209 protein-coding genes and 1 pseudogene (1 of these 210 cut by a window edge) are annotated in these 226,565 nt (G+C 61.9%); 80 read left to right on the plus strand and 130 right to left on the minus strand.

The window, feature by feature from the left end; translation table 11 throughout:
- Positions 1 to 90: 90 nt before the first annotated feature.
- The 5 genes and pseudogenes from EN885_RS06970 to EN885_RS06995 all read right to left on the minus strand — a co-directional run bounded on the left by EN885_RS06970 (position 91) and on the right by EN885_RS06995 (position 5,037).
- Positions 91 to 738: a helix-turn-helix domain-containing protein gene (locus tag EN885_RS06970; RefSeq protein WP_126105371.1), complete on the minus strand. Its 648-nt coding sequence runs from the start codon at positions 736 to 738 to the stop codon at positions 91 to 93.
- A 126-nt stretch (positions 739 to 864) separates the two neighbouring features.
- Positions 865 to 2,125, minus strand: a pseudogene (locus EN885_RS06975) (MgtC/SapB family protein).
- 10 nt (positions 2,126 to 2,135) lie between these two features.
- Positions 2,136 to 2,582: a pyridoxamine 5'-phosphate oxidase family protein gene (locus EN885_RS06980; protein WP_095488962.1), complete on the minus strand. Its 447-nt coding sequence runs from the start codon at positions 2,580 to 2,582 to the stop codon at positions 2,136 to 2,138.
- 363 nt (positions 2,583 to 2,945) lie between these two features.
- Entirely contained in the window at positions 2,946 to 3,560 is a 615-nt protein-coding gene (gene fixJ, locus EN885_RS06990) for a response regulator FixJ (protein WP_126107381.1), read from the minus strand.
- Complete coding sequence (locus EN885_RS06995) at positions 3,550 to 5,037, minus strand: PAS domain S-box protein (protein WP_245493025.1); 1,488 nt, start codon at positions 5,035 to 5,037, stop codon at positions 3,550 to 3,552. Before EN885_RS06995 ends, fixJ begins: the two co-directional genes overlap by 11 nt.
- A gap of 273 nt (positions 5,038 to 5,310) precedes the next feature.
- Between EN885_RS06995 and EN885_RS07000 the strand changes: the two genes are divergently transcribed.
- From EN885_RS07000 to EN885_RS07010, 3 genes are all read left to right on the plus strand, one after another.
- Positions 5,311 to 6,123 carry a universal stress protein gene (locus tag EN885_RS07000; RefSeq protein WP_128241425.1) on the plus strand — a complete coding sequence of 271 codons (813 nt, stop codon included), beginning with the start codon at positions 5,311 to 5,313 and terminating at the stop codon, positions 6,121 to 6,123.
- A gap of 228 nt (positions 6,124 to 6,351) precedes the next feature.
- On the plus strand, positions 6,352 to 6,621 hold the full coding sequence (locus EN885_RS07005) for a DUF6455 family protein (protein ID WP_095489234.1): 270 nt from the start codon (positions 6,352 to 6,354) through the stop codon (positions 6,619 to 6,621).
- A gap of 82 nt (positions 6,622 to 6,703) precedes the next feature.
- Positions 6,704 to 7,252: a hypothetical protein gene (locus tag EN885_RS07010; protein ID WP_126105373.1), complete on the plus strand. Its 549-nt coding sequence runs from the start codon at positions 6,704 to 6,706 to the stop codon at positions 7,250 to 7,252.
- 60 nt (positions 7,253 to 7,312) lie between these two features.
- Here EN885_RS07010 and EN885_RS07015 read toward each other — a convergent pair whose 3' ends face one another.
- From EN885_RS07015 to ccoN, 9 genes are all read right to left on the minus strand, one after another.
- Complete coding sequence (locus tag EN885_RS07015) at positions 7,313 to 8,011, minus strand: CBS domain-containing protein (RefSeq protein ID WP_128241424.1); 699 nt, start codon at positions 8,009 to 8,011, stop codon at positions 7,313 to 7,315.
- A gap of 192 nt (positions 8,012 to 8,203) precedes the next feature.
- Positions 8,204 to 8,350: a cbb3-type cytochrome oxidase assembly protein CcoS gene (ccoS, locus tag EN885_RS07020; protein WP_095488967.1), complete on the minus strand. Its 147-nt coding sequence runs from the start codon at positions 8,348 to 8,350 to the stop codon at positions 8,204 to 8,206.
- Positions 8,347 to 10,629: a cation-translocating P-type ATPase gene (locus tag EN885_RS07025; protein WP_128241423.1), complete on the minus strand. Its 2,283-nt coding sequence runs from the start codon at positions 10,627 to 10,629 to the stop codon at positions 8,347 to 8,349. The genes ccoS and EN885_RS07025 overlap by 4 nt, the downstream gene beginning before the upstream one ends.
- Positions 10,626 to 11,123, minus strand: a complete 498-nt coding sequence (locus EN885_RS07030; protein WP_127205955.1) for a FixH family protein — start codon at positions 11,121 to 11,123, stop codon at positions 10,626 to 10,628. The genes EN885_RS07025 and EN885_RS07030 overlap by 4 nt, the downstream gene beginning before the upstream one ends.
- A complete protein-coding gene (gene ccoG / locus EN885_RS07035; RefSeq protein ID WP_127205956.1) occupies positions 11,120 to 12,679 on the minus strand; it encodes a cytochrome c oxidase accessory protein CcoG in 1,560 nt (519 codons plus the stop codon). The genes EN885_RS07030 and ccoG overlap by 4 nt, the downstream gene beginning before the upstream one ends.
- Positions 12,680 to 12,896: 217 nt before the next feature.
- The gene (ccoP, locus tag EN885_RS07040; protein WP_127205957.1) at positions 12,897 to 13,760 is read right to left on the minus strand and encodes a cytochrome-c oxidase, cbb3-type subunit III; all 864 of its coding nucleotides are present in this window, start codon (positions 13,758 to 13,760) and stop codon (positions 12,897 to 12,899) included.
- Between the two features lie 2 nt (positions 13,761 to 13,762).
- Positions 13,763 to 13,912 (minus strand): CcoQ/FixQ family Cbb3-type cytochrome c oxidase assembly chaperone, encoded by a 150-nt coding sequence (locus EN885_RS07045; RefSeq protein WP_065009122.1) that lies wholly within the window; start codon positions 13,910 to 13,912, stop codon positions 13,763 to 13,765.
- A gap of 11 nt (positions 13,913 to 13,923) precedes the next feature.
- Positions 13,924 to 14,655 carry a cytochrome-c oxidase, cbb3-type subunit II gene (gene ccoO / locus EN885_RS07050; protein WP_128241422.1) on the minus strand — a complete coding sequence of 244 codons (732 nt, stop codon included), beginning with the start codon at positions 14,653 to 14,655 and terminating at the stop codon, positions 13,924 to 13,926.
- Between the two features lie 9 nt (positions 14,656 to 14,664).
- Positions 14,665 to 16,275, minus strand: coding sequence for a cytochrome-c oxidase, cbb3-type subunit I (gene ccoN / locus EN885_RS07055; RefSeq protein WP_126105380.1), 1,611 nt, complete (start codon positions 16,273 to 16,275; stop codon positions 14,665 to 14,667).
- A 253-nt stretch (positions 16,276 to 16,528) separates the two neighbouring features.
- On the opposite strand from ccoN, the gene EN885_RS07060 reads away from it, so the two are divergent.
- Positions 16,529 to 16,948, plus strand: coding sequence for a hemerythrin domain-containing protein (locus tag EN885_RS07060; RefSeq protein ID WP_127205958.1), 420 nt, complete (start codon positions 16,529 to 16,531; stop codon positions 16,946 to 16,948).
- Here the strand turns inward: EN885_RS07060 and EN885_RS07065 are convergent.
- Positions 16,945 to 17,673 (minus strand): Crp/Fnr family transcriptional regulator, encoded by a 729-nt coding sequence (locus tag EN885_RS07065; protein ID WP_128241421.1) that lies wholly within the window; start codon positions 17,671 to 17,673, stop codon positions 16,945 to 16,947. The genes EN885_RS07060 and EN885_RS07065 overlap by 4 nt on opposite strands.
- A gap of 156 nt (positions 17,674 to 17,829) precedes the next feature.
- On the opposite strand from EN885_RS07065, the gene hemN reads away from it, so the two are divergent.
- The gene (hemN, locus tag EN885_RS07070) at positions 17,830 to 19,179 is read left to right on the plus strand and encodes an oxygen-independent coproporphyrinogen III oxidase (protein WP_128241420.1); all 1,350 of its coding nucleotides are present in this window, start codon (positions 17,830 to 17,832) and stop codon (positions 19,177 to 19,179) included.
- A gap of 12 nt (positions 19,180 to 19,191) precedes the next feature.
- Here the strand turns inward: hemN and EN885_RS07075 are convergent, their stop codons facing one another.
- From EN885_RS07075 to EN885_RS07100, 6 genes are all read right to left on the minus strand, one after another.
- Positions 19,192 to 19,623 (minus strand): potassium channel family protein, encoded by a 432-nt coding sequence (locus EN885_RS07075; protein WP_127205142.1) that lies wholly within the window; start codon positions 19,621 to 19,623, stop codon positions 19,192 to 19,194.
- A gap of 9 nt (positions 19,624 to 19,632) precedes the next feature.
- Positions 19,633 to 20,145 (minus strand): group III truncated hemoglobin, encoded by a 513-nt coding sequence (locus EN885_RS07080; protein ID WP_245461477.1) that lies wholly within the window; start codon positions 20,143 to 20,145, stop codon positions 19,633 to 19,635.
- 21 nt (positions 20,146 to 20,166) lie between these two features.
- Complete coding sequence (locus EN885_RS07085; RefSeq protein ID WP_095488976.1) at positions 20,167 to 21,039, minus strand: SUMF1/EgtB/PvdO family nonheme iron enzyme; 873 nt, start codon at positions 21,037 to 21,039, stop codon at positions 20,167 to 20,169.
- 72 nt (positions 21,040 to 21,111) lie between these two features.
- Entirely contained in the window at positions 21,112 to 22,215 is a 1,104-nt protein-coding gene (gene nirK / locus EN885_RS07090; protein ID WP_095489237.1) for a copper-containing nitrite reductase, read from the minus strand.
- A 300-nt stretch (positions 22,216 to 22,515) separates the two neighbouring features.
- Positions 22,516 to 22,962 (minus strand): pseudoazurin, encoded by a 447-nt coding sequence (locus EN885_RS07095; protein WP_095488977.1) that lies wholly within the window; start codon positions 22,960 to 22,962, stop codon positions 22,516 to 22,518.
- 143 nt (positions 22,963 to 23,105) lie between these two features.
- On the minus strand, positions 23,106 to 24,308 hold the full coding sequence (locus tag EN885_RS07100) for an NnrS family protein (protein ID WP_095488978.1): 1,203 nt from the start codon (positions 24,306 to 24,308) through the stop codon (positions 23,106 to 23,108).
- A gap of 226 nt (positions 24,309 to 24,534) precedes the next feature.
- Between EN885_RS07100 and EN885_RS07105 the strand changes: the two genes are divergently transcribed.
- On the plus strand, positions 24,535 to 25,239 hold the full coding sequence (locus tag EN885_RS07105) for a Crp/Fnr family transcriptional regulator (RefSeq protein ID WP_128241419.1): 705 nt from the start codon (positions 24,535 to 24,537) through the stop codon (positions 25,237 to 25,239).
- On the opposite strand, the gene EN885_RS07110 is transcribed toward EN885_RS07105, so the two are convergent.
- The 13 genes from EN885_RS07110 to EN885_RS07170 form a co-directional block, all read right to left on the minus strand.
- Entirely contained in the window at positions 25,236 to 25,421 is a 186-nt protein-coding gene (locus EN885_RS07110; RefSeq protein WP_128241418.1) for a DUF1858 domain-containing protein, read from the minus strand. The genes EN885_RS07105 and EN885_RS07110 overlap by 4 nt on opposite strands.
- 108 nt (positions 25,422 to 25,529) lie before the next feature.
- Positions 25,530 to 25,868 carry a DUF779 domain-containing protein gene (locus tag EN885_RS07115; protein ID WP_128241417.1) on the minus strand — a complete coding sequence of 113 codons (339 nt, stop codon included), beginning with the start codon at positions 25,866 to 25,868 and terminating at the stop codon, positions 25,530 to 25,532.
- A gap of 67 nt (positions 25,869 to 25,935) precedes the next feature.
- Entirely contained in the window at positions 25,936 to 27,453 is a 1,518-nt protein-coding gene (adh, locus tag EN885_RS07120; RefSeq protein ID WP_128241416.1) for an aldehyde dehydrogenase, read from the minus strand.
- Between the two features lie 146 nt (positions 27,454 to 27,599).
- On the minus strand, positions 27,600 to 28,559 hold the full coding sequence (locus EN885_RS07125; protein ID WP_126105387.1) for a helix-turn-helix domain-containing protein: 960 nt from the start codon (positions 28,557 to 28,559) through the stop codon (positions 27,600 to 27,602).
- Between the two features lie 684 nt (positions 28,560 to 29,243).
- Entirely contained in the window at positions 29,244 to 32,426 is a 3,183-nt protein-coding gene (locus EN885_RS07130) for a multidrug efflux RND transporter permease subunit (RefSeq protein WP_128241415.1), read from the minus strand.
- Positions 32,423 to 33,634, minus strand: a complete 1,212-nt coding sequence (locus EN885_RS07135) for an efflux RND transporter periplasmic adaptor subunit (RefSeq protein WP_245493016.1) — start codon at positions 33,632 to 33,634, stop codon at positions 32,423 to 32,425. Before EN885_RS07135 ends, EN885_RS07130 begins: the two co-directional genes overlap by 4 nt.
- A 323-nt stretch (positions 33,635 to 33,957) precedes the next feature.
- Positions 33,958 to 34,530, minus strand: coding sequence for a hypothetical protein (locus EN885_RS07140; RefSeq protein WP_128241414.1), 573 nt, complete (start codon positions 34,528 to 34,530; stop codon positions 33,958 to 33,960).
- A 33-nt stretch (positions 34,531 to 34,563) separates the two neighbouring features.
- The gene (locus EN885_RS07145) at positions 34,564 to 35,745 is read right to left on the minus strand and encodes a hypothetical protein (protein ID WP_128241413.1); all 1,182 of its coding nucleotides are present in this window, start codon (positions 35,743 to 35,745) and stop codon (positions 34,564 to 34,566) included.
- A 79-nt stretch (positions 35,746 to 35,824) separates the two neighbouring features.
- Positions 35,825 to 36,547, minus strand: coding sequence for a TfuA-like protein (locus tag EN885_RS07150; protein WP_128241412.1), 723 nt, complete (start codon positions 36,545 to 36,547; stop codon positions 35,825 to 35,827).
- 5 nt (positions 36,548 to 36,552) lie between these two features.
- Positions 36,553 to 37,707, minus strand: coding sequence for a YcaO-like family protein (locus EN885_RS07155; RefSeq protein WP_128241411.1), 1,155 nt, complete (start codon positions 37,705 to 37,707; stop codon positions 36,553 to 36,555).
- Positions 37,708 to 37,730: 23 nt separating this feature from the next.
- Positions 37,731 to 39,611 (minus strand): hypothetical protein, encoded by a 1,881-nt coding sequence (locus EN885_RS34110; RefSeq protein WP_245493017.1) that lies wholly within the window; start codon positions 39,609 to 39,611, stop codon positions 37,731 to 37,733.
- Between the two features lie 1,409 nt (positions 39,612 to 41,020).
- Positions 41,021 to 41,437, minus strand: coding sequence for a GFA family protein (locus tag EN885_RS07165; protein ID WP_095488989.1), 417 nt, complete (start codon positions 41,435 to 41,437; stop codon positions 41,021 to 41,023).
- Between the two features lie 23 nt (positions 41,438 to 41,460).
- Positions 41,461 to 41,931, minus strand: coding sequence for an SRPBCC family protein (locus EN885_RS07170; RefSeq protein ID WP_095488990.1), 471 nt, complete (start codon positions 41,929 to 41,931; stop codon positions 41,461 to 41,463).
- Between the two features lie 106 nt (positions 41,932 to 42,037).
- Here EN885_RS07170 and folP point away from each other — a divergent pair, with 106 nt between their 5' ends.
- Complete coding sequence (folP, locus tag EN885_RS07175) at positions 42,038 to 42,871, plus strand: dihydropteroate synthase (protein ID WP_128241409.1); 834 nt, start codon at positions 42,038 to 42,040, stop codon at positions 42,869 to 42,871.
- Positions 42,872 to 42,880: 9 nt separating this feature from the next.
- Here the strand turns inward: folP and pqqE are convergent, their stop codons facing one another.
- Genes pqqE through pqqB form a run of 4 tightly spaced genes read right to left on the minus strand, consistent with a single transcriptional unit; the run spans position 42,881 to position 45,985 of the window.
- The gene (gene pqqE / locus EN885_RS07180; protein ID WP_128241408.1) at positions 42,881 to 44,002 is read right to left on the minus strand and encodes a pyrroloquinoline quinone biosynthesis protein PqqE; all 1,122 of its coding nucleotides are present in this window, start codon (positions 44,000 to 44,002) and stop codon (positions 42,881 to 42,883) included.
- Positions 43,999 to 44,295 carry a pyrroloquinoline quinone biosynthesis peptide chaperone PqqD gene (gene pqqD / locus EN885_RS07185; protein WP_128241407.1) on the minus strand — a complete coding sequence of 99 codons (297 nt, stop codon included), beginning with the start codon at positions 44,293 to 44,295 and terminating at the stop codon, positions 43,999 to 44,001. Before pqqD ends, pqqE begins: the two co-directional genes overlap by 4 nt.
- Positions 44,292 to 45,050 (minus strand): pyrroloquinoline-quinone synthase PqqC, encoded by a 759-nt coding sequence (pqqC, locus tag EN885_RS07190; protein ID WP_126105399.1) that lies wholly within the window; start codon positions 45,048 to 45,050, stop codon positions 44,292 to 44,294. Before pqqC ends, pqqD begins: the two co-directional genes overlap by 4 nt.
- Complete coding sequence (gene pqqB / locus EN885_RS07195) at positions 45,047 to 45,985, minus strand: pyrroloquinoline quinone biosynthesis protein PqqB (RefSeq protein ID WP_128241406.1); 939 nt, start codon at positions 45,983 to 45,985, stop codon at positions 45,047 to 45,049. Before pqqB ends, pqqC begins: the two co-directional genes overlap by 4 nt.
- A 220-nt stretch (positions 45,986 to 46,205) precedes the next feature.
- Here pqqB and EN885_RS33495 point away from each other — a divergent pair, with 220 nt between their 5' ends.
- Positions 46,206 to 46,343, plus strand: coding sequence for a hypothetical protein (locus EN885_RS33495; protein WP_164547143.1), 138 nt, complete (start codon positions 46,206 to 46,208; stop codon positions 46,341 to 46,343).
- A 58-nt stretch (positions 46,344 to 46,401) separates the two neighbouring features.
- On the opposite strand, the gene EN885_RS07205 is transcribed toward EN885_RS33495, so the two are convergent.
- From EN885_RS07205 to EN885_RS07220, 4 genes are all read right to left on the minus strand, one after another.
- Positions 46,402 to 46,959: a PQQ-dependent catabolism-associated CXXCW motif protein gene (locus EN885_RS07205; RefSeq protein WP_095488996.1), complete on the minus strand. Its 558-nt coding sequence runs from the start codon at positions 46,957 to 46,959 to the stop codon at positions 46,402 to 46,404.
- A 10-nt stretch (positions 46,960 to 46,969) separates the two neighbouring features.
- Positions 46,970 to 47,833, minus strand: coding sequence for a quinoprotein dehydrogenase-associated putative ABC transporter substrate-binding protein (locus EN885_RS07210; protein ID WP_164897797.1), 864 nt, complete (start codon positions 47,831 to 47,833; stop codon positions 46,970 to 46,972).
- A gap of 1 nt (position 47,834) precedes the next feature.
- Complete coding sequence (locus tag EN885_RS07215; protein ID WP_126105403.1) at positions 47,835 to 48,359, minus strand: c-type cytochrome, methanol metabolism-related; 525 nt, start codon at positions 48,357 to 48,359, stop codon at positions 47,835 to 47,837.
- Between the two features lie 180 nt (positions 48,360 to 48,539).
- Positions 48,540 to 50,438, minus strand: a complete 1,899-nt coding sequence (locus EN885_RS07220; RefSeq protein WP_126105404.1) for a methanol/ethanol family PQQ-dependent dehydrogenase — start codon at positions 50,436 to 50,438, stop codon at positions 48,540 to 48,542.
- A 673-nt stretch (positions 50,439 to 51,111) separates the two neighbouring features.
- Between EN885_RS07220 and EN885_RS07225 the strand changes: the two genes are divergently transcribed.
- Positions 51,112 to 51,465, plus strand: coding sequence for a hypothetical protein (locus EN885_RS07225; RefSeq protein ID WP_095489000.1), 354 nt, complete (start codon positions 51,112 to 51,114; stop codon positions 51,463 to 51,465).
- 27 nt (positions 51,466 to 51,492) lie between these two features.
- Here the strand turns inward: EN885_RS07225 and EN885_RS07230 are convergent, their stop codons facing one another.
- The 6 genes from EN885_RS07230 to EN885_RS07255 all read right to left on the minus strand — a co-directional run bounded on the left by EN885_RS07230 (position 51,493) and on the right by EN885_RS07255 (position 56,259).
- Entirely contained in the window at positions 51,493 to 52,356 is an 864-nt protein-coding gene (locus EN885_RS07230) for a quinoprotein dehydrogenase-associated SoxYZ-like carrier (protein ID WP_128241404.1), read from the minus strand.
- A 117-nt stretch (positions 52,357 to 52,473) separates the two neighbouring features.
- Positions 52,474 to 53,445, minus strand: a complete 972-nt coding sequence (locus tag EN885_RS07235) for a quinoprotein relay system zinc metallohydrolase 2 (RefSeq protein ID WP_128241403.1) — start codon at positions 53,443 to 53,445, stop codon at positions 52,474 to 52,476.
- A gap of 35 nt (positions 53,446 to 53,480) precedes the next feature.
- A complete protein-coding gene (locus EN885_RS07240; protein WP_095489003.1) occupies positions 53,481 to 54,221 on the minus strand; it encodes an ATP-binding cassette domain-containing protein in 741 nt (246 codons plus the stop codon).
- A complete protein-coding gene (locus tag EN885_RS07245) occupies positions 54,190 to 55,011 on the minus strand; it encodes an ABC transporter permease (protein WP_128241402.1) in 822 nt (273 codons plus the stop codon). Before EN885_RS07245 ends, EN885_RS07240 begins: the two co-directional genes overlap by 32 nt.
- Entirely contained in the window at positions 55,008 to 56,012 is a 1,005-nt protein-coding gene (locus EN885_RS07250; protein ID WP_128241401.1) for an ABC transporter substrate-binding protein, read from the minus strand. Before EN885_RS07250 ends, EN885_RS07245 begins: the two co-directional genes overlap by 4 nt.
- A gap of 37 nt (positions 56,013 to 56,049) precedes the next feature.
- On the minus strand, positions 56,050 to 56,259 hold the full coding sequence (locus tag EN885_RS07255) for a hypothetical protein (RefSeq protein WP_128241400.1): 210 nt from the start codon (positions 56,257 to 56,259) through the stop codon (positions 56,050 to 56,052).
- Between the two features lie 761 nt (positions 56,260 to 57,020).
- On the opposite strand from EN885_RS07255, the gene EN885_RS07260 reads away from it, so the two are divergent.
- On the plus strand, positions 57,021 to 57,401 hold the full coding sequence (locus EN885_RS07260) for a cytochrome c family protein (RefSeq protein ID WP_095489007.1): 381 nt from the start codon (positions 57,021 to 57,023) through the stop codon (positions 57,399 to 57,401).
- Between the two features lie 135 nt (positions 57,402 to 57,536).
- On the opposite strand, the gene gph is transcribed toward EN885_RS07260, so the two are convergent.
- From gph to EN885_RS07310, 10 genes are all read right to left on the minus strand, one after another.
- The gene (gph, locus tag EN885_RS07265; RefSeq protein ID WP_127206187.1) at positions 57,537 to 58,238 is read right to left on the minus strand and encodes a phosphoglycolate phosphatase; all 702 of its coding nucleotides are present in this window, start codon (positions 58,236 to 58,238) and stop codon (positions 57,537 to 57,539) included.
- Positions 58,235 to 58,792 carry a thioredoxin family protein gene (locus tag EN885_RS07270; protein WP_126105411.1) on the minus strand — a complete coding sequence of 186 codons (558 nt, stop codon included), beginning with the start codon at positions 58,790 to 58,792 and terminating at the stop codon, positions 58,235 to 58,237. Before EN885_RS07270 ends, gph begins: the two co-directional genes overlap by 4 nt.
- Before the next feature lie 22 nt (positions 58,793 to 58,814).
- Positions 58,815 to 59,501: a ribulose-phosphate 3-epimerase gene (rpe, locus tag EN885_RS07275; RefSeq protein ID WP_126105412.1), complete on the minus strand. Its 687-nt coding sequence runs from the start codon at positions 59,499 to 59,501 to the stop codon at positions 58,815 to 58,817.
- A gap of 62 nt (positions 59,502 to 59,563) precedes the next feature.
- Entirely contained in the window at positions 59,564 to 60,502 is a 939-nt protein-coding gene (gene cbbX, locus EN885_RS07280) for a CbbX protein (RefSeq protein WP_126105413.1), read from the minus strand.
- 8 nt (positions 60,503 to 60,510) lie between these two features.
- Positions 60,511 to 60,945 carry a ribulose bisphosphate carboxylase small subunit gene (locus tag EN885_RS07285; RefSeq protein ID WP_127206186.1) on the minus strand — a complete coding sequence of 145 codons (435 nt, stop codon included), beginning with the start codon at positions 60,943 to 60,945 and terminating at the stop codon, positions 60,511 to 60,513.
- Between the two features lie 18 nt (positions 60,946 to 60,963).
- Positions 60,964 to 62,442, minus strand: a complete 1,479-nt coding sequence (locus tag EN885_RS07290; protein WP_164547299.1) for a ribulose-bisphosphate carboxylase large subunit — start codon at positions 62,440 to 62,442, stop codon at positions 60,964 to 60,966.
- Positions 62,443 to 62,478: 36 nt separating this feature from the next.
- A complete protein-coding gene (gene fba / locus EN885_RS07295; protein WP_095489014.1) occupies positions 62,479 to 63,558 on the minus strand; it encodes a class II fructose-bisphosphate aldolase in 1,080 nt (359 codons plus the stop codon).
- A gap of 30 nt (positions 63,559 to 63,588) precedes the next feature.
- Positions 63,589 to 65,610 carry a transketolase gene (gene tkt / locus EN885_RS07300; protein WP_128241399.1) on the minus strand — a complete coding sequence of 674 codons (2,022 nt, stop codon included), beginning with the start codon at positions 65,608 to 65,610 and terminating at the stop codon, positions 63,589 to 63,591.
- A gap of 10 nt (positions 65,611 to 65,620) precedes the next feature.
- Positions 65,621 to 66,493, minus strand: a complete 873-nt coding sequence (locus tag EN885_RS07305) for a phosphoribulokinase (RefSeq protein WP_126105417.1) — start codon at positions 66,491 to 66,493, stop codon at positions 65,621 to 65,623.
- Positions 66,494 to 66,498: 5 nt separating this feature from the next.
- The gene (locus tag EN885_RS07310) at positions 66,499 to 67,545 is read right to left on the minus strand and encodes a class 1 fructose-bisphosphatase (protein ID WP_095489017.1); all 1,047 of its coding nucleotides are present in this window, start codon (positions 67,543 to 67,545) and stop codon (positions 66,499 to 66,501) included.
- A 122-nt stretch (positions 67,546 to 67,667) separates the two neighbouring features.
- Here EN885_RS07310 and EN885_RS07315 point away from each other — a divergent pair, with 122 nt between their 5' ends.
- Both EN885_RS07315 and EN885_RS07320 read left to right on the plus strand, forming a co-directional pair.
- Positions 67,668 to 68,609 carry a LysR family transcriptional regulator gene (locus EN885_RS07315; RefSeq protein WP_128241398.1) on the plus strand — a complete coding sequence of 314 codons (942 nt, stop codon included), beginning with the start codon at positions 67,668 to 67,670 and terminating at the stop codon, positions 68,607 to 68,609.
- 256 nt (positions 68,610 to 68,865) lie between these two features.
- Positions 68,866 to 69,066: a hypothetical protein gene (locus EN885_RS07320; protein ID WP_095489019.1), complete on the plus strand. Its 201-nt coding sequence runs from the start codon at positions 68,866 to 68,868 to the stop codon at positions 69,064 to 69,066.
- A 27-nt stretch (positions 69,067 to 69,093) separates the two neighbouring features.
- On the opposite strand, the gene EN885_RS07325 is transcribed toward EN885_RS07320, so the two are convergent.
- The 6 genes from EN885_RS07325 to EN885_RS07350 form a co-directional block, all read right to left on the minus strand.
- Complete coding sequence (locus tag EN885_RS07325) at positions 69,094 to 69,729, minus strand: hypothetical protein (RefSeq protein ID WP_128241397.1); 636 nt, start codon at positions 69,727 to 69,729, stop codon at positions 69,094 to 69,096.
- Complete coding sequence (locus EN885_RS07330; protein ID WP_164897802.1) at positions 69,729 to 70,565, minus strand: ABC transporter permease; 837 nt, start codon at positions 70,563 to 70,565, stop codon at positions 69,729 to 69,731. The genes EN885_RS07325 and EN885_RS07330 overlap by 1 nt, the downstream gene beginning before the upstream one ends.
- Before the next feature lie 35 nt (positions 70,566 to 70,600).
- A complete protein-coding gene (locus EN885_RS07335; RefSeq protein ID WP_128241395.1) occupies positions 70,601 to 71,389 on the minus strand; it encodes an ATP-binding cassette domain-containing protein in 789 nt (262 codons plus the stop codon).
- A 102-nt stretch (positions 71,390 to 71,491) separates the two neighbouring features.
- A complete protein-coding gene (locus tag EN885_RS07340) occupies positions 71,492 to 71,995 on the minus strand; it encodes a hypothetical protein (protein WP_095489023.1) in 504 nt (167 codons plus the stop codon).
- Positions 71,996 to 72,049: 54 nt separating this feature from the next.
- Positions 72,050 to 72,976 (minus strand): YVTN family beta-propeller repeat protein, encoded by a 927-nt coding sequence (locus EN885_RS07345; protein ID WP_245493026.1) that lies wholly within the window; start codon positions 72,974 to 72,976, stop codon positions 72,050 to 72,052.
- A gap of 67 nt (positions 72,977 to 73,043) precedes the next feature.
- On the minus strand, positions 73,044 to 74,294 hold the full coding sequence (locus tag EN885_RS07350) for an ABC transporter substrate-binding protein (protein WP_128241393.1): 1,251 nt from the start codon (positions 74,292 to 74,294) through the stop codon (positions 73,044 to 73,046).
- Between the two features lie 222 nt (positions 74,295 to 74,516).
- Between EN885_RS07350 and EN885_RS34115 the strand changes: the two genes are divergently transcribed.
- The 6 genes from EN885_RS34115 (at position 74,517) to EN885_RS07380 (ending at position 82,226) form a co-directional block, all read left to right on the plus strand.
- A complete protein-coding gene (locus tag EN885_RS34115) occupies positions 74,517 to 76,343 on the plus strand; it encodes a (5-formylfuran-3-yl)methyl phosphate synthase (RefSeq protein WP_128241392.1) in 1,827 nt (608 codons plus the stop codon).
- Positions 76,344 to 76,346: 3 nt separating this feature from the next.
- A complete protein-coding gene (locus EN885_RS07360) occupies positions 76,347 to 76,898 on the plus strand; it encodes a flavoprotein (protein ID WP_128241391.1) in 552 nt (183 codons plus the stop codon).
- Positions 76,891 to 78,285 carry a DUF6513 domain-containing protein gene (locus EN885_RS07365; RefSeq protein ID WP_128241390.1) on the plus strand — a complete coding sequence of 465 codons (1,395 nt, stop codon included), beginning with the start codon at positions 76,891 to 76,893 and terminating at the stop codon, positions 78,283 to 78,285. The genes EN885_RS07360 and EN885_RS07365 overlap by 8 nt, the downstream gene beginning before the upstream one ends.
- A gap of 3 nt (positions 78,286 to 78,288) precedes the next feature.
- On the plus strand, positions 78,289 to 78,879 hold the full coding sequence (locus tag EN885_RS07370; RefSeq protein WP_128241389.1) for a DUF447 domain-containing protein: 591 nt from the start codon (positions 78,289 to 78,291) through the stop codon (positions 78,877 to 78,879).
- A 317-nt stretch (positions 78,880 to 79,196) separates the two neighbouring features.
- Positions 79,197 to 81,269: an ATP-binding protein gene (locus EN885_RS07375; protein ID WP_128241388.1), complete on the plus strand. Its 2,073-nt coding sequence runs from the start codon at positions 79,197 to 79,199 to the stop codon at positions 81,267 to 81,269.
- 330 nt (positions 81,270 to 81,599) lie between these two features.
- Positions 81,600 to 82,226 carry a class I SAM-dependent methyltransferase gene (locus EN885_RS07380; protein ID WP_095489031.1) on the plus strand — a complete coding sequence of 209 codons (627 nt, stop codon included), beginning with the start codon at positions 81,600 to 81,602 and terminating at the stop codon, positions 82,224 to 82,226.
- Positions 82,227 to 82,414: 188 nt separating this feature from the next.
- Here the strand turns inward: EN885_RS07380 and EN885_RS07385 are convergent, their stop codons facing one another.
- On the minus strand, positions 82,415 to 83,449 hold the full coding sequence (locus EN885_RS07385; protein WP_128241387.1) for a hydantoinase/oxoprolinase family protein: 1,035 nt from the start codon (positions 83,447 to 83,449) through the stop codon (positions 82,415 to 82,417).
- Positions 83,450 to 83,507: 58 nt separating this feature from the next.
- Here EN885_RS07385 and EN885_RS07390 point away from each other — a divergent pair, with 58 nt between their 5' ends.
- On the plus strand, positions 83,508 to 84,206 hold the full coding sequence (locus EN885_RS07390) for a HisA/HisF-related TIM barrel protein (protein WP_245330080.1): 699 nt from the start codon (positions 83,508 to 83,510) through the stop codon (positions 84,204 to 84,206).
- A gap of 397 nt (positions 84,207 to 84,603) precedes the next feature.
- Here the strand turns inward: EN885_RS07390 and fae are convergent, their stop codons facing one another.
- The 7 genes from fae to EN885_RS07425 form a co-directional block, all read right to left on the minus strand.
- Positions 84,604 to 85,110: a formaldehyde-activating enzyme gene (gene fae / locus EN885_RS07395; protein WP_095489033.1), complete on the minus strand. Its 507-nt coding sequence runs from the start codon at positions 85,108 to 85,110 to the stop codon at positions 84,604 to 84,606.
- Positions 85,111 to 85,278: 168 nt separating this feature from the next.
- Positions 85,279 to 86,145 (minus strand): triphosphoribosyl-dephospho-CoA synthase, encoded by an 867-nt coding sequence (locus EN885_RS07400; protein WP_245330081.1) that lies wholly within the window; start codon positions 86,143 to 86,145, stop codon positions 85,279 to 85,281.
- The gene (locus EN885_RS07405) at positions 86,142 to 87,173 is read right to left on the minus strand and encodes a RimK family alpha-L-glutamate ligase (protein ID WP_245493018.1); all 1,032 of its coding nucleotides are present in this window, start codon (positions 87,171 to 87,173) and stop codon (positions 86,142 to 86,144) included. The genes EN885_RS07400 and EN885_RS07405 overlap by 4 nt, the downstream gene beginning before the upstream one ends.
- A 14-nt stretch (positions 87,174 to 87,187) precedes the next feature.
- Positions 87,188 to 88,144, minus strand: a complete 957-nt coding sequence (gene mch, locus EN885_RS07410; protein ID WP_095489035.1) for a methenyltetrahydromethanopterin cyclohydrolase — start codon at positions 88,142 to 88,144, stop codon at positions 87,188 to 87,190.
- Positions 88,141 to 89,289: an ATP-grasp domain-containing protein gene (locus tag EN885_RS07415; protein WP_245493019.1), complete on the minus strand. Its 1,149-nt coding sequence runs from the start codon at positions 89,287 to 89,289 to the stop codon at positions 88,141 to 88,143. Before EN885_RS07415 ends, mch begins: the two co-directional genes overlap by 4 nt.
- The gene (locus EN885_RS07420) at positions 89,267 to 90,160 is read right to left on the minus strand and encodes an NAD(P)-dependent methylenetetrahydromethanopterin dehydrogenase (RefSeq protein ID WP_128241386.1); all 894 of its coding nucleotides are present in this window, start codon (positions 90,158 to 90,160) and stop codon (positions 89,267 to 89,269) included. Before EN885_RS07420 ends, EN885_RS07415 begins: the two co-directional genes overlap by 23 nt.
- Before the next feature lie 41 nt (positions 90,161 to 90,201).
- Positions 90,202 to 91,170, minus strand: coding sequence for a beta-ribofuranosylaminobenzene 5'-phosphate synthase family protein (locus EN885_RS07425; protein WP_128241385.1), 969 nt, complete (start codon positions 91,168 to 91,170; stop codon positions 90,202 to 90,204).
- 158 nt (positions 91,171 to 91,328) lie between these two features.
- Here EN885_RS07425 and EN885_RS07430 point away from each other — a divergent pair, with 158 nt between their 5' ends.
- The 13 genes from EN885_RS07430 to EN885_RS07495 all read left to right on the plus strand — a co-directional run bounded on the left by EN885_RS07430 (position 91,329) and on the right by EN885_RS07495 (position 106,235).
- Positions 91,329 to 91,709, plus strand: a complete 381-nt coding sequence (locus EN885_RS07430) for a 4a-hydroxytetrahydrobiopterin dehydratase (protein WP_095489038.1) — start codon at positions 91,329 to 91,331, stop codon at positions 91,707 to 91,709.
- A 118-nt stretch (positions 91,710 to 91,827) separates the two neighbouring features.
- Positions 91,828 to 92,934: a tungsten formylmethanofuran dehydrogenase gene (locus EN885_RS07435; RefSeq protein WP_128241384.1), complete on the plus strand. Its 1,107-nt coding sequence runs from the start codon at positions 91,828 to 91,830 to the stop codon at positions 92,932 to 92,934.
- Positions 92,928 to 94,559 (plus strand): formylmethanofuran dehydrogenase subunit A, encoded by a 1,632-nt coding sequence (locus EN885_RS07440; protein ID WP_095489040.1) that lies wholly within the window; start codon positions 92,928 to 92,930, stop codon positions 94,557 to 94,559. The genes EN885_RS07435 and EN885_RS07440 overlap by 7 nt, the downstream gene beginning before the upstream one ends.
- The gene (fhcD, locus tag EN885_RS07445) at positions 94,547 to 95,455 is read left to right on the plus strand and encodes a formylmethanofuran--tetrahydromethanopterin N-formyltransferase (RefSeq protein WP_128241383.1); all 909 of its coding nucleotides are present in this window, start codon (positions 94,547 to 94,549) and stop codon (positions 95,453 to 95,455) included. The genes EN885_RS07440 and fhcD overlap by 13 nt, the downstream gene beginning before the upstream one ends.
- Positions 95,452 to 96,261 carry a formylmethanofuran dehydrogenase subunit C gene (locus EN885_RS07450; protein ID WP_095489042.1) on the plus strand — a complete coding sequence of 270 codons (810 nt, stop codon included), beginning with the start codon at positions 95,452 to 95,454 and terminating at the stop codon, positions 96,259 to 96,261. Before fhcD ends, EN885_RS07450 begins: the two co-directional genes overlap by 4 nt.
- Positions 96,262 to 96,640: 379 nt before the next feature.
- Positions 96,641 to 98,224: an ABC transporter substrate-binding protein gene (locus EN885_RS07455; RefSeq protein WP_128241382.1), complete on the plus strand. Its 1,584-nt coding sequence runs from the start codon at positions 96,641 to 96,643 to the stop codon at positions 98,222 to 98,224.
- A 261-nt stretch (positions 98,225 to 98,485) separates the two neighbouring features.
- Positions 98,486 to 99,466: an ABC transporter permease gene (locus tag EN885_RS07465; RefSeq protein ID WP_128241380.1), complete on the plus strand. Its 981-nt coding sequence runs from the start codon at positions 98,486 to 98,488 to the stop codon at positions 99,464 to 99,466.
- On the plus strand, positions 99,466 to 100,392 hold the full coding sequence (locus EN885_RS07470) for an ABC transporter permease (RefSeq protein ID WP_128241379.1): 927 nt from the start codon (positions 99,466 to 99,468) through the stop codon (positions 100,390 to 100,392). The genes EN885_RS07465 and EN885_RS07470 overlap by 1 nt, the downstream gene beginning before the upstream one ends.
- Positions 100,389 to 102,212 carry an ABC transporter ATP-binding protein gene (locus tag EN885_RS07475; protein ID WP_245493020.1) on the plus strand — a complete coding sequence of 608 codons (1,824 nt, stop codon included), beginning with the start codon at positions 100,389 to 100,391 and terminating at the stop codon, positions 102,210 to 102,212. Before EN885_RS07470 ends, EN885_RS07475 begins: the two co-directional genes overlap by 4 nt.
- Positions 102,213 to 102,260: 48 nt before the next feature.
- Complete coding sequence (locus tag EN885_RS07480; protein WP_127205263.1) at positions 102,261 to 103,022, plus strand: DeoR/GlpR family DNA-binding transcription regulator; 762 nt, start codon at positions 102,261 to 102,263, stop codon at positions 103,020 to 103,022.
- The gene (locus EN885_RS07485) at positions 103,015 to 104,295 is read left to right on the plus strand and encodes a Zn-dependent hydrolase (protein WP_128241377.1); all 1,281 of its coding nucleotides are present in this window, start codon (positions 103,015 to 103,017) and stop codon (positions 104,293 to 104,295) included. The genes EN885_RS07480 and EN885_RS07485 overlap by 8 nt, the downstream gene beginning before the upstream one ends.
- A gap of 11 nt (positions 104,296 to 104,306) precedes the next feature.
- A complete protein-coding gene (locus EN885_RS07490) occupies positions 104,307 to 105,272 on the plus strand; it encodes an aminoglycoside phosphotransferase family protein (protein ID WP_128241376.1) in 966 nt (321 codons plus the stop codon).
- Positions 105,273 to 105,293: 21 nt separating this feature from the next.
- A complete protein-coding gene (locus EN885_RS07495; RefSeq protein WP_164897799.1) occupies positions 105,294 to 106,235 on the plus strand; it encodes a choline/ethanolamine kinase family protein in 942 nt (313 codons plus the stop codon).
- Between the two features lie 92 nt (positions 106,236 to 106,327).
- On the opposite strand, the gene EN885_RS07500 is transcribed toward EN885_RS07495, so the two are convergent.
- From EN885_RS07500 to EN885_RS07510, 3 genes are read right to left on the minus strand one after another with little or no spacing between them, the layout of a single operon-like run.
- Complete coding sequence (locus EN885_RS07500; protein WP_126105446.1) at positions 106,328 to 107,152, minus strand: alpha/beta hydrolase; 825 nt, start codon at positions 107,150 to 107,152, stop codon at positions 106,328 to 106,330.
- 11 nt (positions 107,153 to 107,163) lie between these two features.
- Positions 107,164 to 108,651 carry an NAD-dependent succinate-semialdehyde dehydrogenase gene (locus tag EN885_RS07505; RefSeq protein WP_126105447.1) on the minus strand — a complete coding sequence of 496 codons (1,488 nt, stop codon included), beginning with the start codon at positions 108,649 to 108,651 and terminating at the stop codon, positions 107,164 to 107,166.
- Positions 108,652 to 108,669: 18 nt separating this feature from the next.
- Positions 108,670 to 109,896: an iron-containing alcohol dehydrogenase gene (locus EN885_RS07510; RefSeq protein ID WP_127205260.1), complete on the minus strand. Its 1,227-nt coding sequence runs from the start codon at positions 109,894 to 109,896 to the stop codon at positions 108,670 to 108,672.
- A 146-nt stretch (positions 109,897 to 110,042) separates the two neighbouring features.
- Between EN885_RS07510 and EN885_RS07515 the strand changes: the two genes are divergently transcribed.
- Both EN885_RS07515 and EN885_RS07520 read left to right on the plus strand, forming a co-directional pair.
- Positions 110,043 to 110,744, plus strand: coding sequence for a GntR family transcriptional regulator (locus EN885_RS07515; protein WP_128241375.1), 702 nt, complete (start codon positions 110,043 to 110,045; stop codon positions 110,742 to 110,744).
- A 180-nt stretch (positions 110,745 to 110,924) separates the two neighbouring features.
- Complete coding sequence (locus tag EN885_RS07520) at positions 110,925 to 111,518, plus strand: DJ-1/PfpI family protein (RefSeq protein WP_065009308.1); 594 nt, start codon at positions 110,925 to 110,927, stop codon at positions 111,516 to 111,518.
- A gap of 297 nt (positions 111,519 to 111,815) precedes the next feature.
- Here the strand turns inward: EN885_RS07520 and EN885_RS07525 are convergent, their stop codons facing one another.
- Complete coding sequence (locus tag EN885_RS07525) at positions 111,816 to 112,742, minus strand: LysR family transcriptional regulator (protein WP_095489055.1); 927 nt, start codon at positions 112,740 to 112,742, stop codon at positions 111,816 to 111,818.
- Between the two features lie 116 nt (positions 112,743 to 112,858).
- On the opposite strand from EN885_RS07525, the gene EN885_RS07530 reads away from it, so the two are divergent.
- From EN885_RS07530 to speB, 7 genes are all read left to right on the plus strand, one after another.
- Positions 112,859 to 113,851 carry an ABC transporter substrate-binding protein gene (locus EN885_RS07530; protein ID WP_127205258.1) on the plus strand — a complete coding sequence of 331 codons (993 nt, stop codon included), beginning with the start codon at positions 112,859 to 112,861 and terminating at the stop codon, positions 113,849 to 113,851.
- A 122-nt stretch (positions 113,852 to 113,973) separates the two neighbouring features.
- Complete coding sequence (locus EN885_RS07535; RefSeq protein WP_245461484.1) at positions 113,974 to 114,714, plus strand: ABC transporter permease; 741 nt, start codon at positions 113,974 to 113,976, stop codon at positions 114,712 to 114,714.
- Between the two features lie 10 nt (positions 114,715 to 114,724).
- Positions 114,725 to 115,498, plus strand: coding sequence for an ABC transporter ATP-binding protein (locus EN885_RS07540; protein WP_127205257.1), 774 nt, complete (start codon positions 114,725 to 114,727; stop codon positions 115,496 to 115,498).
- Entirely contained in the window at positions 115,495 to 116,250 is a 756-nt protein-coding gene (locus EN885_RS07545) for an SDR family oxidoreductase (RefSeq protein ID WP_128241374.1), read from the plus strand. Before EN885_RS07540 ends, EN885_RS07545 begins: the two co-directional genes overlap by 4 nt.
- Complete coding sequence (locus EN885_RS07550; RefSeq protein WP_127205255.1) at positions 116,244 to 116,951, plus strand: SDR family oxidoreductase; 708 nt, start codon at positions 116,244 to 116,246, stop codon at positions 116,949 to 116,951. Before EN885_RS07545 ends, EN885_RS07550 begins: the two co-directional genes overlap by 7 nt.
- Positions 116,952 to 116,963: 12 nt before the next feature.
- Positions 116,964 to 117,734, plus strand: coding sequence for a creatininase (locus EN885_RS07555; protein WP_127205254.1), 771 nt, complete (start codon positions 116,964 to 116,966; stop codon positions 117,732 to 117,734).
- Positions 117,735 to 117,746: 12 nt separating this feature from the next.
- Positions 117,747 to 118,715, plus strand: coding sequence for an agmatinase (gene speB / locus EN885_RS07560; protein ID WP_127205253.1), 969 nt, complete (start codon positions 117,747 to 117,749; stop codon positions 118,713 to 118,715).
- Between the two features lie 5 nt (positions 118,716 to 118,720).
- Here the strand turns inward: speB and EN885_RS07565 are convergent, their stop codons facing one another.
- From EN885_RS07565 to EN885_RS07575, 3 genes are all read right to left on the minus strand, one after another.
- On the minus strand, positions 118,721 to 120,244 hold the full coding sequence (locus EN885_RS07565; RefSeq protein ID WP_127205252.1) for an FGGY family carbohydrate kinase: 1,524 nt from the start codon (positions 120,242 to 120,244) through the stop codon (positions 118,721 to 118,723).
- 88 nt (positions 120,245 to 120,332) lie between these two features.
- Positions 120,333 to 121,277, minus strand: a complete 945-nt coding sequence (locus EN885_RS07570) for a shikimate dehydrogenase (RefSeq protein WP_128241373.1) — start codon at positions 121,275 to 121,277, stop codon at positions 120,333 to 120,335.
- A gap of 79 nt (positions 121,278 to 121,356) precedes the next feature.
- A complete protein-coding gene (locus EN885_RS07575) occupies positions 121,357 to 121,998 on the minus strand; it encodes a glucose-6-phosphate isomerase (RefSeq protein WP_128335166.1) in 642 nt (213 codons plus the stop codon).
- Positions 121,999 to 122,218: 220 nt separating this feature from the next.
- On the opposite strand from EN885_RS07575, the gene EN885_RS07580 reads away from it, so the two are divergent.
- From EN885_RS07580 to EN885_RS07605, 6 genes are all read left to right on the plus strand, one after another.
- Positions 122,219 to 122,878 carry an orotidine 5'-phosphate decarboxylase / HUMPS family protein gene (locus EN885_RS07580; protein ID WP_128241372.1) on the plus strand — a complete coding sequence of 220 codons (660 nt, stop codon included), beginning with the start codon at positions 122,219 to 122,221 and terminating at the stop codon, positions 122,876 to 122,878.
- Positions 122,821 to 123,369, plus strand: a complete 549-nt coding sequence (locus EN885_RS07585) for an SIS domain-containing protein (RefSeq protein ID WP_127205248.1) — start codon at positions 122,821 to 122,823, stop codon at positions 123,367 to 123,369. The genes EN885_RS07580 and EN885_RS07585 overlap by 58 nt, the downstream gene beginning before the upstream one ends.
- Before the next feature lie 229 nt (positions 123,370 to 123,598).
- Positions 123,599 to 125,071, plus strand: coding sequence for an extracellular solute-binding protein (locus EN885_RS07590; RefSeq protein WP_127205247.1), 1,473 nt, complete (start codon positions 123,599 to 123,601; stop codon positions 125,069 to 125,071).
- A gap of 92 nt (positions 125,072 to 125,163) precedes the next feature.
- Positions 125,164 to 126,282, plus strand: a complete 1,119-nt coding sequence (locus tag EN885_RS07595; RefSeq protein ID WP_164759177.1) for a sugar ABC transporter permease — start codon at positions 125,164 to 125,166, stop codon at positions 126,280 to 126,282.
- A complete protein-coding gene (locus EN885_RS07600; RefSeq protein WP_127205245.1) occupies positions 126,279 to 127,325 on the plus strand; it encodes a carbohydrate ABC transporter permease in 1,047 nt (348 codons plus the stop codon). The genes EN885_RS07595 and EN885_RS07600 overlap by 4 nt, the downstream gene beginning before the upstream one ends.
- A gap of 5 nt (positions 127,326 to 127,330) precedes the next feature.
- Positions 127,331 to 128,407 carry an ABC transporter ATP-binding protein gene (locus EN885_RS07605; RefSeq protein ID WP_127205244.1) on the plus strand — a complete coding sequence of 359 codons (1,077 nt, stop codon included), beginning with the start codon at positions 127,331 to 127,333 and terminating at the stop codon, positions 128,405 to 128,407.
- A gap of 6 nt (positions 128,408 to 128,413) precedes the next feature.
- Here EN885_RS07605 and EN885_RS07610 read toward each other — a convergent pair whose 3' ends face one another.
- The 14 genes from EN885_RS07610 to EN885_RS07680 all read right to left on the minus strand — a co-directional run bounded on the left by EN885_RS07610 (position 128,414) and on the right by EN885_RS07680 (position 145,387).
- Positions 128,414 to 129,922: a tripartite tricarboxylate transporter permease gene (locus EN885_RS07610; RefSeq protein ID WP_126105464.1), complete on the minus strand. Its 1,509-nt coding sequence runs from the start codon at positions 129,920 to 129,922 to the stop codon at positions 128,414 to 128,416.
- Between the two features lie 10 nt (positions 129,923 to 129,932).
- Positions 129,933 to 130,406 carry a tripartite tricarboxylate transporter TctB family protein gene (locus EN885_RS07615; protein ID WP_126105465.1) on the minus strand — a complete coding sequence of 158 codons (474 nt, stop codon included), beginning with the start codon at positions 130,404 to 130,406 and terminating at the stop codon, positions 129,933 to 129,935.
- Positions 130,407 to 130,485: 79 nt separating this feature from the next.
- Entirely contained in the window at positions 130,486 to 131,463 is a 978-nt protein-coding gene (locus EN885_RS07620; RefSeq protein WP_126105466.1) for a tripartite tricarboxylate transporter substrate-binding protein, read from the minus strand.
- Positions 131,464 to 131,696: 233 nt separating this feature from the next.
- Entirely contained in the window at positions 131,697 to 133,019 is a 1,323-nt protein-coding gene (locus EN885_RS07625; RefSeq protein WP_126105467.1) for an FAD-binding oxidoreductase, read from the minus strand.
- Positions 133,020 to 133,030: 11 nt separating this feature from the next.
- Positions 133,031 to 133,918 (minus strand): ABC transporter permease, encoded by an 888-nt coding sequence (locus EN885_RS07630; RefSeq protein ID WP_126105468.1) that lies wholly within the window; start codon positions 133,916 to 133,918, stop codon positions 133,031 to 133,033.
- Positions 133,919 to 133,929: 11 nt separating this feature from the next.
- Positions 133,930 to 134,880, minus strand: coding sequence for an ABC transporter permease (locus tag EN885_RS07635; RefSeq protein ID WP_126105469.1), 951 nt, complete (start codon positions 134,878 to 134,880; stop codon positions 133,930 to 133,932).
- Positions 134,881 to 135,038: 158 nt separating this feature from the next.
- A complete protein-coding gene (locus tag EN885_RS07640; protein ID WP_128241371.1) occupies positions 135,039 to 136,706 on the minus strand; it encodes a peptide ABC transporter substrate-binding protein in 1,668 nt (555 codons plus the stop codon).
- A gap of 59 nt (positions 136,707 to 136,765) precedes the next feature.
- On the minus strand, positions 136,766 to 138,097 hold the full coding sequence (locus tag EN885_RS07645; protein WP_126105471.1) for an FAD-binding oxidoreductase: 1,332 nt from the start codon (positions 138,095 to 138,097) through the stop codon (positions 136,766 to 136,768).
- Between the two features lie 2 nt (positions 138,098 to 138,099).
- Positions 138,100 to 138,801 (minus strand): SDR family NAD(P)-dependent oxidoreductase, encoded by a 702-nt coding sequence (locus tag EN885_RS07650; protein ID WP_245457963.1) that lies wholly within the window; start codon positions 138,799 to 138,801, stop codon positions 138,100 to 138,102.
- A 23-nt stretch (positions 138,802 to 138,824) separates the two neighbouring features.
- Positions 138,825 to 139,313 (minus strand): MarR family winged helix-turn-helix transcriptional regulator, encoded by a 489-nt coding sequence (locus EN885_RS07655; RefSeq protein WP_128241370.1) that lies wholly within the window; start codon positions 139,311 to 139,313, stop codon positions 138,825 to 138,827.
- 260 nt (positions 139,314 to 139,573) lie between these two features.
- Complete coding sequence (locus EN885_RS07660; protein WP_127291875.1) at positions 139,574 to 141,205, minus strand: ABC transporter ATP-binding protein; 1,632 nt, start codon at positions 141,203 to 141,205, stop codon at positions 139,574 to 139,576.
- Positions 141,206 to 141,425: 220 nt separating this feature from the next.
- Positions 141,426 to 142,670: a mannonate dehydratase gene (gene uxuA, locus EN885_RS07665; RefSeq protein WP_127291872.1), complete on the minus strand. Its 1,245-nt coding sequence runs from the start codon at positions 142,668 to 142,670 to the stop codon at positions 141,426 to 141,428.
- Between the two features lie 156 nt (positions 142,671 to 142,826).
- A complete protein-coding gene (locus tag EN885_RS07675) occupies positions 142,827 to 143,933 on the minus strand; it encodes a glycosyltransferase (protein ID WP_128241369.1) in 1,107 nt (368 codons plus the stop codon).
- Between the two features lie 8 nt (positions 143,934 to 143,941).
- Positions 143,942 to 145,387, minus strand: coding sequence for a GumC family protein (locus tag EN885_RS07680; RefSeq protein WP_245493021.1), 1,446 nt, complete (start codon positions 145,385 to 145,387; stop codon positions 143,942 to 143,944).
- Between the two features lie 290 nt (positions 145,388 to 145,677).
- Between EN885_RS07680 and EN885_RS07685 the strand changes: the two genes are divergently transcribed.
- Positions 145,678 to 146,991 (plus strand): VpsF family polysaccharide biosynthesis protein, encoded by a 1,314-nt coding sequence (locus EN885_RS07685; RefSeq protein ID WP_206616813.1) that lies wholly within the window; start codon positions 145,678 to 145,680, stop codon positions 146,989 to 146,991.
- 18 nt (positions 146,992 to 147,009) lie between these two features.
- Here EN885_RS07685 and EN885_RS07690 read toward each other — a convergent pair whose 3' ends face one another.
- Complete coding sequence (locus EN885_RS07690; protein ID WP_128241367.1) at positions 147,010 to 148,389, minus strand: hypothetical protein; 1,380 nt, start codon at positions 148,387 to 148,389, stop codon at positions 147,010 to 147,012.
- 263 nt (positions 148,390 to 148,652) lie between these two features.
- On the opposite strand from EN885_RS07690, the gene wecB reads away from it, so the two are divergent.
- From wecB to EN885_RS07705, 3 genes are read left to right on the plus strand one after another with little or no spacing between them, the layout of a single operon-like run.
- Positions 148,653 to 149,807: a UDP-N-acetylglucosamine 2-epimerase (non-hydrolyzing) gene (gene wecB, locus EN885_RS07695; RefSeq protein WP_128241366.1), complete on the plus strand. Its 1,155-nt coding sequence runs from the start codon at positions 148,653 to 148,655 to the stop codon at positions 149,805 to 149,807.
- On the plus strand, positions 149,800 to 151,137 hold the full coding sequence (gene wecC, locus EN885_RS07700; protein WP_128241365.1) for a UDP-N-acetyl-D-mannosamine dehydrogenase: 1,338 nt from the start codon (positions 149,800 to 149,802) through the stop codon (positions 151,135 to 151,137). The genes wecB and wecC overlap by 8 nt, the downstream gene beginning before the upstream one ends.
- The gene (locus EN885_RS07705) at positions 151,134 to 151,937 is read left to right on the plus strand and encodes a WecB/TagA/CpsF family glycosyltransferase (RefSeq protein ID WP_128241364.1); all 804 of its coding nucleotides are present in this window, start codon (positions 151,134 to 151,136) and stop codon (positions 151,935 to 151,937) included. The genes wecC and EN885_RS07705 overlap by 4 nt, the downstream gene beginning before the upstream one ends.
- A gap of 100 nt (positions 151,938 to 152,037) precedes the next feature.
- Here EN885_RS07705 and EN885_RS07710 read toward each other — a convergent pair whose 3' ends face one another.
- Positions 152,038 to 153,477 (minus strand): polysaccharide biosynthesis C-terminal domain-containing protein, encoded by a 1,440-nt coding sequence (locus tag EN885_RS07710; RefSeq protein WP_128241363.1) that lies wholly within the window; start codon positions 153,475 to 153,477, stop codon positions 152,038 to 152,040.
- Positions 153,478 to 153,629: 152 nt separating this feature from the next.
- Here EN885_RS07710 and EN885_RS07715 point away from each other — a divergent pair, with 152 nt between their 5' ends.
- The gene (locus tag EN885_RS07715; RefSeq protein ID WP_128241362.1) at positions 153,630 to 154,748 is read left to right on the plus strand and encodes a glycosyltransferase family 4 protein; all 1,119 of its coding nucleotides are present in this window, start codon (positions 153,630 to 153,632) and stop codon (positions 154,746 to 154,748) included.
- Between the two features lie 101 nt (positions 154,749 to 154,849).
- Here the strand turns inward: EN885_RS07715 and asnB are convergent, their stop codons facing one another.
- Together asnB and EN885_RS07725 are read right to left on the minus strand one after the other, a co-directional pair.
- Positions 154,850 to 157,012 (minus strand): asparagine synthase (glutamine-hydrolyzing), encoded by a 2,163-nt coding sequence (gene asnB / locus EN885_RS07720; RefSeq protein WP_245493022.1) that lies wholly within the window; start codon positions 157,010 to 157,012, stop codon positions 154,850 to 154,852.
- A gap of 14 nt (positions 157,013 to 157,026) precedes the next feature.
- Positions 157,027 to 158,268 (minus strand): cellulase family glycosylhydrolase, encoded by a 1,242-nt coding sequence (locus EN885_RS07725; protein WP_128241361.1) that lies wholly within the window; start codon positions 158,266 to 158,268, stop codon positions 157,027 to 157,029.
- 116 nt (positions 158,269 to 158,384) lie between these two features.
- On the opposite strand from EN885_RS07725, the gene EN885_RS07730 reads away from it, so the two are divergent.
- From EN885_RS07730 to EN885_RS07740, 3 genes are all read left to right on the plus strand, one after another.
- Positions 158,385 to 160,292: a heparinase II/III-family protein gene (locus EN885_RS07730; protein WP_128241360.1), complete on the plus strand. Its 1,908-nt coding sequence runs from the start codon at positions 158,385 to 158,387 to the stop codon at positions 160,290 to 160,292.
- A 238-nt stretch (positions 160,293 to 160,530) separates the two neighbouring features.
- Entirely contained in the window at positions 160,531 to 161,526 is a 996-nt protein-coding gene (locus EN885_RS07735) for a sterol desaturase family protein (RefSeq protein WP_128241432.1), read from the plus strand.
- On the plus strand, positions 161,523 to 162,653 hold the full coding sequence (locus tag EN885_RS07740; RefSeq protein WP_126105486.1) for a GNAT family N-acetyltransferase: 1,131 nt from the start codon (positions 161,523 to 161,525) through the stop codon (positions 162,651 to 162,653). The genes EN885_RS07735 and EN885_RS07740 overlap by 4 nt, the downstream gene beginning before the upstream one ends.
- 50 nt (positions 162,654 to 162,703) lie before the next feature.
- On the opposite strand, the gene EN885_RS07745 is transcribed toward EN885_RS07740, so the two are convergent.
- From EN885_RS07745 to coxB, 6 genes are all read right to left on the minus strand, one after another.
- Positions 162,704 to 164,020, minus strand: a complete 1,317-nt coding sequence (locus EN885_RS07745; protein ID WP_245493027.1) for a sorbosone dehydrogenase family protein — start codon at positions 164,018 to 164,020, stop codon at positions 162,704 to 162,706.
- A 107-nt stretch (positions 164,021 to 164,127) separates the two neighbouring features.
- Complete coding sequence (locus tag EN885_RS07750; RefSeq protein WP_164547148.1) at positions 164,128 to 165,213, minus strand: c-type cytochrome; 1,086 nt, start codon at positions 165,211 to 165,213, stop codon at positions 164,128 to 164,130.
- Positions 165,213 to 165,836 (minus strand): cytochrome c oxidase assembly protein, encoded by a 624-nt coding sequence (locus EN885_RS07755; protein WP_164897800.1) that lies wholly within the window; start codon positions 165,834 to 165,836, stop codon positions 165,213 to 165,215. Before EN885_RS07755 ends, EN885_RS07750 begins: the two co-directional genes overlap by 1 nt.
- Entirely contained in the window at positions 165,833 to 166,213 is a 381-nt protein-coding gene (locus EN885_RS07760) for a hypothetical protein (protein WP_128241357.1), read from the minus strand. The genes EN885_RS07755 and EN885_RS07760 overlap by 4 nt, the downstream gene beginning before the upstream one ends.
- Before the next feature lie 7 nt (positions 166,214 to 166,220).
- Positions 166,221 to 168,737, minus strand: a complete 2,517-nt coding sequence (gene ctaD, locus EN885_RS07765) for a cytochrome c oxidase subunit I (protein ID WP_128241356.1) — start codon at positions 168,735 to 168,737, stop codon at positions 166,221 to 166,223.
- Positions 168,734 to 169,711: a cytochrome c oxidase subunit II gene (gene coxB, locus EN885_RS07770; RefSeq protein ID WP_128241355.1), complete on the minus strand. Its 978-nt coding sequence runs from the start codon at positions 169,709 to 169,711 to the stop codon at positions 168,734 to 168,736. Before coxB ends, ctaD begins: the two co-directional genes overlap by 4 nt.
- 173 nt (positions 169,712 to 169,884) lie before the next feature.
- On the opposite strand from coxB, the gene EN885_RS07775 reads away from it, so the two are divergent.
- Positions 169,885 to 170,322: a DUF2267 domain-containing protein gene (locus EN885_RS07775; RefSeq protein WP_095489250.1), complete on the plus strand. Its 438-nt coding sequence runs from the start codon at positions 169,885 to 169,887 to the stop codon at positions 170,320 to 170,322.
- A 60-nt stretch (positions 170,323 to 170,382) separates the two neighbouring features.
- Here EN885_RS07775 and EN885_RS07780 read toward each other — a convergent pair whose 3' ends face one another.
- Together EN885_RS07780 and EN885_RS07785 are read right to left on the minus strand one after the other, a co-directional pair.
- Entirely contained in the window at positions 170,383 to 170,640 is a 258-nt protein-coding gene (locus EN885_RS07780; protein WP_128241354.1) for a hypothetical protein, read from the minus strand.
- Between the two features lies 1 nt (position 170,641).
- A complete protein-coding gene (locus tag EN885_RS07785; protein ID WP_128241353.1) occupies positions 170,642 to 171,112 on the minus strand; it encodes a YbhB/YbcL family Raf kinase inhibitor-like protein in 471 nt (156 codons plus the stop codon).
- Between the two features lie 255 nt (positions 171,113 to 171,367).
- Between EN885_RS07785 and EN885_RS07790 the strand changes: the two genes are divergently transcribed.
- The 4 genes from EN885_RS07790 to EN885_RS07805 all read left to right on the plus strand — a co-directional run bounded on the left by EN885_RS07790 (position 171,368) and on the right by EN885_RS07805 (position 177,333).
- Entirely contained in the window at positions 171,368 to 173,317 is a 1,950-nt protein-coding gene (locus EN885_RS07790; RefSeq protein ID WP_128241352.1) for a PrkA family serine protein kinase, read from the plus strand.
- A gap of 19 nt (positions 173,318 to 173,336) precedes the next feature.
- Positions 173,337 to 174,644 carry a YeaH/YhbH family protein gene (locus EN885_RS07795; RefSeq protein ID WP_095489093.1) on the plus strand — a complete coding sequence of 436 codons (1,308 nt, stop codon included), beginning with the start codon at positions 173,337 to 173,339 and terminating at the stop codon, positions 174,642 to 174,644.
- Positions 174,645 to 174,654: 10 nt separating this feature from the next.
- Entirely contained in the window at positions 174,655 to 176,241 is a 1,587-nt protein-coding gene (locus tag EN885_RS07800) for a SpoVR family protein (protein WP_128241351.1), read from the plus strand.
- A 594-nt stretch (positions 176,242 to 176,835) separates the two neighbouring features.
- The gene (locus EN885_RS07805; RefSeq protein WP_095489095.1) at positions 176,836 to 177,333 is read left to right on the plus strand and encodes a DUF1772 domain-containing protein; all 498 of its coding nucleotides are present in this window, start codon (positions 176,836 to 176,838) and stop codon (positions 177,331 to 177,333) included.
- A 21-nt stretch (positions 177,334 to 177,354) separates the two neighbouring features.
- On the opposite strand, the gene EN885_RS07810 is transcribed toward EN885_RS07805, so the two are convergent.
- Both EN885_RS07810 and EN885_RS07815 read right to left on the minus strand, forming a co-directional pair.
- The gene (locus EN885_RS07810; protein ID WP_027151394.1) at positions 177,355 to 177,561 is read right to left on the minus strand and encodes a hypothetical protein; all 207 of its coding nucleotides are present in this window, start codon (positions 177,559 to 177,561) and stop codon (positions 177,355 to 177,357) included.
- Between the two features lie 96 nt (positions 177,562 to 177,657).
- Positions 177,658 to 179,649 (minus strand): protein-L-isoaspartate(D-aspartate) O-methyltransferase, encoded by a 1,992-nt coding sequence (locus EN885_RS07815; RefSeq protein ID WP_095489096.1) that lies wholly within the window; start codon positions 179,647 to 179,649, stop codon positions 177,658 to 177,660.
- A gap of 284 nt (positions 179,650 to 179,933) precedes the next feature.
- On the opposite strand from EN885_RS07815, the gene EN885_RS07820 reads away from it, so the two are divergent.
- From EN885_RS07820 to EN885_RS07830, 3 genes are all read left to right on the plus strand, one after another.
- On the plus strand, positions 179,934 to 182,342 hold the full coding sequence (locus EN885_RS07820; protein ID WP_128241350.1) for a phosphoketolase family protein: 2,409 nt from the start codon (positions 179,934 to 179,936) through the stop codon (positions 182,340 to 182,342).
- On the plus strand, positions 182,342 to 183,517 hold the full coding sequence (locus EN885_RS07825; protein WP_164897593.1) for an acetate/propionate family kinase: 1,176 nt from the start codon (positions 182,342 to 182,344) through the stop codon (positions 183,515 to 183,517). Before EN885_RS07820 ends, EN885_RS07825 begins: the two co-directional genes overlap by 1 nt.
- An 85-nt stretch (positions 183,518 to 183,602) precedes the next feature.
- Positions 183,603 to 183,938: a hypothetical protein gene (locus tag EN885_RS07830; protein ID WP_095489098.1), complete on the plus strand. Its 336-nt coding sequence runs from the start codon at positions 183,603 to 183,605 to the stop codon at positions 183,936 to 183,938.
- Positions 183,939 to 183,971: 33 nt separating this feature from the next.
- On the opposite strand, the gene EN885_RS07835 is transcribed toward EN885_RS07830, so the two are convergent.
- On the minus strand, positions 183,972 to 184,910 hold the full coding sequence (locus tag EN885_RS07835) for a sugar-binding transcriptional regulator (RefSeq protein WP_126105499.1): 939 nt from the start codon (positions 184,908 to 184,910) through the stop codon (positions 183,972 to 183,974).
- Between the two features lie 368 nt (positions 184,911 to 185,278).
- On the opposite strand from EN885_RS07835, the gene EN885_RS07840 reads away from it, so the two are divergent.
- From EN885_RS07840 to EN885_RS07875, 8 genes are all read left to right on the plus strand, one after another.
- Positions 185,279 to 186,907 carry an ABC transporter substrate-binding protein gene (locus tag EN885_RS07840; protein WP_095489100.1) on the plus strand — a complete coding sequence of 543 codons (1,629 nt, stop codon included), beginning with the start codon at positions 185,279 to 185,281 and terminating at the stop codon, positions 186,905 to 186,907.
- A 95-nt stretch (positions 186,908 to 187,002) separates the two neighbouring features.
- A complete protein-coding gene (locus EN885_RS07845; protein WP_095489252.1) occupies positions 187,003 to 188,016 on the plus strand; it encodes an ABC transporter ATP-binding protein in 1,014 nt (337 codons plus the stop codon).
- On the plus strand, positions 188,013 to 188,993 hold the full coding sequence (locus EN885_RS07850) for an ABC transporter ATP-binding protein (protein WP_095489101.1): 981 nt from the start codon (positions 188,013 to 188,015) through the stop codon (positions 188,991 to 188,993). The genes EN885_RS07845 and EN885_RS07850 overlap by 4 nt, the downstream gene beginning before the upstream one ends.
- Positions 188,994 to 189,003: 10 nt before the next feature.
- Entirely contained in the window at positions 189,004 to 189,930 is a 927-nt protein-coding gene (locus EN885_RS07855) for an ABC transporter permease (protein WP_095489102.1), read from the plus strand.
- An 11-nt stretch (positions 189,931 to 189,941) separates the two neighbouring features.
- The gene (locus EN885_RS07860; RefSeq protein WP_095489103.1) at positions 189,942 to 190,823 is read left to right on the plus strand and encodes an ABC transporter permease; all 882 of its coding nucleotides are present in this window, start codon (positions 189,942 to 189,944) and stop codon (positions 190,821 to 190,823) included.
- Positions 190,824 to 190,868: 45 nt separating this feature from the next.
- Complete coding sequence (locus EN885_RS07865) at positions 190,869 to 191,639, plus strand: glycerophosphodiester phosphodiesterase family protein (protein WP_095489253.1); 771 nt, start codon at positions 190,869 to 190,871, stop codon at positions 191,637 to 191,639.
- Positions 191,640 to 191,698: 59 nt separating this feature from the next.
- Entirely contained in the window at positions 191,699 to 192,613 is a 915-nt protein-coding gene (locus EN885_RS07870; RefSeq protein WP_095489104.1) for a TIM barrel protein, read from the plus strand.
- A 155-nt stretch (positions 192,614 to 192,768) separates the two neighbouring features.
- The gene (locus tag EN885_RS07875) at positions 192,769 to 193,410 is read left to right on the plus strand and encodes a ThuA domain-containing protein (protein ID WP_095489105.1); all 642 of its coding nucleotides are present in this window, start codon (positions 192,769 to 192,771) and stop codon (positions 193,408 to 193,410) included.
- Positions 193,411 to 193,439: 29 nt separating this feature from the next.
- Here EN885_RS07875 and EN885_RS07880 read toward each other — a convergent pair whose 3' ends face one another.
- The 4 genes from EN885_RS07880 to EN885_RS07895 form a co-directional block, all read right to left on the minus strand.
- A complete protein-coding gene (locus EN885_RS07880) occupies positions 193,440 to 194,105 on the minus strand; it encodes a DUF6064 family protein (RefSeq protein WP_095489106.1) in 666 nt (221 codons plus the stop codon).
- Positions 194,106 to 194,207: 102 nt separating this feature from the next.
- A complete protein-coding gene (locus tag EN885_RS07885) occupies positions 194,208 to 195,026 on the minus strand; it encodes an aldo/keto reductase (protein ID WP_348631574.1) in 819 nt (272 codons plus the stop codon).
- Positions 195,027 to 195,292: 266 nt separating this feature from the next.
- Positions 195,293 to 195,736 carry a hypothetical protein gene (locus tag EN885_RS07890; RefSeq protein ID WP_245467747.1) on the minus strand — a complete coding sequence of 148 codons (444 nt, stop codon included), beginning with the start codon at positions 195,734 to 195,736 and terminating at the stop codon, positions 195,293 to 195,295.
- A 252-nt stretch (positions 195,737 to 195,988) separates the two neighbouring features.
- Positions 195,989 to 197,344, minus strand: a complete 1,356-nt coding sequence (locus EN885_RS07895) for a glutamine synthetase family protein (RefSeq protein ID WP_127205009.1) — start codon at positions 197,342 to 197,344, stop codon at positions 195,989 to 195,991.
- Between the two features lie 351 nt (positions 197,345 to 197,695).
- Here EN885_RS07895 and EN885_RS07900 point away from each other — a divergent pair, with 351 nt between their 5' ends.
- Entirely contained in the window at positions 197,696 to 198,844 is a 1,149-nt protein-coding gene (locus EN885_RS07900) for a serine hydrolase (protein ID WP_095489109.1), read from the plus strand.
- A gap of 12 nt (positions 198,845 to 198,856) precedes the next feature.
- Here the strand turns inward: EN885_RS07900 and EN885_RS07905 are convergent, their stop codons facing one another.
- Positions 198,857 to 199,555, minus strand: a complete 699-nt coding sequence (locus EN885_RS07905; protein ID WP_095489110.1) for a GntR family transcriptional regulator — start codon at positions 199,553 to 199,555, stop codon at positions 198,857 to 198,859.
- A gap of 347 nt (positions 199,556 to 199,902) precedes the next feature.
- Between EN885_RS07905 and EN885_RS07910 the strand changes: the two genes are divergently transcribed.
- The 3 genes from EN885_RS07910 (at position 199,903) to EN885_RS34120 (ending at position 204,844) form a co-directional block, all read left to right on the plus strand.
- Positions 199,903 to 200,754, plus strand: a complete 852-nt coding sequence (locus EN885_RS07910; protein WP_127205008.1) for an alpha/beta hydrolase — start codon at positions 199,903 to 199,905, stop codon at positions 200,752 to 200,754.
- 31 nt (positions 200,755 to 200,785) lie between these two features.
- Complete coding sequence (locus EN885_RS07915) at positions 200,786 to 202,372, plus strand: ABC transporter substrate-binding protein (RefSeq protein ID WP_128241349.1); 1,587 nt, start codon at positions 200,786 to 200,788, stop codon at positions 202,370 to 202,372.
- A 324-nt stretch (positions 202,373 to 202,696) separates the two neighbouring features.
- Positions 202,697 to 204,844 carry a hypothetical protein gene (locus EN885_RS34120; RefSeq protein WP_245493023.1) on the plus strand — a complete coding sequence of 716 codons (2,148 nt, stop codon included), beginning with the start codon at positions 202,697 to 202,699 and terminating at the stop codon, positions 204,842 to 204,844.
- Positions 204,845 to 204,984: 140 nt separating this feature from the next.
- On the opposite strand, the gene EN885_RS07925 is transcribed toward EN885_RS34120, so the two are convergent.
- From EN885_RS07925 to EN885_RS07955, 6 genes are all read right to left on the minus strand, one after another.
- On the minus strand, positions 204,985 to 205,641 hold the full coding sequence (locus tag EN885_RS07925; RefSeq protein WP_127205007.1) for a hypothetical protein: 657 nt from the start codon (positions 205,639 to 205,641) through the stop codon (positions 204,985 to 204,987).
- Positions 205,642 to 205,910: 269 nt separating this feature from the next.
- The gene (locus EN885_RS07935; protein WP_164759142.1) at positions 205,911 to 206,648 is read right to left on the minus strand and encodes an MOSC domain-containing protein; all 738 of its coding nucleotides are present in this window, start codon (positions 206,646 to 206,648) and stop codon (positions 205,911 to 205,913) included.
- A 25-nt stretch (positions 206,649 to 206,673) separates the two neighbouring features.
- Positions 206,674 to 208,335 carry a dipeptide ABC transporter ATP-binding protein gene (locus EN885_RS07940; protein ID WP_127205005.1) on the minus strand — a complete coding sequence of 554 codons (1,662 nt, stop codon included), beginning with the start codon at positions 208,333 to 208,335 and terminating at the stop codon, positions 206,674 to 206,676.
- A gap of 11 nt (positions 208,336 to 208,346) precedes the next feature.
- On the minus strand, positions 208,347 to 209,174 hold the full coding sequence (locus EN885_RS07945; RefSeq protein ID WP_127205004.1) for an ABC transporter permease: 828 nt from the start codon (positions 209,172 to 209,174) through the stop codon (positions 208,347 to 208,349).
- A complete protein-coding gene (locus EN885_RS07950; protein ID WP_095489116.1) occupies positions 209,171 to 210,112 on the minus strand; it encodes an ABC transporter permease in 942 nt (313 codons plus the stop codon). The genes EN885_RS07945 and EN885_RS07950 overlap by 4 nt, the downstream gene beginning before the upstream one ends.
- A complete protein-coding gene (locus tag EN885_RS07955; RefSeq protein WP_128241348.1) occupies positions 210,094 to 211,293 on the minus strand; it encodes a C45 family peptidase in 1,200 nt (399 codons plus the stop codon). Before EN885_RS07955 ends, EN885_RS07950 begins: the two co-directional genes overlap by 19 nt.
- A gap of 136 nt (positions 211,294 to 211,429) precedes the next feature.
- Between EN885_RS07955 and EN885_RS07960 the strand changes: the two genes are divergently transcribed.
- Positions 211,430 to 212,362 (plus strand): GntR family transcriptional regulator, encoded by a 933-nt coding sequence (locus EN885_RS07960; RefSeq protein ID WP_164547152.1) that lies wholly within the window; start codon positions 211,430 to 211,432, stop codon positions 212,360 to 212,362.
- Positions 212,363 to 212,410: 48 nt separating this feature from the next.
- Here EN885_RS07960 and dhaL (EN885_RS07965) read toward each other — a convergent pair whose 3' ends face one another.
- The 8 genes from dhaL (EN885_RS07965) to EN885_RS08000 form a co-directional block, all read right to left on the minus strand.
- On the minus strand, positions 212,411 to 213,088 hold the full coding sequence (dhaL, locus tag EN885_RS07965) for a dihydroxyacetone kinase subunit DhaL (protein ID WP_126107395.1): 678 nt from the start codon (positions 213,086 to 213,088) through the stop codon (positions 212,411 to 212,413).
- A gap of 53 nt (positions 213,089 to 213,141) precedes the next feature.
- Positions 213,142 to 215,238: a bifunctional sugar-binding transcriptional regulator/dihydroxyacetone kinase subunit DhaK gene (locus tag EN885_RS07970; RefSeq protein WP_126105520.1), complete on the minus strand. Its 2,097-nt coding sequence runs from the start codon at positions 215,236 to 215,238 to the stop codon at positions 213,142 to 213,144.
- A 146-nt stretch (positions 215,239 to 215,384) separates the two neighbouring features.
- Positions 215,385 to 216,047 (minus strand): dihydroxyacetone kinase subunit DhaL, encoded by a 663-nt coding sequence (gene dhaL, locus EN885_RS07975; protein ID WP_126105521.1) that lies wholly within the window; start codon positions 216,045 to 216,047, stop codon positions 215,385 to 215,387.
- A gap of 10 nt (positions 216,048 to 216,057) precedes the next feature.
- On the minus strand, positions 216,058 to 217,050 hold the full coding sequence (locus tag EN885_RS07980) for a dihydroxyacetone kinase subunit DhaK (protein ID WP_095489120.1): 993 nt from the start codon (positions 217,048 to 217,050) through the stop codon (positions 216,058 to 216,060).
- A 22-nt stretch (positions 217,051 to 217,072) separates the two neighbouring features.
- Positions 217,073 to 217,843, minus strand: coding sequence for an SDR family oxidoreductase (locus EN885_RS07985; protein WP_095489121.1), 771 nt, complete (start codon positions 217,841 to 217,843; stop codon positions 217,073 to 217,075).
- Between the two features lie 60 nt (positions 217,844 to 217,903).
- Positions 217,904 to 218,890: a substrate-binding domain-containing protein gene (locus EN885_RS07990; RefSeq protein ID WP_095489122.1), complete on the minus strand. Its 987-nt coding sequence runs from the start codon at positions 218,888 to 218,890 to the stop codon at positions 217,904 to 217,906.
- Positions 218,891 to 219,006: 116 nt separating this feature from the next.
- Entirely contained in the window at positions 219,007 to 220,011 is a 1,005-nt protein-coding gene (locus EN885_RS07995; RefSeq protein ID WP_095489258.1) for a sugar ABC transporter permease, read from the minus strand.
- 35 nt (positions 220,012 to 220,046) lie between these two features.
- Complete coding sequence (locus tag EN885_RS08000; RefSeq protein ID WP_095489123.1) at positions 220,047 to 221,525, minus strand: sugar ABC transporter ATP-binding protein; 1,479 nt, start codon at positions 221,523 to 221,525, stop codon at positions 220,047 to 220,049.
- A gap of 133 nt (positions 221,526 to 221,658) precedes the next feature.
- On the opposite strand from EN885_RS08000, the gene EN885_RS33510 reads away from it, so the two are divergent.
- The gene (locus EN885_RS33510) at positions 221,659 to 221,820 is read left to right on the plus strand and encodes a hypothetical protein (protein WP_158302706.1); all 162 of its coding nucleotides are present in this window, start codon (positions 221,659 to 221,661) and stop codon (positions 221,818 to 221,820) included.
- 36 nt (positions 221,821 to 221,856) lie between these two features.
- Here EN885_RS33510 and EN885_RS08005 read toward each other — a convergent pair whose 3' ends face one another.
- Positions 221,857 to 222,042: a hypothetical protein gene (locus tag EN885_RS08005; RefSeq protein WP_095489125.1), complete on the minus strand. Its 186-nt coding sequence runs from the start codon at positions 222,040 to 222,042 to the stop codon at positions 221,857 to 221,859.
- Positions 222,043 to 222,345: 303 nt separating this feature from the next.
- Between EN885_RS08005 and EN885_RS08010 the strand changes: the two genes are divergently transcribed.
- Positions 222,346 to 222,780, plus strand: coding sequence for a hypothetical protein (locus tag EN885_RS08010; RefSeq protein ID WP_095489126.1), 435 nt, complete (start codon positions 222,346 to 222,348; stop codon positions 222,778 to 222,780).
- A gap of 148 nt (positions 222,781 to 222,928) precedes the next feature.
- Here the strand turns inward: EN885_RS08010 and EN885_RS08015 are convergent, their stop codons facing one another.
- Positions 222,929 to 224,635: an HAD family hydrolase gene (locus tag EN885_RS08015; RefSeq protein WP_128241347.1), complete on the minus strand. Its 1,707-nt coding sequence runs from the start codon at positions 224,633 to 224,635 to the stop codon at positions 222,929 to 222,931.
- A 248-nt stretch (positions 224,636 to 224,883) separates the two neighbouring features.
- Positions 224,884 to 225,168 (minus strand): acylphosphatase, encoded by a 285-nt coding sequence (locus tag EN885_RS08020; protein WP_095489128.1) that lies wholly within the window; start codon positions 225,166 to 225,168, stop codon positions 224,884 to 224,886.
- Positions 225,169 to 225,361: 193 nt separating this feature from the next.
- Between EN885_RS08020 and EN885_RS08025 the strand changes: the two genes are divergently transcribed.
- Both EN885_RS08025 and EN885_RS08030 read left to right on the plus strand, forming a co-directional pair.
- Positions 225,362 to 226,174: a hypothetical protein gene (locus tag EN885_RS08025; protein ID WP_095489259.1), complete on the plus strand. Its 813-nt coding sequence runs from the start codon at positions 225,362 to 225,364 to the stop codon at positions 226,172 to 226,174.
- On the plus strand, positions 226,167 to 226,565 hold the 5' portion of the coding sequence (locus EN885_RS08030) for a metallophosphoesterase (protein WP_095489129.1). Its footprint extends 354 nt past the window's final position; only the first 399 of its 753 coding nucleotides appear in the window; its start codon is at positions 226,167 to 226,169; its stop codon lies beyond the right edge, outside the window. The genes EN885_RS08025 and EN885_RS08030 overlap by 8 nt, the downstream gene beginning before the upstream one ends.

Raw genomic sequence — 226,565 nt, forward strand, 5'->3', positions numbered from 1 at the left:
CGGGAACGGCAAGGGGCCCGGGTCGTATTGCTCGAAGCCTATTCGCTCCCCCCATAGCCGCGCGTTTCCTTGCTATAACCAGAGTTGGACTCATTCACTCATAAGGTGCAGCGCGTCCTGCTTAACGATTTCGACGCAACGCAGGTTAATCAAACGAATGACGCCTCTTTCCTTCAGCTTGGTGAAAACCCTCGACACGGTCTCGATGGTGAGGCCGAGATAGTCGCCGATATCCATACGAGACATCGGCAGCTCGACCTGGCGCAGATCCCCTTGGCGCTCCGCCATATCGACCAGGAACGCCGCGACGCGCTCTGTGGCGTTCTGGCGACCTAGAACCAGGAGGTGTTCCTGTGCTCTTGTCAGGCCTTTGAGCGCCAACGGCAGCAGTTGACCAGACATGTCAGCCCCAGCGGCAAGACGAAAGACGCGGATGCCAGTGGCGTTGACCGCTTCGGCGAAGAAATGATGCGTCGTGCCGGCTTCGAAGCCGAAAGTCTCTCCAGCCAGGTGGAAAGCACTGATCTGCCGGCGGCCGTCGGCGAGCAGGCGATAGATGCGCACGGCGCCAAACTCGACCTGGTAGAAGGCCCCAGCCTTTTCCCCCTGAGCATAGATTTCGGCACCAGCGGAGAAGAAGCTGAGTGGCTGCAGCAGTGCCGGATGGAATACCTCCGACGGGTGCGGTTGAGGCGTCCGTGACTGTGCTGCGATTCGCGAGGTCGTGTAGGCGTGCATGGCTGTTTCCCCGGTTAATCCGTGTCACAGCAATCGCCCGAATCCGCAGGCTGCGAAATTCGGTTATGTCCCTACGGGGAACTACCTAGAGCCAAGTCACAGACGTGGTGGAGAATCTGAATGGGCTCAGACGCCACACAGCGCCATGGCGAAATAACCAACTGCGGCAGCTATCAGGGTTGCACCGGCCAAAGGCAACCAGAACCCGATCGGACCGGCAGATACCGCCAATGACAGGCGGCCGATCGCGTTTGCCGCCAGCGCCACCAGCACGGCCTGCCCGATCGTCTCGGCGGGAACCGACTGCTTGACCAGACGCAACGCACCGAGCACCGAGACATCAACATCGAACGCACCGGCTAGCGCCGCGGTCGCCAGCAAGCCGCGCCCGCCAAATTGAGCTGCCAACGCTGCACTCGCAGTCGCTCGCAGTCGCGACGATTGCAAAGAGCAGAGCGAAGAGCAGCAGCGGACCCAATTCGAATGGGTTTCGCGCAAGCCCGCCACTTTTGCTATCCTCGCCGCTGCGGATCAACAGGATTGCGCCGCAGGCAGCGAAAACAAGCGCAGCAGCAATGGCCGGGATACCGACCGACGTAAACACGCTTGGCTCGATGATCAGAACCACGGCACAAACACGCAGCACCGAAACCATCGCAGCCAGCGAAGCTGCTCCGGCGAGTGGCAGAGCGTCGCCCGCTGACGCGGCGTTGCGGGCAAGCGCCGCGGTCACCGCTGTGGACGAAACGATTGCACCAACGAGCGAGCTGACAAGCAGACCACGTGTGGTTCCGAGAACGCGGACGGCAACGTAGCCGGCGAACGAAATCGATGCCATCAGCACCGTCAGGAACCAGATTTCCCAGGGGTTGAAGCCGCCCCAAGGATCCATCGTCCGGTTTGGCAGTAAGGGCAAGACGATCGCCGTCATCACCGCCAGGATCAGCGCCGAGCGCAGTTCGATCCAGGTCAGTCGCTTCAAGAGCTCGTGCAGGATCTCGCGACTGGCAAGGACCGCCGCAAGTGCAGCCCCTCCGGCAGCGGCAACACGATAGTCACCGGCGACCGATAGCGCACCGAGTGCGAAAACGCCGAGCGCGGCGATCACTGCCGTAACGCTGAAATCCTTGTCATGAGCCGCCTCGCGCGCCTTGTACCACGCAAAGATCGCGGCGAAGGCGACAAATCCTCCCACCAGCACTGAAACCGCGCCAAGCGCTTCCGCCAGAGCTGCGAGAATGCCGCCGAGCAAGCCGGATATGCCGAAAGTGCGAATTCCAGCCGTACGGCTGCGGTCGGGAGCGCCTCGCTCCCGCCAGCCACGCTCCAGTCCGACGAGCAGGCCAATTGCCAAGGCCAGTCCCAGCCGGGCGATGAGTGGATCCATGGGCGGCAGTTTACTCGCCTGCTTCCCTGCCCGACACCTGCTGGATCAGGATTCGGAAGAAAACATGCGGCGCGCTGTCTGAAATCGGAGGTATCACGGGTTTGAGGGCGCCTGGCTCCCACCAGTTCGCGTATTTGCTTAGCACAGTCCATGCATGGTCGCGCTCAGCCTTGTGACCGACCCTATCAGGCAGCTCTTCGTATCGGCCGTCGACAACAACGCTTTTCCATCCTCGACCTTGGCCGTGTTCGTCGACCTGGACGCACACAAGCGGATTGGCTCGCATCCAGTCGATCTTCTTGCCAGGCATCGAGAACGCGTACAGATGGTTGTCTGCATGCGCATAGTATAACGGCACGACATAGGGTTGCCCGTCCTTCGCGCACGCCAGGCGGCCTACACGATTTGCTGTCAGCAATTTCGTACATTCCAGCGCGGAAAGTGTGCGGATCAGCATCGGTGCGATCTCCTACGTCTCGCGGCCTGCTGGGTGCTTTCGGCCCGGCTCGCAGGCGGCGAGGCGCATAGTCGCGCATTCGGCGACTCCGGAAAATGATCCAGATCAAGGCGCGCTTGCTGTCTCTGCGCATCCTAGGCGGATGTGGAAGCCAATCCTAAGCGCTCCGTTTGGTCGCAATCTCGAACTGGCCGTCTTCGACGAGGATGGCGAGCATGCGCTCGTATTTCCCTGCATACGAGGGACGGAGGGCTGGAAGAATGCCGCGACCGGTGCGCGTATCGACATCCGTCCGACCCATTGGAGAGAGTGGGCGCCGGAGCGGGTTGCGGCCGGCAAGAGCGACGCCCTTAGCGACCACCCTTAGGCTTGAGATTCGACAATCAGTGCCATCCGCACGAGATGCGACAGGCTGCTTGCATTCATCTTGCTCATGACATTGGCGCGGTGGATCTCGACTGTTCGTGGGCTGATCCCCAAATCGTAGGCGATCGTCTTGTTGGGCAGGCCCGACACCAGCCCGTCCAGCACCTGCTTCTCCCGCTCCGACAATGTCGACAAGCGAGCACGTATCTCGGCGGATTGAGGGTGAGCTGCATGGACCTGGTTGCGGTTGCCCAACGCAGAGCGGATCGCATCGATCAGAATATCGTCGTCGAAAGGTTTTTCGATGAAATCGGCGGCACCTTCTTTCATCGCCTGAACGGCGAGCGCAACATCGGCATGACCGGTCATGACAATGACCGGGATCGAATGTCCGCGGGATCTGAGCTGTCGCAGGAACTCGATCCCGTCAATGCCGGGCATGCGAACGTCCGTCACGATACAGCCGTCGAGATTGCCCGTCGCTGTGGCCAGAAAAGCCGACGCCGATTCGTATAGGCGCACGGCGAAGTCCGCCGTCGCCAGAAGAAAACCAAGCGACTTGCGAACCTCGACGTCGTCGTCGACCACATGCACAAGATCGTTACTGGCCATTGGCGACTTCTTCCTTCTGCACGATGCGCAGGGTAAACCGGAAAGCGGTTCCTCCAGCGGGCATTGCCTCGGCCCAGATGTGACCACCGTGCGATTCGACGATAGTGCGGCAAATGGAGAGGCCAACGCCCATGCCTTGCTTTTTGGTGGTGACAAATGGCTGGAAAAGCTGAGCCGAGACCTCCGCCGCCAGGCCCGTGCCAGTGTCGATCACACTCACCTCGGCCATCCCGTCATCCCTGGCAACGGTCGTCACGTGCAACTCGCGGCGTGGGACGCCTTGCATTGCCTCGACCGCGTTGCGCATCAGGTTGAGCAAAACCTGTTGAATCTGGATGCGGTCCGTCAAGACGAGTTCGGCTGCAGGATCGAGTTGGTAGGTGACGCGGACATCAATTTCCCTTGCGCCGACCAGGGCCAGCGAAGCGGCTTCCTCGATCAGCGCCGGCAGACGTTCGATCTGCCGCTCGCTCTCGCCTCTCGCGACGAAGTCGCGAAGGTGGCGAATGACATCTCCGGCCCTCAAGGCCTGTTCCGCTGCTTTTTCGACGGCCTCCCTCAACATCGGCGCGTTCTCTTCCGTGCTCTTTTCGAGAAGCCGCCGGCTGCCTTTGAGGTAATTCGTAATGGCCGTGAGCGGCTGGTTGATTTCATGTGCCAACGTCGAGGCCATTTCGCCGAGCGCGGTAAACCGCGCCATATGGAGAAGCTCCTGCTGCTGCTCCTGTATTCTGGCTTCCGCCTTGTGGCGTTCGGTCAGGTCGCGGCAGAAGCCGGTAAAGAAGCGGCCGGTCCCGGGATGCATCTCACCAACCGAAAGTTCCATGGGAAAGGTCGAGCCATCCTTGCGCATTCCCGTCACCGTGCGGCCGAGCCCGATGATCCGGCGCTCTCCGGTAGTAAGGTAGCGGTGCAGATAGGCGTCATGCTCTTCGCGATAGGGCGACGGCATCAGCAGACTGACATTTTGACCGAGGACTTCGCTGGACTGGTAACCGAACAGTGTTTCGGCAGCCGTGCTGAAGGACTGAATACGGCCTTGTTCGTCGATGACGACCATTGCGTCGGGCACCGTCGCCAGGATCGAGCGCAAATGATCTTCGCGCAATCGAAGGGCGGCGTTTGCATAGGAAAGCTCGCTGACGTCCGTGCCTTCGACAAAAATAGCCGTGATGCGACCATCGTCGGCCTTGATCGGCTGATAGACGAAATCGAGGATATGCTCAGCGGTCGGCTCGTCATCCTTGTTGCGAAGAGCGACTTTCACCCCCCGGCCAATATAGGGTTCACCAGTTGCGTATACCTGGTCCAGCAGTTCATAGAAGCCTTGGCCTTCAAGCTCGGGCAGAGCCTCGCGTACCGACTTTCCAATGACCTGCCGTTCACCGATCAGGCGCTGATAGGCGGCATTGGTCAATTCGAAGACATGACCCGGCTCACGCATCAACGTCATGAACCCCGGGGCCCGCTCGAACATCAGGGAGAGCCGGTCGTGATCGGCCGTGGCCGGCCCTTCACCGCGAGCGCCGGTTGACAAGTCACGTGTTTGTTTGTCGTCCAAATGAAGTCCTTTGATCCGGGAACCCGCAACGCAGTCTAGTTATCATTCATCGCTTTGCTGCACATCTCTTCCAGCAATGCAAACGCGGCCGAGTGGGTAGGTAGTGTTTTTGACTCGCATCAAGGCGTCGAGTGCCGGCGGATGCCACTTCATTATCGCATTCAAGCGCTCCAGCGATAGGCGACTGCGATGTCCTACAAGTCAATTATTCTAAACCTTGCCGTAGATGCACCTCCTACATCCATGGTGAAGTTGGGGATCGAGCTTGCGGAACGCTTCGGGGCTCACCTTATCGGCCTGGCGGCTGCAGACGTCCCGCCGCTCGTCGCGACCGGCGACGGCATGGTCTATGAAGGCGAGATCATGCAGATCCAGCGGACGGAAATCGAAAAGCGGCTTGCCGAACTGCGTGCCGAATTCGAGAGGCTGGTTCCTGCTTCGATCAGCAGCGAATGGGGGCAGGAAGTCTGCAACCCGACCCGCTTCCTTAGCGTCTCCGCCCGCGCGGCCGACCTCATCGTTACCAGCGGCGAGGAGGGAGAAAATGTCTATCGCGCCGTGGATGTCGGGAGCCTTGCTCTCGGCACAGGCCGGCCAGTCCTTGTCGCCGCAAGCAATGTCGAACATGTTTTGGCAAAGACCGTGTTGGTCGCCTGGAAAGACACCAGGGAGGCGCGACGGGCGATAGCGGATGCATTGCCTTTCCTGGCCCGGGCCAATGAGGTCATCGTCGCCACGATCGATACCGACCGCAGCGAAAGCGCCCGATACAGCCTCGCCGATGTCGCGGCTTATCTAGAAAACTATGGCATCATGCCACAAACAGAACTGCTCACTGGCGAGGCGGATGGCGACCATCTGCTGGCGTTTGCGCGCTCGATCCACGCTGATCTGATCGTCTCCGGTGCTTACGGCCATAGCCGCCTCCGGGAATGGGCCTTCGGCGGCGTCACCCGCACGCTGATCGAAGACAACGGCATCAATCGCTTCCTATCGTATTGAAGGTCTGTCGAACCCACTCACCACCCTAATCGACGGGCCGGAATCAGCCCCATCCGGCACCCGTTTTTGTCGAAGATGGCGCTGCTTTCGCGCTCTGAAGTTGGCAACCGACAACGCACCCGTTTGCAAGATCCCCTGTCGAGTCGGCAACGGAGCATCCTGTTGACCAAGATCAATGTCGTCTGCCGCCAATGTAGCAATGATTGCCAAAATGCAGGAGTGAACGACATGACGTTTCTCGACTACCTGATTTCGATTGACGCCAGGACGGCCTTGATGGGCCGCATGATGCGGAGGCTCGGCGTCGACAGACAATTGAAAGTCGTGGCGGACCATGCGGCCGTCACCAATCGGGCGGTGGATCGCTGCCGCTCCTGCGGCCATCAGGACGAATGCTCGACCTGGCTCGACGAGCACCAGCAAGCCGATGATCCGCCGGATTACTGCCGCAACCGCGACCTGATCGCACGGCTTCAACACGCAGCCGGCCAACGCTAGAAAGGTCACCACAAATGCGTCTGACGAGTGAACGCAAACGGAACTTATGCCGATAGATTTGCATCCCATGGGACCAGGCAGTTTGGACAATCTATTTCTTCTAGAAGCATTTCTGCTCTTTATTGCGCCCGGGCCAACCAATGCTCTTTTGGTGGCGGGTGCGGCCAAGCGAGATAAGGCGATCGCACTCTTGGTCGCACAGGCCTGTGGATACGGGATCGCAGCAGCCTGCTGGTTTTCGCTGCGACCCTTGCTGCCGTCCGGCGCCATCCAGGTACTCAAGCTGGTCGCAGCCCTATGGCTCGTAATTCTTGGCCTGCGTCTGATAGGCCGCGACCAGATCGACGCATCCGAAGACGGGGATGGCCTTTCTGTTATAGTAACTACTGCCCTCAATCCGAAAGCCTTTATCTATTGTCTGGCAATCGTGCCGGTGGACGCGAGGCCGTACGAACTGGGCTTCTTCTGGATCGTACTCTTGGTGACCACAGCCGCCACCGGGTCAATGTGGCTTTTGCTCGGTAGGCGTCTGAACGGAGCCGGAGAGATGGCAGACAGGGTCGCGGGCGCGGTGCTTATCGCATTCGCCTTGTTGCTGCTTCGACCATTAATAGCGGTAGCTGCGACTTAGGTTCAATGCGGACATTCTTCCAATTCGAATGCTGGGGTCACGCAATGCTGCAGTCCGCAACTAAGAGACAAGCACCACCGACAGCGGCTCCGCGCAGAAAAGGTTATCCTTTACGGCTTTGACGCCGGCGACGTTTTCGGCGGCGACGATGGCTGCCTGGCGTTCGCGTTCGTCGAAGATCGCGCCGCTCAGTTCGACCACGCCATTGCCCACCGTGACGCAGATCATTTCCTTGCCGGCCCATTTCTGAGTCGCAAGCTCGGCAATAATTTTCTGACGGATCTGTTCGTCGTCGACGAACGCCGGGCCCGCATCCGGCAGGACGTTGAGCAATGCACGCAAAAGGTCGGTGCGGGTGATGATCCCGACGACTTTTCCCCCATCGACAACCGGAATGCGTTTGACGTGGCGGCGCGCCATGAGCTCGACGATCTCGGCGATCGATGCCCCGGGGGATGTCGTGACGAGATCTTCTGTCATGACCTCCTCGATCCGTCGTCCGTTGGCTTGAACATATTCATCAGCGGCTCGCCCGGGGGTCACAAGAAGCTCCAGCCAACGCGAGCGCTTACGCTTCGTGCCGAGTTCTCCCCGGCGCAAGAAATCACTCTCGCTGACAATGCCCACTAGCGTACCGTCCCTGCGAATGACGGGCAGGCCGCTGATCTTCTTGGAGAGCATCAGCCCGGCCGCTTCGGTGATCGACGCGGACGGCTCTATTCCGACGACCGGTGTCGTCATTATGGCTTCGGCTTGCATACCTGCCTCCTCAAATATCTTCCCCTGATTATCGAGGTCCCTGCGTCGCCTGCCTTGATCTGAGTCACTTTCTGGGTGCAGCAACGTCGGCGGGCCAAACGTCCGGTCTGTCTTATATACGCGCCAGACACATGCAGTGGCGAAGTTTGCATACCAGCGTCATGATCAGCACCTTGGCTCCCGATCAGTTGTCTAGCTGTCGTCCCGATCGATAAGGATCCGCTCGGCGGCTCCGTCGAGATCCTCGTATTGACCGCTCCTCAAGGCCCACAGGAAGCCGGACAGACCCAACGCGCCGAGAAAAAGAGCTACGGGTATGAGATAGACCAGCGTCGTCATGAGGATCGTGCCAATGCGCCGATACTGGGACGTTTGCCGTGCGAACGACCCGTCTCCGGTTGGATCGCGGCAAAGCCTTGCAGCCTCAGCGCATTGCCAATGACAAGCAGTGACGAAGCCGACATCGCGATTGCCGCGATCAGCGGCGTGACGTGCCCCAGGATGGCGATCGGCACGGCGATGGTGTTGTAGACGATTGCTATGGCGATGTTTTGCCGGATCAGTCGTCCGGCCTTTCGCGAGATGTCGAGGGCAAGGGGTACTGCCGAAAGGCTTTCGCGCAGGAACACGAAATCCGCCGCTTTGCGGCCGACATCGGCCGCCGTGGCTGGAGCGATCGAGACGTGTGCCGCGCCCAGCGCAGGGGTGTCGTTGAGGCCGTCGCCAACCATCAGCACCTTGTGGCCGTCCTTCGACAGCGTTTCGATATACTCGACCTTGCCCGAAGGAAGCAGCGCCGGAACAAAGTGATGGATGCCCAACGTCGCCGCGACCTCGCCGCAGGCAGCTGCGGTATCGCCCGACAGCATTTCCACGGAAATCCGGGCGTTGTTCAATTGCTCGATGGCCGCTCTGGCGTCTTCACGCAGCGCGTCCTCGAAGACAAAGGACGCGACAATGATCCCATCTTTGGTCAGAACGGTTCCGCCGTATCCGCTTTCGCCGGCGGTTCTGGCCTTCCACCCGGCCCAGCCGCGCCGGCCAAGCCGCCAGGTGCTGCCAGCGGCGGTGGCTTCGATCCCGAAACCAGGGTGCTCGCTGACGGACTCGAGCTTCGGCTGACCGGCAAAGCCCGCAGAGCCGGCTATGGCCCTTGAGAGCGGATGGCGGGAATGCACGGCCATGTCGCCTGCGATGGCCAGCATGGCCGGATCGATGGACGACGCGTTGACGAGCCGGGGCTGTCCGAGCGTAAGCGTTCCTGTCTTGTCGAACACCGCCGTGTCGATCGCCGCCAGACGCTCCATGGCCGAACCATCCTTGACCATGACGCCGCTTTCGAACAGACGCCGCGCAGCGACTACCTGCACGATCGGCACGGCGAGACCGAGCGCACACGGGCAGGTGATAATGAGAACGGCGATGGCGATCGTTACTGCCTGGTGCCAATCGCCGGTCGCCGCCATCCAGCCAAGGAACGTCACCAAGGCGGTCAGATGGACCACTGGAGCATAGAGCGCTGAAACGCGGTCGGCGATCCTGCGATAATGCGCGCGACCGCCCTCGGCGGCTTCCATCAGCCGGACCATTTCGGCCAGGAAGGAATCCTTTGCGGCGGCTGTTGCTTCGATGGTCAGCGGGCCAGTGAGATTGAGTGTGCCGGCCTGCACGGTTTCCCCTGACGACACGGTTCTGGGTGTGCTTTCACCGGAAACCAGTGAACAGTCGAGATCAGAAAAGCCTCGAATGATCTTGCCGTCGACGGGAATCCTTTCGCCGGCGGTGACCAGCAGCTGCATGCCCGGTTCGATCTCCTCAACCGGCAGGTAGTCGCGCGAACCATCCTCGCGCAGCACCATGGCGCCCCGCGCCGCCAGCCGTGACAGGCCGTTCACGGCGGTCCGGGCACGCTCGCGCATCACGTGATCCAGCGTGCGGCCGATCAACAGGAAAAACAGCAGCGACACCGACGCATCGAAATAGGCGTGGTCGCCATGGTTGATGGTCTCGTAGAGGCTCATTGCGTAGGCGAGCGAAACGCCAACCGCAATCGGCACGTCCATGTTCATGCGACCGTGACGCAGCGCATTCCATGCCGAGCGGAAATAGATTCCGCCGGCGAAGGCGAGCGCCGGGATGGCGATCAGCGCTGAGACCCAATGGAACAGGTCACGCGTCGCGCCTTCAGCTCCTGACCAGACCGAGACGGAAAGCAGCATGATGTTGCCCGCAGCAAAGCCGGCGACCGCGACGGCGCGGATCAGTTCCGAAAGCGTCTTGTCTTTTTCATGAATCTCGGGGTCGAAAAGATGCGCCGGGTAGCCCAGCAGCTCTAGTGCAGCGACGATGGGAGGAGCCTCGTTCCCACGCCACTGGACCGAGACCCCTTTGGTCGAAAGGTTGACACGAGCGCCCTCGACGCGATCGAGCTTTCCGAGAGCCGTCTCGATCGCCTGAATGCAGGCCGCGCAGTGAACCGTCGGCACCGACAGATCGGTCTGGCGAAGGTCATCGCCAAGCGAGCGGCTTGCCAACCCGATCTCCTGGCTCGATGGCAAGCTGGACGTCGCTCCGCCCAGATCCAGCGCCATTTCAGCGCCCGGCGCACAGCAGCTCATTGCAGTGCTCCCTGAGAAATCATGATCCGGCGAACGTCGCGATAAGCCTCTGCCAGACCGGCATCGGTGTCGACTTCGACGATCCAGACGCCATCCCTTAGCGTGTGCTGGGCGGCAAATTCCTGGCCCGAGGCAACGGCGAGAGTGACGGCTTTGTCCGCGCCCTCGTAGGCAGGATGACGAAACAGCACCTTGACACTACGCAGGGGAACCGGCTTGCCGGCGGCATCGCTGAGACTGTAGCGGACTTCGCCCCAAGAGATCGTCAATTTGCCAGTCCAGCCAAGCGCCGCCTGTGCGCGCCCTTCCTCGGCCTTTCGGTTGAATTGCTGGCTGGCCACATAGGTGTTTTCGACGACAAGGCCGGTCCAGCTTGTGCTGGCGAATGTCGCCATCGTCAGATTGACTGCGATGACCACACCAAAAAAGGCGAGAATGGTGGCCAACATATGCCTACCGGTGAATTCGCGGGGCCGTCGCGCATTGGCGCTCATCTGGTGATCTCCGGGGCATTGAAGGTGGCGGTGTATTCGTCCGTTTCGAAACTCGCCTTGTCCTCGACGCGGAATTTGAAGGTTTGTGTTGCGCTTCCGACCTGGTCCGCCGGCTGGCGCACGAAAACCTTCAGCATCTTCAGGCGGTCGGGTTCGACCGCGACGGCGAAGGACCGGTCTGCGGGAAGGTCGATACCAACGACGCTCATTTCGGCTCCCCGCAGGCCCTGCATCGTGACAACGATCGTCCTTGGCTCGGGGATCATGTTGAGCAGCTTGACGGTGTAGCCGTTGCGAATCGAACCGTCGGACAGCGTGACGAACTGCGGATTGCGGTCGTGCAGAACATTGACCTCGAGCCGGTCGCGCGTCAGCAGCGAATAGAGCAGCGCAATGCCGACCGCCGACCATGCACCCATGTAGATGAAGGTGCGCGGCCGAAAGATCTTGCGGATATGGAAATGGGCTAACCTGTCGGAGAAAGCGCCGCCGTCGGTCCGGACGAGCGACGGGTTCACCGAGCAAGACCCGCCTGCTGTCGCCACCGCCATGTTGGCGTTGTAATCGGACAGCGTCGCATAGGAGATCAGCCCGCGCTCCTTGCCGAGCTTGTCCATGACGCTATCGCAGGCATCGATGCACAGCGCGCAAGTGATGCATTCGAGCTGCTGGCCATCGCGAATGTCGATCCCCATCGGGCAGACGGCGACACAGGCATTGCAATCGACGCAGTCTCCGACCGGCTGCCCCGCGGCCTGGACCTTCTTGGCGTGCCGCGACCGAGGTTCGCCGCGCCAGTCATTATAGGTCACGGTCAGCGAATTTTCGTCGAGCATGGCCGCCTGGATGCGCGGCCACGGGCACATATAGGTGCAGACCTGTTCGCGCATCAGCCCGCCGAATGTGTAGGTGGTTGCCGTCAGCACGCCGATGGTGATGTAGGCGACCGGCGCAGCGGTGCCGGTGAAGACCTCGCCAATCAGCGTTGGCGCATCGGCGAAATAGAAGATCCAGGCACCGCCGGTCGCTGCCGCTATGACCAGCCAGATGGCGTGTTTCGATACACGCAGCACAAACTTGCGCGCAGTCCACGGTCCGGCGTCGAGCTTTATGCGGGCGTTGCGATCTCCCTCGATCGCACGCTCTACAACCAGAAACAGATCGACCCATACGGTCTGCGGGCAGGTATAGCCGCACCAGGCTCTGCCAACTGTGGATGTGATCAGGAAAAGGCCGATGCCGGCCATAACGAGAAGACCGGCCACATAGTAGAATTCCTGCGGCCAAATCTCGATGAAGAAGAAATAGAAGCGGCGGTTGGCAAGATCGATCAGCACGGCCTGATCGGGAGCAAACGGACCTCGATCCCAGCGCAGCCAGGGCGTCAGGTAGTAGATGCCCAGGGTGATCGCCATCACCAGCCATTTGAAGCGGCGAAAGCTGCCCGAGGCGCGCTTGGGGAAGATCTTCTTGCGCGGTGCATACAGCGGCTGGCGGACCTTGGCGGAGTTGACCGCCTCGGCTTCGAGCCGTTCTACCTGCGTATTATCCAGCACCAGTGTCTCCAGTCGCGCAGCTTACGATTTCGGGGCGCGCAGTCGGACTTAGTTGTTTGGCCGGTGCGCGAAATGCCGCGTTGAACTCAAGCTTTGCGGCGGGGCAGCCTGCTGCGCGTTGATGCAAGTCAATCGTCGGACATCGAATGCAATCGAGGCCCGGCGCAAGCCGGGCCTCGTCGCTTGGCTGGCGAAGGGCCGGGAATAGGACCCCCCTCTATTCCCCACCGCCAAGCGAATGGATGTAGACCGCGAGCTCCTTGACCTTGGTCTCACCGAGACGCTCAACCCAGGCCGGCATCACACCGTGCTTGGGTGCGCGGACCTGCGCGGCGATTGCGGTTTCGTTGGATCCGTAGAGCCAGATCGCATCGGTCAGATCAGGGGCGCCGAGCTCTTTGTTGCCTTTTGCATTGTCGCCGTGGCAGGCCACGCAGTTTTCGGCGAAAACCTTGGCGCCTGGCTCGACCAGTTTTGCATCTTGAACCGGGCCAGACAGGCTGGCGACATAGGTGCTGACCTGTGCGACCTGGTCCCCGGTGATGATCTCGCCAAAAGCCGGCATTTCCGACAGTCGTGTATCCGGGACGGATACGAAGCGTATGCCGTGCGTGATCGTTTGCTGGATCTGCTCGGCCGTGCCGCCCCACAACCAGTCATCGTCATTGAGGTTGGGAAAGCCTTTGGACCCTTGGGCGCCGGAAGCGTGGCACTGCACGCAATTGACCTTGTACGCAGCGCTGCCGGCGGCAACAGCGAATTCGCGCAACGCGTCGTCGCCGGCAATCTCCGAGACGGTTTTCGATTGTATCGCTGCGGCATATTTCGCCTTGGCGATCTCGGCCGCAGCAAGCTCGTTGTTGACGTCGCCGCGGCTCGAATAGCCAAGCACGCCCTTGGTCGCCGAGGTCAGCATCGGCCATGCCGGATAGGCGATGGTGTAGCCGATCGCCCAGACGATGGTGATGTAGAACGTTATGACCCACCAGCGCGGAAGTGGGTTGTTGAGCTCCCTGATACCATCCCACTCGTGGCCGGTGGTAGAGATGCCCGACACTTCGTCGATATGTTCATCGCTCATGATCAGTCGTCCTTCAGAGGAATGCGGGCGGCTTCATCGGCCTGCTTGCCACTCCCGGGACGGAATGCGAAGGCGACCGTTCCGACGAAGAAAAGCGCCATGGCGAGCAGGGCCCAACTGTCGGCGAACTCTCTCATCCAGTGGTAATCCATGGTCCTTCTCCTCAGCGGTAGCCAGCGGCTTCGTCGTAGGTCTTGAAATCGACCAGCGTGCCGAGCATCTGCAGGTAAGCGACCAGGGCATCCATCTCGCTGACCTGTTGCGGATTGCCGTCGAAGTCGCCGAGCTTCGCCTTCGGATAGCGGCCTTCCAGCTCGGATGTGTTGGCATTGGGATCGGCCTGCGCGATCATGTCATCTCTGGCGTGAGCGATCATGTCTTCGGAGTAGGGGACACCGACACGCCTGTTTGCGATAAGGTGCGTCGAGAAGTCCTTCACCTCGATCGCGGTATCCTTCAGGAAGGCATAGCTCGGCATGATCGATTCCGGCACCACCGAACGCGGTTCGATAAGATGCTGAACGTGCCACTCGTTCGAGTAGCGATCTCCGACCCTGGCGAGGTCCGGCCCCGTGCGCTTCGATCCCCACTGGAACGGGTGGTCGTACATCGACTCGGCCGCCAGGCTGTAGTGACCATAGCGCTCGACTTCGTCACGGAACGGCCTGATCATCTGGCTGTGACAGAGGTAGCAGCCCTCACGCACATAGATATTGCGCCCGGCGAGTTCGAGCGCCGAATAGGGCCGCATGCCCTCGACCTTCTCGATCGTGTTGTCGAGATAGAAGAGCGGTGCGATTTCGACGATACCGCCGACTGTCACCACCAGGAGGGAACCAACGAGAAGAAGCGTGGCGTTCTTCTCGATGATCGCGTGTTTGTCCATCAAGCCCATTTTGGCTCCTTATTGTGCGGGCTGAAGGGAGGGGATGGAGGCTGGCATCGGCTCCTCCTCGCGTTGGTAGCCGAGGATAGTCATGGTGATGTTCCAGGTCATGATGACAGCACCGGCGAGATACATCGCGCCACCCACGGCGCGCATGACGTAGTAGGGATGCATGGCGGCCACGGTCTCGGCGAAGGAATAGACCAGGAAGCCCTGCTCATCATACTCGCGCCACATTAGGCCCTGCATGATGCCGGAAACCCACATCACCGCGGCGTAGACGACGATCCCGAGGGTCGCCAGCCAGAAGTGCCAGGTAACGAGCCGCAGCGAATAGAGCCGTTCACGGTTCCACAGCTTCGGCACCATGTAGTAGATCGCGCCGAACGAGATCATGCCTACCCAGCCGAGCGCGCCCGAATGGACATGCCCGATGGTCCAGTCGGTGTAGTGCGACAGCGAATTGACGGCTTTGATCGACATCATCGGACCTTCAAAGGTCGACATGCCGTAGAAGGCGATGGCCATAACCATCATGCGGATGATCGGGTCGGTGCGGAGCTTGTCCCAAGCGCCGGACAGCGTCATCAGGCCGTTGATCATGCCTCCCCAGGAGGGCATCCAAAGCATGATCGAAAACACCATACCGAGCGTTTGCGCCCAGTCGGGCAGGGCGGTGTAGTGCAGGTGATGCGGCCCAGCCCAGATATAGAGAAAGATGATCGCCCAGAAGTGGATGATAGACAGCCGGTAGGAATAGACTGGCCGGTTCGCCTGCTTGGGCACGAAATAATACATCATGCCAAGAAAGCCGGCTGTCAGGAAAAAGCCGACGGCATTGTGCCCGTACCACCATTGCGTCAAGGCGTCCTGGACGCCGGAGAAGGCCGAGTAGCTCTTCGAGCCCAGGAGAGACGCCGGCATCGATAGGTTGTTGATCAGGTGCAGCATCGCGATGGTCACGATGAAGGACAGATAGAACCAGTTGGCGACGTAGATATGCGGTTCCTTGCGTTTCAGGATGGTGCCGAGGAACAGGACGAGGTAGGCGACCCAGACGATGGTCAGCCATATGTCCACATACCATTCGGGCTCGGCATATTCGCGGCTCTCGGTGATGCCGAGCAGGTAGCCGGTCGCGGCCATGACGATGAAAAGCTGATAACCCCAGAACACGAACCAGGCGAGATTGCCGCCGAACAGCCGGGCGCGGCTGGTGCGTTGCACGACATACATGGACGTGCAGATGAGCGCGTTGCCGCCGAAGGCAAAAACGACGCCGGATGTGTGCAATGGCCGCAGGCGGCCGAAGTTGAACCAAGGCTCGATGTTGAGATCCGGGTAGGCGAGCTGCAGCGCGATGACCACACCCACAAGCATGCCGACAACGCCCCAGAACATGGTGGCGATGGCGCCGTAGCGGATTGGCCCGTCCATGTAGGCAGAAGGATCGACCGATGCGGCCGGCGCAAAGCTGGTGTTGCGCAGGAGGACGATGACAAAGCCAAGCAGCAGGAAGAAAAGCACCCACATGTGCTGGCGAAACGGCTCGTCCACACCGAAGCCGGCGGCCACTAGAGCCACAAACGCGAAAAGGCCCAAAGCGACGATTTCTGTGCCGAACTTCATGACAGTCCCCGATGTCGGATTCCGATTGCGCGGACGCCAATCCGCAGCAACACCAATTCCCCGGCTGCATCCTCGCCGCCTTGATTCAAATCAAAGCTGCATGGTTTTGGATTGGGCAGCGTTGGTTTTGCGAACGAGTTGGAGGCGGCCATTGAACGAAGAGAAAGAGCGGGGATCGTCGCTGTTCGAAGTGCGCCGCGAGAATTCGATGCTAGCTGGCCGATCCGGCAGAGAGGCAATCCCAAGCGCAGTGATGAAGCGCGCGCACAGGGAAAAACTGCAGCTCTGTGATGCTCTGGAGAAAATCGCGGACGCCTTGCCGAACGTCGATCGCCTGAAGTGCCTTGGCACAGCCAACGCAATCGTCCCATTGTTGCGCAATATTCATCAATATGAAGAAACGATCATCTTCCCAGCCTATGAAGCCGCTACAGGCGGCAATGCCAACCTTGCCTCAACCCGGCGATTGCGCGCCGAACACGTCGAAGATGAATGCTTTGCCGGCGAGGTGACTGAAATCCTGCTGGCGGTCGGCCATGGTGAGACAGTCGAGAATGCCGAAGCGGTCGGCTTCATGCTGCGCGGCTTTTTCGAAAGCATGCGCCGTCATATCGCGTTTGAGCGCGAGCATGTCTTGCCGGCGATCGGAATCGTCGATCAGGGCGTAATCTAGGCGCCGGAGCGTCGCTCCAGCCGGCTGAGACTATCGACCGTCACATGCCGGTTGTTCTCGATCCGGATCACGCCGTCCGTTCTTAGCCTGGTCAACTGGCGGCTCACCGTCTCGATCGTCAGGCCGAGGAAATCGGCAATGTCGGCGCGTGTCATCGGCAGGTCGAAAGTCGCCGACTTGGCGGTGGGGTCGACCGTGGGATCGATGTTCCTGGCGATCATCAGCAGAAAGCTCGCCACCTTTTCCGAAGCGGTCTTGCGTCCCAGCGTCACCATCCACTCGCGTGCTTGATCGAGCTCGTTCAGCGTTTGCTTGAGCATGCGATGTTCGAGCTCCGGCGATTCCTTCATCATCCGTTCGATGGCGGCCTTCGGAAACGAACACAGGGAAACGGCGGTTGCGGCTTCCGCGTTGATCGCGCTTTCCACCTTGAACGGCCGTCCCAGAAAGTCGGGCGCAAACTGAAGGCCGACGATCTGCTGGCGTCCGTCCGAAAGGCTCTTTGTCAGCTTCACCACGCCCGAAAGCACATTCGAAAAGCTGTCGACGGTCTCGGCGTCGCCAATCAGTTCGATCCCCGGCTCGATCTTGTGCCTCGACGAGGTCTTGGCGAGCCCGACCAACTGGCCGGGATCGAGCGCACCGCAGACGCCGCGATGCCGTGCCTCGCAAGACTGGCAAAGCACAGGAATATCGGCACTGTGAACGTCCTGCCGCACTGTCATCATAATCGTCCCGACGGATCCAAGGTGCCCGTAAGATAGCATCGGCGGCAGAAAATCTGTTGCGGCAGTTTGTCCGCGGAGGGCCTTGACCGAAATCAAGGCGACGGTGCGGATCTGCAGCCAGAATTCAGCCTTGCAAGGATGATGGAAGGCGACATGCGACCGGAAATGGCTGCCAGACTTGGCGAGAATGTCCCCCGCTACACCAGTTACCCGACCGCGCCGCATTTTCATTCAGGCGTTGATGCTGCCGTCTATCGTGGTTGGCTGCAGGGGCTCGATGATGGCTGCGAGATCTCGCTGTACCTGCACATCCCCTACTGCGACAAGCTTTGTTGGTTCTGTGCGTGCCACACCAAGCAGACACGCCATTATGAACCGGTGACCACGTATCTGCGCTCACTGCACGCTGAAATAGCTACCGTCGCCAGTCTTGTCGGAGGCAAGGGCCGTGTGGGTGCCGTCCATTTCGGCGGTGGCTCGCCGACGATGCTCAAACCCGAGGATATGGTGGCGCTGGGAACTGTCCTGCGCAACAGTTTCGAGTTTCTTCCCGGCGCCAAGATCAGTGTCGAAATCGAACCCAACGATATGGACGATGCTCGCCTCGGTGCACTCGCCGAAATCGGCATGACGCGGGCGAGCCTCGGCGTCCAGGATTTCGATCTTAAGGTGCAGAAGGCGATCAACCGCGAGCAGAGCTTTCTGCAGACCAAAGCGGTTGTCGAGGGCGTTCGTTCGCGCGGCGTCGAATCAGTCAATCTCGACCTGCTCTACGGCTTGCCGCATCAGACCCGGGACAGCGTCTCCTCCACCGTGGCGCAGGCGCTGACTCTGGAGCCGGACAGGATGGCGCTTTTCGGCTATGCGCATGTGCCCTGGTTCAAGAAGCACCAGACGATGATCGACGAAGCGTGGCTGCCGAATTCGGTCGAACGCTTCGCTCAATCGCAAATTGCCGCTGGCCTTATGCTGAAGGCAGGGTATCAACCCGTGGGGTTCGATCATTTCGCCAGATCCGGTGATGCGCTGGCCGTTGCGGCACGGACCGGAACCTTGCACCGGAACTTCCAGGGCTATACCGAGGATCGCTGTGAGACACTGATCGGGCTTGGTCCTTCATCGATCAGCCAGTTCCGCCAGGGCTATGCACAGAACATGCCGGCGACCGCCGAATACGGACGCATGGTGGAGCAGGGAGGTCTGGCTGCCGTGCGCGGCATCGAGTTGTCGGAAGATGACCGCGTGCGCGGCTGGATTATCGAAAGTCTGATGTGCGATTTCGCCTTCTCGGCGATCGATCTGGTCGAACGCTTCGGCGAAATCGGCCAGAAGCTTCTGCTCCAGGCGAGTTCCGTCGCCCTTCGTGATCCTGCTCGGTTGCTGGAACTGAATGGCGACAGTTTCGTAGTGCCGGTGGAAAATCGTCCCTTTGTTCGCAATATAGCGGCCAGGTTCGACAAATATTTCGAAACCGGTAAAGCCAAGCATTCGGTGGCAGTCTGAGCACCGGCCTGATCAGAAATGCTCCCCGGTCTTGAATGGGCCGATTCGGGTGCCAGCCGCGATCAGATAGGCGGTCGACCAGCCAATGAGCAGAAACCCGTTCACCCCCTCGAGCGCCGCCAGCACGCGCCACCCGTGAGCGGGTACGACATCGCCATAGCCGACCGTCGAAAAGGTAACGGTCGAGAAATACAGTGCGGTTTCGAAGTCGGCAAAGATATCGAGCAATCGGTAGAGCCCTGCCCATAGCCAAACCTCAGTGGTTATGATGGCAAACAGCCCCATCACTACACTGATCATCGCGACTATACGGCTGCGGCGACCGTGCATGCGAAACCGTGCCACCAGATGCCCCATCGCATGGGTAACGGCGATCAGACCGAAGGTATGAATCAGGACCGTCATGCTTATGACGATCGTGCCGACGAAGAGATTGAGGGCCATGCGACGAAATTAGGAATCTCTCGGGGTGCGTTCCTTGCGCGAAATCAAAACCGGCCGAGTTTCGCCGAGGCCGGCCTGTTCGCCACAGACGGTCACGGCAGGAACGGGACGAAAGAACATCGCCAGCTTCAGGCTTGTCGCGATCCGCTCGGCTCGGTCGACAAACACCGCCGCCGGCTCCGGAGCGAAGAGTTCAGCCGCCGTCTGGCCGAACAGGCCCTGCCAGATCTCGAAATCGGCCTCGGTAACGTCCTTGAGTTTGAGGTGCGCCGGCACCGGGCGTCCGTGATAATCGCCGCTCTTGAGGATGACGGAACACCAGAAGTCCGTCATTTTCTCGAGATGGGGCTCCCAGTCGCCGGTGATCTCGCGCGCGAAAATCGGCCCCAGACGCTCGTCGCTTCTGACTTTTGCGTAGAATTCGCGGACCAGTTTTCCGACAGACTTTCGATCGACGCCAGTATGGTTCAGAGGCTGTTCCGCGATCGGGCGCGCCCGATCCAAAGCTGATTTCAATGTCATCATGCACTCTTGTTTATGCTGTCAGGAGAAGCCCAGGCGCCGAAGGGCAACCTGCACGAGACTGGGCTGGTCGCGGACAAGCCGGAAACCCAGATTGTCGGGCGGCGTGCCGACTGCGCAACCGCCGCTCTTTCCGTCCCGGATGAAGTTCGACATATAGGTGCGGTGGAACCCCTCAACGACGTGCACGCCGCAATTGTCGATCGAACTCGCGGTCCGCTTACCATCAATATCTATCGTGGCGTGGGAATAACATGTCGAGGTCCATTCCCAGACGTTTCCCGCAATATCCGCTAGGCCTTTTGAATTGGTACCGAAGGACCCTTGAGCCCTCGGCTCTGGATCAGGTTTCCGTCCGAGCGAGGCCTCCAGGCGATACTGTGTCAGCCACCGGCGCGCCGGGTTGTTCGGGTCGCTTTCGCCGCCCTCAATGTCACCTCGGAACCGTTCACTGGCCGCATAGGCCCACTCCACGTCTGTCGGCAACCGCCATGTCCCTCCTGTCCGCGCCGAGAACCACCTCGCGTAGGCTTCGGCATCGAGATAGCTCACACCGGTGACCGGAAGGTGTCCGACATTGCGTGCGTCTGCTGGCTTGCAGGCGCCGTCCGCCACACAACGTCCATATTCCGATACACTGACTTGGTATTTCATGATTTCCAGTGGCGCGTCGATGGAGGTTTGCACGACGGGCGCTGCGACAGGATGGTTCTCCTTGAGGAATTCCCCAGCCTGTGGGTGCTCAAACGAGCCGGGTCCCAGGACCACCAGTTCGCTTACGGCGACCGGTTGGGAGAACTTCAGGGGACTCTCGCCGAACGTATGGGCTATGCCCATGCTGATCAGTGTGGCAGCCGCAATTGTCCCGAAGGTGAAGACAGGGTCGAAGGACATGGCATCAAGTCCGGCTGCGAGTACAACCCTTTGGCTCCGCCGCCGGGTTGCACTGAGGATCGGATCTCCCGTCTACGAGGCGATCGCCTTGGGCGGTTCGACCTGCATCATCAGATCGTCGTCCCAGTTTCCCTCGACGGTAAAGTGCGCGGTCGCGCCGAGTTCGACTGCCTCGATCAAATTATGGTTCACATAGGCGTAGATGCCTGGCTGCAGGAACGTGTAGAGCGCCGCGCCGGCCGATCCGCCACGAATGAACCAGGTTTCCAGGTCTTTCGCGGGAGGGTTGGCGAACTTGCCCTGTTCCCAGACAAAGTCGCCATGCCCGCCGATCAGGTGCGGACGCGTGTCGCGGTTCGCCTGCGAATGAACGATCAATATCGTTTCGCCGACCTTTGCCTTCATGGCATTGTCCCCGGTCAAGGAACCGGCCTTGCCGTTGAACACGACATGCGTCGGGATCAGCCCGCGCATGACCCTCATGGTTTCTTCGTAATTGTCGCCGGCCGACTCGTACTTCTTGAATTGCCCTTGCTCGTCGCGCGGGATGTAGAAATCGTTCTCGCCGACGTAATAGATGCGGTCGTAGCGGACCGGCCTGCCCTTGTCGTCCTTGAGGCCGTCGCGCGGCAGCACCATCACCGCCCCGCTCATGCCCGACACCACGTGCCATGGGATCATCGCGCCGCCGGGTGCGCAGTGGTAGACGAACGTTCCACTCCGGGTCGCCTTGAAGCGCAGCGTGACCTGCTCGCCCGGATTGACCAGCGTCAATTCGCCACCGCCAAGCGCGCCGGTAGCGGCGTGGAAATCGATGTTGTGGGCGAGGGTGCTGGTGTCGGGGTTGACGAGCGTGAGCTCGAGATAGTCGCCTTCATGCACGACCATCAGAGGACCGGGAATCGAGCCGTTGTAGGTCATTGCATTGAGCTGCGTGCCGTCGGCGTCGATAACCACCGGCTTTTCCTCGATCGTCATGATGAATTCGACGACCTTTGGACCGCCCTTGGCGACCTGATCATGAGCATGGACGAACGGCGGCGGGACCATGGTTACCTTTTCACGGGGCAGCCCGGCGACATCCTTGGCGCTTGCCACGGCCGGCATTGCACCAACAGTGGCGACCGCGGCTGCGGTAAGAACAGAACCCAACAAAGCTTCGCGTCTCGTAAGCATTTCCATCTCCTTGGTTTCGGCCATTCGATGTCGTCAGAATAGTCTCGGCTCCGGCCAAGTCTTTGCGCTAACGCAAATCCAAAACGTTGATGCAATTTTCTGTGTTTTGGAGACTGCATGTACCAACGTGGACGCCGAACCGGATGGGAAGCCGCGCCTGAGAGAGGGCAACTCCCATCAGATCGGAGGGCATCGGCTCTGCTGCATGAAATCGGGAATGAAATAGGCCGGGCTGGACCTCTCCCCTGGTCCACCCGGCCTTCCCCCGGCCGCCGAACCGGAGGGGATCTGTGAAAAAGGTTAGTTAGAGGCGGTCTTGGTCACTTCGGCGAACAGTTCGGCGAATACTGGTTTGGCTTTTCCGACCTGCTTGACGGCTTCCGCTGCTGCCAGGTTGATAGGCTTACCGACCACGATCAGTGCGACCATGCCCATGCCGTAGTGTGGAGCGCACTTCACGCCATAGACCCCCTCCTGGGTCACGGTCACGGCAATTTCCGCGTTGGGCTTGCCCTTGAAAGCTTCAGCTCCGTCCGGGATCATGCCCTTGATGCTTTCGGCGTTGTGGGACTTGTCGGTCGGCACGAACTTGATCGTGTCTCCAGGCGCCGCCCGAACAAAGGCAGGCTGGTAGACCATTGAGCCCTTCTCTCCCTTGTTCAGCATCTGCACGACATGTTCTTCGGCATTTGCCGCACCGGCGATGGAGAGCAGGGCGATGGCCGCGGCGATCAGTGGCAATTTCATGGGGGATCCTTTCTTTGTTCATCACGGCATCAACCGTTGCGCTCTTCTACGTGACCGAGAGACTTGGAAATTTGCGCTGGCGCAAATTGGCATGCGAAATGTGCATGGGAGAGAGCTGCCTGGTCTAAGGAGCCGGTCGGCCTTCAAACGGCGGTTCTCGGCTGCCTCACTTGCAAACGTGGTCGAATGAGCATCCCGCCGAATAGGCCCGCGTAGCCGATGAAGGATGCGACCCATAGCGCCGCCGAAATGTGGAGAAGCATCGCTTGCGCCGGTGAGAATGCAGCACCGATGCGAAAAAGGGCCGCAAGCGCGATCGCGACAAAGATCACACAAGTGCCGATGCTTGCCCGCAGTTCGCGACCTGTGTGTCCGAGCGTGGCGCGGGTCATGACGGCGAGCGTCATACATGCAACCGCTCCGACGCCGAACGCATGAATGCCGGCTACTGCGGGCACTTTCTCGGGCACGAAGACAGCGAGGCCGGCAATCAGGAGGCCGATCGGCACGAAGGCGAACGCGACATGCAGGATCAGCACCAGAGGATCGCGCAGCGCTCGGTCTCCGGCCCACCGGGCAAGCCGAATGGTATTGAGAATCGCCCCCAAGATCAGCATTGCCCCGGTGCCAGCACTGTCTGGAAGAAAGGCCCAGGCCATCAATCCCGCTGCTGAGAGCGTAATCGCTCCCACGTCGAACCTGCCGAACGGGACCGGAAGCCGTCCCGGTCTCTCGCGCGCCAGCCAATTGCGGGTGAAGGAGGGAATAATGCGGCCACCTATGATCATGATGAGGACCACCGCTGCGCCAAGACCGAGGCGGCGGCCGATGTCGGACACGCCTTGATAGTGCGCCTCGGCATGAAACGTCATATTCGCTGCCAGAAGCACCGTCACAGGCAGAAGGACCTTGAGGTTTCGCCAGTTTCGGCCGGCGATGATTTCCGTTGCGGCGGCGGCGACAACCGCGAGAAGAAAGGCGCAGTCTATGATGGCGCCGAGCAACCACCCTGTCTCCGCCGAAAAGAAGACGACGAACCGTCCCGCGCACCAAAGCAATGCGAGCGCCAGCAGGGGAGGGCCCTGCACGGGAAGACGTCCGGTCCAGTTCGGGATTGCAGTTAGCAGGAAACCCGTCACAACAGCCGCCAGATAACCAAACAGCAACTCGTGGACATGCCAGTCCACGGGCGAGAAGACGCTGGAGGCTTCGAGCTTGCCGTAGAACAAAGGCAGCCAGAACAGGATAGCTGCGCCGGCCTGCAGGGAACCGAGGAGAAAAAATGGCCGGAAACCGTAAGAGAGAACTGCCGGATAGGCGCTTGGCCGCGTGCGTGGAATTGCCATGATATCCCCTGAAATGAAAGCTACGGGCGGACGTGACAGGTCATGTCGACGGCTGCCACTTCGGTCGTTCTATCCTGGCCTGGCAGACGGAATTTGCCGCTGCGCAAACAAGATCGGGAATTTCAGGAAAGGCGCGCGCCTCTTGCCGCCCATCGGTCGCCCATGAGACATTCTCCGACCAGGCGACCTGGATGCGTTGCCGTGGTCAAGTTCGGGAGGAACGGAGTTGGGTAGCCTCGATCGCTCGCTGATTGCCGGGTTGTCTGTCTTTGAAGGCATAGCCGCCACGGATCTCGACCGTATTGTCGGCCAGGCCCGGTCACAGAGGATTGCCAAGGACCACCCGGTGTTCCAGCAGGAGCAGGAAGCACATTCGTTTTTCCTGCTGCTCGACGGACATGTGCGCGTCGTGAAATCGACGCCTGACGGGCACGAGGTGACGGTGCGGTACATAAGCCCGGGCGAGTTGATGGGCATTGCCCATGCGCTTGGCCGCACCACCTATCCGGCAAACGCGATAGCCGCCGTCGATTGCGTGGCTCTCGCCTGGCCAAGCCAGCTGTGGCCAACATTCGCAGCCGATTTCCCGAGCTTTACTACCAACACCTACAAGACAGTCGGTAGCAGGCTGCAGGATGCCCATATGCGCGTTATCGAGATGTCCACCGAGCAGGTAGATCAGCGCGTCGCCCATGCGCTGCTCAAACTGGTCAAGCAGACGGGCAAAAAGACCGAGGAAGGCATCCTGATCGACTTCCCGATCTCACGTCAGGACATTGCCGAGATGACGGGAACGACGCTCCATACGGTGAGCCGGCTGCTCTCGGCATGGGAAGACCAGGGGCTGGTCAAAAGCGGGCGCCAGAAGGTGACCGTGGTCGAACCTCACCAGCTCCTTCTGATCGCCGAAGGCCGCGTGGAGAAAAGCTAATCGGAGTCGGACCTTTCGATTGCGGTCCGCAAATCGTAGCTGAGTTCTTCTTCGTCCAGATCGTGCACCCGTGCGGCATCGGAAACGGTGTGGAACGAAGCAATCGGACAGCCGACGCAAAGCATGCCGCGCCGGAGCACGACCCGGATGGCAGCCGGCGACCCGTGCATGATTTCGTCCATCTGAATTTGCGTTTCATGCCGCTTGCCCGCGTCTGGAAGCGGACATGTTGCATTCGCTTTACGGGGTGCTCGTTGCGCCAAGACAAAGAAGAAGCAGCCTCATGCACATCACGGCTGAAAGGCGCAGATCGTCGACCGCGTCAGGAACCGCTTCTCGCGTCCGTTATCCAGCGAGAACATGCCGCCGCGGCCGGGCACCACATCGATAATGAGGTCGGTGTGTTTCCATGCCTCGAATTGCGAGGCCCCGATGTAGAACGGCGCGTCGCCGATGTGACCGAGCAGCACATCTTGGTCGCTGACGATGAAGCCGGCACGCGGATAGCACATCGGCGAAGAACCGTCGCAGCAGCCGCCGGATTGATGGAACAGCACCGGACCGTGCTCGGCAACGATCTCCGCAATCAGTTCAAGCGCTGCCGGCGTTGCCGTGACCTTCGCATGCATGGCTTCTTCGATTTCCAGCTTGTGGCGCGGCCCCCAGCGGAGCCGCGCCTGTGAGCCAAAGAGGCGATCAGAAGAAGCCGAGCTTCTTCGGGCTATAGCTGACCAGCATGTTCTTGGTCTGCTGATAGTGGTCGAGCATCATCTTGTGGGTCTCGCGGCCGATGCCGGACTGCTTGTAGCCGCCGAAAGCTGCATGTGCGGGATAGGCGTGGTAACAATTCGTCCAGACGCGACCAGCCTGGATCGCGCGGCCGAAGCGATAGGCACGGTTGCTGTCGCGCGTCCAGACGCCGGCGCCGAGGCCGTAGAGCGTATCGTTGGCTATCACCAGCGCTTCGTCGTCGTCCTTGAAAGTCGTGACCGAAACCACCGGCCCGAAAATCTCCTCCTGGAAGATTCGCATCTTGTTGTGGCCCTTGAACACCGTCGGCTTGACGTAGTAGCCGCCCGCCAAATCGCCGGGCAGCACATTGCGGGCGCCGCCGGTCAAAATCTCGGCTCCTTCCTGCCGGCCGATGTCGATGTAGGACAGGATCTTTTCCAGCTGTTCGGACGAGGCCTGGGCACCGATCATCGTCGCCGGATCGAGCGGATCGCCCTGCACGATCGCCTCGACGCGCTTCAGCGCACGTTCCATGAAAGTGTCGTAGATCGATTCGTGAATGAGCGCGCGGCTTGGGCAAGTGCAGACTTCGCCCTGGTTCAGCGCGAACATGACGAAGCCTTCGATCGCCTTGTCGAAGAAATCGTCGTCCTCGGCGACGACATCCCTAAAGAAGATGTTGGGCGACTTGCCGCCCAGTTCAAGCGTGACGGGGATCAGGTTCTGGCTGGCATATTGCATGATCAGCCGGCCGGTCGTGGTCTCGCCGGTAAAGGCGATCTTAGCAATGCGCGGTGACGATGCGAGGGGCTTGCCGGCCTCGAGGCCGAAGCCGTTGACGATGTTGAGCACGCCCGGCGGCAGCAGATCGCCGACAAGATCGGCCCAGAGCAAGATGGCGGCCGGCGTCTGCTCGGCAGGCTTCAGAACCACGCAGTTTCCGGCAGCGAGCGCGGGAGCAAGTTTCCAGCATGCCATCAGCAGCGGAAAGTTCCAGGGGATGATCTGGCCGACCACGCCGAGCGGCTCATGGAAATGATAGGCGACGGTATCGTCGTCGATCTGGGAAAGGCTGCCTTCCTGGCCACGCAAGGCGCCAGCGAAATAGCGGAAATGGTCGATGGCCAAAGGCAGGTCAGCCGCGGTCGTCTCGCGGATCGGCTTGCCGTTATCCCAGGTTTCGGCGCGAGCGAGGAGATCGAGGTTTTCCTCCATGCGGTCGGCGATGCGGTTGAGCATGAGCGACCGGTCGGCCACGCTGGTGCGTGCCCAGGCGTCCTTGGCGGCATGGGCCGCGTCAAGCGCCGCCTCGATGTCCTGCGCATCCGAACGCGCCACTTCGCACAGCAACTGACCGTTCACCGGCGAGTAGTTTTCGAAGTAGCGGCCGGAGCGCGGCTCGGCCCATTTGCCACCGATGAAGTTGCCGTAACGCTTGTCGAAGGGCGCCTTGACCGAGCGTGAGAATTCAACCTTGTTCATGTGTCTTCCTCCCAAAGCTGACGTCGCGGGATGCGACGCTTCGGAAGAGAGACTTGCGATTTCCGCCGCTATTGTCACCGTGCCGAGGACAGTGGCCGGGCGGGATGTGTCGCAGAATTGCGACAGTCAGGCTGGGATTCGAAAGGTCAGTGAGACCGGTGGACATCCAGGCGGTTGAGCTTGCGATGAAGCGTCGCGCGGCTGATGCCAAGCGCCTGAGCCGCAGCCGACACATTTCCGTCTGCGCGCGCGAGCGCACGCTGGAGAACACCGCGCTCCGCTTCGGCGAGAACTTCGTGGCCGCTCTCAGCCCAACCGAGCAGATCGGTTGCGGGCATCGGCTTGTCGAGACAATGTTGGGTAATTCCAAGCGCCAGGCGAGCCGACCGGGTCGCGCCGACCACAAGGTCGTCCGCATCAACGGCGATCAGCGCCTTGTCGGTCACCGGCGCCAAAAGAATTCGCGCCTTGGGAAACGCCATCCTGAAGTTCTCGGCCTCGATCCGACGCACCGCGTCGACCACTGCCACCGAAATAAGACTGGCAAAGGCCTCGGTCAGATCGGCCCGGCAGGAAGAGACGTCAAGCGCGGCCACAAGATTCCCTTCATGATCGTAGATTGGAGCAGTGGTGCAGCTCAGCCCCGTGTTGCGCGTTTGAAAATGCTGGTCGCGGTGGATCGTCAGCGCACGCTGTTCGACCAGACAGGTGCCGATCCCGTTGGTGCCCTGGCTCTCCTCGTTCCAGACGGAGCCGGTCCACAACCCCCAGGAATGAAACGTCTCGTCATCCACAGGCGCGCCGCGCCGTTCTACTGGCACCCCGTTGCGATCGGCGAGCAGGACACAGCACCCGACCCCGCCCACCGCAAAATAGAGTCTGTCGAGGCTCGATTGGGCAGCCCGAATGAGCGGCTCGATGCGTTGTCGGGCCTCCCCCAATTCCGCATCCGTTAGGTAGCGGGGAGGACTGCGATCGGCTGGATCGAGCCGGTGCAAACTGGAAGACCGCCGCCAGGAGGCAACCAGCGCGGACTTCGCCGCCGCGTCCGAAGCGATCGCGGCCTGAATGCGATCGGCATGATGACCGGACAGATCCTCGCCCATGCTATCCTCCCATCCCCGCTTCTTGTCGCACCAGGTTCCGATTTCAATCACCGCATTGTCAATTCGACAGAAGAACCAGATGGGGTAAATCCTCTATGTTCTCCTGGCAGTTAGTGATTTTGGCCAATCGATAGTCGTTCCTCGCCGGTGCCCCCAAAGCCTACCAGCACGAATTGGGCATTCATTGATCGAGAGCAAAGAGGAACGACTATGATCAGCCGCGGGACCGTGCGGAACAATACGGGAAGCTTTTTGATTTTGGCCCACGAAAAAGTCAATGAAATCAACGGCTTTAATACATCCTCCGGGCCCACCATTCAGTCTGCTCGATTTCCGGGTTTTTCACCCGTCTCAGAATAGCAGCGACATTTCCGCGGGTTAGCGCCGGGTAGTTGGCAACACTTGACCACGATCCAAGGGCAGGAGAAGCGATCTTGTGCCTGTTTCTATCCTCTATTTTTGCTCCTGTTCGTCGGTCGGCCGACGACCCCAGCGGCGATCGGCTCGATGCGCTTTTCTGCGCGATCCAGACGGCTTGGGCGTGGACGATGCGAAGCGAGCGATACGGCACGCCGGAACATCTCGATCCGCTCGAGGGATGGATCGCCGATCCATCCCTCCGCGAGATCCAGGAACCCGCCGGTCCGGCTTCAGCCTGAACCCGGCGCCTCATCGGCTCGGCGTCTACTCGGCTGCGCCGCTCTCGGAAGCCAGGGTCGGGCCGGCTTCAGGCCGCCTGCGCCGGAATGTCCTGCGCAGAGCAACGTAGAAGACCGGCGTCAGAAAGAGGCCGAACAACGTCACGCCCAGCATGCCGGAGAACACGGCCGTGCCGAGCGATTGGCGCATTTCCGCGCCAGGCCCGCTGGCGATCACTAGCGGCACCACGCCCAGGATGAAGGCGAATGCCGTCATCAGGATCGGCCGCAGCCGCAGCCGGCAGGCCTCGACAGCCGCCTCGACGGCGTCAAGGCCGCGCTCCTCACCTTGGCGCGCGAACTCGACGATCAGGATCGCGTTCTTCGCCGCCAGGCCGATGAGCACGATCAGCCCGATCTGCACGAGGATGTTGTTGTCGAGACCGCGGAAGGCGACGCCCAAGAGGGCGGCCAGCACGCTGAGCGGGACTATAAGCACGATGGCGAATGGCGTAATCCAGCTTTCGTATAGCGCGGCGAGCACCAGAAAGACGAACAGAACCGACAGGCCGAAGATGAACACCGCCGTGTTGCCGGTCTGCCGCTCCTGGAAGGCGAGTTCAGTCCATTCGAAGGAAGTGCCCTGCGGCAGCGATTCGGCTGCGATCCCCTCCATCAGGTCGAGCGCCGTGCCCGTGGCGACACCCGGCGCTGCATTGCCCTGAAGCGGCACGGAGACATACATGTTGTAGCGTTGCACGAGCGAGGGACCGGTGACGTCGCGGATCTCGACCAGTGTGCCGAGCGGCACCAGGTCGCCGGCCGCCGAGCGCACCTTCAGCTTCAATATGTCGTCGCGATCGATGCGGAAAGCCTGGTCGGCTTGCGCCCGCACCTGGTAGACGCGACCGAAAGCATTGAAATCGTTGACGTAGGCCGTGCCTAGATTGATCGACAGCGTCTCGAAGATGTTGGGGATCGGCACGTTCAGCATGCGCGCCTTGTCGCGGTCGATCGCCAGGAAGAATTGCGGGCTGGAGGCCGAGAAGGTGGTGAAGACGCCCATCAACCCGGGCGTCTGGTTGGCCTTGCCGGCGATTTCGTTGGCCAGCGCCAGAATCGGCCGCATGTCGGCGCTGTTGCGCTCCTGGAGCATCATCTTGAAGCCGCCGGAGTTGCCGATGCCCCGCACTGGCGGCGGCGGCAGCGCGATGATGAAGGCCTCCTGGATGCTTTGCAGGCTGCCAAACAGCGTGCCGATGATCTTGTCGGAAGTATCGCCGCTCTCGAGCCGTTCCTCGAAGCTCTTGAATGGCGCGAAGATCACGCCGGAATTGCTGGCGTTGGTGAATGTCGCGCCGTTGAATCCTGCGAAGGCGACGGCATTGGCGACACCCGGCGTCTCGCGGATGATATCCGACGCCTTCTGGATGATTGCGTCCGTTCGGGCGAGCGAAGAGCCCTCCGGCAATTGCACGACGACGATCGCATAACCCTGGTCCATGTTCGGGATGAAGCCGCGCGGCACCGTCTGCAGCATGTGATAGGTCGCGTAGAGCAGTCCTGCGAAGACGAGCAGCATGGCGGCAAGCGCCAGAGTCGTGCCGACCAGTCTGTGCACCAGCCACGCATAGCCGTCCGCCATCCTGTCGAACCCGTTGTTGAACCCGTTCGCCAGAGCGCGGCCGAACCTTGCCAGGAAGAAGTTCGAATGTTCCTCGGTGTGCGGCTTGAAAAGGACGCCAGCGAGAGCCGGCGAAAGCGTCAGCGAGTTGAATGCGGAGATCGCGGTGGAGACCGCGATGGTGATGGCGAACTGCAGGTAGAACTGGCCGGAAATCCCGGGAATGAAAGCCGCCGGAACGAAGACGGAGATCAGCACCAGCGAGATCGCGAGGACCGCGTTTCCCACTTCATCCATGGTCTTGTGCGCAGCGGCGCGCGGGGCGAGCCCCAGCCGGATGTTCCGCTCGATATTTTCCACAACCACGATGGCGTCGTCGACAACGATGCCGACCGCCAGCACCAGCCCGAACAGAGTGAGCATGTTGAGCGAGAAGCCGAAGGCGAGCAGCACGGCAAGCGTGCCGATCAGCGAGACCGGTATCGCCACGATCGGCACGATCGCCATGCGCCACGACTGCAGGAACACGATGATGACGATCACCACCAGCAGGATCGCCTCGGCGATGGTGACATAGACCTCGTTGATAGATTCAGCGATGAACTCGGTCGGATTGTAGATGATCTCGTAGGCCAGCCCCTTCGGGAAATCCTCCGAAAGCGCCGCGATGGTCTGCTGGATTTCTTCCGCCGAGGCCAAGGCATTGGTGCCCGGCCGCTGGAAGATGCCGAGCGCCACCGCCGCCTTGTTGTTGAGATAGGAATTGGTGACGTAGTCCCTGGCGCCGAGCTCTATGCGCGCCACATCCTGCAGGGAGATCAAGCGGCCGTCCTCGGTCGACTTGACTATGACGTAGCGGAAGTCGCGCGCGTCTTCGAAGCGCCCTTGCGTGGTGACCGTATACTGGAAGGCCGAGCCGTCGCCAATCGGCGGCGCGCCGATCGAGCCGCCCGACACCTGGACATTCTGGTCGCGCAGCGCCTGGACTACGTCGCCTGCGGTCATGCCGTAGGCGGACAGCTTTTCCGGGTCGAGCCAGACGCGCAGCGAATATTCGCGCTCGCCGAAGATCTGCACGTCGCCGACGCCGTCCAGTCTCAGCAGGACGTCGCGCACGCGCGAACGCGCATAATTCGAGACGTAGAGCTGATCATATGTGTCGTCGGGCGACAGCATATGAATGACCATCATCAGGTCGGGCGAACTTTTCGCCGTGGTGATGCCGAGCCGGCGCACCTCTTCCGGCAGGCGCGCTTCGGCGATCGAGACGCGGTTCTGGACCAGCACCTGCGCCGCGTCGAGATCGGTGCCGGGGCGGAAGGTGATGGTGAGCGACATCGAGCCTTCGCCGGAGGAATAGGACGACATGTAGAGCATGTGCTCGACGCCGTTGATTTCCTGTTCGATCGGCGTCGCCACGGTCGCGGCGACCGTCTCGGCGTCGGCGCCCGGATAGGAGGCGCGCACCACGATGGTCGGTGGCGCGATTTCGGGATATTGCGCGACCGGAAGCTGCGTATAGGCGATGCCGCCGACGAGCACGAGCACGATCGACAGCACCACTGCGAAGATCGGGCGGTTGACGAAGAAATGGGCGAAGTTCATTGCGTCTGCCCTTCGGCTTCAACCTTGGGCGGCAACGTGGTCATCTCGGGCTTGACGGTGACGCCCGGTCGCACTCGCACCAGCCCGTTGGTTACCACGGTCTCTTCGCCGGTGAGGCCCTCGCGGATAACGCGATAGCCGTCAATGCGCGGGCCGGTGCGCACCGGCTTGGCCGAGATCAGGCCTGCCTCGTCGACAACGAAGACGATGCGGCGGTTCTGGTCGGCGCCGATCGCCTCATCAGGCAGAAGCACGCCCGGATGAGGCAGCGAGGCGGGCACGTTGATGCGGCCGAACATGCCCGGCTGCAGCACGCCGTCCTTGTTGTCGAAGCGCGCCCTGACCCGCATCGTGCCGGTAGCTTCGTCCAGACGGTTCTCGGCGAAGTCGAGCTTGCCCTTGAACGTCGCTTCATCACGGTCGGCGACACGGACGACAACATCGACGCCGCCGGCGCCCTCCTGCATGACGCCGCCGCGCTCGCGGGCGTCGCGCGCATAAGCGAAGTAGGACCGCTCATCGATGTCGAAATAGAAGTCGATCGGGTCGATCGAGACGATGGTGGTCAGCACGGTCTGGTCGGCCTGCACCAGATTGCCCGGCGAGACGAGCCGGCGGTTGACCCGGCCGGAAAACGGCGCCTTGATCTCGGTGAATTCGAGATCGAGACTTGCGTTTTCAAGTGCCGCCTCCGCGCCGTCCAGTTGCGCTTGGGCGGCGAGATATTCGCGGCGGCGATCGTCCAGTGTCGAAACCGGTATGTTGCCTTCGCGCGACAGGGTCTCGGCGCGCTCGAACTGCATCTTGCTGAATTCGACCAAGGTCTTGGCCGAGTCGACCTGCGCCTGCGCCTGGTTCAGCGCCGCCTTGAACGGCCGCTGGTCGATGGTGAACAGGAGGTCGCCCTGCTTGACCAGCGTACCGTCCTGGAAATGGACCTGGTCGAGATAGCCGCCGACGCGGGAGCGCAGCGAAACCTGGTCGACGGCTTCGAAACGGCCGACGAACTCATCGTCCTCGACGATATCGCGCACCACCGGCTTGGCTACCGTGACGACGGGCGCGGGAGGCGCTTCCTGCGCCTGTGCGGCCGGGGCCGCGAGCAAGCCGATCGCCGCGAAGGCCACGGCGGCGAGCCATTTTGCAGGGACGTTTCTGCTGGAGGGGGCGGCCAGAGAATCGTGGCGGAGGCGTGCAGTGTGAACCATGGTTACCCCTCATAATCGGCCCTTCATGCGAAGTCCGTAACATCTAGGTGGCGGGTGTGCCGCTCAAATCAATTTTTTGAACTGACCACCACAACCGACAACTTGCTATAGAACAAACATCGAACATCATCAACCTGACAAGGAAGCGGGTTCGGTTTGTCCGTCAATTTCTCCTTCTCGTCGAAAGCAGTGGACGCAGACCTAACTCAAGAATTCTGGCTTCGAAAGACCTCCCTGCAGTGCGTGCGGTGATCGGCGGCAACGACGTGCGAATAGGCGGGTTTTTGGGAATCCCTCACGATTCCGTCACATCACAGAATGCTCTAGTCGTTCAGCTTTCCGCCACGGTGTCCCATTGTCATCTTGGATGCGTACATCGTCGGTGAACGCTTGCCTGGAAGGTTCGCCTCGAGGACGATCTGTTCGACAAAGCCCTGGTTCACTTCGAATTCCACGCATTGGTCAAGCTTGTCGACAATCCACAGCTTATATTTTTCATTAGTGTCGGGATCCACCTTCAGATCATAACCGCAGTCGCCCGTAGGGACGCTTCGAGGGTTGGCAGGTATAAGCATAAGTTTCGGCTTTGGGAGATCGTAGCAATGTCCTTCATAAGAATACCCAACAATAATCCCACACGATATTGGATTATCGTCGTCCCACGTCGCCGCGTAGATAAATACTATCCCGATCTTCGATTTTGTGTCGATGACAACTAAATCTGATTTTGATGCAGCAGTCTTTATCCTAATCTTTTTGTCTGCACTTTCAATATTATTTGCATCTGCAAATTTTAATTGTTCGCTTTGCGGCGTTATACCATAAAGGCGTACCTGTGTTGCGTTGTAGGCACCCTTGGGAAACGTCAGTGTCGGTCGGTGATAGTCGTCGCTCATTTTCCTCGCTCCTTTTTGTTGCAATCGATCAGTTCATAGAATCTCTCGCCATCTGAAGTTTTCTTCAAACTTTTCCGCAAGCGCGGGCGCCACCCGGTCGCTGACATCGACCAGCGTGGCAGCGGCATTCTCGAAGGTCAGGTCATCCGCATCGAGGCGTGGCCACGCCTGCGCAAGGGCGAGAGCCACCTCGTCCCTTGCTCTGATCAGCATGCTCTTGAACATGAAGGGCCGAGCGCGAAAGGCGCGGGACGTGAAATCCGAGATGCGCTGCATGTCGGACTGGTCGACATCCTTGATATCGATCCCCAGCAGCCGCTCGTCGGCCAACCCCTCGTGCACCAGTGCCGCGTGGTAGACGTCGACGATCGTGTCGAACACAGCCCCCGTGAACGGCCGTGACCTGTCATGGATTTCCGCCGTCAGCTCCGACATGCGGCGTGCGTTGCTGGCGAGGCGGATCTGCCGATCGCCAGTCAGCTCGGCAATCCGGTTCAATTCATTGAGAACAAGCAGGTTGCCATCGCAGTGCCGCAGCAGCCGGTCCATGCCGCTGTCGAAATTCAGGAAGGACAAGAGCGAGACTAGATCCGAGCTGGCCTCGTGGAACGGTCCGAAATCGCCTTGGGTCAGGCCGCCGGCTGGTGTCCCGAACAGCGAAAACAAGATGGCGTGGCCGACCTCATGTGCGATCACATCGAAGTTGAGTGCATAGGGATAGTTGCCTCCGTCGATGCCGCGCTCGCGGCCGAGTTCCAGATAGCCATAGCCCGATTGCGCATTCTCCCAGTCGACGAAGGGGATGATTTCGAGCCGCTCGTACGTCTCGGCGAAGTACCAGACAATCGGCTTGCCGAGGTAGCTTTCCCAGATGTCCAGCACGCGGCTGACAGAGGCGAAAGCGTGTGCAGAAAGGAACTGCCGCGAGGTCAGGGAAAGCTGATCGAAATGGCCGTCAAAGCCAGCCTCTGCCGGCGGAAAGGTTTCGCCGATAAACGGTGGCAGATAAGGGTAGTCGTAAGGCTCCTTGTCGAGGAGCGGATCGCGAACGTAGATGCGGTGATCTTCTGGGCCGGAGCGGATCAGATCGGGTGGAGTAGAAATCCATACTGTTTCGGGTGTTGCGTAACCCGAAAGGTGAGGGACCTGCGGGTATACCAGGAACCGCGTTCCCAGCAACGCATCTTGCGCAACGACACGATCGACCGCGTCCAATTGCTTGGCTCCCTCTCACGCTACCACGCTATCACGGCGCTTACGTTGCGTAAATCGTGAGCTGCCAAGAGGTCAGGGCCTACAGCGCCAGCCCCGCATCATCCATATCCTTGGAGAAGGCCGAGGTTAGCTGCAATTCCGGCATGGGGTGTGCTTTTTCAAATGCTTGCTCCCGCAAAAGTTCGAGTGCCCGCAGGGCATCTTGCTTTTTTTGCTGGACGAAAGCCGCGCCGAGCTCCCTGCACAAATTCTCGACGTCGTCCTTGCCGTCGTGCGCATCCCGGACCATCCGTGCCAGGGTGCGCTCGCGAAAGTTGACGGCCTGTGCCGCACCCTCGAGCCTCGCCTGCTGTTCGGGTGAAATCACGCCGCGCCGGCAAGCAGCGCGAAGGGTCCGGCGCAGGTCAATCAGCGAATGCGTCAATTGAGCGAAATTCACCTCGGCCGGTCCATGCAATACCGCTACTGCGTCGTCGGGTGCAAAGGCGAAGCGGCGATACCATCGGTAGATAAGCCCGACGCCTTGCATATGGGGGAACAGCTCGGCTGCTCGAAGGGCACCCATGCTGGCCGCGCCGACGACATGAATGCCGCGGCTGAGGGCCCACAGGATTTCCTTGTGCCGAACCGCGGGCTCGGCCTGAAAACCGCCGTCGATGATGAGGATCGCACTCGGGTCGAAACGCTGCACGGCCGAAACGATCGAGCCTTGCACGGCCGGGGGAAGGCAGACCGCATCGACGACCTTCAACGCGTCGGCATGGGACAGGGTAGGGCCGGTGAAGACTAGTTTCGGGCGCATGGTCTCTATCCCTGCAAGAGCGGCTGCAAGGCAGGGATGACGATCCTGACAACCGACAGGGCGTCGAGCGGTTTCGTTATCACCCGGACCAGGTGAACTGCATCGAACCCTCTCTCTTCGAGAATTGCCAGGAGGACCGACAGCCGGTCCGACGCCGTGTTGAACTTCTGCTCGGCGAGCGCGCGGAAATCCACGCTGCGCGGGCCGTCGCGGAGGAGCCGGCGATGCGCTGCGATCATCTGCCGATCGGGGTATTTCGGATAGAACGCGCGCGTAAGGTCATCGCGCGCGCCCGAGATCGCCGCCAGACGGGCCTGGGCCGCTTCGTAGATGGCGTGCGCCGCCGCGCCGGCGGGACTGAAACCGGCAGCCGAACCATCAGCCGGATGATCCAGAAGGACCGTTTCCGTCGGTTCGTCTTCCAGCAGATGGCACCACACCACCGGTATGCCCAGCGGCGACAGAGCTTGCCAAAGGCCGACCAGCACGTTTTTGGCCGCCAAAGTCTCCAGGAGATCGCGGAGCGACGGATCATCGATCGTCTCGGGATCGATGCGTTGACGGTGGAAAAAACCGTGGGTCCGGTATGCCGTGGCGATCGCGTCGCGTTCGATGCATTCGAGCATGCCATGAACGATGGCATCCGGCTCCTCGAAGCCTGCGGCCAGACCGCTCGTCGATGCCGCGAAAATGCCGTCGTGGGGCAGTGACGGCAGCACATATGCGGTGTGCACGAGCTCGAACGGAACCAGGTCGCGACTGCCGGTGAGAAGATTGTCGGCGGCTACCCACGCCGTCTCCCTGCCGCGCCATCCGGGCGCGGTGCCGTCCTGGAGATGGCTTTCGAAACGATCGGGCGGGATGCCCAATTGATCGGCGCAGCCGACGACTGTGTCGAAATTCGCCACCTGCTCTGCAAAGAAGCTCTCAGCCGATTCCAGCATGGCCGATATGGCGGCTTGCGCCAGGGTGGCGCCCTTGCCTTGCGCGACCGCGTTGGAGAGCGAGAAAGGCCTTGTCACCTGCACGACGGGGATGCCGAGCTGGTCGAGCCCGGTAATGTCTGCGATCCGCGTGATGCCCAGGGCTTCGCGCATCTTCATCAACCGCGCCAGCGCCTCGTCGGGCGGCGGACCCAGGCGTTCATATCGCTCCAGCATCGCGGATGCCCTTGCAGGGCCGGCTAGTGCCGAACAGCCGGTTCGGGATTGACGATCAGTGCGGCGCCCGGCTCGAGAGCGGATTTCGCACGTTCGACCCGGTCGCGATAGCGCGACGACAGTTCAGGTGACAGGCCTGATGATCGAAGGGTCTCGTATGCACTGACGAGGAAAGGCACCGCGCTTTGCTCCGCGGCTATGGCGATGCTCTTTTCGAGGGCAGCGATCACGTCCGCCTCCGCGTCGCCCTGGAGAAGAAGCAGCTCCGCCCTTCGCCGGTAGAGCTCTGCCAGCCAGAAGCGGCTGCCGCCGGCCTCGGCCTGCGCCGCAGCCGAGCCCAGCAGCGCGAGCGCCTCATCGACCTCGGCAGTTCGTGTCAAAAGCTCTGCCAGCATGCCGCAATAGACCGGTTCGTCCTCAGGTGTCTGGAGCTCGCCATGGAGGCCAAGACCTTGCCGCATTTTTTCCCTGCCGCTCTCGATCTGGCCGGCGTTGCCGTCGCACCAGCCTTCGAAGATTTGCGCTGCGGCGACGAGGGCGGGCATATGATGGCGCTCCGTCAAATGGCGCAGATCCGCTATCACGCTTCGCAGCGCCGAAAAATCGCGGCGATAGCAATGCAGCATCGCCTCGTTGAGGTAGGCATGCGCGATGCTGCCGGCATGTCCGGTTTGCTGCGCCCAGCTCCTGGCTTCCGACATCGAATGGATCGCGCTTGCCGGCTTTCCGACGAACCACAAGGACAAGGCGCGGTGAGCGAGCCCGCAGACCCTCGCGTCATGCCCGCCGAACAACGCGGCATTCGCTTTGCCCTGGCCGTGCTCATAGAGGGAAAGCCCGACGTCGACGGCCGCGATGCAGCGGTCGTGACGGCCAAGATTGAAGTCGATGGCCCACACGCAATGCCTGGCCTGGAGTTGCACTTCGGCATCCTCGACATCCCTGAGATCGCTGAGCACGACTTCCGCGCGCTCGCCGTCCATGACGGTATCGGTGAACCACCAGCCCCAGTAGATCGGGAACCACTTGGCCCGTTCGGCTACCGGCCGCCGCCGGGCGATCACCACGCCGTCCTCGTATAATTTGCGGGCGGGCGCCGAGTTCGGCCCCTCGACAGCGGTCAGGATGGGACCGAGCACGACCATTGCCGATAGCCGCAGCGCGTCTCGCGTGTCGATCGCGGCAACCCGCTCGCAGAGCCCCAAAGCATGTTCGAGTATCTGCCTTGCTTCCGCCATTGCCGAGCGGGACGAGCTTTCCGTGCCTGCGATCACAAACTGATCGATCGCTTCCTCGATAAGGCCAGCGCGTTCAGCATGTTCTGCCAGTTCAGCCGTACCCAGCCACGGGGCCAGATTTCGGTCGCGGCCGACAGCGGAGAAAAGCGACTGATGGAGGGCCTGCCGTTTCCTCCGCAGCAATGCATTGTAGATTGTCTCCCGGATCAGGGCATGACGAAATCCATAGTCGGGCTCGCCGGAAGGCCTGACCCGGATCAGGAATCCCGCCTCGATGAGGGTGTCCAGTGCATTCCCGATCGTCTCGTCACTGTATTCCGGCGACAGCTTCTGGAGCAATTCCAGATTGAAACGATTGCCGGCGACGGCGGCCGCTCGTGCCACATCCCTTGCAGGGCCCAAGGCTTCCAGCCTGGCTTGAAGGATGCCTTCAAACACCGATATTCGGCTCGATGAGGCGGCTGGCGCAAGGCGATCCGTTATGGAGGCTGCATTCTCGGCGATCCATTGGCAGATTTCCTCGATGAAAAGAGGCACGCCCCCGGTTACCTCCTCCACCATGCTAATGAGTTCCGAATGCGCGGCTGACCCGATTTCCGGCCGCATGGCCATGATTGCCTGTCGTGTTTCCTCGCGATCGAGCGGCTTCAGAGTAATATGCGGCAAGTCCCGGAACCCTGAAAAAGTCTCAGATCCAGGTCGCGCAGTCATTATGAGAAGCACGGGCACCCGATGAATGAAGAGTGCAAGTTCCGCCAGCAATTGCCTCGACGTGAGGTCGATCCAATGTATGTCTTCGACCACCAGGATGAGTGGTCCGCGTTCGCATATGGCTTCTATGCTTCTGCGAACTGCCCAGGCGGCTTTCTCCCGGATGACCTTGAGATCAGCCTCCTTCAGAGCGGGATTCGATCCTTCAGCCCCAAGTAGAAACGAGAAGATGTCGACCACTTCGTCATCGTGAACGCCTTGATTTGCGAAGACCTCCGCTACGTCTGAAGTCTCGAGCCGACCCTCTTTGCCAGCCAGGTCACTCCGAACATTTTGCAGCAGAGGATAAAGTGCCGAGTGGGAGCCGCCGGGCTGACATTGAAAAAGCAGCAATTTTGCCCGCTGAAAGCGTGTCCTCTTGCGGACTTCATAAAGCAGGCGGGACTTGCCGATGCCGGCCTCACCCTGAACTAAAATGACGCCGCCCTTGCCGGCGACGGCATCATGCCAACATGCGGCGATGGTGGCCAGTTCGTCCCCACGGCCTATAAACGTATTGTTCAAGCGCCCGAAGGCGAAGAAGCGGTCAACGTCCCGCTTGTGGCTGATGGCACGCCAAGTCCGCTGCGGCTCCGCGAAACCCTTAATAACGTGAATGCCACGAAAACTGAAAACGTGGGACCGCCGCGCCAGATTTCGGGTCTCATCGGACACCAATATTGCATCCGGATGAGCCATAGCCTGGAGCCGCGTCGCCATGGCCAAAGCAGGGCCCGTGACGCTGGCATGCGCCGGGTCACCGCCGTCCCCGTGAACGAGGGTCATGGATGTAGCAATCCCGACCCGAACATGTAGGTCCGTATGGTCTTTCTCCAGCCCGACCCGCTTGCACGCTTCAATGATTTCGAGTCCTGCCCGGATCGCTTGCGAAGCCGCGTCCTTTGCCTCCATCTCTGCTGGAAAAAGTGCGACACCGCCGTCGCCGGCCTCGCTCACGACAACGCCCGAGCACGATGAGATTGCCTGTCTTGCCGCACGCCGAAAGGCCGACATCAGTTCTTCATAGTCCTCGATATCCAGAACTGCGAGCAGGTCGGTTGATCCGACCAGATCATAACAGAGAGCTGTCATAACGCGCCGCTCGCTGCGAACGTCGGACACACTACCGTCGACCTTGCTCAGAACGCCCTTGGCAAGGGCCACGATTGGAGGCTCTACTCGACCCTTTTCCGACATGCTACGGTGCCTTGGCTGGCGGAGTGGGAGCGATACTATCAAATGCGCTAATATTCACCAGAGCGCTCGGACGACCCTCATCATAAGCGATACTTCGGACGATGTGCGTCACGCTCGCTGACCGCCGGTTAGCCTGATGGCATCTTCTCGAACGTCTTCAACCCGGTTTCCATCGTGTCCCAGGGGAGGGCCCGGATACCGTAAGTCACCACGGTCGGATTGAACCGGCCCGGATCGTCAAGGCTTGCTGCATGGACCGTGATCGGGTCCGGCATGGCGGTGTATGTCAGGTAGACAGGGGTTCCGCAGACCGGGCAGAAGGAATGGATTTTCACATTCCCGTTGTCCGCCGCAACACGCCACTCCGTCGTCGTGCCGGTGATCGTCACGTCCGCTCGCGACGAAAACGTCAGATAGGATCCATGACCGGTGCCGCTTCTTTTCTGGCAATCACGGCAGTGGCAGTGGTTCTCGAAGATGGGGGTTGCCTTAGCCTCGTAGCGAACCGCGCCGCACGCGCATCCGCCGGTGTAGAGAGTGCTCATGTGCTCGGCTCCCTGTTTCGCGGTCAGGCCGCCCGTTCGGACGCGCGCGGCTTCGCGAAGACATCGATCGCTTGACCCGTTTCGAGGAAGGATTTCAGGCTGGAGAGGACGATCGGCCAGCCGCGCTTGATGCCGTTCGCCATCCCGCTGCCGGCTTCGAGCTCGTCATGGGTGACGGTCAGCCGGACCATGGCCTCGTATTCCTCGACCTCGAAGGTCACCCGGCTGTAGCTCGCCGGATCGGACGCTTGCGAAGCGTTTGCCCAGGTGATGACGAGACGGGTCGGCGCGGAGACCTCGATGACTTTGCCGACGAGCTCGACGCTCCGCTCATCATTGGCGCGGATATGCTCCCAGCTCGAACCGGGCTTCCAGTCAGAGACGTTCTCGTGGCCCCAGTAGCGCCGTGCGAGGTCTGGTTTCGTTATGGCCTCAAACACCTTTCCCGGCGTCGAAACGATATAGTAAGTAAAGCTGATCGCTTCCTTGGTCATTGCTAGGCTCCTTTTTGTTTCACGAGCATAGGTAGATGAGGAAACCGCGATCGTGTGAGTGACAATCGTGTCGCGAATGGATTCTGATATGACAGAAGGTTGATGCATGATGCGCTGGCACATTGCTCATGGACGGCATCTCGATCTTGGCGCGAGATCGTTGCTGATGGGGATTTTGAACGTCACGCCCGACAGTTTTTCCGACGGGGGAGAATTCGATCGGCCGGAGCGGGCGATCCAGCAGGCGCGGCGCATGATCGGCGAGGGTGCGGCGATCATCGATGTCGGCGGCGAGTCCACCCGGCCCGGCGCCGGGGCCGTTTCGGCGCGCGAGGAACAATCGCGCATCCTGCCGGTCGTCGAGGCGCTGTCGTCCGACGGCGGCAGCCTGGTTTCGGTCGACACCTATCGGGCCGAGACGGCGCGTCTGGCGGTCGCGGCGGGCGCACATATCGTCAACGACGTGCATGGCCTGCAGCGCGAACCCGACATCGCGCATGTCGCGGCGGAAACCGGCGCCGGCCTCGTCATCATGCACACCGGGCGCGGCCGTGAAAAACTGGCGGATGTGATCGCCGACCAGTTCCTGTTCCTGAACAGATCGCTGGAGATCGCGCGCCATGCCGGCATCCCGGATGATCGGATCGTGCTGGACCCGGGCTTCGCCTTCGCCAAGGATGGAGAGGAAAACCTTGAGCTCATGGCTCGCTTCGGCGAATTGCGCGCTCTCGGTTTTCCATTGCTGGTCGGCACGTCACGCAAGCGTCTTGCCCGTCACCTGGTCGGCGAAACTGACGAGGGGCGCGACGTCGGCACAGCGGCGACAAGCGTCATCCTGCGGTTGAAGGGCGCTTCGATCTTTCGCGTGCACAATGTCGCGGTCAACCGCGATGCGCTGGCTTTCGCCGACGCGGTGCGCGAGCGCGAGACCGCGGAATAGAAGAGCGCGTCAGGCGGGCTCGGTCACGACGCCGATCCGCCGGTAGACGAATTGTTCGTCCTTCGAAGGAACTGCCGCAGCACGCTGGGCTTCGTCGATCAGCATTGCCATGCGCCCATGGATTGGCGATTTCGCGCAAGCCGGGTCCGTCGCGGCGGCATCGCCGGCGATCGCCATCGCCTGGCAGCGGCAGCCGCCCCAGTCGATTTCACGCCGTTCGCAGCTGCGGCAGGGCTGCTGCATCCAGTCGGTGCCGCGAAAGGCATTGAATGCTGGCGAATCGGTCCAGATATCGGCCAGGCTGCGCGGTCCAAAACGCTCGAAGCTGAGCGACGGGATGGTCTGCGCGGCATGGCATGGCAGCACGGTGCCGTCCGGCGTCACCATGAAGGCGTCTCGCGCCCAGCCACCCATGCACGGCTTGGGATAGATGGCGAAATAATCCGGCGGGACGAAATCGATGTTCATGATGCCGGTCAGCCGTTCGCGTGCCGCCGCGACGATCTCCGCCTGCCGTTCAACTGCATCGCGCTCAGGCATCAGTTGATCGCGATTGGTCAGCGCCCAGCCGGCATACTGCACGTTGGCGATCTCGAGTCGCTCCGCGCCCAGTGAAAGCGCCAGATCGATGAATTCCGGCACCTCCTCGATGTTGTGGCGATGGATCGGCGCGTTGATGGTGAGCGGCAGGCCGGCCGCGCGAGCCCGGCGTGCCGTCTCCAGCTTCTTTTCGTGGCCGCCTTTGTGGTTGCCGATGCGGTCGGTGGTCGCCGGCCGTGCGCCTTGAAAACTCAGTTGCAGATGGTCGAGCCCGGCTTCGGCAAACGCCTCGATGCGGCCTTCGGCAATGCCGACGCCGGCGGTGATCAGGTTGGTGTAGACGCCGCGCGCCGAAAGCCCGGCGATCAATTGCTCGAGGTCGCGGCGCAGCGTCGGTTCACCGCCGGACAGATGCACCTGGAGAACGCCGAGATCGGCCGCCTGGGAGAACAGGTCGAGCCAGGTCTGTGTATCGAGTTCGCGATTGGCCTTCAGCAATTCGAGCGGATTGGAGCAATAAGGGCATTGCAGCGGGCAGCGATGCGTCAGTTCCGCCAGCATGCCGATCGGAGGAAGAAGGGGCTCGCTCATAGCTTCACTAGCAGCTTGTCCGACCATTCCTGCAGGAAGGCGACGACGTCGGCGGCCACGGCCTCCTGTTCGGCATCATAATCCGCGGCAAGGTCGGCAATGATGTGGCCGACTGTCGACCGTCCATCGCAACGGCGCAATATGTCGAGGCTGATGTCGTTCGGCCAAAATATTTTTTCAGGCGAAAGCGCGGCGAACGCCTGCCGCACCGGGTCGTACTGTATGCGCACGTGCTTCGGCAGCGATGGCACCGACTGCGGTGACACAATGGCTCTTTCGCGCAGCGCCATCATAGGGCTGCCTCCGGACGAAAGGCGCCGGGCGGTATGTTTCCCGGCTCGCCATAGGCGTGTTGAAGCGCGTCGAGCATGGCCCAGAGTATATCGCATTTGAACACCAGCGCATCGATCGCCTGCTGCTGGCGTTCCGCCGTGTCGGCATGGCCGAGCACGTAAGCGAGGGCGAAGTCGGCGTCGCGCGAGGCCTGTTCGGGCCGTCGGCTGAAATAGGCCAGCGTATCCTCGGTGATGTAGTCGTATTTGGCCAGCATCGCCGGAACCCGCTCGCCGATGATGAGCGGCGAGAACATCTCGGTCAGCGACGAGGCGACCGCCTCGAACAGCGTCCGATTCGTGCAAAAGGAGAGGTAAGCGCCGACCGCGAAACGTGTCGCCGGCAACGCCAGCCTTTCGCTCTTCACCGCGTCGGCATCGAGACCGAGCGAGGTGGCCAGATGCAGCCAGCGCGCAATGCCGCCGCTCCAGCCGTCCTCGCCGTCGTGGTCTTCGATGCGTTTGCGCCAGGCGGCGCGAAACGCCGGATCCTCGGCGTGTGCGAGGATCATGGCATCCTTGCGCGGGATGACAGCCTGATAGCAATAGCGGTTCAGCGCCCAAGCCTGCATCTCGGTCCTCGACAGCGCACCGCTGGTCATCCTGTGATGGAAAGGGTGGCGGTTGTGATAGCGCTCGGCACCGACCTGACGCAGCACGGCTTCGAGCTGGCTGGAGGACAGGCCGTTCCTGGCCGCGTCGTGGAAATCGCTCAAAATTCCATCTCCATCCCGTCGCGCGCGACTTCCCAGCCAGCCGCTTTGACTGCTGCGTGTTCGGCGGAATTCTCGTCCAGAACAGGGTTGGTGTTGTTGATGTGGACGAAGACACGGCGTCCGATCCTCACATCGGCCAAGCCGGCGATCGAGCCCGCGTCTCCCGACATTGCCAGATGCCCCATGCGCGCACCGGTTTTTTGACCGACGCCGGCAGCAATCATCTCGTCGTCCATGTAGACCGTGCCGTCGAACAGAAGGCAGGCGGCATTGGCTAGGCGCGCGCGCAGGGTAGCATCGATGCGCGCGCAGCCCGGTATATAGAAGACGGAGCCGCGACTGCCGGCGCCGGCGATACGGACGCCGATCGTGTCGCCGGCGTCGGAGCTGAAATTGGCGTCCGGCCGGCTTCTTTCCTCGAGATAGAGCGCTATCTTCCCGGGCACGGGAAAGCTCTCGATGGCCACGCCGGTGTCATGGCCGTCTGCATCGCAGATCGCCAATTCTTCCGCCGGCGGCAAGGTGCGTCGCGGCACGAGCGCCGGGTCGAGAACATTGAAAATCGAATTCGCCTCCAGCGTCGCCAGAACCTGTGTCGTTGCATAGATAGCGAAGGGCTGCCGCTCACGCAGGCTGAGCAGGCCGGCGACATGATCGACATCGGCATTGGTCAGCACCACCGCACGGATAGGCGTCGAACGCAGCGGCGCATCGAGCGCGGGCTGCAATTCGGGCGTTTGCGCAATCTGTTGGCGAATATCGGGCGAGGCGTTGAAGAGAACCCAGCCGGCCCCGTCCGCTGACGCGGCGATGCTTGATTGGGTTCGCGAATGCACGCCAGCCACCCCGCTGCGAGCCGCGCGGCTCAGGCGATAGTTGCAATTCCACTGCGGAAAGCCGCCACCTGCCGCCGAGCCGATGATCTTCAAGCGCATTGCAATGCCCGCTCTGCGGCTTGTTCAACCAGCAACAAATTTTCGACCGCGAATGGCTTCGCGCCCGCATCGAACGCGTCTACGCCTTCCACGAAGATCTCGCGCGGCAAGAAAGTGCGTGTCCCCGTTGCCAGGGACACGCACCTCTGCGGCCTACTTCTTGGGAGGAATTTCAGCAGGCAGATACCGCGAAATTTCGAAGCCCGCAGCGACTTGGCACATGGTCGGTTTTGTCCAGCTCTTCTTCATGGCATTTCTCCTCTTCTACCAGCCCGAAGGGGCCGATCCTTTTCTCAGTCAACCATTGCTGGGCACCATTGCAATGGCTCGTCCATCAGCTCTCAAAATGGACAAATGAAACGGTAGGTTCTGAAAAATCGAAAAACAAGACGTTCGAAAATAACAATGCTCATGCTTCAATTGCTGATCACGTAAGGCTTCTTCTCCTCCAGCGGAAGGTTTGCACGCTCCCATCCATCGGCGCCGAGCGGATACCAGATCACCGAACTGTAGCCCCATTCGACGGCCCGTTTCGCGGCATTCCAGGACATCCAGCAATTCGTCATGCAATAGAACAGGATAGCGCGCGACTTGTCGGCACCGGCTTCGGCCGCGAGGCCTTGGCGAAAATAGCTGGCGGTCTCCTCGGAGATAGCGCCGTAACCGACGTTGGCCAGCCAGATGCTGCCTGGGATGTCCTTTCTGATCGCCTCTCTCCAAATCGTTCCTGCCGGCAAATTGGCCGGCTTCGGCGTGTTCGGCATGACGTCGAAGAACACCGCCTTCTTCTCCCGCCACAGCGCCTCCGCCTCTGCCGTCGTCACCACGCTTGCGCCTTGCAGCGTCTGCGGCACCGGCGCCCGATATTCGTCCATCCGGTAGCCGCCGGGCTCGGCGATATCGCCAGCCCACATCGGTTCGGTCAGACTGAGAAGGCCCGCAGCGACCAGCAAAATCGTCTCCTTTCCCTTCATACCGGCATCGTCATTGCGTGATCGGATTATCGTGTTCGTCGATCAGCGGCACATTGTAGTCCAGCAGGATCCTGTTGATCTCCGCCTGATTTTCCCTGATCACCCGGTTGAGCGTCCGCTTCCATTCCTGGTCGGATGGACGCACGCCCATGGTGATACGATAGGACATGCGCGAGCCGGTTTTTTCCTTCACCAGCGGAACGATCGTGAGATCGACGCCGAGTTCCTTGGCATAGTATCCTGCCATCGGTCCCCAAATGACCGCCGCGTCGATCTTGCCGGCGAGCATGTCCTTGATCATGACCTCTCCCATGGAAGGGGTGAGGCGCGTATCCACCGCCAGCGGATAGATTTTTGCCGTTCGCAAGAGCTTGTTGGCAGCCATGTTGGCAGTCGGTGGCGTGCTTTCGACGACACCGATCTTCTTGCCGGTGAGTTTCGGATCCTCGATCGTCTCGACACCTTCCATGCCGTTGCCCTTCGGGTGCACCAGCACATAGGAGGAGCGATAGTAGGCGTTGGTGTTCTGCACCAGTTCGTCGCCCTGGGCATAGCCCATGATGATGTCGCATCGGTTGGCGACCAGCGTGTTGCGCACGAAGCCGGCGACAACGGGAAACCATGTGTAGGCGACGGACTTCCGACCGGTTTTCGCTGCAACCAGTTCGGCCAGCTTGTTTTCGAAGCCTTCGCCGCTCTTGTCGGTGAAAGGCATGTTCGAAGGATCGGCGCAGACGCGCAGAATATCGGGGTCGACCAGTTCTCCTGCGGCACCAAGGCCGGCGTCCTGCGCCTTGGCGTTCGAAGGCAGCAAGGCGAGTGCGCCGAGGATCGACAGGACAAAGCGCAGCTTCAACGCATCACGGCCAGTCATATCATCCACCCATACAGGACGCTTCGGCATCCTTCGCTGCTTGTGGCTTGTCTGCTTTCTTCGGCGGCCTGCCGCGGGGCGCCGCACCGTCGGCGCGGGCGCGGAGGTAGACGTAGAGATCGTCCATGTAGCAATAGACGTTCTTGTTGTCGCCAAAGGCAGGCATGACATTCTCCTTGCCGCCGCCGACATTCTTGCGGCCTTCGGCGACAATCGAGAGGAACGTGCCGTAATCCATGGTTTTCAGGCTGTTGACCAGGGCCGGCGCATAGCTCGAACCTGTGCCGTCTGGTCCGTGACAGACATGGCAATCGGAATGATACCGGCGATAACCGCTGAACGTGTACCAATCCACAGTTCCGTTTTCGATCTTGTAGGTCGGATTTCCCTCCGCATCCAAATACTTGCCGTCTTCTTCCGTCACCGCCTTGGCTTTTTCCGCGCTGTCCTGGGCTTGTGCGAGACTTGAGCTTGCCAGAGGCAGCAGAGCCAGAGCGAGAGCGGAAATTACAATGCGAACTGACATTCAGTGTCTTCCTTCATTTGCCACGGACACGGGTTTGCTGTCGTGAAGCGGCATTGATCGATATTTTGGGTGCGCAGCGAAATCGAGAGCCCGGTCCTGGCTTCCCGGTGATCCGGGCTCTCGCTTTTCAAAGCCTTGGTCTTTTCACAAGACCCGAGGCGTGCCTAAGGTTCCCGTGTATCAGTCCGGGAGACCGAAGACGGTGAGCTGGCCGCCCAGCGTCGTGTAGTCGGCAAGTGCTGCGTAGCCACCGACCGCACCCAGACCAGCGGTCCCAACGACAGCGGTCTCGTCGCCTTGCGCACGGCCCTGATCGACGGCCCCATGCCAGGCAGCGGCGTTATCGGGCGAAAGCAGTCCACCTGCCAGACCGATACCGGCCCATCCACCGACGCCGGACAGAACGGCGATGTACTGCTTGCCGCCATGCTCGTAGGCCGTGATGTTGCCGATGATGCCGGACGGGGTCTTGAACTTGTAGAGTTCATTCCCGTCATGATCGACCGCCTTGATGTAGCCCTCGAGCGTGCCGTAGAAGACGACGTCGCCGTCGGTTGCCAGCGCGCCCGACCACACCGAGAACTTCTCGGGCTTCGACCAGACGATCTCGCCCTTGGCAGCATCCCAGGCAATGAAGTTGCCCATGTGGTCGGCTCCAGGGGGAGGATACATCGACACGGTGGCGCCCACGTAAGGCTGACCGGCAGTGTAGCTCACCTTATAAGGCTCATAGTCCATGCAGACATGGTTTGTCGGCACGTAGAACAGGCCGGTCTTCGGCGAATAGGCCGCCGGTTGCTGGTCCTTGGTTCCAAGCGCCGCCGGGCAGATGCCCGTCGTGTTGGTATCTTCGCCGTTCGCCTGGGTCGAATATTTGGCCACGACCTGCGGGCGGCCATACTGGTCGCTGCTGGGGTCCATGTTGACTTCCGTCGCCCAGTTCACTGCCGGATCGTATTTCTTGGCGACGAGAAGTTCGCCATTGGCGCGATCCATGGTGTAGGCAAAGCCATTGCGGTCGAAATGCACCAGCACGTCGCGCTTGGCGCCGCCGACCTCCATGCCATCGACGAGAATCATCTCGTTGATGCCGTCAAAGTCCCATTCGTCATGCGGGGTCATCTGGTAGAGCCATTTGGCAACACCAGTATCCGCATCGCGAGCCATGATTGTCATGGACCAGCGATTGTCGCCTGGGCGCTGGACCGGGTTCCATGTCGAGGGATTGCCGGTACCATAGTAAACCAGGTTCAGCTTGGGATCATAGGAATACCATCCCCATGTCGTGCCGCCGCCTGTCTTCCACTGCTCGCCTTCCCAGGTGTTCGTGCCGGAATCCTTTCCGACAGGTTTGCCGAGATGGGTGGTCTTCTCGGGATCGATCAGGGTGTCTGCGTCCGGACCTTCCGAATAGGCTTTCCAGGCGAGCTTGCCATCTGCCAGATTGTAGGCGGCCAACCAGCCGCGAACGCCGAATTCAGCGCCGGAGACGCCGACCAGCACCTTGTCCTTGACGACTACGGGTGCTGACGTGCCGGATTCGCCCTTTCCGCCGTCGGTCTGCTCGCCGTTCTTGACTGACCAGACGACCTTGCCGGTCTTGGCATCGAGCGCCACGACGGTGGTGTCGGCCTGGTTTAGAATGATCTTGCCGTCACCATAGGCGACGCCACGATTGACCGTGTCGCAGCACATGATCCCAATAACATTGGGGTCTTGCTTGGGCTCGTATTTCCAGAGGATCTTTCCGTCATTGTTGAGATCGAGAGCATAGACGGTGTTCGGGAACGGCGCGTGGACATACATCACATCGCCGATAATCAGCGGCCCGCCTTCATGGCCGCGCAGCACGCCAGTGGAGAAGCTCCACTTGACCTGCAGGTTCTTCACGTTGTCCTTGGTGATCTGGTTAAGTTTGGAAAAGCGGGTGTTGGCGTAGTCACCCGTCTGCATCACCCAGTCCTTGGGGTTTTCGGCCATTTTCATTAGTTCTTCATTGGCCGACGTCATGTGGACCGCGCCGAACGACATGAGCGCCGCGGTCGTTAGTAGGTAGGCAGTTTTCGCAAATACACGCATCAAAGTCCTCCCAGGGTTCACAATGACGAATCGTCCGTTGAGCCCACGAGGGCTTGCCCAAGCGATTCATGTGGGGGAAGTATTTCCGGCAGCGTGTCACGACCTAAGCCGAATGAGCAGAGGGCACCGTTACTGCCCATCCCACTTGGCCTACGAAAGACTGTCGCCGCTCCCTAATGACGGTGACGCCCTTGAAGCCGGAAACAGGATGAAGCTATGTCATCCCCAAGCGGAAGGCAAGAAAAATCACTTCCGTCTATGTTGCACTGCAATATAGAGAAATAGATATGAAAAAACTCATACAGAAAGCTATTGATCGACTGTGAATGAGGCTGGTTTTATATAAGTTCCCCAATTTTGCGTATTTTTTTGGCGGAATGTATTAAGTTTTATTTATGAATATTCATTGGATCGTGTGAAATTAAGTATGCGCGTGTCGCTCGGGGTGCCGATAGTGGAGGAGACATGAAATGAAGGTCGGCACCGGGATTCGGAGGGGATGATCGTGCCGTCGAGGAGGCCTTTTGCCGGCCGGTACGGCCCTGCTCCTTTGGTACTATACGGCCTGCATGAGAACTTGACTGGCGTGGTGGCACGAGGCCAACTGGTGCTGTGATCCGTCTCGATCCATCGGGCTCGATCTGTCACGTCCGGGCCAAACGGAGGGTTCCCCATGCTCAGATATGTCGGCTTTTCGACCTTGCCGCTGTTGCTTACATCGGCCCTGGCCTTCGCCAATCCGGCCGGCGCCGCCGGCGATTATCCGACGGTGACGGTTGTCGACTATGTGCTCGGCTGCATGCAGACAAATGGCCAGACACGTCGGGCGCTGGAGAGCTGTTCCTGCTCGATCGACGTCATCGCCTCGATCCTTCCGTTCGAGGATTATGAAAGGGCCGAGACCTTCAAGAGCATGTCCCTGACGACAGGGGAGCGTTCGGGACTGTTTCGCGAAAGCGCGCCGGCGAAAGCCGCGAGCACGGAACTGAAGCGCGCGCAGGCGGAAGCCGACGTGCGCTGCTTTTAAACGCGTTGCGCACGCGGCTTCGAGGCTTCAGAGCCCCGTAGCCTCCAGTGGCCATTGATTGCGAAATACCTTGCCATCCGTATCGATCGCTTCGACCTGGATTTCGCCGTTGCCATGCGCCTTGAAATCGAACCGGAAATTGGGATCTTCCGAAATCGATATTCCACCTTCCATCGAGAGGATCGGCCGGTCTGCCTGGGAGATCGATAGTTTCTGAACAAAATGCGCGGGGATGAAATACTGGGTCAGCGGATTGCGCTGCAGGCCAGAATTGTTCGGGTGCCGGATCATCAACTGCAATTCCTGTGCCTTTGTCATCGTCTCTTGAGGCGGGAATTGGCGCAGCTTCATCTGCCCCATCGTCGCCAGCGCCTCGTCCTGGTTCTTGACCGCCGGGGCCGAGCATCCGCCCGATGCCTTGACGAAGGTCTGGGCCATGTGGAGCTCGCCACCCTGCGTTTCTGCTAAGGCACGCAGATAGGAATAGTCGTTGACGCGCACACGCGTCGACAGATGCGTCACGCCGGCGTCCTTGCCGATCTGGAACGTCGCCGCCACCGGTGCCGGATTGACGTCGATGATCAAGGTGACGGATTTGATGCCGTCAGGCGCCTTGGCGGGGTCGATATAGATGTCGACGGGCACGATGGCGGCATCCTGCGCCCGCTTCGGCGCCTCGATCCTGACGACGCCGCTATCGACCAGAATTGCCCGATCGCCGAACACGTCGCCTTTCAGATCCTGCCAGATTCTGTCCGAAGATGCTGTTGTTTGCTGCGCGTTGGCGGCTCCGGAGGAACCAACGAGCGTGCCGACGGCCAAGATGATCGCGGCGAAGATGGCCGCGAGCGGCAAGGCGAGCTGCCGGCTCCGGTAAGCGTGGTTCTGCATTTCGATGCCTCCACCAATGTCAGAGAGGTGGTGCCCAGGCTGATATTGAGGATAAGCCCTTGACGATGTGTTGGCAAATCGATCGACCTCGTCCACGTCCAGCGCTTGTCGTGCGGTCTATTCCCATTCGAGTTCGGCAAAGGCGGCCGTTGCATTGCGCTCATTATACTCGTCGAACAGACGCCACTTGCCCCGTTCGCTTGCGCCGGCGGTCTTGACGGACTCGCTGAGCGGCATCCCGTCGGCGATCGCCCTGCGAATATCGCGCGCCAGAACCTCGAAATAGCGCCGCTCCGCCGTCAGCGCCTCCGGCCAGTCGGCCGGCACCGGGCCATGACCCGGCACGGCGCGCGCGGCGCCGATCGCGGCGAGCGCATCCATCTGGCGAAGCCAGCCAAGCAGCGATCCGTCGAGCGTCGGCAAGGAACCGACGAAAACGAGATCGCCGGCAAACAGCGTGCGGGTCGCGCTGTCGAAGACGGTCAGGTCGTTGTCGGTGTGCGCCGCTTTCCATGCCTGCAATTCGAGCACGCGCCCGCCGAGGTCGAGCTGCAGGCGATCATCGACCAGCATCGTCGGCGGTATGATCTCGACCCCTTTCATGAGCGCGTCGCCGATCTGTTGGCGAAAGCTGTGCAGGTAGAACGCGCCGCGGGCCTCAAGAGCGCGCGGCAGATTGTGATGGCCGACGATGGTCGCGCCGATCTCCCGGAATGCCGCGTTGCCGAAGATGTGGTCGGGGTGCATGTGGGTGTTGATCAGGTAACGAACCGGCTTGGTGCTTATTTTGCGGATCGCGGCGATGAGAGCGTCCGCCTCGATCAGGCTGCCGCCGCTGTCGATGACGGCAACGGCGTCGGTGCCGACGACGACGCCCAGGTTCGAGATCGCGCCCTGGTTGGCGGCGCTCATCAATTCATCCACGCCCTGGAAGGCGAAGACGCCGTCGGCGACGTTCCTGACCTTGAATTCAAGGCCGCCGGCAGCGGCGAGAGCGGCCCGCCCGAGGCAACAGGGCAGCATCGCGGCGCTAACCGCGGTGCAGGCGAAGCCGCTCACAAGCTTGCGTCGTACCCTGTCGATCGGCATGGCTTCCCCCGATATGCATTCGAGCTGTAAGGCGATCAGACCACGCCCGGAAATTTTTGGTGGAAAGACCGCAAAAGGTCGCTCATCACCTGTGGATTGCGATAGTGCCGCGGCAGCCTTACGTCGAACATGCCGAGCACATGGGCTGGCCGCTGCGCGAGCACGATGATGCGATCCGACAGCATCAGCGCCTCGCGGAGATTGTGCGTTACCATCAGGGCGGTCGTAGGCCGCGCCGACCACACGGTCAAAAGCAGGTGCCGAAGCCGCTCGGCGGTCCGTTCGTCGAGCGAGGCAAAGGGTTCGTCCAGGAAAAGCACCGCCGGTTCGGTGGCGAAGGCCCTGGCAAGGGCTGCCCTGCGCGCAAGGCCGAGCGAAAGCTCCGCCGGATAGAGCGAGCGCATGCCGGCGAGGCCGAGCGTGTCGAACAGCCCGTCGAGGTTCTTCGTTCTCAGGCTTTTCGGTAGCGCCAGCCTGACATTCTGCTCAACTGTCCGCCACGGCAGCAAGATCGGCTCCTGGAACACGGCGGCGATCCGGTTGGAGCCGCCTTCAGGCAGTTGGAACGAGCCGGAAAAGTCTTTGTCCAATCCAAGCAGGATGCGCAGCGTCGTGGTCTTGCCGCAGCCCGACGGCCCCAGCAGGCAGGCGAATTCGCCTTGCCGAACCTCGAAGGAAAGGTCCTGGAGCGCCGTGATCGAGACGCCTTGCGCGGACCTGAAGGTCTTCTCGGCGATGTCGACCCTAAGCGGGACGACGGCGCCAACGGGTTGCATGTCGTTCAACGGGCTGCACCACAAGAAGTTCGATGACAAGCATCACCGCCACGAAAGCCAGCGTGTAGGCAAGAATGGCGGCGACGTCGAAGAGTTGGAAATAAAGATAGATCTGGAAGCCGACGCCATTGGAGCGGCCGAGCAGCTCGACCACCAGGACGATCTTCCAGATGAGGGCGATGCCGGATCGTGAGGCGGCGGCAAGATAGGGCTGCAACTGCGGCAGCAGGACGTGGCGGATGCGGTCGAGGAGACCGAAGCGGTAGACGGCGGCCATTTCGGCGTAGTTCGGATCAAGCGCCCTGGCGCCTTCGCGCATCGTCACCACCACATTCGGGATCTTGTTCACGGCAACCGCGCCAATCGCCGCCGCCTCGTTGAGGCCGAACCAGATGTAGGCGAGCACGATGACCACCAGCGCGGGGATGTTGAGAAACAGGATCACCCAGGGACTGAAGAACCGGTCCGCGCTGCGGTAGCTGCCGAGGGCAACGCCGATGACCGAGCCAACCACCATCGCGATGACATAAGCTGCGGCAACCCGGCCAAGTGTCGCGCCGAGATGATAGAAAAGGTCGCCGTTTGCCGCCTCGGCGAGCAGCACCTGCCAGACCTGTCCCGGCCCTGGAAAGGCACGGCTCGGCCAGGCACTTGCCGCAAAACCCCACAGCAGGCAAAGCCCGAGCAGCGAGACCGCGACCGTCAGCACGGGTGTCAGCGCCGTTGCAAACCTGGATTGGCTGCCGGCTGCAGCGCCAGGCGTGCGATCGCCGGTGTCAGGTGCGGTCATTTCGGGGGTTCCTGCCAGAACGTGCCGGGCGCCATCTCCGGCGCGCGGCCGACCAGCTTTTCGCCGCCGATCTCGGCCAGCACGCGGTAGAGTTTGCCTGCGTCGGCCGCATCCTCGGCGACGGGGCGTCTGGGAATGCCTTCGCGATAGCGGTCACGCAGTTTGGCCAATTCCTCGCCTTGCGCGCGGATAATCGGCGCAAGGCGCAGCCACTCATCGTCGGATCTGGCCAGCAAGTCCTTGGACTGCGCAGAGGCCTTGATGAAGCCCCGGGCGGTGGCCAGATTTTCGCTCGCCCATTTGTCATGAAAGACATAGCCGAGCGCTGACACGGCGCCCGAGGCCCCGAGCGCTTTCGCCGCATCATCCGCGCCGATCAGCCGACGAAAGCCATTGGCCTCGAGCCGGGCGCAAAAATGCCAGAAATTGAGCACCGCATCGAGCTCGCCTTGCATCGCCTTTTCCGAAATCAGCGGCGGCGCGCCAAAGACGATGTCGCTGGTTGCCGGCAGGTCGAGGCCGTGATCGCGTCTGGCCAGTGCCTGGATCAGCAGCCAGCTTTTATCGAGAGGCCCGCCGGCGACGCCGATCTTTTTTCCCTTGAGATCGGTGATCGTCCGGATCGGCGATTGCTCCTTCACCATGATCGCGCCGACGGCGGTCGAATAGGGGACCAATGTGAGGTCGACGCCTTCCGAGCGCTGGCGCGAGACCCACAGCCAGTCGGAGACGATCATGTCGATCGCGCCGGCCAGAATCGCGACGTTGGTTGCATCCTCGCCGGCGAAATCGACGATCTCCAGATCGATGCCGTTGGCTGCATCGAACTTGTGCTGTTTTATGGTGTCAAGCGCCCAGCTCACGGTGCCGAACTTCAGCACGCCGATGCGAACCTTGCCCATGGCGAAGGAGGGGGTCGTGGCGAAGGAGGGCCTTGAGACAAGCGCCGCGGCTGTTCCAAGAGCTGCCAGACGGAGCGTTCCTCGACGCGAAATCATCATGATGCCTCCTCCCGGGCCAGGATAAGCCGGGCGCCGATCAGATCGCACGGTCCTTGCTCGGCGAAGCGCATTTCCAGCGCTTGACCTTGAGGGTCGGGTGTTCCTGCGACCATTTCGCGATTTCGCTGGGCGCCAGCATCATACATTGGAACAGAGAGCCACGGCTCTCGAAATAGAGATGTTCGTCTCGGCAGTCGCCCGGATTGGCAATCAGGCAAACCGTCAGTATGAGGTCGACCATATCCATTCAGCACCTCTTGCGCGCTTGAAGACGCCCGCTTCGGCGAGATCCGGCCCGATCTGCGAGCCTGGACAAAAATCGCCAACTGCCGGAGTCCCGAGGTGCCCATGGAAAACCGGAATGGTTTTAGGCTACGCGTTCGCCCAATGGCCGTCAACAAAGGCGAATGGACAGGGGGCGCCGAAGCCTGAAACAAAAAACCCGCCTCGGCGGCGGGTTGTTGGCGCAAATCAGCGCCGTGAATAAATTCCTAGCATAACTGCCGTCACAAAGCAATGAAAATACGAGGGCAATCGCTTCAGGTTGCACTCCCCTTGCCCAGTCTTCCAGCGGTGGTGGTTAGCGAAAGCCGAAGCGGCATCCAATCTCCCCCCTTGCGGGGGAGATGTCCGGCAGGACAGAGGGGGGAAAGATCGCCAACTCTCGATTTAACCCATTCCCAACCGGAAACACCCTGAGGCGTGGCTGTAATTGGCTGACAGGCCAGCGGGACAGCACCCCCCTCTGCCCTGCCGGGCATCTCCCCCGCAAGGGGGGAGATAGGCAGCTTCGCTGACCGCGCCACGCTCGGCAATTGGTCTGAAGCGATTGCCCTGAACTTCAGTATGGTTGACATCCCTCGTCTGCCGGGTAGCTTCCAAGATGCAGGCGTCGCAACTCCACAAGGGAGAAGCGGACTCGCTCTGCCATAAAACGACGCACGCCGATGACACACAACGGCATGCGCAAATCGTCCAGGGCACCTTGACGATCAATGAGGAAATGCCATGCGTGCAATCGCATTTTTCGCCGTCGTGTCCGTTGCGACGTTTATCACGAACCAATCTCAGGCACAGGATGCCGCCGCGGGTGAGAAGGTCTTCGCCAAATGCAAGGCCTGCCACGTCGTCGACGAGGACAAGAACAAGATCGGTCCGTCGTTGAGCGGCGTTATCGGCCGGACGGCCGGCACGCATCCGGGGTTCAAATATTCCAAACCCATGACCGAGGCGGGTGGATCCGGCGTCAAATGGGATGAAGCCACGCTGACGACCTATCTTCGCGATCCCAAGGCCATGATCAAAGGCACAAAGATGGCGTTTCCCGGCCTCAAGAAGGACGAGGATCTTGCCAACGTCATCGCCTATCTGAAGCAATTCTCCAAATAACCCGGTTTTTCCGTTAGGAAATAACCCGGTTATTTGGCAGGAAATAACCCGGTTCTTCCGCACGAAGTAACGCGACTTCGCCGGCCGTTCGAAACTGCGTTCGGCCGGCGCCCACCCGGTGGTTGGCGCCGCTGGTCAAGCGGCGTCTTGCAGCCTCCGCATGGCGGACGGCAGCTCGAGCAGACCGTCGCAAACGAGGTCGGCGCCAAGCTCTTCAACGGCAATTTGGGTGTAGCCGCCACGCAGCAGAATGACGGGCATGCCGGCGGCGCGCGCGGCGGCCACGTCGGCGCTGCTGTCTCCGACCATCAGCGTGTCACGAGGCTCGACCTGAAGCTGGTCGAGCGCCAGCAGCAGAGCGTCGGGCGCCGGTTTCAAGGATGTCACCGCATCTCCGCCGACGATCGCACCGAAATAGTCCGTCAGCCCAAAATGCAGCAGGATTTCCCGAGCCGCCAACTGCGGCTTGTTGGTCACCACGCCCATGGCTATTCCACTCAAGTGGAAGTGCGTGAGAACCTCCCTGACGCCAGGCATCAGCCTTGTCAGGCCGGTCAGATGTCTGCGGTAGATCGGCGCCATGGCGCGGTTGGCCTCATCGAGCGCGCTGCCGAGAAGCGGCGTGCCGGAAGCCGCGAAGGCTCGCTCGATCAGTCTCCTGACGCCGCCGCCGATCATGGCCTTGACCTGCTCCAGGCTCAGCGGCGGCAGATCGCGGCCGGCCAGCAATTCGTTGACTGCGGCCGTTATGTCAGGCGCCGAATCGACCAGCGTGCCGTCGAGATCGAACAGGATCGCCTTGGGCGATCGAAACGGCCTGCCTGCGCCGACGTTCATGCGGCGTCCTTCCACTTGATCGAGCAGCCGATCGAAGCGATCTGGTCGAGCGGTCCGTCTCCGGTTCGGGCAATTTGCTTCATCGCCTCGAACAGGTCGCGCCTCAGCCCGGGCGGTCCGGCGTCGCGCCGCGCCGCGTCCAGCCGGCCGCGATATTGCAGCGTCAACTCGCTGTTGAGCCCGAAGAAATCCGGAGTGCAAACGGCTCCATAGGCACGCGCCACCTCTTGGCGCTCGTCGTGGAGGTAGGGGAAGGTGAAGCCGTTCGTCCTGGCGAAAAGCTTCATGTTGTCGAAGGAATCATCGGGGTAGGCGTCGGCATCGTTGGCGTTGATCGCGACAAAGCCGATGCCTTGCGCCTTGAGGTCGTTGGCATCGCGGACGATGCGTGAAATCACCGCCTTCACATAAGGGCAGTGATTGCAGATGAAGGCCACCACCAGCCCGTTCGGGCCGGCATGGCTGAAGATCGAATGCGATTTGCCGTCGACGCCGGGCAAAACGGCATCGATGGCTTGCCAGCCGAAATCGCAGACAGGTGGAATTGCCGCCATATTTGCCCTCCGATGTGACGGTTTACGCAGCTTTCCGGATCGCCCCGTCGGCCGCCTGCCTGATGGCGTCGATATTGGCGCGATAGGCAGCCTCGGTGCCGCCCATGAAAATGGCCGAGCCCGCGACCAGCACATTGGCGCCGGCCGCGGTGACCAGCGGAGCAGTCTCGGGCGTGACGCCGCCGTCGATCTCGATGTCGATCGGACGATGGCCGATCAGCGCCTTGACCCGCCTGACCTTGTCGACGACCGCCGGAATGAACGCCTGGCCGCCGAAGCCCGGATTGACGGTCATCAGAAGGACCAGATCGAGCCGGTCGAGCACATATTCGATGACGCTTTCCGGCGTCGACGGGTTCAGCGACACGCCGGCCTTCTTGCCGAGATTCCTGATTGCCTGCAGCGAACGGTCGAGATGCGGCCCGGCCTCGGCATGCACCGTGATGATGTCGCAGCCGGCATCGGCGAAGGCGGCGAGATAGGCGTCGGCCGGCGCGATCATCAGGTGGCAGTCGAAGATCTTGTCCGTTCGGTCACGGATCGCCTTGATCACCGGCGGACCGAAGGTGATGTTGGGCACGAAATGGCCGTCCATCACGTCGAGATGGATCCAGTCGGCACCCGCCCGGACGACCGTCTCGACCTCGTCGCCAAGCCGCGAGAAGTCCGCAGAAAGCACCGAGGGCGCGATGATTGTCTTAGTACCCATGGTCGTCGGCTCCCATTCTATCTTCCGTTTCCGGTCGCTGCACACCAACCGGCGTCGTCATGTCAGCGCGCCTTCGTCTCCGGCTCGCCTTCGAGCTTACCTTCCGCGAACACGCGGCTGCCGCGAATATCGGATTCCTCAATGGTGATAAGGTCGGTCTTCGTCAACGCCCGGTCGCGCGACGCGAAAAGCCGGTTGGCCTGGCGAAGCCGCGCCCGGTCGAGCCCATTGCGGACCGAGCGAGCGTTGGAGAAATGCGGCAGCCGCATGCGGATCGGGAGATACTCTTCGAGCGCCTTGGCCGCCGCTTCGCTGAGACGGTAATTCTGTTCCGCCAGCATGATCTCGGCGATCGATTTGAGCTCGCCGACGCCGTAGTCGGGAAAATCGAGGTGGTGGGCGATGCGCGAGCGCATGCCGGGATTGCTGTCGAAGAAGCGGTCCATCTTGTTCTTATAGCCGGCAAGAATCACAACCAGATCGTCACGGTTGTTTTCCATGCATTGCAGCAGGATTTCGATTGATTCCTGGCCATAGTCGCGTTCGTTCTCGGGCTTGTAGAGATAGTAGGCCTCGTCGATGAAGAGCACCCCGCCCATGGCGCGCTTGATCACTTCGCGGGTCTTGGGTGCGGTGTGGCCGACATACTGACCGACGAGATCGTCTCGTGTCACCGCGACCATGTGGCCTTCGCGGACATAGCCGAGACGATGCAGGATTTCGGCCATCCTCAGCGCCACGGTGGTCTTTCCGGTGCCGGGATTTCCGGTAAAGTTCATGTGCAGCGTCGGCGCGCCCGAGGTCAGCCCGAACTTGCGGCGAAGCCGGTCGACCAGGAGCAGCGCCGCGATCTCGCGGATGCGGGTCTTGATGGGCTTCAGGCCAACGAGCTCGCGGTCGAGCTTGTCCATCACCTCATCGATGTTGGACGCCTCGAACTCGGCCTGCAGATCAACCGATTCGTCCTGCGCGGCAGCGCCCTTTGCTATCGCGTCCAGCATGGTTTCGCCTAGCTCCGCTCGCCTTCGGGCCTGTCAGTCGCATAAGGCACGATCGAATAGCCCTGGCTGCGGCCGTCGCGCTCCTGGCGCAGCAGCCGGAACCCGGGTTCGTTGGGCGGCCGGTTGACGATGAACGACATGCGCGGCGCCTCCCAGCCCTTGGTCGAATCGAAGGCGGTGACCCGGACATACATGTTGGGCATGGCTTTCCGGCAATTGTTGACTTCAAGCAGGATGCCCGCCGGGTCCTTCAGGTCGAACATCGGGTTGCCGTACATTTCCCAATAGGTGTTTCGCGGATGCGGATCGTCCGTGTACTCGACGCTGACCGCCCAGTGGTTTTTCAGCGCGTATTTGATCTGCGCCGAAATCTGCTCATCGGTCAGGTCGGGCAGGAACGAAAACTGTCCCTGCGTGACCTTGTTTCCCGGATTGGTCATCATGGCGACGATTCCTTTCGTCTAGAAGCTGGGCGTTGCGGTTGGCACGAAGTCGGCCGTATCGGTCGATTCGTAGTTGAAGGTGACGTCCTTCCAGGTCTCCAGGGCCGCCTTCAGCGGCGTGCACCATCTGGCCGCCTGTTCGAGGATTTTGGTCCCTTCGCGCAGATAGTCGCGGCCCTCGTTGCGGGCGAGGATCATCGCCTCCAACGCGACGCGATTGGCCGTCGCGCCGGCCTGGATGCCGTCCGGATGGCCGATCGTGCCGCCGCCGAACTGCAGGATGACGTCCTCGCCGAGATAATGGATCAACTGGTGCATCTGGCCGGCATGGATGCCGCCGGAGGCGACGGGCATCACCTTGTTGAGCGAGGCCCAGTCCTGATCGAAGAACAGCCCGGTTTCGAGGTTCTGCGGCGTGCGCTCCTCGCGCAGCGTGTCATAAAACCCCTTGATCATCAGCGGGTCGCCTTCCAGCTTGCCGACCACCGTGCCGGCATGGATGTGATCGACGCCGGCCATCCGCATCCATTTGCAGATGACGCGAAAATTCATGCCATGGTTCTTCTGGCGCGAATAGGTCGAGTTGCCGGCGCGGTGCAGGTGCAGGATCATGTCGTTGCGGCGTGCCCACTTGGCCATCGACTGGATCGCCGTGTAGCCAATGACGAGGTCGATCATGACGATGCAGGAGCCAAGCTGCTTTGCGAATTCGGCGCGCTCGTACATCTCCTCCATCGTGCCGGCGGTGACGTTGAGATAATGGCCCTTGACTTCGCCGGTGGCGGCCGACGCCTTGTTCACAGCCTCCATGCAGTAGAGGAAGCGGTCGCGCCAGTGCATGAACGGCTGCGAGTTGATGTTCTCGTCGTCCTTGACGAAGTCGAGGCCACCCTTCAGCGCCTCGTAGACGACGCGGCCGTAGTTGCGGCCTGACAGGCCAAGCTTCGGCTTCGTCGTCGCGCCGAGCAGCGGCCGGCCGAACTTGTCGAGCCGCTCGCGTTCCACCACGATGCCGGTCGCCGGGCCCTGGAAGGTTTTGAGGTAGGCCACCGGGACGCGCATGTCCTCGAGCCGCAAGGCCTTGACCGCCTTGAAGCCGAACACGTTGCCGATGATCGATGCAGTCAGGTTGGCGATTGAGCCCGGCTCGAACAGGTCGAGGTCGTAGGCGATGTAGGCGAAGTACTGCTGCTCGGTCTTGGTGCCGGGACCTGTGTTCGGCACCGGCTCGGATTTGAACGCCTTGGCGCGGTAGAGCTCGCAGGCGGTCAGCCTGTCGGTCCACACCACGGTCCATGTCGCGGTCGAGGATTCACCGGCGATGGCGGCGGCCGCCTCCTCGTGGTCGACGCCGGGCTGCGGCGTAATCCGAAACATGGCGATCAGGTCGGTCTCCTTGGGCCGGTAGTCCGGCTCCCAATAGCCCATCTTCTTGTAGGGGATGACGCCCGACTTGTAGCGTTCGCTGCCTTCCTTGAGCGTGCCCGCTGACGGCATGTCGATCTTGTTCATGACAGGTCTCCTGTTTGCCGCTCAGGCGGCTTTCGCGGTTGCGATTTGCGGGTCGAGCTTTCCCGCGGCGTAACGTTTCGCCATCTCGTCCATGGCGATTACCCTGATCTTCGAGGCGTTGCCCGCGGTGCCGAAGCGTTCGAAGCGATCGCGGCAAAGGTCGCGCAAGGCGTCCATGGCGGGTTTCAGGAATTTGCGCGGATCGAACTCGCGCGGATCCTCCGTCGCGACGCGGCGGAACTGCCCGGCCATGGCCATGCGGCAATCGGTATCGATGTTGACCTTGCGCACGCCGTAGCGGATGCCGCGCTCGATCTCCTCGACCGGAACGCCAAACGTCTGGGGCATCTCGCCGCCATATTTGTTGATGATGTCCTGCAGTTCCTGCGGCACGGAGGAAGAGCCATGCATGACCAGATGCGTGTTGGGCAACTTTTCGTGGATCGCCTCGATCACCTGCATGGCGAGGATGCCGCCGTCGGGCTTGCGGCTGAATTTGTAGGCGCCGTGCGAGGTGCCGCAGGCAATCGCCAGCGCGTCGACCTGGGTGGCGGTGACGAAGTCGACCGCCTGATCGGGATCGGTCAAAAGCTGGTCGTGGGAAAGCGCGCCTTCGGCGCCATGGCCGTCCTCGGCCTCGCCCTGGCCGGTTTCCAGCGAGCCGAGCACGCCGAGCTCGCCTTCGACGGAAGCGCCGACCCAATGCGCCATGCGGGCGACACGTTCGGTGATGGCGACGTTGTAGTCGTAGCTCGCCGGCGTCTTGGCATCCGCCATCAATGACCCGTCCATCATCACCGAGGTGAAGCCGTGGCGGATCGCCGAAAGGCAGGTGGCTTCGTTGTTGCCGTGATCCTGATGGATGCACAGCGGAATGGCCGGATGCATTTCGGTCAACGCCTCCATCATCTTGGCCAGCATGATGTCGTTGGCATAGGAGCGGGCGCCGCGCGACGCCTGGATGATGACCGGCGCGTCGCAGGCCTTGGCCGCCTCCATGATGGCGAGGCCTTGTTCCATGTTGTTGATGTTGAATGCCGGTACGCCGTAGCCATGCTCGGCGGCATGGTCGAGAAGCTGGCGAAGGGTGATGCGGGCCATTGTCGGGTCCTCTTAGCTGCGGAAGTTGGGCTAGATGATGAGCTTCAGCGCCGCTGCGGCGATGGCTTCGGGCGTGATGTCGAAATGCCGGTAGAGATCCGGGGCAGGGGCGCTGGCGCCAAAACCGGCCATGCCGACGAAAGCGCCGGTGTCGCCGATCCAGCGATCCCAGCCGAGCCGCGCCGCGGCTTCGACGGCAATGCGCGGCGCCGAGCCGAGGACGGACTTCCGGTAGTCCGCATCCTGTTCCTCGAAGAGCTCCCAGCACGGCATCGAGACGACCGCGGCGGCGATGCCGTGCTCGGCCTCCAGCCGTTCGGCGGCGGCAACGGCGATCTCGACCTCCGAGCCGGTGGCGATCAGCGTCACGGCGCGGTGCTCGGATGGCTCGCGCAGGATGTAAGCGCCCTGGCTCGATCGGTTCTCGTCGCTGTGTGGCTCGTCGCTGAGTGCCTGACGCAGCATCGGCAGGTTCTGGCGCGAGAGCACCAGCACGCTCGGCCGGTTCTTGCTCTTCAGCGCCAATTCCCAGCACTCCGCCGTTTCGATGATGTCGGCCGGACGAAAGACGTTGAGGTTTGGCGTGGCCCGCAGCATCGCCAGGTGCTCGACCGGCTGGTGGGTCGGGCCGTCCTCGCCGAGACCGATGGAATCATGCGTCATCACATAGACGACGCGCTGGCCCATCAGCGCCGAGAGCCGCATCGCGCCGCGTGCATAGTCGGCAAAGCACAGGAACGTGCCGCCATAAGGCACGAAACCGCCATGCAGTGCGATGCCGTTCATGGCCGCGGCCATGCCGTGCTCGCGGATCCCGTAGTGGATATAGCGGCCGGCATAGTCATCAGGCGCTATGCGATCCATGCCCTTGGTGATCGTCAGGTTCGAATGCGTCAGATCGGCGGAGCCGCCGACGGTCAGGTCGGTCGCGGCGTTGATGGCGCCGAGCGCCATTTCGGAGGCTTTTCGCGTTGCAACCTTGGTCGCCTTCTCGAGATGCTCCTTGCGGAAAGCGCCGAGCGCTTCGAAGACCGCGTCGGGCAGGTTGCCGGCGACCGCGCTCTCAAACGCCTGGCGCCGGGACGAGGCGGCAAGCCGCTGCTCCCAGGCGTGCCGCGCCGCTTGCCCGCGCTCGGCAACTTCGCGCCAGGTGAAAAGGATGTCGTCCGGCACCTCGAACGGCGCGTGGGCCCAGTCGATGTTTTCGCGCGTCGCGGCGATCTCCGCATCGCCCAGCGGCGCGCCATGCGTCTTTTCCGAACCGCCCAGATTGGGCGCGCCCTTGCCGATCACCGTGCGGCAGGCGATCAGGGACGGCCGGTCCGACTGCTGTGCTGCTTCGATTGCCGCAGCGACGGCTTCCGTGTCGTGGCCGTCCACCGATTGGACGTGCCATCCGGCGGCTTTGAACCGTGCCGGCTGGTCCATCGATGTCGACAGCGACGTCGGTCCGTCGATCGAGATCGCATTGTCGTCCCAGAACACGATCAGCCGGGAGAGCTTCAGGTGACCGGCAAGGTCGATCGCCTCGTGGCTGATGCCTTCCTGCAGGCAGCCGTCGCCGGCGATCACGTAGGTGAAATGGTCGACGAGGTCGGCGCCGTGGCGGGCAGCAAGCATGCGCTCCGCCAGTGCCATGCCGACGGCGGTCGAAATGCCTTGTCCAAGCGGACCGGTCGTCGTCTCGATGCCAAGCGCATGGCCATATTCCGGATGTCCGGCGGTGCGGCTGCCCAGCTGGCGAAACCGCTGCAATTCCTCGATCGGCATGTCTTCAAAGCCGAGCAGGTAATGCAGCGCATATTGCAGCATCGAGCCGTGCCCGGCCGAAAGCACGAAGCGGTCGCGATCGGGCCAGTTGGGCGCCGACGGATCGATATTGATGAAGCGGCCGAACAGCACCGTCGCGACATCGGCCATGCCCATCGGCATGCCCGGATGGCCGGAATTGGCCTTTTGGACGCTGTCCATCGCCAATGCGCGAATGGCGTTCGCCATGTCGCGCTCCGAGACGGCGGCGACGGGCTTCAATGCTGCTGCTTGGCTGTTCATGGCGTCCTCCTCACGACACACGGTTCTTGCGTTCGATCAATTGCAGGATGAGCGGCGTCAGGATCAGCTGCATGGCAAGGTCGAGCTTGTTGCCTGGCACCACTATGGAATTCGGCCGCGACATGAACGAGTCGTGGATCATCGAAAGCAGGTAGGGGAAATCGATGCCGCGGGGATTGGCGAAGCGGATGACCAGCATCGATTCGTCAGGCGTCGGAATCCAGCGCGCGATGAACGGATTGGACGTGTCGACGATCGGCACGCGCTGGAAATTGATGGCGGTCTGCGAGAATTGCGGGACGATGTAGCGGACATAGTCCGGCATGCGGCGCAGGATCACGTCCATCACCGCCTCGGTGGAATAGCCGCGCGTTGCGCGGTCGCGATGGATCTTCTGGATCCATTCGAGATTTATGACCGGCACCACGCCGATCCTGAGGTCCGCGTGCTTGGCCAGGTTGATCTTGTCGGTGACGACGCAGCCATGCAGTCCCTCGTAGAAGAGCAGGTCGCTCGGAGGGAATTCGCGCCATTCGGTAAAATGTCCCGGCGGCGTGCCGTACTGCTTCTCCTCGTCCTCGTCATGGATGTAGGTGCGGGTCTTTCCGGTTCCCCGGCGGCCATATTCCTCAAACACCTCTTCGAGGATTGCGAGTTCGTTGGCCTCGGCATTGAAGTGGGTGAAGTTCGGATTGCCCGCCTTCTCTTCCTCGGCCACTTTTGTCTTCATCGTGGCGCGGTCGTAGCGGTGAAAGGCATCGCCTTCGATGAAGGCGGCCTCGATGTTCTCGCGCCGGAAGATCAGATCGAAGATGCGCTTGACCGAGGTGGTGCCTGCGCCCGACGACCCGGTGATGGTGATGATGGGGTGCTTTGCCGACATGGTGCTCAGGCCCTGAACAGGCCGCGGCGGCTGAACAGCGGCGCACGCTCGCCGATGGCGCTTGGCTCGGTGTGATAGCGGGTGATGCGCGCGACTTCCCGCGCCGATCCGAACACCACGGGAACGCGCTGATGCAGGCTCTCGGGTTCGATTTCGAGGATGCGGGTGATCGTATCGGTGGCGGCACCGGCCGCCTGCTCGATGAGATAGGCGATCGGGTTCGCCTCATAGACGAGACGCAGCCGTCCCTGGCGATAACCCTTGCGCTTGTCGCCTGGATACAGGAATACACCGCCGCGCATCAATATGCGGTAGCAGTCGGCGACCAGGGAGGCGATCCAGCGCATGTTGAAATCCTTCTCTCTTGGGCCTTCGATACCTTCGAGGCAATCGTCGATGTAGAGCCGCACCGCCTCGTCCCAATGCCGGTAATTGGCGGCGTTGATGGCGAACTCTTGGGTGCGCTGCGGGATGATCCGGCTCTCGTAGGCCTGGACGAAGGTGCCGAGCCTAGTCGAGAGAACGAAGACATGCGTGCCGCTGCCGAGCGACAGAACCAGCGCCAGCTGTGGCCCGTAGATGAAGAAGCCGGCGCCCAGCTGGTTCACGCCTGCCTGCAAAAAAGAGGCGGCCGGATTTCCGTCCGGCGCGCCAGTTGCAGGGAGGAGCGAGAAAATCGTTCCAATCGACACGTTGGTGTCGATGTTGGAGGAGCCGTCGAGCGGGTCGATGGCGATGGCGAGAGGCGCTTTGCTGTCGAGCAGGACCGGCTGCTCCAGTTCCTCGGAGGCGTAGAGCGCGACCGGAGCGTGGCGCATGGCGTCGAGGAAGATGTCGTCGGCGAAGATGTCGAGGTCCTTCTGGATGTCGCCGTCGGCATTGGCGCCGCGGGTCCCGGCAAAGGCGGTGCCGAGCACCCCCTGATTGATGGTGTTGCGGATCTTGGTTGCGGCCTGCGTCAACTGGCGGACAGTCGCAACGACCGCGGAGCGCAGCTCGTCCGGCTGACCGAGATAGGAATTCAGAAAAGCGTCGAGCGTTGCCGCTGGCATTGTAACCTCCCATCCAGCCGCATCTCCTCGGATCGGCCGGATTGGGGAATGAAAACAAACGGTGTATGATAAGTAAAATTCAATAACTTTACTTTCGCAGTAAAAAAAATTTAGTATGGCATATGAGAAACCTCACGCTCAAGCAGTTCAAGACCGTCCAAGCAATCATCAGCCACGGGAAAATCGTCAGTGCTGCCAAGGTGTTAGGCCTGTCTCCTCCAGCGGTGACAATCCAGTTGCGGCAAGTGGAGGAGGAGTTCCAACTGGCCTTGTTCGACCGGACGTCGGACGGCATGCGTCCCACTGCCGCAGGCCTGGCCTTCGTCGAGACGGCGCAGGCGATCGAGGAGCGGCTTCGCCTGCTCGAAGACAAGATGGATGCGATCAAGGGCGTGCGCATCGGCAGCTTGAGGCTCGGCGTCGTTTCCACCGCCAAATATTTCGCGCCGCGGCTTATGGCCGGCTTCATGAAGGAGCATCCCGACATCGACATGCGGCTTGCCATCGGCAACCGCGCCGAAACGATCGACAGGCTGAAGAACCACGACATCGACATTGCGCTGATGGGACGCCCGGCGAAGGAGGTCCCGGTGCGTGCCTCGGTGTTTGGCGATCACCCGCTGGTCATCATTGCGCCGCCCGACCACCCGCTGGCGTCGGCACGCGAGATATCCAAGGAGCGGATCGCCGAAGAGCATTTCCTCATTCGCGAGCCCGGCTCCGGCACGCGCATCTCGCTGGAAATATTCCTGAGCGACGTGCCCGGCCGCATCGACGATCTCGGCGTCGAGATGGGCTCGAACGAGACCATCAAGCAGGCGGTGATGGCCGGGCTCGGCATCGCCTTCATCTCTGCCCACACCATCGCCGCGGAAACCGAAGCCGGCCGGCTGGTCATCCTCGACGTTGTCGGCATGCCGATCCGCCGGCAATGGTTTTCGGTGATGCGCAGCGATCACGCGATCTCGCCGGCCATGGCGACATTCCACGATTTCCTGATGCGCAAGGGCGCGATGTACCTGCCCCTGTTCGGCAAGCTCTATCCGCAGATCAGAGCGGGATGACGTTGGACGGCGGAACTCGACCTGAACGACCGACATACCGAACGCCAGAGATCGCGAGATAGCCCCGAGAAGGGAGTGGAGAACGCCCGGCGATCGTTGGCGTTAGATAAGCGATATGTTATGTTGCAGTGCGAAAGAACAGGGGCCACGTCCTTTCCACCCGTAAGCGATCTGTATGTGCGACCCCTGCAGACTGGTCGGTATTTCGGAAACCTCCCGGGCATGGGGTTCGGGAATTCGATGGGGACAAGGGGTAATGCTTTACACGCTCGTTATGATGGTCTGCCTGACGGATATGCCGCAGACCTGTGAACAACGCGAACAGATGGTGGACGGCCTGGCGATGAATCCCGGGACCGCCTTCATGCAGGCGCAGCCGCTGGTGGCCCAGTGGATCGAGACGCATCCCGGTTATTTCGTGCGGCGCTGGCGCGTGCTGCCCGGCCGGGAATCGTGAGATCCGCCGCGAAGATCGAATGAGGTTCTAATTCTTCTTCGCGGCGAGCGTTTCCGAGACGGCCTTGGACAGTTGATATAGCCGCTGCTCGATTATCGTCGGCACGTCACAGACGTAAGTCAGCGATTGGACGCGTTCGTTGAAAATTCGCGTTGCGAATTTCAGCTGTTCGGTTCGCCGTTCGACCTCGTCGGGATCTGCATCGGGTTTTTCCCGCAGCGCATCGACGTCGGACGCTTCCTTGCGCAACGCGGCGGCCATTTCGAGCTGCTTGTGGGCGTAGCGGGAAATGCCTGAGATCACGTGCGAACGCTCAGTGTCCATATGATCGAACATGCCTTGCACCAGCATCGCCATTTTCGGCGCAAGCTGCTCGGCCGGCAACGATGCGGCGAAATCCCTGATCTTCTTTTGGGCTTCGGCAATCGGCATTCGCCGGGCTGCCACCTCCTCGACCAGGGCGGAGACGGCAGGGTCCTTCGACAGGTCCTTCGCCGCTGGGGGAAGCTCCGGCCCGTTCCAGATTTGGCCGAGCGAGAGCTGCGGCACCTTGCGCTGTATGCAGGGCCAGTCCGGATCGTTGTTCGCCGCCGCCTTGGCGTTCATGCTCGGCATGAGCATGGCAGCCACAGCCAGGCTGCGAGCAAGGCTCATTCGTGCCATCAGGTATTTCCTCCCGTGTCCTGTTTCCGGCTTATCAGGCCGCGCGAAGGATCATAGGCGATGATGGCGGCGGCAAGGAACAGCAGTGTGCAGCCGGCAACGACGCCCAGCGACAGCCAGTCAATCTGGCCGTAGAAGGCGAAGCGGATCAGTTCGACCGCATAGGTGAACGGATTGGCGAGGCAGATTTTATAAAGCAGCGGGCTCGCCTCCTGGATGCGCCACAAGGGATAGAGCGCCGGAGAGGCGAAATAGCCGGGAAAGATGACGAAGTTCATGATGCCAGCGAAGTTTTCGAGCTGCTTGATCATCGAGGACAAAAGCATGCCGAGCGCGCAAAGCATCATGCCCGACAGGAACAGCGCCGGCAGCACCATGAGATAGCCGATCGGCGGCGCCTTGACGCCCCAGAACCAGGCAATGATCAGGAACGCGTAGACCTGCGCGATCGATACGGCGACACCTGCGAGCATCTTCGAGACCAGCAGGAACCAGCGCGGGAAGGGGCTGACCAGCAAGGTGCGCATGTTGCCCATCTCGCGGTCATAGACCATCGACAGCGAAGACTGCATGCCCGAGAACAGCAGGATCATGCCGCACAAGCCCGGCGTGATGTAAACCTCGTAGAGCACGTAGGTCTTGTAGGGCGGGATGATCGATACGCCGAGCACCTGCCGGAATCCGGCGGCAAAGATGAACAGCCAGATGAGCGGCCGAACCAGCGAGGATATGAAGCGCTCGCGCTGGTGCAGGAAGCGCAGGCACTCCCGCAGGACGACGCCTTTGAGGCAAATGAGATAGTGGCCGAGGCCGAATTTCTCGAACCTCACCGGCATGACGCCTGCGACTTTTTCGGGCATTGCGGGAGCGCTCATGGCGATATCTCCGCGGTGCCGGCTGCCTCGATGCGGCTGAGCCTCGAAAAGGCGTCGCGGATCGACGTGGCGCCGCTCGTCCTGACGACATCGGCCACCTTGCCCTTGGCGACCAGGTCGCCCTGCCGCAAGACGACGACATGGTCGCCGTCTTCAACCTCGTCGATCAGGTGCGTCGCCCACAGCACGCCAATACCTTCGGTTTCGACGAGCTTGCGAATGGTGGCGAGAATGCCGGCGCGCGACTGGATGTCGAGACCGACGGTCGCCTCGTCGAGCAGCAGCAGGGCAGGGCGGTGGAGCAGCGCCCTGGCGATCTCTATGCGCCGCATCTGGCCTCCGGAAAGGCTGCGTGCCTTGTCATGCTGACGGCCTGGCATGTCGACAATATCGAGCAGCGCGGCAATGCGCTGCCGGGCCTCGCGTCCTCCGATGCCATGCAGCGCGGCGTGGTAGGAGAGGTTCTGGTGCACGCTGAGATCGAGGTCGAGCGTGCGGGCCTGGAACACGATGCCGACACGCCGGAGCGCTTCGCCCGAAGCACGGCTGACGTCGTGGCCGAAGATGCGGATCGATCCGCGGCGCGTGTCGTAAAGATGGCTGATCAGCGAGAACAGCGTTGTCTTGCCGGCGCCGTTGAGGCCGAGAAGAACGGTGAAAGTCGCCGGCGCGATCGAGAATGAGACGTCGTTGAGCGCCCGCTTCGGGCCATAGGAATGGCTGACGCCGGCGACATCGAGCGCCGCCGCCTCATCTCCTGGTCCGCTTGTCCTCACATGCTGCACGCCGGCTCGCTCCCTGTCGTCGACAATAGTCTAGCACACCGGGAGTCTGGCACACCGACAGTCTGGCGCGCCGGACCCGCGCAGTCCTGCTTTCCGGTGACCCTACTTGATCGTGATCGTGCCTTTCATGCCCCTGTCGGCAAGGTCGGGCACCGACCATGTGTAGATGCCGGGCCGCACGGTGGTAAACTGGACCTGGATGGTGCCGTCAGCGTCGAATTCGAGCCATGCGGGTGCGCCGTTCATGTGCACCTCGAGGTCGTTGATGACGATCTGGTTGTTCCACACATTGCGGAACAGGTCGGTATGGAATTTGTATTCCAGCCCGCCCGCTGCGGTGATCTTCCAGCGATAGCCCTGGCCGGCGATCAGCTGGAAGTCCTTCTGGTTGGCGGTGAACTGATCTTCCTTGGTGCCGAGGATAAGTTCCGGCACGTCCTTGCTGGCCCGGGTTGCCTTCTCGGCTTCGGGACTGGCATCCGTCTTGGTGGCCGCACTGGCGGCCGCGTCATCGTCATCGCCGTCGTTGTCCTGCGCCCAGGCCTGGCCCTGCGTGAGTGCCATGCCCACCAGCGCCGCGAAAGCGACTACCCGAAATTTCCGCATGATTTCCTGCCCTTCTGCTGTTTTTCTGTCTGTTGATTCAAATTGGGGGTTGATTCAATTGGGCGAGACGACGACGCCCCACGGCAGCGCGCCGACGGTCACCGACTGAACCGGCTCGTCGGTCGCCACGTCGATGAAGGTGATGTCGTTCGACACACCGTTGGTCGAGATGATGGTCTTCTGGTCCGGGGTGAAGGCGAGCTGCCAGACGCGTTGGCCGACCAGCACGTATTTCTCGACCTCGTATGTCTCGGTATTGACCACCGCGACGCGGTTGGCCGGTCCGAGCGCCACATAGGCTTTCTTGCCGTCGGCGGTGATGCGCACACCTACCGGCTGGATGGATTCGGCCCTCAGGCCGGCAATTTCGAAGGTGATCTTCTGGACAACTTCGCGCGTTTGATTGTCGATCACCGAAACCGTGCCACCGATTTCGGCACTCACCCAGGCCTGCTTGCCGTCGGGCGTGAACTCGACGAAGCGCGGGCGCGCATCCACCAGCACGTTGTCGGTGATCTCGTGGGTCGACGTATCGATGAAATGCGCCATGTTCGTCGTTTCCGACGTGTTGATCATGGTCTTTCCGTCCGGGCTGACGCCCATGCCTTCCGGCTCAACGCCGACCGGGATTTCGGCCAGCACCTTCTTGCCCTCTATGTCGATGACGGTGACGAGATTGTCGTCCTCATTGGCGACATAGAGCGTCTTGCCGTCAGGCGAGAGCACGAAGAGCTCCGGGTCAGGCCCGGAAGGCAAGGTATCGACGATCTCCAGGGTTGCCGTGTCGATCACCTCGATGGAATCATCGTCGCTGGCGCAGAGATAGACGTGCTTGCCGTCATGCGAGATGGTGATGCCGCGCGGACGCTGCCCGACATTGACGGTCTTCACCACCTGCATCGTCGCGGTGTCGACGACGCTCATCGTGTTGTCTTTCTCGTTGGAGATATAGGCCATGTAGGCCGACGCCGGACTGGCCATGAAGCCGGTGGCCAGAATGGCGAGCGCGTAAGCTCCTCTGTGCACTGAAATTCCCTCCCAATCGGTTCTACTTAAGCACGCATTTTGTTTCCGGCTCATCGACCCCGAGCGTATCGAGCTCGGATACTTGGTGCAAAAAACCTTCCTGCGGCGATGTCGAGACGACCGATCGGCCGTCGCCGAGGAAGATCGGCTGCCGCAACTGCTGGTTCCACTTGCGGAAGGTCAGTTTCTGGCCTTTGAAGGCGGCGATCGAAAAATCGTCGGAGCGGATGAAGTCAGCCATCTTCCGCGGGTCGGCGCCCTGGGTGCGGGTCGCCGCCTCGCCGAGGATGCGCACCGCGGTCCATGCCGCCATATCCTTCGACACCATGCGGCGGCCGTTTGCCTTGGCGAAGCGGTTCTGGATCTGGGTGCCGCCCCATTGCTCGCTGGCCGGATGCCAGGCCGACGGGGTGAGGCCGGCGGTGCCGGCGACCGGCCGCGGAATCCAGGTGCGGAACGGCACGTAGGTGCCGAACACCTCGCTTTCGTCGGCGACCAGCAACACATCGTGCTCCGGCAGGTCCTGGGTGAAGACAGGCATCTGCCGCTGGATCTGGACGACGCCGGAATCGGTCCGCCGTGCCGTGCCGGTGTCCTTGAATTCCTTTTCGCCGACCATCTCGCCGCCGAAGCGCGTCGCCGCCCGGCGCAATGCCTCGGCAAAAAGCCGGTCGCGCTCATGCGAGCCATAGATCAGCACCCAGCGCCGCCATTGCTTCCAGATGAGATATTGCGCCAGCCCGTCGGCCAGCATGCTGCGCGTCGGGATGGTGTGGAAGATGTTGGCGCGGCATTCCTCCTCGCGGAGACTGTCGTCGGTTGCGCCGGCATTGAAGATCAACACGCCGTTGTCGCGGGCAAGATCGGCGATCGACAGCAATTGCCTGGCCGAGATATCTGCAACCACATAGCGGTCGCCTTTGGCGATCATGTCCTGAAAGGCCGAAACGACGTCCGCATCCGGCTTTACCTCGGTCACGTCGAGGCTGAATTTCTGGCCGAGGAAGCTGCCGGTCGTGTTGTTGTCGGCAATCGCAACATTGCCGCCGGCAACACCTTCATCGCGCGGCGGGACGTCGAGCACCGACAAGGCCAGCTGCGGCGCGTAAGCGCGCAAATAGCCTATCTTGATTTCGGTTAGCTTTTTTTCCGGCTTGGCCGTTGCGGTCGGTTGCTCGCCCGTCGCTTCCTGGGCTAGCGCGCCCGGAACGTTGACGCTCAGGGAAAAAAAGCACAAAAAGGCCGCGAGAGTGCCCGGCACCGCGCTCGTCATCGATAAAATTACCCGTTCTTGCGCTAAAGTCCGATTGTTGTCGGACCAGCGCGAAGTCAAGGTGCCCATGATGAGCTTAGCTGACCGGCAAAATTTATCAAACCCCGAAAGTGGACTTATCGCGTCTGCTTTAGTGTCATGCCTTGTCGCCGGAACGGCAACTGGGCGGATTTCGGTATTCGGGCCCGAGAGTGTCCTGTCCCTCATGCCGGAGAAAGTCCAATGACCAGAATGCTGGCCAGCGTCACCGGCGTCGACGAGGCGAAAACCGCGCTTTCGGTCGGCGTCGACATCATAGACCTGAAGGATCCGAAAGCCGGGGCCCTTGGGGCGGTAGCCACCGAAATCATTGGCCAGGCCGCCTCGTTCATCGCCGGCCGGGCGCCGGTCAGCGCGGTCTGCGGCGATCTGCCGATGGAACCCGAAACGATCCGCGCCAAGGCCGAAGAGATCGCTGCGACCGGCGTCGATTACGTCAAGATAGGCTTCTTTCCGTCGGCAAATGCCGTCGCTTGTGCAGAGGCGCTCGCGCCGCTCGCCGCGCGAACGAAGCTGATCGCCGTGCTGTTCGCCGATCTGGCGCCGGATTTCGAGCTTTTGCCGATGCTTGCCAAACATCGCTTCCATGGCGCCATGGTCGACACTGCGAACAAGGCAAACGGCCGGCTGCTCGATCATCTGCCGCCCGAGCGTATCCCGGGGTTCGTCGATCGAGCGAAATCGCTTGGTCTGATGGTTGGACTGAGCGGATCGCTGGAAGCCCCCGACATTCCGCGCCTGTTGCCCTTCGCGCCCGATTTTCTCGGTTTTCGCGGGGCGCTGTGCGGCGACGCCGGCCGCGCGGGTTCGATCAGCGCCGAGGCGGTTTCGCAGATTCGCGAATTGGTCCCGCAAGAATCCCGGGCCGGCGGCCCGTCGAGCGTCGACTACCGCCTGCTGGCGGCGAGGGGCTATTCGCCCGGCACCGACCCGACACTGGGCACGGACAAGATCTTCGTGCGGGACTTTGTCCTGCCGGTCCAGATCGGCGCCTACAGCTTCGAGCACGGCCATACACAAAAGGTGCGTTTCGACGTGACCGCCGACGTGCTGCAGGTCACCGATCATCCCGAAGACATGCGCCATGTATTCTCCTACGACATCATCATGGACGGCATTCGCACCATCGTCGCGCGAGGCCATATCCAGCTTAGCGAGGCGCTGGCCGAGCAGGTGGCGACGTATATTCTGGAGAACCCGCGTGTGGTGCGCGTCACGGTAAGGGTGGAAAAACTCGAACTCGGCCCAGGCGGCGTCGGCGTCGAGATCGAGCGCAAGCGCCAAGCGGCAGGCCGCGGCGTTGCCTCCGGCCCTACCGGCCGAAAAGACCAAAGCGCTGTTTCCCAGCCGCGACAGCAAAGGCCTGAGGTCATCAGGCCAACCATTGTCAAGCTCGGCGGCAGCACGGCCCGTGCGGCGGAAATGGAGAACTGGATCGCGGCGCTGGCAGGCTCCAAGCTGCCCATCGTGATCGTGCCCGGCGGCGGGCAGTTTGCCGACCAGGTGCGAGAGAGCCAGATTTACATGGATTTTTCCGACGCCGCTGCCCACGCCATGGCGATCCTCGCCATGGAGCAGTTCGGCCAGGTCATCCTCGACCGGCATGAAAGGCTGGTGCCGGCACGGTCGCTGGACGAAATGGTGCGAGCGTTGGATGAGGGGAAAGTCCCGGTGTGGCTACCGTCGTCATTGGCTCTGCCGGCGCCGGACATTCCGGCTTCTTGGGACATGACTTCCGATTCCCTTGCCGCCTGGCTTGCCGGCAAGCTCGGCGCGAAGGCGTTGCTCCTGATCAAGCAAACCGGCGCTTTCTTCGGCAGCGACACTATCGACGGCCTGACGGCCAGAGGCATCGTCGACGCCGGCTTCGCCGCCATGCTGCCCGACGGTGTCGATTTCCATCTTGCCGGCCCGAAAGATGCCGCCGCGGCCGGGGCGCTGCTCGCGTCGGGCGATCTGCCCGGCATCGCGATCGCGGCTCCGATCCGGCCGGCAAGAAAAGCAGGGTAGGCGATGGTGAAGTTGCATACGCCGCGCTGGGCATGGGTTCTGACCGGTTCCGGTCATTTTTTTACGGAGAGCTTCGCACTCATTCACCAACTCGAGCATTGTGATGTCTTCGTGTCGAAAGCCGCCAACGAAGTGCTGCGCATGTACAAGCTCAAGCTCGATTTCCCGGAGACGACGCGCGTGCTGCACGACAAGACAGCGAGCGCGATCCCGGTCGGCGAATTCTATCACGGTGTCTATCATACGGTCGTGGTGGCGCCGGCCAGTTCCAACACGGTCGCCAAATGCGTGCACGGCATTTCCGACACGCTCGCCACCAACGTCTTTGCCCAGGCCGGAAAATGCCGGGTGCCAGCCATCGTCTTTGCCTGCGACACCGCGCCGGAACTCGAAACCATGGCGCCGCATGGGCTGGTCAAGGTCTATCCGCGCAGCATCGACCTGGAGAATACCAACCAGCTGAAGAGCTTCGAGCGAACCGAGGTGGTCGAGTCGCTCGCCGAACTCGAAGCCTCGGTCAGACGGCGCCACGCCGAACTCGCAAGCCATGGCTGAGCGGCTGGCCTTTCTTACCGGCCATTTGGCCAAGGTCCGGCTGGAAAGGCTGCTGGCCGGACTGGGCGAAACAGAATTTGCGTGGGAGATCATCGACATCGGCGTCAAGGTCGCGGCGCTGATGAGCGAAGACATCATCAAGCGGCGGCTCAGCCTGACAGGCGGCACCGACCGCGTCATCCTGCCCGGCCGCTATCGCGGGGACATCGAGCATCTGTCGAGCCATTTCGGCGTTCCCTTTGTACGCGGCCCCGACGAGATCGCCGATCTGCCGGCATTTCTCGGCCGGGCGGGCGTCCCGCCCGACCTTTCGCGTCACGACATGCGCATCTTCGCTGAAATCGTCGATGCGCCGATGCTGTCGGTCGAGGCGCTGGTGGCGAGGGCACGGATGCTGGCTGCGGCAGGCGCCGACGTGATCGATCTCGGCTGCCTGCCGGAAACACGGTTTCCACTGTTGGAAGCGGCCGTGCTCGAGCTGAAGGCACAGGGATTTCTGGTCAGTGTCGATTCGGCCAGCACGGACGAGCTTTCGATCGGCGCACGCGCCGGCGCGGACTATCTTCTCAGCCTCGACGAAAACACGCTGCCGTTGGCCTTCGACCACAAGGCCGTGCCAGTGTTGATCCCGTCCACGCCCGGCGACCTGGATTCGCTCGGACGGGCCATCGACGCGGCGCAAAAGGCCGGTGTCGCCTTCATCGCCGATCCCGTGCTCGACCCGATCCATTTCGGCTTTGCCGCCTCACTTGCGCGCTTCATCGAGGCGCGCCGCCGCTGGCCCGAGGTCGAGCTGCTGATGGGCACCGGCAATCTCACCGAATTGACCGACGCCGACAGTTCCGGCGTTACCGCCGTTCTGGCCGGGCTCTGCTCGGAACTTCAGATCCGAAACGTGCTTGCCGTGCATGTCAGCCCGCACACGCTGCGAACGATCGAGGAGCACGATATTGCCCGCCGCGTCCTGTTTGCCGCGAAGAACGACGGTGCGCTGCCGCGCAGTTACCATCCGGGGCTCCTGCAGGTCCATGACCGCAAGCCGTTCACGGCCTCGACCGGGGATATCGATGCATTGGCGGCCGAGGTGCGCGACGCCAATTTCCGCATCATGACCGCCGAGGACGGCATTCATGTCTTCAACGGCAGGGGGCACGCGGTTGCCACGGATGCGTTCGAACTCTTTGCCGGGCTTGGCGTTGAGGCGGATGGCGCGCACGCGTTCTATCTTGGCGCGGAACTGATGAAGGCCGAGATCGCGTGGCGCCTCGGCAAGCGCTATGTGCAGGACGAGCCGCTCGCATGGGGCGTTGCCGCGCCGGCTCCCGAAACCGACCGCACCCGTCTTGCGGAAGCGGGCCACACGCTTCGCGCGAAGAAAGAGCGCTAACCCATGCCCTACATCAGTGAATCGATCATCACCACCGTCAACAAGGCCGGCGACGTCCACATCGCGCCGATCGGCATCATCGCCGAGAAGGACGGCTGGGTCATCGCGCCGTTCCGGCCGTCGGTGACGCTCGACAATCTCGCCGAAGTGCCGTTCGCCATCGCCAATTACACCGACGACGTGCGCATCTTTGCCGGCTGCCTGACCGGCCGCAAGCATTGGCCAACCGTTGCGGTCGACGGGTTTCCGGTGCCGCGGCTCAAGGCGGCGCTCGCGCATTCTGTCCTCGAAGTCGAGAGTGTCGATGACGATGGCATGCGACCTCGCCATTTCTGCCGCGTGGTGCAGGAGGAAACGCATGCGCCGTTCACCGGCCTCAACCGCGCCAAGGCGGCGGTGCTGGAACTGGCCATCCTGGTCAGCCGGCTCGGCATGCTGCCGCGCGACAAGATCGAGGCGGAGATAGCCTATCTTTCGATCGCCATCGAAAAGACCGCGGGCGAGGGCGAAAAGGAAGCCTGGGACTGGCTGATGCAGCGTGTCGGCGATCACCTGTCGGGCGAGGATGCCAGCGGCGAGGATGCGCGGGGCTGAGCCGGATATGCTGAACCAGGGTAAGCGTCCGGGCTGACGCGTTTTAGCATGCTACACGGTGGCGCTGATCTCAAACGGCGGTGTTCGACCTTTTGCGGGCATTGAGCCCGGTATGCACGATGACCGGAGTGGAGCCGGTAGCGGACTGACGGCTTCTATTTGCTAATATACCAACGCAAACGTGCAAATCCGCGTTTTCTGCCCAAAGACAACGTCTTCCTAACTAGAACTGTTTTGAGGTGATGATAGCATTGCGTTGCGCCTTACGAGCAGGAGGCGGAGCGGTAGCGGATCAAGTTGCAGATAGGTCGGACCCAATGAACCAGATTATCGCCCTGCAGCCAGGAATGCTTCGAACCAACCTCAGGGGGCAGATCCGGCAGACACAGCTTCCGAAATGGAAGGCGCTACTTCCGCTGTTCGAGGCGGTGATGAACTCTTTGCAAGCAATTCAGGACGCGAAGTCCGACAGGCGGCATCGTGTCACGATCGTCGTGGAGCGCGCCGAAAATCTGCTCGGCGAGGACAACGCCCCTATCGTCGGCTTCGAGATCCGCGATACCGGCATCGGCTTCACCGACGAGAACTTCGACTCGTTCAACACTGCGTATTCGGAACATAAGTACGAGCGCGGCGGGAAAGGCCTCGGCCGGTTCATGTGGCTCAAGGCCTTCGAGACGGTCCATGTGAGAACGACTTTCCAAGCCCAGGACGGCGATGACGAGCCAAGTCACTGGCTGCGGGATTTCGAGTTCGGCTTTGACTACGACCCCGATGCGGCCAGCGCGGCGCAGATCGATAGCGGTGCGTCAGGAACCACGGTCAGACTCGCGGGCTTCCTTTCGCCCTATTGCGAGGAATGCCCGGCCGACATTGAGATACTGGCGCAGCGACTGGCCGAGCATTTCATCCTCGTCCTGATGCAACCGGAATGCCCCGAGGTCGAGATCCATGACGGCGGCATCAAGCTGTCCCTCAACAAAGTGTTCGACGAGAACTTCCAGCGCGGCGGGCACAGCGGGAACTTCGAGTTAGCCGGGCGAAGTTTCCGCATCGACGGGTTTCGCCTCCACTCGCCCCGCGCATCGAAACATCGCCTGATCTACGCGGCAAACTCGCGCGCGGTGATCACCGAAAGGCTCGACCAGTTCATCCCCAACTTCATTGGGCGGCTGCAAGACGAGAAGGGTGGCAGTTTCGTCTACCTCGCGGTGGTCCAAGGGGACTACCTCAACGATAGGGTCAACAATTTCCGCACCGACTTCGACATGCGCGAGGAACTGGAGGACGGACAAGACGATCTGCTTCAAGTAGAAGACCTGCGACGGTCCGACATCCGGACGGAATGCCTTGCGTTTGTGCAACGAGACCTCGCCGAGCTGATCGACAGCCTTAACACCGCAAAAGCCAAGCGGGTCCGGGATTACGTCCGAACGGAAGCTCCACAGTACAAACCCCTTCTTCGCTACCTGGATCAGTTCATCGGCTCAATCTCGCCGAACGCCTCCAAAATGGACATGGAGTTAGCGCTCCACCGGGAACTCCATCAACGCGAGGTCAGCCTAAAAAGGGAAGGATCCCGCATACTGACCGAGGCAGCCAGGCAGGAGGACTACGAAGGGTACCGTCAGCGCCTGTCGGAATTCATGGAGCGTTCGAACGAACTCGGCGTCTCGGCCCTCGCCCAGTACGTATCCCACCGCAAGATCATCATCGACCTGTTGGAGAAGGCGCTCTCCAACGACAAGCGGACGGCCAAGTATCCGCTCGAGGAGGCGGTCCACAATATCCTGTTCCCGATGAGGGCCACGGACCAGGATATCCTCTATTCGCAACAGAACCTTTGGATCATCGACGAACGCCTCAACTTCCATTCGTTCATCGCTTCCGACCGGCCCCTCAACTCCCACACCGATTTCACTTCGGAATCACGGAAGCGGCCGGACCTTTTCATCTTCGACCGGAAGATTGCATTCTCCGAAAAGCCCGACGACGGGATGCCTCTCAATAGCATCACCGTCATCGAGTTCAAACGACCGCAGCGGGACGACTACACCGGCGACGACAATCCGCTCAGACAAGTGTTCGAACAGATACAGCTCATTCGCGGTGGCCAGTTCAAGGATGACAACGGCCGGCCGTTGTCGGTTGCGGGGGACAAGATACCAGCTTTCGCTTACGTCGTCTGCGACATCACGCCGAGCATGCACGCCGAGCTGAAGATGTCGGACGCGATGCCTACGCCGGACCAGCGCTCCTATTACGGATATCACCGGACCTTCGGGATCTATTTCGAGGTCATCGACTACGGCCGGCTTCTTGCCGATGCCAAGCGTCGCAACCGCGTCTTCTTCGACCGCCTGAACCTCATGGACGCGCAGCTCCCCTAGAATTCGACCGAAAAGGGTCGTGTAGGGGATCGACATGCGCCGTGTCCCCAACTGTCGCGTTCTGCCGCGAGGACGGAGGGATTTAGACGTAGCCGTGAACTAGTTTGAACATCCGCTTTCAGGAAGCCGCCACAAATGGGCAAATGGCGGGAATGGGGCGCATTGCTGCCCGGCAGCACGGGCAATCGTTCGGGAGTATCTCTGATCGCATTTCTGCTAAATCTGGAAGCATATCGCCCGCGACGTCACTAACTGCCGAAGTGTAAGAGCGCAACGGGCTGATGGGCCTCTCGCTCATCGGGCCTCTTGTCTTGAAGGAGGAGCGCTAGGATGAACACCGACCGGGATACAGTGCGGTCCTATGATATGGTCGCGGCGGAGTACGCTGCCGAGGCTGCGGCGATGCCCGAATGGGTCGCGACAGAGATCGATGCGTTCGCGACCGAACTGGGTGGCTCGGGCCGGGTGCTGGAGATCGGAAGCGGTGGCGGGCGAGATGCACTTGAGCTTGAGAAGCGGGGGATTAGCGTCCGGCGCACCGACATTTCGAAGGGTTTCGTCGAACTGCTTCGCGAGAGTGGCTTCGAGGCCGACCTGTTGGACCCGCTGACAGAAGACTTGGCCGACCCGCAGCGTCCCGGCACGCCGTACGACGGGATCTGGGCCTGTGCCTGCCTGATTCACGTCGCGCGCGAGGATTTCGGCACGGTACTTGGACGGCTTGCCGAGGCGACCCGTACCGGTGGCCGACTGCACGCCTCGGTTAGAGAGGGCGATGGCGAGGAGGTGTCCACACACGGCGGCACTGCAGCGCCTCGGCGCTACGTCGAGACGTACTGGCGCGAGTCCACCCTGCGGTCCGCACTCACAGACGCCGGCTGGATCGTCAGCGAGGTACGTCGGTGCATCGGAAAGCCCAATGATCGATGGCTGAGCGTCCGAGCCAGCCGAGCGTGACGCACACAGAGCTTGCGGGAATGGCCGGTTGTGGCGCGACCATGAACCGGACATGCGCCGAGCGGGTGCCGAACGTCGGGTTTCCACCCTGTTGCGACCCTGCGCGGTCCGATTTTGGATGCACTGGTACGGGTTGAGATCTTTCAAGCCGGGGCAGTATCCCCCGATCGATCGGATGGCCACAGCACCTACAGTTGAGATCCCGCCAACAGCGCCACCGCTGACGCGGGCGCCACGCTGCTCGCTTCGCCGCGAACGGCGTCATCTGCGGGGATGATCTCGGCAAAATCGACGAAGCGGCGTTCCATGCGTTCGGCCAGCCGCCTGATCTGCCAGCGGCCGGTTCCGGCGCCGACGATCGGCACATCCGGGGCAAGCGGCCCAGCAACCAGGGATGCCGCATCGTGGATCTTGCGCAACTGCTGCTCGCTGAACCAGCGCGCGACTTCACGCCATTCCGGCGGTGTCAGGTCGGCGGCGTCGCGACCGATCATGCGCGCCAGCCGCGCGATCGAACCGTCGATCGTCTTTTCCTTGCCGTCAGCGGTAGAGTGCCTGTCGTCCTTCTCGTCGAGCACTTCCAGGATCCGGTGCGCGTCGGCGATCGAGGCGAAATACTCGTTCATCAGTGGTGTCAGCCTGCCACGGACGGGGGCCGACGAAGCCACACCGAACAGGAACGTCCTGGTGAAGCCGGTATAAACCAGTTCGCCGGTCAGCAGCCGTCCGGCATCGGTGTAGCCGTCATTGGCGATGGCGCCTTTCTTGATGGCGATAATGTCGGTGGTGGTGGAGCCCATATCGACGAACAGGGCATCGCCAGCGAGTTTCGCCACCAACGACGCTGTCGCGTGCCAGTTGGCGGAGGCCACATCGGGGCTCAGCCGCGCTGCCTGCTCGACCCCGACAAAGCCAAACGGCCCGGCATAGATCAGTTTTTCGCCTGGGAACCGGCTTGAAATTTCATCCAGCAGAGCCGCGACGCCGGCATCGCGGGACGGAAAGATGTCCGCCAGTTCGCCGGTCATTGTGAATGCGTTGAGATCGGCGCCCGCATAAATCGGAGCCGTTTCCTCGAATGCCAAGGTCAGATTGTCGAGCCCTAGCCAAAGCGGCGTGGCGATCGTTACGGCCTCGACGATGCGGCCGTCTTGCGCGCGCGTCACCTTCAGATGCGCGCCGCCAATATCGAAGCCGGCAACGATGCTCTTTCTTTTTTCCACACTTCAAGCTTTCATCACAGGGACAGTTGGACAGGGCAGTTGGTCAGCGAGAAAAGCGTTGCGTATCATTCCGGTTCTCGACCTGAAAGGCGGCGAAGTGGTCCGCGCCCAACAAGGAAAACGCGATCGCTACAGGCCGATCGTTACGCCGCTCAGCCAAAGTGCCGATGTCGTCGCGGTCGCCGAAGGCTTGCGCGGGCTTTACCCTTTTCCGACCTTCTATATCGCCGATCTGGATGCCATCGAAGGCGGAACGCCAAACAATGGCGCGCTTGCCCGGCTGAAGGCGATGGCGGAGCCACCGGAGCTTTGGGTCGATGCCGGCATCGCCGACGAGAAAACCCTTGCGGCAGCTCTTGCCGAGCCCTGGCTTTATCCGGTCCTGGGTTCCGAATCGCAGCAAGACGAGGCGCTGTTCCGGCGTTTTCGCGATCATCCCGACCTTATCCTGTCGCTGGATTTCTTCGACGACGGGTTTCGCGGTCCGGCATCATTTCTCGATGAGCCCGAGCTTTGGCCGCGAAAGGTGATCGTCATGACATTGGCCAAGGTCGGCTCCGCCTCCGGTCCCGATTTCACGCGGCTCGAGGCGATCAAGGCAAAGGCTGGAAGCCGCTCCGTGATCGCGGCCGGCGGGGTGCGCAATGAGGCTGACATTCGCGCCCTTTCGTCACTCGGTATCACTGCTGCGCTGGTCGCGACCTCGCTGCACGACGGCACGCTCACGCCGGGCCACCTCGCAACGCTTGGCACCTGACATTCGCGTAACCTCGAACTCGGCCTCGGAAACTGTGCCTCAGATTAAGAGCGGCGAACTCTCAAGTCGATCGTGTCGCCGCTCTATCTCTTTGCTGGAGCATCGGATTTCCCAAAAACTGGTCCCCCCTCGGGTCAGGCCGGAGGGCAGGCTTTGGGTCCGATGCTCTACGAGACCGTTTGGAAACTCTGCTCCGGCGGCCATCTGATGGCGTTTTCTGCGCTCCGGTGCTCACGGACCCAAATGTCCGCTGCGCTCCGGTTCTCGAAACCACCACCATATGACTCGCCAGAGCGAATTTCGAAAACAGTCTCTAAAGGCCCAGTAGCTTTTTCAGGCGGCGCAACAGGCCCTCCGGCTCCGCGGAGGGTTTTATCTGTGCGGGGCTGTCTCTTGTCTAAGCCGCGAACGGGTGCTTCACCTGGTCCCGCTTATCCGTGGCTTCGGCGGCCGTCGGTGTTCCCGCGACGGCGCGTTGGATGGCTTCCTTTGTCGCTTCGTAATTGTACTTCTGGATCTTGGCGTCGTCCGCCGCGTCCCAGTGGATGAAAACGCCGACGCAGATGAACAGATCGTCCGCCTCACTGGCAGGAATGATCCCCTCGGCGACGCTATCCTGCACCGCCTTTGCGACCGCATGCTGGGCCGGGCCGAACATCTGCACGGCCTGCTTGGCGCCCTTGATCGTGACCTTATTGAACATCACGGTGTTGGGCTTGCACTGAAGATTGGGCGCGATCACCGCCAAAAGGGAGGTAAAGCCGTCCTTGTTGTTGGTAAGCGCGTTGCAAAATGCCGTTTCGACCGCGCTCCCCCGCGGGCCGATGAGCAGGTCGACATGCGCCACTTCGTTGCCGTCTCCTACCAGCGATTCACCGACCATTACTTTCGAGATCTTTGCCATGCCAATTTTCCTCCAAGACACAGTTATGGTGTCCAAAGACGCCGCAAACCGAGCGAGCGCTCGATGGACAGCTATCCTTGTTGGCAGCGCCCGGACATCCGGACCGGTTGGCTGGATAGCCGCGGAAGCCCAGCTTCCGCTCCTGAAAGTCAACCACCAACGTTGCGATTATGCAAGCTGAACGCCGAGGAGGTGGACTAAAAGAGTAGCCACGGTCAGGTCGGCCGAGGTGCCGGGGTTGACCTTGTCCGCCTTCAGCCGGCGGTCGAGTTCCATGAGCCGACGAATGCGTGACGCTTCGTCGTCGTTGGCATGGAGCGCCGCCTGAACGGCAAGGGCTTCTTGCCGCGCCTGATTTGCGGCTTCAGCGCCATGGTTGCGCATCACATGACTGTCGGGGAAGCCGGCGAGAAACGCCATATAGGCGAATACCGTCGGCCACATGCCGCCTTCTCCGCGTGCCAACGCCGCTTCCAGAGCCGCAAGCCCGACGCCGAACACGTCGCCGAAACAGGTAACATACTGGCGAGCGATCATGTCGCGGTCGGCCGCCTCCCGCATGGCTTCGAGCAGATGAACCTTAGGCGCTTGCCGCACATCGTTCGCGGCCTCTCCTAGGCCGCCTGGCGCGGCCGTGACGATCGCCTCGAACACTGCCCTGGTATCGTCCATGCTCATTGCGCGCAGCACCGCGTCGAGATTGTCGTGCAGCCGATTGTCGTGCAGTGGAGCGCCCGTCATTTCGGCGGCGCATAGCAGAGGCGCCGCCAGAAGGATGATGCCGAGATTGGTGTTGGTCGCGACCGCCAGACGTGTCGCGCGGACCGCTTCCAGGATGCGCTGTCCGACCGGCAGGCGCGGATCGGTCAGCGGCCCGGACGAAACCTCCGCGCTCATCATGAACTGGGCGGCGGACATGCCGTGCCCGTCGGCGAACAGGTGGACGTTGCCCGGTTTCAGCGCCTCGATCTCCATCCGGCAGGCGTCTTTGTAGGCAGCCCGGAGGCGTTCTCGGGAAAGCGCCCGGCTCGTCACGAATTCGCCGGCGCGGTGAGGCGGTAGGGGCGCGCCGCCGCCGCCCCCTCTGGGCGATCAGCTCGGCGATCGGCCAGGAATTTCAGCAGGGCGTCGGCAATCGCGTCGGCGATGTTCACCGCGACGACCGATTGAAGCCCGGACCAGGCGGGCATGCTGTTGACCTCCACCACGAACAGCTTGCCGTCGGCCGCCGGCACGATATCGACGCCGGCGAAATCCGCTGACATAGCGGCGGCGGCGGCTCTTGCCAGCGCCGCCAGTTCGGTTTCGCCGTGCCCCGAGACTTGCTCGGGCACCGCCCCGCGATTGATGTTGGTGATCCAGTCGTCGCCACGCCGGCTCATCATCGCCAGGACTTCGCCGGCGCAGACGAAAACGCGAAAATCGCGGAAAGGAGGCCCGGGACGCGGCACGTAATGCTGGAGATAGTAGACGCTGTTCACCTCCTCGTCGGCGGGGAGATCGGACAATGTTTCGATCAGCCTGATGCCGCGGCCCTGCGCGCCGAAAAGCGGCTTCAGCACCAGCGGCGTGAACGGCAGTTCGCGTTCGGCGATCGCTTCGGCCATGGCACGTCCCTCGACCGCGAATGTCGGCGGCGTCGGCAGGCCGGCATTCTTCAGGAGGAAGGTCGTCATCGACTTGTCGACGCAGCGTTCTATCGCCTGCGCGGAGTTCCACACCGGAATGGAAAGCTTGGCGAATGCGTGCAGCACACCGAGGCGCCGGGTGACCGCTTCGAACGATCCGGCGGCGATCGAACGGACCAGCACGGCATCGGGCAGCGCGCCGTCGAGGCCGGGGATCGACAGTCCGCTCGGGCTGCCGGTGTCAAACGCGATCGCCGCCAGCGGCACGGTTGCGACAACGGCGCCCCGCCGGTCCAGCCTTGCCGCCAGGCCTTTGGCGCGAGCGTCCGAATTATCGCTGACGATCAGGATGCGGGGGATCATGTTAGGCCTCGGATACCGGTATACCGAAAGCGCGAGCGAGCGGCCCGGCAGGCGGATGACAGACGAATCCATTGCACCGCCATGGTCTAGCCGAGGCTCCGTTCGAGCATCCGCAGATCACGCTCGCCGGCGCGAAACGTGTCGCCAGTCTCGATCGCCGTGACGATCACTTCGGCCGGGCTGAACAGCAGCGGATCGATGGCATAGAAATCACCCTTGAACCGCTTGAAAACCTCGGCGAACGGGTGGCCGTGGTCCCGAGAGGCGCGGCTCGGCAGTCGCTCCGCGAGCTCCCTGGCGTCTTTCGCCGAGCCTTTTACGAAGAGCTGAACGCTGCCGCCATAGATGATGGCGTCGTTGGTTCTGCCCATGGCGGTCAGGAAATCCGGATGGGGGGCGGGGATAGGCGCAGTGCCGATGCCGTCGATGATATTCTCCAGCGGAAACTTGAGATCGTTGCTCTTGTGCAAGGCGACTTCGAGCGCGCGCGCAACGATCTGCACGCTGCCCGCAAGGCTTTGTGTCGGCGCATAGAGGAAGGTGAGCTTTTCGGTTGGCAATCCGGTCGCCTTGCCGACCTTCTCGACGATCGCTTGGGGCGGCGGTTCGGCCGTCTCCAGGATAAGCACGGCGGATGACGCGGTGTCGCGATAGGAAAGCGCTTCGAACAGCGGCTCGACGCGGGCGAGCGCCCGCGCCGGTCCCGATCCCATGGCGAAATAGCCCTGGCTCGACAGGTTCCAGCCCGCATACTGGCTGCCCAGGCAGGCAAGCACTGGCTGCGAGGACCGCACTTCGATGGTCAACGGCCATTTCTCCGACGCGCGGTCCATGCAGACCGAAATGCTGCCGAGCCCGCCCATCGCGGCTTCCGCCATGCGCAGCCCGGCCTCGACGCCGCCGGTGGCCTTGGCGCCGGCATCGATCAGGCACTCGCCCAATGGCCCCCTGGAAACGGCGATACGCAGGCGTTCGGCGTTGCCGATCATGCCGTCGATGATGCGCTGCGCATTGTCGTTCAGGAATGCCGAACCGTCTTTCATGTCCGGTCTCCTTCCCATTGGTGTTGCAATCTGCTGGCTTGTCCCTTGATGAGCCGCCTGGTCAAATTGGCGCTCGGACCGCGCGCGAAGATGGTGCAGACAGGATCGCCAGCAATAAGACGGGTGCCGGGCGACTGATGGTCCGCAGTCCATTCAGGCCAGGCAATCGATGGAAACTGGGCGATCGGCGCCGCGGCGTAGGTCACCATCGATGCCATCGAATCGACGAAGCGCGGCAGGTGGTAGGCCCTGCCTGCCGCAGCGCGCAGATGCGCTTCGATCAGCGGCGCGTCGGCATCGTCGAAAATGTCGAGCGTGGCGCCTGGCCTCGGGTTGATCTCGATGAGCTTGTAGCCATCCGGTCCGCGAATGAGATCGGCGCTGCACAATCCAACCAGGCCGGCGCGGCGCGTCAGGCCTGAAAGCCAGCCGCGGATCATCGCCGCCTGCCTGCGATCGAAGCGTCTCAACCGCACGGCGCCGCCATAGCGGTAGGGCGCTGCGGGGGCGGGGGACGCCCATTGTTGGCTGAAGCCGACGATATCAGCGCTTTGGCCGTCGCCGACGAACAGAGCCGAGATGCTGCGGCCGGGAACGAAACGCTGGAAATAGCGGCCGCCAGGGACCTGACACTGTAATATCGGGGTTTCTCCGGCGGCCCGTCTGATATGCGCGCCGCCGGCGCCGCCTGCGGTCTTGACCACCCAGCTCTCCGGATCGGGCGGCCGGTCCCATCGGAATTGCGGATGCGGGATGCCGAGTTCGGCGCAATCGGCGGCCAGCAATTGCGGGTCCTTGATCCGGCGGATCGCGGCGCCACTATTGCCGGCGAGCGGAAAATGGCGCGCGATCTCGTCTACAGTCTCCGTCATCCGCTCGAAGCCCGAGCCCAGGACGATGGCGACCGGCCGGTCGTCTCCAGCCAATTGCCGAAGCGTCTCGATGATGCGCTCGCCGTCGATGCCGCCTTGCAAGTCGCCCGGCAGCATCGTCGCGCGTTCGGCAAGCGCGACCGTGTCCGTGTCGCAAAAGAAATCGGCGACCAGCGGACGATAGCCGGCGCGGCGCGCAGCGGCAGCCAGCGCCCGGCCTGAAATCGCCGCGATCAGGAGAGGTCCGGCGCTACTTGGCAATTTCGCGTGCAAGGGAAAATGCTTCCTGGAAATCGAGCGTGATGGTTTTTTCGGCTTCGATCATTCTTTTGAAGAGGCCGAATTCGACCTTGTATTTCACGTTGCCGATGGCAAGCGGACCAATGCCGACAGCTTTTGCCGCTTCGAGCGGATCGCTATTGGCGTTGACGGCCACGCCTTCGATGCCGGCCGGCGGAACCGCATTGACGTCGGCGGCAATGAGCAGGCCGTCGCCTTTCAACTGGGCTTTCGAGACCACCTGAACGCCGGCCTTGGCGCAAGCCAGGATCACTTCGCTCGCCTCGACCAGCTTCGTCTTCCGGGCGTCGCTCGACCCGTCAGCCGCATCGACGGCGATCTTGAATCGGCTTTTGATCTCAGCCGCGATCTGCCCGACCCTTTCGATGCCGTCATGACCGACCAGCGTGACCCGGGCGCCTTCCCTGGCAGCGATGACGGCTGTGCAGAAGCCGACGACGCCGGTGGCGCCGAAAACGGCGATCCTGGTGTCTTTCAGCCCGCGCTCGAATTTCTTCTCCAGCGCTTTTTCGACCTTGGCCACCATTGCCGCGGCCGTGGTGAACGAGCCGGCCGGATCGGCGAATACCGAAACCTGGAAAGGCGGCACCATCGCCTTTCGCGCTGCGTCGAACATGTCGAGCGCCAGCGAGGCATCCTTGCCGGCGATGAAGATGCCGGTATCGACGCCTGCATCGGGCGGGCGCGAAAAGATCGCGTCCTGCACGAGACCCGTCACCTCGCCGAGGCTTACATCGACATAGGGAACGACGGCGTCGAAGCCTGCATCGAGCGCCATGTTCACGTCGAAAGGGCTCATGTGCTTCAACGGCGTCAGCATGTGCAGGATATGTTTGCGGGCCATTTCTCGCCTTTCTTCTTGAACCTGATCGTGTTGCCGAGCCGTCAGCTGCCGACGAGATCAAGTTTGGTCGAACTGATCTTCGCGCCGGAATTCCTGCCCTTGACGATCCTGATCTCGATGCCGTGCTCAACTGTCTGCTGAACCGCGCTGACGAACCTGACCGCGGCGTCTTGCGATGGGGCGAAGGCAAACCCTGTTGGTCCCCACGAGCTCTGGCCGATGCCGACGGCGCCTGCTTCATTGAGAGCATGGGCCACCCTCTCGACCCGCTTGGAGGTGAAAACGCCGCCTTGCGCCGGGGCGAAATGGGTGCCGATCAGCATCTGGATCGCGGCAACGGCGGCGCCGAAGGCTGGAAGGTCGTGCTCGACCAGAGCCGGCATCATGCCCATCAGCACCCGCCGGCAGATCTCGCCGCTGCCGGATGCCGGGAATGGTGGCAGCGAGCGAAACGCCGCGATCTCGGCATCGCCATGCAGTCCATGCCCGGCATGGTCGAGGATCAGGATGACGCGCCACTCTTCCGGAAACGGCAATCGCGCCACGACCGGCGGCGGCCTGCCGCTGTCGTCCTTGCCGGCGTCGACAATGACACCACCGCTTTCGAAACTGGCGATGCCGATGCCGGATCGGCCGCCCCGATCGAGCAGGGTCGCGTCGCCGCCGATATCGAGAGGCAGTTGGTGGAGCGTGCGCAGCGCCGAGGCGACGGCAAGGGCGATCTGCGTGCCGGAGCCGAGGCCGGCATGGCTCGGGATCGACTGCTCGACCACCAGCCGGTGCTGACCGCGAACGCCGAGATGGCTGCAGAGCGTCGACAAATGTTCGCCGGCGCGACGGCTCTCGGGGCCTTCGACGATGGTCTCGCTGGATCGAGACAGGGTGACGACGGTTTCGGGTTCGCTCAGAGGTAGCCCGACGCTGCCAAAGCGACGTCCGGTATCACCATTAAGATCGAGGAAGCCAAGGTGCAGGCGGGAGGGCACTCGTATGGTGACAGAATTCGACATCTACCCCCCGATGGGTGCATCATAGACGCATCATGGAAGTTTAGGTGCCCGTCGCCATGATAGCTGTTTTCGTAGAAGGGGCAAGCCGGAGAGAGTGCATTCGTTTTATCTTCTTTGGCCCCGGCGCGAAAACGGACCGGGCCTTCGCGGAGGTCGAGATGAGCGAGACAGCTAAGGAAAAGGTCTATTCGGAAGCCGAGATCGCCGACCGGCTCGAGAAGGAGCTGCCGAAATGGCGCTACGAGAACGGCTGGATCCGGCGCAAATACAAGACCCACAGCTGGAAATCGACACTGATGGTGATCAACACGGTCGGCCATCTCGCCGAGGCGGCGTGGCACCATCCCGACATCACGGCGTCCTATGCCTGGGTCGAGGTGCGCCTGATGAACCATGCAGCGAAGGGCATCACCGACAAAGACTTCGAGCTGGCCAAAAAGATCGAGGATGTTGTCCAGTGGCAGCCGGCCAAGGAAGGCGGCGCGCTGGAAGGCACTCCGCCGACCGATCAGCGCTTCGCTTACATCAAATATGATTAAGCGCGGTCGGAATTTGTTGATGGCGTATGAAAACATTCGCTAATCTGCTGGCAGGCGGGGTTCACGGCCGATCCAGTTTCGTCTAGGATCGGGCCGGCACCAGAAAGTAGCGTAGTGAATGGCGGTTGCTTGGATCGGCAACCGGGAAACGCTGGTCGAGCGCGCGGCTGCACATGCCGCCGCGCTGTTGGGGTCGAGCCGGTGCCCGGTTTTCAGCTTGGATACGGATATACACGGCACCAGAGCGGCGATCGCGCTGGCTGAGCGGGTTGGCGCGGCATACGATCATGCCGATGGCGCGGCAGTTTCCCGGGAGACCGCGCTTTTTACCGACAAAGGTGCGATGACCGTCGCGCCCGGCGAGACGCGCCGGCGCGCCGATGTCGTGGTGATCGTGGGCGAACTCCCGCAAATCCATCATGAATTTGTCGGCGAACTCTCGGCCACGGTTCCCGATCTCTCGGCCCCCGATCTCACAGGCAAGAATCAACGTGAAATCTTTCTGGTCGGGTCGAACGGGGCGTCTGCGCCGCCGTTGAGCAACGGGCGGACGGCGACGCTCCTCTCCTGCGGCGAGGCAAGCCTCGGCGCGACGCTGGCGGCGCTGAGGACGCAGTGCAGGGGGCGTCAGACTTCGCAGCCGGTGTCGAACTTCGACGATTTCGCCAAAGCCCTGGAGGCTGCGCATTTTCCAGTCTTCCTGTTTTCAGGCGACGCAACCGAAGGGCTGGCGCTGGAGATGCTGCAAGGACTGATCGCCGATCTCAACCGCAAATCACGCGCATCCGGCCTTCATCTGCCGGCGCGCGAAAACGGATGGGGAAGCGCGCTCGCCTCGACCTGGATGGCGGGTTTTCCGCTGCGCACGGGCTTTGCGCGCGGCTTCCCGGAATTCGATCCCTGGCGTTACGATGTCGCGCGCATGATCGCCGCCGGCGAAGCCGACCTGCACCTGCGGATCTCCTCCTCAATTGTCCAGCCGCAGAAGAAAAGGAACCGCATGGCGCTGATCGTGTTGGCGAAAACGCAGAAGCCGGTCGCGGGCGCTGCGGTCACCATCGCCATCGGCGAAGCGGGCGTCGATCACGAGGCGGTGGTCTATTCCAGCCGCACCGGTTCGCTAAGGTCGATCGATGCGCGAGCGGCGTCCGAACTGCCCTCCGCTGCGACTGTCATCCGCCTGGTCGCCAGTCATGTCTCCGCCGAGGCCGCGTTGCCATGCTGACGAAAATTGCGGGCGGCGACATCATCGATCCGGTCAACGGTCGTCTCGGCAAGGGCGACCTCTGGATCAGGGACGATAAGATCGTTGCGGCGCCGGCGGGGGGCGCTGCCGACCGGACCATCGACGCTGCCGGCTGCGTCGTGATGGCGGGCGCCATCGACATCCATTCCCACATTGGTGGCGGCAATGTGAACACGGCACGGCTGCTCCTGCCCGAGCAGCATGCCGCGCATCAGGCGCGGCCGGCGACGACGCCGCTCTCCAATGCCGGCTGGTCGACCTTCCAGACCGGCTGCCTCTACGCCAAGATGGGTTTCACCACGGTCGTCGAGCCGGCTATGTCGCCGGGAGCGGCACTTCACACCCATCTCGAATTGGCCGACATCCCGATCATCGACAAGGCGACGCTCGCCATTCTCGGCAACGACGATTTCCTGCTGTCAATGATCCGCGACGACGCTTCGTCTCAAATGATCGAGGACTATGTCGCCTGGACAGTCGCCTCGACACGGGCGCTTGGGGTCAAGGTGATCAACGCCGGCGCGGCGGCCGCCTTCAAGGAAAACGTCCGCACCTTCTCGCTGGACGATGTGGTGCCTTCCTACGGCGTCAGCTCGCGCAAGATCGTCAAGACGCTGCAGGCCGCCGTCGACAGCCTTGGCGTCCCGCACCCTCTGCATGTCCATTGCAACAATCTGGGCAGTCCCGGATCGGCGGACACGGCGGCCGCGACGATCGCGGCAGCGGAGGGGTTGCCGATGCACCTCGCCCACCTCCAGTTCTATGGCTACGGCACGGAAGGCAAGCGCAGGTTTTCCTCGGCCGCGGCGCGTCTCGCCGAACTGGTCAACGCGACGCCGGAAGTCACCATCGATATCGGCCAGGTGATGTTCGGCCAGACGGTCACCGTCTCCTCCGACGTCATGCGGCAGTTTTCGGCGCGTGGCAGCGCGAGCCCGAAGAAATCCGTCATTCATGACGGCGACGGCAATGGCGGCGGCATCGTGCCCTACAGCTATGGCAAGGATTTCTATGGCGCGATGCAGTGGGCGATCGGGCTCGAGCTTTTTCTCCTGATCAACGATCCCTGGCGTGTCTTCTTCACCACCGATCATCCCAATGGCGCGCCGTTTACCGTCTACCCGGCTCTGTTCGAGCTGCTGATGAGCCGGGAAGCGCGCACCGAAATGATTGCCGGACTTCCAAAATCCGCCATGGCGCTCTCCACCCTGGCCGCAATCGACCGCGAATACACGTTCGAGGAAATTGCCATCATGACGCGCGCGGCCCCAGCCAAGCTGCTCGGGCTAACAGACCGGGGCCACCTCGGCGCCGGCGCCATAGCCGATATCGCTGTCTACCGCAGGGATGGGAATATAGCGAAAATGCTGGGGCAGGCGGCATATGTCTTCAAGGATGGCGATCTCGTCGTGCAGGACGGAGAGATCACCCATTACCGGTGGGGCAAGGCGCTCAGGCTCAATCCGTCGCCGGACAAGGCGATGGTGCGGCGTCTGGAGGACTATCACCAGCAGCGCTACGGCCTGTCGCTGGACTGGTTCAATTTCCCAGATTCAGCGATCGCGCGCGAACAGCCATTCGGCGAGGTCGCATGCCGAACGTGAGCGTAAATGGCATAGTGATCGACGATACCTTTGCCGAGGCCTTCGGCATGCGCGCGACCGCCATCATCATCACCGCGCCGAACCGGAAATGGGCTCGCCAGGCGGCGATCACCATGACCGGCTTTGCCACCTCGGTGATCGGCTGCGGCTGCGAAGCGGCAATCGACGTCGAACTGCCGCCATCGGCCACACCGGATGGCCGGCCCGGCTGCCGCGTGATGATCTTTGCGATGGGAACAGACGAACTGCAGAAACAACTGCTCAATCGCGTCGGCCAGTGTGTCTTGACCTCGCCGGGTTCGGCCTGCTTCGCCGGACTGGGGGGCAGCGCCGAGTTGAAGCTCGGTTCGGCGCTGCGTTATTTTGGCGACGGCTGGCAGATCTCCAAGAAAATCGGCGGCCGGCATTTTTGGCGCGTTCCCGTCATGGATGGCGAATTCCTGTGCGAAGCAACGACCGGGCTGACGAAGGATGCCGTCGGCGGCGGCAATTTCTTCGTCATGGCTGAAAGCAGCGCCAAGGCCTTGGTTGCCGCAGAGGCCGCGGTCGCCGCGATAGGCCTGGTGCCCGGCGCGATCGTGCCGTTTCCGGGCGGCATTGCCCGTTCGGGTTCCAAGATCGGCGGCAAATACAAGGGCATGATCGCCTCGGCCAACGAAGCCTACGCGCCGACACTGCGCGGTGTCGTCAGGAGTGAGCTCGGTCCCGACATCAACGCCGTCCTGGAAATCGTCATCGATGGCGAGACCAACGATGCCGTTGCCGCCGCGATGAAGGCCGGCATCAACGCCGTCATCGAGCTCGGGCCGAAGCGAGGCGCGGTTCGCATAAGCGCCGGCAATTACGGCGGCAAGCTCGGCAAATTCATCTATTCGCTGAAGGATATGCTGCCATGAAGGCGCTGACCTTCACCCTTGTCGCCGAGCCGCCCGAGCGCCTCGACCTGTCGCCGCTGACGCCAGAGCGGCTTGCCGGGATCGAAAGGCGCGATATCGAAAGAATCCAGATCGGCATGTCGAAGCATGGATCGAAGGTCGGCGATATTTTTCGCGTCGCCGGCAACGATCCGCTGGACATCGTGTTCGAAGGTGGAAGCGCGCGCCTCGATCGCGTGGCGGAAGGCATGCGGGGCGGTTCGGTTCGTGTCGTCGGCAATGCCGGCGCCCAGGCCGGGCGCGCCATGCGCGGCGGCAAGCTGACGATCGAAGGCAATGCGGGTCCGCATGCCGGCTCCGGAATGCGCGGCGGCAGGCTTGAAATAACAGGCAACGCCGGCGATCACCTCGGTGCGCCGCTCGCCGGGGAGCTGGCCGGCATGAATGGCGGCGTGCTGATCGTCAGGGGCAAAGCGGGCGCTTTTGCCGCCGACCGCATGCGGCGCGGCCTGATCGCGGTGCTAAAGGGTTCAGGCGACAATGCCGGCAGCCGCATGATCGCCGGCACGCTGGTGGTGGCCGGCGGCACCGGCGAAATGCCCGGCTACCTGATGCGCCGCGGTTCGATCCTGCTCGATCGCGCGCCGAAAAGTCTGTCGCCGAGCTTCGTCGAATGCGGCGCGCCGGAGAGCGTTTTTGCCGCCATCGTCGATCGCCATCTGATCGCCGAGGGTATTTTGAAACGGCCGCTTCTGGGCAATGCGCCGCAAAAATATGGCGGCGACAACGCGGTGCTTGGAATGGGTGAGGTTCTTTTCCCTCGCTGAGGCGTGTTGATTACGCAAATGCCTTCAGCGCCGTGTTCCAGCCGACATCCGCAAATTGCGGCTGCATGTTCCGGTTGAACAGCTGATTTTCTTCCCGCGAGATATTTTCGCGCAGCGTTTGGCTTTGCGACGTTTTGGAAGAAACCACACCACTCCACAACCTAATCCAATGCCGCCTTATTGGGCATGAGGCTATCTGGGCGTTTCTCCAGCAGAACGTTTTCGCATCAATATGCCCAAAATATCGACATTGTAAGGCAATTGCGCTTTTTTGGCGCAGTATCAGCAGCGCACAGCAGAATCCGTGTTGCCAAGTGGAGAGTTTTGGCTAACGTAAGGAAAACCACAAAACCACATAATGAAAAAAGGGGAACGACATATGACCGAGTCAAGCAGGCGTGATTTCATGAAGGGCATGGCGGCGTTCGGAGCGGGCGCCGGTCTTATGGTGATCAACCCGGAATTCCTGGTCTCTGGCGCGGCTGCGCAGGCGGGCAAGCAACTGGTCTTCCTGTCGGCCGAGAACATCACCGGCAACTGGGATCCGACGGCGCACACGACGCTGTCGCAGAAGAACATCGAGGGTTTCGTCATGGGGTTCCTGACGCGCACGCCGATGCGCGTCGAAAATCCCGATGAGGTCGTCTACGAACTCGCCACAAAGATCACCTTGCTTGAGCCGACCAAGCTTGAGATCAAGCTGCGTGAAGGGGTGAAGTTCCACGACGGAAAACCGTTCAAGGCGGAAGACGTCAAGGCGACCTTCGAATATGGCTCGCAGCCCGACCGGCCGGCGCAATGGTATCCAGGCCCGACCGAGACGCTGACGATCACGACGCCGGACGACTACACGGTGATCGTCGACACATCGAAGGGCGGCTATCCGGCGCACCTGTTCATCTTCCTCGCCTCCTACCTGCCGATGCTGTCGGCAACCGACATCGCCGCCGGGCCGAGCGGGCCGCTTTCGCAGCGCCTGAACGGCACCGGGCCTTACAAGTTCGTCGAGCAGCGAGGCAACGACACGGTGTTGGAAGCCTATCCGGGCTATTTCCTCGGGGCTCCGACCATCCCCGGCATCAGCTTCAATTTCGTTGGCGATTCGACCACCCGCATGCTGTCGCTGATGAACGGCCAGGCGTCCATCGTGGAGCGGCTCGAACCGGAGCAGGTGGCGACCCTCAAAGGCAACGAGAATGTGGCGATCAGCAGCGTGGTCTCGGTCGAGAACAAATATCTGTGGTTCCGCTGTTCCAAACCGCCCTTCGACGATCCGCGCGTGCGCATGGCAGCCTGTCACGCGATCGACCGGTCCATGCTGCTGGAAATCCTCGGCGAAGCCGGCCATGCCTCGGCGAATTATGTCTCGCCGGTGAAGTTCGGCTACGTCGACCTGCCCAATTATCCCGAATACAGCCCGGAGAAGTGCCAGGCCCTGCTCGCCGAAGCCGGTTTTCCGAAGGGGCAGGGCCTGCCCGAACTCGAATACATCACCTCGGTCGGGTTCTATCCCAAGACCAAGGAGTATGGCGAGGTGATCACTGCCATGCTGCAGGAGCAGGGGTTCCCCGTCACGCTGTCGGTGCTGGAGATCGCGGCATGGAATGAGCGTCTCTACGACCGTCCCGGCGGCGGTCCGGGCCATATGGTCGACTGCGGCTGGTCGACCGGATCGCCAGAGCCGGACCTGGTGCTGCGTACGCATTTCCATTCCTCATCCAAGCGCATCACCGGCATCGTCGATCCCGAACTGGACGCCTCACTCGACAAGGAGCGCAGCGCGGCGTCGCTCGAGGAGCGCAAGCAGATCCTCCAGACCGAGACCATGCCGATGATTGCCGCGAAAGTGCCGTCGTTCTCCCTGTTCACCTCCGTCATGATCCACGCGATGGACAAGTCTCTCACGGGACTCTTCATCTATCCGGACGGTTCGATGGATGCGTCGAAGGGGGCGTTCGCCTGATTGGCGCCAGCTACGGCCCGGGAGAAACAACCCGGGCCGTGGCAGTCGTCGAAGCGCAGCCCTGTCTTGCCTTCTCCCCTTGTGGGAGAAGGTGGATTGGCGCGCAGCGCCAAGACGGTTGAGGGGTGCTGGCCGGAGCGCTGTTGGTGCCAAGCTGGAACACCCCTCATCCGACCGAGCTTCGCTCGGCCACCTTCTTCCACAAGGGGAGAAGGAGAGCCGGCAACCAGTCCTCGGGCTTCGTCCGCCGCAGGAGATGGAATGTTCATCATTAGCTTTCTTGTTCGCCGCCTGGCCCAGGGTGCGCTGATCATTTTTCTTGTAACGCTGCTGATATTCACCTTGCTTCGCGTCGTTCCGGGCGATCCCGTCCGGTTGATGGCGGGCGGAATGGCGCCCGAGGCGTTGATCGAGCAGATCGCCAAGGAGATGGGGCTTCGCGACCCGGTGCTGGTTCAGTTCGGGCGCTATATGAGCGGCGTCGTCAGGGGCGACCTCGGCCAGTCGTTCGTTCGGCCGGCCAGCGGCGCCTCGACCGGCGGATCTAGTTTCGGGGATGCCACGCGCGGCGAGCGCGCCGAGGTGCTCACCCTTATCGGCGAGACCCTGCCGATGACGCTGCAACTCGCCTTCCTAGCGATCGTGTTCGCGATGCTCTTTTCGTTCCTGGTCGGCATCCCGGCCGGATTGTCTCCTGGACGATGGCCGGACAGGGTCGCTTTTTACGTGTCGTCGATCTTCATATCCCTGCCGGGTTTCTGGCTCGGCATCGTGCTTGCGCTGCTGCTGTCCGTGAAGCTCGGCTGGCTGCCGGCAATCGGCTACAAGGGCTTTGCCTACACCATCCTGCCGGCGATCGTCTTGGCTGTCGAACTTTCGCCGGTTCTCATCCGGACGCTTACCGGCTCGATTTCCTCGGCAATGACGATGCCGTTCATTGCCGTCGGCCGCGTGCGCGGACTCAGCCAGCGTCGGATCATCTTCGCGCATGCGCTGCGCAATGCCTCGGTTCCGCTGCTCAACCTTCTCGGCATCCAGATCAGCGGCCTGCTCGGCGGCGTGCTCGTGATCGAATTCATCTTCGATTATCCCGGATTGGGGCTTCTGACCATCAACGCCGTGCTGCAGCGCGACTTTCCCCTGATTCAGGGCATCGCGATCGTCACCAGCGCCATCTTCGTCCTGATCAACATCGCGGTCGATCTGGTCGCAACGCTGATCGATCCGAGACTGGAATACTGATGAGCGTCGTGCAAACCCAGCTGAGCCTGAAGGTAACCGCGCCGGAAGCGCAGCGCGGCGCTTCGCTGTCCCGGCGGATATGGAAGGCAGCGCTGGCGTCGAACGAATTCCGGGTCGGCCTCGTGATCTTCGCCCTGCTGGGTCTCGCGGCGCTGCTCTACCCGGCCTTGAGCGGCATCGACCCCACCAAGATGAACGTCGCCGGCCGTTTGCAGTCGCCACCCTTCCTCGGCGACAAATGGAATTGGGCGGCACCGCTCGGCACCGATCAGATCGGTCGCGACATGCTCGTGCGCAGTCTGGTGGGCTTGCGCTATTCCCTGCTGATCGGCCTGTCGACCGTGGTGGTGATGCTGATCATCGGCTGCTCGCTCGGCACGCTCGCCGGTTACTATGGGGGCAGGATCGACATGGTGATCATGCGGATCACCGACGCGCAGCTCTCCATCCCGATGATCATCCTCGCGATCACCGTTTTGGGGGTATCGCGGCCGACGATTCCGGCGATCATCCTTGTGCTCGGGCTTTCGAGCTGGCCGGTCTATGCCCGCGTCACGCGCAGCGTCGTGATGACCGAGCGCAAGAGCGAATATGTGCGCGCCGCCCAGGTCAGCGGCGCTTCGGATTTTCGCATCATGGTCTGGCTGCTGGCGCCGCTGGTGCTGCCGCCGATCATCTTCGTGTCGGTGCTCGACGTGGCGCGCATGATGATCTTCGAGTCGATCCTCGGCTTCATCGGCCTCGGCGTGCAGCCTCCGACGCCGACCTTCGGCAACATCATCGCCGACGGCAGGAAATACCTGCTCAATGCATGGTGGATCGCCACTATGCCGGGGGTGTTCCTGTGCCTTACCCTGACCAGCATCAACCTGATGGGCGCTTCGCTCGAGCGGGCCCGCAACCGGATCTACGGAGGCGTGTCGTGAACAGCAGCCCGGTCCTGTCGGTCAAAAATCTCGGCGTGGAAGTGAGCACGGGCGCGGGCGCCCGGCCGGTCGTCTCCGATGTCAGCTTCGATCTCGCCCCGCGCGAAATCGTCGGCATCATCGGAGCCAGCGGTTCGGGCAAGACCGTTCTGGCGCGAGCCCTGGTCAACTGGATCGACCCGCCGCTGCGCATCTCGTCCGGCTCGGTCGAGTACAAGTCGCAGAACATCCTCGACCTGGCCGGCGGACGGATGCGACTGCTGCGCAGAGAGATCGCCTATGTCGGTGCCAATCCCATGGGAGCGCTGGATCCCACTTTGCCGGTCGGCCGCCAGATCGTCGAGAAACTCAGCGCCGTGGTGCCCGGCATCGATCCATCGGAGGCCCGCAAGCGGGTCATCGACCTTCTTGGAGCGGTCCGCATTCCCTCGCCACGGTTGCGCTTCGACGAGTATCCCTCGCAATTCAGCGGCGGCATGATGCAGCGCGCGCTGATCGTCGACGCTTTGATCAGCAATCCAGCCTTTCTCGTCGCCGACAACGTCACCCAGCCGCTCGACGTGACAGTCGCGGCGCAGGTCCTGCGTCTGATGCGCGAGTTGACGGAGCGTTTCGACACCGCGGTGGTGTTCGTTTCGTCGTCGCTGCCGACGGTCAAGGAGGCGGCCGATCAGGTCCTGGTGCTGTCCGAAGGCAGGATCGTCGAGCGCAACACCCCGCAGCGGCTCATCGACGCGCCGCAGCATCCCTATACGCTGCAGTTGATCAGCCAGATTCCGAAAATCTGGACGAGCGAGGCGGTCGCCGTTCCGCGTACGACGAGCGCGGCCATGCCAACGATCAGCATACGCGACGCAACCCGCACCTACCGTGTTCGCAAACGGGGAACGTTCGCGGCCCACAGCGAGGTTCGCGCCGTGCGCAATGTCACCTTCGACGTCATGCCGGGCGAGAATTTCGGCGTGGTCGGCGAGTCCGGCTGCGGCAAGTCCACCCTGATGCGGCTTCTCAGCCGCCTGGAGTTTCCAGACAGCGGCAGCGTCATCTGCGATGGCGAGGATCTTTCGAAACTGAGGGGAAAGACGCTGCTGAAGTTCCGGCGCGATTTTCAGCTGGTGCTGCAGGATCCGTTCAACTCGCTGCCGCCGCGCACGTCCATCGGCGCGATCCTGGAGGATCCGCTGCGGGTGCACGGCATGCGCAATGCGAAGGAGATACGCGAACGCGTCCTGGCGGTCATGGCCGAGGTCGAGCTTCCCGCGAACCTCTACGATGAATTGCCGCTTGGTCTCAGCGCCGGCCAACGCCAACGCGTCAATGTCGCCCGCGCCATGGTGCTCGAGCCAAAAGTGCTCATCATGGACGAGACGCTGTCGTCGCTTGACCAGACCGAGCAGTTCCGGCTGCTGGCGCTGTTCGAAAAACTGCAGGCCCAGCACGGCCTGACCTACGTCTTCATCTCGCATGACCTTGCAATGGTCCGCCGCGTTTGCAACCGGGTCGCTGTGATGTATCTCGGCGAGGTGGTGGAGATCGCCCACAATGAGCGTCTTTTCTTCGATCCCGGGCATCCTTACACGAAGGCGCTGTTGAGCGCGGTTCCGACACTGGAGGAGCGCCGCTACAAGCCGGAGGAATGCCTGCTCGAGGGAGAGCCGCCGAGCCCGATCGACCTGCCGCCGGGTTGCAGTTTCGCCAGCCGCTGTCCGCATGCCTTCGACCGGTGCCGTACCGAGAGCCCGACGCTGACGGCGCGAAATCACGGCGAGTTGGCGGCCTGCTTCCTCGTTGAAACAACGGGGACCCGCGCCGCCGCATGATCGACAAGAAAAGACGGGGAGGAACATACCGATGGAAGCGAAATCCGCATGAGCGATCCTGAAGATCGCATGCACTACGCACTTGCCGAACTCGAGAAGCACGGGCGCGTATCGGTGCAGGCACTCGCCGAGCATTTCCATGTCAGCCGGGAAACGGTGCGTCGCGACCTGAAGCAACTGGAACTCGAGGGCCACCTGCGATGCATCTATGGTGGTGGCGTCAAGCCGCGCCCGGACGCCGACGAGCCCATCGCCGACCGGATGCGGCTGAACGCGCGCGAGAAGGCGCGCATCGCCGAACGTGCGGCGACCCTGCTCAGAGACCACATCAAGATATTCGTCGACGCCGGCACGACGACGCTGGCCTTCGCCAAGCATCTGAGGAACTGGCCTGATATCACCGTCTATACCAACTCGCTCGACATCATCGCGCTGCTCGCCGATGCCGGACATCCCAATCTCGTGGCGGTCGGCGGCGACGTCAGGGCGAGCTACCGGGCCTTCATGGGGCCGGATCCGGTCGATCTCGTCACGCGGCATCTGTTCGACATCGCCTTCGTCAGCATTGCAACCGTCGACAGCAGGTTCGGCTTCATGGACCTCGGACAGGACGAGGCGAACATTCGCCGCGCGCTGCGAAAGCACTCCAAACAGTGCGTCATGCTGGCCGACAGCAGCAAGTTCGGGCGGCAGGGCTCCATCTGCACATACGAATTCCGGGACGTCGACATCCTGATCACCGACGCCCCCCTCAAGGCGGACTTCGCCGCGCAAATGGATCAGACGCAGGTAAAGGTGCTCTATGCTTGAAATTCGCAAGGACCCGTCGGCTTTCCCCGGCATCGACGCCGAAGCCCTCCATCGGATGATGGATGAGGTTTCCGCCTTCGGCGGTGGTCCGGACGGCTCGATGATGCGACTGACCCTGTCCCGCGAGGATGGATTGGCACGCGACTGGCTGGCTGCATGGTTTGCGCAGGAAGGCCTGCGCCTTGAGGTCGACGCGATCGGCAACATGTACGGATTTCTCGACTGGGCCGGCAAGGATGCGCCCTGGATCATGTGCGGGTCGCATCTCGACAGTCAGCCGAATGGAGGCCGTTTCGACGGCGCCTATGGAGTGATCGCCGCCTGCAGCGCGATAGAGGCGATAAGGCGCCGGGTGGCCGAAACCGGCATCAAACCGAAATGCAACTTCGTCATCGTCAACTGGACCAACGAGGAAGGAGCGCGGTTCCAGCCCAGCCTGCTTGGCAGCAGCGTCAATTCCGGCGAGATCGACCTCGATTTCGCGCTGGCGCGCCGGGACGGTTCCGGCGTTTCGGTGGCCGAGGCGCTGTCGGAAATCGGCTATGCGGGCGAGGCCGCTCGCGTGGTGCCGGACGCCCTGATCGAGATCCACATCGAAGGCTCGGCCCATCTCGAGAAGGCAGGCCTGCGGATCGGGGCATTCACCCGTTTCTGGGGCGCTGTCAAATATCGCCTCGCCTATCTCGGCCGGCAGGCTCACACCGGCCCGACCCCGATGGCCGAGCGGCAGGACGCGCTGCTCGCTGCCGCCTATCTGATCGCCGAACTCAGGGACATGGCCGACAAGGCCGGTCCGGATCTGCACACCTCGGCGGCGCGGCTGGAAGTCTATCCCAATTCACCGAATGTCGTGCCGGGAGAAACGGTGATGTTCATCGAACTGCGGTCGGGGAGTGCCGAGCTTCTGGCTTCGGCCGAAGCGGAACTCAAGGAGAGGATCGAGACCTGCGCCGCGCGCGCCCACACGTCTTTCGAAGTCCGATCCATAGACCGGAGGCGAGCAGGAGAATTCGACGCCGGGCTGATCGATCTGGCCGAACAGACCGCCAAATCGCTCGGGCAAACGGTGCTGCGGCTCGACACGATCGGGGGGCACGACGCCGTCAGCATGTCGGCGGTGACACCAGCGATCGTTATCGGGGTGCCGAGCGTCGGCGGTGTCATCCACCATCCGACGGAGTTTACCACGCCCGAGGATCGGCTCCTGGGGACGGAACTGCTCGCGGGGATGCTGTGGCGGTTCTGCGTCGACGGCAACATCCTGAAGAACTGAAGGACTAGGCGATGAAGACGATCGGCGAAGCCTCCACCCCCGCGGAAGTTCGTGCCGAGGCGGCGCTCATCGCTGTCGCGGACTGGACGGGAAAACAGATCGGTTTTGCGCCCGCCTCTCCGGGTATTGCATCGCCCTCGCATCGCGGCGTCGACAGCGAAGCATGGCTGGTGGCGGTCGACCAGTCGTCTCCGGCCTATTTCCTGAAGATCGTGAACTCCGACCAGAAGGCGTTCGTCGATCTGGAGGCAGTGTTTGAAGCCGCCTCCACCGCGGCCGGACTGGGCTGCACGCCAAGTCCGCGGCATCTTGCGCGAGACGCCGACGCGATCGTCTTCGATCTCTTGCCGCCCGGTTGGAAAACGGCGCGCATGGACGATCTGCGACGGGCGGACGTGATGGAACAGGTCATCGCGCTCAAAAAGGCGATCCACGGATCGCGGCCATTTACTTTGTCGTGGACGGTATTCGATAGGATCCGGGTGCTGGACGACGCCCGGAAAGCTGCCGGCGTCGAGCGCCCGGACGATCTTTGGTGGATGCTCGACGGCGTCGGCGAGATCGAGCGCGCGATCACCGCTGCGGGTTACGATGTCCGGCCGAGCCACGCCGACGGCCTCGCCTCCAACATCATGATAGGCCAGGACGGGGCGGTTCAGCTCGTCGATTTCGACGACGCCCGCAATATCGATCCCCTCTACGAGGTCGGCATTCTACTTAACGAGGCCTTTCCGTTCGAAGAAGAGATGCGGCCGGCGCTTGAGATGTTCGAGGGGTCGTTCCGTCAGGCTTCCCTCAACCGTTGCCGTGCATATGCGGCGGCGGACGATCTGATGTGGGGGCTATGGGGTCTGTTGTTGAACTCGACATCGCCGCGCGGCGACATCGAGTTTCTGAAATACGCGCAGTGGCGGTTGCTGCGCTGCCGGATGGCTCTTCGCCATCCGGACTTCGAACTGAAGTTGAGACGGCTTTGAGCGGCTGCAAGGAGGCCCTACATGATTGAGAAGCGGCCGGGCGAGGCGGTGAGCGAAGCCGAGCGGGAGATCGAGGCCGTCATCTGTGCCGTCGAACCATGGACCGGCCGCGATCTCCGCTACCGGCCGGTGCATGGCGGCATCAGCAATTCCAACTGGCGCGTTCGCATCGCGGGACAGTCAGGGAGCTATTTCGTGAAGGTTCCGGGCCGCGGCACCGAGATGTTCATCGACCGAAAAGCGGCGGCGGAGGCGAGCCGGCGCGCACACTCGCTCGGTATCGGACCCGCGGTCTATGGCTATCTGGACGAACGCGGCGTCGAGATTGCCGATTTCATGGAGGGGCGGCGCTCCTGTACCAATCGTGATTTCCTCGACCCGGATGTACGCCGCTCGGTGCTGGGTCTCTACCGGCGCTTCAACGATTCGGGCCTGCTGTCGCTGACCAAGACGGTCTTCGACATGATCGACGAGCATGTCGATCAGGTCGGCGAGCTTGGAGGCGCGCTGCCGGCGGATTTTGCATGGCTGCATCGCCAATACCTGCTGGCACGGGCGGCGCTCGAGGCTTCGGGTATCGACCTGGTTCCATGCTTCAACGATCCGATGCCCGGAAACTTCATGATCGCGCCCGACCGGTCGATGATGCTGATCGACTATGAGTATGCCGCAAACAACGACCGCTGTTACGAACTCGGCATCTGGTGCGGGGAAATGTTCTTCTCCGATGCGGTCGAGGCCGAAGTCATCGAGGAATATTTCGGCAGGTTTGACCCTCGGTTGAAGGCCCGGCTGGTCGTACACAAGGTGCTCGCTGATGTGAAGTGGGGAACCTGGGCGATGGTGCAGAACGTCGTATCGGCGCTCGACTTCGATTTCTACAAATACGGGGCGTGGAAATATATGCGCGCGCGCTCGGTGATGCAGACTCCGCAATGGGTCGAGTATCTCAAGGCGGTCTGACGAGTGTCACGGGCGGAGCAATTCCCGGTTGGACGCAGACGGCATTGCAGTTAAGCCGCCATGGGTGATGGCCGCCATGTCTGCAGGGAGGGCTAGCGGCTGTCGTTGGCAATCAGTTTCGTCAGGCAACCACCCGCCTGGCTCCCTGGCACGCCGAGATCTCTGACACTGTCCATGTGGTTGCGGTTCGTGAGAACAAGCGACGTTACCGGCGAACCCCGCTGCAGCAGGTTCTGTTTGAATCGATCTGCTTGCTGATGGAAAGGCGGCGTCTCATTGGCTCCGACCAGAACCGTCGCCTTGGTTTGAGGATCATGCCGATAGGCAAGAGGTGTAAACATGGCGACTTCCTCATCGGTGATTCCAATCTCGTTGGCGAGAAAGGAGTTCTGGAGCGGTTTCAAATCGTAGAGCCCGCCGAGCAGAAGAGCTGCCCGCACATTCGAGGGGGTATTCTCGCTGTTGAACAGAAACGTTGAAAGATGTGCTCCGGCCGAATGACCGCTGACAGTCAGTTCTGCCGGGTTTCCGCCATGGTCGGCGATATGGGCGAGAACCCACTGCTTGGCGCGGCGCACCTGGTCGACGATCGTAGCCATTCTGACGTTGGGCATCAGAGCATAGTCGACGATGACGGCAATCGCACCCGCCTGGGTAATCGTCGTCGCGACGTATGAGTAGTCGCGCTTGGAGAACATTCTCCAGTAGCCGCCATGGATAAACATGTGCACCGGCAGGCCGCTTCTTTTGCCCGTGGGAAAGAACAGGTCGATGGTTTCGGTCTGATCCGGCCCATAGGCAACGTCCGCAGCCATTGGAATGGTTGCGCGAACGGCCTCGCTGCGGTGAACGATGTCCTGCACGATTTTGTCAAAATCCGCGACGTAGTCGCGGATGCGAAACGGATCGCTTTGCACTCTTCCTCCGCTCAGATGCTGATGGCGAGGTATTTCGCCTCCATGAACTCGGCAATGCCGTGATGCTGGCCGCCCTCGCGGCCGAGGCCGCTCTGCTTCACCCCGCCGAAGGGTGCTGCCGGATCGGACATCAAGCCGCGGTTGAGAGCGATCATCCCGGCTTCGATCTTGGATGCCACCCGCATTCCACGCGCAAGATCGCGCGTGTAGATGTAGGCGGCAAGACCGTATTCGGTGTCGTTGGCGCGCGCGATGACATCGGCTTCCGTCTCGAATCTCGAGATCGGCGCCACCGGCCCAAAAATTTCCTCATGCGCCATCTCCGCCTCGGCCGGGACGTCGCAGAGCACGGTCGGCGGATAAAAGTATCCCGTTCCCGAGCCTGCCTTGCTCCCGCACAGCACCCGCGCGCCACGGGCGACAGCATCGTTGACCAGCCGGCCGATCTTGTCGACGGCCTTCCTGGTGATCATCGGCCCGCACTCCGTGGCCGCGTCCGTGCCGGCGCCGACCTTGAGTGCCGACATCCGCCTGGCGAGGCTTTCGCCAAAGGCGTCATAAACGCCGGACTGGACATAGATGCGGTTTGCAGCCGTGCAGGCCTCGCCGGCGTTGCGCATCTTCGCCACCATCGCCCCGTCGACCGCCGCGTCGAGATCCGCGTCATCGAACACAAGGAATGGCGCGTTGCCGCCAAGTTCCATCGAACACGAAACCACGTGCTTTGCCGCCTCGGCCAGCAGAACGCGCCCGACACCCGTCGAGCCGGTAAAGGAGAGTTTCCGCACCCGCGGATCGGCCAGCATCGCGGCCGTCACAGGGCCGGGACTGGAGGTTGTCAGAACGTTCACCACACCTGGCGGAACGCCTGCTTCCTGGTAGAGCGCGGCAAGCGCGTAGGCCGTGAGCGGGGTCTCGCTGGCTGGCTTCAAAATTACCGTGCACCCGGCAGCCAAGGCGGGCGCGATCTTGCGCGTCGCCATGGCGGCAGGGAAGTTCCAGGGCGTGACAAGGACGCAGATGCCGATGGGCTCGTAATCGACCACGATCCGGTTCGTGCCGGAAGGCGCCATCCCGAATTCACCTGTGATGCGAACGGCTTCCTCGGCATTCCAGCGAAAGAATTCCGCAGCATAGGCGATCTCGCCACGTGCGTCCCGGAGTGCCTTGCCGTTTTCCAGCGAGATCAGGGTTGCCAGCGTCTCAGAACGTTGCGTCATCAGCTCGAAGCAACGTCTGAGGATTTCGGAACGCTTGCGGGGTGCCGTTGTGCGCCAGCCATCGGCGGCCTTGGCCGCAGCCTCCACGGCGGCCGCGGCATCTTCGATCGTCGCATCGGGAACGGCGGCGATCACCGCTTCCGTGGAAGGGTCCACGACCTGGATTTCCCTGCCGTCGGCGGATTGCCTCCATTGGCCGCCGATATACAAGCCGTGGGAGAATCTATGGAAGTCGGCAGTGTCCTGATCGTCCTCCAGCACCTGATGAGATATGTTCATGGCCTGCTCCTCGATTGCTCACATGACGTAGGTGGCGAGGTCGCCATCATAGGCTGCCTGGATCAGGCCCCGCATGGCTGCCAGATCGAATGGCCGCGGATTGTTCTTGATGAGACGGTCAATGCCGAGCGCCTGTTCGGCCGTCCAATCGAGCTTGTCGGCGGGAAGCCCGAGCTTGGCCAGCGAAGGCGTGATCCCGATCGCTCCAAACAGCCGGCCGATCTCGTCGATCGTCGCGTCGGCCATCTCACCGGCACTCCGGTCCCTCCCGTCGAGACCAAGGGCGAGGCCGATCTCGGCCATCTCGGCGGCCGCGGCGGCCCTGTTGTACTTCATGACATACGGCAACATGGTGGCGACACCCAGCCCGTGAGCGGTGTGGGTGAGGGCGCCGACCGGATATTGCACCGCGTGCGCCGCCGCCGTTCCGGCCGTACCGAACGCACAGCCGGCAGCAAGCGCGCCCATCATCACATCGGCCCGAGCGTCCTCGTCGGCGGGGTCGCTGTATGCCTTCTCGAGACTGCGGCCAAGCAGCTTGATCGCGAGCAGCGCAAAATGATCGGTCAGCGCGCTCTTTCCGATGAAGACATGCTGTTGCGGGAGGCTGGGGTCAGTGCCGCGCCTGACGGCGGTAAAAGCCTCGATTGCATGTGTCAGCGCGTCTGCACCCGCGATCGCCGTCAGTCCCGGGGGACATGTCATCGTCAGTTCCGGGTCGCAGATGGCGGCTGCCGCGATGAGATGCGGGCTGGAGATGCCGACCTTCAAGGCGCGATCCGGATCCGAGATCACCGCGACAGGGGTCACTTCCGAGCCGGTGCCGGCTGTCGTTGGCACCGCGATCACCGGCAGCGTCGGACTAGGCACCTTGAACTCGCCATAGTAGTCCTGGAGCAGGCCGCCGTGACTGATGAGCAATGCGGCGCATTTGGCCATGTCGAGACAACTGCCGCCTCCGATGCCGATCACCATGTCGGGCGCAAAATCCCGTGCCTCCTCGACGCAAACGGCAACTGTGTCTCGGGGAACGTCGGGCAGCACGCGGTCATGGACAAACACGTCGATCGAAGCGGCTCGCAGCGCCGCGACGATCTCCGCGAAAGGACGGGTTGCGGCAAAACGTTCGTCGGTACAGACGAGCGCACGACGCCCGAGCCTGGCCGCGACGGTCGCAATGACGTGGCGCTGTCCCTTCCCGAAGAGGATTTCACGCGGCAGCCTTACGGCAGCGAAAAGGCTCATGTTCTGCGTCCCTCGATGATGTTGGGAGTGGAAAGCGAAAGCTGGTCGAATTCGATCCAAAAGGTATCATCTATTAAATCGTATATGATATAGGATTGCATTGAGCGAAGCATCGTGTTAGCCAGTGATCCTGTCAAGAGGCAAAGATGCAGGTCACGAACTTAAGCAATGCCCGAGAAGTCGACCCGGCTAGCGGACGCATCCAGCGATCCAACAGTCTGGTGGAGGACGTGTATGAAGCGATCTTCGCGCAACTCATGTCGCTGAAGATCGCGCCTGGCTCGCGGATCACCGTCGACAGTCTGGTCAAGGAACTCGAAGTATCCCACACGCCAATCCGTGAAGCGCTTGGCCGCCTCGAAGGCGAAGGCCTTGTGCTGAAGACACATTTGATCGGCTACCGCGCCGCGCCGCAGATAACCAAGCGCCGATTTGACGAACTCTATGAGCTTCGCCTGCTGCTCGAGCCGCATGGGGCGGCCAAAGCAGCCGCATTGATGGATGAGACGAAACTTGCGGTGCTTCAGGAGTCCGCAGGGGGCATGGCGCGCCGCGAAGGCAAGGATGGACGCCTGCGTTACTCCAACTTTGCGCGGCAGGACGCCATTTTCCACGACAGGATCATGGAATTTGCAAACAATGATCTCGTGCGCCAGACTCTCGCTTTCCAGCATACGCACTTCCACATCTTTCGCCTGATGTTCCATTCGCGCGTTACCGAGGAAGCGCTCGACGAGCATGAGGCTATCCTGGCCGCCTTCGCTGCCTCCGATCCTGTTGCGGCGGAACAGGCGATGCGCCGCCATATCGAGCATTCTCGTGATCGTTTGTTGCTGGCGTTCGATTGAGACTGTCACGATGTCAGTCACCGTCCACATCGGGAGCGGCGCCGTCAAGCTGGAGGCACCGTTGACCCCGCAAGCAAACGCCCGGGAATGCCACGTCCCGGGTCCCCCTTTCTGAGACCCGCGCCGCCGGGCGAGTGCAATGCCCGCCTGACTTCCATCCACAAAACGAGGAAACCGACTATGCCAGGCAAGAAAATACTAATGTTGACCGGTGAGTTTACCGAAGAATACGAGATCTTCGTCTATCAGCAGGCGATGGAGGCCGTCGGCCACATCGTCCACGTTGTCTGTCCTGACAAGAACGCTGGAGACCTGATCAAGACGTCGCTTCACGATTTCGAAGGTGACCAAACCTACACCGAGAAGCCCGGCCACTATGCTTTGATGAACAAGACCTTTTCGGAGGCGGAGAAACAGCTCGACCAGTATCACGCCGTGTATTGCGCGGGCGGTCGTGGCCCCGAGTACATCCGCACGGATAAGCGCGTGCAGGCGATCGTCCGCCATTTCCACGAAAACAAGAAGCCGATCTTCACGATCTGCCATGGCGTACAGATCCTGATCGCGGTCGACGGCGTCGTGCGTGGCAAGAAAGTAGGTGCGCTGGCTGCCTGCGAGCCGGAAGTGACCCTCGCCGGTGGAACCTATATCGACCTGTCCCCGACTGAGGCCTATGTCGACGGAACGATGGTCTCGGCAAAGGGCTGGACCGCACTTGCCGCGTTCATCCGCGAGTGCCTGAAGGTGCTGGGAACGGAAATCCGCCACAACTGAGTCAATCCTTCCGATGCATCCCAGACGGGATGCATCGGTTTCTCCTCAGATCGTCCACGGCTCATGGCAACGCCTCCGTGCTCATGGGCAAGGCGACGAACGCATCGCTGCCGACATTGGCAACGACGCCCGCCGAAATGATCCAGACGGGGTTGTTTTGCCGCCCACGCGCATCTCGGCGATGTCGAGCGGCCCTTCCAGTGGATCGCAGCCTGCCCCAGCGGGCGGGGTTCGACGCCGGGTTGATTGATCTGGCCGAACAGACTGCTGGATTGCTCGGGCAGACCGAAATTCTTCCTATTTTGCGCCACCCTCTTTCAACGGAACCGTCCCCGATCCTCTGGTCAGTTCTCGAAGGAACGCCTGGACCAGATTTCTTGTTTCGTCTGCCCTGCGGTACGCGATCAGATGCCGCGAACTGAAGGTATAGGACCCGGGCTTGATCGCCCGCAACTCGCCGGCGTGGACCCATGACGATGCGAAATGAGCCGGCAGGAAGCCGATGAAATTCTCCGACAGGATCAGCATCAATTGTGCTTCCATGTGGATCACTGACGCGCTGGCCTTGGGATGCCCGACGAGATAGAGGTCGTCGAAATACCGATAGCTGCGTACAGAAAACCGCGCAGCGTGGATGGCGCTTTGGTCGATCCTTGAATCGGGCATTGCAAAAAGCGGGTGCCGTCGGCCGCAATAGAGAAAATGCGGCTCGCCGCAATAATCCCGGTAAACGACACCGGGCGCTTTCTGCGACAGCGGCCCGATGACGATGTCGCGGCCGCCATCAGCGACTTGCTGCTCAAGCTCGGATGGCGTGCCAAGCGATAGGTCGATGAAAACATCGGAATCAGGACCCATGAAGCGTCTGAGGGCATGCTGGATGCCCAATTCACTGCTTGTGAACACGCCATCGGACGTGCCGATCCGCAACCGGCCGGACAGGCTGCCGCTAGCTGCGCTGATGCGGTGTCCGAAATCGTCGAGATCGCGAAACAGTTTCTGCGCCGCGTCGTAGGTCGCCTGTCCGACCTCGGTCAGGCGGAACTTTTTGCGTCCGCGATGGCAGAGCTGGGCGCCGATGCGTTTCTCCAACTCCGCAAGATGCGTGCTGAGCGTCGGCTGCGACAGGTTGAGGGTGATCTGCGCGTCGGCGAAGCCGCCTGAATCGGCCAGCGCCACGAAGACGCGCAGCAGGCGGATGTCGATGTTGTCCAAACGACGCATGGCTTGTCCCTCGAACGGCGATACATCGACATTATTCGATGTAAAATTCTAAATAAACTCATTTACATCAATGCTTGAAATCGCGAGCCTGCGCGGAACAAAAATGGGGAACAATCATGAAATCGTCACTCCGCATCGCGTTGTCCGCAGCACTGGTGCTCGCCAGTTCGCAGTTCGCCTTCAGCGCCGACCAGATACGCATCCTTGCTCCGACGTGGCTGGGATTTGCACCTGTCCACATCGCCGGCGACCTGGGCTGCTTCGCCGGCAAAGACCTAGATGTCAGCATCAAGTTCGAGGATGACCTCACCAACGTCATGGCAGCGATGGCGCGCGGCGACATCGAGATGCAGATGCGCTCCGTCGGCGAATATCAGGGGCGCCCGCGCGACGCCTCCACACCGGGCATCATCATCGGCACGATCGATGAATCCGTCGGCGGCGACGGCATCATCACCGACGACCAGATCAAGACGGTGGCGGATCTCAAGGGCAAGGTCGTCGCTGCCGAACCGAACATTCCCTCACGCCTGTTGCTCCAGATGGAGCTGAAGCAGGCGGGACTGTCACTGAAGGACCTCCAGATCAAGGACATCGCAACGGCCGACACGGGCGCGGTTTTCGTCGATGACTCGATTGCCGCGATCGCGACCTATGAACCGTTCATGTCGCAGGCGCTGAAGGCCTCGACCCGTCCGGGTGCTCGCATGCTGGTCTCGTCCAAGGATCATCGCGGCATCATCATCGATGCGATCATCGTCCGCAACGATGACTTCAAGGCGAACCCGGACAAATACGCGAAGTTTCTCGGCTGCATCTACGAGGCCGTCGATTTCCTGAAGGCCGAGCCGGGAAAATTCGCCGATATGGCCTCCAAGCATTTCGGCCTGACGCCGGCTGAGGTGACCGAGATCGTCGACTCCAGCCTATCCTACACGACGCTCGCCGAATCTCTCGCCTACATGGGCAAACCGGGAGAAAAAGGCACGCTCCACAGCATCTTCGATACGGTGATGGACCTCAACCTGGAGAACGGCGCTGCCGACAACAAGCTCGTGGCGACGGACCAGATCGACAATTCGGTGATCAACAAGGTGTCGGCTAAGTAACGGCAATGGACCAGGTCCGGCGGTCCGCCTTCCGGCGGCCGCCGGCGGCCATGCCATGCCGGCATCCGGGGATAGTGATCTTGTTCAGCAGTCTGTTTGTTTTTCGCGGCCGAGCTTCGCCGATGGCGGAATCCGCCGTCAGCGTTGCGGCGGCCGCCCTGGTCGTCGCGGGTTGGGAGCTGGCGGCACGCGCGGGCATTATTGCGCCGCAGTTCCTCCCCTCACCAAGCCGCGTCGTCATCGCCTTGTGGACGATGCTGACCGAGCAGAACCTCGTCTGGCATGTCGTGGTTTCGACCACACGTGTGTGGATCGCCTTCCTGCTCGCCGCGGCCATGGCCATCCCGATCGGCATCATGATGAGCAGCTACCGGATTGTCGGAGCCGCACTCGAGCCGATGATCGATTTCATCCGCTATCTTCCGGTTCCCGCACTTGTGCCACTGTCCATCATCTGGTTCGGCGTCGGCGAGGAGACCAAAATCTTCCTGCTCTGGCTGGGCACTTTCTTCCAGCTCGTGCTTCTCGTGGCCGACGACATGCGGCGGGTACCACATGAGTTCGTCGAGGTCGCCCGCACCGTCGGCGCCAGCTCGAGGCAAGTGATGACCGATGTCGCCTTGCGCTGGATGGGGCCGACCCTGATTGACAATCTCAGGATCACGCTCGGCTGGTGCTGGACATATTTGATCATCGCCGAGATTGTCGCGGCCGATTCCGGCATCGGCTACGTGATCTGGACGGCGCGCCGCTTCGTCAAAACGCCCGAAGTAATGGCAGGCGTCGTCGTCATCGGGCTGATCGGCCTCATCACCGACCAGCTGCTTCGCCTGCTTCACCGCCGGCTCTTCCGGTATCTGTGAGGGATAGGTCATGGCGAGCGGCTACATTCAGTTCGTCGATACGGCCAAGTCCTTCGGCCCGGTCGATGTCGTGCGAAAAACCGATCTTGGTCTCGACCGCAATTCGCTGGTGGTCTTCCTAGGCCCATCGGGTTGCGGCAAGACAACCTTGATGCGGATGGTCGGCGGCCTCGACGAACCGAGTTCGGGCTCGATCGTGCTCGGCGGCGAAAAAGTTGTCGGACCGGATCGCCGGCGGGGCATGGTGTTCCAGTCCTATTCGTCGTTTCCCTGGCTGACTGTCGAGAAGAACATTGCCTTCGGCATGCGCTACAGGAAAGATATTGGCGCGGCCGAGAAGGCCGAGCGGATGCGCCATTATCTCGAATTGTTCGGGCTTGCCGACTTCGCCGGCTCCTATCCGAACCGGATTTCGGGCGGCATGCGCCAGCGCGTGGCCATAGCGCGCACGCTCGCCGCCGGTTCGGATGTGCTGTTGATGGACGAGCCTTTCGGTGCGCTCGACGCGCTGACGCGCGAGCGCCTTCAGGTCGAGCTGCGGCAGATCCAGATTCGCGAGGAAAAGACCGTCATCTTCGTCACCCACGACGTGGAAGAAGCGGTGTTCCTCGCCGACCGGATCATCCTGTTTTCGCGCCGGCCGGCCTCGGTCGTAGCCGACATCGACGTGGCGGCCCAGCTTGGCCCGCAACGGCCATTGGAAATCCGGGAAACGCAGAAATTCTTCGAGCTGCGCAACAAGGTCCTGCATCTGATCCGCAACCAGACAGGAGTGATCGCATGAGCCTGTCCTTCTACGGAAAGTCGGTCGTGATCACCGGGGCCAGCCGTGGCATCGGGCTCGGCATCGCTAAGGGTTTTGCGCAAGCCGGCGCCAGCCTGCATCTCATCGCCAACGAAGCGGCTGTGCACGAACGGGCGCGTGAATTGGGCGCCACCAGCACGGAAGCCGATATTGCCGATCGTTCGGCCGTCGCGGCAGCTTTCGAACCTGTCGCTCGCATAGACGTGCTCATCAACAATGCCGGCCTCGAACTGATGACGCCGATCACCGACAGCGGCGACGATGTCGAAGCCGCCTTCCGGCGCATCATCGAGATCAATATCATCGGCACGGCGCTCGTCACGGCGCGTGCTCTGCCGCGCATGCAGGCCGGCGGTTCGATCGTCAACACGTCATCGATCTGGGGCCGCGTTGCCGAGGCGCAGTTCGGTGCATACGTTGCCTCCAAGCACGCCATTATCGGCCTGACGAAGACTTGGGCCAAGGAACTCGGGGCCAGGGGCATCCGCGTCAATGCGGTCTGTCCCGGATGGGTTCGCACGGATGCGTCGATGCGCTCGCTCGGCCGCATGGCCGAGAGAGACGCCGTCAGCGAGGCAGCACTGCTCGAAAGCATCGTCGGTGCGCAGGCGCTGCCGGGCCTGATGGAGCCGGCCGACATCGCGGGCACCTATCTCTTCCTGGCGTCGGAACTCACAGCCAACATCACCGGGCAGTCGCTTGGTGTCGACAGGGGAGAAGTGCCTTGGTAAGCCCGCTTCACGGAAAACGCGCGCTGGTCACTGGCGCAGCCAGCGGTATCGGCCGCGCCACCGCGCGCGCCTTGCGCGAGGCCGGGGCGACGGTTCTGGGCCTCGATCTCGAGGCGTCAGAGGGCGATATCCCGATTCTTGCCTGCGACCTCGCCAGCGAAACCGACATCATTGCCGCGGTCGGGCAGGGCAGGGAACGGATTGGCGGCTATGACATCCTCGTCAACAATGCCGGCATCCTGCAGGAAGCACCGCTTGGCGGGATTTCGCTCGATCATGTCGACCGCATGTTCGCGGTCAATGTGCGGGGCGCGATCATCGTGGCGCGGGAAGTCCTGCCGCATCTTCCCGAGGGCGGACGCATCATCAACATCGCCTCCGAGCTCGCCTATCTCGGCCGGTCGGGCGCTTCGGTCTACTGCGCGACGAAGGCGGCGTTGCTCGGCCTTACCCGCTCCTGGGCGCGCGAACTTGCGCCCCGCATCCTGGTCAACGCCGTGGCGCCCGGGCCGACCGACACGCCGCTTCTTGGCTTCGACGCGCTGACCGAGAGCCAACGCGCGCTGGAAACAACACACCCGCTGGGGCGGATCGGACGGCCGGATGAAATCGCCGCCGCGGTGGTGTTCCTGGCCGGCCCCGGCGCAACCTTTTTCACCGGACAATGCCTGGGCGCCAATGGTGGCGCGGCGATGCTTTGAGAAGAGATGATCATGAAAGACCGCGTTTTCCTGGCTGAGCTGTCGTGGCCCGAGGCTAAGGAGCGGATCGCCGCCGGCGCTCCCGTCTTCCTGCCGCTCGGCGCGACCGAACAACACGGCCACCACATGGCGATGAATGTCGATGTGGTGATCCCGACCGCTATCGCCGAAAAGGTGGCGGCGCAGGTCGGAGGGCTAGTGGCGCCGACGATCGCCTACGGCAACCGCTCGCAGCCCCGGTCAGGCGGCGGCCCAGCCTTTCCCGGTACGATCAACATCACCGCACAGACTTTCTCGCTTCTGGTCAAGGATGTGATCTGCGACCTGTATCGCCAGAAGGTCCGACGCATCGTTGTGCTCAACGGCCATTACGAGAATATCGGGCCGTCGATCGAAGGCATCGAACTGGCGCTCGACGCCATTGGCCGCGAACGTGCGACGGACCTGACGATCCTGCGCGTCGACCACTGGGACATGGTGCGCGGCGAAACGCTGGCGAAAGTGTTCCCCGACGGCTATCCCGGCATCGAGCTGGAGCATGCGAGCGTGATCGAGACGTCGATGATGCTGGCGCTGCGCCCGGAGCTCGTCGACCTCGGCAAGGCGCTGCATGACGGTCCCGCGCAATTCCAGCCCTATGACCGCTATCCCAGGCCGGCCGAGGACGTGCCGCCGTCGGGCGTCCTTTCGTTGACCGAGGGCTCGTCGGCGGAAAAGGGCCGATGGCTGCTCGACGACTGCGAGACGCGGCTCGCCAACATCGTCAAACGTGAATTCTTCTGAGGTGACGAGAACATGAACAGCAATTTCTTCCAGCCGGTCGACGCCGCCGCAGTTCCCCGCTTCGCCGGGCTTTCGACCTTCATGAGACTGCCCGCCGTGGCAAGTGCCGAGGGGCTGGATATCGCACTCGTCGGTATACCGTGGGATGGCGGTACGACCAACCGCGCCGGCGCGCGCCATGGTCCGCGCGAGATCCGGAACCAGTCGAGCCTGATGCGGCGGGCCCATCACGTCTCGGGAACCGAGCCGTTCAGCATCGCCAACGTTGCCGATGTCGGCGATCTGTCGGTCAATCCGATCAATCTCCTGGACGGTCTGAAGCGCATCGAGGACGGCATCGCAGCGATTGTCGCAGCGGGCGCCATTCCGCTTGCTGCCGGCGGCGATCATCTGACGACGCTGCCGGTGCTGCGTGCGGTCGCGCGCGATGCGCCGGTCGGCATGATCCATTTCGACGCGCATTCCGATACCAACGACCGCTATTTCGGCGACAATCCCTACACGCATGGCACACCCTTCCGGCGGGCCATCGAAGAGGGCCTGCTCGATCCCAAACGTGTCGTCCAGATCGGCATCCGCGGTTCAATCTACGAGCCCAGCGAGCACGATTGGGCGGTCGCTCAGGGCATCCGCATCATTTACATGGAGGAATTTGTCCGGCGCGGCGCGGCCAGCGTTATGGAAGAGGCACGCGGCATTGTCGGCAGCGGTCCTACCTATGTGACCTTCGACATCGACTGCATCGACCCCTCGATGGCGCCCGGCACCGGCACCCCCGAGCTTGGCGGCTTCACCACCCGCGAAGCGCAGGAAATGGTCCGCCTTCTCGACACGGTGGCCATAGTCGGAGCTGATGTCGTGGAAGTGGCACCGCCGTTCGATCTTGGCGGGATGACGGCGCTGGCGGGGGCAACGATGATGTTCGAACTGCTGTGCGTGATTGCCAAGTCCGTCGCTGCAGGCAGGGTTCGGCTGGCCTGAGAAGGTCACGGCTGCGTCGGCCGCGTGGCGGCCGCCAGGGCGTCCATGTCGTCGTAGAGCGCCTGGCTGTGGTGGTAGAGCCGGTCGAAAACCGGTTGGGTGCGCCTGTAGGTCTCGGCCCATCTGGGGTCCGGCAGGATTTCGGCGCCGTAGCTCACGAAACGCTCGGCCGCCTGCTCGACGCGCGCGAAGCGGCCGGTCGCCGTCGCGGCCATCGCGGCACAGCCGACAATGCCGCATTCGGGCTCCCGCGGAACCAGGATCGGAATGTTGAAGGCACTCGCCTTGATCTTCAGCCAGAGTTCAGTGCGCGCGCCGCCACCCGCGGCGATAACGCGCTCCAGCGGCTTGTTTGACGCGTGTTCCATGATGCGGATGTGACGCGTCATGGCAAAGGCGACGCCTTCCAGGATCGAGCGGTGCAGATGCTCCATGCCATGCGCGGCGCCCAATCCGAAGAACTGTGCGCGGGCGTTGCGATGACGCCCCAGGCGCTCGCCGGTGAGAAAGGGCATAAAGAGCAATGCGTCGCAACCGGCAGGTGCCTCGGCAGCGTGGGCGACGATCTCGTCATAGGACAGCGCGTTGCCGTGGAAGGCGCGGCGTGCCCAGCGCATGCCGTCGCCGCCCGTCTCCAGCAGCACGAACTGCGCCCAGTTGCCTTCGATCGTCGCAACGTTCGAGATCTCCGGGTCAAGCAGCGGCTTCTCCGCGACCGCCGTGATGATGGCGCCCGTGCCGGTGCTGTCGGAACCCATTCCCGGCCGACAAGCGCCTGAACCGAGCAGTGCCACCGGATAGTCGGCACCGCCGACCAGGACGGGGGTTCCAGACTTCAGGCCCGTGTCGCGCGCCGCCTGTTTGGTGACGTGGCCGACGACATCCAGCGGGTTGCGGATCGGCGGCAGCTTGGCGGCGTCCAGACCCATGCGCTCGATCATCACCGGCGACCAGTCGAGCCGCTCTGGGTTCATGAGGAAGCTACAGGAGGCGTCGCCAGTATCCATGGCAATCTCGCCGGTCAGCCGGTAGTTGATGTAATCCTTCGGCATGATGGCGACTGCGCTGCGGGCGTATGCGGCGGGATCGTTGTCTCGGACCCATTGCAGTTTGAAGCCCGGCCATGCGGGGGTCGGCGTGTTGCCGCTTTCAGGCAGGTAGCTGTCCGGCTCATTTTCTTCTTCGAAGCGACGTACGAGATCAACGGAGCGCTTGTCGTTCCAGAGCGGTGCGGTCTCGCGGGTCAGCGCTCCGTGCGCGTCGAGCAGGACCAGCCCGTGCATCTGCCCGCAGACGCAGATGGCGGAGATGCGTTCGCGGGCGCCATCGACGCGGTCCAGCACCGTTTTGACGCTCGTTCGCGCACCCTCCCACCAGTCGACCGGCCGCTGTTCGGCCCAGCCGAACTCCGGCACGATCTGGTCGTGCTCTCGCGACGCAAGTTCGAGGATCTTGCCGCTGACATCGACCAGTGCGGCGCGGACGCTGCCGGTGCCGACATCGATGGCGAGGAAAAGCTCGCCGTTCATTTCGACACGGTTCTGAGATGGGCAAGCATGTGATCCTCTGTCTATTGGTCAGAGCGAGCGCGGCGTGGCGAGAATGCGTTCCATGGCATCAGCCCTTCGCCGCTTCGATAGCGATGCGCGAAATCTCGTCGAAATCCCGCCCCGACACCGGGATCGGGATGTCGAAGACTTCTGCGATCACCTGCGTCCAGCCATGCAGGAAATACGTCCAACCGTCCTCGATCTGCAACTGCTGTCTGGCCTGCTGCCGCCTTGCCTGGTCAAGGAAGATCAGGTCGCCACGATAATTGAGATCCCAGGCTATGCCGCGCTTGGGGAACACGCCGTCATCGGTGATCGGCGAGCCTGGGGCGTCCTTGCCAAGTCCCGTCGCGTTGATCACCAGCGAGCCGGGTTTCAGCGCCGCCAACGTCTTGTCGTTGATCTCGGGCCGGTCGGCGAGGACATACTCGATCTCGATCGTCGGCATCATGTCTTTGTGGATGCGCTCGATTTCGTCGAGACGCGGCTGCGAACGGTCGGTGACAATGATGCGCGAAGGCACGTCGGCGCGCTTGCGCATCAGGTGCCAGGTGATCGCAATCGTCGATCCGCCGGCGCCCATGGACAGGACTTCTGCATCGGTGTCCGCGAAGTATCCCGCCGGGATGAAACCATCGATCGCAAGGCCCGAAGAGATCGGATCCTTGGCATGGCAGATGAGTTTGCCGCCCCGCTTTGATATGCAGCTGGTCTCGTGCATCAGGCGAGCATGCGGATCGATGACGTCGAACAGGTCGCGCGCCGCGTTGAAGAGATCGATCTTATGCGTGGTGACGAGCGCGCCGAGCGACAGCGGGTCGGATTTTATGAAGGAGACGACCTCACGGTAGGCCTCCGGATCGGCATGAAGTGGAAAGTCGATGCCCTTGAGAACCGCATCCTTCAGCCGGAGGTGGCGCGCCCATGCGGGGAAAACCCGTATGATCGAACTGCTCGTCGTCGTGACGCCGATAAAATAGAACGTCGGCTGGGTAGCCGGCCGGCGGCTCATTTGCCGATCTCCCGGATTTCGCTCGTGCGCAGCGCAAAAGCAGCAGTGCCAAGTGAAGCAGCGATCTCGAAGGAAGCCTTCATGCCGGCACCGTGCGGGATTGTTGCCCATAGAGGGCGGAGATCAGCTTCGCATCACGCGGTCGCCAATCCGGATTGTCGACTTCCTTCCAGCCTCCATCGCCGGCGACCACGCGCGAGCGCATGCCTCCCGATCTTGCGATGATCTCGTAGTCCTGCCCTGAATCGGCGGGGGAGCAGAACAGCATCACCAGATCGTCTTCCCCAACATTGATCGAGCGGTGGACCCAGAAAGGGGGGACGTAACAGACGGTCTGGGCTTCGACGGGCAGGATCCGGACCTCGCCCTCCGGCGATTCCATCAGCATGAGGCCGTGCCCCTTCTGGCCATAGTAGATCTCGGGCCGGTCGGCCTGCTTGTGGATGTGACCGCGTGTCATGAAATACTCGTCGCCGACCTTGCCAGGCGCCATGCGCGTGACGCCGAAAATCAGATCGCCCGACTGCTCGGTCGGCCGGAACTCGGAGACCTCGTAGACGATGCGCTCGCCCCATGCCGCGCGCATGGCCTCGAAGGCGGCGGCGTCCGCATAGAGCCCATCCAGATCGCGGAAGCGTTTCTGGTAGTTGCCGGTTGCATTTCCCATCGCGCCGGTCGACAGATCGACCTTGCATCCGGTCGGCTCAAACAATCTGGTCAAGGGACTACCTCATATTGCTTTGCTGTGGTGGCGGCGCTGATCTGGCCGGCTCCTGCTTTCGACAAGAACCACACTTGCTTTGCAGGGCACGATTTGCTCTCCCTATGCGGACCAGCTTGGAGGTTGCTGGATTATGGCAGATTTCGACTACGAGGCACACGAAAGTAGGTTGGGCGTTGTCGTCATGCCGCACCCGCCGCCTTAATTCGAGAGAACCGCCTTGCTCCTCCAAGTCGCCTTCGACAAGCCTGAACACCTGGCCCTGCTCCCGCAGATGAAGGCGTTCGCCGACATTATCGAGATCGGCACGCCGTTGCTGAAACGCCTTGGCCTCTCCGCCATCACCACGGCGCGCGAGCTCTGCCCGGACGTCATGGTGTTGGCTGATACCAAAACCGTCGACGGCGGCCAGTTCGAGGCCGACATGGTATTCGGCGCCGGTGCCGCGTTCATGACGGTGCTGTCGTGTGCTTCGTCCGCCACGCATGACGCGGTGGGAAGACGTGCCGCCGCCTTCGGCGCGACGGTCATCGTCGACACCATCACCGAGACGGGCAAGGCAGAATTGCTTCCTTTGAATGCTGTCTTCCCCGAAAGCTTCGGCTATGTCGCGGTCCACTCGCCAACCGACGCGCGGCTGGCGGGCAACACCTCCACCTCACATATCGACGCCGTGAAAAAGATGCACGATCGCGGCTTTCTGGTTTCGCTCGCCGGCGGGATCGGCCCCGACACGCTGGAAGCGGTGATCGCAGTCGAGCCGGAAATCCTCGTGGTCGGCAGCGCCATCACAGAATCCGCAAGCCCGAAAGAGATAGCACGATGGATTCGCGACAGATTGCCCAATCCAGGCCGTGGCTGGCCGTGGGACAGGAGATAACCGACCTTCTTGGCCGGATCGACGTCGACGCCTTTGCAAGGCTGGTGCAGGCGTTCGATGACCCCGATCAGCGATGGTTCTTTTCCGGGCAGGGACGCTCCGGCCTTGTCGCGCAGATGGGCGCGATGCGGTTCATGCATCTTGGCCGAACGGTGCATTTTGTCGGTGAGGTATCGGCGCCCTCGATACGCAGGGGCGATGCGCTGCTGATCGTCTCCGGCTCTGGGGAGACGCCGGTCAGCACAGGCTTTGCCCGCATCGCCAAGGCGGAGGGTGCCAAGGTCGTTACGCTGACGCATGAGCCGGCGGGGACCCTGGCCGGCATTGCCGACGTCACGCTGCATGTCCCTGTCGGGGAATCGAAACAGTTTGGCGGCAGCCTGTTCGAGCAATCCTGCCTCGTCCTGCTCGACAGCGTTGTGCTCGGCCTGGCGCAGCAGATACCCGACGCGCACAAGCTGATGTTGTTCCGCCACACTAATTTGCAATGACTGGGCACCCCGGGCACGCCCGAGGGCATGCTTTTGAGCGACATGCATCAGCTGGAAGCCCGGCTGGGCACCTCATCTTCCGTTGCGGCAAGGCACTGGACTCGCTGTGCGATGCCGATATTGTACTTGAGGAGCGTTGGTGCCGTGCTCTGGCGACGGCAACCGACGGGGAGGATGCCGACGGCTTGGTCCGCAGGAACAGGTCCCGGTCAATATGGGAGGAAGTCTGATGAGAATTGGGGTCTTTCTGGCCGGCGTTTCGGCTTTTGCCGCGCTGGTTGGCGCACCTGCCTTTGCGCAGGACAAACCGTTTGCGGGCGTTACCGTGAACGTCATTACGCAGACCGGGGCGATTCAGGAGCCGCTACAGAGGCGCGCGCCCGAGTTCGAAGCGCTCACCGGCGCCAAGATCAATGTCATCGCGGTGCCTTTCTCGGATCTCTATCAAAAGATACTCACCGACTGGGCGAGCGGCACCAACTCGGTCGATGCCGGGGTGTTCGCCCCGCAATGGATGGTCGACTACATTGCCGGCGGCTACCTCGAGGACCTGACGCCGCGGGTCGAGGCCGACAAGGACATCCAGCAGGACGATGTGGGCGCGTTCTTCCGAGACTTCTCCGAGAAGTACAGCGGCAAGACCTACATGATCACGCTCGATGGCGACTTCCACATGATGTACTACCGCAAGGACGTGCTGGAAGCGGCCGGCCTGGCGGTGCCGAAAACTTGGGACGAATATCTCGAGGTCGCCAAGGCCACGCATGGCAAGGACATGAGCGGCGATGGCACGCCGGATTTCGGCTCGTGCATCGCCAAGAAGCGCAACGCGCAGAGCTATTGGTTCGTCACCGATGTGGTCGGCTCGATGACCCAGTCCAAGGGAACCAGCCAGGGCACCTTCTTCAACACCAAGGACATGACGCCGCTCGTCAACAACGACGCCTTCCGCAAGGCGCTCGACTTCCTGTCTGAATCGACCAAATACGGCCCGCCGGACGAGCTGAATCTCGATGTCAGCGATACAAGGCCGCTCTTCGCTTCCGGCCGCTGCGCGCTGAACCTCGACTGGGGCGATGTAGGCACGATCTCGATCGATCCGGCCCAGTCCAAGGTGATGGGCAAATGGGGCGCGGCGATCATGCCCGGATCCAAGGAGGTCCTGAACTGGGACACCGGCAAGCTAGAGGCTTGCACGGCAGAAAACTGCCCGCACGCGATCGACGGCGTGAACCATGCACCCTTCGCAGCTTTTGGCGGCTGGGGCGGCGGCATCAACGCGGCGGCCGATCCGAAGGTAAAGGACGCCGCCTACGCCTACTTCTCGTTCATGACGCAGCCGGCACAGTCGAACGCCGACGTGACCGTCGGCGGCACCGGCTTCAACCCGTATCGCACTTCGCAGCTCAGCTACAGCGACCTTTGGAAGAAGGCCAACATGAGCGAGGATGAGGCCAAAGTGTACCTGGGCGCGATCAACGACAGCATGAGCAGCCCGAACATGATCCTCGACCTGCGCATCCCACAAAATCAGAAATACCAGCAGGTCGTGCTCGACGAAGCGGTCTCGCGCTTCCTTGCCGGCGAAATCGACAAGGAAGCGACGGTTTCGGCGGTCGAGGAAGGCTGGAATGAGCTGAACGACGAGATTGGCAAAGACAAGCAGCTCGAACTTTACAAGGCGACTATCGGCGCCAAATAGGTGGCCAAGCAATCGACCCGGCGTGGCATCGGTCCGCGCCGGGTCTCATGCCTGCCCCACATTCCCGGGTTATGATGACCGCAACCGACACTATGCCAGAAGCTGCCGACCGCCGCAGCTGGGCCGAATGGCTGGACGGTCACTCGGGCCGGATCATGGTGCTGCCAGCCGTCGTCGTGCTTCTGTGCTTCGCGATTTTTCCGCTCATCATCTCGGCCTATCTCGCGCTTTCGCGCTTTGCGCTCGCGCCGGGCGGATTCACGCTGAAATTCATCGGACTTGTGAACTTCCGCAAGCTGCTGGTCGGCTCGCAGCAGTATCACTTGCTCGGCAAATTCGGCACGTTCGGTTTTGTCCAATCCGCTTTGCTGGCGTTGGTCGCGGCAGGGCTGCTTTTTCTTCTCGCCCGCTATCTCTGGCGTGGCAGGCCGACCATCGCCGGCGTGATTGGTCGCCTTCTCACGACGGCAATGGCTATGGGCCTGGCGGTTCTCGCGCTGGCCACCATGGCACCGGGCGGCGTGCCGGGAACTGTCGTCAACACGCTTCTCTACGTGTTCGTCGGTGTGTCCGTGCAGTTCGCACTGGGGCTGGGCCTCGCGCTCCTCTGCGGCCAGCCAATTCGCGGCAGGAATTTCTTTCGCGTCCTCTTCTTCATCCCGCTGATGGTGACCCCGGTTGGCATCGCCTACACGTTTCGCATGCTCGCCGACATGCAGAAGGGCCCCTTCGCCCCGATCGTGCGCGCTTTCGGCATCAGCGAGTGGTCGTGGGCCACAGAGGCCTGGTCGGCGCGGCTGATGGTGTTGGTCGGCGATACCTGGCAGTGGACGCCGTTCATGTTCATCGTGCTGCTGGCGGCCGTTGAGAACCAGCCGCGCGACCAGGTCGAGGCGGCGCGGCTCGACGGAGCCAACGGCTTCCAGATTTTTCGCGACATTACCTGGCCGGCGATCGCGCCGATTGCCGCTACCGTCGTGCTGATCCGGCTCATCGAGGCTTTCAAGATCGTCGATCTGCCGAACGTGCTCACCGGCGGCGGTCCCGGCCTGGCGACGGAATCGATGACGCTCCACTCCTTCATTTCCTGGCGTACCCAGGATCTCGGCGGCTCGGCCGCTGTCGGTTACATGCTCCTCTTCATCTCGACCATCGTATGCGTCTCGTTCTTCAATTTTGTGGTCCGGCCGGCGCGCCGGTTCGAAGCATGAGCGCCGAGCCGCGCTCGCTGGCGCGCCGGCTGTTCGAGCCGGCCTCGATCGACAGCCAGGCACCGGTCGCCAGGATCGTGACCTATGCGCTGCTGTTCCTGTGGACGCTCGTTGTGGTGATTCCTCTGTACTGGGTGTTCATCACATCCTTCAAGGGGCCGGGGGAGGTCGACAATGGGCCGTTCTATCTCCCGTTCGTCGACTTTGCCCCCTCGCTGCAGGCATGGGACTTCATGCTCGTGCAGAATTACACGCTGCGCCCTTACATGAATTCGGTCGTTGTCGCGGTGGCGAGCACGCTGCTCGCAGTCCTGATCGGCTCGCTGGCGGCCTACGCGCTCGTGCGTATTCGCTTCCAGGTGAAGCTCGTCGCCGTTGCGCTCTTCTTGATCCTCCTCACCGCAATCATCGTCGCGGTGGCCACTTTCGGCGTGCAGTGGGAGATCGCCGTTGCCGTGGCAGCCGCTCTCTTCATCATCGCGCTGTTCACGCTTGTTGGACGCACGAGGCTTGCTGTCGGCAACAACGACATTGAATTCTGGATCATCTCCAACCGCATCATGCCGCCGATCGTCGCCGTGTTGCCGATCTACGTGATGTTCCAGCAGATGCGCCTGCTTGACACACAGGTGGCGCTGATCGCCACCTACACCGCCATCAACCTGCCGATCGTCGTGTGGCTGACTCGCGATTTCTTCGCCGGCATCCCGCTCGACCTTGAGGAGAGCGCACAGATAGACGGGGCCTCCAAGTTCCGCGTTTTCTTCACCATCGCGCTGCCGCTGGTGCGATCCGGCTTGGTCGCGACCTTTCTGCTGGTGCTGATCCTTGCCTGGAACGAGTATCTGCTGGCCCTCTTCCTTTCCAATGCCGACGCGCAGACGATGCCGGTGCTGGTATCGGCACAGAACACGACGCGCGGGCCGCAATGGTGGAACATGTCGGTCTTGATCACCGTGATGATCGCCCCCGTGATCGTCATCTCGAGCATCCTGCAGAAGCACATTGCGCGCGGGCTGCTGGTCGGCGCAGTGAAGGGCTAGTCGATATGCGGGTCACCCTGTCCGATATCTACAAGTCCTTCGGCGCGGTCGAGGTGGTCAAAGGGCTCGACCTGGAGATCCAGGACGGCGAGTTCCTGGTGCTGCTCGGCCCCTCGGGCTGCGGCAAGACGACGGCGCTGCGCATGGTCGCCGGGCTTGAATCGGTGAGTTCCGGCCGCGTCCTCATCGGCGACCGCGACGTCACCCATGTGCTGCCCAAGTATCGCGACGTGGCGATGGTGTTCCAGTCCTACGCGCTCTATCCGCATATGACCGTTGCGGAGAACATCGCATATCCGCTGAAGCTGCGGGGCGTGCCGCGCACTGAACGCGACGCCTCCGTCCGCAGCGCCGCCGTCAAGGTCCACCTCGAGGAGTTCCTCGACCGCTATCCACGGCAGCTTTCCGGCGGTCAGCGGCAGCGCATCGCGCTTGCCCGCGCCATGGTGCGGCGGCCGAGCGTCTTCCTGATGGACGAGCCGCTCTCCAATCTCGACGCCAAGCTGCGCGGCCACATGCGCTCGGAGCTGAAGCGCCTGCAGGCTGATCTGGGCGTGACGACGATCTACGTCACCCACGATCAGATCGAGGCCATGACCTTGGCTCACCGTGTTGCCATCATGAACCGTGGCGTCGTGCAGCAGATCGCGACACCCCGACAGATCTACGACGATCCGGCGAACCTGTTCGTCGCTGGCTTCATCGGCTCACCGCCGATGAATTTTCTCCATGGCGAGCTGGTCGAGGGTACCTTCGTGTGTGCGGAAGGACGATTTGCGACCAGCGTTGCCGAGAGCCGGAAAAAGGTCACTGCCGGCCTTCGGCCCGAGGATTGCCGGGTCACGGGCCCATCGGAGGGCAAGATTGCGGCACGGGTCTACGCTGTGGAACTGATCGGCGATCATACCTTGATCACCTGCCAATTCGGTGGGGCCACCGTAACCGTCAAGGCCGATAAATCGGCGCACTACGACATGGATGAGCCGATCGGCATCACCTTCCAGGACACCGCCGTCTTTCTGTTCGATTCGGAAACCGGGGGCCGCATCGGCGGCCGCGTCCGTGGACAGGCAGCCGCGTGACGTTCGCTAATTCTCCTCCACGAACACCTCTTCGCGCTTCTTCTTGACCGCCGGCAGGAAGACGATGACGAGCACGGCGAGCGCGATGAAGAGCAGGCCGGCGCTGATCGGCCTGGTGAGGAAGGTGCTCGGGTCGCCGCGCGCGAGAATCATGGCGCGGCGCAGGTTTTCCTCGAGCAGCGGGCCAAGCACGAAGCCGAGCAGCAGCGGCGCGGGCTCGCAGCGTAGCTTGGTCAGGAGGTAGCCAAGGAAGCCGAAGAAGGCGACGGCGTAGAGGTCGTAGATGTTGGTGTTGACGCTGTAAACGCCGATCGAGCAGAACGCCATGATGATCGGGAAGAGCACGTAGTAGGGGATCGTCAGGAGTTTTACCCAAAGCCCGATCAGTGGCAGGTTCAAGACGATCAGCATCAGATTGCCGATCCACATCGAGGCGATAATGCCCCAAAACAGCGCCGGCTGTTCGATCGCGACATTGGGGCCGGGCACGATGCCTTGTATGATCATCGCGCCGATCATCAGCGCCATGACCGGGTTGGCCGGAATGCCGAGCGTCAGCATCGGGATGAAGGAGGTCTGCGCGCCGGCATTGTTGGCCGATTCCGGTCCGGCGACGCCTTCGATGGCGCCCTTGCCGAATTCCCCCGGATTTTTCGATACACGCTTTTCCACCGTGTAGGAGGCAAAGGCTGCAAGGATCGCGCCGCCTCCCGGCAGGATGCCGAGCGCCGAACCGATGATCGTGCCGCGCACAATGGGAGCCGCCATACGCCGAAAGTCCTCGCGGGTCGGCATAAGGCCGGAGACCCTTCGGATCATCACGGAGCGCTCGTGCTCGTTTTCGAGGTTGCGCAGTATCTCGGCGACGCCGAAGACGCCGACCGCCACCGCGACGAAATTCAGCCCGTCGGCATATTCGCGGATGCCAAGCGTGAAGCGCGGTGTGCCGGTGTAGATGTCGGTGCCGACAATGCCGAGCAGCAGGCCGAGCACGACCATCGCCAGCGCCTTGACGATCGAGCCGTGGGCAAGCGCCACGGACGAGACGAGGCCGACGATCATCAGCGAAAAATACTCGGCCGCGCCGAATTGCAGCGCGATCGCCGTCAGCGGCGGGGCGAAGATGGCGACGAGGAACGTCGACACCGTGCCGGCAAAGAACGAGCCTATCGCCGCGATCGCGAGTGCCGCCCCGGCGCGGCCGTTCTTGGCCATCTGGTAGCCGTCGATCGCGGTAACGGCTGACGAGGATTCGCCGGGCATGTTGATGAGGATGGCGGTGGTCGAGCCGCCATATTGCGCGCCGTAGTAGATGCCGGCGAGCATGATCAGGGAGGAAACCGGGTCGCCGATCTGGAAGGTGATCGGCAACAGCATGGCGATGGTCGCGGTGGCGCCGATACCGGGCAGGACGCCGATCAGCGTGCCGAGAAGGACGCCGATCAGGCAGAAACCGAGGTTTGCCAGCGACGTGGCCGTCGAAAAGCCGAGCGCGAGGTTGTCGAGGAGTTCCATGTTCATCCTCTCACCATACCAGCCATGGAGGCAGCCACGGGCCGAAGCGCCGGAACGGCAGGCCGAGCGCATAGCTGAAGACGAGGAACGCAAACAGCGTCAGGCAAGCGGAGAGCACGAGCGCGGTCAGCGGCCTCATGCGGCCGCTGGCAAAGGATGCGATCAGCGCCGTCAGGAAGATCGAGGGGATGAAGCCGAGGCCGCGCACGGTCAGGCCGAAGAAGATCGGGGCAGGGAGGATGAACAGCATGCCGCGCCAGGCTATATGCCCGATCGGCTCGCTCTCGAAGCGCACCGCTTCGACGAGGATGACGGCGCCAAGCAGGATCAGCACGATCGCCAGGACCAGGGGGAAATAGCCCGGTCCCATGCGGAAGGCGGTGCCGATTTCGAGGCCGAGCGACTGCAGAGCGAAAAATCCGCCAAGAAAGATGAACAGCGCGGCGCATGTGCCGTTGGTCGTGTCGATCGTGAAAGGTTTCATGACGTCCTCCCAGGCCCGCCGCGGGGCACGCTGATGCCGGTGTGAAAAACGGGGCGCTGGTGGCGCCCCGTTCAAAACCTTAGTCGGCGTACTGGCCGGCGGCTTCGATGATCGGCTTCCAGCGCGCGATCTCGCCTTCCAGCTTGGCCTTCAGCGCGGCCGGCGTCGCATCTGCGTCGGACGACGGTTTGGTGCCGAGCTCGGCGAAGCGGGCGACGACGTTCGGGTCCTTCAGCGCGACCTGAAGCGATTTCGACAGGCGCTCGGTGACCTCGGCCGGCGTGCCCTTGGGCGCGTAGAGGCCGTGCCAGATACCGACCTGCACCTCCGGGAGACCGGCTTCCGTCGTCGTCGGCAGATCGGGCAGCACATCGAGGCGTTCAGACGAGGTGACGGCATAGGCCTTGATCGTGCCGCCCTGGATCTGCTTGGTGGTATTGGTTGTCTGGTCGCACATGATGTCGACCTGGCCGCCGAGAAGATCGGTCATGGCCGGGCCGGTGCCCTTGTAGGGCACGGTGACCAGCGGTGTGCCGATCGCGCTCATGAACAGCATCCCGCACAGATGCGAGGCCGCGCCTATGCCGGCATTGGCGACGGTGACGGTATCCTTGTTCGCCTTGGCGTAGTCGACCAGCCCCTTCAGATCCGTCGGCTCGAGGTCCTTGCGGCCGACGATGGTCATCGGCACATCGGTGACGAGGCCGACATATTCGAAGCCGTTCAGTGTGTCGTATGCGAGCTTTCGGTATAGCGTAGCGCTTGTCGCCATGCCGATGTGATGGAGGAGCAGCGTATAGCCGTCGGGATCGGCTTGCGCGACGCGGCCGGCGCCCAGTGTGCCGCCGGCACCGCCGACATTCTCGACGATGATCTGCTGGCCGAGATCCTTCGACATGGCTTCCGCGACGAGGCGCGTGACCGTGTCGGTCGGGCCGCCTGCCGAAAACGGCACCACAACGGTGATGGTGCGTTCGGGATAGGTTTGCGCGCCCGCGGCGAACGGATAGAGCGTGACGGCTGCGGCTGCGGCCAGAGCGGCGACGAATTTTCTCATCGTGATTTCCTCCCAGGATATGAATTCCCAACCGCTGCCCAGAGTTCCTTTCAACACCGGCTGGATGGAGCAATAACTAGCGCAGGCTAGCGGATTGCAATCGGGGTCAAACCGCAAACTGCGATTATGCACAACCCGTCCGCGCAAAATGGGTGGAAAGGTGACATCGAGCTGGTCGAAATCTGATAGCGAATACCGGTTACGGACCTCTCTGTGCCCTTCCTCCGGACTCGCTAAGCGTGCGGTGGAAGTGGAGCTCCGCTCGCCCGTGCCCGCAACCAGTCCGAGACGCGATAGTATCGCAACATGGCGGCCGGGGCGAACGACATGAAGAAGGGTGCGCGCCGGAGCGGTTCGAGCTTCAGCGACAGGTCTTTTTCAGGGACGCCCTTCGCCCATTCGCCGAGTATGCCGCCGAGCATGCTGCCGGTCGGCACGCCCCGACCGGACAGGCCAGTCAGCGCGACGACGCCCGGCGCGAGCTGGTAGAATCGCGGGATGGTGCGCTTCTGCATGTCCAGTTCACCGAACCAGAAATACTCCCATCTCAAGTCGCTGCTGATCTGCGGATGGAGCCAATGCAGACGGTCGGACATGAGGCGGTGTGTGAACGCCATGTCCCGGCCGCGCCGGCCCATAGGGAACATCGAGGCGACAATCCGTCCCTCGGTGTTGTACTTGTAGACGAAGATGTCGCCGCGGCCATCATGCATGGTGGCGTTGCGTGGCAGGACGGTTTGGCGTTCCGCGCCGGTCAGCGGCTGCGTCGCGGCGACGAACACCTTCTGGATCTTGTAGGTCCGGTCGAGGCCGGGCCAACCGTTAACGGTATAGGCGCCTGTCGCAAAGATGACCTTGTCCGCAACCACAATCCCTTCGCCCGAGTGCACTGCCCAGGCGCCGTCCTGCCGCACGACATCGCGGACAGGCGACTTGGTATGGATCGTGCCGCCCTCCTCGATGACGGCGCGCGCCAGCCCTCTTGCATAGCTCAAGGGATTGAGGTGACCAGCCTCGGAATGGAACCAGCCGCCATAATATCGCGGGCTGCCGGTCATCTCCTCGCTAGCCTGCCTGTCGAGCACCCACGTCCTGGCGCCAACTGCATTGTACTGCTGCGCCTTCGCCTCGAGCTTGGCGACGGCGCCTGGCGTAAGCGCGCCCATGACGTAGCCGTTCTGCTGCCATTCGCAATCGATGCCGTAACGCTTGATCATCCCCGCGACTTGTCTGTTGGCCCCTGTCTGCCGGGCGATCAGCCTTTCGGCCCACGGCTCGCCCAACATGGCACGCAGTTCGGGCAGGCTGTAATGCGTAAAGGTTGGCGTGCAGTGGCCGGCATTGCGTCCCGAGCCGCCGAACCCGATCTCCTGAGCTTCGAGAAGAACGACGCGTATGCCGTCGCGAGCGAGATCGAGCGCAGTCGTCAATCCGGTATAGCCACCGCCGACGATGCAGACGTCCGCCCTCGTGCGTCCTTGCAGCGGGTCGGTTTTTGGCGCCGGTTTTGCGGTCGCATACCAGAGCGAGACTTCAAACGGCGAAAACCTTGTCATGCCAGACGGCCTCACAGCATGTCGCTTCGCGCGTCGAGCGCATCGCGCAGGCCGTCGCCGATAAAATTGAAACTGGTGACCGCCAGTGTGATGGCGGCGCCAGGAACGATCGCCAGCCACGGCGCGCTATCGAGATACTGCTGGGCGCCGTTGAGCATGTTGCCCCAACTCGGCAGCGGCGGCTGGATGCCGTAGCCAAGGAAGCTGACATAGGCCTCAAGGAGAATGGCGCGGGCGACGGTAAGCGTGGCCGCGACGATGATCGGGCCGATCGCATTGGGCAGAAGCTCGCGAAACATGATGTGGCTGTTGCTGAGCCCGAGCATCCGGGCGGCGACCACGAAGTCGCGTTCGCGCAGGGAGCGCACTTCCGCCTCGACAATGCGGGCGATTTCCATCCAGCTCGTCGCCGCTATGATCAGGGTGATCATGATCGGGCTCGGCTTGATGAAGGCAGCCATCGCCAGCAGCAGGAAGATGTTGGGAAAGGACAGCATCGCGTCGACGAAACGCATCAGCACGGTGCCGATGCGGCCGCCGAAGAAGCCTGCCACAATCCCGAGCACGGTTCCGAAGACGGTGCTGAGGAGCATGGCAGCGAAACCGACCAGCAGCGAAACGCGACCAGCCATGAGAAGGCGCGCCGCGATGTCGCGTCCGAGCGGATCGGTGCCGAAGAAATGGTAGCCGGTGAACGGTGGGGAGAACCGTCCACGCAGGTCGATGTAAAGATCATCAAAGGGCAGGAGAAAGGGTCCGATGACGCAGGCGAGGACCAGTATGATGATCGTGGCTAAGCCAAACATCGCCAGCCGATGGCGGGCAAATCGGCGCACGGTGCGGCTGCGCCACCAGGGTTGCGTGGAGCGGGCGGGGAGGAGTAATTCCGACTGGCTCATTTTTTTGGTCCTCAGCTCAATCGAATGCGCGGATCGACGAATGCGACGGTGAGGTCGGCGGCCAGGTTACCGACCAGGACGAGAACCGCGGACATCATCAGCAGGCCCATCACCACGGGGTAGTCGCTGTAGCCGAGACTATCGAGGAACAGCCGTCCCATGCCGGGCCAGGTGAAGACGGTTTCCGTCACCAGGGCGCCACCCAGTATTGTCGGCAGCTGCAGCCCCATCAGCGTGATCATCGGAAGCAGCGCGTTTCCGAGGATGTGACGGATCAACACACGTCGGGGCCTCAGTCCCTTGGCCCGGGCAGTGCGGACGAAATCCTGATTGATGACGTCGAGCGTCGCGGTCCGCATGTAGCGGCTCCACACGGCGATATTGACCAGCGCAAGAACGATGCTCGGCATGATGAGATGGATCGCATAGTCACCGAGCGAGCCATCGCCGATCGTGTACATGTTGCCGGCCGGCAGCCACCTGAGCCGGAGCGAGAAGATGTAAATCGCGATCAACCCGAACCAGAAGGTCGGGATCGACAATGCCACCATCGCGCCGACCGTCGCAGCGTAGTCGAAGATCGAGTACCGTTTGAGCGCGCCCAGCACACCTATGCAGGTGCCGACGAAGATGGCGATCGCGGTCGATACGCCCATCAGCAGCAGTGTCGCGAGAAGGTGCTCCCAGATGATGTCGAGCACGGGCCTGCCGTCCCGGAAGGAACGTCCCCAGTCACCGCGAAGCAGATGCCCCAGCCAGTCGATGTACTGTACCGGAAGAGGTCGATCGAGACCCATTTGCGAGGCGATGCGATCGAGATCGGCCTGCGTCATTCCCGGCGTGAGGCTGAACTGCGAAAGCGGCCCACCCGGAGCGAGGTTCAGGACGGCAAAGCCAATCATCGAGACCAGCAGGAGCAGGACAAGACTTTGCCAGAAACGTCCCAGCAGATAGCGAAGCATGCCGGTTGCCTCCGTTTGCTGTCAGTCGGATACGGTTGCGCCAGGGCGCGCCTTAGAGCGACGCGCGTCCAATTGGACGCACAAAGTACGCTCTAACACCTTGAATCTACGGCGATGCAGGCCGAGCCGGTCATTGCCGGCCCGGCCCATTTCCGGAGCTATGACCAGTACCAGGTGGCTACGTCCCAGGAGTCGATGCGCACATTGATGTTCGGGACGACGCCTTCGACACCGGACTTGTGTCCGCGGACCGTCGCGTATTGGAATATCGGCAGGAATGGCAGGTCGTTGCGCACGGTCTCCTGGATTTTCAGGTAGGCTTGCTTGCGCTTTTCCGGCACGAATTCGACACCGCCGGCTTCGAGCAGCTTGTCCACCTCCGGGTTGGCGTACTGCCAGGTATTCTGGCCAGCGCCGCCCTTGGCCAGAATTGATTTCGAACTGAGGTAATCCGAAGTATTGGGGTCGGACCCTGTCAGGAAGTTGATGCCGACGACAACGGAATCGAATTGCGACTTCATCCAGTAGTCCCCCCACATGACCGCAGGCGGCAGGTTGGAGATCTCCACTTCGACACCGATGTCGCGATACGATTGCTGGATGAACTGCTGCGCCTGTTCGCGGATATGATTGCCCGCCGTGGTCGAGTTCTTGAACGAGAGGCGGACGCCATCCTTGACGCGAACACCGTCGCTGCCAGGGACCCAGCCGGCGTCGTCCAGCAATTTCTTCGCCTTGTCCAGATTGTATTCCTGCTTAGGCAGATCCGGATTGTAGTAGAAAGATTGCTGCGGCATGTAGGTTTCGGTGGGGGTTGGCAGTCCGTAGTAGAGGGCGTCGATGATCGTCTGCTTGTCCAGCGCATAGTACAGCGCTTGGCGAACGGCGAGTTCCTTGAACTGCGGGCGCTCCATATTGAAGCTGAGCGATTCGACGGTGGCGGCGGGAATGACGGCTACGGATGTTCCGCTCAACGCCTTGGCCTCCTCGTAATGGTCGGGCGTGATCCACTGCAGTCCGATGACATCGATGTCGCCGGTCTTGAACTGGGTGTAGAGAACCGTCAGGTCCGGAATGTATTTATAGATCAGCCGCTCGAGATAAGGGCCATCGCCAAAGTAGTCGGTATTGGCGGCCAGCTCGATATGATCGCCGGCCGTGCGCTCCACCCACTTGAACGGTCCGGTTCCGATGGGAGCATTGTTGAACGGCGCGGTATTCTTGTCCTCCGCCGCACCGAGCACATGTTTCGGGACGATGAAAGTCGCCGCCAGGATCGACGGATAGGGCGCGTAAGGCTCCTTCATCTTCCAGCTGATCTCGGTTGGCGAGACGACGGTCAAATCCTGGATAAGTTCGTGGCCGGCGCGCCGCCAGCTCAGAAATTTCGGGTCGACCAAGAGTTCGAGCGTGAACTTGACGTCCTCGGCCGTGAACGGCTTTCCGTCATGCCACTTGACGTCATCGCGCAGCTTTACGCGCCACTCAAGCCCGTCGGCCGAGATGCCGCCGTTTTCGACGGTCGGCACCTCCTTGGCGAGTGCGGGGTAGAAATTACCTTTCGGGTCGACGCCAAACAGCGGATCGAAGACGCTGAAGTGAATGCCCTCGTCGACCTCGATATGCACCAGGTGCGGATTGAAGACGGTGGGTTCCTGAGAAAAGCCGACGATCACCTGCCCCTTGGGCGCGCTCGGCGGGGTTGCGGCAAGGGCTTTGCCGGCCCCTGTCAGGTTGGGCATGGCGAGGCCGGCGCCGGCGATTGCCATTCCAAGCGTCTGGCGACGCGTCGGCCGAAAGACTGTGCTGCTGCTCTGGTTTGACATTAGAATCTCCTTTTTGAAGTGTTCCACTTTTGCTGCGTCCCGCTCTCTTGTCGGAGCGGTTAGAATCCACTGATTGGCGCGACCTTCGATCCGTCCGAAAACCGCGACCATCTGAAGTCCGTCGGGTCGACGATCGGCGGCCGCCCCGTGACGATGTCTGCCATCAGCCTGCCTGCGGCCGGGCCGATGCCGAAGCCATGGCCCGAGAACCCAGTCGCGACATGGAAGCCGGGGACGGCATTGACCGCGGAAATGACGGGGACGGCGTCGGGCGTGACGTCGATATAGCCGGCCCAGCGCTGCGCGATCTCTGCCTTGTCCAGAACCGGAAATGCCTTGCGGGCGTTCGAAAGGATACGCTCGGAGCTTTTCTTCGACGGCTTGGGGTCGAGCACGCGGCAGTATTCGAAAGGACTGGCCTCATCCATTGCCCAACGGGTCGGCACTCTTGCCTCTTCGAGGAAACGGCTTCCGAGACGGAAATTCAGCGATCGCCATTCCATCTTCCAGGCCGGAAGGAAGTCGCGCGCGTACCGAAAGGAGTTCGGCACGATATCGACGACATTGGTGGTGCTGGAGGCGATGGTATATCCGCCATCCTGGCGCTTGCGCATGGCGAAATTGTTTGCCCATACGGCCTGTTCCGGCCCGTTCTCGACCGGCGTCGTGCGAAGGACCGTGTTCATGACCTTCAACTGAGGCAGATCAAGGTCAAGCGCTCCGCAAAATAGGTTCGACCAAGCGCCTCCGGCAAGGACGACTGCCTTGCAGGCAATGAAACCACGTTCTGTCACGACACCCGAGACGGCGCCGTTGGTTGTCTCCACGCCGCGCACCGCGCACTCCGTTAGAATGGCGGCGCCGCGCTCGCGCGCGGCTTCGGCAATCGCCGGGGCGGCCTTCTGCGGCTCGGCGCGGCCGTCGGCGGGTGTGTACAGCGCGCCTTTGACATCGAGATTGGAGCCGGGGAGGAGGTCACGCAATTCTCCCGCACCGATCATTCGCGACTCGAGCTGATAGCCTTCGAGATGACGTCCCCAGCGTTCGTGCCGGTCGTATTCCTTGTCGTTAGCGCAGGTGAACACGATTCCTGCACGCGTGTAGCCGGTATCCCGCCCCGTTCGTTCGGAGAGCCGCGTCCAGATGCGCAGTGCTTCCGCCATCAGCGGGACCTCGCGCGGATCTCGACGGGAGATGCGTACCCAGCCCCAGTTGCGGCTGGACTGCTCCTGGCCGATTCCGCCCTTTTCGCACAAAGCCACCCGCAAACCGCTTTCGGCGAGTTCCAGCGCCGTGGAGGCGCCGACGATGCCGCCGCCGATGACGACGCAGTCCACCTCCTTTGGCAGTTCAATATCTCCATGAACGGGGATGACGAACGGTCCGGGCATGCTCAGTAGAGCTCCTCGAGCTGGCAATTGATGGAAAATTCCGCGACGCTTGCATTATTGGGCAGATCGAGGAGCATCCCGATGCTCCGTGCGAGATCATCGGGATCGGTCATCAGTGCGTCGGCGCGATCGGTGATGCTGCGCGCCATATCGGTGGCGACGAATCCGGGGCAGACGGCCGTGGCTCGAATTCCGAGATCCCACCCCGCCTGCCGGATGCCGTGGGAAAGGGCGACGGCAGCAAACTTGGAGATCGAATAAGAGCCTGATGTCGCGGACTTGACCCGCTTGCCCGACAGCGAGGCGAGAATAATGACCCGGCCTGCTCGACTTGCCGCAAGCCAGTCCCATGACGCGCGCACCAGGCGGCGCGGAGCCTTCACGTTGATCTCGAACATCAGATCGAGATCGGTGTCGTCGACGTCGATGACCGACTTCGGAATCATGATGCCGGCACAGGCAATGACCGCGTCGATCCGACCGAAGCCATCGATGGTGCCGTCGACCCACGCCCGTTCGGCGTTGGCAGCCGCGGCTTCATAAGGGAATACGCGGACGCGCTCGCTGTCTGCCCAGTCAGGTTGCACCGGTTCACGCATGCCGAGCGACAGTGACCAGCCCGTTTCATACAAGTGCCGGGCGCAAGCCGCACCGATCCCGCGACTAGCACCCGACAGGAGCGCCACCCGCTGGGTGGCCTGCACTCGGCCCACTGCTGCCGGCTCCCTCATTGGCCGAGACCCACGGTGCGACGATAGACTCGCCGCAATATGTCGAGCAGACGCTTCTGGTCTTCTTCGGGCACACCGGCGAAGAAATCGCTGGATTGCTTGGTGGCGATCTTGCGAACCTTGCGGGCGAGGTCCGCTCCCTTTTCGGTGATATGGAGCTCCTGCGCGCGTCCGTCGTCCGCTGCGGCCTCCCGCGTCAGAAGATCGTGCTCGATCATCTGGTCGACCAGCCGGCCCATGGCTGAGCGATCGCGCATAATGAGCTGCGCGATGACCGAGGGTCGTATCCCTGGATGGCTGTCGACAAGAAGCAAGGTGGTGATCTTGCCGGTTCCCCGGGCGACATCGAGACCCTCCAGGCGGTCATCGAGATCACGAGAAAGGGCGATGTTGATGCTTCTGATATAGAAGCTCAACGTGTCTTCGAGGACATCGAGCCCTACCGTCTCGACGGTATGAGGAGGGCCTTTCTTCTTCTTCGGCAACGGACACTCTCCTGAGGCTTTCCTGGCAGCCTGCGTCGAGATCACCGGCAGCCTTGAAAATCGAGGTTGCCGCGAGCCTTCAAAGGCATAGTTGAGCGGGTAGTGGACAATTGCAACTACTTTTGATGGACAAAAGCAACTATCTCCCCTGCAGGAAGGCCCGAGGTGCGCGCGTGCAGTTCGATCGAGACACGGCCTTGCGATCCGCGTCCTCTATCGGCGCCGTCATCGATGGATCGCGGGACGTTCTCGATCGCCGCCTAGGCGGCGGGGACCCATTCCTTGCCGGGAATGGCAGAGATGAGTTGCTGGGTATAGGCGTGACGCGGGGATCGGAATATCTGCCAAGGCGGGCCGGACTCCACGACTTCGCCGCGGTTCATGACCAGAATCTCGTCACAGATACGGCTTGCCACTCTCAGGTCGTGAGTGATGAAGATCATGGCGATCTTCATTTCCTCCTGGATATTGGCCAGCAGATCAAGAATCTGCGCCTGGATGGAGACGTCGAGGGCGGAGACCGCTTCGTCGGCGACCAGGACCTTGGGGTCCATCATCAGAGCCCGAGCGATGCCGATCCGCTGGCGCTGGCCGCCTGAAAATTCATGCGGAAACCGGTCGTAGGCACCCTCGTCGAGCCCGACCAGCCGAAGCAGCTTCAACGCTTTCGCGCGCGCTTCGCGAGCGGACAGGCCGTGCGCCATCGGGCCGACGGTGAGGATCTTGGCGATCGTCTGCCGCGGATTGAGCGAGGCGAATGGATCCTGGAAAATCATCTGAATATGCGGCCGCATCGGCCGGAACTCGGAAGCCGAAAGCGCCGCGATATCCTTGCCGTCGAACAGAATGCTGCCGCCATCGCTGTCCAGCAGCTTCAGGAGGACGCGGCCTAGCGACGATTTTCCCGAGCCGGACTCCCCGACGATCCCAAGTGTCCGACCTTGGCGGACTTCAAAGCTGACCTGCTTGACGGCGTGCACGATGCGCGAGCGTGAGAAGAACCCGATGCCTGGCCGGTAGGTCTTGTCGAGCTTCTGCACCTCCAGCACGACAGGCGCATCGCCGCGCGACTTCGTCTCATTCTCGATCATGTGTGGAACGGCGGCGATCAGTCGCCTGGTGTAGGGATGGCTAGGATTGCCGAGCACGTCGGAAGCGACGCCTTGCTCGACCATCGCGCCTTTCTCCATGACGATGACGCGATCGGCGATTTCTGCGACGACGCCAAAATCGTGCGTGATGAACATGACGCTCATGTTCTTTTCGCGCTGCAGCCGCCGGATCAACGCAAGGATCTGCGCCTGGGTGGTGACGTCGAGGGCCGTCGTCGGCTCGTCGGCGATCAGCAGATCGGGCCCGAGCGCGAGCGCCATGGCGATCATGACGCGCTGGCGCTGCCCGCCCGAGAGTTGGAACGGATACTGATGCCGCAGGACCTCGGGCTCCGGCAGGCCGACTTCGCCGAGCAGATCGACAACTGCCTTCGCGCGGGTCGCCGAAGTGCCTGCGTGGTGCGCTTCCATAACCTCCGCGACCTGCTGGCCGACGGTCATCAGCGGATTGAGCGCCGAAAGCGGATCCTGGAAGACGATGGAGACCGACCGGCCCCTGAGGCCGCGCAGGACGTCTTCCCGTGCGCTGGCCAGATCGTGACCCTTGAACCAGATGCTTCCCTGCGTGATCCGCACCGAAGATGGCAGCAGACCCATGATCGCATTTGCGGTGACGGACTTGCCGGAGCCGGATTCGCCGACGATGCAGAGCATCTCACCCTTCTTCATGTCGAAGGATATGTTTTCGACCGCGTTCTCACGCTCCATGTTCCTGGGCAGGCGGATAGTCAGATTTTGAACGGAGAGAACAGCTTCCTCGATCGGATCGCTTGTGGTCATTTCGCTCGGCAGCATTGCTTGGCCTTTCGAAGTCCAATGATCTGACGACGCATACTAGCCGCACGTCCTACCGTCAGCGCAAGCCCGCATTTTTGCGATAGGCACCGGTGTGTCTTGAGATCGCTCCGAAATCATAGTGATCTTATCCGGGGCGAAGCCGGCCATATCTCGATAATTTCGGACTGGCTTCCGCGACCGAACTGCTTCTGGATATTGCCGTTTATTGAACGGGGCCGGGGAGGCGAGGCCGGCCCGCGGCGAATGAAGCCGACTTGCGAATGGCATGTTCGACGCCGCGGAGTTCGGCCAATCCTTTGAGCCGACCGATGGCCGGATAGCCGGGCTGGGCCCCACGCGTCAGGTCGTCGAGGATGTCCTGGCCATGGTCGGGGCGCATCGGGATGAGAGCGTCCGGGCGCCCTTCCTTCTTGCGCCGCGCTTCCTCGTGGAGTAGCGCCGCCACCACTGCCACCATGTCGGTGTCGCCGGCAAGATGCTCATCCTCGTGGAACGAGCAGGGGATGCCGGCCGCTTCCTTGCGCACATTGCGCAAATGCGCGAAGTGGATTTTTGGCCCCATCCGCTCGATCATGCCCGGCAGATCATTATCCGGTCTCGCACCGAGTGATCCCGTGCACAGTGTCGCCCCGTTGGCCGGGCTGTCGACCGCGTCCAGAATGTACCGATAGTCGGCCTCGGTCGACATGACGCGCGGCAGGCCCAGCAGCGGAAACGGCGGATCGTCAGGGTGGCAGCAGAGACGCAGGCCAAGGCTTTCGGCCGTAGGCACGACCTCCGCCAGGAAATCGACGAAATGCCGGCGCAGCGTTGTTGCGTCGATGCGGTCATAATTTGACAGTTGCGCCGCGAGACCGTCGAGAGACGTGTCTTCGGTCGAGCCGGGCAGACCGGAATTGACGCTTCTTGCCAGAACCTTGCGTGCAAAATCATCCATCTGCGCGTGTCGCCGCTCCGCCTCGGAGGCGATCTCCGGTGTGTAATCGCCGAGCGCCCCTTGGCGCTTCAGGATATGGATGTCGAATGCGGCGAAGTCGACCAGATCGAAGCGCATGGTGGTGCCGCCATGCGGCAGGCGCCAGGCGAGGTCGGTGCGGGTCCAGTCGAGCACGGGCATGAAATTGTAGCAGATGACCGAAATGCCGGCCCGCGCCAGGTTTTCCAACGATGTCCTGTAGTTGGCAATATGGCTGCGCCATTCGCCGACCTGCGTCTTGATCGCTTCGGAAACCGGCAGGCTCTCGACGATCTCCCAGTTCAGATCGCTTGCGCTTCCATCCGGCAAAGATGCGACTTCGCGCTGACGGTTTTGGATTTCGGCGGGCAGCCAGACGGCGCCGTAAGGAACGTGGTGAAGGGCTGAGACGATGCCTTGTGCACCGGCTTGACGCGCGTCCGCGATCGTCACCTTGTCGACTGGGCCGAACCAACGCCACACATGTCTCATTCGAACACTCCGTTAGAAAAGAAACGCCCTGCGGCTGCGCGCTCGCGTTTCCCGCAGGGGTGACCGACCCGCTGCTCCTCTTCATCGGTTGCTATCAGATTCCGATGTATGTGACGATCCTGCTCTGGCGCCTGTACCGCCAAGCGAAGTTCCTGGCTAGAGCAGCGCTTCGTATAGATCGCCGATCTTTTCAACTTCGAAATCCGCTGCCCTGCTCTCCAGGAGGGCAGGGGAAGTGGGGTGGTCCAGCATCGTAGCCATCGCTGCTGCCAGGGCCGCGGCATCGCCGACCGGCACCAAGGCGCCAAAACGACCGTCACCCAGAATCTCGCGCGGGCCATGTGGTGCATCTGTGGAGACTACGGGAACACCGGCAGCCATGGCCTCGACCAACACATTGCCAAAGCCCTCGCTCGTCGAGGAAAGCACGAACAGATCGGCTGCGGCGTAACAGGCCGCGGGATCGTTGACGTAGCCAGCAAAGAGCACATCCGCGCCTATGCCGAGTTCTTGGGCATAAGCGCGCAACTCGTCGGCCAGTGGACCTTCACCGAAGATGGCAAGTCGAACGCGGCGGCCGGCGCGCAGGATAGCGAAGGCCCGCAGCAAAGTCCGATGATCCTTGACCGGCACCAGGCGCCCGGCGGTGGCAATGACCGGGCCATCGCCCATCGCCGCCAGCTTTGCCTGCCAGGCATAGGAATGTCCCTGGGGCGCCGCAGCCGGCGGCAGCGGGTTGTTGATGACGACAACCTTGGATTTGGGGAAGCCGCGGGCCGCAATATCGCGGCCGACACCCACTGAGACGGCGATGGCTTTGGTTGCGCGCGCTGCAACCAGCGCGGAAAGCCAGACCGCTATTCTCGCGCCGAGGCTGCCGGAAGGCAGTGAGGCCGCCGCGTGGAAGCTCGGAAAGAATCTAGCTCGGCTTCGCGCCAGGAGAAGCGCCAGCGTCACGACCAGATTGGCAAATTCCGGGGCGCTATAGACCGCATGGGGACCAAGGCGGTCGAATAAACGTGCGCTTCGCACGATGCCTTTCAGCGTCTCCCACTTGCCGTAGCCCTCGCCCCGGATAGGAAGGTCGAAATCGATCAGATGCACAGCAGGGGAGCGCAGCGCGGCGTTAGGTCCTTCCGCGTTCCAGGTAAAAAGTGTGACATCGTGCCCACGCGACGCCAATTCGTTTGCCATGAGGACGAAGACACGCTCGGCGCCGCCGCCCCTGAGGCTGGCAATGTGAAAAACAATGCGCTTCGCCATGCCTGGATTCAGGCTTGGCTGACGCCAATGCCTGGTCGGTTCGGCGGCTGGCGCATGTCGCGCACGATGCCCATGGCTAAGGCGAGCAGCATGCCTAGAGCAAAGCCAGCGAAAGCTCCCAGGCCTGCCATGAGGGGGGTGCGGGGCGGCCACGAGCGCCCGTTTGGCGGTACTGCGGTGGAAATCACCTGCACGTTCGTGGTGTCGATCTGCTCGCGCTCGGTGATTTGGCGGGCGCGAGACAGGAAGCTTTCATAGATCGTCCTCCTTGAGGCGGCGTCCCGTTCAAGCTCACGTAGGGCGACCTGGGACTCGCTGTCGGTGAAAACATTGCTCTTCAGATCGTTCATCTTGGCGCTGAGGGAAGCCAATGAGGCGTTGGCCTTATCCAGGTTGGCTTTTGCCGTGCCGACCGTGCGGGAGAACTCCGCCCTGAGTTGAGAACTGACGGTTTCGAATTCTGTCCTGAGCCTGACAATCGTCGGGTGGCGCGGACCAAAGGTCATGGACTGTGAATCGATTTGCTGCCGCAGGCCGTTTGCCTTGTCGCGCAGTGCTGCGAGTGCTGCCGAATCCGCCGGGTCAGGGTTGGCTCCATTGACACCGGACGCAACCAAGGCGTCGTAACTTGCCTGCGCAGCGATCACGCGCGATTGCGCCTCCCCAATTTCGCTATTGAGCTGCGTCATCGTCTGCGAACTGACGAGCTGGCCATTGCTGGAGGACAGGTTGTGGCTGCGCCTGTAGCTCTCGACCTTCTCTTCGGCCGCTTGCACGTCGCGCTTGAGTTGGCCGAGCCGGCCGTCAAGAGCAGCTGCTGCACGGCTGGCACCAGCAGCTTCGGCCTTGGCCAGTTCTTCCTGGAAAGCTTTCACTATGGCTTGCGAGATCAGGATCGCCTTGCTGGTGGTTTCCGCCGACACCGAGAGGGTCGTGACGAACGACGTTTCATCTGCAGTGACATCGACCCGCTCCGCCAGGCTCTTCTGGGCGACAAGCTTCGGATCGGACTTGCCGCCACTCGCTCCAACACCAGACGTGGAGGCACTCTGGTCCGGGTCGAAAAACTCCGGATCGTTGGCTAGACCGAGTTCGTCCACCACACTTGCAAGCACGTTGCCCGAGGTCAAGATGCGCTGCTTGCTGCGCGCGTTGAGAATTTGGCTGTCGACCTGGCCCGGTTGCGAGTAGAGGTCGTTTTCCACAACCTGCAAATTGGCAGGATTGATGAGGATTTCCGTTGTAACGGTATAACGCTGTTTGCTCAGCAGCCCATAGGCGGCGCCGATGACGCCGCCGGCCACTGCCAGCATGCAGGCCACGGCGAGCCCGGCACGCAGCCAGACAAACAGGCGTCGAAAATCGAGCTCAAGGAAATCGCCGATCTTGTCAAGCGTCACCGTCGGGACAGGCTCGGGCGTGTGCGGAGTGACAGGGGCGGAGGTGCGTGCCATGACTGGGGCATCCTGTTGCAGCCTTGCCCTGCTGGCGCGCCGTGCATTGGCGATACGCTCAAGCGCGCTGATATCGGAATCCGCCACAGAGGGAAGGGGTGTGTCGGAAGCGGCGGACATGGTGCTAACTCTGGTTATTCGCTATGCGGGCAGCACTACAGAAAGATCGTTAACATCTCATTTTCCAAGTTGGCATATTTTGCCGATTCACGCGCCGCGGCCGTTCGGCGGTCCCTTGAATGGATCTCGTTGGCCAGAATGCCGTTTGAATACCGCCACTTGGATGGGCCATGAGCTATCCCGCTGCCGCTTCGGAACGATTGATGTCCAGCCAGGCGCGCCGTCAGAACGCGCTGTCGCTTCTGTTTTTCCTATGCGCGGCGTTCGCGTTCCTGCTCCGCCTCACGGTGTCACCGCAGATTATGAACATGGTCGTCGACTATACGGCCGACGGTGGCTCATTCTACGAGAAACTGCATTTCGGCACCTATGCTATCTTTCTGCTGCTTCCTTTCGTTCTTTTCAGCCGACAGTTTCTGCTGCAGGGCGACGAAATTGGAATATTCAAGGCTTTAATGCTCTATTCTGCGCTGATGTTCGCGCTGGTGCCGTATCTGTTCATCACCGGCCGTGCGGGCTCTTCCGGGTTCATCATCGATACTTATCTGGTGGCGGGCGCCGCAGGCCTTTTGATGCTGGCCTTGAACGCGGAAGTGCGGCGGGCGTTGGGCGACGTCGTGCTTGGAATGGTGATCCTCAGCGCTGTGCTCGGCACGATCGAAGCGGTGACTCAACATCGGTTTATGCCTTACGGTCTCAACGAACTGCAGTTCAGGCCGATCGGCCTATCGGCGCATCCGCTGGCACTAGGCGCGCTTTGCGCCACAGCCATCGGATTCGTACCGCTGACGCGCTGGCGCATATGGGTGCGGGTGGCATCGATTCTCGTGTTGCTCGTCGGTTGTGCTGCGTCAGGCGCCCGCGCCGCCCTGATGCTCGCTGCCGGAGAAACCCTCATTCTGCTGATGTTCGTGCCTTGGCCGCGCCTGACTCTCAAGCACCAGCGGCAGGCCAAGTCCGTCGTGCTGCTGGTCGCCCTGGTGGGCGGCGCAGCGCTGGTGGCCATACTGTTTTCGGGCGGGCTGCTGAATCGATTCGGCAACACGATCTTTGACGAGAATTTCATGGCGCGGGTGACGATCTACCAGATATTCGGACTTGTTAGCTGGAAAGACATCCTGTTTGGCATGAACGTCGACGACCTCCTGGCGATCGTCAACGAGAAGCTGCATCTGCCTTATATCGAGAGCGCGCCGGTGGTCATCATCATGCTCTTCGGCTTGCCGATAGCTGTGCTCTTTATCGTGCTGGTATTCTGGTTCATTTTTCGGCTGCTGCGCGCGGCGCCGCTGCCGGCATGGATCGGCACCATGACGTTTCTGCTTGCTGCGCTGTCGAACAATGCGCTTTCGTCAAAAGCGCCGGATATCACGACCATCGTGGTGTTGCTGCTTGCCTATAGAAACGTGCCGTATAGAAACCAGCCGAAGAGCACATCTTCGACCGCTGTTGCATCCGAGCCGAAACTGGATCGGCTTGGATAAGCGCAGGCTCCAGACCCCTCAGCCGGCGCTATCCACAACTTCGACATTGCCGGCGCGGTTAAGCGTGTGAATGCCCGTGCGGGCCCATGCCGGCCCCGGGCCGATCGGGTGGGGCGGCGCAAAACGGACATCGCAATCGTCAAGCCGATCCAGCCGCATCAACCCCAGGCCGCCGCCATAGGCTCTCGACCCGTTTTGGACCGGCAGCACCGGCGCGTCACCGTGGCGGATAAAGGCGCCACCGGGTCGAGCGGCCGAGTGATCGACGGCGATAGGGTTGAGCGCATGTGCAACCCACGGCCCGCGCAGCGAGGGCGCGGAATAGACCGTCATCGTATCCGACGCGCTGCCATAACCGAACCGCTCTGTCCCGAACAGCCAGAAGCGCCCATCCGATTCGAGCAGCGTGGCGTCATTGAAATCCTTGTCCGTCATCAGCACCGTATCGCGTACCCAGCGATCAGGAAACTGCGCGGCACGGTAGAGCACAAGCTCGCGCGCCGCTCCACTTTCAGGGATCATGAAAATCTCGCCGGCCTGAGCGAACACCTGCGGATACGACAGATGATGCGCTTCCTCCAGCACAACCCTCGGCACACCGAAGGTGCCGTCGTCACCCAGCTCGGCGACAGAAATCACGCCGCGACCGGTGGCATAGGGAAATTCCTCGACAAACAGATAGTAGCGGCCATCCCGCTCGATGACGAATGGATCGGCGTAGAATCGCTGGCCATCGTCCGGGAGGAGGGTGAACAGCGTACCGTCGAGTTGCCCGGTATCTGCGACACCTGGCCCGTCGATCAGCCGATAGGCAACCTGCCAATAGAAGGGGCGCCGCCCAAGTCTAAGTTTTTGCACGGCGCGATCGATCAACCCCCTGCGGAAAAAAGGCAGATAGTGCCGGACAAAACCGCCGTTCCTCAGGATCGGCGCCGGGCTATCGGCGATTGGCACAAGTTCGCCCGCGGAAAAACGGGCGACGCTTTGCGCAACCAACGAGATCGCCCCAGCCAGCAGGTCGTTGCAACTGCGAGACAGCCAGAGACGGTCGCTGAGCATCGGTCGCCCCCGGGCGACTGCGACGCCGTCGAGGCGAACGGCAAGTTCGGGCAATCGCCCGCTCGCCAGCATCTCGGCCATACCGGCGGGGAAGGTGCTGTGGCCGCAAAATTCTAGCGTCAGAACCGGCGTGCCGCGTCGTGCGGCAGTGCCGGTGAGATCGACCACGAGGTCGGCTGGACCGGTACCGCCAGACGGTAACGGTTTGGAGGGGCTTGCCAACGAGGGTCCGAAGCGCCGGCTCTCGATCGCCAGCACAATGTCCAGTCCGCGAGCGATCGGCGCAGGCGTCGGCGCGCGGCAGCTCGAAACCACGTGACCAGCTGCGTTCAACCGCACCAGAAGCTCATTTTCCCAGCGCCGAGATCCAACGATGTGGCCGATAATTAAAATATTAGTCAATCGAATATGTTCTTTTTCAAGACTACTCTGCCAGGATACCTATCGGGTTAGGCTTTCATAAGAGTTACCGGGGAGAACGCGGGCTTGGCTGTTAATCATATATTAAGATTTAAGGTCACGAAGGCGGCTTCTGCCGCTATTATAACTCTTGTGGCGAATAATCAGCAGGTCGCGACGCCTTCTGGCGACCAGGATCAGCAATGAACGTCCTTTCACATCCAAAACTGCCGTCCAGGCAAAAACTGCTGATCGTGTTCGGCACGAGGCCGGAGGCGCTCAAATGCTTTCCAGTGGTGCGTGCCGCGCTCGCCCATCCAGGTTTTATTACCGAGACGTGCATCACCGGCCAACATCGCGAGATGGTCGACCAGGTCATCGAACTGACTGGCCTGCCGGTGCATCACGATCTCAACATCATGCAGCCCGGCCAGACATTGTTCGACGTGACCTCGCGCGTGCTGCTGGGCATGGCCGAAGTGCTGGAGAAGGCGAAGCCCGATATCGTCCTGGTGCAAGGCGACACGACCACGGCGATGACTGCGGCTCTGGCTGCCTTCTACAAGCGCATCCCGGTCGCCCATATCGAGGCAGGATTGCGCAGCCACGATATCAACTCTCCCTTTCCGGAGGAGCTGAACCGCAAGATCGCCGGCGACATCGCGACGTGGCATTTCGCGCCGACCATCCAGGCGCGCGACAATCTCATCGCCGAAGGAAAGGCTGCGAACACCATCTTCGTGACCGGTAATACGGTGATCGACACGCTGTTGCATTTTTCCGGCGCGATCGATGGCGACAAGTTGATGAGTGCGAAGCTCGCCACTCGTTTCCCTTTCCTCGATCCCACCAAGAAAATGATCCTCGTCACCGGTCATCGCCGTGAGAATTTCGACGGCGGCATCCACCGTATCTGTGCGGCGCTGAAGCGATTGGCGGTGCGCGAGGACGTGCAGATCGTCTATCCTGTCCATCCCAATCCCAACGTGCGCTCGGTCGTCAACGCAGAACTAGGGGGTGTGCCGAACATCCATCTGGTCGACCCGCAGGATTATCTGCCGTTCCTGTTCCTGCAGAAGCAGAGCTATCTGGTGCTGACCGATAGCGGCGGCGTGCAGGAAGAAGCGCCTTCGCTCGGCAAGCCGGTGCTGGTGATGCGTGAGAATACCGAGCGACCCGAGGGGATCGCGGCAGGTACCGCCCGTCTCGTCGGCACCGATATCGAAAAAATCCTGTCCAATGCCAACAGCCTGCTCGACGATCAGGCCGCCTATCGCGGCATGGCGGAACGACACAACCCATATGGCGATGGCCGAGCCAGTAACCGGATCGTTGAGGAACTGCTGCATCATGGCTGAGATCAAGACCGTTTCCGTTATCGGCATGGGCTATATCGGCCTGCCGACCTGTGCCATTTTCGCCAGTCGTGGGCTCGACGTCATTGGCGTCGACGTCAACGAGTCCGTGGTCGAGAAGGTCAATCGCGGCGAAATCCACATCGTCGAGCCGGACCTTGATGGTTTGATCCAGAAGGTTGTGGCCAACGGCAAGCTCAGGGCTTTCAGTACGCCGCAGCCGGCGGACGCCTTTATCATCGCCGTGCCGACCCCGATGACCGAGGACCACAAGCCGGATGTGAGCTATGTGCTCGCGGCAGCACGAAGCATCGCCTCCGTGCTGAAGCGGGGAGACCTTGTGGTGCTGGAATCGACATCGCCGGTCGGCACGACGCGCATCATGACGGCACTGCTTTCCGAGTTGCGGCCCGATCTCAAGTTTCCTCTCGTGCATGGCGAAGAGGCCGATGTCCTGGTCGCCTATTCGCCCGAGCGCGTGTTGCCGGGAAAGGTCCTTACCGAGCTGATCAACAACGATCGCTCGATCGGCGGACTGTCGCGCAAGTCGTCGGAACGGACCGCGGCACTCTATTCAACCTTTGTTGCCGGCGACCTGTTCACGACCAAGGCCGAAAGCGCGGAACTGGTGAAGCTGACCGAGAACGCGTTCCGCGACGTCAATATCGCCTTTGCCAACGAGCTTGCGGCGGTGTGCCAGGATCTGTCGCTCAACGTCTGGGAGGTGATCGATCTCGCTAACCGGCATCCCCGCGTGAACATCCTCCAGCCGAGCCCGGGCGTCGGCGGCCACTGCATTGCGGTCGATCCGTATTTCATCATCGATGCCGCGCCTAACAGCACGCGGCTGATGGCCTCGGCACGCCGGATCAATTCCGAGCGTCCTTTGTCGGTGGTCAGGGATATAGAAGCCTTGCTCGACCCGTCCCGCAAGCAGACGATCGCCTGTCTTGGCCTCAGCTTCAAAGCCAATATCGACGATATGCGCGAGAGCCCGGCTGTCGAGGTGGTGAAGCTTTTGTCAGATATTCCCAACCTGAAGATCATCGCGGCTGAGCCCAACACACATAGGCTGCCGCATGAGCTCGAGGGCAAGGGCATCGTCTTCACCGATGCACTTTCCGCCATCGACCAGTGCGATATCGTCGTCCTGCTGGTCGACCATCGGCAATTCAACCTGGTTGATCCCGAAGCGCTCAAGGACAAGAAGCTCATCGACACGCGGGGCCTGTGGACCTGGCGCAAGGCACGCAAGCCCGACGCCCGCATCGAAGGCAAGAAATCAGCGATCGAGCACCTGGCACTTTCTGCCGGTGCAGAGGAGGCCGCATGAACGCGCACGACCCAGTATGGGCGCAGCATCGCCTGTTGGCGTCCCGGCGCCGGGAGTTCCTTGGCGCGCCGATCCATGCGCTGACCATGGCCGAGACGCTGGCCATCGCCGATGAGGCGATGACCCTGCGGCGGCCGCTGCACCATGTGGTCGTGAATGTCGCCAAGCTCGTGAACATGCGCAACAATAGCGAGCTGCGGGAGGATGTTGCGACGGCGGATGTGATTAACGTCGACGGCATCGGCGTGCTTTGGGGCGCGCGTCTTTGCGGCGTCGCGCTGCCGGAGCGGGTAGCCGGCGTCGATATCATGACCAATCTGTTGAGCCTTTGCGCGAAGCGCGGCTTCAGGCCCTTCCTGCTGGGGGCCGAACAGCACGTTCTCGATGCGGTGAAAAGGCGGCTTGCCAAGGATCACCCGAGCCTGGTGCTCGCCGGCATGCGCAATGGCTATTTCAAGCCGGAAGACGAGGCCACAATCGTCGAGGCGATCAACGCCTCGGGCGCCGACTGCCTGTTGGTGGCGATGCCGACGCCGCGCAAGGAGCGCTTTCTCAAGCGCTATCGTGACCAACTCACGCCGAGTTTCGTCATGGGCGTGGGCGGCAGTTTCGATGTCTATGGCGGCAAGGTCGCCCGGGCGCCGAAACTGGTTCAGGCGGCCGGTCTGGAGTGGTTGTTTCGGGTGGCGCAGGAGCCGCGACGCTTGTGGCGCCGCTACTACGACACCAACACTGCTTACGCAGCGCTGCTGTACCGGGAGTTCTGGGACCGTCGGGGGCGCCGAAAGGTCGATCTATAAGGACCCCCAAAAAAATAGGGCGCCGGCCCTGGGCTACAGCACCGGTCCGAAATCGGAACCACTTTTCCAGGACTACGATACGACGCGCGCCGTCACAGGTTTATGCGAGTCGTAGCCGCGCCCGCAACTTAGCTGCGAATAGCATTGCGGCGGCGGGATAAAACAGCCACGTCAGCCCGAAGAAAACCACTGCGCCAGCGGTACCGCCCGCGGCGAGCGAGAAGATGGCCGGCGCATCGCCGAGTACAGCGCTGGCAAGGCTGGCAGCCAGCCCCGTGCAGAGCGAGATGACGATCGAAATGCCGATGTCGCGCCATGGCACCGGCACCGGCGTCAGCCGTTCGCTGATGATGATGCAGGCAACAAGGCCGACCAGCGATCCGCCCGCCAGCGCCAAAGCAGCACCGACCTCCGCCATCGGCGGGATCAACAGCACAGACAGTGCGATTGTCGCCACCGAGCCGAAGGAATTGGCGATGATCAGCAGCCACGGCCGCTTGTGCGCGTGCACCACGGTGCCATAGACGAAGCTCGCGAGGTTGGCACACAGCACGCTGAAGGCGATGATCGGAAAGAGCAGGCCGAAGCGGCCGTGATATTGCGAGGGCAGCAGGAGCTGCGTGATGTCGCTGCTGAGTGCGACCAGCATAGCAGCGACCGGCAGGCAAAGGCGGATCATCAAGGCCATCAATTGCGACAGCAGCCGGCCCGATGCCGCAGGCCCGTCGTCGTCGAACCGGCTGACCACCTCGGGAAAGGCGCCCATGTTGATGGAGTTGGCGACCATATCGATCGGCTGGCGGGCCAGTGCATAGGCTGCGGCGAAGATCGCCACGGCGCCGGCATCGTAATAGATCTTGAGGAACACGCGCTCTGCGCTGTGCAGGCCGAAGCCAACCAGCGCCATGATGACCAGGGGCACACCGAGGACGAAGAACTCCTTTTGGGTGAAGCGTGGCGGACCGGCAACGACACGTCGCGATGCCATAATGCCCGCCACGATGCCGGCGATTAAAACGCCGAGGCTCGAGCCGAGCGATACCGTCAGAAAGGAATCCTGAAACAGGACGACGGCGCCTATCGGCAGCGCGAGTTGCAGCACGGCGCGCAGGAATTCAAGCATCGAATAGACCGAATGACGCTGCTGCATCTGCAGCACCGTCAACGCGAAGCGGCCGATGGAACCGGCAATCAGGTAGCTGCAGACGGCGATCGCGAACTCGACCCAGCGCTCCGGCACGACCACTGCCGAGGCGACCACGGATATAATCAGCGCCAGCGCCGTGCTGGCAAGCAACACCCGCCCGGCCAGCATCAGGCTGCCGCGGCTGATGTCGCCTTTGCCGCCAAGCCTGAGTAACGCGATACGCAGCCAGTTGGTAACGGCAACGTCGGTCATTTCGCCGACGGTCACCACCAGGGTCAGCAGGCCATACTCGGTCTGGTCGATCAACCGCGTCACGATGACCAGCAGGAGCAGCGCGGAGATCCGCGTCAGCAGGATCGCCGGGGCATAGATGAGCGTGGAGCGGAGCAGCAAAGGGTTTTCCCCGGAAATTCACCCTCGATTAACCGTCGACCGGCGGAAAATCCAGCGCGATGACGGCAAAGGGTGAACAGATTCAGTTTGAACTAACGGATTTGTCGTAAACCTAGTTTGAAACCTTTGCTTTGTAGTTCCGAAATGGAGTCATGTTGCAGCGTCTGGTTCACAATCGAAAAGTGCATGTCCTTGTCGCAACGCCCTCGGGCGTTTCGGGGCAGGGAGGCATCGACCGCATCATGGGGGCGCTGAAGCACGAGTTCGAGCGGCAGGAGATCGCCGACATCGATGTACGCTTCCTTGCCAGCCGCGGCCCGGGGCATGTCGGGCTTTCGATCTTCTATATGTTTGACTTTTGCTTGCGGATGCTCGCGGCGCGTTTGGCCAAGCGTGCCGATGTCATCCACATCAATATATCAGTTTCCGGCAGCACCTATCGCAAGATGGTGATCGCCGCCTGCGCACGGCTGCTGTCGATACCTTATGTCCTGCATTTGCACGGGGCGCAGTATGAGACATTCTGGAAAGACGATCGTGGTTTCATGAGCCGCCGCATCGAAGCTCTGTTCGAGCATGCCGGTCGGGTGATCGTCTTGGGCGGGCTTTGGCGCGACTTCGTCGCCAGCCGGGCACCGGGGGCGGCCGGCAATATTGTCATCGTTCCCAATGCCACCGCGGTTCCCACCTTGGCGCATGTCGGCGGCGGCGGCGATGCGCATATCCTGTTCCTTGGTCGCATCGGCGACCGCAAGGGCGTGCCGCAATTGATCGATGCGCTGCACCGGATGAAACCGATCGAGGGTTGGCGCGCCACGATCGCCGGCGATGGCGACGTCGAGGCGGCGCGGATGAGAACGGCCGAACTGAGCCTTGCCGAGCGCGTTACCTTTCCTGGCTGGGTCGGGCCTGACGGGGTCGCATCGCTGATCGCTTCGGCGGACATTCTGGTGCTGCCCTCCTTTGCCGAAAACCTGCCGGTCTCGGTCATCGAAGGCATGGCCGCAGGCCTCGCAGTGGTGACGACGCCTGTCGGCGCCGTGGAGGATATCATCACCAACGAGCAATCCGGATTGCTGGTGCCGCCCGGCGATGTTGCGGCGTTGACCGATGCGCTGACACGGCTGGTCGAAAATCCGGCATTGAGAGCCAGGCTTGGTGTTGCCGCGATGGCCGTGCATCGGGAACGGCTTGATCTCGCACCGTTTGTCGGCGCGATTTGCGACGTCTGGAGGTCGGTGGCGTTAAAGGCTCAATCGGTCAAGCACTGACACTGTCGTATGCGTGGACGCTTAGCGTGCGCGCCATGCTTGCGCAAGGTGACCTTATGACGAGCTGCTGAGGGTTGAGCGCGACATCGATCCCATTGGCGTCACTGCGGCGCTCCAAGCGCGAACTCGCGGTGGAATATCTCCAAATTCAACAGCGCCCATATCAGCTTTTCGTGGTCTGCCGCCCCCTTGGTGTGCTCCGAGACAATTTGATCAAGGTGTTTTGCGCTCAAATAGCTGCGAATGACGGACTGAGAGGAGCAAAGATGGTCGTGCACGTAGTTCCTCATCGAGCCGCGAAACCATTCGGCGACGGGCACCTTGAACCCGATCTTGCGGCGGTTGAGAATTTCCTCAGGAAGCATGTTGGCCATACTGTTGCGCAAGATCAGCTTACCCTTCCGCCAACCAACCTTGTAGCGATCGGGCAATGTGCTGACGAACGCAACGAGATTGCGATCGAGGAATGGCATTCTTCCTTCGATTGAACCGGCCATCATCATCCGGTCGCCTCGTTCCAAGAGATTGTCGGGCAACCACGATGCCTGATCGAAAAACAGCGCGCGGCGAAGGTGGGACGCCGTCGCGCTTGAGGAGAACGGGAAGTTGTTGCGTCCACTGCGGCAATTGGCCGGCGCACCAATGAGGCGATGGTGTTCCCGTGCTGTCATGGCCCCAAACCAGGAGATCATCCGGGTGGCAAAGTCCCTTTCACCCGCGCTTCGGGCAAATGTATCGAATTTGGCCGTTGCGCCAGGCATCGCGCGTATCAAAGGGGCGAGGAGGTTGTTGTGAAGCAAGGCTGGAACCAGCGACCGGTAGATTCCAGCCAGTGACTCTGCGCGATGTTTGGGATACCCGCCGAGAATCTCGTCTGCTCCTTCCCCAGTGAGCACCATCTTGACGTCCTGCGAGGCCCGCTCCGACATCAGGTAAATTGGAATGTCCGAACTTTGTGAAACAGGCGCCCCCAAATGGCGAATCAACTTCGGCAGGTGGTCAATCAGGTCGTCCGCTTCAATGACCAGCTCGCAATGATCAGTCTTGAAATGATCGGCGACGCGTCGGGCGAATGGGAGCTCACTGTAAGCCGGCTCGCTGAAACCGACCGAAAATGTACGAATGGGCTTGTCGCTGTGCTTGGTCATCAGGGCGACGATGGCCGACGAGTCGAGCCCTCCGGAGAGAAAGGCGCCAAAGGGTGCATCGCTGCGCATTCTAATCTCGACGGAATGGTCGAGCAGTTCCAGAAATCGTCGCTTGGCGGTTTCTTCGTCGATATCCTTGGTCAGATCGGTTTGATCTGGAGGCGTATAATAGCGCGTTTCCGTCACTGTCCCTTGCGACCAAACAGCATAGCTTCCGGGGTTGAGTTTGCGGATTTGTTTGAAAAGCGTGCGCGGTCCAGGCACATAACGCCAGCGCAGATACTCGTGGACAGCGTCCAAATCGAGCTGCTGCGCATCTGGCTGCGACGACAACAACGCATTGATCTCTGAGGCAAACGACAGCAATTTTCCGCTTTGCATGAGGTAAAGGGGCTTTTTTCCGAAGGGATCCCGGCCGAGGATCAATTCCTGCCTCTGAGCATCCCAGAGCGCGAAAGCGAACATGCCGCTCAATCGGTCAAACATGGACAAGTGCCACTGATCATAAGCTCTGAGCAGCACCTCAGTATCGGAGCGTGTTCGAAAATGATGACCGAGGCCGATCAGTTCCTGGCGCAGCTCGATATAGTTGTATATTTCGCCGTTGAAAATAATTCTGAGGCGGCCGTCGTCGACATGCATCGGCTGGTTAGAATCGGCATTTAGGTCAATAATCGCCAGGCGGCGATGCACCAATGCCAATTGGTTCTCGCCGGTGTTCAAGTCCAAGAACTCGGTACCTTCGGCATCGGGACCACGATGCCGCAATGCGTTAGACATTCTGGCGGCCCGATCTTGTGGATTCTCAACCCTCGGCCCTACCCAGCCGCCAATTCCACACATTTTCTTTCCCTTGGGCGAGCGCGTATTTGCGGCGCTATTTACGACGAATGTATTAAACACTTGGTTGCTGACAAACCGGATCGCGCGGAAAAAGGCCGCAAGGTGGTGAAGCTGAGCTTGATCGGTTCGATGAAGCTCTGCCCGTTCCGGATGAAGTGCCACCGGCGGTTGCGGCCGGAAGGCGGCAAGACGGTTTAACGAAGCCAGGCCGATCCCGATCCAGTGTGGCAGGGGTGAGGGTTGGCGTTGCCGCCCGGCTGGTTCACCCGCCAAGAGGGTAACGGCAGCTATGGCAGGCCCAGGGCCCGCAGCATCTCCGAGTCTGGGACCGCAGGCCCTTCCTGCCGGATGACGGTCATTCCATAGGGATTGGAGAATTCCCAGATAGACCATGGGATCGCAAAGCGTTCCGCCTGCTGGCGCACCGCCTTGAGGTAGCGCAGACGGTCAGCGTCGAACGCGCCCATGCGGCCGTCCGCGGACATGAGGATGACGCCGAACTCGCCCATGAAGAGCCGTCGGCTTGGGATGCCATGGGCCTCGGCCCAGTCGACCGCCTGACGGAAGCTCGCCTCGAGTTGGCTTGGGCCCCAATTCTGCTCGAAATATCGGGCGATTGCTTCATGCGCCGCTGCCATGTTCATCACCTGCTCGACCGGGCTCAAGCCGGCAGCGTCCATTTGTGCCTTAAGGGTTTCGGTCACCACTTCAGGCGTGCTGCTGTCGGCCGGCCAGGGAAGGCCCGAGGCGAAGGCGTCTGTCCCGTCGGACCGCTGATGCGTGAAGCTGTGCGGCTCATACATGTGGAAGCTGTAGTAGAGGTTCGGATCGTCAAAGCCCGGGGTGAGATTGACCAGTCCGGCAATGCTGCCGCCACAGGCGCCCGTTGCGACGATGGTGAGCTCGCTGCTGACTGCGCGAATATCGCGGACCGTGCCTGCCATGATCCGCTGCCAGTCATCGCTCCCGCTCGAATCGCAGGGGTAGTATGCCGGCTCGTTATAAGGCTCGAGGGCTACCTTGTCGGTGCCGATCTTGACCAGCATGGTGGCGACCGCCACGACCATTTCGCGGTGGCTGGCAACGCCTTCGCTGTCGGCACCGTCATAGATAATCTCCATGCTGTAGGCCGGAACCTGGGTGACGCCGTGCAGGTCGAAAACCACCTTGAGGCCGGCCGACGTGACCCGCTCGACCGCCGCGGCAAGTATGTCCAACGCCTGCTGCCGTTTGGCGCCCTCGCTGGCAAGCAGAGGGCCGGGGTCGACACTCAGCCGGACGAAGTCGAAGCCCATCGATCGAATGCTTGCAAACGCCTCGCCATCACGCCAGTTGGCGAGCGGCCTATCTCCGGCGCGCCACTCCTTCTCGCTGCGATAGGGCGGCCAACGGTAGGATCCATCATCCTCTATCGGCGACCAGTTGAGCCATCCATGCACGCCAACGCCGCGCTGGAGCGGGATCGGCGCAGCGTTGGCGGCCATCGCCATGCCGAGCACCCACGCTGCAATACACGCAATCCTTCTCATCGCCACTCTCCGTATCATGGTCGGAGATATTAACCGCAGGATCGGAAAAGATGATTGCCGTCGCGCGGCTTTTCGACAGCATGGTATATAAGAATCGAAACCTTGGCGGAGCGCGTATGAGAGTCGGCTGGTACATCAACCGGTTGCGCAGCATGGAGCCGGCCGAGGTGTTGCACCGGCTGGGCGAGCAGCGTCGAAGGATCGTTTCGCGCCGCCGCGACGACGGCTGGGAGCGTTATGCTTCGCCCCCGTTGCATCCGGTGCTGCTTGGGTGGCGCGAAGCTGCGCTGGCTGCGACGCCGGCACAACGGCAAGCCATAGCGGCGGCGGCGCAAAAAACGCTTGAGGGCCAGTTTTCCGCACTCGGGCGGACATGGCCGCCGCGCGACCGCGATCGGCTGTTTCCTCCCGAGCTTTGGCGCCTTGATCCGGTAACCGGCAGGCTTTGGCCGGGTCCCGAAAGCCATACTTTCGATATCGATTTTCGCGACGGCGGCGGCCGTGGCGATGTGAAATATGTTTGGGAGATCAACCGGCTGCAGCAGTTGCCGCCACTTGCCGCCCACCTGCTTCTCGCCGGCGACGATGAGTCCCGAATGGCCATCGAGGCGGCGATCGACAGTTGGCATTCAGCCAACCCCCCGTTTCGGGGGGGTGGCTGGGCTTCCGGCATCGAAGTCGCGCTGCGAGCCATCAGCCTGATTGTCACCGTGGACCTCGTCGGCGACCGACTGGGCGCGGCGACACGGCAGCAAGTGGGTGAAATCCTGGCGGCAAGCGCCTATTGGCTGCCGCGGTTTCCCTCCCGGTTTTCCTCCGCCAACAACCATCTCGTGGCAGAACTGGCTGGCGAGTATCTGATCGGCCTAGCGTTGGGGACCAGGGCCGACGCTGCACGCGGCGCCCTCCTGGCCGAGACGCGCAAGCAGATTCTCGCCGATGGCGCCGGTGCCGAGCAGACCCCGACATACGCCGCCTTCACGGCCGAACTCATCTTGCTGTGCGCCGCTGCGGCACGCCAGGCCGGAACGCCGTTTCCCTCGCCCGTCGAAGCGCGTCTGGCCGCATTTGCCAATTTCGTCGGCTGGCTCCCGCCAGCCGCCGGTTTTGGCGACAACGACGAAGGTCGTGTGCTGACGCTCGGGGACGAGCAGGGCTATGTCCAATCGGTCGCCGCCGCCATCCATGGTTTTCTAAGGATGCCCGGCAACGCGTCGAAGCCAGACGATTTTCGTGCGCTTTTCTTTGGCACGCCGTCCGATCCGGCACCGGTTCCGCACGGGCTGCAAACGTTCACGCAAGGCGGGCTCTCCGTCTGGCGCGGTGAGATGAATGGCCGCAGCATCGATCTGACATTCGACCACGGCCCGCTCGGCTATCTCTCGATCGCGGCTCACGGCCATGCCGACGCGCTGTCGCTCACCTTGTGCATCGATGGCGAGCCGGTGCTGGTCGACCCCGGCACCTGGCTCTACGGCTCGGGGGGCGTCTGGCGCGACTGGTTCCGCTCGACACCGGCGCACAACACACTGAATATCGAGGGCAAAAGCCAAAGCATTATCGCCGGGGAGTTTAACTGGTCGCACAAGGCGGTTGCGACATTGATGGACAGCGAGCCGGGAACCCACTGGAAGCTGCGCGCCCGGCATGACGGGTATAGAAGCCGCTTCGGCGTCGTCCACCAGCGCACCGTGACGCAACAGGCCGACGGCATTCTCGTGGCCGACCAACTGCTCGGCGGCAGGCGCGTGGCCGAGGTCGTCTTCCAACTTGCAGCCGGCCTCAGTACCAACCAACAAGCAAACACGGTCACGGTATTGCGTGGCGATGAGCCGCTGATGGCCATCCGGTTTCCTGACGCTGCGGTCGAAATCCGCGCCGGCGGCGACGCACCGGGGCAGGGCGGCTGGGTTTCACCGCGTTTTGGCGCCAGGCAGCCAGCCGAACGCATCGCCTGGCGTGGCGAAGTGGGCGAAGACGGAATCAAGATCCACCTCGCGCCAATCTCCCCGTCGCAAAGATAGCGACCGGCGCCGCAGCAGAACGGCGTATCCGTTGTTCCGGCCGTATTCGAGATTAATTACGGTCGGACATTTAGCGTTTTGTTACGGTTGATCTGCTAGTTTGGCGCAAATCCGGCATGCTTTGCTCCTTGCAGCCGCAATAGCCGCCTGGTTGCAGGCAACATGCAGTGGGTTTGGCAAGCTTTTTGCTTCGCAATTCGCCGGATCGCCATCTCACGGCCCAGGAGCCACTGCACCGATGTTTTCTGAATTCGCCAGAGTGGTTGTGGAAAAGCTTTCGAACCTCAATCTGCTGACGCTCGGCCTGCTTTTTCTCACGGCACTGGGGAGCGCGGTGGTCGCTTACTGGCGAACTGTCGAGCATAAATCCTTCAGGGACTTTTTCGATTTCGCGTTCCCGGCGGAAGTCATCCTGCACCCGTCGGCGCGAGCCGATGTCCTATTTTGGGTCACGAAACGGCTGATGATGCCTTTTCTGCTCATCCCTGCCGGCGTCACCTTCGTTGCTGCAGTTGGCTATGGGACACACCAGGCAATCGGCTGGCTGTTCGACATCCAGGCGCCGCTCATCGGCGGCCCGGCCGGACCGGTGACGATCGTCATCTTCACCGCAACCATGCTGATCGCCTACGATATCTCATACTATCTCTACCATGTCGCCCAGCACCACTTCCCGTTCCTGTGGGAATTGCACAAGGTGCATCATTCGGCCGAAGTGATGGTGGGAATCACCAAGGATCGGGTTCATCCGCTGGACGATCTGATGAATCGTATGTGGGATGGCGTCATCCCGGGGATCTGCTTCGGCATCTGGAGCCTGATCGCGCTCGATCCGGTGGAGATCGCTATCTTCGGCATCAACGTCTATGTCATCCGCAACATCCTGATGATGGACTTTGTTCGCCATACACACTTCAAGATTTCCTTCGGCCCGTTGAACAACATCATCTTGTGCCCGCACTGGCATCAGGTGCACCACAGCATCGACCCTCGGCACTATGACAAGAATTTTGGCCTGCTTTTTTCGTTCTGGGACCGCCTCTTCGGAACGCAGTTTGTCCCGGATCCGGAGGAAGACCTCAAATTTGGCCTGATAGATCGCGATGTGCGCGACTATCAATCGCTCTTTGGGCTTTACATCCTGCCGCTCAAGAAGATGGGGGGGCATGTTATCAGACTGTTCCACAGGCGTCCCGATGTCATCGCACAGCCACAGGATCGTTCCCCTTCATGAACACCATTGTTTCGATTGACGCTTCGAGCGCAGAGCGCCTGGAAGTTGTCCGTTCGGCGGAACGCCTGGCTGCGGTCGAAGCCGATTGGATGCATCTTTGGCATCGCACCGATGCGCTGATCTTTCAGAGTCATGCCTGGGTTTCGGCATGGTGGAATACTGTAGCGGACCGTGACCAACGCGCGCTGCGGATCGGCCTGGTCTGGAACGGTGACAGGCTCGTTGCCATCGTTCCCCTGGCGATCGGCAAGCGTAAAGGCCTGCGGTTTCTTGAATGGGCGGCCAACAGCTATACCGATTACGGGGATATTCTCATTGCTCCGGAATGCTCATTATCGGCCCTGCAGGGCGTATGGGCCCAGATATGTGACGCCGGCGGCTTCGATCTTGCCTTTCTCAATCGTCTTTTGCCGGGTGCGGCGGCGCGCAAAATTTTCACTGCGGATGTCTCACGCGGCATCAGGCTTCGCCCCAATCACAGGGAGGAAGTCAGTTATCGCGTCGCCGGACCGTGGAAGAGCGGAGCGGCATGGTTCGAGGACCAGTCCAAAAAGACACGCCAGAACTATCGGCGAGGCATCAAGGCATTGGAAGAAACCGGGAAAGTGAAATTTCGCTTGCTTGCGACCGATGAGCCGCTGCAGCCGGTATTGGAGCGGCTCGCTGCCCTGAAGCGCAGATGGCTGGTGCAGCACACGCGTGAATCCCAACTTTTCGAGGAGGGAGCGCCAGTGCTCGCCGCACTCGTCGACGCGCTGGCGCGCGCCGGCTTGCTGCACATTTTCGTGCTTGAATGCGATGGCGTGATGGTCGCAGTCTCGATCAACTTCGTCCAGCACCACACCATGATGGCGTTTGTGACCACCTTCGATCCGGATTTCAGCCGAGCGTCGCCGGGCATAATCCTGATCATGGACTACATACAGTGGTCGATCGATCATGGCTTGGGCATGGTCGATTTCCTCTGTGGTGCAGAGTCCTTCAAGAACAAGTTCGCAACGCAGGGTGTTATCCTACAATCCGTTCTTGGGACGCGCACGGCGCAAGGCCAGCTCGCTTTTCTTGCCGATCGTATGCGTCAGACGGTCCGGCATGTACGCGGGCGCGGGGTGGTACCGACACCTTGATTTCGGCTTGATTGCGTCAGCCTCATCAGGTCGCCGGCAGCACGAACCGCTCAAAGTGCCGATTGTGCCTGCGATGGAACGACCCGCCAGACTTTATTGCCGACATCGTCTGCTACCAGAAGGGCGCCGCGCCGGTCTATCGCCACCCCCACAGGACGGCCGAAAGCCTTGTCGTCCTGGCTCAGGAAGCCGGTGAGGATGTCTTGAGGCGGGCCAGAGGGCTTGCCACCGGTAAACGGCACGAAAATCACCTTGTAGCCGCTGCGCGGCTTGCGATTCCACGAGCCATGTTGCCCGACGAAGGCGCCATTCCTGTATTGGGGACCGAACAGGTCGCCCGTGTTGAAGGTCAGTCCCAATGAAGCCGTGTGCGCCCCGAGCGCATAGTCCGGCTTGATCGCCTTGGCGACGAGGTCGGGCCGCTGCGGCTCGACGCGATCATCGACATGCTGGCCGTAGTAGCTGTAAGGCCAGCCGTAGAAGCCGCCATCCTTCACCGAGGTCATGTAGTCCGGCACGAGGTCGCTGCCGATCTCGTCGCGCTCGTTGACGACGACCCAAAGCTCGCCGCTTTCCGGATTCCAGGACAGGCCGTTGGGATTGCGCAGCCCGGAGGCGAAGAGACGCGTCTGTTTCGAGGCGAGATCGATCTCCAGCACGGCGGCGCGGCTCTCCTCTTCCTCCAAGCCGTTCTCGCCGACATTGGAATTGGATCCGACCGTTGCATAGAGCTTCGTCCCGTCCTGCGAGGCGGTCACGTCCTTGGTCCAGTGGTGGTTCCTCCCCGCAGGCAGGTCGACGATCTTCTCCGCCGGTGCGGTGATCTCGGTCGCGCTCTCCTGGTAGGGAAAAGCCACAATTGCATTGGCATTGGCGACGTAGAGCTTGCCATTGAGCAGGGTCATGCCGAATGGCGAGAACAGACCAGTGAGGAAGGCCGTTTTGGTTTCTGCCACCCCGTCGCCATCCTGATCGCGCAGCAGCGAGATGCGATTGGCGCTAGACGTTTCCGCGCCAGCCCGGCTCTGGAAGAGGTCTGTGAAGAAGTGGCGTATGCTGCGGATGCTATCTATGAGGAAGCCGCGTATGCTGCGTGTGTTAAAGCCCTCGTCCGGCCTGGGCGGCGCATTGCTCTCCGCCACCAGCACGTCGCCGTTTGGCAGCACGTGCAGCCAGCGCGGATGGTCGAGCCCGCCGGCAAACTCGTTGACTGCAAATCCTTGGGCCGCTGTCGGCTTCGTGCCCTTCGGCCACGGCGCGGCCTTGGCGACATGGACGGTCGGCAGCCAGGTCAGATTGGGCTCCGGCAGAGTCGGGTTGGGGCCATAGCCCTCTGCGATCGGAACTGTCGCCTCTTCGCGGGACAGGAAGAAGACCGCTCCGCCGGCGACGACGAAAAGAACGATCAGCACGAGAACGGCGGTAAGCAACTTTTTCACCAGAACCTCGGAATGTCGAAAAAACGCAAACGCGCTTATCGCGTTCCGGTTGCGGACGGAGCGGCCGATAGCGAGAAATAGGCCGCAAGCGCGCGGATGTCGTCATCCGTCAGACCCTTCGCGGCATTGGCCATGAGATGGCCGAAGCGCGTTCCGCCACGCTTTCCGGCCCTGAACAGCCCAAGCTGCGCCGCGATGTAGCGCTCAGGCTGGCCGGCGAGGGAGGGATAGAACCGACTGCGGTCCTGTCTTCCATGGCAGCCGAGACAGGCTGGCACGCCGGCGTGCCTCATGCCTCTCTCGGCGATTTCCTTGCCGCGCCCGATGAGCGCGGGATCGCCCCCGCCGCTGGCATGCGTCGTCGGCAGGGCGGCGAAATGCTTGGCCAGGTCCGGCCAGAACTGCGGCCCCGCCTCAATGGCGGGCAGGCTCATCATCCCGCTTGCCCGGCTTCCTTCGGCGTAGGCACGCAGGCTTTCAAGGAGATAGGCTTCGCTCTGCCCGGCGAGAACGGGTATCGCGGGACCGCGACCCCGTCCGTTCCCACCGTGGCAGCGGACGCAATCCGCGAGCGCCTGCGGCAGGGGCCCGGCATCGCCTTCGGGAGACGCTAGCGTTTCTCCAAAGGCGAGGTCACGATAGGTGGCTTCGTCCATCGACGGCAGCTCGCGCAGGAAGGCGACCATCGCCCAGACCTCGTCGTCGCGTTCCTGCGTCGGCCAGGCAGGCATGCCGGTGAAGCGCACGCCGTGCTTGACGATGCGGAAAAGCTGCGCGTCGGTCCATTCGCCGACGGACCCGGCAAGGTCGGGCGGCTGCGGCAGCATCCTCGTGACGACAGGAGATCGCGGCTCGCCTGGCGCTCCGTGACAGATGGCGCAGCCGCGCGCGAAATGTCCGGCGGCCGGCTGGATCGCATGGCGCGGCAGAGTTTCCGGAACGTCGACCGCCAGCGCATAGGTGCGCACAGCCGATCGCATGGCGAAATGGAGAAACCATTCCGTGATCTTCCAGTGGCCGCTTGAGGCACCGACATTGAAAAAGCCGATCCAGGCCGCCAGCACCACGACGAAGGGCAGAATGGCCAGCGCTATGGCGAGCTTTTTCCAGCTGATATGCATCAGCCTGTCTCCCGCGACGGAGTGGCGAGCATGCGCGCGAAAAGCGTCAAGCCGCCGGCCAGATAGACAGCAGCACCAACCAGAAGCATGATCACGCCGCCAAGCTCCTGATCCTGCTGCGCGGAAAGCGCGATGCCGAAGCAGCTTGCCTCGCCTTTCCCATAAAGCGGCCTTGGGGTCAGCGCCAGCAGCGCGCCGAGCAAGGTCATATGGATGGATGTGAGAAGCAGGGCGAAGGCTCCGGCGGCATTGCCTGTGGTGTCCGAGCCGCGGCGCGGCAGGCAGGCCAACCACAAGAACAGCCCGGCGGCGAGGAACGTGGCCTGCTCGATGGCGGTGGCCAACAGCGAGCTTTGAGCCAGCCCCCGCATGGCCGGCGCGTGCCAGGACCAGACAATGACAAGCTCGACGAGGGAGGCGAGGAGGGGTAGGGCGAACGTCCGGTTTGCATCTGGTGTTGGACCGAGCGGGATCCCAATCGCCATCAGCGGCGCGGCGATCGCTACCACTCCCATATGCGCCAGCATGTGCGCCGAAAACGAATCCCGCCAGGCGTCGAGCAGCGGCCCGAGCCAGACCAGGGCGAGGACGAAGAGGCCGAGGATGAGGCAAGCGCGTCTCACCGGATACACTCCGTCAGGAACAATGCGGGCATCGCGGTGAAGATCACGGCGATGAAGCTGAGACCCGAGAGCAGCAGCGTCGCAAATCCCTGGAACAGGGTCCGGTCCCGCCTCGTCGGATCGTCATGGGGCGGATCATCGGTGCCGAAGCCCCATTGCCGCCAGGCGAGCCATGCGGACAGCGCGATCAGTGAGAGGGCGATCACAGTGGCGGCGGCGATACCCGCGCGCACAGCGCTGAAACTCAACCCGACAAGCTCGGGTTTAGCGCAATAGATCGCCGCGCCCAGGTAGCAGACGAGGAAATGCGCAGCCCAGATCACGGGCGCGGTAAACAGCGTCCAGAGTGTCTCGATCTGCTTCGGGATGAGCCGCATCGCCGCCTCACATCGCTGCCGGAAAGAGGCCGATGATGGTGAAGGTGATGACGGCGGTGACCAGCAGGAAATGCCAGTAGAGCACCACGTTGCCTAGATCCATGTCATGCTTCGGCGTCAGCCGGCCCGCCAGCGAGCGTGCCAGGCAATAGGCCTGCATGACCGTGCCGACCGCTGCATGGGCGAGCACCCAGAGCACGAGGATCCACACGATTGCGGGATAGACGTGGCGCGTCGGCTCCATGCCGGGAGACCACGGCCCGGCCAAGCCTGCGGCGGACGCGCCGACGGTGGTTAGCAAGGACAGCACCAGCAAGCCGCGCATAGCGGCCGTGGCGCCGCGCCTGTTGAATGTGCGTGCCGCCACCATCAGGCCCCACGCCGCAGCAAACAGGATGGCAGCTACCAGCGACCAAACCGCATCAGGCCCGGCAATCCCCGCGGTGAAGTCGGCATGGATCGTCCAGTAGAAGAAATAACCGAAGACAAGGCTGGCAAAGGCCGTGCCGTCGCCCACCATGGTGATGAACATCGCCCACCAGCCGACCGAATCGGCACCGGAGGCATAAAGCGGCAGGCTGAGGCCGAGGCCGACATCTTTTTCCGGCTTCTCGGGGATTTCGCCGGTGCCCGTCCAGAGCCAATAGAGGACGGCGCAAAAGCAGATAATTGCAGCCAGCGCCGTCGCGATCCACCAGTGGAAGGTAAGCGCGATGAAGGCGGCCCCGAGCGAGAAGGCCGAGACGATGGTGACATAGGACGTGCCGCCGACGCGCAGCACCTGGATGGGTTCGGCGTCGAGCACGGAGGTGACCAGTCCCTCGCGCCATCCCTCTTCCGCGTCGGGCAGGTAATAGCGGCCTTCATTGACCTTGCGGGCAAGGTCCTTTTGGTCCCACAGCGGATAGCGGCTGCGCACGAGGGGTATCGAGCGGACGCCCCAGTTCTCCTCCGGCTCGGAAATCCATTCCAGCGTGCCGGCGTTCCAAGGGTTGAGTTCGCCGCGCTGCTGCCGGTGCTTCGGCCTGAGCACGTCGAAGACAACCACCAGCACGCCCGCTGCGAAGACGAAGGCTCCGGCCGTCGAGATGAGGTTCAGCCAGTCCCAGCCGATTCCAGCCGGATAAGTGAAGACGCGCCGGGGCATGCCGCGCAAGCCGCTCAGATGCATGGGGAAGAAGGCGATGTTGAAGCCGCAGAACATCAGCCAGAAGGCGAGCCGACCCAGACGGTCGGAAAGCTGCTTCGCGTCGATCAGCGGGTAATAGTAATAGAGCCCGGCCATGACCGGAAAAAGCATGCCGCCGATCAGCACATAATGCAGGTGCGCGACGACAAAATACGTGTCGTGCGCCTGCCAGTCGAAGGGTGCTAGCGCCACCATGACCCCCGTCAGCCCGCCGATGACGAAGATGGCCAATCCTCCGGCACCGAACAGCATCGGCGTCGAGAAGATCACCTGGCCGGCAAGCATGGTGGCGATGAAGACGAAGATCTGCACGCCGGTCGGGATCGCCACCGCCTCGGAGGCCGCCGAGAAGAAGGCCAGCGAGATCTGCGGCAGGCCTGTCGCAAACATGTGATGCACCCACAGGCCGAAGGAGAGGAACCCAGTTCCCACTGCCGCAAGCACGATCCAGGAATAACCGACGATCGGCCGCTGGGAAAAAGTCGGCACGATCATCGCCATCAGCGCGATGGCCGGCAGGAAGATGATGTAGACCTCCGGATGGCCGAAGATCCAGAACAGATGCTGCCAGAGCAGCGGGTCGCCGCCGCGTGCCGCGTCGAAGAACGGCCAATCGAACATCCGTTCCATCTCGAACAGGAGGTCGCCGGCGATCAGCGGCGGAAAGGCGAACAGGATCATTCCCGCCACGATCAGCAGGTACCAGGCGAAGAGCGGCATCAGGTTGATGCGCATGCCCGGCGCACGGCATTTCATGATGCCGACGATGAGCTCGACGGCGGCCGCGATCGAGGCGACTTCGATGAACGAAAGGCCTAGCAGCCAAATGTCGGCGCCGATGCCGGAGAACTCCTTGTCGGTGGCGAGCGGCGGATACATGAACCAGCCTGCCGAGGGCGCCGCATTGAAGAAGATCGAGCCACAGACGAAGATACCGCCAAGGAAAAAGCTCCAAAAACTGAAGGCACCGAGGCGCGGGAACGGCATCTCGCGCGCGCCCAGCATCGGCGGCAGGAGGAAGATCGCGACCGCCTCGAAGATCGGCACCGCGAACAGGAACATCATCACCGTGCCGTGCAGGGTGAAGGCCTGGTTGAAGAAGTCGGCCGACAGGAAGTCGTTGTCGGGCACGGCGAGTTGCAGGCGCATGAGCAGCGCGAGCGCGCCGGCGAACAGCATGAAGGCGAAGGCGGCCGAGCCGTACCAGAGGCCGATCTGGAAATTGTTCACCGAGGTCCAGTAGCGCCAGCCGGTCGGATTGGCCCACACGGTGCGCAGCCGCTCTTCCTGCGCCTTGTATTCTTCCCGCGAACGCTCCTTGACCGCAGCGCTCATTGCAGGCCTCTCAGCCAGGCGGCTATGGCGCGAACGTCGCCCGGCGGCAACATGTCGAAAGCCGGCATGCTGGAGCCGGGCTTGATCAGTTCGGGCCGGGCGATGAAGCGGGCGACGGCGTCTTCGGTGTTGGGCAAGATGCCAGCTCCGACGGTGACGCGGGATCCGAGATGCGAAAGATCCGGGCCGATCGTGCCGCGCGCATCTGTGCCCGCGACGAAATGGCAGGACCCGCAGCCATGACGCAGGAACAGCGCGCTGCCGCTCGCGCCTGCGCTTGGCGCAGGAATCGCCTGGGCGGCCAGCCAGGACCGGAATGCTTCGGGCTCCATCGCCACGGCCGAGAACGCCATCAGCGCGTGAGACGTGCCGCAATATTCGGCACAAGGTCCCCGGAAAACACCGGGTTTCGTGGCATTGAGTGAAAGCCTGTTGATGCGGCCGGGGATCATGTCCATCTTGCCGCCGAGCGGTGGAATCCAGAAGGAATGGATCACATCGGCACTTTTCAGGGTCAATTCGACCCGCTCGCCGACCGGCAGCCTGATCTCGTTGGCAGAAGCGACCGGTGGCCCCTGAGATGGGTGATAGACAACTTCCCACCAGAACTGCCTGCCGGTGACCTCGATCCGCAGGGCGGCGGAGCTCGCCTGGGCGAAGGGCCGGAGGCCAGGCATCAGCCACAGTGCATAGGCGAGCAGGGCACAAAGCGTGACCGACGGGAAGACCACGCCGCCCCAAAGGATGATCCTGCTGGCGGACTTTTCGGCCAGCCTGCGGCGATTGAACAGGGCTGAATGAAGAAGCAGGCCGACCACGCCCAGCCAGATGAGCGCGCCGCCGCTTAGCATTACCCAGAACAGCACGGCTATCTGCTGCGCTTCCTCTCCCGCGGGCTCAAGTACCGACCGAGCGCCGGCATAGCCGCTCGCGAGCAAAAAAGACGCAGCGGACAGGCTGAAATATTGACCCATTTCCAACCCCTCCGCGGTAAACCGGCGAGATGGGCGGAAGGTTCCGGGCAATTGAGTTTTCGAACTAAAGCTGCATTCGCCGGGCAATTTTTCAACGACTGACGAAACAATTGCGCTTGATCCCCGTTTGCCCGTCGTGGGTATTGGGATTGCCCATGCTTAAGGAGGCGACGATGAGCGCAACCGGCCTGGAAGTTTTTGACAAAACCCTGCAAACAACACACATCTGGCTGGACGAGATCATGGCCGACCACGGGCCCGATAGGCGCGTTGCCTGGCATATGCTGGGCGCCGTTTTGCGCACTTTGCGAGACTGGCTGCAGATCGAACTGGCTGCCAATTTGGGAGCGGAGCTGCCGCTTCTCATACGCGGCGCCTACTATGATCGGTATCGGCCGCATAATCTGCCGACCAACAGCCGTTCATTGGAGGAATTCCTGCAGCGCGTGGCCGAGGAGATGAAATCCACTCGACCCGTGAATCCCGAGGATGCGACGAGATCCGTGTTCAAAGTTCTCGCGAGGCATGTCGACCTCGGCCAGTCGGCGAAAGTGCGAGACGCTTTGCCGAAACACATCCAGGCGCTTTGGCCCGAAAGCGTCGGAGTGTAGCGGCAGCAAAGTCAAAAGTCGGGGTGCCGACACGATCCTCAACTGGTTCCGCCCAGCCGGTCAGTCCCTCTGCTCGCGATACAGGCGCTCAGTCGCCCGATCGCTTTCTCTGCGTTCCGCCGGGCCGCGATCGCGCCGCGTGATGAGTGCGTAGGCGATCAGGATCGCCAGCAATAGCGGGCCGCCGGCAACGACGATCAACCACATGTTGTTTTCGAACATCTCACAAAACCGAGAGGAGGAGACCGTTCCTCCCTTCTGGTCCAGGACGGACAGCACGATTTTAGATATCTTCAACCAAATGACCTGTGCCGCCAATTCAACCGTTGCGTTCGTATGTCCCCACCAATTCTGCTTCCTCCAGGACATGTTTTTTGGCTTCTTGCCAGATGCGCTCGACGCCGGCGGACCCCGGAATCGCGAGGCTCGGCGTGTCGAGCGCGGCAAGTCGGAAATGGTAATGATGGACGCCGTGCCCGATCGGCGGTTCAGGACCGTCATAGTAAGCGTTGCCAAAGTCGTTTGTGGCTTGCCTGAGCGCTGCAGGACCAGGCTTGCCACTCTCAGCGTCGGGCAGTTCGCCGACGTCAGGCGGGATGTTGAACACTGCCCAGTGACCGAAGGTTCCGTTCGGCGCATCGGGATCCTGCACGACGAGAACGAGGCTCTTCGCCTTATCCGGCACGCCCGACCATTTCAGCGGCGGGGACACGTTCTTTCCATCACGGGTATATCTTTCCGGAATTTTTCCACCCTCGGCAAAGGCGGAACTGCTGAGCGTAAGCGGCATGGTTCATTCCTCCAAAAAACGGCTTGTTCGTGGCGGGCTTGTGCTCGGCAAGCGCACTGATGGAGGAATGGACGTCCCTCGGAAACGTTCCATTGTGCGAACCATTGGCTGGCTGGTTTTCAGGCTTTGACGATATCTGTCTGGACCCCTAACATCTGGTCTCAGACTCACTACGTGTTGAGAGGGAACCACAAAGGCTTTCCGACAGTTGAATGAAGAGGCGACAGCAACCAGACCGGCCGGGGCGAGGATACCATGCGCGAGAACCACTCCGACGTCTTCGATCTGTTTTCGGAGATTTACACGAATGCGGCGCAGGAGGAGATAAGCATCCAGCAATATCTCCTCGCCTGCCGTGAGGATAAATCGATGTATGCCTCGGCGCCCGAACGGATGGTCGAGGCGATCGGCGAACCCACTCTGGTCGATACCAGCATGGATGAGCGGCTCGGCCGCATTTTCGCGAACAGGACAATCAAGGTGTACCCCTCCTTCGCCGAGTTTTATGGCATGGAGGACACGATCGAGCGTATCGCCGGCTATTTTCGCTACGCCTCTCAAGGGCTTGAGGAGCGCAAGCAGATTCTTTACCTGCTCGGCCCTGTCGGCGGCGGCAAGTCCTCGCTGGCCGAACGGCTGAAGAAGCTGATGGAGCAGCGTCCGATCTATACGCTGAAGGTCGGCGACCAGATTAGCCCGGTTTTCGAATCGCCGCTCGGGCTTTTCCATCCCGACCGCATGGCTGACCTTTTGGAGGACAAATACGGCATCGCGCGGCGCCGGTTGAACGGCTTGATCTCGCCGTGGGCGGCCAAGCGCCTCGATGAACTGTCCGGCGACATCTCCAAGTTCAGCGTCGTCAAGCTGATGCCTTCGCGGCTGCGCCAGATCGGCATCGCCAAGACCGAGCCAGGCGATGAAAACAACCAGGACGTTTCGGCCTTGGTCGGCAAGGTCGACATAAGACAACTCGAGCATTTCAGCCAATCCGATCCGGACGCCTATTCCTACAGCGGCGGCCTGAACCGGACCACGCAAGGGTTGCTTGAGTTCGTCGAGATGTTCAAGGCGCCGATCAAGGTCCTCCATCCGTTGCTGACCGCTACCCAGGAAGGCAGCTACAACGGCACGGAAAACTTCGGATCTTTCCCTTATCAGGGCATCGTCGTGGCCCATTCCAACGAATCGGAATGGCTGCAGTTCAAGAACAACAAGAACAATGAGGCGTTCCTCGACCGTATCCTGGTGGTCAAGGTGCCGTATTGCCTGCGGGTCACCGAAGAAAGGCAGATCTACGAAAAGCTGCTGCGCGAGAGCGAATTGGCCTCCAGCTCCTGCGCTCCGGAGGTGCTGGATATTCTCAGCCGCTTCACCGTATCGACGCGTCTGGCGGAGCACGACAATTCGCCGCTCTACACGAAGATGCGCGTTTATGACGGCGAAAACCTCAAGGACATAGATCCCAAGGCGAAGTCGGTTCAGGAATACCGCGATGCCGCTGGGGTCGACGAGGGCATGACCGGCGTCAGCACGCGCTTTGCTTTCAAGATCCTGTCGCAGACATTCAACTACGACACCAAGGAAGTGGCCGCCGATCCCGTGCATCTGATGTACATTCTGGAGGAGGCGATCAAGCGCGAGCAGTTCCCAAAGGAAACGGAAGCCTCCTATCTCGACTTCATAAAGTCCGAGCTCGCCCCGCGTTATGCCGAGTTCATCGGCCATGAGATCCAGAAGGCTTATCTCGAATCCTACAGCGAATACGGCCAGAACCTGTTCGACCGCTACATCGCCTACGCCGATGCCTGGATCGAGGATCAGGACTATAAGGACCCCGATACCGGCCAGATCCTCAATCGCGAGGTGCTGGACAACGAGCTGTCGCAAGTCGAAAAGCCGGCCGGCATCGCCAATCCCAAGGATTTCCGCAACGAGGTCGTGAAGTTCACGTTGCGCGCGCGGGCAAGGAACCATGGCCGCAACCCGTCATGGACAAGCTATGAAAAGCTGCGCGAAGTCATCGAAAAGCGGATGTTCGGCCAGGTCGAGGATCTGCTCCCGGTGATCAGCTTCGGCTCCAAGCAGGACAGCGTGACGGAGAAGCGGCATACCGAGTTCGTGCATCGGATGGTCGGACGCGGCTACACCGAACGTCAGGTCCGCCGGCTGGTGGACTGGTACATGCGGGTGAACAAGGCGGGTTGAGTCCGGCCGGGATGGTTCCATGCCGATCTTCATCGATCGCCGACTGAACCCGAAGGACAAGAGCCTCGGCAACCGCCAGCGCTTCCTGAAGCGTGCGCGCGAGGAGCTGAAGCGAAGCATCCGGGATCAGATCCGCACCGGCAAGATCGCGGATGTGGATGCCGAACATGCCGTCTCCATGCCAGCGAGGGGCACAGCCGAGCCGAGTTTCGGCGATGCGAAGGACAGCGGCAAGCGGCAGCACATCCTGCCGGGCAACAAGCATTTCGCCCCAGGCGACCGGGTCCCCAAGCCCGGCCAGGGCGGCGGCGGCTCGTCTCCCGGGAAAACGGTTTCGGAGGACGACTTTCGTTTCGTGCTCTCGCGCGAGGAGGTGCTCGATCTCTTTTTCGAGGATCTCGAACTTCCCGACATGGTCAAGCTCAATCTCAAGGAGATACTCGCTTTCAAGCCGCGCCGGGCTGGATTCGCCGCGACCGGTGCCCCAACCAACATCAATGTCGGGCGCACGATGCGAAACAGCCATGGTCGCCGGATTGCGCTCAGGCGTCCCAAGCAGGGGGAGCTTGATGCGATTGCGGAGGAACTCGCAATCCTGGAGGCAGAGCCCGCGAGCGCGGCGACACACCAGCGCATTACTGCGTTGCGGGAAGAGCTTGAGCGACTTGAGCGCCGCCGCAAGCGGATCGCCTATGTCGACCCGGTCGACATCCGCTTCAACCGTTTCGACTTCCGGCCCGTGCCGAATGCCAATGCGGTCATGTTCTGTCTCATGGACGTATCCGGCTCGATGGGCGAGCGCGAGAAGGATTTGGCCAAACGCTTCTTCGTGCTGCTGCACCTGTTCCTGAAACGGCGCTACGATCGCACCGAAATCGTCTTCATCCGCCATACGCACGAGGCGCAGGAGGTGGACGAGGAAACCTTCTTCTACAATACGCAAAGCGGCGGCACGGTCGTTTCCACGGCCCTCGAAGAGATGCACCGCATCATCCAGCAGCGCTATCCCAGCAACGAGTGGAACATCTATGCCGCCCAGGCATCGGATGGCGACAATTTCGTGACCGATTCCGAGCGCTGCATAGGCCTCATGGACAGCCAGATCATGCGCCTGTGCCAGTATTTCGCCTATGTCGAGATCATCGACGAACGCGAGAGCCATATTTTCGGCACCACCGACAATGGAACCTCGCTCTGGCGCGCCTACAATGCTGTCAACCAGAGATGGCCGAATTTCCAGATGAGCCGTATCGCCAACGCAGCCGACATCTATCCGGTCTTTCGCCAGCTCTTTGCCAGGCAGCCGGCCTTCCAGAAGAGCGCTTGAGGGAGAGCCGATGGCGAGCCAGACCAGCAAATCCGGCCAAACCAGCAAATCCGGCCAAGCCAGCAAATCAGGTTTACTCTTTTCCGGATCCGACTGGGATTTCAAGACATTGTCGCGCGCCTACGAAGCGATCGAGGCGCTCGCGATCGAAGAGCTTCACCTCGACGTCTACCCGGTGCAGATGGAGATCATCTCCTCCCAGCAGATGCTCGACGCCTATTCCTCGGTCGGCATGCCGCTGATGTATCGCCATTGGTCCTTCGGCAAGCATTTCCTCTACCAGGAATTGCTCTATCGCAAAGGCGGGCGGGGGCTCGCCTATGAACTGGTCATCAATTCAAATCCTTGCATCGTCTACCTGATGGAGGAAAACACCATGGCCCTGCAGGCCCTGGTGACAGCCCATGCAGCGCTTGGTCATAATCATTTCTTCAAGAACAATCACCTGTTCCGGCAGTGGACGGATGCCAGCGCGATCCTGAGCTATCTTGATTTCGCGAAGGGTTACATTGCCCGCTGCGAGGAGCGGCACGGCGTGGCCGCGGTGGAGGCGATCCTCGACTCCGCCCACGCGCTGATGGAGCAGGGCGTGTTCAGATACCATCGGCCGCCGAAGCTGTCGTCGGAGCGGCAGCGCGAAGGCGTTCGCGAGCGCCTGGAGTACGAAGAGCGGTCCTACAATGACCTGTGGCGCACGCTCCCGCGTTCGAAGGACGGAGACAATGTTGGGGAAAAGGATCCCGGCATGGCGGAGCGGAAGAAAACGCTCAACCTGCCCGAGGAGAACCTGCTCTACTTCCTGGAAAAAAACAGTCTGGTCCTGGAGCCTTGGCAACGTGAAATCATCAGGATCGTCCGCGTCGTCGCGCAATATTTTTATCCGCAGCGGCAGACGCAGGTGATGAACGAAGGTTGTGCCACGTTTGTGCACTACACACTCATGAACACGCTGTTCGATCGCGGCCTGATCACCGAAGGCGCGATGCTGGAAATCCTGCGCAACCATTCGAATGTGATTTTCCAGCCGGGCTTCGACGATCCGCGGTTTTCCGGCATCAATCCTTATGCCTTGGGCCTGGACATGATGCAGGACATCCAGCGCATATCGACTGAGCCGACCGCCGAGGATCGTGACTGGTTCCCCGATATAGCCGGCAACGGCAATTGGCGCGAAACCCTGCTCGACGCATGGGCGAACCATCGCGACGAATCTTTCATCCGCCAGTATCTGAGCCCCGCCCTGATGCGGAAATGGCGGTTCTTTATCCTCGCCGATGCCGCCAGCGAACCGCATTACGAAGTCGCGTCGATACACAATGAGCGTGGCTACGAAAAGATACGCGCCGGGCTCGCTCACAACTACGACATCGGCGCCAGCCGGCCGGATATTCAGGTGGTGGATGTGGATCTGCTCGGCGACCGACAGTTGCGACTGGAGCACAAGGTGAAGAACGGCATCGTGCTGGAGGAGGCCAGCCGCGACGCGACACTGCGCCATATCCGTCGCCTGTGGGGCTATGAGGTCAGCCTGGCGGCGATCGATGCGCAAACGGGTGGGACGCTCAACGAGCGTTCGACCAGCCAAATCGGGGAATGATCAACCGGACGGCCGGCGACGGCGTCGGTCTACAGCCAATCGCTGCGGGGCCGCGCTGTTTCGCCATGCGTCAGCCCAGCCTCTCGTGATCAGGCTTGCTGTGGGTCCGATGCTCTGGCCGTAGGACCCGGGAAGGTCGGTTCCGTGGGAATCTCGGGTGGTGTATCGGGAGGAATTTCGACGGGCTGCCTTTCCGGGCTGGGAACGGGATCAGGCGAAGGCGGAGGAACGCCCGGAGGCTCATTCGGCGGAGTTTCCGGCGGAGCAGGCGGCCGGGCAGGCTCAGGATTGGGATTATCCGGTATTGGAACGGGATTGTTCGGATCAGGATCAGGATCGGTCATGGCCGTTTCCTTGAGGAGGATCACCCTGGGATGACAACCATCGCGCCTGACGATGGTTCCCTGCCGTCACAGGCGTGGCCATTTGGAAGGCCGATGGCACGGACGCGCCGTCCGAATGACAATTTCGGCGGAGCTCAATGCCAGCGGCGCTGGAAAATGGGGCCGCGCCTCCACCTTCGTCACCTTTACCGGGTCGGGGAGCACTCTATGTACGCTGCTTATTGCGAGGCACGGATCAGGGAGCAGCAGCATGCGCGCGTTCATGATTGTCACCCTTCTTCTGGTCGCAATCACGATGGCGCTCTCGCTCGCGCACGCGTTGGAGTTGCCCGGCAAGTTGCGCCTCAAGGAGGCCACTTACAAATCTGTGCAGGCGATCTACTATCCCGGCTTCACTATCGGCGGGTTCGCCGAGATCGGCGGCATCATTGCGCTCGCCATCCTGCTCTACCTGACGCCTTATCCAGGCGCTCGATTCTGGTGGACCTTGACGGCCCTTGTCTTCTTGGTGGCGGAACATGCGACCTATTGGTTGGTCACCCATCCCGTCAACAATTTCTGGGTGCAAGATGTCGCTGTGTCGAAGCCAGCCGCGACGTTTTTTTCATTGCTCCCTCGGAAGCAAAGCCGCGACTGGAGAGACTTGCGCGACGTTTGGGAAGCCTCGCACGTCGCCAGGGCAGGCCTTGCGATGCTGAGCCTGATCTCAATTGCTGTCGCCGCGACATTTTTTGCTGGGAGTGAATAACGCGGAGGATGCGCAGCGACGCTACTTGTTCGTCCGCATCTTCTGCCTTGGATTGATCCCGCCAAGGGCATTCGTGTCGTTCTCGACGTCGCCTTCGATCGTGTTTTCGCCTTCGAGCACGAGTTCGTCGCCTTCCTTGATCGTGCCCTTGGAGGTCCCGATACCGGGATTGTTCCTCAGATCGGCATCGCTCGGCTTTTTCCATTTTGGATGTTTGGTTCCGCTCATGGCACAACTCCTTCGAAAAGGGTCCTGTTCTAGAAACAGCAGGGCGCGATGAATGTTCCGCCGAAACGCACCTTGATGCGGCTCTGCCGTGAGGCGCTAAAGCCCGAACGGATAGGTGTCGGGAACGCCCGTTCCGACATGCTCCGGCCCAAGCGGCGTCACCGCGGCGGTCTCGTCAAACCAGACGAACGCGTCAAATTGCTGGGAAAGAGAGGCATCCGCATAGTGGCTGCGCAGCTCGGTCTCCGGCCGATAGATCACGCCGATGAAGCGCTCCAGCCGACGCTCCAGAAGCCGTTCGCGCAGCGTGTCGTCGCGCTTGATGTCGAGCAGGAAACGCGAGACGCCGCAGTCGTGGCAAAGCCGCTCGTAGCTATCGCTATGGGAAGGCCGCACCCGCTTGATTTCCATCTCGCCGTCCCAGTCGGAGGCCGCGGCCACTGTCCCGGAATGCGTGCCGAGCCCGATCAAGGCTGCCCCGTCGCCGAAACGCTGGCGGCAGAGCTGGCCTATGTTCACTTCGTCCCTGACAATTCCCATCTCGGTATAGCGGGCGTCGCCAATATGGGAATTATGCGCCCACACGACCGCCTTGGCGTTCGGCCCGCGAGCTTCCAGCAGATGCTCGAGCGTCTCGAACATGTGGGTGTCGCGCAGGTTCCAGGACTGCGCGCCGCCATAGTACATGATCCGATAGTAGCGTTCTGCGGAAGCGATCAGCCGGGCATTCTGGGTGGCATCCAGAAAATCGACGCCGTCCTGCTGCGCATAGTCGAGCTGTTTGGCAAGCAGTTCGCGGCATTGTTCAAGCACCGCCTTCTCGCATTTCTCGTAACCCGATGTGAGCGCGACACGGCCATAGGTGGATGGCTCGTTTTGCCAAGGCGTCAGGCAGCCATAGCGTTCACGTGCGATCTTTGCCGCCTGCGGATCGACCCGGTCGAGATATTGCAGAACCGCGGCGATCGATCCGCTCATGTTGTAGATGTCGAGGCCATAGAACCCCGCCAGTCGGGACGATATCCTGATCCTTTCATTGTGTTGTCGCATCCAGTCGACGAACGCCGCAACGTCCGTGTTGCGCCACATCCAGGTGGGAAACCGCTGGAACGGCGGATCGGCGTCAGCGCGTGACGACCGGTGGCGGACGTAGCGATCGATCGCCGCTGCATCAGGCCAGTCGGCCTCGACTGCGACGATGGTGAAGCCGTGTTTCTCGATCAGCCTGCGAGTGATCGCCGCGCGGGCTCGGTAGAACTCCGACGTGCCGTGGCTCGCTTCACCGAGCAGGACGACGCGCCTGTCGCCAAACCGGTCGAACAATTCGCCGAACGCCGGATCGTCGAAATCCGGCAGCGGTTCGGCCGCCGCCGCGATCATCTCCGGCAGGCTGCGCGTGCGCGCGCGTCCGGACGGACGATCCGCGATGCGGCTGCCATTCTCGGGCCAGCCCTGCTCGCCGATGAGCGGGACAAACCGCACGCCGCCGAAATCCTCTTCGCTGTAAGTTGCAGCGCCGGTTCGGGTGACCTTGAGAAGGCGCTGATCATGCGGTTCGTCGCCGACCGGGATGACGAGCCTGCCGCCGACGTCGAGCTGCTCCTGAAGCGCAAGCGGCGCACCGGGTCCGCCGGCTGCGACCAGAATGGCGTCGAAGGGCGCTGCGTCGGGCCAGCCTTTGGTGCCATCGCCGGTGCGAACTTCGATATTATCATAGCCAAGCTCTTCGAACCGCTGCCTCGCCGTTTCGGCCAATCCAGCGTGGCGTTCGATCGTGTAAACGCGTTCGACGATCCGGCTCATCACGGCAGCCGCGTACCCGGAGCCGGTGCCAACCTCCAGGACATGGTCGCCCGGTCCGATCTCCGCCATCTCGATCATCAATGCGACGATGTAGGGCTGCGATATCGTCTGGCCCTCCGCAATCGGCAGCGGCCCATCCTCGTAGGCGAATTCTTCAAAGCCGGGTGCGACGAAAGCCTCGCGCGGAACCTCACGCATCGCTTCCAGCACCTCGTGGTCATGGATGCCACGGCGACTGAGATGGACTTCGACCATTCGGTTGCGTGCATCGGGAAGATCGAGCATCTTTTGCTCCTCTTGCCAGTTGGCGGCCCTCCGGCCCGATTGTGCCCCCCAATCGTGCCCAACGGCGACAATCTCTCCATCAGTGCGCGCCCGGCCTCGGCAGCGCTTGATCTCATTTCCTGCGGCTCGTCTCCTTAACCGTTGGCGAGCTTCCAGGTTCCTGCAAAAGAGCGATTGGCGGGCGTAAATGGCGGCTCCAGCCGAACTTATTTCCGTGAAAATCCTTTCTCCGGGGCGATGGCACTCCAGATATCGACGGGCAAACGCATTCTGGAGACGTTTCGATGAACGACGAGGCTCGGACCACCGCGCAGCCAACAGGCCTTGATCAGGTCGCTCTCATGAACCGCTATTGGCGCGCCGCGAACTACATTTCGGTTGGCCAGATATACCTGCTCGACAATCCGCTCCTGCGCGAGCCCTTGAAAGCCGAGCACGTCAAGCCGCGGCTGCTCGGCCATTGGGGCACGACACCCGGCCTCAATTTCATCTACGTCCACCTGAACCGCGTCATCCGTGAGCGCAGTCTCGAAATTCTGTTTATCTGCGGCCCAGGTCATGGCGGCCCGGCGATGGTCGCGAACACATGGCTCGAGGGCACCTACAGCGAGATCTATCCGGAAATCGGCCAGGGCGAAGACGGCCTGAGAAAGCTCTTCCGGCAATTCTCCTTTCCTGGCGGCGTGCCTAGCCATGTGGCGCCCGAAACGCCCGGCTCGATCCATGAAGGCGGAGAACTGGGATATGCGCTGGTCCATGCTTTCGGCGCGGCCTTCGACAATCCCGATCTGGTGGTCGCCTGCGTCGTCGGCGACGGTGAGGCGGAAACCGGTCCGCTCGCGGCGGCATGGCACTCCAACAAGTTCCTGAACCCGGCATCCGACGGCGCCGTGCTGCCGATCCTGCATCTCAACGGCTACAAGATCGCCAACCCGACAATCCTAGCCCGCATGGATGACGTGGAATTGCGAAGCCTGTTTGCCGGCTATGGCTACGAACCATTTTTCGTCGAAGGTCACGAGCCAATTCCCATGCATCGGTTGATGGCCACGAAGCTGGACACCGCGCTGGACAGGATCCGCTCAATCCAGAAGCGAGCCCGTGCTCCGGGCTGGCAGGGAGAGCGTCCGCTGTGGCCGATGATCGTGCTGCGCAGCCCGAAGGGCTGGACCGGACCGAAAGAGGTCGATGGCAAGAAGGTCGAGGATTTCTGGCGCTCGCATCAAGTGCCGGTGTCGAATGCTCGCGGCAACGAGGCGCACCGCAAGATCCTCGAAGACTGGATGCGGAGCTACGAACCGGAAAAGCTGTTCGACGACGGCGGGCGTCTACTTCCAGACCTGGCGGCGCTTGCGCCAAACGGGTCCCAGCGCATGGGCGCGACCCCGTATGCCAATGGCGGATTGCTGAAGCGCGACCTCGCGCTTCCAGATTGGAAAAGCCTGGCGCTCGATGTGCCGCGTCCAGGAGGCGCCAAGGCCGAGGCGACGCGGATTCTCGGAAGCTATCTCCGCGACGTCATACGCCTGAATGCTGAGGCCAGGAATTTCCGGCTGATGGGGCCGGATGAGACATCCTCTAACCGCCTTGACGACGTATTCGAAGTCACGGACCGGGTCTGGATGCAGCGGATCGAGCCCTATGACGTCCAGCTCTCCCGGGACGGCCGCGTCATGGAGGTGCTTAGCGAGCATCTCTGCCAGGGTTGGCTGGAGGGCTATCTGCTGACCGGCCGCCATGGCCTGTTCTCCTGCTACGAGGCGTTCATCCACATCGTCGATTCCATGGTCAACCAGCATGCGAAATGGCTGAAGACATCCAGAGAGCTTGCCTGGCGCAAGCCGATCGCTTCACTCAATTACCTGCTGACCTCCCATGTCTGGCGGCAGGATCACAATGGCTTCAGCCACCAGGATCCGGGCTTTGCCGATTTCGTCGCCAACAAGAAGGCCGATACGGTCAGGCTCTATTTCCCGCCGGATGCCAACACGCTGCTCTGGATCACCGATCATTGCCTGAGAACCTACAACCGCATCAATGTCATCACCGCCGGCAAGCAGCCAGCGCAGCAATGGCTGTCTGTCGAAGACGCAGAGACGCATTGCCGGGCGGGGGCGGGGATCTGGGAATGGGCCGGAGCTGGGAAAGGCGAGGATCCGGATGTGGTCATGGCCTGCGCCGGCGACGTGCCGACACTGGAGACGCTCGCTGCCACCGACATTTTGCGCTCGGCGCTTCCGGACCTGAAGGTTCGCGTCGTCAACGTGGTCGACCTGATGACGCTGCAGTCAAATTCAGAGCATCCGCATGGCCTCGCCGATGAGGATTTCGACGCGCTGTTCACGAAAGCCAAGCCGGTGATCTTCGCCTATCACGGCTATCCCTATCTCATCCACCGGCTGACCTACCGACGCGCCAACCATGACAACATGCATGTGCACGGTTTTCGCGAGGAAGGCACCACGACCACGCCGTTCGACATGGTCGTGCTCAATGAGCTCGACCGTTTCCACCTGGCGCTCGCCGCGATCAAACACGTGCCTGGGCTCGCCGAACGGGCGAAAGATCTTGCCGCCGAACTTCAAGCGAAGCTTGTGGAGCATAGGGCCTATGTCCGCGAGCACGGCGAAGACATGCCCGAGATTCAGAATTGGAACTGGCCCCAAAGCGGTGCGACGAAGGCGGGCGATTGATGCGACAGGCAATTCTCGCGCTGAACGCCGGCTCCTCCAGCATCAAGTTCGGACTATACGACCTTGAACCCTCTGGGGAACTGCAACTCGTCTCGCGTGGTGCGCTGGATCTCGGCGACGCACCGAGGCTCAGCGCAAAGGCGGCCGAGGGAACGGTGCAGTGTGATCGGCCGCTTGCGGGAGACGCGCGCAATGCCGGCATCGGCGCGTTGCTCGACTGGATCGAGAGCGAGCTTGGCGGGCGGAAACTAATCTCCGCCGGCCACCGCATCGTGCATGGCGGGCGCGAATTCGTCGAACCCGTCCGTCTGACGCCTGAGGTGATCGACGCCTTGGACAGGCTGACGCCGCTTGCGCCGCTGCACCAGCCTCGCAGTCTCGCGCCGATCCGCACGCTTGCCGCGCTGCGGCCGGACCTGCCGCAGGTCGGATGTTTCGACACAGCTTTCCATCAGACGATCGATCCGATCGTGAGCCGCTTCGCGCTGCCGCGCAAATACGATGCGGAAGGGATCCGCCGCTACGGGTTTCATGGGCTTTCCTACGAATACATCGCCGGGCGGCTCAAGGAGATATCGCCCGCTCTTGCAGCGAAGCGGACGATCGTTGCCCATCTCGGCAGCGGAGCGAGCCTATGTGCCATGCACGACGGAAGAAGCGTCGATACGACGATGGGCTTTTCCGCGCTCGACGGCCTGGTCATGGGCACACGCTGCGGCGCCATCGATCCGGGCGTGCTCTTGTACTTCGTCCTGGAAAGAGGCATTGCGGCGGAGGCTCTGCAGCACATGCTCTATGAGGAATCCGGGCTGCTCGGAATATCCGGCATCTCAGGTGACATGCGCACGCTGGAAGCGAGCGACGACCCCCACGCGCGCGAAGCGGTGAGCCTTTTTGCGTTCCGGGCCGCAAGGGAGGCCGCCGCGCTCGCCAACACTTTGGGCGGCCTCGAATGCCTCGTGTTCACCGCCGGCATTGGCGAGCGCTCGGCGCCGGTCCGCAAAGCAATATGCGAAAGGCTCCATTGGCTTGGCGTGGCGATCGACGAGCCATCCAATGCCTCGCATGCCGGGATCATAAGCCGGCCGGACAGCAAGGTCGAAATACGCGTCGTCGCGACCGACGAGGAGAGCATCATTGCCCGCCACACGCGGGTGCAAGGGAATGCTCGATAACGCAATCAACGGCACGGTTTCCAACGCAAGGAACCCTGCGCGCCCGCGCCCGTTTCCCCATCTGATTACCAAAGGGAGAAATCCAATGGCCGAGACCACCAGTACGGCAGGCGCCTCAAAGGCGACAACCGAAGCCCAGGAGGCGATGAAGAAGCAGATCGCTGAGCTTCGCCGCGAAATCACCAAAATAAATCGGACCCTTTCCGACCAAGCCGAGGAGGCACAGGGCTGGTACGATAGCGCGGCCGACCGGGCCTCGCGTGCGGCCCGACAATTGCGCAACCAGGCGCACACCGTGTCTGAGACTGTCCAGCAGAACCCAGGCACAATCTCTTCGGCGATGGTGCTTGGCGGCGTATTCGGTGTCCTTCTCGGAATTGTGATTGCGAAGAGTTCCGAGCCTGAGCGGCGGTGGTTCTAGGGACAGATGACCACCTTGCAGTGCCGAGCCTGGCTATCGGCAATCAAGCATGGCTTTTGCGCTATCGGCATCCGTTACGATGACCGTCGCCAACCCGGCCCCCGCCACAGCTAGAAGAATGGCATGTTTGTGCGTCCCGCCTGAGGCGATGATGCGGCAGGGGATATTGCGGTAGTCTTCGAGCTCCGGCGAAAGCACCTGGCGGTTGAGAGGGTGGTCCACAGGCTTACCTTCGGCATCGAGATAGCGGCCCAGGAGGTCGCCGACGGCGCCGGCGGCAATGAGATCACGCGCATCCGTTCCCTCAGGCAGGCCGTAACGCACTTGCAGCGATTGCCGCGATACGTCCCCCACGCTCAGATAGGAGACATCCACATCATAGGTGCGGGGGAATATCCTCTGGAACACCGATTGGGAAATGATCGCCTCGCGCGATTGCGGGCTCTCGGCGTAGATCGGCGCCGCGAAATAGCAGCATTGCGCGCCCAGGACCTGCGCGAAGCCGCGGACGATCTCGAATGTGTTGATCTCCGAGCCGCGCGTCAGTCCGCCCATCATCGACCGAATCTCCATCTGCGGCTCGCTGACCGCCGTCATGTGCCGCACGGTTTCCCGCAGCGTCGCGCCCCAGCCGACGCCGATGGAGGCAGGCTTGCGGCTTTGGGTCAGCCGGTCCAGATAGGCGGCAGCACCCCGTCCGATGACCGAGTGCACCAGCCCGGGATCGCCCGGCGTCGGCACCACGACGGCATCCTGCAGGCCGAACCGGCTTCGCAATTCGGCCTCGAGTTCGATATTGGCGGCAAGCGGCGAGCTGAAGCCTATCCGCACGATCCCTTCCTCAAGTGCTGCGGCGAGAAGCTCGTTGACCCTGCGGCGGGTGAGATGCATACGCTCGCCGATCTCAGCCTGCGTCAGACCCTCCACATGATAGAGCCATGCGGCCCTGATCATCAGCTCCTGCTGGTCCATGCGCTTTCCTCCCCCCATGCCGTGGCCGCTTTCAGTTACAAACGTCACACTGGTGTAGCATTTGTAACCTACGAATCCCGGCGATCTGTTTCCGGCTGACTGGCCGATGTCAGCAAGGAAGTCATGGCCGTTTAGCCGGATAGCAGATTCAACAAGAATAGATCAACATGGATAAATGCTCTAGGCATGGGCAGGATACTCCGTGCTTATTTAGAAGATAGTTATATTAATACTTTGTGCCTAAATGTGTAATCTGCGGATTGTCACAAATAATTCATCTGTTCATTGCGAAACAGACACAGTGCTGAACATAAAACCGGTCGGATTGCTTTGGCCACGACTTGCCATTCCCGCAAAAGGAGATTCCGATGTTTTCACTCACTCGGCGCGGCGCGCTTGGTATCCTCGGCGTAACCGCAGGCAGCATGATGCTGCCGCGCTTTGCGATCGGTCAGGGCGCGCGCCCGTCCGTCACCATCGCCGTGCAGAAGATCACCAACAACAACACGCTCGACATATGGAACGAGCAATCCAATGTGGGCGAGCGGGTGTTTTTCCCCAATTTCTGGGAAGGGCTGATCCTGCGCAACTGGATGGGCAACCAAGGCCCGGTTCCCGGCCTTGCGACCGAGTGGAAACGGATCGACGATAAGACCGTCGAGCTCAAGCTGCGCCAGGGCGTGAAGTTCCACAATGGCGACGAGCTGACCGCCGATGACGTGGTGTTCAGCTTCTCGGCCCAGCGCGTTTTCGGCGACACGCAGCCGGTCGGCGGCAAGACGATCTTCGAGGACGACCACAAACCCGCAACGCCAAAGGAACTGCCTGCCACGATACCCGGCATCGGCCGCCGGCTGTGGCCCCGGCTCGCCGGCGTCGAGGCGGTGGACAAACACACGGTGCGTTTCCACAACGCGACCTCGGATGTGACGCTGGAGGGCCGCCTCTATGCCTTCGGCAGCCAGATCGCCAACCGCCGTGCCTGGGACGAGGCGGCGAACTATGTCGACTGGGCGCGCAAGCCGGTCACCACCGGCCCCTATTCGGTCGGCGAGTTCAAGCCGGACGTGTCGCTTACTCTCGTGGCCTTCGACGACTATTGGGGCGGTCGCCCGCCACTCGAGCAGATCCGTTTTGTCGAGGTTCCGGAGGTCGCCTCGCGCGTCAACGGGCTTCTGTCTGGCGAGTATGATTTTGCCTGTGACCTGCCGCCCGACCAGATTCCCGCTGTTCAGGGCGCCCCCGGCTTCGAGGTGCAGGGCTCGACGATCCTCAATCACAGGGTTTCGGTGTTCAACACCCAGAATCCGATACTCGAAAACCCGCTGGTGCGCCGCGCCATGACCCATTCCATCGACCGCCAGGCGATCATTGAAGCGCTATGGGCAGGCCAGACGACGATTCCGGCCGGGCTACAGTTCCCCTTCTATGACGAGATGTTCGTGCAGGGCTGGAAGGTGCCGGATTATAACCCCGATCTGGCGCGCGAGCTGCTGAAGCAGGCCAATTACAAGGGCGACGCGATCCCGTTCCGGCTCCTCGACAATTACTACACGAACCAGACTGCGAACGGCCAGATCATGGTCGAGATGTGGAACCAGGTCGGCCTCAACGTGCAGATCGAGATGAAGGAAAACTGGGCACAGATCCACGACCCGGCCGGCGTGAAAGGCGTGCGCGACTGGTCAGCCGGATGCGCTTTCAACGATCCTGTTGGCGGCATCGTCAACCAGTACGGCCCGAATGGTGAAGTCCAGCAGAAGAAGGATTGGACCAATGCCGAGGCCAATCAGATGGCCGCGATCCTGGAAACCGGCACCGACCACGCCGCCCGCAAGAAGGCCTTCGCCCGCATGCTGGAAATCTGCGAGCGGGAGGATCCGGTCTATCAGATCCTTCACCAGAATGCGGTGTTCACCGGTATGAAGTCATCGCTGAAGTGGAAGGCCGCCCCCGCCTTCGCCATGGATTTCCGCTCCACCAACTGGGCAAGCTGACCAGCAGCCACGAACCGGCTCCGGCAGGGAAACGCCCGCCGGAGCTTTTTCTTTTCACGATGTCCTTCGGGCGGACGGAGCGGAAGCGGATGGCGATGACAGCTGCAACGGCCAATCTGGTGGAACTGCGCAACCTGAAAGTCGCCTTCGACGGCGTTCAGGTGCTGCACGGCATCGATCTCGATGTCGCACGCGGTGAGGCGCTCGGCCTCGTCGGGGAATCAGGATGCGGCAAGTCAGTGACATGGCTGGCGGCGCTCGGCCTGTTGCCCGGCAAGGCAAGCGTGACCGGCTCCGTGCGCCTCGAGGGACGCGAGCTATGCGGCAGCCCGCGCAGCACGTTGGAGCAGGTGCGGGGCGGGCGGATTGCCATGATCTTCCAGGATCCGTCGAGCTCGCTCAACCCGGTCCTGTCGATCGGCCGCCAGATCACCGAGGCGCTGGCCATTCATCGGGGGCTACGGGGCGAGGCAGCGAAGACCGAGGCGCTGAGGCTGATGGACATGGTCGGCATCCCCGATGCCCGCCGCCGCTTCGATCTCTACACACATGAATTTTCCGGCGGACAATGCCAGCGCCTGATGATCGCCATGGCGCTGGCGGGTAAACCGGACCTGTTGATCGCGGACGAGCCGACCACCGCGCTCGATGCGACCATCCAGGCCCAGATACTCGATCTCCTGATCCGGCTGCAGGCCGAAACCGGCATGGCGCTGGTGTTCATCAGCCATGATCTCGGCGCGGTGTCGCAGGTCTGCGAACGCGTTTGCGTGATGTATGCGGGCCGCATCGTAGAGGAGGGTTCGGTCGCGCAGCTGTTTTCCAGCCCTCGCCATCCTTATACACGCGGCCTGTTCGACGCGATCCCGCGCATCGACGGTCCTCGAAAACGGCTGATCCCGATACCGGGCACGGTGCCGAACCCGAAAACGCTGCCGCAGGGCTGTGCCTTCGCGCCGCGCTGCTCGCGCACCACCGCTTTCTGCGAGACGTCGCCGCCCTCCCTCCTGCCGCAAAAGGACGGCCGCAAGCTCGCCTGCGCGCACCCGATCGAACTTGCGGTAGCCGGCAAGGCCGAACGCAAAGTCCCCGAAGATCTGCTGCAATGACGCCGCTGATCGAAGCAAAGGAGCTGGTGCGCATTTACGCGCTCAGGCACGGACCCTTCTCCCGCCCCAGTTTTGTTCGCGCCGTGGAGGATATTTCGCTGTCGGTATTCCCCGGCGAAACGCTGGGCATCGTGGGGGAGTCCGGCTCCGGAAAGTCGACGCTCGGACGAATGCTGCTCGGCATCGATCCGGCCCAGGGCGGCGAGGTGCGCTTCGAAGGGCAACCGATGCCGAGGCTTGGCACGCCGGAATGGCGGGCGCTGCGCGCCAAAATGCAGCTTGTCTATCAGGACCCGCTGGCCGCGCTCGACCGGCGGCAGACGATCGCGACCCAGATCGGCGAACCGCTGGACATTCATCGCATCGGGCCCAGGGAAAGCCGCGCCGGTCGCGTTGAGGACCTGATGGCGGCCGTCGGCCTGCGCCCCGACCAGGCCGGCAGCTATCCGCATGAGCTTTCCGGCGGGCAGCGCCAGCGGGCGGTGATCGCGCGGGCGCTGGCCGCCCGGCCCAAGCTCCTGGTGTGCGACGAGCCGGTCTCCGCGCTTGACGTGTCGATCCAGGCGCAGGTGGTGAACATGTTGAGCGACCTGCAGGAAGAGAACGGCATCGCCATGATCTTCATCAGCCATGACCTGAAGGTCGTGCGCAACCTGGCCGACCGTGTCGCCGTCATGTATCTCGGCAGGATCGTCGAGGAAGCCTCCTCCGACGTGATTTTCCAGTCGCCACGGCATCCCTACACCAAGGCGCTGGTTTCCAGCATGCCGATCCCCGGCAAGAAGCTGGAAGGACGTGTCATCCTCCAGGGCGAGCCGCCCAATCCGGCCGCACGTCCGTCGGGCTGCGCCTTCCATCCCCGCTGCCCTGTTGCGCGAGACATCTGCCGCACCAGCACGCCGGCGCTGCGCTCGGTCGAGACGGGGCGTACCGCCGCCTGCCATGTCGTGGCGGACAACGCCGCGATCGCGGCCTGATGGAGCCCGCATGATCCGTTTCGTTCTCGTGCGCGTTATGAGAGCCGTTATCACCATCCTTGCGGTGATGACCTTCGCCTTCGTCGTGCTGCGCATGTCGGGGGACCCGGCCGAGGTGATGCTGGGGCCGGACGTGCCGCAAAATGTCATCGAGGCGTTCCGCAAGTCGTGGGGTCTCGACCAGCCGCTCTGGATTCAATATTTGGCTTACCTCAAGTCGATCTTCACCGGCGATTTCGGCGTGTCGATGCGCGACAAGGCGCCCGCGCTGCAACTGGTGCTGGAGCGCGTGCCGGCCACGCTGCAGCTCACCGTTCCGGCGCTCATCCTGAAGCTGCTGATCGGAATTCCGGCCGGCGTCTATGCGGCGCTGCACCGACAGAGCTTCGCCGATCGCGGCGTGATCCTGCTGGCGATCCTCGGCTTTACCATCCCCTCCTTTGTCATGGGCCTGCTGCTGGTGCTGATCTTTTCGGTGACGCTGGGCGTGTTGCCTTCCGGCGGTCAGGAGACATGGGTGCATGGCATCCTGCCGACGCTCACCATGAGCGTGGGCGGCGTAGGCATACTCGCCCGTTTCTCGCGCAGCGCCATGATCGAGGTGATGGGGCAACCCTATATCCGCACAGCTTCCGCCAAGGGGCTGAAATGGCGCGACGTGGTGTGGGGCCATGCGCTGCCCAACGCAGCCGTGCCGATCGTGACCATCGTCGGCTTCATGGTCGGCTCGCTGATCGCCGGCGCGGTGGTGGTGGAATCGATCTTCTCCTGGCCGGGCATCGGCAGGCTGCTGATTGTCTCGGTCAGCAATCGCGACCTTGCTGTCGTCCAGTGCATCCTGCTCATCGTCGCGGCCACCATGGTGGTGTCGAACCTCGTCGTCGACCTGCTCTACGGCTGGCTCGACCCGCGCCTGCGCTCGCCCGCGAGCCATTGAGGAGAACCGGCATGGCTTCGATCTATCCGGCGACCACACAGCCAAACGCGAGGCAAAGGGCTGGTTTCCTGTCGTCCATTCGCCGCAACCTGCCGCTGAGCGTCGGTCTCGGAATCCTGTGGCTGGTCGCCATGGTGCTGGTTGCCATATTTGCCGACCGCATCCGCCCCTATGGGATCACGCAGATGGATCTCACCAGCCGGCTTGCGCCCCCCGGCATGCTGAAGCACTTGCTGGGCACCGACGAGCTGGGCCGCGACGTGCTTTCGCGCCTCATCCAGTCGATCCGCCTTTCGCTCGTCATCGCCTTCGGGGCGACGCTCCTCTCGGCCGTGTTCGGCACGGCGCTCGGCTTCGCCGCCGCGCAGTTTCGCGGTTTGGTCGAGCATCTGGTGCTGGCGCTGGCCGACTTCCAGGCGGCCCTGCCGTTTCTCATCATGTCGCTGGCGGTGCTGGCGTTCTTCGGCTCCTCCATGGTGCTGCTGGTCTGCCTGATGGGTTTTTACGGCTGGGAGCGCTATGCGCGCATCGCGCGCGGTCTCGCGATCTCGGCGGGCGCGCAGGGCTATGCGGCCTCGGTGGTGCAGCTCGGCGCTACGCCGGCGCGGGTTTACCTGCGCCACATCCTGCCCAACGTCGCCTCGACGCTGATCGTTTCGATGACGCTGACCTTTCCCGAGATCATCCTGATGGAAAGCGGGCTGTCCTTCCTCGGCCTTGGCGTCCAGCCGCCGGCGACCAGCCTCGGCAATATGGTCGGCTTCGGCCGCGAATATCTGACCCGCGCGCCGTGGATCATGCTGGCGCCGGCCGCCGTCATCATGCTCACCACGCTGTCCATCTCGCTGGTTGGAGACTGGCTGCGCGACAGGCTCGATCCCACGGTGCGGTGAGATGTCGATCAGTTCTAGGAGACTTCCATGACTTTGATCACTGGCATGACTTTGATCACCGGCCATCGCGGCGCCCGCAATCTGTGGCCCGAGAACTCGCTTGTGGGCTTCCGCAACACGCTGGAGCTCGGTGTCGATGCCATCGAATTCGATGTTCACCTGACGGAAATGGGCGAGCTCGTGGTCATCCACGACGCAACGCTCGAACGCACGACGGAAGGCTTTGGACCGGTGCGGAAGCTGACGTTCGAAGAACGGGCAAACGTGAGATTGAAAGATACGGACGAGACCATCCCGACACTGGCGGACGTGCTGGCCGCGCTTTCTTCCAGGGCCGGGCCGGACCTGCATGTCGAGATCAAGACCGACGAAACCGGCATGCCCTATCCCGACATTGCCCGGCGCGTCGCCGAGGAGCTTCGACGCTTCGGCGTGGAGGACAGGACGCATCTGACGTCCTTCGACATTTCCGTTCTGGAAGACTGCCGGCGCCACGCGCCGCAGGTCGCGCGCCTCGTCTCCGTCAATGCTGACTGGGCCGAAAGACAGGGTGGCCTGGCGGCATTCCTTGCTCGCGTCGACGGACTCGTGGACATCGTCGCCATCCATCACGAGCTGATGGAGGCGCAATGGGACCTGGTTCGCGCCACGCTGCCGCTCGACCGGCTTTGCGTGTGGACGGTGAACGAGGAGGCGACGATCCGCCACTGGCTGGGACGGCGGATCGGCCGCCTGACATCGGACCGCCCGGACCTCGCCATCGCCTTGCGCTCCGCCGTGGTGACGGCAGCGCCGCTCGAAACCAACCGGGCCTGATCACGCCGATCGGCCGCATAACGACAATGCCAATCTGGCCCCACCTGGAGACAAAGCAAATGAGCAATCTTATCGCAACCGGCTTCAACGCGCAGTCTCGCGACGGCGAGCTGGATAGCCTCGAAGCCGATCTTCGCCGGCTCGAAAATATCGGCGTCGACACCGTCGAGCTTGCGCTCACCAGCATCGATCTCATCGCGGGCGGCCGCATCATTAGGGAAAGAGCGGACAGGCTCGTCGCGTTGACGGCCAAGTTTTCCTTCCGCTACACGGTTCATGGCCTCGTCTCCTCCAACTTCATGGACCCTGCGACCTGCACGTACCAGCTGCAGGCTGCCAAGGCGCTGGTCGAGATCTGCGACCGGATCGGCGCCCGTATCCTCGTCCAGCATGGCGGTTTCCTGCGCGCCGACCAGCCTCTCTTGCGCGCGGATGCGGACCGGCGCGAGCGCGAGGCTCTGTCCGAACTGGCGGAATTCGCCAAGCCTTACGGCGTACGCATCGCGCTGGAGAACATCTTCACCGCGGAACCGGGGCAATACCGGCAGACGCCAGCGGAGGTGGCCGAGACCGTCAAGGCCGTCAACCATCCCAATCTGGTCGCGCTGATCGACTTCAGTCATGCCTATCTCGAAGCGACCTATCGCGGACTGAACTTCCGCGAGCAGATCCGCGCCATGGCGCCAGTGGCCGGGCATCTGCATGTCCACGATTCCTTCGGCCGCCCACAGGGTTTTTACAAGCCCTACTTTCTGCAGGAAGCGACGGCGCTGGGCCTCGGCGACCTGCACATGCCGCTCGGCTGGGGCGACATCGCCTGGGAGGAGATTTTCAGCGAGCTGGCGTTCCTGCCGGGAACGGTGCTGATGATGGAGATCGGCGAACGCTACCGCAGCGAGCAGCCAGCCAGCCTCGAACGCGCGAAACGCCTAATGGCGCTGAACGGCACGCGCAGTTCCATGGCTGCCGAATGACAGGCCATTTGATTTTGGCCTGAAGGACATTGCAACGGTCGAGACTGTCTGGGTATCGTTGGCATAGTTCGAATTGAGGAGCAGCCGGCCGGATCGGCCGGCCGCACTGCCGCTTAAGGTTCGTGTTGGCGACGCAACCAACTGATGGAGAAGATATGCGGCAAGCGCTGATCGTGTGGGGCGGCTGGGACGGACACGAGCCGGAAGAGGGTGCGCGCGTCGTCAAGGCGATGCTCGAAGAGGAGGGGTTTGGCGTGCGCGTCGAAACCACGACGGAGATATTCGCCGACCCCGCGATCGCCGATTTGAGCCTGATCGTCCCGATCTACACAATGGCCAAGCTTGCGAAGAACGAGGAGCTCAACCTGACAAAAGCAGTCGAGGGCGGTGTCGGCCTTGGCGGCTATCATGGCGGCATGTGCGATGCATTTCGCGAAGCCACGGAATACCAGTTCATGTGCGGCGGCCAGTGGGTGGCCCACCCGGGCAACATCATCGACTACCGGATCGACATCACCAGGCGCGACGATCCCATCATGAACGGCATCGATGATTTTTCGTACCGCTCGGAGCAGTACTACATGCATGTGGATCCGTCGAACGAGGTGCTGGCGACAACCACCTTCTCCGGCGAGCACGCATCCTGGATCGAAGGCGTGGTCATGCCGGTCGTCTGGAAGCGCCGGCACGGCAAGGGAAGGGTGTTCTATTCGGCGCTCGGCCATGCCGCCAAGGAGTTCGCGGTGCCGCGGATGCGAACGATATTTCGTCGCGGCCTGGTGTGGGCGGCGCGCTGAGAGCGCTTGCCGGAGCACGCACCGTCGTTTCATCGGGCAATGCGGCGCAGGGCCAAGGCAGCGACAGCGGTGGCCGCTGCCAGAAGCGGCAGCCAGGCTTGCGGATCGCCCATGGCATGGAGCGTCAGGCCGCTGAGCAGCAGCCACAGCAGCGGTATCGGAAACAGCAGCGGCACAGGCCCGCCGCTCGCTGCAAGCAGGACGCCGAGCGCCGCGATCGCCGTCGGGTCCGGCGCGATGCCGAAGATTTCGGCGCTCGCCCATGGCCGCCCGAAGAGCGGCGGCAGGAGCGGATAGACAACGATGCCAACGGCCATGATCAGCAGCCCGAGCCGACCCGTCATGTCCCGCCTGTCGAAGGCGAGGCTGCCGCGTGCGGCACCGCCGATTACCAGCAGCAGCGCCTGCAGGCCGAAGGCCGGCGCGACATAGGCGATCGCCCAGTTGATCACGGCATAGCGGCTCCACAGGAAGGACCAGCCGACGAGGGCAAAGAGCGCGGCAAGGATGAGTGCGATCCAGAGACCATGGCGACGCGGCCGCCGCAGCACGAGCAGGGCAATGGCAAGGCCGGCGGCGAGTGTCAGGAGATGCAGCGGCCAGATGGCTGCATTGTGCAACTCGAACATGCGCCAGTAGACGCGCGGCGAGAAGAGCAGGAAATCTTCCAGCCGGTAGGTCCACCATTCCGACATCTAAGCAGGTCCCGCAAAAGTGTCCCACGGTTTTGCGACAAGAACCTGCGACAAACAACAGAAACTAAGCAGGCATTCGTGGGCCAGCCCACGAATGCCTGCTTAGAGGTCCCGGATGTAGGCCGCCATCCGCTCGCGCATGGCCGCGTCGGGGAGGGGACCGGTCGCGGCCGTCACGTTCTCGCGCACATGGTCGACGCGGGTCGTGGCGGGGATGGCGACGGTGACGGAGGGATGCGCAAGGATGAACTTCAAGATGAACTGCGCCCAGGATCCGGCGCCGATCTCGGCCGCCCAGTCGGGCAGCGTCTCGCCTTCGAGCTGGCGCGTCAGCGCGCCTTGCTGAAACGGCCGGTTGACGATGACGGCCATGCCGCGCTCGGCCGCCAGCGGTAGGAGCCGTTCCTCCGCCTCACGGTCGACGACGTTGTAGGTGAGCTGCACGAAGTCGAGCGGATGCGCGCGCATGATCTGTTCGAACAGGTCGTGCCGCCGTCCTTCGGACGTCGTGATGCCGACATAGCGGATGCGCCCGTCCGCCTTCATGGCGAACAGGGTTTCGAGATGCGCTTCCCAGCCGACGAGGTTATGGACCTGCACGAGGTCGAAGCGCGGCACGCCCCAGAAGCGACGCGACTGCTCGATCTGCGCGGCTCCGTCGGCGGCGGAGGAGGTCCAGACCTTCTCGGCGGAAAACAGCGCCTTGGGCCGGCCGAGCTTCTCGAGGCCATAGCCGATCACCGGTTGCGAGGAACCGTACATCGGCGAGGAATCGATCATGCGGCCGCCTGCCTCGAAGAAGGCCGCGATCACCTCGGCGCATTCGTTGCGCAGCACCGGATCGTCGCCGACATTGAAGGTGATCCAGGTGCCCAGCCCAACTGCGGGAAGCATCTCTCCCGAGGAGGGCACAGCCCGCATCAGCGGCGCAGGCGCGCCGGGCGCGGTTCCCGGCAACACGAAGGCCGCTCCGGAAGCGGCGGCAGTCTTCACGAATGTCCTGCGGGTGATAATCATCATCTGCCATCCCTATACTCCTGACCACAAAAATGGTTCCGGGCGACCGACCTTCGCAAGGCCGATCTGGGGGCGATCGGCGGGGAGCCGGCCGGTCTCAAGAGCGGTTCAGCTTTTGATAGAACCGCCCAACCGCTGTAAGTTTGTCACTCGCTCTGCAACCAGCCCGATTACCTGGAGGTAGCCCCTGTCCTGACCTGACGGTGCTGGCGGGCATAGGCCACGCAGGCGTCTACCGTGCTGACGCAGAGCGCATCGCGGTTGTTCGGCGTATTGTTGTCGCCGGCGTAGGCAACCTCGGCAACACGGCCATCGACCATTCGAAGTTGTGTGTTGCAATAGCCGCCAGGATTGACATTGAGGGATCCTCCAACCGTCGGGATCGCACCCACCGCCAAGGTTGGAATCACGACGTTGAGATTGCCGCGTTGAACGGTACGCTGATAGGTCCAGATCTGACCTGATCCGCCCGCATCAGCGGTGGCACTCGGAAAGCCGGCGCACATTCGAACATCAGCCTCGCTGAGACCGATCATCTCTTTGCGGGCTGCCGCTGTCGTTGCGTCTTCCTTCGCGATGGTCGACGTATCGTCAGGGGCGACGCAGGAGGACACGATAGAACTGCCGGCCAAGAGAACAAGAAGGACAGGCTTTCGGAGGCTGGAAAATATCATACCGACTGTGATGAATTGCGCCGACCCGAGACCCTAGTTAGGCAAGCAGACAATCGAGTCAACCTGCACAACTTCACGATGTCGTTGACGTGCCGCTCAGCGCAGTGGCTGCACTGACGGGATCTGCTGCCGGCGGTCGCGGCGTCGCCTGAGCATCTTCGACGTTGGGCGGTCGCCAGCGCGCCCTGCCGATCAAACGCTTTCGAGATAGGTCTCGAGCTCGAAATCGCTGACATTGAGCGCGAACGTATTCAGCTCCTGCCGTTTGCAGGCGATGAAGGAGTCGCGCAGGATGGCCGGAAATATCTCCGCAATATGCGCTCCGCTCTCGAAGCTGGCGATCGCCGAGGCCCAGTCAGGCGGCAGCTTCGCCGGCTGACGTCCTTGCCCGTCTCTGCCCGTCGGATCGCCAGGCGACAATTGCCTTTCGATGCCGATGAGTGCGGCGCCCAGGATAGCCGCAAGCACGAGGTAAGGGTTGGCGTCCGCGCCGGCGACGCGATGTTCGATCCGGCGTGCGCTCGCTGGCCCGCCGGGGATTCGGATCGCGATCATGCGGTTCTCGTAGCCCCAGGCAACCGCGTTCGGCGCATAGGATCCAGGACGCAGCCTGCGGTAGGAATTGAAGTGCGGTGCAAAAACCAGCGTGCTTTCGGCCATGGCGGCGAGCAGACCGCCGACGGCATGGCGCATGATGTCCGACCCCTGGTCGCTGCCGTTGTCGAAGACGTTGCGGCCTTCGGCGTCGGTCAGGCTGAAATGGACGTGAAAACCGTTGCCGGCACGGTCACCATAGGGCTTGGCCATGAAGCAGGCGGCAAAGCCGTGCTTACGGGCGATGCCCTTGACGGTGCGCTTGAACAGCACGGCATCGTCGGCGGCGCGCAAGGCGTCCGCGACATGGTTCAGATTGATCTCGAACTGGCCGACACCGTTTTCGGCGATCGCGGTGTCGACGGGAATGCCTTGCATGCGGCAGGCGTCGCAGACGTCGTGGATGAAGGCTTCGAAGTCGTCAATCTCGTCGATCGACAGGGCCGCATCGGAATCGAGACGGCGACCGGTTACCGGCGAGACAGGCCCGATAGGCCGCTGCGATTGCGGGTCGACCAGATAGAATTCCAGTTCCGTGGCAGTGACTGGGGTCAGGCCCAGAGCCTTGTAGCGGTCGAGGACACGGGCCAGCGCCCGTCGCGGATCACCGAGAAACGGCGCGCCGTTCTCATCTGCAAGCCAGAGCGGAACGAGTGCTGTCGGATGTGCCGTCCAGTTCACCGGCACGATGCCGCGTCCCGTCCACTGGCAAAGGCCGTCGGCGTCGCCGTTGCCGAAAACCAGCGTGTTGTTCTCGATATCCTCGCCCCAGATGTCGAGCCCAACCAGCGAATAAGGCATGCGCAGCTTGCCCTCCAGCGCCTTGCGTGCCTGCTCGACGGGTATGCGCTTGCCGCGCATGATGCCGTTGAGGTCGCACACCGCAGCCCTCAGGCTGTGGATGTCGTCCCTGCTTTCAAGCCAATTCAGAACGTCCGTGATTGCATCGCCCAATTTCAACCCCTGGTTCCGAAAGGTGCCGCGGCCCTGATCGGTTACGATATCTCTTATAGATAGCTTGTGAGTTTATGAAAACCGCTCTGGCTGCCACCAGAGGATTTTGCTTATTTTTTCAATTCACTAGCTGGGATATCGGGTGGCATTTCAGGACCAATTGCGCGATTTGCGATCGCAATATAGTGGTAAGGTTGGGGAAAGCCAAGCGGCATTTGAGCCGGCCTACGGCGGCTCGGCAAGGAGCGGGAATAGGCCGAGCCGGCCTTCGCGCCGGGACATGAAAGAACAGGAGCGGGCGGTTGCGAAGACACCGTTCGCCGCCACGCAGCAGTCAGAGGGATGAGGCAAATGACAAATACGCCGTCGCACCGCGCGGAGATCGACCTGTCGAACTGGAGGACAAGGCCCTATTCGGCCTGGTCGTTCCAGAACGCGGCGGAACTGGTGCCGTCCGCCACGATCCGTAGCGCGCGCCAGCCGGAGACGCCGGCACTCGACCTCGGCCGGCTGTCCGACCTTGTGGTTGCCGACGTTGCCGGCAAGCCGCGTCCATTGCCGGATTTCCTGCTTGAAAGCGACACCGACAATTTCGTGGTGATGCGCGGCGGAAATCTCGTGGCCGAGTGGCATGCCCCGACAAGCGATCCGGCAAAGCCGCATCTGGTGTTTTCGGTGTCCAAATCCATCACCGGCCTTCTGGCGGGAATCCTGATCGGCCAAGGGATGCTCTCGCTGGACGACCGCTTGGCAAAGCACCTGCCCGAAGCCGCCGGATCGGCCTATGGCGACGCCACTTTACGCGATCTCCTCAACATGCAGATCAGCATCGATTTCGACGAAGCCTATCTGAGCAGAGACGGCGCTTTCGATCGTTACAGGCGGGCGATGCTGTGGAATCCGGACAAAGCGGACGATCCCGCGCCCGATCTCAAGACTTTCCTGTGCACCTTGCCGAAGGCCGCACATCCGCACGGCACGCGGCACGCCTACCGGTCACCCAATGTCGACATGGCGGCGATCATCCTCGAGCAGGCATCGGGCGAGCGCTTCGCCGAATTGCTGAGCCGGCTCCTGTGGCAGCCGATGGGCACCCATTCCGACGCGCAGATAACCGTCGATCGGGCCGGCAATCCGCGCGCCTCGGGCGGCATCTCGATGACCGCGCGCGATCTCGCCCGCGTCGGTGAGCTGGTTCGCACCGGTGGCGGCGGCATCGTTCCGGCAGACTGGATCGCCAGCCTCTGGGCCGGCGGCGACCGCGCCATCTGGGCCGCCGGCGACCAGGGCTATGCCTATCCGGGTGGAAGCTACCGCAATTATTGGTACGACACCGGCACGGGTGCGCTCGCCGCCTTGGGCATCCATGGCCAGTGGCTCTGGATCGATCCGGCGACGCAAACCGTCATTGTCAGGCAGTCCTCGGAACCCGACCCGGTCAACGACCGGATGGATCAGACGGTCGTCGCGGTGATGAAGGCAGTTTCCGCTGCCTCGTGACGGCCTCGATAGTCAGTTACGGGTTTCCGGAAACTTGACGTGCTGCAAAAGATGCGTCGCGCCGTCGTTTATGTCGCGCACGATGGCGGCACGCGCGCGTGGCCCGTCCTGGACCTCGATCGCGGCGACGGCTTCCTCATGGTAATCGATGTCGAGAATGGCGGCGAGATTGTCCTCGAAGCCGGTGGTCAGGTTCCTGAGAAACGGGCCGACCTGCATCCACACCGTCTCGATCAGGAAGATCATCTGCTCATTGCCGCAGTGGCGATAGATCGAGAACTTGAAGTTATAGTTCTTGCGCAGGTAATCGTCGATGTCGCCCTTGCGGGCTGCCAGGGTCAGCTCCGTGCAGTGGCGACGGATCGCTCGCAGATTGTTGCCATTGATCAGCTTTGCGGCAAGCTCGGTCGCGGAGCCTTCGAGGATCGTTCGCACCTCGGTCAGCTGCGAGAACCTTTCGGCCGAGATGACCGGCACCTCCATGCTGCCGTTCGGCATCGGGCTCAGCGCACGCAGCGCCTGCAGCCGCATGAAGGCGCTGCGCACCGGCATGTCGCTGGTGCCCAGTTCCTTGGCGAGCTTGCGCGAGGTCAGCTTCTGACCGGGCGCAAACTGGCCCGACATCAATGCCCTGACGAGTTCGAGATAGACTTTCTCATGCAGGGGCACGGTGTCGACGGCGGTCAACCCGAAAAGCGTTTTATCGGCCATTGGCGGTGCGCTACTTCATTCGTTCTGAAATCTACGCAGCTGGCTACATCTGCCGCTAGAGATGATGGCTGGCCGAACGCGGCATGAAGGCCGAAGTCAGCGATTTTTCAAGAACATGATAGACGCTTCAACCGCAGCGCTGCAAGCCGCGTCGTCGTCACCTTCCGGGTTGCGGCCAGCAAATGCCGCGCCGACACAAAGCCGGCCGGACAACAGCTCATGCCTGCTCCAGGAACGCTCGGCGTTACGCGATGTAAAATGCGTACTTTCCCGGCGTCTCAGATAAATAAATGCTTTTCAGTCGCACAAAATGATGAAACAATAAAATTGAGACTGGGGAAAATTCGATGCGCAACGTCAGCGGACATGGCAAGCGCCTGTCCTATTACGATTTCGGCCACACGACGGTGTACGCCTCCCGCTTCGACCAGCGCTTCCCCTATTGCGCCTATGTGCCCGACGACTATGACGAGGACGGCGACAAGACATATCCGCTAGCGGTGATCGTGCATGGCACCGAACGCGGCATGCTCGCCTACCGGGATGCCTTTGCCGACTTCGCCGAGCAGAACGGCGTGATCGTGCTTGCCCCGCTTTTTCCGGCGAGCATCTGTTTCCCGGGCGACCTTTCCTCCTACAAGATGCTGCGCGAGGGCGACCTCCACTACGATGCCGTGATGCTCGACATGGTCGAGGAAATGCGGGAGCGCTACCGCATCCGCGGCGACCGCGTGCTGATGTACGGCTTCTCCGGCGGCGGCCATTTCACCCATCGTTTCCTGTTCCTCCATCCCGAACGCCTGCTGGCTGCATCGATCGGTGCGCCGGGCGTCGTGACCCTGCTCGACTTCGATCACGATTTCTGGGTCGGGGTGCGCGACTTCGAGAAAGTGTTCGGCAAGAAGGTCGACCTCGACGCCATGCGCAAGGTCGCCGTGCAGATGGTGATCGGTGGTGACGATCTCGAAACCTGGGAGATCACCATCAAGCCGGACGATGCCTGGTGGATGCCCGGCGCCGATCTCGCCGGCGCGACCCGCAACGACCGGATCAGGTCGTTGAAGGGCAGCCTGGAGAGACACGGCGTCGAGGTGCAGCTGGATGTCGTGCCCGGCATCACCCACGACGACCGCGAGCTCATCGCCAAGGTCAAGGACTTCTTTGCGCGGGCATTGAATGGGGTTGCCGCGCCCGCCTGAAAAACTGCAGTCAACAAAACTGGAGATAAAAATGGGAACAAGATCGGGAATGGGAAGACGATTGATCCGGGTGCTGGCGGCAATCGCCATGATGGCGTGTGCGCTGCCGGCGATGGCGCAGGAGCAGCCGAAAACCGGCGGCACGCTCAAGGTTCGTATTAACGCCGACATCCGCGCCACCGACGGTCTTAATCGCGACGCGAACACCGACACGGTGCTGCACCAGATCTTCGAGACGCTGGTGGCCTACCGCGCCGATCTCACGGTCGGCCCGGCACTGGCCGAATCCTGGAAAGTGTCGGACGACGGCAAGACCTATGCCTTCACGCTGCGCGACGGCGCGGCTTTCCACAATGGCGACGCCGTGACCTCATCCGACGTCAAATGGAACTGGGACCGCCGCATGGATGCGGCCAACGAGTGGTTCTGCATTCCGTTCTTCGACGGCAGCCAGGGGCTCAAGGTCGATGAGGTGGCGACGCCTGATCCACGCACCGTTGTCTTCACGCTCAACGCGCCGAATGCGCTCTTTCTCGCGCAGCTCGCCAATGTCCAGTGCAATGGCTGGGTCGCCAGCCCGAAGAATGTCAGCACCGACGGCAAGTGGATCGCCGACAGCGCCATCGGCAGTGGCCCCTTCAAACTGAAGGAATGGGTCAAGGGCCAGTATGTCACGCTCGAACGCTTTGCCGATTACAAGCCGGTGAAGGAGGCGCCGAGCGGCTTTGCCGGCAGCCGTGAGGCCTATGTCGACGAGGTGCGCTTCATGGTCATTCCCGACACGGCGGCATCGGAAACCGCGCTGTTCGCCGGCGAGCTCGACGTTCTGCCCGATCTTGAATCATCGCGTGTCGAGGAAGCCAAGTCGCGGGGCATGACGGTGCTGTCGACGCAAGGCCTGTCGTGGACGGCGATCCTGCTGCAGACCAAGGATCCGCTGCTGTCGAACGTCAAGATACGCGAGGCGCTGGCGCATGCCGCCGACATCAACCAGATCGCCGCCGCTCGCACCAACGGTGTCGCCGCCGGTGACCCCTCTGCCGTCGCCCAGGCGAGCTCATTCTTCGACGGGGATTTTCTCAAATGGCCGGAATACGACCCGGTCAAGGCCAAGGCGCTGCTAGACGAGGCCGGCTACAAGGGCGAGCCGATCAAGATCCAGACCAACACCCGCTACCAGGGCATGTATGAAAACGCCGTGCTGCTGCAGGCGATGCTGACGGCCGCGGGCTTCAATGCGCAGCTCGAAGTGCTGGATTGGGCGGCACAGCTCGACAATTACCTTGCCGGCAAGTTCCAGATCCAGTCCTTCGGCTATTCGGCGCGTCTCGATCCGTCACTGATGTATGGCGTCATCCTCGGCGACAAGGCGACCGATCCGACAGCGCAGTGGGACAGCAAGGAGGCCCTCGACCTCTACACGAAGTCGATGGCCACGACCGACCCCGCGCAACGCAAGGCGCTGTTCAAGCAGCTCCATGCCCTCATGGCAAAGGATGTGCCGATCCTTGGCCTCTATTACGAGCCATCCGTCGACGCCGTGTCGCCGAAGGTGAAAGGCTATTCAGTATGGCCCGCGGCAAACCCCCGCGCATGGGGTGTCTGGAAAAGCGAATAGGAGCTGGCGGTTGTCTGTCGCTCGAAAGGTCGGAGGCGTGTGGCCTCCGATCTTTTGTTTGAGCTACCTGGTGGTGAAAACCTGACGCTTGGTACCGGGGCCGTAAACCCGCTCAGGGCGGGAAGGAGACCTAAACTCACCAGCTCTCCCATGGCGCGTTTGCGCCAGGAGCGATCGTTCGACAGCGATCCGAGCAGCAATGGCCGTTCTGCGTGGCCGAAGTGTCTCTGACCTTTAGTACGAGGTGACGGTTGACCGTGGAGGTCTGTGACCTAGCTTTGTGACCTAACTTAAAGCTCAAGCGGACCGCCCACAGGCACGGCAATGCCAAATCATCTTGCCGAAATTTACGCAAACAACGCAGATCTCGTTATCCTGGGCGGGATAGCAACACTTGCCTCGGTGGGCCTCTATCTTATGCTCCGGCGTATCCGTCGCCTCACATCAGATGAGAGCGAAGGCGAATCTGATCCCCCCGAGGAGGCATCTTGGGATTGGGAAAGCCCGGTCGACCTTGCAACCGAGCCTGCTTCTTCTTCTCAGGTTGCCGTGCCCTCAGACACGGCAGACCTGGATGATCGGCATCACGATGCCACTTACCTTCGGTTCGGGGTGCGAATCGAGTATTTCGACGTGATCTCCGAAGCTTACGAGAGCTCGTCTGTGGCCCAGACCAACGCTTTCGCTTCCGCGACGAACATGCCGCAATCCGGCCGCCTTGCGACATCGGTCAGAGAAATCGCTGGCTATGTTCGTAGGCAGGTGGCTGCTAATCTTGCCAACGTAAGTAGTCCAGTATTGAGGGCCCTGAGCCGTATGCCGACACAACTCGCCGCGGCGGAACGTGGGGAGCGAATTTGCGGGTCAGCATGGGACCAATTGGGTCATAAGGTTTCGCCGCGCAAAGTTGCTCAGTTGGCCAATCCGGCGCATCGCGGTTTGAATGTCACAGCTCAAAGGGGAGGGTTCAGCCTGGATCCCGAGCCGACCATCGTAACGGCCACCCCTCCTCGCGTTGGCAAGCCAATCGGTCTTGTGCCCCGCTTGGGCGTCGCCGCAATCTGTCTGGCCGTGCCGCTTAGCTATGCGATGACGAGACAAAACTGGGTCGAAAGCGCCCCCGCCATTTCGCGGGCCCAAGGCACGAGTGTCGACTTGCTCAGCCCGGATCTCACGGCTGCCCGGCTGCAAGTCGGGGCAGCCGGTGGTCAGGCAGCCGCTGCAGGGGAATTGGGCGGCCAGGAGCACCGGGTGGCGGAAAGCGAACGCGCCAGGAGCGCTGCTCTACAGGGAGCACTCCTCGAGTCGCGCAAGCAGATCGATGCGCTGAGGACAAGCATCGCAGCCTCCGACAACGCACACGAGGAGCGATTGCGCAACGAGCTCGCGGCAGCCCGCACACTTGACGCATTGCGGCGCATAGCGGGAGATGCCCGCACAATGCTGCGCGAGGCCACCAACTATGTCTTTACGGAGATGCCCGCTGCTCATCTGGAGCGTCAGCGAGCCGAATGGCGGGCGCGCAATCTGTCGCGAGCGCGGGCGAAAATTGAACAGCTTGAGGCCGAGGCGGCCGAGAATCGCGCCAAGGCCAAGGCTTCGCTGGCGCAAGCGAGCGGAATGCTCGACGACGAACGCCGGAAGTCAGAGAACCTTGGTGGCGATCTCGCCGAAGTGAAACTGTCCAATGCCGCGCTCAAGGAGCGCGCGGACGCGGCTGAGCAGGAACGGACCGGTGCAGTCACAGCGAGAGAACGAGTGGAGCAGACCGCGGCCCAGACGGAGGGCGCGCTGGCTCGAGAACGCGCTGCAGCAGCGTCGATTCGTGAGGAGCTAAAAAAAGCTCGCCTTGAGCGCGACGCGTCTGAACAGGAACGAGCAAGAGCGGTGTCAGCGAGAGAGCGTGCCGAGCAGACTGCAACCGAGACGGCACAGGCTCTGGCACGAGAACGTGCTGCAACAGCGTCGACGCGTGACGAGCTGGAAAAAGCTCGCCTCGAGCGCGTCGCGGCTGAACAGGAACGAGCCAGAGCAGTCTCAGCGACAGAGCGTGCAGAGCAGACTGCAACCGAGACGGCGCAAGCGCTGGCACGAGAACGCGCTGCAGCAGCCTCGACCCATGAGGATCTCGATAAGGTTCGCCTCGAACGCGCCGCCGCTCGAGCACTTTTGGTACGGGTCACCAGGCTGAACGAGGCTCTGGACAAGCAACGTGAAGACAATGTTTCTCTTGCCCGCGACCTGGCTGCGGCGCGCGCGGACAATGACAGGCTCAGGGCTGAGCGTCGCAGCGCGCAGATTGAGCGGCCGCCGAAGCCGCGCGCTGGCCGCGCAGCAGCCGCTGCCGGCGGGTTGAAGGCTGTCAGCCAGAAGACTGCACGCAGCAAGGTTCGCAACCCGTCGCGGATTGCCCGGGTGCGTTCTCTCACACTTCCCTATTCCCTCAGGCCAAGACACGTGACCTTGGAGTGATTTCCAAAACGAATGTGCATCCTCCTTTCGAAGGCCCAAGGCCTTTGGGAGGCGTTGCCTCGCACCCTCTCACGACGCCGCGGATGGATCACCCTTCGAATTCATCCTGCTCTCGTCGGCGGGGAGTTCTGCGCGATACGCTATGTCAGCCCGATCACCCTGCCTGTCGCGTTCAATTCGCATTTGATCGGCGCCTGCCGCGTCTCCACGTTGCCTTGCCGTCCATAGTCGATGCTGACCTCAACGGGAGCCGAGATCGTATCCGGGCTCAACCGACGTATGGAACCTGCGCTGTTGACGCGCACACTGGTCGCGCCAAACGGGGCGGCGGCCGACTCGATTGCATCATGGCAGGCGCGAACGACTTCATCCGGGACGCCCGGCAGCGCCTTGATTGGACGGACCGTCGATGGACTGTTGCTGGCGCTGAGAGGCTGGAGGTTGGCCGGGAGGTCGAGCGACCGTCCGGCCCCTGCGGACCGGGCGACACTGACGGCAGTGGCTGCCGGAGTGGCCGGCACTGCCGCCGTTGCGGCGGTGCTGGTTCCATCGTCGTCCACCGGTGAACTACTGCTGGAGCCGCTGGGCTTGGCGCCAGGCCCTTTGTGCGAGCCGCCTTTGCGGCCTTCACCGTGATGGCTGCCAGCGCTATTGCCTCCGCCACCATGGTTGCCAGCGCTATTGCCTTCGCCGCGCTCGCCGCCGGCAGCAGCTCCTACGCAAGCTACCGCGATCGAGCAAACGAATGCGAAATATGCCCAGCTGGATTCAGGGGATTGACGCACGACCACCTCCATAAAGTGCGTCGGTCGAACCGTCTTTCCGCGGCATGCAGTCAGGACGGCGCGACCGCCGCCGCCCTCAGGCAAACTCGCGACTAAGGCGCCCACGGAGCTAAACTAGGGGATGAATCCGGTGTATCAAGGACGCGGTGCGTAGTGGCCGGCATCAGCAGCGAGTTCGGCAAACAACGCATACTCCGCATAGCCGCCATCAAACTTACGGCCCATCTCACCCATCAGCCGCCGCAACGTGCCGCCGTCCAACACCGAAAGCTGGATAAAGATCAGGCTTCGTTCAAGTTGACCCGGTCGGCCATCCTGACTTTGCCCGGCTGCATGACCCGACAGAGCGCGCCGAAACCGCCTTCGCCGTGGCGCGCTATGGTTTGCAGCACTGCCGGTTCGAAAGCGAGATCGCCTTGCGCCAGCGCGGTGAAGGTGCAGCGCGCGCAGGATTCCGAAATCATGATCCGCGCCTCGCCGATCGAAAGCACTTTTCCGATGATCTGCTGCTCGACGAAACCATCCCGCGAAGCGTCGGTCTCGATCACGATGTTGGGCCGGAACCGCCTGGAATCCACTTGCGAGGGATCCGCAAGCAGGCCGGCGAGCCTGTTCATCGAGGCTGACGTGACGATGTGGATGTCGGCGCGCTGATAGCGTGGCGCGATATGATCCTGGGCCTCCGAGCCGAAGGGGACGTGCGGGTGCAGCGCCGCCGGGAAATCGAGGAAGGCCGAAACCAGCTCGCCTGCGCGGCTGGAGCCGGCATCGATCCAGGAGCCATCGTCCAATCCGATTTCCGGCCGGTCGCCCTTCAGCCTTGCAAGAAGGTTGGGCAGCGGCCGCCAATGCTTTCGCTTCTCCGGCGCGGCAACAATTCCGTCGCGCCGGTCGACGATGCCCCAGATCCGGTCGCCCGGAATACCGCCTTCCGCAAGCTCCGTTCCGTCCAGCCGTTCGCCGCCCATCGAACTGACGGGATATCGCCAGATTTCCTTGATATGGCCGAACGGTGTCATGGTGCGGAGACGAGCCGTGTCGCCGTCATTGCGCCGCTGCCTTGCGTGCGCCCGCGCCATCGGCGAAACGGCGGTCGATCAGCATCGCCGCATCGAGAAGGGCGCGCGTATAGGCGTGGCGCGGCCGGTCGAAGACGTCGTCGCGGTCGCCGATCTCGACGATCTTTCCGTCCTGCATGACGGCGACCCGGTCGGCAACCTGCTCGACCGCACCCAGATCATGCGAGACGAAGAGACAGGCGAAACCGTAGCGTTCCTGCAACGACCGGATCAGAAGCAGGATCTGTTTCTGCACTGTCATGTCCAGTGCCGAAACCGGCTCGTCGGCGACGACGAAGGCCGGTCGCCTGACGATCGCCCGCGCGATCGCGACGCGCTGGCGCTGACCGCCCGACAGCTGATGCGGGAAACGCTCGAGAAGGTCGCGCGTCAGCCCCACTTCCTCAATGACCTCATCCATGCGGGCGGTGCGCCGCATGCGGTCCAATTCGGGGTCGAGCTTCAACGGCTCGGTGACGATCTCGGCAATGGACTGGCGAGGGTCGAGCGAGGAATAGGGATCCTGGAAGACGATCTGCATGTCGCGACGCTGCTCACGCGCGTCAGCCGATCGATCACTTGCAATCGCCTTGCCAAGAAACGAGATCGTTCCACTGGCCGGCCTGACGAGGCCGACAATGGCGCGCCCGAGCGTCGTCTTGCCGGAGCCCGACGCGCCGACCAACGCAAGGGTTTCGCCGCGCCGGATGGTCAGATCGACGCCGTCGACGGCGCGCTTCGGTTCCGCGCGCGCAAACAGCCTGGGACGGCCCGGATAGTCGATGACGACGTTGCTGATTTCGACCAAGGGAGGGCCGTTGACGGCTCTTCTCGATCCGCCGGCGCTGCGCTTGGGAAGGGCGTCGACCAACCGCCTTGTATATTCGTGCTGCGGCGCGTGAAGAACCTGGGTGCTGCTTCCCTGTTCGACCGCCTTGCCTTCGCACATCACCGTCACGTTGTTCACATAGTGCGACACCATGCCGAGGTCGTGGCTGATCAGCAGGACGGCGGTTCCATTCTCCCGCGTCAGCTCCACCATGAGGTCAAGCACGTCGCGCTGCACCAGCGTGTCGAGCGCGGTGGTCGGCTCGTCGGCAATCAGCAGGCGCGGTTTGAGCAGCATGACCGATGCGAGCATGATGCGCTGGCGCATGCCGCCCGAGAATTCGTGCGGATAGGCGGCAAGGCATTTGCCGGGATCCTTGATCTGGATTCTCTCCAGCATTGCCAGCGAGCGGTCCTTTATCTCGGCGCGCGACATGTCGCGATGCAGGCGAAGCCCTTCCGCCATCTGCTCGCCGATGGTGACAGCGGGATTGAGCGAGACCATTGGCTCCTGAAAAACCATGCCGATCTGCGCACCGCGTATCTGGCGCAGCGCCTTTGGGGCAAGGCTGGTGAGTTCCTGCCCGCCGAAGCGGATGCTACTGTCCGGGGTCGTGACCAGCGGGGCAGGGAGCAGGTTGAGGATCGAGCGGGCTGCCATCGTCTTGCCCGAACCGGATTCGCCGACCAGCGCCAGCATGTCACCGGGCGCGAGATCGAAATTCAGCTCGTCGACGATCCGCTTTCCCGATGGCCCGACCGAGATCGACAGGTTGCGCACTGAAAGCATCGTGTTCTTGTCCCCGGTCGGCACGAGCATGTTTCCAGCACCTACATTTTCGGGTCGAGCCAGTCGCGCACCGCGTCGCCCAGCATGTTGATGCCGAGCAGCGTGATCGAGATGCAGAGACCTGGCAGGATGATCAAATGCGGCGCCTGGCCGATATAGGGCCGTGCCGTCGACAGCATGTTGCCCCAGCTCGGCGCCGGAGGCGGGACGCCCAGTCCCAGAAAGCTCAGCGCGCTCTCCGACAGGATGATCCAGCCGAACATGGTGGTGGCGAGCACGATGATCGGGGCGACACAGTTGGGCAGCACGTGCCGCGCCATGGTGATGATCTCGCTGTTGCCCATCACGCGCGAGGCCTCGACATATTCCCGCTCGCGAATGGACATTACGGAAGCCCGCACCACGCGCACCACGATCGGCATATAGGCAAGGCCGAGCGCAAGGATGATGCCTTCGCGGCTGGCACCGATCACCGCCATCAGGCCAAGCGCCAGGAGCAGGCCTGGGAAGGCGAGGAAGGCATCGTTGACCATCATGATGATGCGATCGACCCAGCCCCGCAGGAAACCTGCGAGAACGCCGAACACGGTGCCGGTGATCAATGCGAATATAACAGTTGCAAAAGCGATCCAGGCGCTGGTACGCGCGCCGCTGGCGAGGCGGCTGAGCACGTCGCGTCCGAATTCGTCGGCGCCGAGCAGATGCAGAGACGAGGGCCCGCTGAGGCGCGACGGCAGATCGAGCTTGAGCGGATCGTAGGGAGCGATCCACGGACCGAACACGGCTAGAAGGATCAATGTTCCGGTGACGATGATCCCGAAGATCGCGTTGAATTTCAGACCGGGCCGGCCGAGAGCACGGGCGATCATGCGGTAACCCTCGGATCGAGCAGCGGATAGACGAGGTCGACGAGAAGATTGACCGCGACATAGATGAAGGCGACGAACAGCATCGTTCCCTGAACGACGGGATAGTCGCGGGCATAGATGGCGTCGACCAGCAGCCGGCCGAGGCCGGGAATGGTGAAGACGGTCTCGATGACGACGATGCTGGATAGCAGGCTGCCGAGCACGAGCCCGATCAGGGTCCAGGTGGGCGCGAAGGCATTCTTGAATGCGTGGCGCCACATCACCGCGCTTTCCGAAAGCCCCTTTGCCCGCGCATGGGTGATGTATTCCAGGCGCGCCACCTCGATCGTGCTGGCCCTGGCCATGCGCGCAATCGGGCCGGACTCGACGAGCACCAGGGTGACCACGGGCAGGATCACATACAGAGCGGCTTGCGCGAAGTCGCGGCTGAACGGCACATAGCCGACGATCGGCAACCAGCCGAGATAGAGGCCGAAGATCAGCATGAGCATCAGCCCCAGCCAGAAACTGGGGATCGAGAGCAGGATGGTCGAGGTGGCGACGACGGCGATATCGCGCAGACTGTCCTGCTTCCAGGCGGCCAGCATGCCGGCGGGCACGGCGATCGCCGAGGCGACAAGCACAGCAAGAAAAACGATGATCGAGGAGACGGCGAAACGGTCGAGGATCAGCGGCAGCACTTCTTGCCCGCTGCCGATCGAGCGCCCGAAATCGCCTGAAAGGACATTGCCGATCCAGATCAGGTATTGCACCACCACGGGCTGGTCGAGCCCCATCTGATGCCGCATCGCCTCGACCTGTCCGGGCTGTGCGAGGTCTCCCAGCATCAAGGTCGCGGGATCGCCCGGGATGAAGCGCATCATCACGAAGACCGCAACCGACACCAGGATAAGTGTCGGTATGGCGCTGGCGATGCGGGTCAGGACAAAGCGGACCATCGTTTCTCCTGTGCTGATATCGAAGATGTCTCCCGTGCCGGCACTGCCTTCTCCGCCCTTGCGAGGACCGCATCGTCCATGGTGAGCTCGTAGCTGGTGAACTCGCGGTTTTCAGCCGGCATCGGAGCGATCTCCATGACGCCGGTGGCTGGTTCGAAGACGATCATCGCGACTGTCGCCGAGAGATTGCCGCCTTCTTTCCTGACCACTGGACGGCACACGCTGAACGGCGAAGCGAAATCGTCGAACAGGGCTTCCTTCACATCGTCGATCGTGATGTCGCCATGCCGCGCCGACAAATGCCGGCGCACGCGATGGTCACGATAGAGACTGTCCGGCACATCGCGAAGTCCGGTCTCACGCAGCTTGGACAGCGCGACCGGGCTTTGCCAGTGATTGGCATGGACGATCATGTCCTTGTTCGGATAGATCGCAAACACCTCGTCCGGCGCGCATTCGAGATCGACCGTGAACCCCTCGGCGGTGCTCAGGATCATGTTGTTGGAGCCGGATTTCGGCGTCGTCGCCACCACCTTGATGGCGTGGGAGAAATGCTGCGCCTCGAGGGCCCGGCGGCGGATGAAGGGAAGCGGAATGCCGATCTCGCGATAGTCACGGTCGGATTCGAGATAGTTCGCGGTGATGCCGATGCCGGCCGCGTTGAAGCCGCTGCGCGCCAGTCCGCCGGCTTCGGTGAAGGTGAGGAGGTCCGGCCCGTCCGTTCGCCGGATGCGCAACACCACCGATGTCTCGGCGCATTCGGCCCTCCAGTCCCAGTTCTGGCCATGGATGAGCCTGCCGTTCCGGGTTGCTTCCGGCAGGATCGCCGCGCCCGTGCAACCGTCGGGCTCGTCGTCGGAAATGCCTTTCTCGCGCCGGGCAAGCTGCAGGATTTCGGTGCGCGCATTGACCAGGACGATCGAGGACAGATCGACATTGGCGCCTGACGCGATCCCTTCCATTTCCTCGACGAGGTCGGGCGCCCATTGCCGAAGGCGAGGCAGGAAGATGCCGGAGAACCGCCCGACATCGTCCCGCCTGAAGCCGAAACGGTCGAGCTGCGCAGCGTAGAGCGCCACCGAAGCGCCGATGCGCCCGCGCGCCTGTTCGCCGTAGGCCGTGCCGCGCGCTTTCGGCGCTCCTGCGATTTCGACAAGCGGAAATGGTGTGACTGTTGTCATCAAAAGGAAAGCCTCAAACTCGTATGAGTCCGGATAGTAATGCATTTTGATTGAATGAAAAGCAGAAAAATTCGATAGATTGCCAGTTCGAACTGCGTGGCGCATATCTATAATGCGAATGCCTGAGGAAGTGCATATGAACGAAACGATCATCGACCGGCAGCCACGCAGTGAGGCGGCCAGCCCGCTGCAGATAGATCTGGCGCGGCGGATCCTGGAGCGGATCAGGGATTCGGGCTGGACGGTTGGAACCCGCGTCTCGGTGCCGGACCTTGCCCGCACGTTCGGCGTTTCGCGTTCTCCCGTCAGCGCAGCGCTGGAACTGCTGGTCGCCCAGGGCATCTTAAGTCCCTTCGAGACGAGGGGGCTGCAATTGGCGCGCGATGTCGCCGATCTCGACCCGGAGGATATACTGCCCAGTTCTCCGCTCGAGGAGCTTTACCGCAGGATGATGCGGGAACGCGCGCTCGACCAACTGCCCCAGGAGGTGTCCGAGGCGGAACTGATGCCGCGCTATCAGGCATCACGCGGCATCGTGCGCAAGCTTTTGCTTCGCTTTGCCGCCGAAGGCCTGGTGCAGCGCCTGCCGGGGCACGGCTGGCGTTTCGCCGACACGCTTGTCGGCGAGGATGCCTACCGGGAAAGCTATGAATTCCGGATGGCTGTTGAATGCGCGGCGCTGCGGTCGCCCATGTTCAATGCAGACCCCCAGCAACTGGCGCCGGTCCGCCGCGCACACGAGCGCATCCTGGCGATCGTGTCGACAGGCAAGACGCTGATCGGCGGCGATGAATGGTTCCGGATCAACGCGTCATTTCATGAAGGACTTGCGGCCTGTTCCGGCAACCGGTTCCTGGCCGATGCGGTGCGTCAGCAGAACAATCTGCGCCGGTTGCAGGAATCGGCGGGTTTCGAGGAACTGCCGGCGGAACGCATCGAGCAGTCCTGCCGGGAACACCTCGCCATTCTCGATGCCGTCGAGGCGGGCGAGATCGAATGGGCCGAGGCGCTGCTGCGCCAGCATCTACGGCAGGCCTCCGAGTTCGGTGCGCCGCAGCGCTCTATCTGACGGGCAGCGATTCCGGCCGCTATTTGGGCTGGTCAGGTTCGAGCCTGATCAGTCCGTTCCACTACTGCTGATCGTTCCTGGTGCGCTGTCAGAAAAGGTGTCTTTCATTGCGCGCAGGATAATGACGGCCGAGGCCGCGCCTGGGTCGATGTGCCCCAGGGACCGCTCCCCGAGCCGTGCCGCCCGGCCACGGGCAGCGACCATGGACCGTGTCGAATTCGCGCCGGCTTCCGCGGCCGCCAGGATGCCGTTCCACATCTCCCGGCTGCCGGCGGCGCGCGCCTGTGCGCTGACCGCAGCTTCGGTTGCTGGAATCCAGGCGTCGAGCATGGTCTTGTCGCCGCGCTGCCCCTTGCCGCGCTCTCGAATGCCGGTCGTCATGGCCTCGATGATCGCCGCCTGGCCTGAAGGTGAAAGGCGTTCGTCCTGTTTGAGGGCTTGCGCCGCTCTGCGGAACGCGGTCGCATAAAGCGGCCCGGTGGAAGCACCGACGGCATCGAGAAAGGCGGACGCGGCAGCTGTGAAAACCTCTGACGGCAGCATATGGTCGAGATCGAGCTTGGCCAGCTCAGCGTTCACAGCCATGAAGCCGAGAGACATGGTAATGCCATGGTCGGCATCGCCAATGGCGCCATCGAGATCCGAGAGATGGTCCTTTCCCGCCTCGATCGCGATGGATATGCGATAAAACATCCTGCTCAGGCATTGCGCCGCGTTTTCGGACATCATGTTCCTCCCGGTTCCAGCAGGATGCGGCCACAGGCGCGTATCCTGTATCCTCAGCCGACCCGCAGGACAGCGGTATCGCAAGGATGGTGCAATAGCTCCGTCAACTCATTGTCGAGGTGCAGGATCGATATGGACGCACCGACCATGTCGAGCGAGGTGCAATAATGTCCCACCCAGTTCGCCTCTATCTTAATGTCCTTGGCGCTCAGCCGCTGCTCCACGCGCCTGAACAAAATGTAGAGTTCCATCAGCGGCGTTGCCCCGAATGAATTGATCAGCACCGCGACACGGTCGCCCGATGCCGGCTTCATTTCGGAAAAGATACGGTCCATCACCCGGTCGGTGATCTCGTCGGCGCTCATCATTTTTTCGCGGATGACGCCGCGTTCGCCGTGGATGCCCATGCCGATCTCAATGTCATCGGGACCGATCTCGAAATTGTGACGACGGGTCTGCGGGAGGGAGCAGGGCTCCAATGCGACCCCCATCGTGAATGTCCTCGAATTGGCCTTGCGTGTCGCCGCTTCGCAGGCATCGAGCGACAGGCCGCGATCGCAGGCGGCGCCGGCGATCTTGAACATGAAGAAGTTGCCGGCAACGCCGCGGCGGCCTTCCCTGTCCTCCAGCGGCGAAGAGGCGATATCGTCGGTCGTCACGACCGTTCGGACCTCGATGTTGTTTTCCGCCGCCATCTCGGCCGCCATCTCGAAGTTCATGACATCGCCGGCATAGTTGCCATAGACGAAGAGCACGCCTTGCCCGCCGGATGCCGCCCTGGCGCACTGAAAGATCGGGCCGGGAGGCGGCGATGAAAAGATATTGCCGACAGCCACGGCATCGGCGAGACCCTTGCCGACATAGCCGAGAAAGCAGGGCTCGTGCCCGGTGCCGCCGCCGATCACAAGCCCCACCTTGCCAAGTCGCGGCCCCGTGCGGGCAACGAGGGCGCGATGCGAGCCTTTGATCGGCTGGATATAGGCGCCATGCGCCTTCACCACGCCGTCAAGCATCTCCTCGACGACATCGTCAGGGTCGTTCAGGAACTTCTTGATGTGGGTCCGGAAGTTGCTGGGCAGGGCCACCGAGCTATCGATCTTCGGGCGTTGGGAAAGCTTTTGATCGAGCTCCGTCACGCCATCGGCATTCAGAATGCCGCGGCCCGTGGCAGCGTCGGTGATGAGCACGTTGACGTAGCCGCCGCGGAGCGCGGCAAGGATCGCCGGCACCTTGTCGAAACCACCGGCGACTGCAATCCGCAGGCCGATAGACCTGAGCATGTCGAGCGAAATTCCGATCGTCCGGTCGTCGAGCGGGCCAGCTACCGGGTTGCCCCGCCCGTCGATGAAGCGTCCCGCGAGGACGCCCACGGCATCTTTGGCGAGATATTGCTGCACCGAAACCGATTCGAAAAAACCGCTGGTGTGGATCGTTGAATTCGGACGCAGCGAGGCGATGCCGAATAGCGCTTTGTTGGCTTTAGAAAGCGCTGCGAACTGACTTTCGATCAGCGGCTCGCGCAGAAGAATGTCGCGGACTTCCGCATTGGAAACGATAGCCGGCGCGGTGATGTTGATCAGCTTGCCATTGACGGCATTGGCGATGGCGGCCGCGCAGAGTTCCGGAGTATAGGCAAAACTTGCTCGCGTGCCGCCAGTCGCCTGAACGACAGTGACGTCCTGAAGGCCGGGCACGGAGGCCTGCTCGCCAATCGCCAACACGGTTCGCCCCCAGGCAACGGCCACCGTGTCTCCGGATTTCAGAAGCTTGGTCAGAGCCTGCGCGGCCGCGGTGCCGAGACGATCGATCAGCGGACGCGCATTGTCGTCGCTCGGCACGACGAGGCAGTCATGCAGCCCGAAATGCCGTTTGAGTTCCTGTGCGATCGAGAGCGAACTCAGCCGTGATGGCTCGAGGGAAATGTTGACGATGCCGCGGGCGCGGGCATCGGCCAGGTAGCTGTTCACTGTCGCCCGCGAAATGCCCATGATTTCGGCGATATCGCCTTGCGTCATGTGGTCTTCGTAGTAAAGCCAACAGGCCCAGACATAGGGATCGTCACCATAGCGCAAGGGAATGGGTTCGGCGCCAGCCTCGGGTCCTGTCCGCACCGTTCCGTTCTTCCGCGCCGATGATGTCTTGACTGTCATGCTGCCTGGTTTCCCCGAATCCAGAATCGATCCTCAAGATGAGCGCAAACAGAGGAACTCACAATCTTGGTTCGATCAGGCGTTAACCTGGCTTCCGGCTGTAAAATCAGCCGGAGGCCAGCGCTCGGGAGGAGCGTAGTCGTAGCTCAATCACTCGCAGTCGCGGACTGCTGCAACTTCTCCTTGGCACCGAGCGCCAGTGCTTTCAGAATCAACGCACAGGATGTGGCGCCGGCGTCGAGCACGCCGAGCGAGCGTTCGCCCAGGCGGCTGGCGCGGCCAATCCTTGCAACCAGGTCCTTTGTGCCGTCACGGCCTTTTTCGGCTGCGACGACGAGCGCATCCAGAGCTTCCGGGAACGGCTTGCCGCCGGCGTTGGCGCCGTCGAACGCTTGGATCGCCGGCATGAGCGTATCGAGAAGCGTCTTGTCGCCGACCTTGGCCGATCCGATCGCCTGGATGCCGTCGAGACCACTGGTGAGCATGGCACTGAAAGTCCGGGCATCGATGGATGAAGATTTCTCGATCGTTTCGGCGAATTGCGTGAACATGACGCCATAGAGCGGCCCCATGGAGCCGCCGATCTCGGTCATCAGCACCGTGCCCAGCGTATCAAAGGCGGTGGCCAGCGACATGTCGTTGCCCCTGATCCGCTCCGCAGCCATGCCGAAGCCCTTGGCCATGTTGACGCCGTGATCGCCGTCACCGATTTTGCCGTCGATCTCGCTCAGATAGGCTCGGTTTTCGATGATCCGGTCGGCGATCGAAAGAACGATGTCGCCAGCGGAAGCGTTGTCAAACTGCTGCATTCGCCTGCTCCTAAAGCCTTGCGGGACAATCGACATCCACGTCCAGCAGCCTTTTCAACTCGGCGTCGAGCGCCATGACCGTGAGTGTGGCGCCGACCATTTCCAGCGAGGTGAAGTAGTTGCCGATGTAGGTCTTGTAGATGGCTAACCCGCGTCCGGTGATTTCCTGCTCGATCGTATCGTGGAGGATGTAGAGTTCGTTGACCGGCGTTGCGCCGAGGCCGGACACAAGAACCGCAACTTCGGTTCCGGCGGCAAGATCGTGATCATCAAGCACGATCCTGACCATCTGCTGCGCTATTTCGACCGCGGACTTCAGCGGCTCGACCCTGACGCCCGGCTCACCATGATGACCGATGCCGACTTCCATCGTGCCCGGCTCAATCAGGAAGTTGGGATGCCCCACGGCAGGCAGCGTGCAAGGGCCAAGGCCAACGCCGATGGAGCGGCAATTGTCGATCGCCCGCTGCGCCGTTGCCTGCACGTCCTCGAGGCTGGCACCTTGCTGGGCCTTGGCGCCGGCGCATTTCCACATGAAGATCTCGCCGGCGACGCCTCGGCGCTTCTCACGCTCATCCGGTCCGGCCGAGCATACATCGTCGTTGGCGACGACGGTTGCGATCGTAATGTCCTCCTTGGCCGCGAGCTTGACGGCCATCTTCACATTCATGTTGTCGCCGGCATAATTGCCGTAGAGGCAAACGACACCCTTGCCGCCATTCGCCTCCCTTGCGGCGTCAAGGAAGCTCTTTGCCGTCGGCGACGAGAAGAGCTCGCCGACCGCGACCGCGTCCAGCATGTTGCGGCCAGTGTAGCCGATGAAGGCAGGCTCATGGCCGGAGCCGCCGCCGGTGATCACGCCGACCTTGCCGCTGACCGGCGCATGGCGGGCTGCGATGACGCGCGGGTTGCTGCCGAGCCTGACGATGTCGGCATGCGCCTTGACGAAGCCCTTGACCGTATCTTCGACGACCTCGTCGGGATTGTTGATGAACCGCTGCATTGTTGCTCCAATCCTGCGCCGGTCAGACAATGGTGTAGCCGCCATCGACCAGAAGGTCGGCGCCGTTGATCATGTCGGCGCCGTTCGATGCCAAAAACACCGCCGCGGCGGCTATTTCTTCCGGAAAGGCAAAGCGGCCGGTCGGAATGCGTTGCTTCAGCGCCTCTCCGCGCGGCCCATCCCAGGCCTTTCTGCCGAGGTCGGTCAACACCACCGTCGGCGAGATCGTGTTTACCGTGATGCCGTGCTTGCCCCATTCGGCGGCAAGTGTCTTGGACAGGCCGATGACGCCGAATTTCGAAGCGCAATAGGCGACGTGCTGGTCGATCGCGACAGTGCCGGCCTGCGAGGCCATGTTGATGATCTTGCCACCCTTGCCAGCTTTGATCAGGGCACGCCCGGCGGCCTGGGAAACAAGGAAAGTTCCCTTGAGATTGATATCGATGGTCTTGTCCCAGGCATCGAGGCTGAGATCCTCGGCGGGAGCGAGCAGGGCGACGCCGGCGCTGTTGACGACGATGTCGATACGGCCGAAGGCGGCTTGCGCCGCAGCAAACACGGCTTCCACCGATCGCGGATCGGACACGTCGCAGACGAAGGATTTCGCACCGTTGCCGAGTTCGTCGGCCTTCGATCTCGCAACGGATTCATTGATGTCGATCACCCCGACGACCGCGCCCTTCGCGGCAAACGCCGATGCGATGGCGCTGCCGATGCCGGAGGCGCCGCCAGTGACCAGAGCGACCTTGCCGCCCAGTGAAAAATTGAGATCAACCTGTATTGAATCCGTCATGGTGCTCTTCCCGGCTTGTTGGAAAGTGGGGCGGGCAAGAGAGCCCACCCCACGGCTGGATTACTTGCGCGTCGCCAGAAGCTGATCGACGTTTTCCGCCGTCACCGGCGTCCACGGCACATTGTAGATCTTCTCCTTGCCGTCGTTCCACGGCATGTCCTTGTAGGTTGCCCAGATGTCGGATTGCGGCTTGTAGTCCCCCTTCTTGGCAGCGAAGATAGCAAGGTCGAGCGCACCTTGAGCCTGGGCGCGCGCGTCTTGAAGGATCGAGGTCATTTCACCGGCCTTGACGGCATGGAGCGCATCGGTGATGCCGTCGATACCGGCAATGGCGAAGCTCTTCACGTCGAGGCCGGCGGCCTTGATCGCCTCGATGGCGCCGAGCGCCATTTCGTCATTCTGGCCAATCACGCCGTTGATCTGGTTCGGATGCGCGGTGAGCCAGTTTTCCATGAGCGTCTGGGCTTCGGCGCGCGACCAGTTGGCGGTCTGATCCTCGAGGATCTTGACATCCGGGCACTCGGCAAGCGCTTTCTTGTTGCCTTCGAGGCGGGAAATCTGCGCGGACTGGCCGACCGGCCCTTCGAGGATAACCACATTGCCCTTGCAGCCGATCTTGTCGAGCACGGTCTTGGCTTCCATGTAGCCCGAGATCGTGTCGTCGGATCCGACATAGGAAGTCAACAGATCGGAGTTGACGCGGGTGTTCGAACCGACAACCGGAATGCCGGCATCGGCTGCCGTCTGAACGGCTGCCGCGCCGGCGTCGACGTCGATCGGAGCGAAGATGATCGCATTGTACTGCTGGGTGACCATCGTCTTGAACTGGTCCTGCTGGACCAGGGCATCATAGCGGCCGTCGAAGACCGTCAGCTCGACTTCGCCGCTCTTGACGGCCGGGTGCTCCTGAAGCGCTGCCGACCAGATCTGCATGAACTCCGCATTCAATCCGTAAGGCGCTGCGCCGATCTTGATCTTCTCCTGCGCCATGGCCGACGAGGCCAGCAGCGCGGTCGCAGACGCGAGCGCTATCATCAATCTTTTCATTCCGTACCTCCACTTAAGTGAGCGACCGACATGGTTCGCCTATCAACGGACACGCGCAGTGCAGGTCCGATTTCGAAAGGGGCCTTTTGTTTGAGCCTCGGATTGGGTCCGACGCCCTAAGCCCCGTAGTTTCTCTTCTGGTCAAGCATCACGGCGCCGACGATCAGGGCACCCTTGAGAACTTGCTGGTAGTAGGATTGGATACCCATCAGATCGAGGCCGTTGTTCATGACGCCGATGATCAGCGCGCCGATCAACGTGCCCGTCACCCGGCCGATGCCTCCCGAAAGGCTAGTCCCGCCGATCACCACCGCCGCGATCGCATCCAGCTCATAGGCAATGCCGGCCTGGGGAAGCGCCGAGCCGGTGCGGGCGCTGAGCAGCATCCCGGCGAGGCCGGCAAGGCCGCCGGATATGACATAGACGACGAACTGGATGCGGGTAACGTTGATGCCCGAGGTCCTGGCCGCATGAGGGTTGCCGCCGACGGCATAGATGTAACGGCCGAAACGGGTCCGATTGAGGATCCACCAGGAGACCGCAAACACGACTGCGAGAACGACGACCGGTGCGGGTATGCCAAGGACATTGCCTGTGCCGATCCAGCGGAATGCTGGTGTCAGCGCGGGAACCGGACGACCTCCGCCATAGATGAGGGTCAGTCCGCGCGCCGCCGACAGCATGCCTAGCGTCGCCACGAAGGCCGGCACCGAAAACCGCGACACGATCACGCCGGAAACGGCACCGCAGGCAATGCCGACCAGCAGGCCGATGCCGAGACCCAGGGCGACCGGATAGGGCGCGCCGGAAATCCCGGCGGTCGCGGAGGAGGTCACGAAGCTGGCGCTGACGATGCCGGCAAGCGCGACGACGGAGCCGACCGAGAGATCGATGCCGCGCGTCAGGATGACGAAGGTCATGCCGATGGCGAGGACACCGTTGATCGAGGTCTGCAGCAGCACGTTCGAGATGTTGCCGGCCGTCAGGAAGAACTCGTTGGAGACCGAGAGAACCGCCGCCAGGATCAGGAACGCGAGGAAGATCCCGTATTCCTGAATCAACAGCCGGCGCTGCTCCGAGCCGAGCCAGCCGCTCGCATTCCTGTTGTCGCTAACCGACATCACCGGCTCCTTTGCCGCTGAGCGAACACCCCTGTTCATGTTGAAAGGTGGACGAGTGATTGGGCATTCGTTTCCTCCCGGCTGTAGATTCCGGCACTTCTGCCGGCGCGCATCACCATGATCCGGTCCGCCATGCCGAGGACCTCGTCGATTTCGGACGAGATCATCACGACCGTGCCGCCGGCAGCGGCGAAATCGCTGATGATCCGGTAGATTTCACGCTTGGCGCCGACATCGACACCGCGGGTCGGCTCGTCCAGAAGCAGGACTTTCGGATTGCGAAGGAACCATTTGCCGAGCACCACCTTCTGCTGGTTGCCGCCCGAAAGGCCGGAAACCGGCATCGTGTCGCGGGCAGCCTTGATCTGGAACTGCTCGCGCATGTCGCGGCTTGCTTGCGCCTCCCGAGCCCGATCCATGGCGAAGCTGGGGCTCATTTCAGGCAGGCTCGCCATGCAGATGTTTGCGCGCACGCTGTCGGAGAGATTGAGACCGGTCAGCTTGCGGTCCTCGGTGACCAGAGCCAACCCATGCGCCATGGCATCCGCCGGCTTTGAAATGGTGACCTCGATACCGTCGACCTTGATGCTTCCCGTCGATGGCTTGTCGAGCCCGAAGAGGCAGTTGAAGATTTCTGTCCGCCCGGCTCCCATCAGGCCGTAGATGCCGAAGATTTCTCCCTTTCGCACCGAAAACGAAATGTCCTCGATCTTGTTCGGGCAACTGAGCCCGGCAATTTCGATACCGGGTTCTTGCGTCGGCGTGCTGGTCTTGGCGAATTCCTCCGACAGCTCGCGGCCAACGATCATGCGAATGAGCTCGGGCCGATCGATGTCCGCAAGCGCGCCGCTGCCAACATAGGCGCCGTCGCGAAAGACCGTGTAGGAATCGGCGATCTGAAAGATCTCCGACAGACGGTGGGAAACATAGACGATGCCACGCCCTTGCGCCTGCAGGCGGCGGATCGCGGCAAACAGGTGCTGCGCCTCCCGCTCGCCGATCGCCGACGTCGGCTCATCCATGAAGATGACCTCGGCGTCGTGACTGAGCGCCTTGGCAATCTCGACGAGCTGCATCTGCGCAACCGAGAGGTTCATCATGTACTGCGTGGCCCGGATATCGAATTCCAGATCGTCCAGCAGCCTTTGCGCGGACCGGTTCATCGCACGGAAATCGATGCCTCCGAAGCGCGCCTTGGGCTCGCGGCCGAGATAGATATTCTCGGCAACCGTCATGTGGGGAACAGGGCTGAGCTCCTGCTCGATAATGGCAATGCCCGACGCCAGCGCGTCGGCGGGGCTTGCGAATTCCACATCCTTGCCGCGGCGGCGGATCGAGCCGGCATCGCGGTTGAAGATACCCATCAATATCTTGAGAAAGGTCGACTTGCCGGCGCCGTTACCGCCGCACAGGGCATGGACCGTGCCGGCGCGAAGCTGGAGGCGGCCTTCGCGCAAGGCTGCAACGCCGCCAAAGGACTTTGCCAGCCCTTCCACCTCGAGCAAAAGCTCCACGTAGTCTTCCTCCCTTTGGGCATTCGGCAATCCTTTTTGGTGGGGAGCCGATCGACACGGGGTAGCCTCCGCCCTGGTGCCAATGTGACAATAGTCAATATTTGTTCGACAAATGTCAAGTCATGGATTCGGCTTGATCGTGGCGCTGGAAATCAGGGTCGAAGCGGCCGCAACATCGCACTTGCCGGGTAGGTGCCGAGACGACGGCGACCGTAACGCGCATGCCGGCCGTTCGGCCACGCAGTGCGCCGACATCTTCTGCGGCATCCATAAGGAGTCGGGCGATCTGGAATGAGTGTTTCCCCGATCGCTTCACGCTAGTTCCGATCCGTCAAATGCCGGGATCGGACGCTTTGGGGCCAATTTTCAGTGGCGCGTCGTTTTCATCCGGATTGGGGACGGGGGCTTCGTCGGGAAGTCTGTCCGGATCCGGCTCACGCACCGGCTTCGGCTCGGGAAACGGCGGTGGCGTGGGCGCCGGAGTGGGCGTTGGTTCGGGAGTGGGAAGAATGGCCATGGTGTGATTTCCTTCCGCTCGCTGCATTCTGCCTTGGCGGGTCATCGACGTCGGGTGGGATTTCTGACGCCACCCGTTTCGACCGGTTTCGCTCTACGGGCTGATGCACGCAGAACGACCACGCGTGCCTATGGTTCCGATACGAGCCTCCGACGATCCCGCAGGCATCAGGCGCTCGTGGCAGGACGGCGCCGTCAGAAAATTGATCGAATGGTCCCCGCATGAGGGCCTTGTCGGCGTCGTGGAGCGCCATAATTTCCATTTCAGGGTGGGACAAACTCACCTGCTGAATAGGAGGCGGTCGTGAAGCACCAAACACTTGACCAACTGCATGCCGTTGCCGACGTTCACGCTGAAGCAACAGACCTCGTGGCGACTCGAAGCCAGCGTCTCGAACGTTGGGCGAAACTGCTAGAGCAAAATCCCGATCGGCGTCTCGAAGCGCTGACGGGCACCGAATACAAATCCCCTGAGATACGCGAAAAAATGCGCTACAACGACTCGCCTCTCACCGTTGCCTTCGAGGATCCGATTTTTCGCGCACAAGGCTTGAGAGATGACACCTATGGCGAAGCCAGGCGCTTCTTCGAGCTGACCGACTGGCAGTTGCACGAAATCGTCTGCCATTGCCATGTCGGCGCCACGATACGAGCGCGGTGGGCTGCCTCTCGCGTCCGTGCGGCAATGTCGGAGAGGTTCGGTTTCTTTGCCTGGCTGCGCGGAACATTCATGCATTGAAGCATCGGCATTGACGCTACAGGTCGGCATGTTCGGATGATGGAGGCGGCGAAGTGATTTTCACGCCTCCAATGGTCGTTGATGACGGATGCCGTTCGGCGGCGATCCGCCATCGGCGAGACTTGGATACCATCCGCATGGGCGGGATTCAGTCGGCGGGCGCGGTGTAGCGGCGATGGACCGCTTCCGCGATGGCGGCGCGGCTTCTATGCGGATCGAGACTATCGTCATCCTCGATGATAGCCGCTTCCTCCGCAAGTTCCATGTCCTTGACCTGGTTGCGGAACCAGGCCGAATAGTCGCCCGCGCGCAAGTGATGCTCCCAGGTGCGGTCGTCGATCCCCTCGGCGAGATGGAGGAACATCATGAGATTTTGCGCTTTCAGGTTGAGCGTGCCGTCAGCGCCGCGGAAATAGAAACTGTTGTCGCCAAGATCGCCCTCGGCATATTTGCGTATATGGCGCTTGCGTTCCTGCCGGGGACGTTCGACCGAGATCGGCCTCGCGGGATCGGCTGTCGAGCGGTTCCAATACAGAACCTTGTTTTCCGGTGGCGGCGCGACGCCCTCCGGCACGTCCTCGCCAATTGCGGCACAGAAGCTTTCGACGACCTTGTCGGCTTCCGGGCCAAGGGCCAGCACCGTGTCGACACCTGCCAGCACGTCGCGCGAAACCAGATCGGGATGGACTGTGACCAGAATGGTCGCCGAAAGGCTTTTTGGAAGCGCAAAGGATGTGCCGTCGCGTGCGTGCGGCAACAGGTGGTGTGCCTCGTCGATGATCAGCCAGTGCGGGCGTCCGGTGCGGGCGCGAAGCGCGGCAAGCTCCGGCAGCAGCTTGGCGAAGGCGTTTGGCCGTTCCCCGGTCTTGATCCCGAGCATGTTGACGGCGACATTGTTGGACGGCTTGGACAAAAGGTCGAAGATTTCGCGTGAGCTCGGCGGGCTTTTGGCGTCGCCAACCACCAGCACGTCCTCCAGTTCCTCGTAGTCGCCTTCCGGGTCGAGCACGCAAAACTGGAAGCCTTGCTCGACGAAGCGTTCGGTCAGGGCGGTGGCGAGGGTGGATTTTCCGATCCCGGACGTGCCGGCCAGCAGGACGCTGCCGCCGCGCGGTGAAAGGTGCATCACTGCGCCCGATCCGTCGTCCGCGCCAATCTCGATGCGTTGCCGCGCCGTGTCCAGCGAGGCGGCGTCATGCGAGATGAGGCCCTCGATCAACTCCCTCACGCCCGCGCCGCGGGCACCATTCGTCACGTGGCCCGCCGTCTCCCTTACCTTCGGCAGGGCATTGGCAACTGCAACGCCGAAGCCGACGGCGCGCAGAAAGGCGTGATCGTTCTCCGCATCGCCGATGCCGACGACATTGTGGGCGGACAATTCCAGATCCTCGAGGGCAGCGGCAAGACCGGTCGCCTTGTTGACCCCGCTCGGCAGCACCATGACGGCACCCTTGTTGAAGATTATCTCCAACTCCAAGCCAAGGTCCTTGATCACTTCCAGCACGATGGTCTCGTTGGGCTCCCTGGTGGCGACGACGGAACGTCCCATCGACAGGGGCGCGATCTTGCGCATCATCAGCCTGTCGACGAATTCCGCCGGAGGGGCAGGCGCAAGGATGCGCTCCTTCTTCGAAGCCGGCGTGTAGACGAGCGCGCCGTTTTCGGCGACGACCTTGTCGAAAATGCCAAGCTCCGGGAAAACGCTTTCGAGGTCGGCAAGCTCGCGACCGGTCACCATTATCAACTTGCGGCCGGTTTCCTTCAGCCGCTCGAGCGCAGCACGGGTCGCATCGGAAACGATCCCGTTTTCCGCGAGTGTGCCGTCGTAGTCAGTGGCTAACGCAAGGGCATACATCGAACCATTGTCGGCAGCCCGAAAGCCGACCCGAGATGCTTTCTCGCCGAACTGAGCGGAAAGGCATCTGTTTCGGTGACTTCCATTGGCCGAATCCCGTCATCGTTTGTCATGGCCGCCCGCAATCATGGCTGATTGGTCCCAACGGCGCTGGCTGTCGATTGTTCCCAGCGGCGCAAGGCAAGAATCGCGGAGGCCTGGCTTTTTGGTTGAGCATTGGGTGTTTTCCGAAAGCTGGTACCCACTTTCTAGCCGATGATCCTGAATCCGTTCGGCTCCTGACCGGGATCGACGTCTTGGGATGTCACGCCGGAAACCGACGCTCCGGTCGGCCCTTTCCACAACCGGTTCATCATCGTCGAAACCGCGCCTTCGGCCCCGACGATCAGTGCCGTTACGGATCCGTCATCTTCGTTGCGAACCCATCCGGACAGACCAAGCCTCTCGGCCTCGGTCCGTGTCCACACGCGAAACGAGACGCCCTGCACCCTTCCACTGAGCCTGACGCGTACCGCTTTGCGCCCATCCTCCATCATGATCACCTCCGTGCCAGTGGTTTTCTCATATCTTCAACTCCCCGGCGGCGGAAAAGGCTCCGCCTTCGCATTTCCAAGGGCTTCGGCCGGCCGCCAGTCCGATCCGCTGATGTCGGCAACGGAACCATGCGGCGGCGGCTTTGTTAAGGACGGACAGCTGCAGGTTGCTGGGCTTCGGAGCCACGATTTCATGACTAACGATTCTCCAACGGGAGGCGCCATCCCGGCATCCGTTCCGACGATCGATCCAAAAGCCGCGCCGACGCTTCAGCACGCCGAGGCCGAGGTCTTCTACACAGAGGCGATCCGCGAGCTCGCCGCGACGGACATCCCCTTTCTTGTCGCCGGCACCTATGCGGTGAGCGCCTACACAGGCGTCACGCGCCAGACGAAGGACCTCGACATTTTCTGCAAGGCCGGCGATTACGCGCGCATTCTCGCGCATTTCAAGCAGGCCGGCTATGCGGTCGAGATCGTGGACGACCGATGGCTTGGAAAGGTCTTCAAAAGCACGCATTTTTTTGACGTCATATTCGCTTCAGCCAATGGCACCATGCCGGTCGGCGACCAATGGCTGGAGCATGCACGGCAAATCGAGCTGCTGGGCAGTCAGGTGCGGATCGTAGGTCCGACCGAGCTTATCTGGTCCAAGTGCTTCATCCAGGACAGAGGCCGCCACGACGGCGCCGACGTCGCTCATACAATCCTCAAGGCGCAGGATCAGATCGATTGGCACCGGCTGCTTTCCTATCTGGAGGTTCACTGGGAGGTGCTGCTGATGCAGCTTCTGAATTTCCGATGGATCTATCCGAGCGAGCGCGATCATATCCCGGCCTGGCTGCTCGACGAATTGCTTGACCGGCTCGCTAAGCAGAGGGAGTTGCCTACTCCCCGAATGAAAATCTGCCGCGGACGCCTGCTTTCGCCGACCGACTACGAGATCGACGTGAAGGAATGGGGCTTTGCCGGCGTCGGTGGAACAGGAGAATTTCGTGATGGCTGAGAAGGGCACAACCGCCACGGCAAGAGTTGGGAACGGCGGCACCGTCAGGATTGCGGCTGTCGGCGATCTGCATGTGCGTGAAGACGGCCAGGCCTCCTGCCGTGATCTCTTCGGCGAGGTCTCGCGCGAAGCGGACGTCCTCGTTCTCACCGGCGACCTCACCAATCTCGGCAAGCCCCGAGAGGCCGAAATCCTTGCGGAGGATTTGCGCGCCTGCGCAATCCCGGTCGTCGCCGTGCTCGGCAACCATGACTATGAATCCGGCGCGGTCGAAGACGTCGCCCACATCCTTCGGCAGGCAGGCGTCCATCTTCTTGACGGCCAGACGACGGAAATCAAGGAGGTCGGCTTTGTCGGCGTGAAGGGTTTCATTGGCGGTTTTGGGTCACGC

Source organism: Mesorhizobium sp. M6A.T.Cr.TU.014.01.1.1, assembly GCF_004022765.1.
Taxonomy (GTDB): Bacteria; Pseudomonadota; Alphaproteobacteria; order Rhizobiales; family Rhizobiaceae; genus Mesorhizobium; species Mesorhizobium mediterraneum.

What these genes read in the sequence shown, in the direction of transcription:
- EN885_RS06970 (WP_126105371.1), bottom strand. Translation starts at nt 738, where the DNA reads ATGCACGCCTACACGACCTCGCGAATCGCAGCACAGTCACGGACGCCT.
- EN885_RS06980 (WP_095488962.1), bottom strand. Translation starts at nt 2,582, where the DNA reads ATGCTGATCCGCACACTTTCCGCGCTGGAATGTACGAAATTGCTGACA.
- fixJ (WP_126107381.1), bottom strand. Translation starts at nt 3,560, where the DNA reads ATGGCCAGTAACGATCTTGTGCATGTGGTCGACGACGACGTCGAGGTT.
- EN885_RS06995 (WP_245493025.1), bottom strand. Translation starts at nt 5,037, where the DNA reads ATGTTCGAGCGGGCCCCGGGGTTCATGACGTTGATGCGTGAGCCGGGT.
- EN885_RS07000 (WP_128241425.1), top strand. Translation starts at nt 5,311, where the DNA reads ATGTCCTACAAGTCAATTATTCTAAACCTTGCCGTAGATGCACCTCCT.
- EN885_RS07005 (WP_095489234.1), top strand. Translation starts at nt 6,352, where the DNA reads ATGACGTTTCTCGACTACCTGATTTCGATTGACGCCAGGACGGCCTTG.
- EN885_RS07015 (WP_128241424.1), bottom strand. Translation starts at nt 8,011, where the DNA reads ATGCAAGCCGAAGCCATAATGACGACACCGGTCGTCGGAATAGAGCCG.
- ccoS (WP_095488967.1), bottom strand. Translation starts at nt 8,350, where the DNA reads ATGACGACGCTGGTCTATCTCATACCCGTAGCTCTTTTTCTCGGCGCG.
- EN885_RS07025 (WP_128241423.1), bottom strand. Translation starts at nt 10,629, where the DNA reads ATGAGCTGCTGTGCGCCGGGCGCTGAAATGGCGCTGGATCTGGGCGGA.
- EN885_RS07030 (WP_127205955.1), bottom strand. Translation starts at nt 11,123, where the DNA reads ATGAGCGCCAATGCGCGACGGCCCCGCGAATTCACCGGTAGGCATATG.
- ccoP (WP_127205957.1), bottom strand. Translation starts at nt 13,760, where the DNA reads ATGAGCGATGAACATATCGACGAAGTGTCGGGCATCTCTACCACCGGC.
- EN885_RS07045 (WP_065009122.1), bottom strand. Translation starts at nt 13,912, where the DNA reads ATGGATTACCACTGGATGAGAGAGTTCGCCGACAGTTGGGCCCTGCTC.
- ccoO (WP_128241422.1), bottom strand. Translation starts at nt 14,655, where the DNA reads ATGGGCTTGATGGACAAACACGCGATCATCGAGAAGAACGCCACGCTT.
- ccoN (WP_126105380.1), bottom strand. Translation starts at nt 16,275, where the DNA reads ATGAAGTTCGGCACAGAAATCGTCGCTTTGGGCCTTTTCGCGTTTGTG.
- EN885_RS07060 (WP_127205958.1), top strand. Translation starts at nt 16,529, where the DNA reads ATGAAGCGCGCGCACAGGGAAAAACTGCAGCTCTGTGATGCTCTGGAG.
- EN885_RS07065 (WP_128241421.1), bottom strand. Translation starts at nt 17,673, where the DNA reads ATGACAGTGCGGCAGGACGTTCACAGTGCCGATATTCCTGTGCTTTGC.
- hemN (WP_128241420.1), top strand. Translation starts at nt 17,830, where the DNA reads ATGCGACCGGAAATGGCTGCCAGACTTGGCGAGAATGTCCCCCGCTAC.
- EN885_RS07075 (WP_127205142.1), bottom strand. Translation starts at nt 19,623, where the DNA reads ATGGCCCTCAATCTCTTCGTCGGCACGATCGTCATAAGCATGACGGTC.
- EN885_RS07080 (WP_245461477.1), bottom strand. Translation starts at nt 20,145, where the DNA reads ATGACATTGAAATCAGCTTTGGATCGGGCGCGCCCGATCGCGGAACAG.
- EN885_RS07085 (WP_095488976.1), bottom strand. Translation starts at nt 21,039, where the DNA reads ATGTCCTTCGACCCTGTCTTCACCTTCGGGACAATTGCGGCTGCCACA.
- nirK (WP_095489237.1), bottom strand. Translation starts at nt 22,215, where the DNA reads ATGCTTACGAGACGCGAAGCTTTGTTGGGTTCTGTTCTTACCGCAGCC.
- EN885_RS07095 (WP_095488977.1), bottom strand. Translation starts at nt 22,962, where the DNA reads ATGAAATTGCCACTGATCGCCGCGGCCATCGCCCTGCTCTCCATCGCC.
- EN885_RS07100 (WP_095488978.1), bottom strand. Translation starts at nt 24,308, where the DNA reads ATGGCAATTCCACGCACGCGGCCAAGCGCCTATCCGGCAGTTCTCTCT.
- EN885_RS07110 (WP_128241418.1), bottom strand. Translation starts at nt 25,421, where the DNA reads ATGGACGAAATCATGCACGGGTCGCCGGCTGCCATCCGGGTCGTGCTC.
- EN885_RS07115 (WP_128241417.1), bottom strand. Translation starts at nt 25,868, where the DNA reads ATGCATGCGAAGGTCACGGCAACGCCGGCAGCGCTTGAACTGATTGCG.
- adh (WP_128241416.1), bottom strand. Translation starts at nt 27,453, where the DNA reads ATGAACAAGGTTGAATTCTCACGCTCGGTCAAGGCGCCCTTCGACAAG.
- EN885_RS07125 (WP_126105387.1), bottom strand. Translation starts at nt 28,559, where the DNA reads ATGGGCGAGGATCTGTCCGGTCATCATGCCGATCGCATTCAGGCCGCG.
- EN885_RS07130 (WP_128241415.1), bottom strand. Translation starts at nt 32,426, where the DNA reads ATGAACTTCGCCCATTTCTTCGTCAACCGCCCGATCTTCGCAGTGGTG.
- EN885_RS07135 (WP_245493016.1), bottom strand. Translation starts at nt 33,634, where the DNA reads ATGGTTCACACTGCACGCCTCCGCCACGATTCTCTGGCCGCCCCCTCC.
- EN885_RS07140 (WP_128241414.1), bottom strand. Translation starts at nt 34,530, where the DNA reads ATGAGCGACGACTATCACCGACCGACACTGACGTTTCCCAAGGGTGCC.
- EN885_RS07150 (WP_128241412.1), bottom strand. Translation starts at nt 36,547, where the DNA reads ATGCGCCCGAAACTAGTCTTCACCGGCCCTACCCTGTCCCATGCCGAC.
- EN885_RS07155 (WP_128241411.1), bottom strand. Translation starts at nt 37,707, where the DNA reads ATGCTGGAGCGATATGAACGCCTGGGTCCGCCGCCCGACGAGGCGCTG.
- EN885_RS07165 (WP_095488989.1), bottom strand. Translation starts at nt 41,437, where the DNA reads ATGAGCACTCTCTACACCGGCGGATGCGCGTGCGGCGCGGTTCGCTAC.
- EN885_RS07170 (WP_095488990.1), bottom strand. Translation starts at nt 41,931, where the DNA reads ATGACCAAGGAAGCGATCAGCTTTACTTACTATATCGTTTCGACGCCG.
- folP (WP_128241409.1), top strand. Translation starts at nt 42,038, where the DNA reads ATGATGCGCTGGCACATTGCTCATGGACGGCATCTCGATCTTGGCGCG.
- pqqE (WP_128241408.1), bottom strand. Translation starts at nt 44,002, where the DNA reads ATGAGCGAGCCCCTTCTTCCTCCGATCGGCATGCTGGCGGAACTGACG.
- pqqD (WP_128241407.1), bottom strand. Translation starts at nt 44,295, where the DNA reads ATGATGGCGCTGCGCGAAAGAGCCATTGTGTCACCGCAGTCGGTGCCA.
- pqqB (WP_128241406.1), bottom strand. Translation starts at nt 45,985, where the DNA reads ATGCGCTTGAAGATCATCGGCTCGGCGGCAGGTGGCGGCTTTCCGCAG.
- EN885_RS33495 (WP_164547143.1), top strand. Translation starts at nt 46,206, where the DNA reads ATGGTCGGTTTTGTCCAGCTCTTCTTCATGGCATTTCTCCTCTTCTAC.
- EN885_RS07205 (WP_095488996.1), bottom strand. Translation starts at nt 46,959, where the DNA reads ATGAAGGGAAAGGAGACGATTTTGCTGGTCGCTGCGGGCCTTCTCAGT.
- EN885_RS07210 (WP_164897797.1), bottom strand. Translation starts at nt 47,833, where the DNA reads ATGACTGGCCGTGATGCGTTGAAGCTGCGCTTTGTCCTGTCGATCCTC.
- EN885_RS07215 (WP_126105403.1), bottom strand. Translation starts at nt 48,359, where the DNA reads ATGTCAGTTCGCATTGTAATTTCCGCTCTCGCTCTGGCTCTGCTGCCT.
- EN885_RS07220 (WP_126105404.1), bottom strand. Translation starts at nt 50,438, where the DNA reads ATGCGTGTATTTGCGAAAACTGCCTACCTACTAACGACCGCGGCGCTC.
- EN885_RS07225 (WP_095489000.1), top strand. Translation starts at nt 51,112, where the DNA reads ATGCTCAGATATGTCGGCTTTTCGACCTTGCCGCTGTTGCTTACATCG.
- EN885_RS07230 (WP_128241404.1), bottom strand. Translation starts at nt 52,356, where the DNA reads ATGCAGAACCACGCTTACCGGAGCCGGCAGCTCGCCTTGCCGCTCGCG.
- EN885_RS07235 (WP_128241403.1), bottom strand. Translation starts at nt 53,445, where the DNA reads ATGCCGATCGACAGGGTACGACGCAAGCTTGTGAGCGGCTTCGCCTGC.
- EN885_RS07240 (WP_095489003.1), bottom strand. Translation starts at nt 54,221, where the DNA reads ATGCAACCCGTTGGCGCCGTCGTCCCGCTTAGGGTCGACATCGCCGAG.
- EN885_RS07245 (WP_128241402.1), bottom strand. Translation starts at nt 55,011, where the DNA reads ATGACCGCACCTGACACCGGCGATCGCACGCCTGGCGCTGCAGCCGGC.
- EN885_RS07250 (WP_128241401.1), bottom strand. Translation starts at nt 56,012, where the DNA reads ATGATGATTTCGCGTCGAGGAACGCTCCGTCTGGCAGCTCTTGGAACA.
- EN885_RS07255 (WP_128241400.1), bottom strand. Translation starts at nt 56,259, where the DNA reads ATGGATATGGTCGACCTCATACTGACGGTTTGCCTGATTGCCAATCCG.
- EN885_RS07260 (WP_095489007.1), top strand. Translation starts at nt 57,021, where the DNA reads ATGCGTGCAATCGCATTTTTCGCCGTCGTGTCCGTTGCGACGTTTATC.
- gph (WP_127206187.1), bottom strand. Translation starts at nt 58,238, where the DNA reads ATGAACGTCGGCGCAGGCAGGCCGTTTCGATCGCCCAAGGCGATCCTG.
- EN885_RS07270 (WP_126105411.1), bottom strand. Translation starts at nt 58,792, where the DNA reads ATGGCGGCAATTCCACCTGTCTGCGATTTCGGCTGGCAAGCCATCGAT.
- rpe (WP_126105412.1), bottom strand. Translation starts at nt 59,501, where the DNA reads ATGGGTACTAAGACAATCATCGCGCCCTCGGTGCTTTCTGCGGACTTC.
- cbbX (WP_126105413.1), bottom strand. Translation starts at nt 60,502, where the DNA reads ATGCTGGACGCGATAGCAAAGGGCGCTGCCGCGCAGGACGAATCGGTT.
- EN885_RS07285 (WP_127206186.1), bottom strand. Translation starts at nt 60,945, where the DNA reads ATGATGACCAATCCGGGAAACAAGGTCACGCAGGGACAGTTTTCGTTC.
- EN885_RS07290 (WP_164547299.1), bottom strand. Translation starts at nt 62,442, where the DNA reads ATGCCGTCAGCGGGCACGCTCAAGGAAGGCAGCGAACGCTACAAGTCG.
- fba (WP_095489014.1), bottom strand. Translation starts at nt 63,558, where the DNA reads ATGGCCCGCATCACCCTTCGCCAGCTTCTCGACCATGCCGCCGAGCAT.
- tkt (WP_128241399.1), bottom strand. Translation starts at nt 65,610, where the DNA reads ATGAACAGCCAAGCAGCAGCATTGAAGCCCGTCGCCGCCGTCTCGGAG.
- EN885_RS07305 (WP_126105417.1), bottom strand. Translation starts at nt 66,493, where the DNA reads ATGTCGGCAAAGCACCCCATCATCACCATCACCGGGTCGTCGGGCGCA.
- EN885_RS07310 (WP_095489017.1), bottom strand. Translation starts at nt 67,545, where the DNA reads ATGCCAGCGGCAACGCTCGACGCTTTTCTGAATTCCTATCTCGGTCAG.
- EN885_RS07315 (WP_128241398.1), top strand. Translation starts at nt 67,668, where the DNA reads ATGAGAAACCTCACGCTCAAGCAGTTCAAGACCGTCCAAGCAATCATC.
- EN885_RS07320 (WP_095489019.1), top strand. Translation starts at nt 68,866, where the DNA reads ATGCTTTACACGCTCGTTATGATGGTCTGCCTGACGGATATGCCGCAG.
- EN885_RS07325 (WP_128241397.1), bottom strand. Translation starts at nt 69,729, where the DNA reads ATGGCACGAATGAGCCTTGCTCGCAGCCTGGCTGTGGCTGCCATGCTC.
- EN885_RS07330 (WP_164897802.1), bottom strand. Translation starts at nt 70,565, where the DNA reads ATGCCGGTGAGGTTCGAGAAATTCGGCCTCGGCCACTATCTCATTTGC.
- EN885_RS07340 (WP_095489023.1), bottom strand. Translation starts at nt 71,995, where the DNA reads ATGCGGAAATTTCGGGTAGTCGCTTTCGCGGCGCTGGTGGGCATGGCA.
- EN885_RS07345 (WP_245493026.1), bottom strand. Translation starts at nt 72,976, where the DNA reads ATGGCCAGTCCGGCGTCGGCCTACATGGCCTATATCTCCAACGAGAAA.
- EN885_RS07350 (WP_128241393.1), bottom strand. Translation starts at nt 74,294, where the DNA reads ATGACGAGCGCGGTGCCGGGCACTCTCGCGGCCTTTTTGTGCTTTTTT.
- EN885_RS34115 (WP_128241392.1), top strand. Translation starts at nt 74,517, where the DNA reads ATGACCAGAATGCTGGCCAGCGTCACCGGCGTCGACGAGGCGAAAACC.
- EN885_RS07360 (WP_128241391.1), top strand. Translation starts at nt 76,347, where the DNA reads ATGGTGAAGTTGCATACGCCGCGCTGGGCATGGGTTCTGACCGGTTCC.
- EN885_RS07365 (WP_128241390.1), top strand. Translation starts at nt 76,891, where the DNA reads ATGGCTGAGCGGCTGGCCTTTCTTACCGGCCATTTGGCCAAGGTCCGG.
- EN885_RS07370 (WP_128241389.1), top strand. Translation starts at nt 78,289, where the DNA reads ATGCCCTACATCAGTGAATCGATCATCACCACCGTCAACAAGGCCGGC.
- EN885_RS07375 (WP_128241388.1), top strand. Translation starts at nt 79,197, where the DNA reads ATGAACCAGATTATCGCCCTGCAGCCAGGAATGCTTCGAACCAACCTC.
- EN885_RS07380 (WP_095489031.1), top strand. Translation starts at nt 81,600, where the DNA reads ATGAACACCGACCGGGATACAGTGCGGTCCTATGATATGGTCGCGGCG.
- fae (WP_095489033.1), bottom strand. Translation starts at nt 85,110, where the DNA reads ATGGCAAAGATCTCGAAAGTAATGGTCGGTGAATCGCTGGTAGGAGAC.
- EN885_RS07405 (WP_245493018.1), bottom strand. Translation starts at nt 87,173, where the DNA reads ATGGATTCGTCTGTCATCCGCCTGCCGGGCCGCTCGCTCGCGCTTTCG.
- mch (WP_095489035.1), bottom strand. Translation starts at nt 88,144, where the DNA reads ATGAAAGACGGTTCGGCATTCCTGAACGACAATGCGCAGCGCATCATC.
- EN885_RS07420 (WP_128241386.1), bottom strand. Translation starts at nt 90,160, where the DNA reads ATGGCCCGCAAACATATCCTGCACATGCTGACGCCGTTGAAGCACATG.
- EN885_RS07425 (WP_128241385.1), bottom strand. Translation starts at nt 91,170, where the DNA reads ATGTCGAATTCTGTCACCATACGAGTGCCCTCCCGCCTGCACCTTGGC.
- EN885_RS07430 (WP_095489038.1), top strand. Translation starts at nt 91,329, where the DNA reads ATGAGCGAGACAGCTAAGGAAAAGGTCTATTCGGAAGCCGAGATCGCC.
- EN885_RS07435 (WP_128241384.1), top strand. Translation starts at nt 91,828, where the DNA reads ATGGCGGTTGCTTGGATCGGCAACCGGGAAACGCTGGTCGAGCGCGCG.
- EN885_RS07440 (WP_095489040.1), top strand. Translation starts at nt 92,928, where the DNA reads ATGCTGACGAAAATTGCGGGCGGCGACATCATCGATCCGGTCAACGGT.
- fhcD (WP_128241383.1), top strand. Translation starts at nt 94,547, where the DNA reads ATGCCGAACGTGAGCGTAAATGGCATAGTGATCGACGATACCTTTGCC.
- EN885_RS07450 (WP_095489042.1), top strand. Translation starts at nt 95,452, where the DNA reads ATGAAGGCGCTGACCTTCACCCTTGTCGCCGAGCCGCCCGAGCGCCTC.
- EN885_RS07455 (WP_128241382.1), top strand. Translation starts at nt 96,641, where the DNA reads ATGACCGAGTCAAGCAGGCGTGATTTCATGAAGGGCATGGCGGCGTTC.
- EN885_RS07465 (WP_128241380.1), top strand. Translation starts at nt 98,486, where the DNA reads ATGTTCATCATTAGCTTTCTTGTTCGCCGCCTGGCCCAGGGTGCGCTG.
- EN885_RS07470 (WP_128241379.1), top strand. Translation starts at nt 99,466, where the DNA reads ATGAGCGTCGTGCAAACCCAGCTGAGCCTGAAGGTAACCGCGCCGGAA.
- EN885_RS07480 (WP_127205263.1), top strand. Translation starts at nt 102,261, where the DNA reads ATGAGCGATCCTGAAGATCGCATGCACTACGCACTTGCCGAACTCGAG.
- EN885_RS07485 (WP_128241377.1), top strand. Translation starts at nt 103,015, where the DNA reads ATGCTTGAAATTCGCAAGGACCCGTCGGCTTTCCCCGGCATCGACGCC.
- EN885_RS07490 (WP_128241376.1), top strand. Translation starts at nt 104,307, where the DNA reads ATGAAGACGATCGGCGAAGCCTCCACCCCCGCGGAAGTTCGTGCCGAG.
- EN885_RS07495 (WP_164897799.1), top strand. Translation starts at nt 105,294, where the DNA reads ATGATTGAGAAGCGGCCGGGCGAGGCGGTGAGCGAAGCCGAGCGGGAG.
- EN885_RS07505 (WP_126105447.1), bottom strand. Translation starts at nt 108,651, where the DNA reads ATGAACATATCTCATCAGGTGCTGGAGGACGATCAGGACACTGCCGAC.
- EN885_RS07510 (WP_127205260.1), bottom strand. Translation starts at nt 109,896, where the DNA reads ATGAGCCTTTTCGCTGCCGTAAGGCTGCCGCGTGAAATCCTCTTCGGG.
- EN885_RS07515 (WP_128241375.1), top strand. Translation starts at nt 110,043, where the DNA reads ATGCAGGTCACGAACTTAAGCAATGCCCGAGAAGTCGACCCGGCTAGC.
- EN885_RS07520 (WP_065009308.1), top strand. Translation starts at nt 110,925, where the DNA reads ATGCCAGGCAAGAAAATACTAATGTTGACCGGTGAGTTTACCGAAGAA.
- EN885_RS07525 (WP_095489055.1), bottom strand. Translation starts at nt 112,742, where the DNA reads ATGCGTCGTTTGGACAACATCGACATCCGCCTGCTGCGCGTCTTCGTG.
- EN885_RS07530 (WP_127205258.1), top strand. Translation starts at nt 112,859, where the DNA reads ATGAAATCGTCACTCCGCATCGCGTTGTCCGCAGCACTGGTGCTCGCC.
- EN885_RS07535 (WP_245461484.1), top strand. Translation starts at nt 113,974, where the DNA reads ATGGCGGAATCCGCCGTCAGCGTTGCGGCGGCCGCCCTGGTCGTCGCG.
- EN885_RS07540 (WP_127205257.1), top strand. Translation starts at nt 114,725, where the DNA reads ATGGCGAGCGGCTACATTCAGTTCGTCGATACGGCCAAGTCCTTCGGC.
- EN885_RS07545 (WP_128241374.1), top strand. Translation starts at nt 115,495, where the DNA reads ATGAGCCTGTCCTTCTACGGAAAGTCGGTCGTGATCACCGGGGCCAGC.
- EN885_RS07555 (WP_127205254.1), top strand. Translation starts at nt 116,964, where the DNA reads ATGAAAGACCGCGTTTTCCTGGCTGAGCTGTCGTGGCCCGAGGCTAAG.
- speB (WP_127205253.1), top strand. Translation starts at nt 117,747, where the DNA reads ATGAACAGCAATTTCTTCCAGCCGGTCGACGCCGCCGCAGTTCCCCGC.
- EN885_RS07565 (WP_127205252.1), bottom strand. Translation starts at nt 120,244, where the DNA reads ATGAACGGCGAGCTTTTCCTCGCCATCGATGTCGGCACCGGCAGCGTC.
- EN885_RS07570 (WP_128241373.1), bottom strand. Translation starts at nt 121,277, where the DNA reads ATGAGCCGCCGGCCGGCTACCCAGCCGACGTTCTATTTTATCGGCGTC.
- EN885_RS07585 (WP_127205248.1), top strand. Translation starts at nt 122,821, where the DNA reads ATGGATTCGCGACAGATTGCCCAATCCAGGCCGTGGCTGGCCGTGGGA.
- EN885_RS07590 (WP_127205247.1), top strand. Translation starts at nt 123,599, where the DNA reads ATGAGAATTGGGGTCTTTCTGGCCGGCGTTTCGGCTTTTGCCGCGCTG.
- EN885_RS07595 (WP_164759177.1), top strand. Translation starts at nt 125,164, where the DNA reads ATGCCAGAAGCTGCCGACCGCCGCAGCTGGGCCGAATGGCTGGACGGT.
- EN885_RS07600 (WP_127205245.1), top strand. Translation starts at nt 126,279, where the DNA reads ATGAGCGCCGAGCCGCGCTCGCTGGCGCGCCGGCTGTTCGAGCCGGCC.
- EN885_RS07605 (WP_127205244.1), top strand. Translation starts at nt 127,331, where the DNA reads ATGCGGGTCACCCTGTCCGATATCTACAAGTCCTTCGGCGCGGTCGAG.
- EN885_RS07610 (WP_126105464.1), bottom strand. Translation starts at nt 129,922, where the DNA reads ATGGAACTCCTCGACAACCTCGCGCTCGGCTTTTCGACGGCCACGTCG.
- EN885_RS07615 (WP_126105465.1), bottom strand. Translation starts at nt 130,406, where the DNA reads ATGAAACCTTTCACGATCGACACGACCAACGGCACATGCGCCGCGCTG.
- EN885_RS07620 (WP_126105466.1), bottom strand. Translation starts at nt 131,463, where the DNA reads ATGAGAAAATTCGTCGCCGCTCTGGCCGCAGCCGCAGCCGTCACGCTC.
- EN885_RS07625 (WP_126105467.1), bottom strand. Translation starts at nt 133,019, where the DNA reads ATGACAAGGTTTTCGCCGTTTGAAGTCTCGCTCTGGTATGCGACCGCA.
- EN885_RS07630 (WP_126105468.1), bottom strand. Translation starts at nt 133,918, where the DNA reads ATGAGCCAGTCGGAATTACTCCTCCCCGCCCGCTCCACGCAACCCTGG.
- EN885_RS07635 (WP_126105469.1), bottom strand. Translation starts at nt 134,880, where the DNA reads ATGCTTCGCTATCTGCTGGGACGTTTCTGGCAAAGTCTTGTCCTGCTC.
- EN885_RS07640 (WP_128241371.1), bottom strand. Translation starts at nt 136,706, where the DNA reads ATGTCAAACCAGAGCAGCAGCACAGTCTTTCGGCCGACGCGTCGCCAG.
- EN885_RS07645 (WP_126105471.1), bottom strand. Translation starts at nt 138,097, where the DNA reads ATGCCCGGACCGTTCGTCATCCCCGTTCATGGAGATATTGAACTGCCA.
- EN885_RS07660 (WP_127291875.1), bottom strand. Translation starts at nt 141,205, where the DNA reads ATGACCACAAGCGATCCGATCGAGGAAGCTGTTCTCTCCGTTCAAAAT.
- uxuA (WP_127291872.1), bottom strand. Translation starts at nt 142,670, where the DNA reads ATGAGACATGTGTGGCGTTGGTTCGGCCCAGTCGACAAGGTGACGATC.
- EN885_RS07675 (WP_128241369.1), bottom strand. Translation starts at nt 143,933, where the DNA reads ATGGCGAAGCGCATTGTTTTTCACATTGCCAGCCTCAGGGGCGGCGGC.
- EN885_RS07680 (WP_245493021.1), bottom strand. Translation starts at nt 145,387, where the DNA reads ATGGCACGCACCTCCGCCCCTGTCACTCCGCACACGCCCGAGCCTGTC.
- EN885_RS07685 (WP_206616813.1), top strand. Translation starts at nt 145,678, where the DNA reads ATGAGCTATCCCGCTGCCGCTTCGGAACGATTGATGTCCAGCCAGGCG.
- wecB (WP_128241366.1), top strand. Translation starts at nt 148,653, where the DNA reads ATGAACGTCCTTTCACATCCAAAACTGCCGTCCAGGCAAAAACTGCTG.
- wecC (WP_128241365.1), top strand. Translation starts at nt 149,800, where the DNA reads ATGGCTGAGATCAAGACCGTTTCCGTTATCGGCATGGGCTATATCGGC.
- EN885_RS07705 (WP_128241364.1), top strand. Translation starts at nt 151,134, where the DNA reads ATGAACGCGCACGACCCAGTATGGGCGCAGCATCGCCTGTTGGCGTCC.
- EN885_RS07715 (WP_128241362.1), top strand. Translation starts at nt 153,630, where the DNA reads ATGTTGCAGCGTCTGGTTCACAATCGAAAAGTGCATGTCCTTGTCGCA.
- EN885_RS07725 (WP_128241361.1), bottom strand. Translation starts at nt 158,268, where the DNA reads ATGAGAAGGATTGCGTGTATTGCAGCGTGGGTGCTCGGCATGGCGATG.
- EN885_RS07730 (WP_128241360.1), top strand. Translation starts at nt 158,385, where the DNA reads ATGAGAGTCGGCTGGTACATCAACCGGTTGCGCAGCATGGAGCCGGCC.
- EN885_RS07735 (WP_128241432.1), top strand. Translation starts at nt 160,531, where the DNA reads ATGTTTTCTGAATTCGCCAGAGTGGTTGTGGAAAAGCTTTCGAACCTC.
- EN885_RS07740 (WP_126105486.1), top strand. Translation starts at nt 161,523, where the DNA reads ATGAACACCATTGTTTCGATTGACGCTTCGAGCGCAGAGCGCCTGGAA.
- EN885_RS07750 (WP_164547148.1), bottom strand. Translation starts at nt 165,213, where the DNA reads ATGCATATCAGCTGGAAAAAGCTCGCCATAGCGCTGGCCATTCTGCCC.
- EN885_RS07760 (WP_128241357.1), bottom strand. Translation starts at nt 166,213, where the DNA reads ATGCGGCTCATCCCGAAGCAGATCGAGACACTCTGGACGCTGTTTACC.
- ctaD (WP_128241356.1), bottom strand. Translation starts at nt 168,737, where the DNA reads ATGAGCGCTGCGGTCAAGGAGCGTTCGCGGGAAGAATACAAGGCGCAG.
- coxB (WP_128241355.1), bottom strand. Translation starts at nt 169,711, where the DNA reads ATGGGTCAATATTTCAGCCTGTCCGCTGCGTCTTTTTTGCTCGCGAGC.
- EN885_RS07775 (WP_095489250.1), top strand. Translation starts at nt 169,885, where the DNA reads ATGAGCGCAACCGGCCTGGAAGTTTTTGACAAAACCCTGCAAACAACA.
- EN885_RS07785 (WP_128241353.1), bottom strand. Translation starts at nt 171,112, where the DNA reads ATGCCGCTTACGCTCAGCAGTTCCGCCTTTGCCGAGGGTGGAAAAATT.
- EN885_RS07790 (WP_128241352.1), top strand. Translation starts at nt 171,368, where the DNA reads ATGCGCGAGAACCACTCCGACGTCTTCGATCTGTTTTCGGAGATTTAC.
- EN885_RS07795 (WP_095489093.1), top strand. Translation starts at nt 173,337, where the DNA reads ATGCCGATCTTCATCGATCGCCGACTGAACCCGAAGGACAAGAGCCTC.
- EN885_RS07800 (WP_128241351.1), top strand. Translation starts at nt 174,655, where the DNA reads ATGGCGAGCCAGACCAGCAAATCCGGCCAAACCAGCAAATCCGGCCAA.
- EN885_RS07805 (WP_095489095.1), top strand. Translation starts at nt 176,836, where the DNA reads ATGCGCGCGTTCATGATTGTCACCCTTCTTCTGGTCGCAATCACGATG.
- EN885_RS07810 (WP_027151394.1), bottom strand. Translation starts at nt 177,561, where the DNA reads ATGAGCGGAACCAAACATCCAAAATGGAAAAAGCCGAGCGATGCCGAT.
- EN885_RS07815 (WP_095489096.1), bottom strand. Translation starts at nt 179,649, where the DNA reads ATGCTCGATCTTCCCGATGCACGCAACCGAATGGTCGAAGTCCATCTC.
- EN885_RS07820 (WP_128241350.1), top strand. Translation starts at nt 179,934, where the DNA reads ATGAACGACGAGGCTCGGACCACCGCGCAGCCAACAGGCCTTGATCAG.
- EN885_RS07825 (WP_164897593.1), top strand. Translation starts at nt 182,342, where the DNA reads ATGCGACAGGCAATTCTCGCGCTGAACGCCGGCTCCTCCAGCATCAAG.
- EN885_RS07830 (WP_095489098.1), top strand. Translation starts at nt 183,603, where the DNA reads ATGGCCGAGACCACCAGTACGGCAGGCGCCTCAAAGGCGACAACCGAA.
- EN885_RS07835 (WP_126105499.1), bottom strand. Translation starts at nt 184,910, where the DNA reads ATGGACCAGCAGGAGCTGATGATCAGGGCCGCATGGCTCTATCATGTG.
- EN885_RS07840 (WP_095489100.1), top strand. Translation starts at nt 185,279, where the DNA reads ATGTTTTCACTCACTCGGCGCGGCGCGCTTGGTATCCTCGGCGTAACC.
- EN885_RS07845 (WP_095489252.1), top strand. Translation starts at nt 187,003, where the DNA reads ATGACAGCTGCAACGGCCAATCTGGTGGAACTGCGCAACCTGAAAGTC.
- EN885_RS07850 (WP_095489101.1), top strand. Translation starts at nt 188,013, where the DNA reads ATGACGCCGCTGATCGAAGCAAAGGAGCTGGTGCGCATTTACGCGCTC.
- EN885_RS07855 (WP_095489102.1), top strand. Translation starts at nt 189,004, where the DNA reads ATGATCCGTTTCGTTCTCGTGCGCGTTATGAGAGCCGTTATCACCATC.
- EN885_RS07860 (WP_095489103.1), top strand. Translation starts at nt 189,942, where the DNA reads ATGGCTTCGATCTATCCGGCGACCACACAGCCAAACGCGAGGCAAAGG.
- EN885_RS07865 (WP_095489253.1), top strand. Translation starts at nt 190,869, where the DNA reads ATGACTTTGATCACCGGCCATCGCGGCGCCCGCAATCTGTGGCCCGAG.
- EN885_RS07870 (WP_095489104.1), top strand. Translation starts at nt 191,699, where the DNA reads ATGAGCAATCTTATCGCAACCGGCTTCAACGCGCAGTCTCGCGACGGC.
- EN885_RS07875 (WP_095489105.1), top strand. Translation starts at nt 192,769, where the DNA reads ATGCGGCAAGCGCTGATCGTGTGGGGCGGCTGGGACGGACACGAGCCG.
- EN885_RS07880 (WP_095489106.1), bottom strand. Translation starts at nt 194,105, where the DNA reads ATGTCGGAATGGTGGACCTACCGGCTGGAAGATTTCCTGCTCTTCTCG.
- EN885_RS07885 (WP_348631574.1), bottom strand. Translation starts at nt 195,026, where the DNA reads ATGCGGGCTGTGCCCTCCTCGGGAGAGATGCTTCCCGCAGTTGGGCTG.
- EN885_RS07900 (WP_095489109.1), top strand. Translation starts at nt 197,696, where the DNA reads ATGACAAATACGCCGTCGCACCGCGCGGAGATCGACCTGTCGAACTGG.
- EN885_RS07905 (WP_095489110.1), bottom strand. Translation starts at nt 199,555, where the DNA reads ATGGCCGATAAAACGCTTTTCGGGTTGACCGCCGTCGACACCGTGCCC.
- EN885_RS07910 (WP_127205008.1), top strand. Translation starts at nt 199,903, where the DNA reads ATGCGCAACGTCAGCGGACATGGCAAGCGCCTGTCCTATTACGATTTC.
- EN885_RS07915 (WP_128241349.1), top strand. Translation starts at nt 200,786, where the DNA reads ATGGGAACAAGATCGGGAATGGGAAGACGATTGATCCGGGTGCTGGCG.
- EN885_RS34120 (WP_245493023.1), top strand. Translation starts at nt 202,697, where the DNA reads ATGCCAAATCATCTTGCCGAAATTTACGCAAACAACGCAGATCTCGTT.
- EN885_RS07925 (WP_127205007.1), bottom strand. Translation starts at nt 205,641, where the DNA reads ATGGAGGTGGTCGTGCGTCAATCCCCTGAATCCAGCTGGGCATATTTC.
- EN885_RS07935 (WP_164759142.1), bottom strand. Translation starts at nt 206,648, where the DNA reads ATGACACCGTTCGGCCATATCAAGGAAATCTGGCGATATCCCGTCAGT.
- EN885_RS07940 (WP_127205005.1), bottom strand. Translation starts at nt 208,335, where the DNA reads ATGCTCGTGCCGACCGGGGACAAGAACACGATGCTTTCAGTGCGCAAC.
- EN885_RS07945 (WP_127205004.1), bottom strand. Translation starts at nt 209,174, where the DNA reads ATGATCGCCCGTGCTCTCGGCCGGCCCGGTCTGAAATTCAACGCGATC.
- EN885_RS07950 (WP_095489116.1), bottom strand. Translation starts at nt 210,112, where the DNA reads ATGGTCCGCTTTGTCCTGACCCGCATCGCCAGCGCCATACCGACACTT.
- EN885_RS07955 (WP_128241348.1), bottom strand. Translation starts at nt 211,293, where the DNA reads ATGACAACAGTCACACCATTTCCGCTTGTCGAAATCGCAGGAGCGCCG.
- EN885_RS07960 (WP_164547152.1), top strand. Translation starts at nt 211,430, where the DNA reads ATGAACGAAACGATCATCGACCGGCAGCCACGCAGTGAGGCGGCCAGC.
- dhaL (WP_126107395.1), bottom strand. Translation starts at nt 213,088, where the DNA reads ATGTCCGAAAACGCGGCGCAATGCCTGAGCAGGATGTTTTATCGCATA.
- EN885_RS07970 (WP_126105520.1), bottom strand. Translation starts at nt 215,238, where the DNA reads ATGACAGTCAAGACATCATCGGCGCGGAAGAACGGAACGGTGCGGACA.
- dhaL (WP_126105521.1), bottom strand. Translation starts at nt 216,047, where the DNA reads ATGCAGCAGTTTGACAACGCTTCCGCTGGCGACATCGTTCTTTCGATC.
- EN885_RS07980 (WP_095489120.1), bottom strand. Translation starts at nt 217,050, where the DNA reads ATGCAGCGGTTCATCAACAATCCCGACGAGGTCGTCGAAGATACGGTC.
- EN885_RS07985 (WP_095489121.1), bottom strand. Translation starts at nt 217,843, where the DNA reads ATGACGGATTCAATACAGGTTGATCTCAATTTTTCACTGGGCGGCAAG.
- EN885_RS07990 (WP_095489122.1), bottom strand. Translation starts at nt 218,890, where the DNA reads ATGAAAAGATTGATGATAGCGCTCGCGTCTGCGACCGCGCTGCTGGCC.
- EN885_RS07995 (WP_095489258.1), bottom strand. Translation starts at nt 220,011, where the DNA reads ATGTCGGTTAGCGACAACAGGAATGCGAGCGGCTGGCTCGGCTCGGAG.
- EN885_RS08005 (WP_095489125.1), bottom strand. Translation starts at nt 222,042, where the DNA reads ATGGCCATTCTTCCCACTCCCGAACCAACGCCCACTCCGGCGCCCACG.
- EN885_RS08015 (WP_128241347.1), bottom strand. Translation starts at nt 224,635, where the DNA reads ATGTATGCCCTTGCGTTAGCCACTGACTACGACGGCACACTCGCGGAA.
- EN885_RS08020 (WP_095489128.1), bottom strand. Translation starts at nt 225,168, where the DNA reads ATGGAGGATGGGCGCAAAGCGGTACGCGTCAGGCTCAGTGGAAGGGTG.
- EN885_RS08025 (WP_095489259.1), top strand. Translation starts at nt 225,362, where the DNA reads ATGACTAACGATTCTCCAACGGGAGGCGCCATCCCGGCATCCGTTCCG.